Genomic DNA, 220,708 nt, shown 5'->3' with positions numbered 1-220,708 from the left:
GAAGGATTCGAACCTTCGAAGGCGGAGCCGTCAGATTTACAGTCTGATCCCTTTGGCCACTCGGGAACCCCTCCACAAGTGCGGTGCGGATAATAGCAAACAGGTGAAGACTGTAAACCCTTTTTCTGAATATTCATTGTTGCTTGCTGGATTTTTCGTCGTTTTGTCAGTTCCCTCCGCGGTTTGCGTTTTTTTGTGATGAAAACTTGCTTAGGTTTACATTTCTTTACCCCGATTAATATGCTGGTCAGATATGATTAGCCCATAACCAAAAACAGGGTGCGAAGGCATGAAAAAAGTAGTTTTGGCCGTTGTGGTAGCGGCATCACTGGCGGGCGGGGGCTATTTCTATTTTCAGCAGCAGTCTCATGCTGCCCAGGCCGCCAGTCAGCCTAAACCTGGTCGCAGCGTTCCGGTCGCGACAGGCGAAGTCATGTCACACGAAGTGATCAGTTCTGTCTCACTGGTGGGCAAACTGGCCGCCCAGCGTTCAGTGACCATTGCCACGGAAGTGGCCGCCAAGGTAGACAGCATAGTGGTAGATACCGATCGGAAAGTGACACAGGGGCAGTTACTGGTTCAGCTTGATAACGCCAAACCCAAGGCTGCTTACGACGAAGCGAAAGCCTATTATGATGATGAAAAACGTAAATATGCCGAATATCAGCGTCTGGTGAAGCGCGGGGCACTGACCCAGACCGAACTGATTGCGCAGCAGGCGAGCGTGAGTATCGCCAAAGCCCGTCTTGATGCAGCCAAAGCAGAGCTGGATGATCACCAGATCCGTGCACCGTTTACCGGTACTGTTGGTCTGATTGATTTCAGCACAGGCCATACCGTAACAGTGGGCAGCGAGCTGTTTACCCTGGATGATTTGTCACAAATGCGCCTGGATGTACAAGTGCCGGAAAAATACCTGTCGCAACTGGCACCTGGTATGGCGGTACTGGCGAAAAGTCAGGCCTGGCCGGACGACACCTTCCGCGGCACGATTCAGGCGATCGACTCCCGGGTGCAGGCCGAATCACTCAATATCCGGGTGCGTGTCTCGTTTGATAATACCAGCGGCAAGCTCAAACCCGGCATGCTGATGGCGGCAGCGTTGGATTTTACTCCGCAGCAGGCCGCTATCATCCCGGTTCAGGCGCTGGAGTATTCCGGTACCAAGCGTTTTGTTTACCTTGTTGATGCCAAAGGCATTGCGCACCGGACCGAAGTGACATTGGGGGCCAGAGTGAAAAACGAAGTGGTGATCGAATCGGGTATTCAGATCGGTGATCGCATTGTGGTTCAGGGGCTGGTCAATATGCGCGACGGTCTGGCCGTGCAGGACGTCAGTCTTGGCAACCCGTCTGAGACCAAAGCGGCCAGTGTGGTACAAGCGGGAGATAATGCCTGATGTGGTTATCTGACGTTTCAGTAAAGCGCCCGGTTGTCGCCATTGTGCTGAGCGTGCTGCTGGTAGTATTCGGTCTGGTGTCATTCAGCAAGCTGCCGGTCCGGGAAATGCCCGACGTGGAAAATCCGGTGATCAGTATCGGCACCTCGTACGAAGGGGCATCGGCAACCATTATGGAAAGCCGTGTCACTACTGTGCTGGAAGATGAGCTGTCCGGTATCAGCGGCATTGAAAGTATTACTTCGACCACCCGTAACGGCAGCTCGCGGATCAGCGTTGAGTTCGAAATGGGCTGGAACCTGACCGAAGGGGTCAGCGACGTACGTGACGCCGTTTCCCGTGCCCGCCGCAGTCTGCCTGATGGTGCGGATGAGCCGATTGTCTCCAAAGATGACGGATCAGGCGAAGCGGCTATCTATATCAATCTGACCTCGAGCGAAATGGATCGCTCGCAGCTGACGGACTATGCCGATCGGGTGCTAACCGACAGGTTCAGCCTGATCAATGGTGTCAGCTCGGTGCAACTGACCGGCGCGCTGTATAAAGTCATGTATGTCCGCCTGCTGCCTGAGCAGATGGCAGGACGCGGCGTCACCACCACGGACATTATCGACGCCCTGCGTGATGAGAACGTTGAGCTGCCGGGCGGCGAAGTACGTAACGATGCGACCACCATGTCGGTGCGCACCGCACGTCTGTACCGCACCGCAGAAGATTTCTCATACCTGATGGTACGGCAGACTGAAGACGGCACGCCGATTTACCTCAAAGATGTCGCCGATGTAGCCATAGGTGCGCAAAACGAAGATGCCACCTTCAAGAGCAATGGTGTGTCCAGCCTGAGCTTAGGCATAGTGCCGATGTCGGACGCCAACCCGCTGGAAGCTGCCGATGCGGTTCAAAAAGAAGTGGACCGATTACAGCGTTTTCTGCCGGACGGTACCCAGCTGGCGGTGGATTACGACTCGACCATCTTTATTGAGCGCTCGATCAACGAGGTTTACAACACCTTGCTGATCACCGGCGCACTGGTGGTGCTGGTGCTGTATGTCTTTATCGGTCAGGCACGGGCAACCCTGATCCCGGCCGTGACCGTGCCGGTGTCGCTGATTTCCGCCTTTATGGCCGCTTACTATCTCGGTTTTTCCATCAACCTGCTGACCCTGATGGCCCTGATTCTGGCTATCGGCCTGGTGGTGGATGATGCCATTGTGGTGGTCGAAAACATTTATCACCATATCGAAAGGGGCGGGCCGCCTTTGCTGGCTGCGTTTAAAGGCACCCGAGAGGTCGGGTTTGCCGTGATTGCCACCACACTGGTGCTGGTGATGGTGTTCCTGCCCATCGGTTTTATGGATGGTATGGTGGGACCGCTGTTCACCGAATTTTCCGTGCTGCTGGCGATGTCTGTGCTGTTCTCGTCTCTGGTGGCACTGACCTTAAGTCCGGTGCTGGGCAGTAAGCTGCTCAAAGCCAATGTCAAACCCGGGCCGTTTAACCGCTTTGTCGACCGTCAGTTTGCTGCGCTGGAGGCGGTGTACCGCAAAGCCGTCACTCAGGCCGTGCGCTGGCGCTGGGCGGCACCTCTGCTGATTGTCGCCGTGGTAGGCGCCAGTGTCTGGCTGTTTAAACTGGTACCGAGCCAGCTTGCACCGTCTGAAGACAGAGGGGTCATCTTTGCTTTTGTCCGCGGTGCGGAAGCGACCAGCTATAACCGCATGGTCGGCAATATTGAGCAGGTTGAGCAGCGCTTGTTGCCCATGGTGGGCAAAGGGCTGATCCGCTCTGTCAGTATTCAGACGCCGGCCTTCGGCGGGCGGGCTGGGGATCAGACCGGTTTTGTCATTATGCAGCTGGAAGACTGGGAAGATCGCGATGTCAGCGCGACCCAGGCACTCGGGGTGATCCGCAAAGCCCTGCAGGGCATTCCGGATATCCGTGTCTGGCCCTTCATGCCGGGATTTAGGGGCGGCTCGTCCGAGCCGATGCAGTTTATCCTCAATGGTGCCGATTACGACGAGCTGTTCGCCTGGGCCACCAAGCTGAAAGACGTCGCTCAGGGCAGCGGCATGATGGACGGCGTGGACATCGATTACGCCGAAACCACCCCGGAGCTGGTGGTGACGGTTGATCGCCCCCGGGCGGCCGAGCTGGGCATTCCGCAGTCGGATATCGCTGAAACGCTGGAAGTCATGCTGGGCGGGCGCAGTGAAACCACCTTTGTCGAGCGCGGCGAGGAATACGATGTGTATCTGCGCGGAGATGAAAACAGCTTTAACAATGCGATGGATCTGAGCCGGATTTACGTCCGTGCCAGGAACGGCGAGTTGGTTTCGCTCAACAGTGTGGCGAAAGTCGAAGAAGTGGCGGCGGCCCGCAAGCTGAGCCATAACGAGAAGCAGAAGTCGATCACCATTACCGCCAACCTGCTGCCCGGTCATACCCTGGGCGAAGCGCTGGATTTTATGGATGAGCAGGCTTTGTCTATGCTGCCGAGTGATATTGTGATCGACTATGGCGGCGAATCGAAGGATTTCCGCGAGAATCAGAGCAGCATGGCGATGATCTTCGGTCTGGCATTGCTGGTGGCTTATCTGGTGCTGGCAGCACAGTTCGAAAGCTTCATTAACCCTATGGTGGTGATGCTGACCGTGCCGCTGGGGATCTTCGGCGGCTTGCTGGGACTGATTCTGATGGGGCAGAGCCTGAATATCTACAGTCAGATCGGCATGATCATGCTGATAGGTATGGTAACCAAGAACGGCATCCTGATTGTGGAATTCGCCAACCAGCTCAGGGATAAAGGTATCGCCTTTGAGCAGGCCATTGTCGATGCCTCAGCACGGCGGTTACGCCCGATCCTGATGACGGCATTCACCACCTTGTTTGGTGCCTTGCCGCTGCTGCTGTCGACCGGTGCAGGGTATGAAAGCCGCATTTCGGTCGGTACCGTGGTGTTCTTCGGCATGGCGTTTGCGACTCTGGTGACTTTGTTCGTGATCCCGGCCATGTATCGTCTGGTGTGCGCGAAAACCCAGTCACCGGGCTATGTCGCAGCACAACTGCAAAAAGCCCTGGAACATGATTATGTCGGACGCCGATCTCACGGCGAACTGCCATTGGATCAGAACAGGTAAATAAACCAAAGGGGCGTAAAGCCCCTTTGTTTTACCGAATGTCTGTATATGGTTTGGATGTGATCAGAAGCGATATCCCACCGCTATTTGAGCTGTGGTTTTGTAATCTAAGGAAAGCAGAAAACATTCTGAGTATATTTTGAGCATGCTCTGTCTCAGTCCGCTATGAAAAATCATGATAATCAATCTGATACAGTATGGGGGCGGGATAGGGCAGTGTATATCGCAGTGCATTGTCTGTTAAAGCATGGAAATTCGACTATTTTTCAGTAAAATCCCTGCTTCCGAACGCGTTGTGAAACGCACAATGAAGAAGATCATCATGCCAGAAAATAAACCTCAGTCCCGTAATGACGTACCATCCTCAGACACCAGTCTGGTTCGCCTGAATAAATTTATCAGTGATACAGGTTACTGCTCGCGCCGGGAAGCCGACAAACTGATTGAGCAAGGCCGGGTGCTGATTAACGGCCAGCAGCCAGAAATGGGAGTAAAAGTCGGCCCGAACGATGAAGTGCTGGTGGATGACAAACCGCTGCGCCGCAAAGAGCAGCCTGTCTATATTGCGCTGAACAAACCCGCCGGGATCACTTGCACCACGGAAAGGCATGTTGAAGGCAATATTGTTGACTTCATTGGCCACCGCAAACGTATTTTCCCGATCGGCCGACTGGATAAGGCCTCTGATGGTCTGATCTTCATGACCAATGACGGTGATATCGTCAACAAGATCCTCCGCGCCGGTAACTCGCACGAAAAAGAATATGTCGTGCGGGTGGATAAACCGGTGACCGAGGCGTTTCTGGCTAAAATGGCCTCCGGTGTTGAGATTCTCGATACCGTGACTCTGCCTTGTAAAGTCACCAAGGAAACCACCTACTCTTTTCGTATTGTGCTGACGCAGGGCCTTAACCGCCAGATCCGTCGTATGTGTGAAGCACTGGGCTTTGAAGTCTATAAACTTCGCCGCGTCCGCATCATGAATATCACCATTGACGGGCTGCCAAACGGTAAATGGCGCTATCTGACCGAGGATGAAATGGCCGAGATTCACCGTTTACTGGCGCTGTCGAGCAAGACAGAAGAAGCGTCGCGGGTCGACAGCCAGGGCCAGGCCATCAGCAAAGCCACAGACGCTAAACTGTACGATGCCCGCCAGCAGAGTGAGCAGGAAGCGCCGGTCAGGTACAAAACCTATAAAGGAAAAGGCGAGGTCGAGCGTCGTCGTCCGGGCGGTAAACCGGGCAAATCGTCACAGCGGCCGCACGATAAAAAATCCGGCGGACATGCGGGCAAAGGGCCAAAAGGCGGCCGTCCGGATCGTTCAGGTCATGAATCGACATCGCCCGGCATTAAAAAATGGAAGTCTAAGAAAGACCAGTAACGGCTCAACGCCGATTCTGCTTGCATTCCCCTGCGCAACTTTGCACTATTCAATGATTACAAAAAGCCAGAAGCAAAGTTACAGGGGAAGTCATGGCAGGCAACACAATTGGACAAGTTTTTCGCGTCACCACCTTTGGCGAAAGCCATGGTCTGGCGCTGGGCTGCATCGTTGATGGTTGCCCTCCGGGGTTGGCACTGACAGAAGCCGACATGCAGCACGATCTCGACCGTCGTCGTCCGGGAACCTCTAAGTACACCACGCAACGCCGTGAGCCGGATGAAGTCAAAATCCTGGCCGGCGTGTTTGAAGGCCAGACAACCGGTACTTCTATCGGCCTGATGATCGAAAATACCGATCAACGCTCAAAAGACTACTCCCAGATCAAAGATCTGTTCCGTCCCGGCCATGCGGATTACACCTACGAGCAAAAATACGGTGTCCGCGATTACCGCGGCGGCGGCCGTTCTTCTGCCCGCGAAACCGCGATGCGGGTAGCGGCTGGCGCAATCGCTAAAAAATACCTCAAACAGGTTCACGGTATCGAAGTGCGTGCTTACTTATCGCAAATGGGCGACGTCAGTATTGATACGGTTGATTGGGATCAGGTCGAGCAGAATGCGTTTTTCTGCCCGGATGCCTCGAAAGTCGACGCGCTGGATGAGCTGATCCGCAAACTCAAGAAGGAAGGCGATTCCATCGGTGCCAAATTGACAGTCGTGGCTGAGAATGTCCCGGTTGGACTGGGTGAGCCGGTGTTTGATCGTCTGGATGCCGACATTGCCCATGCGTTGATGGGTATCAATGCAGTGAAAGGCGTGGAAATTGGCGATGGCTTTGACGTTGTGACACAGCGCGGCAGCGAACACCGTGATGCCATGTCACCGCAGGGTTTCAAATCAAACCACGCCGGCGGTATCTTAGGCGGGATTTCCTCCGGTCAGGACATCGTCGCTCACCTGGCGCTGAAGCCGACATCCAGCATTACCGTGCCGGGCGAGACAATCAACAAGCAGGGCGAAAGCGCTGAAGTGGTGACCCGTGGTCGGCATGACCCGTGTGTCGGCATCCGCGCCGTACCGATTGCCGAAGCCATGGTGGCTATCGTCCTGATGGATCACCTGCTGCGCCACCGCGCGCAAAACGCCGATGTGATCACCTCGACGCCTAAGCTGAAAGAAATAGAATAATCTGATTCAGAGCGGCCGGTTAAACAAAAAAAGAGGACGTTGGGGCGTCCTCTTTTTTTGTTGTTCGTTACTGTTTCAGACAATCGCCAGCGGCTCTTGAGCACATAAAGTGACTTAAAAGGGAACGAATACCGTCTAAATCTGTGTCATCACAATATTGGCTGAGTTGGTTTAAATAGGCTTCTGTTTCAGACCATGGGCTCGGTTCTTCTGTTAATACCATGATTTTTGGATGTACAGTTCTTTTGGCATTGTCTGTGATAAGCGGCTCTTCCTCGAGCTTTTCTCCAGCCCGAAGCCCAGTGAAAATGATTTGTATCTCGGGACTGGCCTGGTGAGTATTCACCGGGTGAAATTGCTGAATCAGTCGTTCAACCAATGTCAAAACTTTAATCGGTTTCCCCATATCAAGAACGAACAGTTGTCCGTTTTCGCTCATTCCATTTGCTTGAATTACCAATTGTGCAGCTTCTGGAATAGACATGAAATAGCGGGTTGCATCAGGATGCGTAACAGTAACAGGTCCGCCTTGCTGGATCTGCTGCCTGAATAACGGTACGGCTGAACCGGAAGAATCAAGCACGTTACCAAATCGTACTGCTGTAAAAAGTGTTGTGTTCTGATACTGAGCCAGAGATTGCACTATAAGCTCTGCCAGTCGTTTGCTAGCACCCATTATATTAATAGGTTGTACGGCTTTATCAGTAGAAATCAGGGTGAAGTGGCTGATTTGAGCCTGTATTGCGGCTTTTGCTAATGCCAAAGTACCAAAGACATTGTTATACAGTCCCTCAATGATGTTTTGCTCTTCTTCAAGCATAGGGACGTGTTTGTATGCTGCAGCATGATAAAGGTTATCTACCTGATGTTTTACCATCAGTGATTGAGTTCTCTGCTGATTTTGAACAGAACCTAAAGCTGCGATTAATGGAATCTCAAGGTCCAGATTGTTGAGTTGCAGGCTGATTTCCTGATGAATGCGGTATAAGTTAAATTCATTTAACTCAAATAAGACCAATTTTCTGGGTTTCAGCCGGATGATCTGCCTGCATAACTCTGAACCAATTGAACCTCCAGCACCCGTAATCATCACGGTTTTGCCGGTAATATTTTTTGACATAAGCGATGTCAGAGGCAGCACTTGTTCACGGTCTAACAATGTTTCGATGTTTATAGTGGTTTTTGGCATGAGTGATTCTGAGAGCATGGAAAATCGCGATGTCGATATTACGGGCAACAGTATGCTTGGATAATAATTTGCATTATCTTGCTACTAGGCGTTCAGGAAGGCTGCATCATACCATGGGCTTCATTACTAGCGTGAGTCTCCTCGTGATATAAGGCTTATGTGTTGTGGTTAGCACTATGATCCCAAACCCGCTATAATCGGCGGCATTCTTGCGGGAGGGGCTGGGACAATCAGCGCTGACCTCCCAGATGTTAAATGAAGCCACACAGTCCATGCCTCACGATTATAACGACCTGATAACACTCTTTAACCGCACTTTCTTAACCAGCCTCAACACCGAATTGGTGCTGGGCGGTGATGAGCCGGTTTATCTTCCTGCCGATACTGAGCACCCGCATCACCGAATTGTGTTTGCCCGTGGTTACTTTGCCTCTGCACTGCACGAGATAGCGCACTGGTGTATTGCAGGCCCCGAGCGTCGCTTGCTGGAAGATTATGGCTACTGGTATTTGCCAGACGGACGGAACGCTGATCAGCAGGCGGTGTTTGAGCAGGTTGAAGTGAAACCTCAGGCGGTAGAGTGGCTGCTGTCGGCCAGTTGCGGCTTTCGTTTTCAGGTCAGCTGCGACAACCTGAGTGGTGATCATGAGCCGGATCGGGTAGCATTTACCCGCAAAGTCCGCCAGCAGGTGCTGCATTACCTGAATGGCAATACACCAGAGCGAGCAGGCAGACTGTCAGAAGTGTTGCGTCAGCATTATGGTGTCCAACCGCTCAGCGCAGACGATTTTCCTGAGCCGCTTTGATTCGCATCACAGCAATGCGTATCAGTGGCGTGAGTAAACCTATTCTGATCCGTACAGGGCCAGATTCAGATAAAACGAAAGAGTGACGAGATGATCCAGCAATACGAAGAAAAGCTGCTCACCCTGATTGACCTGATGGTGGAAACCGCATCGGATGACGAACTATTTGCAGGCGGTTACCTGCGTGGCCACATTTCGCTGTCGGCAGCAGAGTGTGAGCGTGACGGCATTGCGTCTTTGGAGGCGATGAACCAGGCGGTGAATGACAGCCTGAAGAATGCGCAGTCCGAGCTGAACCCTGCCGATCAGCAGCTGGTGAAATCGCTGTGGCTTCAGTTGCAACAGTCGGCCGTTGAGTCACCATCCTGATTGGATAGCGGCAACTCAGTCACACTGCCCGTAACTGAAACAGAAGTACAAAAGAATCAAAAAGGCCAGTCCGTTTTATCCGGACTGGCCTTTTTGGTATATCTCATCGCTGATTGTGTGGCTGAGCAATCAGTCGTGATTTCTGAACGCAGAGCGGATAAGCACAAAAGCCACACCCAGCATACCGCCCAGCAGAGTGGCGATAACCACAATCAGGGCGCGTTTAGGTTTGTCTTTGGTGATTGGCTTTTCTACGTTTTCAAGGAAACGGTAGGTTTTGAAGCGGATATTTTTATCCAGCTCAGTGCCCTGCAGCAGCGACAGACGCGCTTCTACCTGCTGAATACGGGGCTCAACCACGCTCAGGTTCTTAACTGATTCCAGAGCATTTACCTTGGCCGCCAGTGCTTTCGCGCCCAGGTTAATGGCAAAGATTTCGTTATCACCCAGATTCTGAACCGGCTGACTGACATCCGCAGCGCTGGCGATATTCAGGGCGTATTGGGTACGCTCTTTTTCAACCTGTAGATAACTGCTGGCCTGGCTGCGCAGTACTTTGAGCTGCTGTTTCAGCTCATACTCTTTGGCTGACACCAGTGCCTGGATATTAGCCAGCGTGTCGTTATAGACCTTGGCAGACACAAAATCGATGTACTGTTTCAGCATATCAAAGCTACTGTTACTGGTAGTCGCCTGCAGGTTAATCACGAAGGTATCGGGTTCCTGCTTGCTGGCCGGTTGAGCGGTGATTTTATCGAACCAGTTTTCCAGCGCTCTGTCAGTATCTTCTTCAGTAGCAACATTGTTTTCTGTCAGAAACTGCTGAAAATCGCTACTGTCCATTAAGAATGCTTTCTTGTTTTCCAGCGAATTAAAGCCATTGATGAAATGTTTAAACAGCACTTCGGCGTCAGCCACATCCAGAAGCCGGGTGCTGACCAGTACGGTACCGTCGGCCTGGTAAACATCAAAAGCAGGCTGGAAGGCACTGATTTCACGTTGTAACTGGGCAAAATCGGTGATCTGAGGCTGTATCACTTTGGCTTTGGCCGTCCACCATTCTTGCGCGGTCAGTGCATAGGCGACACCAGCGATGGCGAAAGCCAGGGTAATCAGGGCTATCAGCAGCTTTTCCTGCCACAGTGTTCTTACCTGCTGGACGAGATCAATTTCATCAGTGCTGTCTGGTGTTGGCATAGTTTGATTAGATTGATGAACAAGTTGAGGGCCTGACGGGACGGCTTTTGTGTGTGTATCTGTCACTATGACACTTCCATTGATAACTGCAATTTGTGATGCGATAAAGAAGAAAAGTAAAAAATTATCTTTGTAATTTTATCTTAATGCGTTCAGTAGAGCATTAGAATTAAGTAAATATGTACTCACAGGGCAAATTATAGGTGGGTGCTCTTAGCGGAAGCAAGCAGCCATAGGCCTCTTGTGGAAAATTATTGAACAAGTTTCTACTATCCGTGATCCCTGACAAAAAAATCGGGATAGCCGAGGCTCATGAAATGTTAATTTTTATACAAAAAAGCAACTTTCACTGAAGTGAAGCCTTAAAATGCGGTATGCCGAGCCTCGTCTTTGCTGTCATTTACAATTAATGTCAGGGTCAATCGACTGAATAGGGGAAGCTGATATATTTACGCCGGTAGTTTGACGAACCGGCAAAAAGGGTCAGCAGGAACATGACGGCCAGCAAACCCAGGCTGAAGACGATATCTTCCTGCACCACCAGTTGGTAACAGCAGGTGGCAAAAAACGCGATCGCCAGCAACAGGTTGATTTTATGCAGTACGGGAAATGTTACCGAAAAAACAGCATATTTTCTGAACATATTTCTACCTCACAAACGTCGATTACGAGACCACTCCATTTAGTTCAGGAAGGCGACAGTATCTGTTGAAGATTAATTTTTCGTCGCTTTTTGGATCGCCGATACGAGATCCCGGTGCAACAATTCAGCAGAGCGACTCTGCAAAACAGCAGAGCACGATGGCAACCAATCTATTCAGCCAGCAGGGTTAATTATTTGATAAACCAAACATTAAGAACCATTAAGAAAGCAGAAAGAAATAAAAAAGATAAATAAGAAAAACAAAAAGAGCAGGAGAAATAAAACTAAAAGAGAGCTGAGGAGAGCTGAGGAGAGCTGAGAAGAGCAGAGAAGAGCAGGCAGAGCGGGTGCGGTATTAGCAAGCAAGATGGCCCGTGTTGAAGCGGGCCATCCAGTGTCACCTGACTATAAGGTCATGATTCTCATGCTTATTCCGCTTGCATCATCTTCCGGCTGTACCAGGGATAACGCGCATCGGTAATGTTATAGAGTTGGTACTTACGGTTGAGCATCTGCCCGCCGTCACGCGTCAGAGGAAGCCAGGAAATATTGGCACGGTTGCGGCTTGGCTTCACTGTCATCAGATCGTAAGGGATCGAGATGTAAAAGCCTTTATTGTAACTGCCCTCACCAAATTCTTCGGCCGACAGGTTGGTTTTGGTCACAAAGGCACCGGCAATCACCCCGCTGTCAAATTGCTTGGAGAAGTCGAAAGTCACACCCACATCTTCTGTCAGGTAGCGTCCGGCACTGATTTTCATCAGCGTATTGGGTAGCAAAGTCCACTGTGGCTGGTAATAGAAGGTGGCATGGCCGGTTAACGCGCCCGTTTGTACCTTGTAGTCGCGTCCGGTAATGGGATCGAAATGCACCTCGTCACGGAAAAGGCCAAACTGGGTATCCGGGTCTCGCTGAATCACGTAGTTCATATCAGCACCCAGCGCCCAGTTTTTTCCCATAGGGCGATACAGCACTTCACTGCCCGCACCGGCAAACATCATTTCCAGGTAACCTGTATATGCTTGTCCGTACCAGTTATCCGCCAGTTGATCCATCCAGGTCAGCTGAAGATTGTTGACCCGGATCGGATTGCCATCAATGTACTGGCGAACCAGAGTACGAACGCGCTTTAAATCTGTGCCATCGGGTGGCACATCGTAGAGGAACTTAGCGTAGTTATCGAGCAGGTTGAGATAAACGCTGCCGCCCAGCTCCCAATGGTCTGTGATGTGATAACTGGCACCGGCTGTTACCCCTAAGTTGTACAGATAAAACCCTTCCGAGCCGCCAAAAGACTGCTGAAGGGTCGGTGAAACACTCAGATCCCATTTGTCTGTGTCTGTAGCAATCTGCCGGCCTTGTGGTTGTGCCGGTACCTGATGAGTAATAGCATCGTCGACAGAGGCATTGACATAGCGGTGACTGGCGACCTGATCAAATGCCTTCACATTAATGCGGGTTTCCTTAACCGGCAGGTCATTGCTGGTTTCGATCAGGCGGTACTCGTTATAAAGCGGCAGGCCGGTGTCAGGATCTGTCGGTAACTGGTTGCTGAGCAGGGTCGCCGCACGCTGATAGCCCTGGTCACGATCCCGGTATTTGTTCTGCGGCGCTTCCACAGTCACGGTATGATCATCGGCGTACAGGGTCGGGTTTTCATACCCGGCGTTGGTATGTAACTGATTCGCGATGATCTGCCAGTCTGCGCTGGTGGTGGACCGTTTTTGTTTGTCGGGCGCATAAGCGGCGACCGGTGTATCGCGCCAGGAGGTTGTCAGCTGATTGAAATTGGTATTGAGGTTAAAACCGGCGGTCCAGGTATTGCCACGTTCATAGCTTATCCGCAGATCGCCCCAGTCGCCCAGGCGGTATAATACGCCCAGGTTTATCGGGCTGTCCTGAGACATATCCGAATTAGCACGGGTAACAGGAAAATCACTGGTATAGTCGTTGCCGTCATATTCCAGTTTCAGTCGTAAAGGCCGCCAGGGCGTCTGGTATTCCACCCCGCCAAATACTGCCATGCAGCCTGTAAACCAGCGCTCGAAATCGACACTGCCGCCTTTACCTTTATATTCGGTATTACGGCCGCAGTCGCTGCTCAGGCTTTTATCACCGGACAGATTAGCGCCGTTGCCAATATAGCCCCAGCCCAGCCCCAGGGTAAAATCCAGCGCTCCCCAGTGTTTGCTGGCCGCAATGTATTCACCGTCAAACAATCCGGTACCGCCAAAATCGCGAATACCGACAGAGGTTTCCGGTAACCAGAAGCTTTCTTCCAATAGCCTAAGCTTAAAGTCTATGCCCTTGTCTGTGTATTTGGTGTCGCCACTGAAGTCCTCGTCCTCACTGTAGAGAACATCCTGAACCAGCGTGTAACGTATGGTGGTTTCCAGCCAGGGGAACAGCTGCAATGACACATTGTAATGCAGGTAATCCTGATTATAGGTGGCACCAAAGGTGAATTCGCCTTCCGGTGCGACACGACCGGAAGGCATCTGGATCAGGCCAACGCCACCAAAATCAGACTGGGAAACGGAAAAGTCAGGATAACTGAATTCATCGGCATGGGCCGTAAGAGTGATAACGCCCAGAGATAACCCGGACAGAAAACGAAGACCCAGACGCTTGGTACAGGAAGACATAACAGGCTGATCCATCAGAAAGGCCTTTGTGAAAGCAAATGAATAATTTGAGAATTTAACGACTTCGCACTCGCTGGCAGATCGCTAAACGCAAGATAAAGAATAGCGCCCGGCGCGATATCTTTATGCTGCCGGTTCCAGTACGCGATGCTGTGTTGTTCGGCTTTGCCGTCGGGCTGAATAACCCAGACGTAATCCCGGTCGGCAACCGCTAACGCTTGTATCTGTTTCAGATAGCCTGCGGCATCCTGCCTTTCCTGCCACGGCAGGGAAATATCAGCCGTATTGCCGGCCGGCAGCCTGAGGGCCCCTGTCACCTTAACGGTATTGGGCCGGGTGGCTAATCGCAACACAAAAGGCCCGTTCAGCGCAGGGTTGTTGTCCGGCACAATACGCACGCGATCGCTGTCTAACGGCAGAAAAATACGCTCACCAGGCAAAGGTGAGGCTAAACTTTGTGCCAGCTGAATAAGAGTCTCACTGGCAGCCGGGCGTCGGTAACGCCAGTGATCGGCCAGCGCTCGGATCTGCTTGTCCACGCTTTGCTGCTGCAGCGCGATGGTCTGCTTAGCACGGTGATCGGCTTTCCATAAAAAGGAACCGCTCCAGTACAGAGCTTTATCGCTATTGTCTGATTTTGTTGATAACTGGTATACATTGGCCAGAGCGTCTTGTTGAACCCGATCCAGGCGGACGGTATCAGGGTAGCGCAGTTGCAGTTCTTTTTCGCCGTTGTCCAGCTGTACCCTGACGAAAGTGGGTGCCGTTTCAACAGGCATCGCCATGGCGGGCGATGCAATGGATGAAGCTGTTAGTATCAAAGCCGTTAGTTTAAAAACAGCCTGTATCAAAGCGTTCATCATAGATCCTGACGCGAAAAGCCATGTCTGGCGAGGCGAAAATATCCGCTGCAAGTGATTATCTGGATTCATAAACCGTTATCGTCCGTAAGCTTTAAGCAATTGTGTTTCGACTTCAGGTAAGCCGGGTGCGATAAGCTGGCGGCTTTTCAGTACCTGACCACTGGCGGGCTCAATCCAGAACGCGTTGTCAAATTGCAGATCCAGACTGGGTACATCAACCGTCTCAATAAAATAGCGTGCAGACTGAGTAATATTGTTGATCTTAATAGTGACCAGCCCTTTGTCTTCAAAGCGGGACGTAAGCTGATAACCAAAGTGGTAACCGGGCTGCCAGTCGATGCGGCGGGTCCAGGTTGTCGGTGTAGTCGGCAACTGCAACCCGAGAGCAACCGGGTCTGGCGTTTCTGCTGTCACCTGCACCAGATTGCCAAGGGGCAGGTTCAGGGTTTTCACCAGCCGCCCGTGCTCTGTCACCAGCATGCCTTTGTCGGCGGCCAGCCATTTCAGCTGCATAGCCGGCTCGGTCGCTTCTGGCTCAGTAGCAGTGTTTGACGTTGCCAGAACGGCGGCAGGTTCTGCCAGTGCCAGCACCATAAAGGCCTGGGGGCCGTCGCCGATGCGGGCATACATACTGGCGTAGGGGAGTTGTTCTATCCAGGCTGAGGATTTCACTGTGTCATCATCACCGCGAACAGCAAGACGAAAAGTATCCGACACATTCTGAAATTTTTGGCTGCATCCGGATAGAAGAAGCGATAACAGGGCGATGAGTACCAGAAAGCGTCTGTTTACAGAAAGACGGGCGTCGAACATTAGGTATCCGCTAGTCATAGGTCAATGGAAGTCACAGATCAATAGGAGTCACAGGTCGATGACTGAAATAAAAATAACCGCACAGATGTGCGGTTATCGAATCAGAGCAGCAAAGCGAGTTTGCTTAGCCCTGATTTACAGACGTTGTGGTCGCTGTGTCGTTGTCGTTGGCATCAACAACAGCGATTGCTGTTACTGCTACGGCAGCACCCACAGCAACGGTAGTGGCAGTGATGCCGCCTACAGCCGCAGCCGTTGCACCCGCAGTACCGGCTGCAGTACCTGCCGCAGCTGTTGAAGCTGTAGTTGCGGTGGTAGTAGAGGTAGTAGCTGCTGCAGTACCGGTACCGGTTGCTGCAAACGCTGAACTGGCCATTAGCAATGCAGCCAGAGAAACGATTACTTTGTTCATCCTGTTCCCTTATTGATTTGTGTTAAGTGATAAATACTAAAGATTGCGGCTTGTTGATAACGCAAAGCGCTTTTCAATGATATTTCGATATATAACGGATAGCAATGTATAGAATGTGAAGATTGCTGATTACTGCACTTTTAAAACGAAACACTCATTTAGAATATTTGTACTAACAATATAAGTGGCGTTGTCCTGATTTGTTCCGCACTTAGCAACTTAGAGCTGATGTAGTAACGGTACTCTAAGCGCTCTGAGTTTCCATTTTCAATACGATAACTCTCAATTATTACAATGCTTTTCATGATGGAACTGGTTGGGTTCAATGATAGAAATAATGCGGGTGATGGTGTCATAAGCAGGAACACCATTGATAATCAAATCGTTGTTTTTAAACCACTCGTGATGCCCAAGAATGTACTCTCGAATATCAAACCAGCCTTCAGCACCGGCAATGACCGCACACAGGGAGCCGTACAATACCTCGAAAAGTGTATGGGTGACCTTCGTACTCTGATGTTGATCTGTAATTGTTTGAAAATGCTCATGAAAGTAGTCAGTATGCATGCTTATTCCTGTAAAAGAAGGCTATAAGATCATATCCGTTACTAAACGTCAAAACCTGCGGAAACTATTCAAAAAACGTTCACGATCTTGCCCTGGTAAGTACAAGAGGCTCAGTGAACATTCTGTTGAATGCATTGAACATTGAATTTTCCTGTGAACAATAACCTGGCGGTGACTAATTACTCTAATTTGAGACCTGTTGCATTTAATGGTTTCTCAGTGAAGAGCGATTGTGTAGAATGCGGCAGCCAAAGTGACAGTCAATCAGGGCGTTTTTACAGGCTCTGCAGCGATTGCGATGGGGTAATACAGGCGTTTTTACAGGTTTTGGTTAAAACAAAGACAAATGTAAGCTAAATCACATTTTGCTAATAAAATGTCATGCGGCTGACACGAGTGTCATGTGAAAGCGGTAACCTGCACCTTGCAGAAAACATGGATGTATTGAAGGCGTTTGGGAGCTGTAACCTAAGGGCGGTAGCGTGCCTGAAAGGGAGAAGTATTGGTTTATTCCCGGTTAGCGGAATAACTGAAATACCGGGTTCAGCGCAGTTTCTTCGATAACTGGCTTTCAATTCTTATCCTTGTGTTATGTGCCGGGTCGGTCCATGACTCCATCAGGTTTACCTAATATAACAGTTGTTGTCATTATGGTGTGATTCAGCTGTTTGCATAATGTGCGACTGACTTATCAATTGGCAACTGCAATTTGCATATTGCGATGAGTTTTTCGATCAAAATTCCATTTTTTCTTATTTATCAACGTTGACTGGATATGGATTTCTCTAAGAAGCTCCTTTTTACTGCTGTGGCGTCATTGTTATTAGCAGGTTGTACGGTTGTTCCCGGTTCCCATCTGTCGTTACCTGACAATAAACAGCAAGCAGACAACGAAGCGTTCAATGTGTCTGAACAGGTGAACGTCTATCCGTTGACACCCTCTGTTATTTACCAGTCAAAACGGCCAGAAGTGACAGCCAGAACCAATCCAGCGTTAGATGCCGAACTCACGGGCTATGAGTACTATATTGGCCCCGGCGATATTCTGAATATTACCATCTGGGATCACCCTGAGCTGACCATTCCTGCCGGTTCCTACCGCAGTTCCAGTGAGTCTGGAAACTGGGTCCATGCCGATGGCAGCATCTTCTATCCCTATATCGGGATTGTTCAGGTCGGCGGTAAAACCGTGACGCAAATCCGCGATGAAATCTCTCGTCGGCTGGCGGCTTATATTGAAAGCCCGCAAGTGGATGTCAACGTAGCGGCCTTCCGCTCGCAAAAAGCGTATGTAACCGGGGAAGTGAACACGCCGGGCCAGCAAGCGATCACCAATGTGCCGATGACACTCTTAGATGCTATTAACAAAGCAGGGGGGCTGGCAAAAGAGGCCGACTGGCGAAACGTGACCCTGACTCGCAATGGTATCGAACAGGATATTTCGCTGTATGCCTTAATGCAGCGTGGTGATCTGACGCAAAACCGCCTGCTTCGCCCTGGCGACATAGTGCATGTGCCGCGCAACGATGCGCAGAAAGTGTTTGTCATGGGTGAAGTGAACGCCCCGCAGTTGCTGAAAATTGACCGGGCCGGCATGACGCTGACCGAGGCGCTGAGCAGTGTCGGGGGCATTAACGAGCTGGAAGCGGACGCGACCGGTGTGTTTGTGATCCGCAACGTGCGCAAAAATAACAAGGTGCGCGAAGCTAGCAGAGGGCGTGAAGATAACAGAGGCCTTGAAGATAGCAAGACGAATACTGCTTCAGCAGACAACACGCTACTGGCCGATATTTACCAGCTCAATATCAAAGATGCCGCGGCACTGGTACTGGGGACAGAGTTTGAACTGGAACCCTACGATGTGGTGTATGTCACCTCGGCACCGATTGCGCGCTGGAACCGTGTGGTGCGCCAGTTGCTGCCAACCATTACCGGGTTTAATCAGCTGACCGAAGGGGCAGTGCGAGTGAGGGATTGGTAAGGCCATGTTTAATAATATTCTTGTGGTGTGCGTCGGCAATATTTGCCGCTCTCCGTCGGGGGAAGCGCTGCTGAAACAATTGCTGCCGGCGAAAAATATTCAGTCGGCAGGGTTAGGCACAGAGAAAAGTAATCTGCAGGGAAAACCTGCAGATCGCACAGCCAGCGAGATTGCCGCTGAAAATGGGGTGTCCCTTGACGGGCATCAGGCTCAGCAGCTGACTTCAGCGATGTGCCGTGATGTTGATTTGATTCTGGTGATGGAAAAAAACCATCTGGATGCCGTGGCGTCTATCGTGCCTGAAGCCAGAGGCAAAACCATGCTGTTTGGGCAATGGATTGGTCAGCAGGACATTCCGGACCCCTACCGCCTGAGCCGGGAAGCGTACGAACATGCCTATCTGCTGATCGACAAAGCCGCCCGTGCCTGGGCGCAAAAGCTGTAACACCTGGCATCGTCTTTACTGACTGATGCTTACAGAGTGATGCTTAGTGAGTGATCAATAACTGTCGGTCCTACCCCTGAGCGGCAGTGTTTCAGACTGGGACGATCATCATGACATCCACCCTGACATCCACCATCATGAGTAGCCTGAGTAGATAGACACTATGACTGTTTCGCAACAAGTGTCGGTGAAACAAACCGACTCCGACGAGATTGATCTGGGCAAGTTGTTTGGCATTTTGCTGGACAGGCGCTGGACCATTATCGCCATTACGTTCGCCTTTGCGGTTGCCGGCATTGCTTATGCACTGTTAGCGACACCCATCTATAAAGCCGATGCCCTGCTTCAGGTTGAAGAAAAAAGCAATGGCCTGTCTGGCCTGGGGGAGATGGGCGATTTGTTTTCGGGTGAATCCTCTTCGAATACCGAAATTGAGATTATCCGCTCGCGTATGATCCTTGGCAAAACCGTGGACAAACTCAACCTGACCACACTGGCAGAACCTGCTGCTTTACCTTTGATTGGTAGGGGCTTAAATCGTTTGTCCGGTAATAAAGACAGTATTGCGATCAGCCGATTTGACATTCCTCAGGATACAGAAGAACCGGTGTATACCCTGGTGGTGGATGACCCGGACAGCGGAACTTATATCCTGTTCGACAGTGAAGAGCAGAAAGTGTTGTCAGGGAAAGTCGGCGAGCTGGCAACATCCGGTGAGTATCAGCTGTTTGTCTCGGCACTGATTAGCGAACAGGCAGGGACAGAGTTCAGTATCAGCAAACGTTCCCGTTTAGATACCATTCAGTGGCTACAGCAGAGCCTGTCAGTCTCGGAGCGCGGTAAGCAAACCGGTATTTTGCAGCTGTCGTTCACGGGGGCAGACAAAGCGCAGAATGCCGCGATTTTGAATGACATCAGCCAGAACTATTTTTTGCAGAACGTAGCCCGTAATTCGGCCGAAGCGGAAAAGAGCCTGGAGTTTTTGCGTGGTCACCTGCCGGATGTGAAAGAGCACCTGACCAAAGCAGAAGACGAGCTGAACCGGTTTCGCCAGGCCAACGATTCGATTGATCTGGGACTGGAAGCCAAAACTACCCTGGATGTGATGGTCACGCTGGAATCCCAGCTCAATGAGCTGACCTTTAAAGAAAGTGAAATTTCCCAGCGCTTCACCAAAGAGCACCCGGCTTATATTGCGCTGATGGATAAGCGTAAAACCTTGCTGGGTGAGCGTGAGAAACTCAACCGTCAGGTGCAAAAGCTGCCCAAGACCCAACGTGAAGTACTGCGCTTAACCCGGGATGTGGAAGTCAACCAGCAAATCTACGTTCAGCTGCTTAACAAAGTGCAGGAACTCAATATTCTCAAAGCCAGTACGGTCGGTAATGTCCGTATTCTGGATGTCGCCCAGTCCTATACAAACGCGATTAAGCCAAAGAAAGCCTTAATCGTGGTGTTAGCGACCTTGCTGGGCGGTATGCTGGCGGTGACACTGGTTTTGATCCGCGCTGCTTTCCACCGTGGGGTGGAAAACCCGGATGAAATTGAAGCCATTGGTTTGCCTGTTTATGCCAGCATCCCACTGTCGGACTGGCAGAGTGATATGGAAAAGAAACAAAAAACCAAGCGGCAGCTCACGGTGGAAGAGAGCTTACTGGCGGTGGCGAACCCGGCAGACCTGTCGATTGAAGCGCTGCGCAGCCTGCGCACCAGCCTGCACTTTGCCATGATGGAAGCCAAAAACAATATCCTGATGATCTCCGGCCCCAGCCCCGGTATTGGTAAATCGTTTGTGTCGTCCAACATGGCAGCAGTAATAGCCAAAACCGGCCAGCGCGTGTTGCTGATTGATGCCGATATGCGTAAAGGCCGGCTGGAAAAGAACATGGCAGTCACTCATACGCCGGGCCTGTCGAGCTATCTGGTTGATAAAGCGGCTATAGAAGAGATTATCAAACAGCCTGGCGTGGACAATCTGGATTTTATCGGCCGCGGCGAAGTGCCGCCTAACCCGTCTGAACTTTTGATGCACCCAAGGTTTAAAAGGTTGCTGGATTGGGCATCGGATAATTACGACATAGTGGTGGTGGATACTCCACCGATTTTGGCAGTGACCGATCCGGCTATCGTGGGTGCCCATGCCGGCACCACCTTGCTGGTGGGCCGCTTTGGCCAGAACGCGGTGAAAGAGATTGAAGTGACCAAGCAACGCTTTGAGCAAAATGGCATTGAAGTGAAAGGTTTTATTCTTAATGCGGTGCTGCGAACTGCAAGTTCACATTATAGCGGTGGCTACTACAACTACAGTTATGAGTCGAAATAATCGGGTTTATATAATTTTATGTCTAAGAAAAAAGTACTGACGGTTTTTGGCACACGTCCAGAAGCGATAAAAATGGCGCCATTGGTTCATGCATTGAATGATGATGATCGCTTTGAGGCCAAAGTCTGTGTGACTGCTCAGCACAGAGAGATGCTGGATCAGGTTCTGGAATTATTCGATATAACTCCAGACTATGATTTGAACTTAATGAAAGCCGGCCAGACGTTGAATGATGTTACCGCAAGAATACTTCTTGAATTAAAGGCTGTACTGCAAGAGTTCAAGCCTGATGTTGTTCTGGTTCATGGCGACACAGCAACCACATTTGCTGCAAGTCTAGCTGCTTATTATGAGCAAATCCCGGTTGGACATGTTGAAGCAGGTCTGAGAACCGGAAATATTTATTCACCCTGGCCTGAAGAAGCAAATCGTAAATTAACAGGCGCGTTGACAAAGTACCACTTTGCACCAACTGATACATCTAAAGAAAATCTACTGAAAGAGAACTTCTGCTCGTCTGACATTTATGTCACTGGAAACACTGTCATTGATGCCTTATTGATGGTGAAAAATAAAATTGATGCGGATGAAGATTTAAAAGCAACTCTGGCATCAAACTTTCCTGAATTAGATGAAAATAAAAAATTAATTCTTGTAACCGGTCATCGCAGAGAAAGTTTTGGTGGGGGGTTTGAGCGAATTTGTCAGGCGCTTGTAGAAATTGCTAAGCAGCATGATAATGTTCAAGTTCTATATCCAGTTCATTTAAATCCAAATGTACGTGAGCCTGTTAATCGTATTTTAGCAGGGGTAAATAACGTACATTTAATCGAGCCACAACAATATTTACCCTTTATCTATTTGATGAGCCGAGCGCACATTATTTTGACGGATTCTGGTGGTATACAAGAAGAAGCACCTTCTTTGGGTAAACCTGTTCTTGTTATGCGAGATACAACTGAGCGCCCAGAAGCCGTTTCTGCAGGCACGGTAAAGTTGGTTGGTACTGATGTAGATGTCATTGTTAATAGCTTAAATGAATTATTAACAGAGAAAGAGCAGTATCAAAAAATGAGCTTCGCCCACAACCCGTATGGCGATGGAAAAGCTTGTGAGCGAATTTTAAATATTTTGGTGTAAAGGTAATTAAATGTCATTTGAAACAGTATCGGTAATTGGTCTTGGTTATATTGGTTTACCCACAGCAGCAATGTTTGCCTCCCGAAAGAAAAACGTGATTGGTGTTGATGTCAATCAGTCAGCTGTAGATACGATTAACCAAGGTAAAATTCATATTGTGGAACCTGAACTGGACATGATTGTTCATGCAGCGGTTACTGAAGGCTATTTAAAAGCAACGACAACACCTGAACCAGCAGATGCTTTCCTCATTGCAGTGCCAACGCCATTTAAGAAAAATACCAATGGTGATATTCCTGAGCCAGATTTGGCTTATATCAAGGCAGCAAGTCAGGCAATAGCACCTGTGCTAAAAAAGGGTGACTTAGTTATATTGGAATCTACATCACCCGTTGGCGCAACTGAACAAATGGCAGAATGGTTAGCGATGGCTCGTCCAGATTTGAGCTTTCCGCAAACAGCAGGAGAAAATGCAGATGTTAATGTTGCTCACTGTCCGGAACGCGTATTACCTGGCCATGTTGTTCGTGAATTGGTTGAAAATGATCGTGTTATCGGTGGTATGAGTGCTCGTTGCTCTGAGCGCGCTGTTGAGCTTTATCATACCTTTGTCGAAGGTGAGTGTGTTGTTACAAACGCTCGAACAGCTGAAATGGCAAAATTAACTGAGAATAGCTCTCGTGATGTTCAAATTGCATTCGCAAATGAGCTGTCAATCATTTGTGATAAATTGGATATTGATGTTTGGGAGTTAATTACACTTGCCAATAGACATCCTCGTGTAAATATCCTTCAGCCAGGACCTGGTGTTGGAGGGCATTGTATTGCTGTCGACCCATGGTTCATTGTTTCGAAAACACCAAATGAAGCAAAAATCATTCATACAGCTAGATTAGTCAATGATAGTAAGCCTGATTGGGTTGTTGATAAAGTAAAATTGGCAATTTTAGATTTTTTACAGAAAAATCCAAATAAAACGGTAAAAGATATCACTATTGCATGTTATGGTTTAGCTTTTAAGCCAAATATTGATGACCTACGCGAAAGTCCTGCCCTAGAAATTACAAAAGATATTGCCAAAATGCACTCTGGATTAGTGATTGCAGTGGAACCCAATATTTATCAATTGCCAGAAAAAATCACTTCATTTGAGCTAAAAGAAATCAATGCTGCTTTAAATGAAGCAGATATAAATGTTTTATTGGTCGATCATAAAGAATTTTATAAAATTAAACCAACATCAAATATTATAGATACAAAAGGTATTTGGAAGTGAAAGTTTTAGTAACAGGTGGTGCTGGTTTCATTGGCTCTGCGGTTGTTCGATATATTATTAACAATACTGATGATAGTGTTATTAATATTGACAAACTGACTTATGCAGGTAATCTGGAATCACTAAGCGAGGTGTCTGATAATGAGCGTTATAGCTTCGAGCAAGTCGATATTTGTGATAAAGCGGCTCTGGAAAATGTGTTTGTAAAACACCAACCAGATTTGGTGATGCACTTGGCAGCAGAGAGCCATGTTGATCGCTCCATTGATGGCCCAGCCGCGTTTATTGAAACCAATATTATGGGCACCTATAACTTGTTGGAAGTGTCACGCGCTTATTGGAATCAGTTGGGCGAAGCACGTAAAACTGTTTTTCGTTTCCACCATATTTCGACCGATGAAGTGTATGGCGATCTGGAAGGTACAACCGATCTGTTCACTGAAACCACGTCTTACAAACCAAGCAGTCCGTATTCTGCATCTAAGGCATCAAGCGATCATCTGGTTCGAGCCTGGCGGCGGACCTATGGTTTCCCGACTATTGTTACCAATTGTTCTAATAATTATGGTCCGTACCACTTTCCTGAAAAACTGATCCCTCTGATAATTCTGAATGCATTAGACGGTAAGGCTTTGCCTGTTTACGGTGATGGCATGCAGATTCGTGACTGGCTATATGTAGAAGATCATGCCCGTGCACTATACACAGTGTTGACCCAAGGTGAGGTGGGCGAAACCTACAACATTGGCGGCCATAACGAGAAAGCCAACATCGAAGTAGTGAAGACCCTTTGTGCGCTTCTTGAAGAACTGGTTCCAGAGAAGCCAGTTGGGGTAGAGTCTTATGAGTCCCTGATCACCTATGTGGCTGATCGTCCCGGACACGATGTTCGCTATGCGATTGATGCCAGCAAGATAGAGCGTGAACTGGGTTGGACGCCAGAAGAAACCTTTGAAACGGGTTTGCGTAAAACTTTGGAGTGGTACCTGAATAACAAAACCTGGTGGCAACGTGTTTTGGATGGGTCGTACAGTATGGAACGTTTGGGAGTAACCGCATAATGAAAGGAATTATACTAGCTGGTGGTTCTGGAACTCGTCTTCACCCTATTACACATGGTGTTTCTAAACAGTTGCTGCCTGTATATGATAAACCGATGATATATTATCCATTGTCGGTGTTAATGTTAGCAGAAATAAATGAAATATTAATCATTACCACACCTGAGGACGAACATTGTTTTAAGCGTCTTCTTGGAGATGGAAGTCAGTTTGGTGTAGAACTACAATATGCAGTTCAAGAGTCACCTGATGGATTAGCACAAGCATTTATTATAGGTGAAAGTTTTATTGGTGACGACTCTGTCTGCCTAGTTCTCGGTGATAATATATTTTATGGGCAAAATTTTTCTCCAAAATTGGTTTCTGCAACGAAGCGGATAAGAGGAGCAACTGTTTTTGGGTATCAAGTAAAAGATCCTGAACGCTTTGGTGTTGTTGAATTTGATGAAAATAAGAAAGCAATATCTATAGAAGAAAAACCCTTAAATCCAAAATCTGATTTGGCAGTTACAGGTTTATATTTTTATGATAATTCAGTGATCGACATAGCAAAGAATGTTAAACCATCTTCAAGAGGCGAATTGGAAATAACAAGCATAAATCAAGAATATTTGAATCGTGGAGATTTAAATGTGGAAATCTTGGGTAGAGGGTTTGCTTGGTTAGATACAGGTACACATGATTCTCTTCTAGAGGCATCTCACTTTGTTCAAACGATTGAGCATAGACAAGGTTTTAAAATAGCATGCTTAGAGGAAATAGCTTTTAGAAATGGATGGATCAATGAAGACCAATTAGAAAAACAAGCTAATTATTTGATGAAAAATGGTTATGGAAAATATTTAAAAAGTTTAATAAAAAAATAATATGATAAAATTTAATAAAAAGGTGTGGGAGTCTGAATTTTTTGGGAAAAACATTTGGGAGATTAATGACCCATTCGAAAAAAATGTTTCGAATGAGTTTCCATCTGGATTGATCACGATAAAATTGAATAGTCAAAATTATATTGCTATTAATGATTTAATATCTCTGGGCTTTTCTTATAGTGAGGGTGAATTAACCTTCAACAAGGAAATAACTAAAATAAAAAAGAATAAAACCATTGAATTTGCAACAAGTAGAGATACTAAAGTTTTACAAGGCATAGTTGATGGTCTTTATACTTCTAGCCGGTTTAGACGTCCTTGGTTCTCGGATATTGATAGGGAAAGGTTTTATTCCGAGTGGTTAAAAAAAGCGATTGAAGGAACTTTTGATGATTGCTGCATATTGGTCAGAAATTTAAATATGATTTCAGGATTCATAACCGTGAAAGTTAGAGATGAAGTTGCGTATATTGGACTAATTGGAGTGAATCGAGCCTGTTATAAAAAAGGTATTGGCAGCACATTGATTGAAATATGTCAGCAATATGCTTTTGATAATGGGGCTCGATACTTAAAAGTTGCAACTCAAACTAGTAATTTAGCGGCAATTAATCTTTATATAAAAAGTGGTTTTAGATTAGAACAGTCAACAGTTTGGATGTATAAGGACAGCTTATAATGATTAATTTTAATATTCCTCCCTTGGTAGGCTCTGAGTTAAAGTATATAAAAGAGGCAATGGAAAATAAAAAACTGTGTGGAGATGGACCATTTACCAAAAAATGTCAAAAATTATTGCAGGATATTTCACGTACAAGAACAGCTCTTTTAACACCATCGTGTACCGCAGCATTAGAAATGGCTGCAATTCTTATTGATATACAAAAAGGGGATGAAGTGATCATGCCCTCATATACATTTGTATCAACAGCGAATGCTTTTGTATTGAGAGGTGCTAAAATTGTATTTGTCGATATTCGTAGTGATACCATGAATATCGATGAAAAGAAGATTGAAGAAGCGATCACATCCAGAACTAAAGCAATTGTACCTGTTCATTATGCAGGTGTTGCTTGTGAAATGGATGCAATAATGAATATTGCAACTAAACACTCATTATGGGTTATTGAAGATGCTGCTCAAGGCGTTATGTCAAAATACAAAGGGAAAGCATTAGGTTCTATTGGACATTTAGGCTGTTATTCTTTTCATGAAACTAAAAACTACACATCAGGTGGAGAAGGTGGTGCGCTTTTAGTAAATGATGCCGATCTGGTAAAGCGTGCTGAAATTATACGAGAAAAAGGCACTGATAGAAGTCTTTTTTTAAAAGGTGTTGTAGATAAGTATACATGGAGAGATATAGGTTCAAGTTTTTTACCTAGTGAGCTTCAGGCTGCATATTTATTTGCTCAACTTGAGTGTGCTGATGAAATTAATAACAAAAGGAAAGATGTTTGGGATAAGTATCTGTCTTTATTTTCTCAATTTTCTGATCAATTAAATACACCTATTGTGCCTAGTGACTGTGAACATAATGCGCATATGTTTTTTGTGAAGTTTAACTCTAAAATGATAAGAGATGATTTTATTGATAGAATGGGTCTTAACGGTGTTACATGTGTTTTTCATTATATACCGTTACATTCTAGTGAAGCAGGAATGAATTTTGGGGTTTTTGCTGGTGAGGATGTTTTCACTACTAGTGAAAGTAATAAGTTAGTTAGAATGCCTCTTTACTTTAATTTATCAGAAGAAGATTTAGAAAGTGTTTTAAATATAACTAAAAAAGTGCTTGAGGATATGTTTTGTGGTAGGTAGTGGCATACTATCTTCAGCAGTAATAACTTTTTCGAAGTTGATATCTGGAATTGTTGTTTCTAAGTTCATTGCTATAAATTATGGGGCTGGTGAGCTTGGTGTATATTCACAGCTATATTCAATCACTTGGCTTGTTGTTTTGTTCTCAGGTGGAGGGGTTAATAATTCAATAATAAGATTTGTAAGTTCTGTTGATGATCTAAAATCTAAGGATGAATATTACACTTCGGGTTTTTTTATTGTCTTATTTTTTTCAGTCCTCACAGGAGGGGGAGTATATCTTTTAACACCATATTTAAAAAGTCTATTTGTATCATTCGATATTGAACTTGGTGATGTGTTTCTGTTTTTATGTTTAATTCAAGTAGCTTATGCGCTAAGTAATTTTTTCCAATATTCAGTTATCACAACAGGAAGAAAACTATCGATTACATTAATTCACCTTTTTGGTACGTTTCTTGGCATTATTTCCTTTCTTTATTTAGGGGCATTTGAACGATTTGATTATGTACTTATAGGGTGTTTGCTCATACCTGCACTATACATATTTCCTGGTGCTTATTTTTACACAAAAAACATTGGTTTTAAAATAGGTTTTTGTTCATTTAATTATGATAAAACAAAAGAAATGTTAAAGTTTTCTTTTGTTTCCTTTACAAGCGTCTTTTCTATTCCTCTGTTGCTAATATATTTCAGGAGTGAAATTGTAGAAATATATGGATGGGAAATGATTGGTTATTGGCAAGTTGTAACTAGAATATCAGATCTATACTTTTTGTTTATAACTACTTTGATGACAACTATATTTTTCCCTAGATTCTCTAAAGCTGATAATCTAAATATGTTACATGAAGTCAAAGCTTGTGTGAAAATACTCGCCCCTGTTTTTATTTTTTACACGCTTTGTTTTCTGTTTCTGGGTGATTGGATAGTATTGATTTTATATGATAAAGAATTATTGCCTTCGCTAGAATTTGTTCCTTATCAAGTACTGGGTGATCTTCTAAAAACGCTATCGCTAATAATTGGCTATGTGTTACTTTCAAAATATAAAGCATCAATAAATGTAATGTTTCAAATGTTACTCTTTTTGACTTTTCTCCTTATTGGTTTATTCTCAGTCAAGTTTGGTGTTATGGGGATGCTTTATTCATATATCATCACATATTTTATATATTCTATTGGTTTAGGTTTTTATGTATTCAAGAAATGACTTAAGTTCGACTCTGTTTGTTGTGAATTCAATAGAGTTGGGTGGTGTTGAAACTTTTTTTCTGCGCCTTGTTAAGGCTAACTATATGAAATATAAAGCGAGAACTAATGTTTTAGTAATGAGTAGAAAGAGAGCTAATAAAGAGCTTGAAATTGAGTTTGAGAATTATGCTAATATTTTTTATTTAGATGAATTACTAAGTATTGATAGCAAGTATCTGAAACAGCAACCTGCACGCCTGCTTTCTATATTTCCTTTAAGTGAGAGGAAAGTTAGCAATAAACTCGGTTTTATCAATATGATTCACTCTATTGACGAAATTAGCCTTGTCTTGGCTGAAAGGATAAGGAGAACTTTAAAAAAGATTAATACTGAAGTTGTACTAACTGTTGGTGTTTATCATTCTAAACTCTTTGCATGGGGGGGGAAGAATGAGCTTTACGCATTTAATTTGCCAAAATATATTTTTTCCCAGAAAATCCCCAAAGAAAATATAATATTTTATAATGATAACTCTGTTGGTGTTAATGAAAGTTACTTTAATGTTAGTTTTAAAAAATCACCAATTATTCCAATTGGTGTGATTGATTTGAATTCAAATGTTTTCAATAATGTTAGCTTACCACCTCGCACAAAGAAAATTGTTAGTATTGGCCGTTTGGTTGATTTCAAAAAGTATAACTTTAATACAATACATGCTCTATCAGAATTGGAGGGGGAGTGTAAGTGTATTGAATATCATATTTATGGTCATGGTCCTGAAGTTGATAAGCTAATTAAAGAAGTTGAAAATCTTGGCTTGAGTAATAGAGTTTTTTTTCATGGTAACTTAGAATACTCTTCTTTTCACAGAGTAGTCCGAGATGCTTGGTGTTTTGTTGGGAGTGGAACAGCATTGATAGAGGCTGGAATGCATTCTATACCTTGTATAGTAGGTGTTGAGTCTCATGAAAAAACTAGCGGCTTTTTTAGACCTGAATTAGGTGTTAATTACAATGAGCATAATGAAAATATAGAATATTTTCATTATGCAGATGTTATTAAAGCTCTTTATCATTCTAATGATAAAGGCTGGATTGAAAAAGGTGATAGTTCAAGGGAGGCATCTAAGTTATTCGATATTAGTCGAACGCTTGATTTTTTTATTAAATCAGGTTTTTCTAAAAGTGAAATTTCTGAAATTAACTTTCCTAAATATGTAGTATCTTCATTGATAATGTTTTTTTTATCAAGGGTTAATGGGTTTAATAATTATAAAAATCGACTGGATAAATGATGAGTAGTTTACGAAAGGATGTGCTTTTTACTAATGTCTTAGTCGCAATATTATTTTTAACTTTCTTTCGAGATGTTTTACAGTTAAATAATATAAATGGGATCTCATTTTTATTAGCTGGCGTTGTTTTTTTTACATGCTGCCTTTGTTCAAAGGTTCAATGTGGCTATAAGCTTTCTGAGTTGCTTCCATTTTTTTTGCTGATGTTGATATCTCTATTGTCAATTTTATTTAATGGTGTTGATGGTAGTTACCATCGATATATTTTAGGTTATTATTATAGCTTTCTTTTCTTTATCGTTTATGTTTTTTGTCGTTTGCCTAGCTTGACTTTTCATACATTTATAGGTTTATGTAAATGGTATTTTTTTGTTTTATTCTTGATTGTTTTGATAGCATGTGTACAAGCTGTTTTTTATATTAGCCCGCCCAGTGATTACCCGTTAGCTTTTTTAAGAGATACACCATCAGTATTTCCTCACCCTGTGTATCTTTTTGCGACAATTACTCTGGCATTTTCATTATCATTAGCGCTTTATAGTTATTATAAAAATGGATTTTACTTTTTCACATCAACATTTCTGTTTCTTTGTCAGTTGTTCACATTTTCTCGTAAATCATTGTCTGCATTAATATTGTTAATTGCTTTTTTTTATTTGTGGGAGTTGAAAAGAAGCGGTAATTTATGGGGGAAGTTAATAGTACTATTTATAAGCATAGTAATAGCTGTTTTTTTTCTAGAGCCATTTCTTTATAGATTTACCTTCTTTCTGGAAGAAACAAGCGGTATTGACATGAGTGCAAGAAGTTTGATGTTCCTATCTTCAATAGATATTGCAACAGAAAACTTCCCACTTGGCAGTGGGCCTGGTACATTTGGTAGTGCTCCCGCTGCTATATATTACTCACCGTTATATTTTCAATATGGTTTAAATTCTGTTTTTGGACTAGAACCAACTTCATTAGTTGAAGGTAATGTTTCTTATCTAATGGATACATTTTGGCCTCATGTTATTGCAGAATATGGTTTTATAGGTACAGGTGTTTATTTCTTTATGCTACTGAACCCATTAAGAATAATGTGGAATTTAAAGAACAGTGAAAATAGAGAAGTGATGTTTTTTTCTCGGGTCGTTATATTTGTTAATATTGCGGTTGTTTTTGAGAGCTTAGGCGGTTCTTACCCTTCTCAGTTGTATTTTATTTTGATTTACTCTGTGCTTTCAGCTCTGAGTGTTACTTTGCTTGATAAATTTCAAAGGCATAGTTGATGAAAAAAAAAGTAATTATTTTAACAAATATGTTTCCTACCTCTAAAAGAAAATATTTTGGTGTTTTTGTCAAAGAGCAATATGAAGCTCTAAAAGAGAATACTGAGCATGAATTTGAGGTTTTAGTTTGGAGTAAAGGCGGAAGCAGGATAGCACAAATAAGAAATTTGCTAGCAACAATTTTTTCTGTAGTTTTAAAGGTGGTTAGTAAAAAAGTTGATATTATTCATGTTCATTATGGTTTAACTGGTATTATCCCATTTATTTTGCTTCCTATGTTAAAGCTTTATAAAGTGAAAACTGTAGTAACCTTTCACGGATCAGATATTTTAGGGGAAAGTAAAGTGGTAAAAAAAATATCTAAATTAGTGTCAGGGGTTTCAAATTTAAATATAGCTGTTAGTTTTGAGATTTTTAATAAACTTAGTGGTGATAATAAAAAAATATGGCTTCCTTGTGGTGTTGATGCATTGTTTTACTCAGATAATCAAATCAAATTAAATAGAAAGCCTGTTGTAATTTTTCCATCATCGCCAAGTCGACCTGAAAAAGACTTCGATAAGTTTTTATCAATCATGAAGAAGGTTGAGGATAAAATTGGATGTAAAGTACAAACTGTTGTGCTCGAAAATTTGTCTAAGGTACAGATTCTGGAGCTTTTTACATCTTCTTGCTGCTTATTGATGACTTCAAAATATGAAGGTTCTCCTCAAACGGTAAAAGAGGCTGTTTTAACTCGTCTACCTGTTGCATCAACAGATGTTGGAGATGTTGTATCTATCGTCTCTGGTACAGAGTTATCTTGTGTTACAAATGATGAAAATGTTTTATCCGATTTTGTAGCTGAGATGGTAATTAATAAATGTTCATCTCAGTATCCTAAAGAATTCACTAACCTTTATTTGTCTACTTCTGTTGCTAATAAGTTATCTAATATTTATCAAGAGATTTAATTATGCATATTGATTCGGTTGTTATTTCAGGTTTGAATATTAGTTGCTTCAAGAGCATGGATGAAGCAGTTGACATGATTTTTGATGATTATATCTATACTGAGAAAACAGGTCTTGCAGTAGCAATGAACCCAGAAAAAATAATGATGTATAGAATAGATGAAACTGTTAAAGAAACAGTTGATTTTTCTACGTTACGTTATATTGATGGAATTGGCGTAGCTAAATTAGCTAGCTCGAAACTAAATAAAGATATTCCGCGTATACCAGGTTGTGAATTGTGGGAGGAATTAATGGTTAGGGCAGGGCGTGAACATCTTCCTGTTTATTTGATCGGCGCATCATCAGAAGTTTTAACCAATACTGTGTTGAAATTAGCTGAAAAGTATAATGTTAATGTGGTTGGGTTTCGTGATGGATATTTCTCTGATGAGGATGAGGTTATTGAACATATTAGAATGGTTCAGCCAAGAATACTAACCGTTGCAATGGGATCACCAAGACAGGAACTTTTCATGAAGAAATGTAAAGATTCAGGTTTATGCTGTTTTATGATGGGCGTAGGTGGAACTTATGATGTTTTTACCGGTAAGGTTAAACGTGCGCCTAAATTATTTAGGAAGACAGGGTTGGAATGGGCTTATCGATTGTTAAGTCAACCTACAAGGTTCATGAGACAGATAAAGTTAATTAAATTTTCGATTTTAGTTTTAACAAATAAAATTTAAATGCATTGTTCTATTAATTGTCATTAGTTTTATAAACCAAAGAGTCCCAACATGACTTCTGCATTCATATTTGTTTTCCTGATGTCCTTTTGCAGCCTGTTTATTTGCCGCAAAGTGGCGAAACGGGTTGGACTGGTCGATGCGCCTAACGAACGAAAACACCATAAAGGTGTGATCCCGCTTGTGGGTGGTGTGTCGATATTTGTTACTCTGGCGATAGCTTTCAGTTTTTTTGAACTGTTTCCGCAGAACCCCTGGCTGTATTTAAGCTGTGCCACTGTTTTGGTGGTTATCGGCGTGATTGATGACAGATACGACATCAGTTTTAAATTACGCTTGCTGGTACAGGCCTGTGTATCGCTGGTGATGATTTTCATTGGTGATAAAAGCCTGCATTACCTGGGGTACATGTTGGGGGATTTTCCTCTCGCTTTGCCCGTAGTTGCCAGTACGCTGCTGACTGTTTTTGCGGTCATTGGTGCGATTAACGCATTTAACATGGTTGATGGTATTGATGGCCTGTTAGGCGGCCTGGCATCGGTCAGTTTTGCGGCACTCGGTTATGTCTTCTATGTGTCGGGTAACACGGAATTGTTTGTTATCTGCACCATGATAGTCACCGCTATGGTTCCTTATATTCTGTTGAACCTCGGTTTCCCTCTGGGGCGTCGGTTTAAAGTCTTTATGGGCGATGCCGGCAGTATCTTCATTGGGTTTACTGTTATCTGGTTATTACTGGAAGCGACCCAGAAGGGTGAGCTGAGTGCTATGCGCCCGGTCACTGCCTTGTGGTTAATTGCTTTACCGCTAATGGATATGGCCACCATCATGATTCGCCGAATCCGCAAAGGCCAGTCACCCTTTAAGCCGGACCGCGAACACCTGCACCATATTTGCCAGCGTATTGGTTTGTCACCTTTTATGACCTTAGTCGTGATCTGTGGTCTGGCGGCCAGTATGGCAGGAGTCGGCATTTGGTCTGACATGTCGCAGGTTAACGAAACCCTGATGTTGCTGAGCTTTATGATTATGTTCGGTGTGTATTTTGCCGTGATCAGCCATATCTGGCGTATTACCACCTGGATACACAAGCTGACCGGCCGCAGTCAGCCGAAAACGCCTGAGCAGGCGACCTCAGAGCGTTAAGTGGATTCACTGTTGGGTGGATGAGATGTGAGTGATTGAACAGAAGTCAAAGATGTTGAACATGACCCAGGCTTGTCCTGGGTTTTTTTATGCGTTTTTTCCGTGCATGACATAAAAACTGGTCTGCTTTACTGGCTAACTTTACGCCCCAGCCGGTCTTCTCTTCTTATCTGTTTTGCGGCTTTGTCGTAACGGTCTAACTGATTGAGCCAGCATAGCGAGGCCCATAACAGCACAAAGCCGGTGTTCACGGCCTTGGAATATACCGCTGTCAGGTACAGGCGTTCAGCTCTGTTAACTGTTGCTTGTAATATGCGCCTCAGCATAGCGTGTAATCTCTCTCTCATTGTTCTGGTATCTGTGTATGGCCTAATGCTTGCGGGATATATAAAAATGCGTCAGCTATTAAGGACATGCTTAATGGATTAGAGAGAAAATGAAATAACTGGAACTGTTGTCCAATATATTTGCAAGGTAGCTGTAACAGCCATATACAGAAGTAAATAAGTGGCAGCCGCACAGAAAATACGGCTGTTGGCTTGGTTAAGAAGCTTCTTGCGGAGGTGAGTACTTTTCTACTTTTGACAGTGTGAAGAAGTAGATGATGAAACACAGGATGAATAACCAGAACATGACATACTCTGGAATATTGGCAATTTCACCATAAATACCCGCAGCGCTCAGTAAGGTCGCAATTGCGCAGATAGCAATCAGTGTTTGCAGTGAATTGAGACCCAGACGCTGGAAGATATGATGCAGATGCTCGCGGTCTGGTTTAAAGGGGGAATCACCGCGTTTGATTCTGCGGATCATGATAGCTGTCATGTCCATTAAGGGGACGGCGATCATCCAGAGTGCCGTCACCGGCCGCAACGGTGGGCGGCTGCCGTTCTGACTGGCCAGCAGTAAAAACCAGATCACAGTGAAGCCAATCAGCATACTGCCTGCATCCCCCATGAAGACTTTACGCTGTCGGCCAAATGCCCCCAGGTTAAGCAGGATATAAGGGATCATCGCTACTATGATGATGCCGCACAGATACGCCAGCGATTGCTGACCATCGTGGAACAGCATGATACCCAGCCCGCCAAAAGTCACCATAGATAACCCGCCCAGCAGGCCATCAATACCGTCGACCATGTTGAAGGCATTGATAGCACCAATCACCGCCAGTACAGTCACCAGATAGCCAAACATCCCCAGGTCTATTTTGCCAAAGCCAATCATATTCCCCAGCGTATGCAGTTCCAGACCGGCAAAATACATCATGCAAACAGATAACAAGGCTTGGATCGCCAGACGAAGCTTGAAGCTCACGTCAAATTTATCATCCAGCGCACCGATGATAGTCAGAATGGTAATACAGAAAACGTAAAGCCCGGCGTCGTCCAGTATGGTTGGCGAATAATAGAGAAACTGGGCCAGCGTAATACAGATAGCCAGCCCCCCGACAAGCGGGACTGCCCCCTGATGCAGCTTTCTGGCATTGGGTTTATCCACCAGACCAACACGCTTGGCGACCTTTCGAAGTAGAAAAAGTGCGGCAAATGAAGAAAAAAAGACAAAGAAAAAATCGGCTATCATGCTGTGGTCCGAAGGCATACAAAACGCAAAAAGACTACCAATAATTTGTCTCACTAGGAAGAGAAGAAAAAATATTCAGCAAGTAAATTATTACTTTTGTTCCCTCCGTCCCAAGTGCGGCCCGGTGCAAACACCAGCAAACCTGATCGCACTGATTTGGGTTATGTCGCTGTAAGTGTTTGTTGCAACAGCATCAATATTCTACAATCACTCGCGTCGCAATAATCTTTGATAAATGGTTTGATATCATCCAGCAGGGAAATCCATGCAATATTTACAGTCTGAAGCTTCTGTTACTGAAGAGCTGTTAGCCCAGATTTTTATTACATCTGGCATCACCACTAAAAGTCTGTGCCGGCAGCTCAGCAATAGCCATAGTGGCCCAGAGATAGAGGCAGCACTGTCTGCGATGCAGGAAGCTGGATTGGTGGTGAAAAAAAGACAGAGCTGGAGCTTGTCGCTGAACGGATGTTTGTCTGCCTTACAGAGTTTATTGCGGTTTGGCCGGGAACGATCCCTTTATGCTGTTATGACCCACGCCGATAAGCTCTCCGTGGAACTGGAAATCTATTCTGTGCTGTCAAATACCCGCTGGATGTTTGCCTATTCGGCGATTTCTCCGCAGGCGGAAGGGCTGCTGATGCATTTATTTCTGCATCCTGATGCGTGGGAATTACTGGCATTGATTGAAGACGACAGGCTGAAATACAGCCTGCAGGGATGGGCCTGGTTGTTAAATCAGCTGTACACAACGGGGAATATTGCATGGGAGCCGTTAGCCAGCAAGACGATCACAGATTACGGCCGAAGGCAGGTTGTCTGGGCTCCCGCCGAGGATAATTGGCAGGCGCTCAGGGCCGGAAGTGTTTCCCACCCCTTGTGCGATCCTTTCGATGAGAAGTACTTCCAGCATCGCACGGCTTTCTCTGCCATGACGGCAAAACGCTATTCCTATACGGCTTTGGCTGATCTGGCTGTGGTGGCTTTACTGGACAAATCCGAAGCCGTCGCAAGCTATCAGCACAGCGTCGACAGTCACAGTGGTCAGCAAATCGCGTATGATCAGTTCTGGCAACAGCAGGCTTACGTCATTATTGCGCCTTACAGTGAACAAGAGGAATATTTTGCGGGGGTTGACCTTTGGTTTGATTCACTCCTGGTGATTGCAGATTACGTGAGCTGGGGGAAATTATTGCTGGATGTGCTGGTGCTTTGCCAATGGCAGCAAGCGCACCCGAAACAGTATCAGCAATGGGTTGCTCAGGTGAAAGCGCACCCGCTGACGGAAATGATTTTATCCCATCACTCTGAAAGTCTGTTAGCCGCCAGAGCCAAACACGCACTGCGTTACCTTACCGGACAAATCAGCGAATCTGATGCCCCTTTTTATGTCCCGGCTGCCCGCCAGGATATCTGGTTAAGAAAGCTGACGCAGACCATCCAGTCAGATAAGGAGCATCAGGCAGATCAGCGGCTGGTCTGGGAGCTGTGCCTGAAATCACTGAAAGTTCAGCCAAGGATTCAGTCGATGGGGAAACGTGGCTGGACGAAAGGCCGGATGATTCAGCTGTATTCCATTCAGTATTCAGCGGCTGAAGCTTTGATGTCAGATGCCGACTGGCATGTTTTTCAGCAACTGGAGCGTCAGAACAGGGTTCGCTGGGGCCATCCTGCTCCCGATGTGCTGCCTGTACTGAAAGCCTTGTCGGCGTGCGACAACATCATCAGTCAGGACGGTCAGTCCGTCAGTGTGCACGGTGTTAAGCCGCTGGCCGTGTTGCAATCCGGTGAACAGGTGACATTCGATGTCTTTCCCCGAATAGCAAATGCAACATTGCGCCAGGTGATGGATGATGCCTGGTGTTTTCTGGATACCTCAGCGATATCGCCTCAGTTCATTGATGTCATCGAATCAAGACCTGAGCAACTGGCTTGTGAGCATTTGCAGCCACTGACAGAGGCGCTGGAACAGCAGAAGGATTTACTCTGGTACAGCCCTTGTCAGCAGAAAGGGAATATACAGCCTGGTCACTGGGATACGAGGCCGCACTTATGGCTGGACTGGCATCAGGGCACTCTGGATGTGGCCATTGAGCACCAGAATGATGTGTCCGGAGAGCTGCCGGCAAATCGCATAAGCATGCCTTCGGGACAGGGAGAGACATGGATCAGCGACCCGGATCAGCAATGGTATCAGCGTGATCTCAGCCAGGAAAAAGCGGATTCACTGGCACTGAGCAAGCTTCTGGGATTGAAAGCGAACAAGCAACGGCGCTGGGCCTTGTCTGGTGAAGCTGCGTTATCGCTGATAAAAGCCGTGCAGAATTTACAGGACGTACCGGTTCACTGGCGCCAGCGCAGCAGCCAGGTAAAGGTGCTGACCCGCCAGGATCTGACTCTGGATATCGAGAAACGCAAAAACTGGTTTGCTGTCACAGGCAAGGCGTCCACGGATCAGCATCTGGAGCTGAACCTGCGGCTGTTGCTGGCAAATAGCCGCCAGGGATTTATTGAGCAGGGTAGCGACAATCTGGTTGTGCTGATGGAAGATGAGCTTCAGCAGCAGCTACGAATGCTGGACGGTTTGCTCAATGAGGAGATGGAAGTCGATGTACAGATGGCCTATCCCCTGCAACAGGTACTGGAAACCTTTACCCATCAGGGCGATGCGGGATGGCAGTCGCTGCAGGAAAAATGGTCAGAGAAGCCGGTGGTTGCCGAGCATATTCTGGCTCCGCTGAGGGATTATCAGAAAACCAGTGTCCAGTGGGCGGCGCACTTATCTCACCATGGCTTTGGCGCCTGTCTGGCAGACGATATGGGGCTGGGTAAAACCTTGCAGGCCATCAGTTTGATCCGCCATTATCAGTGTGAGGGCGCGGCACTGGTTGTGGCGCCCAAGTCGGTGATTCATAACTGGCAGGCAGAATGCCAGCGCTTTGCACCGGAACTGACAATAGTGGATCTGGAGCAGGTGGATAACCGGAACGAAGCCATCGCCGCGGCGGGTGACAAAACTCTGGTACTGGTCAGTTACGGATTACTGACCCGCTGTCAGGAAGCGATGCAGGAAAAAGACTGGCAGACCATAGTGCTGGACGAAGCGCAGCAGATTAAAAACCCGCAGACCAAACGGGCAAAACTGGTATTTGGATTAACGGCAGAGCGGCGCTTTACCCTTACCGGTACGCCGGTTGAAAATCATTTAACAGAGCTTTGGAGCCAGTTTGCTTTCCTGAATCCGGGCCTGCTGGGTTCGCTGAAGCAGTTCAGGCAGAAATATGGTCAGGCTGCACGTAATGCCGAGGATATGATGCGGCTGAAAGCCTTGATCAGCCCCTTCATTATGCGGCGAATGAAAGGTGAGGTGTTGTCTGAGCTGCCCGGTAAAACCGAGATCACCCACACCGTCTATTTATCGGCCAAAGAAAGTGCTGCTTATGAAGCCGTCCGTAAAGATGCCCTGAAAACAGCCAAAAACAGTAAGGGTGTGGTCGAGGTGCTTGCCGCACTGACCCGTTTAAGGCAGGTATGCTGTGACGCCAGTCTGGTGTTTGATTCCTTTGCGGAAGAGAGCAGTAAGCTCAGGGAGGCGCTGACGCTGGTGTCAGAAGCCATAGAAGGCGGTCATCAGATTCTGGTGTTCAGCCAGTTTGTGCAATTGCTGAAACGTTTTGCGGCGCAGCTGGAACAAGCCTCGCTGTCGTTCAGTTATCTGGACGGGCAGTCGAGCAGTAAGCAGAGGAAAGCGGCGATTGAGGCGTTTAAAGCAGGAAAGCATTCTGTCTTTCTCATCAGCCTGAAAGCGGGCGGGACGGGGCTGAACCTGACTGAAGCCGATACTGTTATTCATTTGGATCCGTGGTGGAATCCGGCAGTGGAAGATCAGGCCAGCGACAGGGCGCACCGTATGGGGCAGAGCAGGCCGGTGACCGTTTATCGTCTGGTCACAGAAAATACGGTGGAAGAAAAAATTGTCCAGCTTCACCGGGATAAACGCGATCTGGCAGAAAAAGTCCTTTCAGGGCAGGATGATACCCAGACTCTGAATCCACAGATGCTGCTGAGTATGATAGAAGATTAAATGTGCGCATGGCGTTCTGCTTCATTTGTAGAGCAGGCGCCTTGCTGGTGGTTTTAGCCGCCACTCCCCACACAGCCGCGACTGGCACTTTTTCATCCGCGCGCCTTCAATCCCCTTGTCTATACTTGCCTGAACAGGCGATAAAAAAGTACCGAGTATCTTGCACTTTTTTGCGAAGGGGAAAGGCGTATGCAGATTTTACCGGTTATTCTGGCTGGGGGGACAGGCAGTCGCTTGTGGCCCTTATCCCGCGAGCAGTATCCCAAACAATTTCTTGCCCTTCAGCCTGCTGACAACCCGTCGCTTGCCTTTTCATCATCCCCGCTCAGCATGCTGCAGCAAACCCTTCATCGTCTGGCTGAGCTGGACGCTTTGTCCCCGTTAGTGATTTGTCAGGAAGAGCATCGCTTTCTTGCCGCCGAGCAGTTGCGCTACTGCGCCAGCCAGCCGGGTCATCTTCTGCTTGAACCTCAGGGCCGTAATACCGCGCCTGCGATTGCGCTGGCGGCGCTACTGGCACAGGAGTCACCTGACTGTCTGTCTTTGGAAGACAGTGATCCCTTACTTCTGGTGCTGGCGGCTGATCATCTGATTCTGGATACCGCCGCTTTTACTCAGGCCGTCAGGACAGCGCTGCCCCTGGCGGATAGCGGCAAACTGGTGACTTTCGGTATTCCCCCTCAGTCGCCCGAGACAGGATACGGCTATATCAAACGCGGCGCGGCGCTCAGCGAGGGGTTTGGCACTGGTTTTGAGGTGGCACAATTTGTCGAAAAGCCGGATCTCAATACCGCCAGAGAGTATCTGGTCAGTGGTCACTATTACTGGAACAGCGGCATGTTCCTGTTTCGCGCTTCTGCCTATTTGCAGCAGCTGTCTCAGTTCCGGCCGGACATTCTGGCCGCCTGCCGTCAGTCTGTTGTTTCGCCTGAGCGGGACCGGGATTTCATTCGTATCGACAGCTCGGCTTTTGCCGGTTGTCCGGCCGAGTCGATTGATTATGCGGTGATGGAGAAAACCCGCCAGGCGGTGATGGTGCCGATGGAGGCCGGCTGGAGCGATGTCGGCGCCTGGTCATCGCTGTGGGAGCTCAGCCCCAAAGATAATGCAGGCAACGTGGTCATCGGAGATGTGCTGACCGCGCAGAGCCACCATTGTTACCTCAGGGCCGACAGCCGGCTGGTGGCGACCGTCGGTCTGGACAACGTGGTGGTGATTGAAACCAAAGATGCGGTACTGGTGGCCGCCAAAGATAAAGTTCAGGATGTCAAAGAGATAGTGGCGCAGCTGAAAGCGGCGCAGCGCCCGGAATGCGATCTGCACCGGGAAGTGTACCGCCCCTGGGGCAAGTATGATCAGGTTGATAGCGGTGGCCGTCATCAGGTGAAACACATCACGGTGAATCCGGGTGAAAAATTATCGCTGCAAATGCATCATCACCGCGCCGAACACTGGGTGGTGGTATCGGGAACGGCCAAAGTCACCCAGGGGGATAAAACCTGGCTGCTGACCGAAAATCAGTCCACTTATATTCCGGTCGGCGTGGTACATGCGCTGGAGAACCCGGGCAAAATTCCGCTGGAAATCATTGAAGTGCAGTCAGGCAGTTATCTCGGCGAAGACGACATCGTCCGTTTTGAGGACAGGTACGGCAGAAAGTAAGCGGGATGGCTGCATCGATAAGGAGGGCGGCATGGAAAGACTCACCTGTTTTAAAGCCTACGATATCCGCGGTGAACTGGGGCGGGAGCTGAACGAGGACATAGCTTACCGGATCGGACGGGCGTACGGTCAGCATTTCCGGCCGGAAACGGTGGCAATTGGCGGCGATGTGCGGCTTTCCTCGCCGTCACTGAAAATGGCACTGGCGCAAGGTTTGATGGACGCCGGAGTGGATGTGATCGATCTCGGTCTGACCGGCACAGAAGAGGTATATTTTGCCGCGCAAAGCCTGCTCGTTGACGGGATTGAAGTGACGGCCAGCCATAACCCGATCAATTACAATGGCATGAAGCTGGTCAGGGCCGGGGCGATCCCTGTCAGCGGCGACACGGGGTTGCACGATATTCGCCTGCTGGCTGAAAGAAATGACTTTGCGGCACCCGGTCAGATCGGCCAGCTGCGTCACCATTGTGTGCTGAATGACTATATTGACCACCTGCTGTCTTATATCACCCCGTCAGAGATTACACCGCTGCGGCTGGTAGTGAACGCGGGGAATGGTGTGGCGGGACATGTGATTGATGCGCTGGAGGCGCAATTTGGTCAGCGCCGGATCCCGATTGAATTTGTGAAAATCCACCATGATCCCGATGGCACTTTTCCTCACGGGATCCCCAATCCGTTATTGCCTGAGTGCCGGGCGGCGACTTCACAAGCGGTGAGGGCGCATCAGGCCGATATGGGCATTGCCTGGGACGGCGATTTCGACCGCTGCTTTCTGTTCGATGAACGCGGCCGGTTTATTGAAGGCTATTATATTGTCGGTTTGCTGGCACAAGCTTTTTTGCAGCAGCCCGCAAATCCGAATGACTTCCAGCCGAGGAAAATCATTCATGATCCCCGTCTTATCTGGAATACGGTCGATATTGTCACGGCCAGTGGCGGACAGGCGATTCAGTCGAAAACCGGTCATGCTTTTATTAAAGAAAGGATGCGGCAGGAAGACGCCCTATATGGCGGTGAAATGAGCGCCCACCATTATTTTCGCGATTTTGCCTATTGTGACAGCGGCATGATCCCCTGGCTGCTGGTGGCACAGCTGTTGTCTGTAAAAGGACAGCGTCTGTCAGAACTGGTATCAGACAGGATGCGGGCTTATCCGGCCTCCGGTGAAATCAATCTGACGGTCACTGACACGGACGGTGCCATCGCGACAGTCCGCGCGGTGTACGAACCGGACGCACTGACACTGGATCAGACTGACGGGATCAGTCTGAATTTTTCTGACTGGCGCTTTAATCTCAGGGCATCAAATACTGAACCTGTTTTGCGCTTGAATGTCGAGTCCCGTGGCAATCCCGCGCTGATGAAAGCGAAAACGGCTGAAGTGCTGGCGTTGCTTCAGCCGTTTTCTGCTCCCAGGTCATGACCAATAAAGGCACCGTCAGAAAGGCACCTGCCCCGACAGCATCACAGTCAGCTGACTGGCTTGCTGATAGTCCAGATTGTCACTGATCACCTGCATCGACCAGTATCTGTGGGTGAGAGCCAGCCCTATTGCCTGGCTCTGCAAAGTATACGAGAGCCGGGTGCTGACCGTACTCCAGCCATGGCTGACAGCGAGATCCGTTAATTGCGCACCATAGCCATAAAAATGGCTGGCCGACAGTGCGGTATTACCAAACAGATAGGCTAAGCGGCCTTTGTATTTGGGTGTCAGCCGCTGTTTGTATTCTTTGTAGCCTTCAATGCCACTCGCGATAGGGTTGATGTTGATGTAGCCATTCTCATCGGTTTCTGCTGTGGCTGTGTTGGCAACGGCCGTGGTGTAAGGTGCGCGATCCCACATGATTTCGCCATAGGCATCCTGCACAAAGGCCGACAGAAACCAGTGCCGGTTAATGTGCCAGTCAACGCCCAGATCGGTACTGAAGCCGTAGCGGCTGGTGGGTTTGTCTGCAATTCGATCCAGCAGCACATCTTCATCATAGACATAGTCCAGGTTCAACTGACCGCTGATGTCATCGCTGGCACTGCGCTGAACCTGGCCATGTAGCTGACCTTCCATTAAATCGGTGGCTTTCAGATAGCTGCCTGCGACATAAAAAGCCAGATTGTCAGCCGGCTCCATACGCCAGCCGAGGCGTATGCCTTGCTGAATGGTATGGTTAACATTCAAATCCACCTGATAGGTTTTGCCGGGCACCATGTCTGTCCGGTTCAGGGAATCCCCATAGAGCAACAGCGCATCCGGAGAGTGTTTCAGAAACCATTCATAGCGGTAGAGGTAGCTGAGCGTCATATTGTGATAGCGCAGGCCAAAGGCGGCTTCGTTGAAGGTGAAGGCGTGATTTGAGCCCTGATAATCACTTTCTTTGCCTTTTACCAAAGCATAAATACTGTTGTTCTCAGCGTAGCTTTGCGAGTTTATCTGAACAAATGGGGCGATCGAGTCAGTCGCTGTATCCGGCGCAAGAGGCAGCAGGCTCAGGCCGGTAAGGGTTGTTAAGGTCGTCAGCATCATAATTACAACAAGAGAGCCCTGACAGGTCAGGGCTCGTGACTAAAAGAATGAATGGGCAAACCGCTTACATCGATTCGAAGGAACCGTCGGTATAACGGATCAGCAACAGATTATTGTTGGTCGTACCGATAGTCCCGGTCGATTTACCGTTCACATAGATGGTGCCGCCAATATCGTCTTCCCCTTTTTCGGTCAGGGTTGCCACCAGACCTTTGCCATCGCGCAGCGAGACATAAGGCGTGTTGGTGTCACTGTAAGGCTTGTAGCTGGTACTCAGGTAAGTGTCTTTACCGTTATAAGTCACTCCGGCATCCACTTCGATCAGGTTGTAATCGTTGCGGGAGATGTCCAGCGACAGGCCAGTCGCAACTGGAGTATTGTTAGCGTTCAGAATGTTAGCGCCTAGTGCCATTTTGACGTTAGCTCTGATGAAGCTGTCTTTGGTTTCAAAACTTTCTTCGGTGATGATTTCTTCACTTCTTGTATAGCAACGGTTGTCCCAATCAGACCACCATGAGCAGTAACGGCCACTGACGGTGTGGGTGATGTCGCGTAAATGCACATAACCACCCATGTTATTCAGCCTGATATCCATCAAGGCTGAAACTGCCTGGCCGTTTGAAGCAATAACACCATCAATTTTAAATGTCAGGCTTTTTGCTTCGATGATGGAACTGTCTTTGCTCTCGTTGGACCAATCAGCGCCTGAACCGTTCCAATTTTCATTGTAGGTATAGCTATTGAAATCGGCAGAAGATATATCATCGGCGATCAGGGTGATGTTTCCTGAAAATGTATTCGGGTATGAAAAATTTTCCTGGTAGCTAAAATAAGTAAGTGTTGCTTCAGAGAGTTGAAGCTTTAAGGTGTTTACCTGAGAAACTTCAGAGGTACTGCTCTCATCCACATAGATATTTCCTTCGTTAGTCGGCGTACTGCTATAGTTTCCGGTTTCTTTTCTGGTGATATTGGCGCTCAACACAACATGACTTTGGGAAGTATTTAACCAAGCGTCATTATAGTTTGCACTCAATTCGTTTAGCGTAATATTGGTACGAATCTCTTCTGTTGTAGTCTTTGTGCAAAATTCCGAGTAATTACAATTCTGGTCGGTTTCAGTAACCGTTTTGGTGCTATGGTCGTAAGAGCCTGTGGCCACCAGCGATACGCCATTTTGCTGAACGGTATACTGGTCACCGTCTTTATAAACGTAGTAGTTGTTGTTGGTGAGCAACATATTGCCTTCGAAGTTGGCATCTGGCTTCATGGCTTCACTAATGGCAATGATGGCGCCATTGACATTTTCCAGCAACATTTCTGTATCTTCCTGCGCGATACTGCTTATGTCGCCCAGTTCGTCAGCAAAGTTTGTCAGCCCGGTATTCAGATCCCCGCCATCAGACGCGGCGGTATAGACAGTACGGATTTGCTTGATGAAGTCTTTGGCCTGTACAACGGCGTTAGCGACAGGTTTGTCGATATCAATACCAATCTCGATATTATCCGGGTTAATGGCAGAGACATCCTGATCGGCATTATCCAGTTTTGATCCTGCGTTGCCCTGATTTTTCGAATGGGCTTTTGCCTGGCTGACCACCTGAGTGGTATCAGCCTGGATCTGGCTGACGACATTTTTATTCACGGCCAGTTTGCCATTGGCGTCATAGTCAATTAAGTCATCAATATTGACACTGCCACTCTTGCGGCTTTGTTCAATCGATGCCGACAGAATGGCAGCCCGCAGATCTTCGTTGTCTGACCCCGCAATGGCATTGGCATCGGTAATGTCCACTGAGCCCATTTCCGTAATCGGCTTGGTCAGGCCGAGCGCCTTCCCGATAATAGCGTTACTGTTGTTGACTATGTCGGTCGTCAGATCCAGAGAGCCGGTCAGCTCAATGGCTTTCTTCGCCGCCAGATTGGTCAGGCTGTTAACATTGGCAGTTTTGATTTCGCCTGAAGAAGCAATCACGGCCAGCAGTTTGAAATTGTTCGGAACCGTCATCCACTCGCCGAATTCAATCGGATTACCGTTTGCATCCTGACAACCGACGTAGTCACATTTCATTTGGGTGCCGTTGCCTTTGGTCACAACAACCAGCAGGGCTTTATTGGCGGGCAGGCCAGTCAGGGAAAACTGGCCTTTTTCATTAGTGGTTGTCGTGAGTAACGGAGAAACACAGCGCTCCTGGCTGGTATTGGCGACTGTAGCTTCACATACAGCGACCTGGCCAGATTTGACGATCCCTTTATTGACGACACCTGCCGTGGTGACTTCTGTTGGTGAAGTATTGGAGTCTGTACTATCGTTATTACTCCCGCTGCCACCGCCACAGGCGGTTAATCCCAGCGAGGATATGATAAGTGTCGCCAAAACTGACTTTTTCATGATATTTCCTTTGAATAAATATGAGAGCCTGAGGCTACTTTCAATGTGCCTTTTATTATTGGCTGCTATCGAACTTGCTATCTGTGCTCTGGTCTGCCGGCCAGATCGCGCAGTAAATTACTTCGATAAGCTTTATAAATGAATTGGTGAATAAATAAAGCCTTGATCCCAGATACAATGTGCATTTCATTTTTTAATGATGAAAACTGTGAATTGCTTCATTAGTTTCTTCTGTTATTTGATACCTGCCATAGAGCCTTAACTCTGTGATTAGGGTATTTTTTGTCCTGGTGATAAATTGCGCAGTGGCACTGCTGGCATGGTAAAAACGTGATAAAAGCTGATGAATGAACCCGGTAAAAGTCAGGTAAAAAGTAGGGTTAAGAGTAGGGTTAAAAGCAAGGTAATGCCCCATCGATCTTGACTAAACCGACATGTCGTCGAATATTTGAAATTAACCTGTGTTGGCGTGAACGTTTTTTCGTGAATTAAGTCGCGCAATTTTGCTGTTAATGTTTCACCTGTCATTAACTTTGTCATGCTGGGTGAATTATTTAATCTCTTAATACCAGGGGAATCAGGTGAATATTTTACACCATGGAGCCAGGGACGGCGTGACCGGTTCCTGTCATGAGCTACAGCTGGGAAAATACAGTCTGTTAATTGATTGCGGCGCGTTTCAGGGCGAGGAAGCCAAAGCCAGCAATGATATTACTTTTCCTGTCGAGCCCGTTCGGGCACTTATTCTGACTCATTGCCATATCGATCATGTCGGCCGTATTCCCTGGTTATTAGCAGCTGGCTTTCGCGGGCCGATTTATGCTACTGAAGCGACAGCAGCCTTGTTGCCCTTGATGCTCGAAGACGGGCTGAAGCTGCAACTGGGACTGAGTGATGAAAAGTGCGAAGCCTTTATCCGGCTGGTGCGATCTCAGCTCAAGCCTGTGCCATTTGATTGCAGGGCGCAGATCATGCTGCCGGACGGGCAGGATATCAGTCTCTCATTTCGTCAGGCGGGCCACATTTTAGGCTCGGCCTATGTCGAGTTGTTGTTACCTGATCGCCGGAAAGTGGTGTTTTCCGGCGACCTTGGCCCCAGCAATACCCCGCTGCTGGTTGATCCTGAGCCGCCGCTGCACGCTGATGTGCTGGTGCTGGAAAGTACGTATGGTGATAAGCTTCATCCCGGCACCGAAACAAGAGAACAAGCATTAAAAAGCGTGGTCGAGCAGTCGTTAAAAGACGGTGGGGCTATCTTGATACCGGCGTTCAGTCTGGGACGCACTCAGGAACTGCTTTTTGATCTGGAAAACATTGTAAATAATGAAATTCAGCAACCCTCAGCAGAGAGTCCGTGGCTGAATTTGCCGATTGTTCTTGATTCACCTTTGGCGATGAAAATCACACAGGCCTATCAGGGTTTTAAGCGGCTATGGACAAAAGAAGCCAAGGCAAGGCTGGATAACGGGCGTCATCCGCTGGACTTTGATCAGTGTACTCAGATTGATGAGCACAGCGATCATATCGGCCTGGTTAACCGGCTGAAGGCCAGCGGAGAACCGGCTGTTATTGTGGCTGCCAGCGGGATGTGCAGTGGTGGACGGATCATGAATTATCTCGAAGCGCTGCTGCCTGATCCCAGAACCGATCTGCTGCTGATTGGCTATCAGGCCAGAGGCACACTGGGCCGTGAGCTGCAAAACGGTGCCAGAGAAGTGATCATTAACAATACCCGTATCGAAGTGAAGGCCAGAGTGCACACCATGACGGGGTATTCAGCCCATGCTGACCAGCGGGATCTGATCCGTTTTGTGCAGGGCATTGAAAAAGGACCGGCTGAGATTCGTCTGGTTCACGGTGACCGACCTGCCCAGGAAGCTCTGGCGCGGCGTTTGCAAAAGGTCAAACCGGATGCAAAGGTGATAGTTTGCGCAAACCTGAACCAGGATTAAGTCTTAGCTTGCATCAGGGCTGTCTTTCGATACTCTATTCTGCGCGATAACACAGTGATAGCTGAGCAGTATAGTCAATCCGTTTAATGGGCTTTGTCATCTGCATTCCATATCAAGCCATTAAGCTGGGGCTATCATTGTTGTTAAGTAGGCCGAGTTTGAGGACAGAGAATGAGAATAACAGTAGCGGGAACAGGTTATGTTGGCCTGTCGAATGCTGTATTGCTGGCGCAAAATAATCAGGTTATTGCGCTGGATATTGTAGAAGAGAAAGTAAATCAGCTTAATCAGAGGCTCTCTCCGATCGTTGATACAGAAATCAGCGAATACCTCAAACACCGTGAGCTGAACCTGACGGCCACGACAGATAAACATCTCGCTTATGAAAACGCCGATTTCGTCATTATAGCGACGCCAACCGACTATGATCCGGTTACCAATTATTTTAATACGGCATCTGTGGAGTCGGTGATACGCGATGTTATTACCATTAACCCTGATGCTGTGATGGTGATTAAATCCACGGTTCCTGTTGGTTATACCCAGCGGATCAAAGAAGAGTTTGGTACAGATAACATTTTGTTCTCACCTGAGTTTCTTCGTGAAGGCCGGGCGCTGTACGATAACCTGCATCCATCACGTATTATTGTTGGTGAGCAATCGCAGCGGGCAGAAACCTTCGCTAATCTGCTGATCGAAGGCGCGGTTAAAGACGATATTCCGGTGCTGTTTACCCATTCGACTGAAGCGGAAGCGGTGAAACTGTTTTCCAATACTTATCTGGCGATGCGGGTGGCTTATTTCAATGAGCTGGACAGTTATGCCGCTGCCCATGGCCTGGACAGCCGTGAGATTATTCAGGGGGTGGGGCTGGATCCGCGTATAGGCACCCACTATAACAATCCTTCGTTTGGTTACGGCGGTTATTGTTTACCCAAAGACACCAAGCAATTGCTGGCAAACTATCAGGAAGTGCCGAACAACCTGATCCGGGCCATCGTTGATGCCAATTCCACCCGCAAGGACTTTATTGCCGAATCCATTTTGCGCAAAAAGCCCAAGGTGGTGGGTGTGTACCGCCTGATCATGAAAAGCGGCTCAGACAATTTCCGGGCATCATCCATTCAGGGCATTATGAAGCGCATTAAAGCCAAAGGTGTGGATGTTGTGGTCTACGAACCCGTGCTGAAAGATGATGAATTCTTTCACTCCGCGGTGATTCGTGATTTAGCGGAGTTCAAGGCCATGTCTGATGTGATTGTGTCGAACCGAATGACGCCAGAGCTTGAAGATGTGCTTGAGAAAGTGTACACCCGCGATCTGTTTGGGGCTGATTAATCAGAGAGTTCCGACCAGATTGAGTGAATGTCTTACTTTTCTTGCGGTTTGATTCCGACATAGATCACAGAAAATTAGCATCCCTGTCTATACTTGAATTACCTCTTTGGTTTTTTGAGATGGTCAGGGACAGCTATGAGAACTCTTGCGAGAATCCTTACGGGGATCGATTCCAAAAAGTCTGTTATTGCGCTGATGGCAGCTGGAGTAATGGTTGCTGGAATGACGATGAGTGCGGGTGCGAGTGCGGCAGAAACGGTAACTGACGTACCCGCTGTACCCAGAGCAACGTCAACCCCGGTGACGACCCCTTCTTCGGCAACATCCTCTTCTGCGACGACCTCGACGGCGGCCTCCTCTAAAGGGTCTGCGGCGGGAATCACCACCGCGTCTGCGGCATCTGCCGGCGGCTTAACGGCCACTGTGGTTGCTGTCGGGGTGGCCGCTGTGGTGATAGGTGTTGCGTTATCGGACACCGGCGGCGGTGATGATAACCCTGCGCCACCGGTTACCAATCAGCAATAGCCTGAACCTCAGCTAAGCGGTATCACTGCCGGGTATTGAGTGCTCTCCCCACGTAAATGGGGAGAGTCATAGGTTGTGCGATACCGTATTTTGGGTAACGCCTGTTGCTGAAATCAGCTTTCTACCGCTTTACCTTTGAGTAATTTGCGTACCCACATCCGTCCAGGATGCAGGGCATCAAGGACACTCAGAGGCAGTGGCAGTGGGTCCCCGCATAACTGGGACGCCAGCACTTCTCCCAGCAGCGGCGCTGAGCTGAGACCGCGAGAGCCCAGCCCTATCATGGCATACAGACCGGAATAGACAGGCACATCCGCCGCTTCACTTTGCTGCTCGCGCAGATTGGCATACTGATTCAGCAGCGTCTCGAAGCGGCAGACATCTCCGACAAAAGGCAAATGATCCCGGCTGGCACAGCGAACACCGGTTCGGGCATCCTGTGCGGAGAAATCGATGGCTTTTGGCCAGTCAACGGCAGGCAGACACTCAGCCAGCCGCGTTTGATTGTCCTGGTGCTCTTCTGGCGAGAAACTCAGATCGGTACTGTTCCGGCGATAACTGGCGCCGATACAATGCGTCTGTGTGTCCGGGTTGACCGGTGTCAGATAACCGTCGTAACACAGAACCGATTTCAGTTGTGCCAGCTCACCCCGGCTGGGCACATGGCTGACCTGACCACGTACTGAGTAGGCTGGGATATCCCGGGTCTGCGCGAATTCTGTAAAGCGATGCCCATTGGCAACCACCACGGTTGCGTGAGTGAATTGCCGGTTATCACGGCTGATCAGCGTCCACTGAGCGCCGTCATTCTGACTCAGGCTGGTGATGTCAGTCTCAGTGTGCAGTGACAAGCGTCCTGTTGCCTGCGCCTGCCGGATCAGGGCGCGTGTCAGCGCTTGCGGACACAGCCAGCCGCCAAGCGGGTAGTGCACACTGCGGTGACCGGTTGTTACGCCTGTGATGGCCTGGGTCTGTTCGGTATCCAGAGCATGGACGACATCCTGCGGGAAGCCGCCGTTCAGCATCTTATCCAGTTTTTCTGCCGTTTTCTCATTCCAGGCCAGCTGAGTGACGCCGCACCAGTCATAGCTGAAATCACTGACCGCAGCAGCCTGTTCGACAAACTGCCGGGCATAGAGATAAGCCGGGGCGAAGAAACGGCTGAGCGCATCGTTGGAACCATTCAGCAGCGGGTAGACAGCGCCCTGGCGGTTGCCTGATGCCCCTTCTGCCGGCAGGGTGTCGGCACAGTACAGGCTGACCTGAACGCCGCGCCGCACCAGTGCCAGTGCGGTCGCGGCTGATCCTATTCCGCCGCCAATGATAGCCACGTCTGATACATCCTCGGCGCTCTGGCGGGCATACCAGGGGGCAAAATTGGCCCCCTGACGGCGTTCAGATAAGGCTCCGGCCAGCATATCCCGCTTGTAACCGAACCCTTTGACTTTTTTCATGTCAAAACCGGCATCGTTCAGTCCGCGGCGGACAAAACCGGCGGCGGTGAATGTGGCAGCCGTACAGGCTTCGCGAGCCAGTGCCGCCATGCCGTTGAAGAGATCCTGGTTCCACATTTCAGGATTTTTACTGGGGGCAAAACCATCGAGAAACCAGGCGTCGACTAACCCGCCTGCTGGGGTCCATACTTGAGGAAGAGAGGTTTTAATGTCACCAAACCACAGGTCCAGGGTGATCATGCCATCTTCCAGCACCAGGCGGTGGCAATCGGCTACGGCTGGCGGATAATGGGCATGAAGCTGACGGGCAAGATCGGCCAGCTCAGGCCAGGATTCGTGGGCTTTGATCAGATCCTCACGGGTGACAGGGAATTTTTCGAAACTGATAAAATGCAGCTCTTTAACACTGGCGTTTGGGTTAGCCTGACGGAAGGCTTTGAACCACTGCCAGACCGCAAGAAAATTCAGACCCGTGCCAAAGCCGGTTTCTGCCACAACAAATCGGCGTCGGTCAAAGGTGTCCCAGCGCGTCGGCAGCCCATTCTGCTGCAAAAATACATAACGTGTTTCTTCAAGTCCGTTGGCATTGGAGAAATACACGTCGTCGAAATCGTGCGAAACTGGCGTACCGGCTTCGTTCCAGTCCAGAACGGCATTTTCAATCTGTTTAGGCGACGAGTGGGACAAAAGGACAACCTCTTAGTAAAGATAACGTGATGATTTTTTAAGCAAGGTGTGTGAAATGCCGCTATGTCTTACAGGCAAACTTTGGTAAAAGATCATCAACTGACCACGATAAGAAGCGGATTGTAACCGATCACGGGGAAAGCTGACCACTTAAGCTTATTAAACCCGTTATCATCACCGCGTTAAATGACAGTAGGAATTCATCATGAAACGAGCCGTAATTACAGGCATGGGTATCGTATCCAGTATCGGTAACAATGTGAAAGAGGTACTGGATTCTCTGAAAACAGGTAAGTCAGGCATTAACTTTTCTCAGCAGTTTGCAGACGCAAAACTGCGCAGCAATGTCTGGGGTGACCTGAAAATGAACCCGGCTGATCATATCGATCGTAAAAAAATGCGTTTCATGGGCGATGCCGCAGCCTTCGCGTATTTGTCTATGGAACAGGCAATTGAAGATGCCGGCCTGACAGAAGAGCAGGTCTCTAATGAACGTACTGGCCTGGTGGCTGGCTCGGGTGGCGCATCCTCGCATAACCAGGTCGTTGCCGTCGACATTCTGCGTGAGAAAGGTGTGAAACGTGTCGGCCCTTACATGGTACCTCGTACTATGTCGTCCACCGTGTCGGCCTGTCTGGCAACCCCATTCAAAATTCGTGGTGTCAACTACACCATGAGTTCTGCCTGTGCGACATCAGCGCACTGTATCGGCCACGCGCTGGAGCTGATTCAACTGGGCAAACAAGACGTTGTATTCGCCGGTGGCGGTGAGGAGCTGGACTGGTCACTGACCATGATGTTCGATGCCATGGGCGCACTGTCGACCAAGTACAATGACGATCCATCAAAAGCATCACGTACCTATGATGCCGACCGTGACGGTTTTGTGATTTCCGGCGGTGGCGGTATGGTTGTCGTGGAAGAGCTGGAGCATGCTCTGGCACGCGGCGCGAAAATTTACGGTGAAATCGTCGGTTATGGCGCGACATCAGATGGCTATGACATGGTTGCCCCTTCAGGTGAAGGCGCAGTGCGTTGTATGAAGATGGCGATGCAGGATCTGGATGCACCTGTTGATTACATCAATACCCACGGCACCTCAACGCCTGTGGGGGATGTGAAAGAGCTGGGTGCCATTCAGGAGCTGTTTGGTCAGAACAGCCCGGCGATTTCAGCCACCAAAGCCATGACGGGTCACGCCCTGGGTGCTGCCGGTGTTCACGAAGCCATTTACTCCATGCTGATGCTGGACAATGACTTTATTGCCCCGAGCATTAACATTGATAATCTGGACCCGGCTGCAGAAGGTCTGGACATTGTGCGTGAAACCCGTGAAGCCAAGCTGAAGACAGTGATGTCGAACTCGTTTGGTTTCGGCGGCACCAACGCGACGCTGGTGATCAAAAAATACGAAGCCTGATAAACCGGCATACAGATGATGCTCCATGCAAAGTCTGTATCTTCTGATTTCCAGGCCGGCGCGGTACCCAGGGTTTCCTGGTCCGCGCCAGTATTCAGACGCGGCACTTATCAAGTGTTCTTACCCATCCTGGATGTTTAACCCGGTATTGATACCGGGTTTTTTTGTCGTTGCAGGATGGTCAGTAAGCCTGTGCTTTGCTTGACATCAGCCGAATTTTTCCCATGCTAGTCCGCAATTGATTCGCGCTACTTTTTCGGAGCCCCAATGAAAATCCTTGTAGATGAAAACATGCCCTATGCGGTTGAACTGTTCGGTCGTTTAGGTGAGGTTATCGCCAAACCAGGCCGTACACTGACAGCCGATGATCTGGTTGATATTGATGGCCTCATGATACGTTCAGTCACCAAAGTGAATGCCGCTTTACTGGCAAAAGCCGATAAGCTGCGTTTCGTTGGCACGGCAACCGCCGGTCAGGACCATATTGATCAGGCCGCGGTGGAAGCGAAGGGGATTGCCTACACAGCTGCGCCGGGCTGTAACAAGGTCGGGGTGGCCGAATATGTGCTAAGCAGCCTGATGGTGCTGGGCCAGCAGCAGGGTTTTTCGGTGTTCGACAAAACGGTAGGGATTATCGGGGCAGGCAATGTCGGTTCGTACCTGGCAGGCTGTCTGGATGCCTTAGGTATCCGCTATTTGCTCAATGATCCCATCAAAGAAGCGCAAGGTGATCCGCGTCAGTTTGCTTCACTGGATACGCTGATTAAGGAGTGCGATGTCATTACCCTGCACACACCGCTGACAAAGCAGGGCGATTACCCGACTCATCACCTGGTGGATCCGGCGTTTCTTTCCCGCCTGAAAGACGGAGCGATTCTGATCAATGCTGCCCGGGGCCCTATAGTCGACAGCCAGGCGCTGAAACAAGCCCTGCAACAGTCGCAATCCGGCCAGGGTAAGGCACTGACGGCGGTACTGGATGTGTTTGAGCATGAGCCTTTGGTTGATCGCGAGCTACTGCCTTTACTGGCATTTGCTACCCCCCATGTGGCAGGTTACGGCCTGGAAGGCAAAGCCCGCGGCACGACGATGATTTTCAATAGTTTCTGCGAATTTCTTGGCCGCGACGACAGGGTAGAAGCGGCAGAGTTGTTGCCGGTTGCGCCTGTGCCTTTGGTACGGCTGAGCAGGGAGTGGGATGAAGACACGCTCTTCACCTTGATTCAGTTGATCTATGATGTCAGAAAGGATGACGCCCTGTTTCGCCGTAAGATGCAGGCGGTCGATGACGGTGCTATGGCATCGGAATTCGATAAGATGCGAAAAAATTACTGGGATCGACGCGAATACAGTGCGGTCACAGTAGAAGGTCAGGGGCATTTTGGGTTAGAGTCGCTGGCTAAATTAGGTTTTACTGTTGAGGAAACACCATGAGTCAGGAATTTGATATTGCCATTCTCGGAGCCACCGGTGCCGTTGGGGAAGCCATGGTTGAGGTGCTGGAGGAGCGTAATTTTCCTGTCCGTAACCTGTATCTGCTCGCCTCCGAGCGTGGTGCGGGCAAGACGCTGCGATTCAAGGGCAAAAGTGCCCGCGTGACCAATGTTGAAGACTTCGACTGGACGCAGGTGCAGCTGGCATTGTTTTCTGCCGGCTCTGAGGCCTCTGAACACTGGGCGCCGATTGCCGCCGACGCGGGTGTGGTGGTGATTGATAATACCTCATGCTTCCGCTACGACCCTGAAATCCCACTGGTTGTGCCGGAAGTGAACCCGGAAGCGCTGGCTGATTTTCGTAATCGCAACATAGTGGCTAACCCGAACTGTTCGACGATTCAGATGCTGGTGGCCCTGAAGCCGATTCATGATGCTTATGGCATCGACCGGATTAACGTGGCGACCTACCAGTCTGTTTCTGGCTCGGGCAAGAGCGGCGTGAATGAGCTGGCGGGCCAGACCTCCAAGCTGCTGAACGGTTTGCCGGTGGAAAACAAAGTCTATTCTAAGCAGATTGCCTTTAACTGCCTGCCGCAAATCGATGAGTTCATGGATAACGGCTACACCAAAGAAGAAATGAAAATGGTGTGGGAAACCCAGAAAATTCTCGGCGATGCCAATATCCGCGTGAACCCGACTTGTGTCCGCGTGCCGGTCTTCTACGGTCATGCCGAAGCTGTGCATGTGGAAACCTGCCAGCCTGTGATTATTGAAGAAGTGATCAGCCTGCTGGAAAATGCCGAGGGCATTGAAGTATTCCATGGCAGCGAGTACCCGACTCAGGTGGTGGACGCCATCGGCAAAGACCATGTCATGGTCGGCCGTATCCGGGAAGACATCAGTCACCCTTGTGGTCTGAATATGTGGGTGGTGGCGGATAACGTCCGTAAAGGCGCGGCGACCAACAGCGTGCAGATTGCAGAGAAACTGATCCAGGAATACCTGTAAGACGTAAAACGGCCGGATACACCCGGCGATTCAAAGGCGTGCGAATGGGCATGCCTTTGATTTCCTGTAGCCAATTTCTTGATCTTCACAGTAAAAGCCGGGCATGGTGATTGACATCAAGCCATGGCAGGCAACAATCACTTTTAATGTTTACAAACGCCTGTCGTTTTGCATTTACGCTCAAGTATTCTGGCTACAGGCCGAAGAATTCCTAGTTTACTATCTCTGCCAGAGAGGACAGCAGGCAGTGTCTGACTCATCAAATAAAATGAAACGTGCCATCTTACCGGTCGTCATTGCATCGGCGGCTTTGCAGCTCCCTGTCGCCGCACAAGCGAACACTGTTCGAATCATGGGGCCGACTGACCAGGTTGCTGAACCTGCACAACCGCCGGCGCCAGCGGTGTCACCCGCGCCATCGCCCCGACCCGCTGTGACTCAGCCTCGCGCGGCCACGCCGCGTCCAGCCACGGTTCCCGGCAATCGTTCAGTCGGTATTTACGGCCCGACAGGCGAAAACGAAACCTTGTGGGCGATTGCGTCGCGGTATAAGCCTAATGACAGCGTTTCTATTTATCAGGTCCTCGGGGCAATTTTCCGTGCCAATCCCAATGCCTTCACCGACAGCAACATTCATGGTCTGATCCCGGGCAGCCGCCTGAGAATGCCGACCATGGCTCAGATTCAGGCAGAAAATACCGCTCAGATCCGCAATCGCGTAGAAACTGACCTTCAGCGTCGGGAGCAATCGCGCGCAGGCAATACGAGCGGAGGTAATAGCAGCCGTCCGGCCTCTGCTTCAGCAGGTACCGCGGGAGCAGGCTCAGCTTCTGCATCCAGAGCGGCACCAGCACCGAAACCGGCCGCGTCTGCACCACAGGCGCCTTCAGTGGCTGCGAGCACGCCAGAACGCCCGGCTGCACCTGCCGTGTCATCCACAGCACCTGCTGCAGGGGTTGCCGCCGCGGCCGCCAGTACGGCTGAGGGGACCCTTTCGCCTGCTATCCGGGAGCAGCTTGATACTTCAGATGAAGAGCTGACCAAATTACGCGAAAGCAATCAGCTGCTGCGTGTGCGTCTGTCTGAAATGCAGTATGAAATCGGTGCGCTGAAAGAACAGCTGGCGGGCGACGAAGAGTTGCGCGGCGAAATTCAGTCCTTCATTGCCCAGCAAAAGGCGCAGCAAGGCCAGCTTGACGCGCCGCTGGCCGGACAACCGCCAGTCCACTGGCTGGATAAACTGGTTGCAAACCCGTGGGCACTGGCCGGTGCCGCCTTGATTCCCGGCAGTCTGATTGCAGGCTTACTGGCATTTTTCCTTGGCCGCCGCCGTAAAGAGGAAGAAACCGCTTCCCCTGCTGCCGAGGTGAGCAAAGAAGCACCTCAGCCGGTGGTTGCTGATCTGGACGATGATGAGCCGCATCTGGGGCTGGACAGTGAAGACAGCAGTCTTGACGATCTGTTCGATGATAAGACGCCGCAGGATAACCCCATTTTCTCGGACAATCTGTTTGATGATAACGATGCAGAGCTTGATGAGCTGGATCTGACCGACGGGCTGGATGATGCCTTTGGTAATGAATTACCAAAGAGTGATATCTCGGTTAAGAACAAGGATCAGGCCATTGGTCTCCAGGATATGGAGCGCGCACTCGACCAGATTGACCAGACGCCGCCGCAGGAAAAAGAAGACAGTCTCAGTGGTATTTGGGACAAGCCTTTCAGTGCACAGGATAACGAAGAAACGGACTTTGATCTTGCCGTTGGTTTACTCGATGACGAGGACGCGTTGCCGGCAAAGCCCGTTGAGGACAAGCGCAATGACGATCTGTTCGATGCCTTTGCCGACAGTGAACTGACAGGCAATAAAGCCGACAGTATTGAGCTTGGCATGCTGGATCAGGACATCCTGAATGAACTGATGCAGGATTTTGAACGTGAAGATGACGTGCAGAATGAGCCAGCCAGCCCTGCGGTTAGCAATGCCCAGACTGACAGCAACCGTGATGACAGTGCGCAGGATGACAGTGCGGAAGAGGATTGGGGACTGGACGATCTCAATAGCGACTTCAATCTGGATGCCAGCAGCACCGAGTTGCTGGACGAGCTGATTGATGATCAGGACGGTGAGGCTGACAGCGACTTTGAACTGGATGAAAACAGTACCGCACTGCTGGACGAATTGCTGGATGAAGATACCCCCAACGAGCAGATCGATCCTGAGCTGGATGCTGAAGAAAACACTGATGAAGACAAAGATGTTTTCGATGAACTGCTGACACTGGATGAGGAAGAACCTCAGGAAGAAGACACTGTCAGTGCCGATGACATTGACGATCTGATTTTTTCTGAAAAAAAAACCGTCGATGAGCACTTAAGTGAGCTGGATGACACTGAGGCACAGAGCGAGCCGACAGAAGAATACCCTCAGGGCATGGCCGATGTCGGTGACCCGGCTTCAGATGGCACTGAGATCCAAGATTCTGATCTTGATGATGACGCTGGTATTTCTGACCTTGAGGATATTTCTGACGATGAGATAGCAGCCGCCGCAGCGTCACCAGCTGCAGCCCGGACAGCCGGGGATGAACCCGAAGCAGTCGCTGAATCAGAGCCGGTATCTGAGCCAGAAACGACAGCCAGCCCGGATGCGCTGTCCGCTGTAGCGGACACGCAGCAGGATGATATTGATAGCCTGCTGAGTGACGTCCAGAGTGATGACTCAGTCGTTATAGACTCTGACAGCGCGGATTCTGCCCCGGGCGACAATATCGAAGCCGAGGCCGAGGGTTCAGACGTTGCGGATGAAGCTGTGCCATACAGCGAAGCACCGGCAACTGAGATTGGCGGTACTGAATCAGAAGCACAAGCAGAACCACAACCAGAAGCTGATCCGGAGAAAAGCCTGTCTGCTGAGCAAGACGCAGATCCAGAAGCTCAAGCGATTGCCGGGGAGGCAGAGGAACAGGCTGCACCTGATGCTCAGGTTGCGGCGGCTGAGTCTGCTCAGGCGTTATCCGACACCGGGCCGGCTGAAGATCACGATACCGAAGCCGTGCAATGGCATCACGACAGTGATGAAGCTTGCCAGCTGATAGAGCAGAACCGGTATCAGAAACCTGAGCTGGCTGAAAATGCTGTTGATGAAGCGCCGGTTAAGACACAGGAGCAGGCTCAGACACAAGAGCAGACAGCGGAACCTCTGTCTGCGGCAAATGAACAGGCAGATGCACATACCCCGGCGCTGGATGCCGTGGCGGAACAGGCAGAGCCTACACTCGATCCTGCCTGGGATGAGGGCGTTGCCGGACGTCAGGAACCTGTGTTCAACCTGGAGGAATTTCCGGAGTTCGACGAAGAAGCCGCGCTGCTCGATCCTGAAGCCGTCTCGTGGGAAGAGGATGAGGATGGCAAAGATTGGTCTGATGACGATGCCCAGACTGCACTCAATAAGGTGTCAGAGCAGCTACAGCTGGCTGCGCAGGCTGCTGAACGTAATGGTGAGCTGACTGAGACTGAAGCGGAACCGGCGCAGGCAGTACCGGAACAAGATGCGCCTTCATTGCCAGATGTTTCTTCTTCGCAAGAGGATTCTTCCCAAGCCGTGCCTATGCATGGCAAACCTCAGTACGAATATGCGGTGATCGATCCGGCAACCTTGCCTGAGTTTGATGAAGATGATGCATTGAATGCTTCGTTTGAAGAGCAGATGGAACTGGAGCAGTACGAGCAGGAACTGAAGCACGGTGATGACACTCCGACTGTTAAGCCACAGCCACAGCCACAGCCACAGCCAGAACCCGGGCTGAATGAATCCTGGAGCGATGAACTGATCGACTCTGCAGGTTTGGATATGGCGGCACTGCTGGCGGAGCCTGAGCTTGAACTGCCAGCCATGCACGCATCTGAGGAGTTGCAGTCTGATGAGACACTGCCTTCAATGCATACCGAAGACAGTGCGGATGCTGAGCAGGCCACTCATTCTGAACGACCTGAGCTGGCGGGCGATAATCGCCAGACAGCTGACAACCACTCAGACCATGATCGAGACGATGGCAATATAACGGCAGACAGCAGCCAGCCAGCCGGTGAGCATGGGGCTGATCGGTCTGATGCCGACGTTCCGGCTGAGCCTGAATCTTTGCCAGAGCCTGAAGCTGAACCCAGAGCAGAACAAGATAATCCCGACGAGTTCGAGCATGAACAGTGGCTGTTACATGAAAGCGTGCCGCTGTCCGAGCTGGATGATCAGGAGCTGTCTCCGGAGGAAAGCGCGATCTGGGGAGCGGATATCCCTGAACCTGAACTGGAAAGTGAGGACTGGGGTGAGCAGCCGCCGCTCTCTGAACAGGCTGACGATCCTGTGGAGGTCGCAGATACTCAGGCAGACAGCCAGCTGATTGCCTCGGCAAGTGACAATGAGCCTTACATCAGCATTGATGAACTGATGAAAGAGCTGGAAGGGGAATCGGATCCTGAGCTGGATTCAGCACCGCTGAAACTGGATGTGGGGCTGGATGAGTTCCCGGATGTGTTAGCCGGCATTGGCGACATTGATGTCGACGGTGCGGGTGAGTACGCCAGCAAACTTGATCTGGCCAAAGCCTATCTGGAAATGAATGACACGGAAGGGGCATACTTTTTACTGGATGATGTGGCTGAAAACGGTGATGGTGATGTCAGCCGGGAAGCCGCGAATCTGTTATTAAAGATGGATCGCTGATCATTTCATCAGACTGAACAGGAAGTCCGCTTATGCGGACTTCTTTTCTTTTGGCGCTTTTTTTATAATCTCTGCTTTCGCTTTGCTGGCGGACACGCTGGCAGGGTTTTCAGATAAATAAGAGTGCAGACATGCGAATTGCCTTAGGAATTGAGTACGACGGGAGCCGCTATTTTGGTTGGCAGCGTCAGCGTGATGTGGACAGTGTGCAGGGCAGACTGGAAAAAGCGCTGAGCAAGATTGCCAACCAGAACATAGAGGTACAATGTGCCGGTCGTACCGATGCCGGTGTGCATGGTACCGGGCAAGTGGTGCACTTTGATTGTGATACACCGCGCAAGCTGGTGGCCTGGACGATGGGAACCAACGCCCATTTGCCCAAAGACATCGCAGTGCGCTGGGCAAAGGAAGTGCCGGATGAGTTCCATGCCCGTTTCAGCGCCACCGCCAGACGTTATCGCTATGTCATTTACAATCATGCGCTGCGGCCTGCTATTCTTGGTTCGGGTATCAGCCATTATCACGGTGAACTGGACGCTGAAAAAATGCATCAGGCCGGACAGTACCTGCTGGGCGAGAATGATTTTACCTCATTCAGGGCAGTGTTTTGCCAGTCCCGCAGCCCGTGGCGTAATGTGATGCACCTGAATGTCACCCGGCAGGGCCATTACGTCATCATTGATATCAAGGCCAATGCCTTTGTTCATCATATGGTGCGTAATATCACAGGCAGCCTGATTAAAGTGGGGCGGGGCGAAGAAAAACCTGAATGGATTCAGTGGCTACTGGCGAAGAAAGATCGTACCTTAGCTGGCGCGACCGCAAAAGCGGAAGGTTTGTATCTGGTTGAAGTTGATTATCCAGAAGCCTACGACTTGCCCTGTGTCCCTGCAGGCCCGCTCTTTTTGTGAGCCGGTGAGCTGTTTTGAGGCGCAATATCGCGCTGCCTGGTTGTCACGCAGGCAAGGGTTGCAGAAATTGAGTGAAATCTGAGCGGTAACGGTTCAGTCGGGCGTTAACTGGTCGGTCAAGTTTCTTGAGCTAAGATCCCGTTAACACTCTATTTCCTCAAGGTACAACCAGTTTTTTATCTACACTTAGACGAGTTTGTGTTTTAATTCCGGACTTGAAATTATCGAATTGATTATCCCTTGCCACAGGGCGGGGGAGATGTAAATGAAAGGTCATTCATGAGCTGGCTTGAAAAGATCCTCACAAAAAGCAACATTGTAACGTCTCGTAAAGCATCTATCCCTGAAGGGGTATGGACGAAATGTACCTCTTGTGAACAGGTACTGTATTACGCTGATCTTGAGCGCAATCTGGAAGTTTGCCCAAAGTGTGATCACCACATGCGAATGAAAGCCCGTCGCCGTCTGGAAACCTTCCTTGATGAAGAAGGCCAGGTGGAGATTGCTGCGGAGCTGGAACCTAAAGATCACCTCAAATTCCGTGACTCGAAAAAATACAAAGACCGTATCGCGGCAGCCCAGAAAGCCAGCGGTGAGAAAGATGCGCTGGTAGCCATGAAAGGAACACTGTTGCAGCAGCCTGTGGTTGCCTGTGCCTTTGAATTCTCCTTCATGGGCGGCTCTATGGGGTCGGTTGTCGGTGCCAAGTTTGTGCGCGCGGTTGATGAAGCCATTGCCAACAACTGCGGTCTGGTGTGTTTCTCTGCCAGCGGCGGTGCCCGTATGCAGGAAGCGCTGATGTCGCTGATGCAGATGGCGAAAACCAGTGCGGCGCTGGAGCGTTTGTCGGCGAAAGGCCTGCCTTTCTTCTCTGTGCTGACAGACCCGACGATGGGCGGTGTCTCTGCCAGTCTGGCCATGTTGGGGGATATCAACATCGGTGAACCGAAAGCGCTGATTGGCTTTGCCGGACAGCGGGTGATTGAGCAGACCGTGCGCGAGAAATTACCTGAAGGTTTCCAGCGCAGTGAATTCCTGCTGGAGCATGGCGCGATTGATATGATTGTTGACCGCCGTGAAATGCGTCAGCGTATTGGCGGCCTGCTGGCTAAGATGATGAATGCCGAGTCCCCGCTTGTGGTGCCTGTCGAAAGGGAGCCGCAGGTATCAGCGGACGCAGAAGCTGACAGCGATACCGAGTCTGCGCAAGACAAAGCTTAAGACGAAAAAACGCCTGGTTGAATGCCGGGCGTTTTTTTGGCGCAGACAAATGTCAGGCTGAAGTGAAAAGCGCTCTGCCAGTCAGGCAAATATCGTTATTGTTCCACATTTCCTTTCTTCGTTTGGCTCTCAACCGTTAAATTCTGCGTACTTCATGCTACATTAAGCGACATCATCTTAATTACATTAGTTAGTACTGTTACATGTCTGATTCCTCTGCAACGCCGCAATCTGTTCCTTCGGCTACTTCACCGCTAAATGACTGGCTGCTTTATCTGGAAAACCTTCACACCAGTGCCATCGATCTGGGGCTGGATCGTGTGCAGGCTGTGGGTGAGCGGGCCGGGTTACGTAAACCGGCACCGACTGTGATTACTGTTGCGGGCACCAATGGTAAAGGTTCGACCTGCGCTATTCTTGAAGCCATCCTGCTGCAGGCGGGATACAGTGTGGGTGTGTACAGCTCACCGCATCTGGTGCGCTACAACGAGCGGGTTCGCATTAATGGTCAGGAACTGGATGACAGCGAACACAGCCAGGCGTTTGCGGCGGTAGAATCCTACCGGCAGGACACCAGCCTGAGCCTGTTCGAATTCGGTACGCTGGCCGCGCTCAACCTCTTTAAAACCCATCAGGTGGATGTTGTGGTGTTAGAAGTGGGACTGGGTGGCCGGCTGGATGCGACCAATATTGTGGATCATGATGTCTCGGTGATCACCAGTCTGGCTATTGATCATGTGGACTGGCTGGGTAGCGACATCGAAGTGATTGGCTATGAGAAAGCCGGTATTTTCCGTGCCGGGAAGCCAGCTGTCTGTGGTCAGCCCAATCCCCCTGCTTCCGTAGCCGCGCATGCGGACAGTATTGGTGCTGAGCTGTATCAGGTTGGCTATCAGTATACCTACGAGCAGACAGGCGAGACCTGGAACTGGAAGTGCGGTGCATTCGACATGGAACAACTGCCTCTGCCAGCTTTACCTTTGCCTAATGCGGCCACTGCGCTGATGGCACTTGGTGTCGCTGAGCTGGAGATCAGTGATCAGCATATTGTGTCCGGTTTAGCCAAAGTGCGCCTTGCCGGCCGGATGGAAACGGTAGCGGATAATCCGCTGATTTTGCTTGATGTGGCACATAATCCGCATTCGGCAAATTATCTGGCCCGTCAGCTTAAGGCACTGAAGAATATCCGCCCGGTAGGCAGGATTCACGGCGTGGTGGGTATGCTGCGTGATAAAGATATCCCATCAACCCTTATTGAAATGAAGACAGTGGTGGATGCCTGGTATCCTGCCTCGCTCACGGGACCCCGCGCCGCATCTGCCCGGGAAATTGCTGAGCATCTGGCGTTTCAGGGCGAGCTGTATACTGCACCGGAGCTCGCGTATCAGGCGGCATTAATGATGGCGCAACCTGAAGATGTCGTGATTGTTTTTGGTTCGTTTTACACAGTTGGCGAAGTGTCCAGCTACATTAAGACACAGGAGTAAGTGTGGCGAGTAAATTTCAGAGTCGCCTGGTCGGCACTATCGTACTGGTCGCAATCGGTGTGATTTTTCTGCCTGATTTTTTTGATGGTAAAAAGCAGCACTTCCAGGAGCAGTTTGCCAGTATTCCTTTACAGCCCCAGACCGGGAATGAAGACAGCGTGACTGCCATTCCGGAACCCGTGGATGCGGAGACCGAATTACCCCCTATGGCAGTGACTGAGCAAATTGCCGGAGAACCGGTATTAACCGAGTCGGTATCAGAGCCGGTTAACGTCAAGCCGCCGCCTGTCGGCGAACCACAGCCTGGCAATACGGACAGTGGCTGGGTGATACAGCTGGGGGTGTTCCGAAATTTTGAGAATGCGCATCAGCTGGTTGAGAAACTGAGAAGCAAAGGTTACCAGGCGCACGTTCTGCCAAAACAGCTGAAACCAGGTGATTTGGCCCGTGTTGTCGTCGGACCCGAGATCGACAAAGATAAACTGTCAGAGAAAGCAGACGATTTGCGTAAACTTACCGGGCTTAACGGGCAATTGCTCAGATTTAACCCACTCAACCCTTAGGTAAACGTTTGCGTTCTGATTTTTTCTGTTAGAATACGCGCCAACAACAAGAATTAAGTAGAAGATGATCTGGATTGATTATGTCATTTTAGGGGTGATTGCCTTTTCTTCACTGGTCAGTTTGATCCGTGGTTTTGTGAAGGAAGCGCTGTCGCTGGTGATTTGGTTTGCGGCATTTTTTGTTGCCAGCAATTTTTACAAAGAACTGGCGGTGTATTTCACCAATATTCAGGATGAGCTCATACGAAATGGCAGTGCTATCGCGGTATTGTTTATTGCCACACTGATTGTGGGAGCGGTAGTGAATTACGTGATCGGACAACTGGTGCAAAAAACCGGTTTGTCCGGTACCGACAGGGTGCTGGGTATCGTATTTGGTGCCCTTCGCGGTGTGCTTATCATTGCCGCAGTGTTGTTTTTTCTGGATGCCTTTACCGGTTTTGCTGACGCAGAATGGTGGCAGGCGTCGCAGTTAATCCCGCAGTTTGGCGTGGTAATTGAGTGGTTTTTCTCTTACCTGAAAGAGAGTTCCAGTTTTCTTCCCGGCGCGTTATAGCGCCGGATTTATATTAATTGCATTGAGTAACCGTATGGGTACAACAAACTAACGTATTGTTACTCAATGCAATTATTGATGATCCATGACGAGGATTTAGGACATGTGTGGTATTGTCGGAATCGTGGGAAACACCCCGGTTAACCAGTCTATTTATGATGCACTGACCGTGCTGCAGCACCGTGGCCAGGATGCTGCCGGTATTGTTACCCTGGAAAGCAATCGTTTCCGTCTGCGTAAGGCCAATGGCCTGGTGCGTGACGTATTCGAAGCAAAACACATGCAGCGTCTGCAGGGGACAGTAGGGCTTGGGCATGTTCGTTACCCTACTGCGGGCAGCTCTAGTGCGTCAGAGGCTCAGCCTTTTTATGTGAATTCCCCTTACGGTATTTCACTGGCGCACAATGGTAACCTGACTAACGCAGCCGATATCAGAGATTCGCTCTTTGAACAGGCCCGCCGTCATGTTAACACCTCTTCCGATTCGGAAATTCTGTTGAATGTTCTGGCTCATCAGCTGGAAGGCGCGACTAACTACCCGTTGACTTCAGATGACATCTTTGCGGCGATTCGTGCTGTGCATAAAAAGGTGCGCGGAGCTTATGCCGTTGTGGCTATGGTCATCGGGCATGGCCTGATGGCATTTCGTGATCCGCACGGAATCCGCCCTCTGTGCCTGGGTAAGCGCGAAGTGGAAGGTAAAGTCGAGTACATGGTTGCCTCTGAATCGGTGGCACTGGACGCAGTGGGCTTTGATTTCATGCGTGATGTTGCACCGGGTGAAGCTGTCTATATCACTTTTGACGGTCAGCTGTTCACTGAGCAGTGTGCGGAGAATCCGGCTCTGAACCCATGTGTGTTCGAGTTCGTGTATTTTGCCCGCCCTGACTCTTTCATTGATAAGATTTCTGTGTACAGCGCTCGCCTGAATATGGGTAAGAAGCTGGGTGAGAAGATCAAGCGCGAGTGGGATGATCTGGATATTGATGTGGTTATCCCGATTCCGGAAACCTCTTGCGACAGTGCGCTGGAAATTGCCCGTACCCTTGATAAACCTTACCGTCAGGGCTTCGTGAAGAACCGCTATGTCGGCCGTACCTTTATCATGCCGGGTCAGCAGCTGCGCCGTAAGTCGGTGCGCCGTAAACTGAACGCGATCAGCTCTGAATTCAAAGGTAAAAGTGTCCTCCTGATTGATGATTCAATTGTACGCGGCACCACCTCTGAGCAAATCATTGAAATGGCGCGTGAAGCGGGTGCCAAAAAAGTCTATCTGGCTTCGGCGGCGCCGGAAATTCGTTTCCCTAACGTATACGGCATTGATATGCCAAGCGCGAATGAACTGATTGCTCATGGTCGTGAAGTGGATGAAATCTGCAAGATGATCGGTGCAGACGGTCTGATTTTCCAGGACTTGCAGGATCTGGTGGATGCGGTTGCAGAAGGCAACCCTGACATTAAACTGTTCGAAACTTCCGTCTTTAATGGTAACTATGTCACGGGCGATGTGAACCAGCAGTATTTAGAGTACCTGGAAACGCTGCGCAGCGAAGATGCCAAAACGCAGCGTGAAATTCAGCAGGAACTGGCAAACCTGGAACTGTATAACGAAGGCGTGTAACACCTTCATTGTCAGCACCAGTGTCTGAACACAAAAAGGCAAGCTCTCTGAGCTTGCCTTTTTTAATGCGTTGAATTTAATGCGTTGAACTCGGGACAGGTTAGTGACTGAACTGTGGCCCCAATCCCATGTTCCACAGAATGACAGAGCCGGCAATGATGGAAACCAGCAGTACCAGGCCACAGGTCACAATCGAGCTGGCATAGATAAAACCGCGCTCTTCCGGAATGTGCATCAGAATAGGGACACCTGTGTATAGCAGGTACACTGAGTAGGTGATGCCGACCAGTCCGGCCATCATCAGAAACCACAGCTGAGGGTACAAGGCGGCGATGCTGACCATAAACAGCGGCGTTGCTGTGTAAGCCGCCAATTCAAGCGCTTGGGTATAGGTCGGCGTTGAGCCAAAGGTATGGCTCATCCAGTATGTCAGGTAGGCAAGTGCAAATACCCCGCCAATCAGGGCAAAGTACATGGCAACAGACATGAACAGCGCACTGGACGGCGTCAGGTAAATCGGGTCAACAGCCCCGACACGCCAGCCAATAAACACACTGGAAATGTAGGCAAAAATCGGTGGAAGCAAGGCGATCAGCATAATGTGGCTCAGGCTGCTTTGCATCCCCTCATGCTGTTCATCAATGTTGTGCCACTCTTTTTTGGGATGAGTGTAAAGCCCGAATAAATGTCCCAGAATCATAACCTATCCTCGTTATCTAGGGTGCAAATCGCACAACGTATTACAGGTTGTTGTTCAGAACACTGTCAGTGCATATCCGGGCACTTTTTGTGTTCTTTGTCATATAACATTTAGACGGGCTTCTGCCGCTTGGCAAGGATAGCAGGCTCAGGATGTGCTGAAGAAGTGACTTGCGAACTCAATAAACAGCCTCAGCTTCTCTGGCTGGTGATCTTTGTGATTATAGAGAAGGTAGACATTGCGCGGGTTGGCCGACCAGTTATCCAGCACTCGCACCAGCTCACCGCTGTGAATGTATTTTTTCAGCATGGCATCTGGCATTAATGTAATTCCCAGCCCGGCCACACAGGCTTTTCTGACCACATTCAGCTGATTGGACTCGAAGCGTCCTTTCTCATTAACCGTGATGCTTTCTCCGTCTTTGTTGCTGAGCCGCCAGCGCAGCAGGGGAGAGCCTTTGAGCAGGGAGTGCTTGGACAGATCTTGTGCATGAGTGAGCGTTGGGTGACGTTGCAGATAATCTGGGCTGGCAACCAGTATATCTTCCACCGCGTTAATTTTACGGGCAATCAGTGCCGAATCACGCTGCGGACCGACACGGAAGATAACATCCCAGTCGGTTGGGTCTAGCTGCTCGGGTTCGTTGCTCAGAAACAGCTCAATGCTGATTGCCGGCTGTTCAAGCATGAAGGCGTTGAGCATAGGTTGCAGCATGACTTTGCTCAGATTGGTCGGGGCCGCTATTTTGAGCCGTCCACTCGCCCCTCTGGACTCTTCCCGAATGTTTTCTGCGGTATCCAGTAACTGTTGAAGCAAGGGGGTACACAGCTGGTAATACTGCTGGCCAGCTTCAGTCAGCGACAGCTTGCGAGCATGGCGGTTTAGCAGGCGAAGATTCAGGCTGTCTTCCAGAGCCTGTATCCGGCGGGTCAGTGTGGCAACAGGCACCTGATGCTTGCGAGAGGCGGCGGTATAGCTGCCTTCCTCAACCACAATGCGAAATAAATTTAAATCATCAAGCTTCATAGGCGTGTCGTGATCGGATATGAGAAAGTGGGAATTGTATAACAAAACACTCAATGTGAAGAGGTTAACATTGAGTGTTATTAAAATAGGAACTTCAGGGACGAAAACGAGTTTCGCAATGGGCAAGATTTTGAACTGGCTTACAGAATACTAAAACTAAAGTTCATGAACAGGCAGACGCCCTGACGTAGCGCGGTTTTACGCCTATCCTAAATGAGAACATTCATCGCGACTACCCAGCTTCGCACAGATTCGATTAGAAGGATGTGCCTGTTCAGCAGAATATTATTCTGTGCTCTTGGCCCCTTGTTTCATGGAGGGCACAATCGTTGCTAGAAGGTAAAGATATCCTCATTGTGGAGGACGATCCGGTGTTTCGCCGGATGATAACAGGCTTTTTGCTATCGCAAGGATGCGAGGTCAGGGAAGCTGAAGACGGTTTGCAGGGACTGCGGGCCCTGCGCGACGGTATCCCTGATGTGCTTTTGTGCGATCTGGCTATGCCTGTATTGACAGGCATGGAGTTTGTTGAAGAAGTTTCACTGCATTACCCTATGATTCCTGTCATTGTCATTTCCGGTACCGGTGAAATGGCCGATGTCGCAGCCGCGCTCAGGCATGGCGTCAAAGATTTTCTGGTCAAACCGCTGGATAACATCATGGTGCTGAAAGCCGCACTGATGTCGGTACTCAAAGCCCAGGAAAACACAACCGAATACACAGACTTTTCCAGCCAGCTTTTGCAGCATGACGCGACGGTAGATGACGAACTGCAATGGCATATCAATGAGCTGGAATCTAATCCGGAGATTGCGCGCGAGTTGCTGGTGGGGCTGATGCCGGACACTTTGTCCCGTCAGGGAGACTGGCAGATGAGCTATTGTGTTTTGCAGTCTGCGGATGTGCAGCCCGTGCTGCTCGACTACACTTGGCTGATGGACGGTCGTCTGGCTTTCTATCTGCTTGATGCCGAGTCAGGAGGCCGGCAGGGAGCGGCAACTGTGCTGCTGATACGGGCATTGTTCAATGACTATCTGCGCAAACGTATGGCCAGCGAAAATGACATTTCCAGTATGCTGCAAACCATTGAAAACGGGATGAAGCAGTCGGGTTATGCTGTGCCTATCAAGGGGTTGTTTGGTATTTTTGATGCGTGTGACAGAAGCCTGACGGTGGTGTCAACCGGATCGGAAGCTGTGCTGAGAACCAGTGATGGAGAAATGATCGTTCCGGCTGGCACCAGTCTGGGAGACGGGGCACGAAAAAACCTCACCTCCTCTTATGTTCTGCCGCATTCAGGTGCACGTTTGTCTCTGAGTAAAATTGGCGCCGCCAATTTCAGTATTACGATTCAGCGACTGGACGCCATGAAAGAACACGAAATCCATCCGGCAGTGAAAGCAAAAACGAAAGTTTAGCAAATAATCAATAACCCATCAGCTTTGGCGAAAAACTGAAAAACGTTGGAAAAGTAAGCGCTTAGCGTCAATGTACAGGGAAACTATTGAGGTTTACACCTTCCACCATATAATCAATTTCAGACAGACATTTTCCGGGCAGAGACGATATGAAAGATTGGTACCTACTTTATTGCAAGCGAAGCGAGCAGGAGCGGGCCGTGGTCAATCTGGATCGTCAGGGGGTGGAATGCTATTACCCTCAGGTACTTGTTGAGAAAGTGGTGCGCGGAAAACGCGTTACAGTGAATGAACCACTGTTCCCTAATTATATGTTTGTCTGTTTTGATCCTGAATATGTCAGCTATACCACAGTCCGTTCCACGCGCGGTGTGGCTGATTTTATCCGTCAGGGGGCATATCCGCAAAAAGTTCAGCCTGAATTGCTGTTTGAATTAATGACAAATGAAAACTGCGAAGAGCACAGAAGTCTGTTGTCTAACCTGCCCAAACCCGGTGAGTGCCTTGAGCTGAAACAAGGGCAGTTCAAAGGTCTTGAAGCCATCTATCAGGAGCCTGACGGCGAAAAGCGCTCATTCATGCTGATAAACCTGCTCGGTAAACCGGTGAAAATCAGTGTAGATAATGCAGATATCGTCCGGCGCGGATAACCTGACCACGGTCAACCCTTTTTTTGTTTTATCATTATTACACAGTCTGTCTTTTTGTCCCGGAGGGCACGAGTTCACGCTTATTGCTCAGATCTCTCGCTGCATAAAGGCAAGTTTGCTATATTGCGGCAGACAATGACAACGTACATGGAAAAAGCAATGCAAAAGTCTTCCCCAGTTCGTAAAGCGGTCATTCCGGTAGCCGGTTTAGGAACCAGGATGTTACCAGCCACCAAGGCCATTCCCAAAGAGATGCTGCCTATTGTGGATAAACCTCTGATTCAATATGTAGTGAATGAATGTGTTGCGGCCGGTATTAAAGAAATCGTGCTGGTTACCCATTCTTCTAAAAACTCAATTGAAAACCATTTTGATACTTCTTTTGAGCTGGAAGCGACGCTTGAGAAACGGGTTAAGCGTCAGTTGCTGGACGAAGTACAGAATATCTGCCCAAGTGATGTGACCATAATGCATGTGCGTCAGGGCCAGGCAAAAGGCCTGGGTCATGCGGTACTTTGCGCCCGTCCTCTGGTTGGCAACGAGCCGTTTGCCGTCGTTCTGCCAGATGTCATTCTGGATGATGCCGCCAGCGATCTGCGCAGCGAAAATATGGCTGCTATGGTCAGGCTGTTCAATGAAACAGGCGTTAGCCAGGTCATGGTAGAGCCGGTGCCAATGTCGGAAGTGTCTAACTATGGTGTGGCTGATGTGAATGGCGAGCAAATTGCACCAGGCGATTCCGCATCTATGGCTAAGGTTGTTGAAAAGCCAGCGGTGGATGAGGCACCGTCTAACCTGGCCATCGTGGGACGTTATATCCTTCCTGCCGAAATCTGGGAAATTCTTGCCAAAACGCCGATTGGAGCAGGGGATGAAATTCAGCTGACAGACGCCATTGATATGCTGATGGAAAAGCAGCAGGTGAATGCGTTCCACATGACAGGCAAAAGTCATGACTGCGGAAGTAAACTGGGCTATATGCAGGCATTCGTAGAATACGGCTTGCGCCACCCTGTGCTCGGGAAAGATTTCGCGGCGTATCTGAAAACGCTGCAAAATTAACGCGGTTTATCGCGGGTTATAAAAGCAGGCCGGTACTGGCGAATAACAAAAAAGCGAGGTGGACTACCTCGCTTTTTTTGTCTCTGGAATAACCGAATACCTGTCAGCTTTCGTGGAATTGTTCGCAGGCCAGCAGGGTGTTTTCGATCAGTGTGGCAACCGTCATCGGGCCAACACCGCCAGGGACAGGGGTAATGTGTCTGGCTTTCTGGCGCGCGACATCGTATTCCACATCACCTACCAGTGTGCCGTTGTCCAGGCGATTGATACCGACATCTATGATAGTTGCGCCTTCTTTAATCCAGCTACCCGGAATAAAGTTAGGCTTTCCTACCGCGACCACCAGGATATCAGCCTGACGAACATGGCTTTCCAGATCCTGGGTGAATCGGTGGCAGGTCGTGGTGGTGGCGCCGGCAAGCAGCAATTCAAGGGTCATCGGGCGGCCAACGATATTAGAGGCACCTACAATCACTGCATGTTTACCACGTGCCTGGATGTTATAACGCTCCAGCAGAGTGATAATCCCCTTTGGTGTGCATGAGCGCAGCTTAGGGATGCGCTGGCACAGACGGCCGACATTATAGGGGTGGAAGCCGTCGACATCTTTCTCGGGATTAATATGTTCAAGCACTTTGGTGGAATCAATACCTGCAGGCAGAGGCAGCTGTACCAGTATTCCGTCTATGGACTGATCCGCATTCAGTTCATCAATCAGCGCCAGCAGTTCGACTTCTGCGGTATCTGCAGGAAGATCGAATGAGCGGGAAATAAAGCCCACTTCTTCACAGGCTTTGCGCTTGCTGCCGACATAAATCTGTGAGGCAGGATCCTGACCTACCAGAATGACGGCTAACCCAGGTGCACGTAATCCCGCGTCAGTGCGAGCCTTAACACGTGCAGCAACTTCTTGTCTGACAGTTTGTGAGATAAGTTTTCCATCAATGATTTGAGCGGCCATGATTTTCCTTCGTACAGAAATGAACTGATCTGGCTTATTGTCGCAGAGATAAAGGGGGAAATCTATAGCGCAAACGTTTGCTTTTTGCGGTCTTCAGATAAAATATCTGCGTCAGTAAAGAGATAATCGCTGGTTAAAATACTGCAATCTAAAGGCTTTCAAACAATAAGCGCCTGGCAACCCAGAAAATGAATGCGTTTCGCTAAGGCTGCCAAGGTGGATGTTTGCCGTAAGTTTAACCGCTTGGTGCATTTGGCGAGGTATTTTAACGTTTTATCGTTGACCTTGATCTCAAGCGACGTATAATTCACCCCCGTCAGTTAACGCACCTGGTTGTTAACTCTCAGACAATGCGCCCTTAGCTCAGTTGGATAGAGCACGTGCCTTCTAAGCATGTGGTCGCAGGTTCGAATCCTGCAGGGCGCGCCACTTTTCTCCGTTACCCCCTTTCTTTTTCTAGCCGCTTATTCATTTTTCATCTTAGGTTTCAGTGCGCAAAGCAGCATGCAGTATTGATTAAATTTCCTGCACTGAATCGACATTTGAACAAAAAAGCGAGGCTAAACTGCAATTTTTTCGTGTTTTCTCTTGAAAATGCGAATTCAGCCCCTATCTTGTCCGAAGGTTTACACTTGGTATGACGCCAGATGCCTCGACGAAAGAGGGCTGGGTCGTTATAATACCGCGCTTTAATTTTTGTTTCAGTGGCACTGGCTAGTGATACAGAAATTGACCGAATTCAGGCGTTATGGTGTTCAAGCCGTAACACGAAAGGATGCCAGCGTCAGCAGAGATCTGACGGGCAAGATAACTCAGTCAACCTGAGTCAGTTTTGAGGTTTAAGAAAATGCAAGTTACCGTTGAAACCACTGAAGGCCTAGAACGCCAAATTACGATTACTGTACCTGCTGCAAACATCGAAGATGCAGTAACTGCTCAACTGCGGAAAATTGCCAAAACCCGTCGTTTTGACGGTTTCCGTCCTGGTAAAGCACCAATCAAGATGGTTGCGCGTATGTTCGGCGCATCTGTCCGTCAGGACGTACTGGGTGAAGTGATGCAGCGTCACTACATTGAAGCGATCGTTAAAGAGAAAATTAACCCGGCTGGCGCACCAACGTTCACACCCGTTGATATGGCTGAAGGTAAAGACCTGGTTTTCAAAGCCACCTTCGAAGTGTTCCCTGAGATTGAACTGACAGGTCTGGACAAGATTGCTATCGAGAAGCCAGCCGCTGAAGTGAAAGAAGAAGACGTTGCTCAGATGCTGGAAACGCTGCGCAAGCAGCAAGCTAACTGGGTTGAAGTTGATGCCGCTGCTGACGCAAACAGCCGTGTTACTATCGATTTCACGGGTTCTATTGACGGTGAAGAATTCGACGGCGGTAAAGCAGAAGCTTTCCCTCTGGCAATGGGCCAGGGCCGTATGATTCCGGGCTTCGAAGAAGGTATCGTTGGTAAGAAAGCGGGTGAAGAGTTCAACATTGAAGTGACTTTCCCTGAAGACTATCACGCCGAGAACCTGAAAGGTAAAGCGGCTGTGTTCGCTATCAAGCTGCACAAAGTAGAAGCTCAGGAACTGCCAGAGCTGAACGAAGAATTTGTGAAGAAGTTTGGCGTTGAAGACGGTTCTGTTGAAGGTCTGAAAGCTGAAGTGCGCAAGAACATGGAGCGTGAGCTGAAGCAAGCGGTTAAAGGCCGTATCAAAGATCAGGTTCTGAATGGTCTGATTGAGCAAAACGACATTGCTGTCCCTTCTGCTTTAATTGACCAGGAAGTTAACACTCTGCGTCAGCAGGCTGTTCAGCGTTTCGGCGGTAATGCGGATAATGCACCAGAGCTGCCACGTGAGCTGTTCGAAGAGCAAGCTAAGCGTCGTGTTGTGGTTGGTCTGCTGCTGGGTGAAGTGATCAAGGCTGAAGAACTGAAAGCGGATGACGAGCGAGTTAAGGCGCTGATCACTGAAATGGCATCTGCTTATGAAGATCCAACAGAAGTTGTTGCATACTATGAAAAGAATGAGCAACTGATGAACAACATGCGTAATGTTGCTCTGGAAGAGCAAGCGATTGATGCTCTGCTGGCTAAAGCACAGGTTTCAGAAAAAGAAGTAAGCTTCAATGAGCTGATGAATCAGCAACCAGCTGCTTAATTGACTGAAATGACTGTAAAGATTTGACTTCATTTCAAATCTTCTGCTAACAATGGTCCGTATGAGTCAATCATTCGGGCCATTAATTTTTTTGGGGAAATAAGGTTATGAGCTACCAAGATAATAACGCCATGTCGCCAATTATGAATGCGCTGGTTCCTATGGTGGTCGAGCAGACCTCTCGTGGCGAGCGTTCCTACGACATCTATTCCCGACTATTGAAGGAGCGTGTGATCTTCCTGACCGGCCAGGTTGAAGATCAGATGGCGAACCTGGTTGTGGCACAGCTGTTGTTCCTGGAGTCAGAGAACCCTGACAAAGATATTTTCCTGTATATTAACTCTCCTGGTGGCTCAGTCACTGCAGGTATGTCCATCTATGACACTATGCAACACATCAAACCGGATGTGAGTACCTTCTGTATGGGACAAGCATGTTCAATGGGGGCATTCCTGCTGGCAGGTGGAGCGAAAGGTAAACGTTTTTGTCTGCCTAATTCCCGTGTAATGATTCATCAACCATTAGGCGGTTTCCAGGGGCAGGCTTCTGATATCCAGATCCACGCTCAGGAAATTCTGACAATTAAGAAGCGATTGAACAATCTGCTGGCTGAGCATACTGGCCAACCATTAGAAATCGTTGAAAAAGATACAGACCGTGACAACTTCATGTCTGCTGAGCAGGCTGCGGAGTATGGACTGGTCGATGCCGTTTTGAATAAGCGTGACTAACCTGTCATTATGGTGCACAGTGCTTTGAAGGCGCAAGGTGACAGCAAAGTGACGAGAGATGTTATACACTCAAAACAAGGCAAGGATGGGTGAAACCCAATATGAGGTTAGCGAATGACAGATAAGCGAAAAGAGAGTGGTAGTGGAAAACTGCTGTACTGCTCTTTCTGCGGTAAAAGTCAGCATGAAGTTCGCAAGCTGATTGCTGGCCCTTCTGTGTATATTTGCGATGAGTGCGTCGATCTGTGTAACGACATCATTCGCGAAGAAATCAAAGAAGTTATGCCAAAGCGCGATGGTAATGAACTGCCAACGCCGAGGGAGATCCGCACGCACTTAGATGATTATGTCATCGGCCAGGATCACGCGAAGAAAGTACTGGCTGTAGCTGTCTACAACCATTACAAGCGTTTGCGTAATGGCGACACCACAAGTGATGGTGTCGAGTTGGGTAAAAGTAACATCCTGCTGATAGGTCCGACGGGTAGTGGTAAAACGCTGCTTGCAGAAACGCTGGCGCGTATGCTGGATGTACCTTTCACTATGGCGGATGCGACGACCCTGACCGAAGCCGGTTATGTCGGCGAAGATGTAGAAAACATCATCCAGAAGTTGCTGCAGAAGTGTGATTACGATGTCGCCAAAGCTGAGCGCGGAATTGTTTATATTGATGAGATTGACAAGATTTCCCGTAAATCTGACAACCCGTCAATTACCCGTGACGTGTCAGGCGAAGGTGTGCAGCAGGCGCTGCTGAAGTTGATCGAGGGTACGGTTGCCTCTGTGCCTCCACAGGGCGGCCGTAAACATCCTCAGCAGGAGTTCCTGCAGGTTGATACATCGAAAATACTCTTTATTTGTGGTGGTGCGTTTGCAGGCCTGGATAAAGTGGTAGAGCAGCGTGTGGCAACCAGTTCAGGTATTGGCTTTGGTGCGGAAGTCCGCTCTAAAGACCAGCGCAACACACTCAGTGATTTGTTCGAGAAAGTCGAACCGGAAGATCTGGTGAAATACGGTCTGATCCCTGAGTTTATCGGTCGTCTGCCAGTCACTGCGATTTTGAGTGAGCTGGATGAATCTGCTCTGGTGCAGATTCTGCGTGAACCGAAAAATGCGCTGACAAAACAGTATGCTGCATTACTGGAGCTGGAAAACGTTGAACTGGAATTTCGTGACGATGCGCTGCAGGCAATTGCCCGTAAAGCCATGGAACGTAAAACCGGTGCACGTGGCCTTCGCTCTATCGTAGAGGCGGTGCTGCTGGATACTATGTATGAGCTACCTTCTGCCGAAGGCGTGAGTAAAGTCGTGATTGATGAATCGGTTATTAAGGGAGAATCTGAACCTTTGCTGATTTATGAAAACACGGAAAATCAAGCTGCAGGCGGCGAGTAAGTGGTTGCAAAACGTACAGTTTGAGTAAATAAAGGAGGCTTTGGCCTCCTTTTTGATTTTCTGGCAAATCGACCGTTGAATCTTGTCAGTCTGCCCCCATATACTCACTAAAAGAGACTGAACGGAAAGAGAGAACAATATGAACCTGGAGCGTTCGGAACGCCTTGCCATTCCCGTTCTGCCACTGCGTGACGTGGTGGTCTACCCTCATATGGTTATTCCATTGTTTGTAGGCCGGGATAAATCCATTCGTTGCCTTGAAACCGCAATGGATAACGATAAACAAATTTTGTTGGTTGCCCAAAAAGAAGCGGCAACTGACGAACCAACCGTTGACGATCTCTATGATGTCGGCACAGTAGCGACCATACTGCAGCTCCTGAAATTGCCTGATGGCACAGTGAAGGTGTTGGTAGAAGGTCAGCAGCGTGCAAACGTTAAGAAGTTGACTGACGACGAATTTTTCAGTGCGGAAGCGGAATTTCTGGTCACGCCGGAAATGGACGAACGCGAGCAGGAAGTGCTGGTTCGCACTGCGATCAATCAGTTTGAAGGCTTTATCAAGCTGAACAAAAAGATCCCGCCTGAAGTGTTAACGTCACTGAATGGTATTGATGAGGCTGCTCGCCTTGCTGATACCATTGCTGCGCACATGCCACTGAAATTGGCAGATAAGCAGAAAGTGCTCGAAATCGTGGATATCACGGAACGTCTTGAGTTCCTGATGGCCATGATGGAGTCTGAAATTGATCTGCTGCAGGTCGAGAAGCGTATCCGTGGCCGCGTCAAGAAACAGATGGAAAAGAGCCAGCGCGAGTACTATCTGAATGAACAGATGAAAGCCATCCAGAAAGAACTGGGTGAGCTGGACGATGCGCCGGATGAATTCGAATCGTTGAAGAAAAAAATCGACGAGTCGAAGATGCCTGCGGAAGCGCGTGAAAAGACTGAGCAGGAATTGCAAAAGCTGAAAATGATGTCACCGATGTCAGCTGAAGCGACTGTGGTTCGTGGTTATATTGACTGGATGCTGAGTGTGCCCTGGCACAAGCGCACCAAGGTCAAGAAAGATCTGGCTAAAGCGGAAGAGATCCTCAACGCCGATCACTATGGTCTGGAGCGCGTCAAAGACCGCATTCTTGAGTACTTAGCTGTCCAGAGCCGTATCAATAAGCTGAAAGGCCCGATTCTGTGTCTGGTTGGCCCTCCTGGTGTCGGTAAAACCTCTCTGGGACAGTCGATTGCTGCTGCCACTGGCCGTAAATACGTGCGTATGGCACTGGGTGGGGTGCGTGATGAAGCGGAAATCCGTGGTCACCGCCGGACTTACATCGGCTCAATGCCAGGCAAGCTGATCCAGAAAATGGCCAAAGTTGGCGTGAAAAACCCACTGTTCCTGCTGGATGAGATCGACAAGATGTCTTCCGACATGCGTGGCGATCCCGCGTCAGCCCTGCTGGAAGTGCTGGATCCGGAACAGAACAATGCGTTTAACGACCATTATCTGGAAGTGGATTATGATTTGTCCGACGTGATGTTCGTGGCAACATCGAACTCGATGAATATTCCTGGCCCGTTGTTGGACCGTATGGAAGTGATTCGTCTGTCTGGTTATACCGAGGACGAAAAACTTAATATCGCCAAACGTCACTTGCTGGAAAAACAGATTCAGCGTAACGGCCTGAAAAAAGGCGAAGTGGAGATAGAAGATTCTGCCATCATTGGCATTATCCGCTACTATACCCGTGAAGCTGGTGTGCGTAATCTCGAGCGTGAAATTTCCAAACTGTGCCGTAAAGCGGTGAAAGAGATCCTGCTGAACCCGGAAGTGAAGAAGGTCACCATTAATCAGGCGAACCTGAAACGCTACCTGGGTGTGCAGCGCTTTGACTACGGAAAAGCAGAAGAAAGCAACCGTATTGGGCAAGTCACCGGGCTGGCGTGGACCGAGGTGGGCGGCGATTTACTGACCATTGAAACTGAGTCTATGCCGGGCAAAGGCAAGCTGTCTTACACCGGGTCTCTTGGTGATGTGATGCAGGAGTCTATCCAGGCAGCAATGACTGTGGTGCGTACTCGTGCCGAGAAACTGGGTATTAACAACGACTTCTATGAGAAGCGTGATATCCATGTTCATGTTCCTGAAGGGGCGACCCCTAAAGACGGCCCAAGTGCGGGTATAGCAATGTGTACGGCACTGGTGTCGAGCCTGACAGGTAACCCTGTGCGCAGTGATGTTGCGATGACAGGTGAGATTACCCTGCGTGGTGAGGTTCTGCCTATCGGTGGTTTGAAAGAAAAACTGCTGGCAGCACACCGTGGCGGCATTAAAACCGTGCTGATTCCGAAAGAAAATGAACGTGATCTGGAAGAGATCCCGGACAACGTTATTGCCGATTTGGAAGTTCGCCCGGTTCGCTGGATTGATGATGTATTACGCATCGCCCTGGAAAATAATCCGACAGGGATCGAGCTGGTAAACGCTCAAAACAGTGATATGCAGCAAAATTAACAGATGTAAGGGGCTGACTGCGGTGGAAATCGCTTGTCAGCCTTTTTCTGTCTGGCTATAAGTGGGGTCTAATTTGCTGTAAGCTCAATAATAACAAGGCTTACAGCCTGTTCAGTGTCTCAATGAGCTGATAAATTAGACCTGATACAAGTTTTTGATTGTCCTTTGCCGTCACAGCGTAGACATAGATTATGCTGTTGTCAGGAAGACAATGTTCATAGAGGGGAAGAAATCGTGAACAAAACTCAATTGGTTGATAAAATCGCCGAAGGTGCTGATATTTCTAAAGCATCTGCTGGCCGTGCGCTGGACGCTTTCATTGAGGCTGTCTCTGAGTCTCTGAAGGAAGGTGATCAGGTTGCACTGGTTGGTTTTGGTACATTCTCTGTTCGTGAGCGCGCTGCCCGTACTGGCCGTAACCCACAAACTGGTGAAGAAATCCAAATTGCAGCAGCACGTGTACCGGGTTTCAAACCAGGTAAAGCGCTGAAAGATTCTGTCAACTGATTCTGGCTTTGCCAGTAAGTTGGAATGAACAAAACCTTACGCTTCTTGTCATATAGTGGCATTATTGCGTAACACGAGAGCGCATCATATCTGATGCGCTTTTTTTACATTGTATCAGGGTGACAGATTGTGATTCGTCAGAATCGTAATCAACAATTATTGCCAGCTCGAACAACTAGGAGATACGGCACGTTATGATGGAGCGGATGCGCGAAGGCGTTAGCAGCATTTGGGTGAAGATTATTCTCTCCCTAATCATATTTTCTTTTGTCTTTGCCGGTGTAGGCAGTTATCTGGCAAATTCTAATCAGCCTGTAGCGGCAAAGATTGACGGCGAGGAAATCAGCCAGAATCAGTTCGAGCAGGCATACCAGAACGAGCGTAACCGTATGCAGTCGCAGCTGGGAGAGTATTTCTCTACGCTGATGGGTGATCCTGGTTATGTTCAGCAGTTTCGCCGTAGTGTGTTAGACCGTTTGGTGAACGATGCGCTGATTGAGCAACGGGCTAATGAGCTGGGCTTACGTATCAGCGATGATCAGGTGAAGCAAGCTATCCGTTCAATGCCTGAGTTCCAGCGTGACGGTAAGTTTGACAATGAAGTGTATGCTTCTTTGCTTCGCCGTTCGCGTTTCACGCCTGAGCAATTTGCTGAGTACATGCGTACCGACATGCTGCGCCAGCAACTGCTGAGCGCTATTCAGGGCAGTGATTTTGCGCTGAGTAATGAATTGACTCAGTTGCAGCAACTGGAGCAACAGCAGCGTGAAGTGCGCAGTCTGACCCTGAACCTTGATACGTTTAAAGAAAGCATCGAGATCTCAGAAAGCGACAGCAAAGATTACTACGAACAGCACCCGGAAACCTTTACTCGTCCGGAACAAGTGAAAGTGGCTTACATTGAGCTGTCTGGCGATACACTGAAAAACACCATGGATGTCAGTGATGATGAGCTCAATGCGTATTATCAGGACAATCTGGCTAAGTTTTCGACACCTGAACAGCGCCATGTTCGCCACATCCTGATTCAGGGTGATGATGCGGAGGCGCAGTCAAAGGCAGAGGCGATTCTTGCCGAGCTGAATCAGGGGGCGGATTTTTCCGAACTGGCCAAGTCCAAATCGGATGACACTTTTAGTGCGAAACAAGGTGGTGAGCTGGACTGGTTTGAGCGTGGTGTGATGGACCCTGCGTTTGAGGAAGCGGCTTTTGCTCTGGAAAACCAAGGTGATCTGTCTGGTGTCGTGAAATCCTCATTTGGTTATCACATCATTCAGCTGGAAGCGGTCAAAGCACCGACTGCCAAGCCTCTTACCGAGGTTCGCAGCGACCTGTTAGCGGATCTGCGCGAACAAAAAGCGGCTGAAGCCTTTTATCAGCTGCAGACCAAACTGGCGGAATCAGCTTTTGAGATGCCTGATTCGCTGGATGATGCGGCTAAAGCGGTCAATGCTGAAGTACAGAAGACTGACTTCTTCGCACTCAACAATGCCCAGGGTGTGTTGGCTTCACCAGCTGTTGTCCAGGCGCTGAGCAGTGCGGAAGTACGTGAAGATGGTTTGAATTCTGAAGTCATTGAACTGGGGGCGGAGCACATCATTGTTGTGCGTGTTGACGAGTCCCGTCCTGAGCAACTGCTGCCGTTTGAAGAGGTTGCTGATCAGGTGCATGAGATCATGGCAGCCCAGCGTGGTGAAGAAGCGGCTGAGAAGCAGGCTGATGAGATTCTTGCTGCATTGCGTAATGGTGACAGCACCATTTTGGAACAGCATGAACTGAGCTTCTCTGAGCCTCAGACTATCAGTCGTCGTGGCAGCGATCCTGTGATTGCACAGGAAGCGTTTGCGATGGCAAAACCTGAAGAAGGTAAGTCTGTCTACGGCGTGACCCATGATCAGCAGGGCAATGTTGTTGTGATTGCACTGGATAAAGTGATTGAGCCAGAGGTCGATTCGGCCAGCGTGAATGGGCAACTGGCCGAACAGGTTGCTCAGATGAATGCTCAGCAGGATGTGGCCGCTTTACTTGATGTCCTGCGTGCGGATGCAGAAGTGACCTATCCGGTATTGGATGCATCTGCAAACTAAATGTAATTGATATTTATAATAGACGGGTCGCTTTGTGCGGCCCGTCGTTTTTTTATCTTGTCATTTTCTGGTGAGCATTATTGTGTGATTAAAAATGATTATCCTTGTGCTGAATTAACACCAAGGAGAAAAAATGAAAAACACATTTGCATTAATTTTGCTGGCATCGAGCGTTGTCTTGCCTGGAGTGGTGGACGCGTCCGATAAGCATGAAGGGATTGAAATAACAATTAATATCAATAGTGCCAATGCTGAGGAACTGGATAAGCTGCTGTTAGGCGTTGGTCCGGATAAAGCACAGAGCATTATTGAATACCGGGAGCAGAATGGGAAATTTGCCACTATCGAGGATCTGAGTAAGGTCAAAGGCATTGGCGCCTCTACTGTAGACAAAAACCGCGATCGCATTCAGCTTTGATGAGCTGAAGACTGGAACGCCACTATCTTGTAAGGGGTGCAATGCGCCCCTTGCAACCTGCATTATTTAACAGGCGATGCTGATAACCGGAAAGCCGGTGGCAGCATGGCTAGCAGCAAGCCGCCGACAGCCCCTGCAAGATGCGCTTCTACTGCAATCTGTGCATTAATCATGGACGCGGTTTCAGCGGACCCTCCGCTATACAAATCCCAGCTGATTTTCAGGATACCGGCTATCAGCAATAACCGTCCTCCGGCCCGTTGTGCGCGGATATCCTGACAGGCGCCCCAAATGAGTATCCCATGCAACAGGCCGGACAATCCTGAGTAACCATCCAGCCTGGTAAACAACAGGGACAGACCTACAATCAGGCTTAATGAGGCTAATAACAGCCAGAAGCGCCCTGTTGTCAGGTCAAACCGGAACAGATAACTGATTATCAGCAGACCTGAAACATTCATGCCGAGATGGGCCCAATTGGTGTGGGTGAAATTTCCTGTTAGGATCCGCCACCATTGCCCGGCTTCAATGAGTGGTCGTTGCCATTCCAGCAGTGCATTCAGCGGTGCAAGCTGTGCTGCGACACAAAACAGACAGATTGTCAGCAGGGACAGGAGCAGAGATCGTGATAACAAGGGCACCTCAATGAGCCGATACTGTGTAGATTGCGGTAAAGCAGGCAATGCCTGCATTTGCCAATGGATTGAAAAAATTGATGCTAGAACTGAACTCTGGATATTGCAACACCCGTCTGAGGTCAGCCGGCCGCTTGGTACGGCCCGTATTCTGACCTTATCGCTGCCAAATGCTCGCTTATGGGTAGGCGAAGATTTCAGCCGGCATGAGGAAATCAATAATCTGCTGGCTGACCCTGAGCGCCATGCTGCGGTGCTGTATCCGGACGGGCAGGCAGTGCCGCTTTCCCGCCGGGCAGCGCAGAACACGCCGCCCACTCTGACGACATTAATACTGCTCGATGGCACATGGAAGAAGGCGTATAAAATATGGCGCTTGTCGGCTAATTTACAAGCCTTACCGTGTGTGTGCCTTGATGATGTACCTGCGGGTAATTACCGGATTCGAAAATCGCCCAAACAATCAGGGTTATCAACCGTTGAAGCCGCCTTTCACGCCCTGAGTCAGCTTGAAGGCGAAAGCCGGCGATTTCTGCCATTAGTGACGGCGTTTGAAAAGATGATTGATTTTCAGATCAGCCAGATGCCGCCCGGACTGTTCGAACGGCATTATGGCAAGCAGCCTTAAACGATAGGCCCTATTTTCCAGTCGCTGGCAGGCTGAAACAGGTTGCTGTAAAGGCGTTGGGCAAACCCGTCTGTCATGCCTGCAATATAGTCGGCAATGATCCGCTGTTCATTTTCGCTATGATGGATGGCTGTGCGCCAGCGGTCGCGGGTACTGGCCGGCAGCAATCGCTCGGGATCGGAGGTGAAAGCCTCGAACATTTCCATGATGATCTGCTGCCCTTTGTACTCAAGCAGTTGAATTTCCGGTTTACGGACCACGTACTCGCTGACAAATTGTTTCAGTACTGTCAGGGCATTTTCCATCGGGGCCGACAGGTAGGCGTTCCACTTTAGCAGTGGTTCGCTGAATGCCGGGGTATTTTCGGCGGTTGTCGGGCCGATCTCAATCGCTGTGATCAGGGCATTCACTAAAGCGCCAATCGCATCTTTGCGCTGATGGTGATCGGCAAACAGCTGCTGGCTCAGCCACTCCGTCCGAGAGGCCAGCCAGGGCTCCCCGCAGTGCAGTAACTGGCTGGCTGCAGCCTCTTCCCATTGCTTCTGTGTCACTATGCCCATAACGATGGCATCTTCCAAATCGTGCACACCGTAGGCAATGTCGTCGGCAAGCTCCATGATGGAGCAGTCCAGAGATTTAAAGCGTGTTTTGAGGTGTTGAGTGGGGGAGTGCCGCTCGCTGCGCATCATACCGAACAGTTCCCTGTCGTGCTCAGGCAGGGAAGACAGCACCCACTCAAAGGTCTCCTTGTCGTCGCGGTAAATGCCTTTGGCCGGCTGCCAGTCTTTGGCACGTAAATGCCGGAAGTCGCTGACTTCAGGGGGTTGCTCTGTGGCTCTCGTATCGCGGATAAAAGCCGGGTATTTCAGCAGCCCGAGTAAAGTGCGGCGTGATAAATTCATACCAAACTTTTCGGTATAGGGCTCAAGTAATGTGACAATTCTGAAAGTCTGCGCATTGCCTTCAAAGCCACCATGCTCACGCATCATATAATTGAGCGCCACTTCACCACCATGACCAAAAGGCGGATGCCCGATGTCATGAGCCAGGCACAGGCTTTCCATCAGGCTGTTTGAAGGTAAGAGCGAGCGAAATTCGGGCTGCTTGATTTTCAGCTGGGCCACTATGCCGGTGCCGATTTGGGACGCTTCCAGCGAGTGAGTCAGTCGGGTGCGGTAAAAGTCGTGGTGACCGGCGCCATGGACCTGGGTTTTGGCCTGTAAGCGGCGAAAGGCCGCAGAGTGAAGAATTCTGGCGCGATCACGTTGATAGGCCGTACGGTGATCATCGCGTCTTTCTTTGTGCTCCTGACTTTTTCTTGCTTGCCACAGAGCGGTGCTTGGGTCGCTGGTTAAGGGCATTAACTGATCTCATCCAAAGTTAGGTTGAAACTGGTGGCGAAGGTTTTCAGGAAATAACTCATTTCCTGTGTCTTTCGCTCTTCCAGCGTTTCTTCCAGACGTTTCTTGGCCTGTGTGAATTCGTGATTGCCGGCCCTGAGCTCTTCCAGGCATTTGAGGTAAGCACACAAGGTATCGGCCTGCTTGACTATGTGATAGTCCTGCTGGTCAATGGCATCGCTGACCAGCAAAGGGGCATAGTCGGCCTGAAACTCGTCGGGGAGCATAGAAAGCAGCCGTTGCTCGGCGGCCAGTTCAATCTTTTTGTATTCTTCTGCAATGGCTGGATTGAAATATTTGATCGGTGTTGGCATGTCGCCTGTCAGCACTTCGCTGGCATCATGAAACATGGCCAGCAGGGCAATACGCTCAGGGTTCAGCTGCCCGCCGAAGTGGCGGTTTTTGATCAATGCCAGAGCGTGGGCCACAAAGGCCACCTGAAGGCTGTGCTCTGAGACATTCTCCGTTGCTACGCAGCGCATAAGTGGCCAGCGCTGAATCAGTTTCATACGAGCGAGATGAGCAAAAAAATGGCTGGTTTTCATGATGTTTCCACATTGTTCAGACTGCTATTTAAACCTAACAGATTTTTTGCAGCCTAGGAAACAACAAAAGCCCCGGGAGCCGGGACTTTGCGGTACATGCTGAACGGTTTATTGCTGATAACCCGTTATTGGCGATAACTATGAAGAAATCGCTCCAGACGGCCGATGGCCATTTCCAGGTCATCAACCCTGGGTAATGTCACTATGCGGAAGTGATCCGGCTTTTTCCAGTTAAACCCTGTGCCGTGGACTATCAGTACTTTTTCTTGCTGCAGGAAGTCCAGTGCCATTTTCTGATCATCGACAATGTTGAACTTCTTCTGATCCAGTTTGGGGAATAAGTACAAGGCACCTTTAGGTTTGACGCATGACACGCCGGGAATTTGCGTAATCATGTCGTAGGCCTTGTTTCTTTGCTCTAACAAGCGACCGCCAGGCAGGATAAGTTCGTTAATGCTCTGGTAGCCTCCTAAGGCTGTCTGTACCGCATGCTGCATCGGCACGTTGGCACACAGGCGCATTGACGCCAGCATATCCAGGCCTTCGATATAGCGTTTGGCGACATGGCGTGGCCCTGAGAGCAACATCCAGCCAGCACGGAAGCCGCAGACACGGTAAGATTTAGACAAGCCATTGAAGGTGACACAGAACACGTCTTCTGCCAGTGGGGCAATAGAAGTGTGCTGGGCGCCGTCATACAGAATTTTGTCGTAAATTTCGTCGGCAAAGATAATCAGTTTGTGCTGACGGGCTATTTCAATCACTTCCAGCAAAAAGTCCCGGCTGTAGACAGCACCGGTCGGGTTGTTCGGGTTGATCAATACAATCCCGCGTGTCTTCGGAGTGATTTTGCTGCGAATGTCGTCAAGGTCTGGATACCAGTCCGATTCTTCATCACAGATATAGTGCACCGGATTGCCGCCAGACAAAGAGATGGCGGCTGTCCACAGCGGGTAATCCGGTGCAGGAACCAGAATTTCATCCGTGTTATCCAGCAGTGCCTGCATCGCCATCACGATCAGTTCAGATACGCCATTGCCGATATAAACGTCTTCAACATCCAAATCCAGCAGACCACGTCTCTGGTAATGTTGCACCACGGCTTTACGCGCCGAGTAAATGCCTTTTGAATCGCAGTAACCTTGTGAGGTTGGCAGATTACGGATCACGTCCACCAGGATCTCATCCGGTGCATCAAAACCGAATGGGGCGGGGTTGCCAATGTTGAGCTTAAGAATTTTGTGGCCTTCTTCTTCCATGCGCTTGGCATGTTTAAGAACGGGACCCCTTATGTCATAACAAACATTGTTGAGCTTGGTAGACATCCCGATGTTGTGCATGTGGTCATCCTGCGAAAAAGTGAACATTTCCCACAAATTACACCAAATGCCACCTTTAGATAAAGGGTCTGCAGGAAAAAATTATGCGAAGGGACGTAATTTTAATGTTTATCAGAATAATAAACTAAAAGAGTGAAAAGTGGTCTGCGAGGTGTGAGGCCGATGATATCTCGGCTTCACTGGATAATGGCTGGTTTTAATGATTAATATCGATTTATATTTTGGCGGATTGTTCTGGATAATTTTTTAAAGCAGGATAAAAATGGAAAGCGCAGAACCATGCACTTTCCGTTTTGTCAGTGTATCAGCGAGATTCGCCTCGCAGTGCAATAACGGTTTCACGTAAAGCCGCGCTATTGGCCGATTGCGCATTAACCGGGGTGCCGGCGACAATAGTCACGCGTGACCAGAAACGTTTAGGCCATTTCAGTAAGGCTTTACCGCCTTCACGGCTGAAGTAGCTGCCCCACAAACCTTGCAGTGCCATTGGAATGACAGGCGCAGGGGAGCGCTTCAGGATAAGATCCACCCCCCGCATGAAAGGCCCGACTTCCCCATCATGGGTGAGCTTTCCTTCCGGGAAGATACACACCAGTTCGCCTTGAGACAGATAGTATTCCACTTCCTCGAAAGCTTTTTGAATGGAGCGTCTGTCTTTTGCGGCAATGGGAATAACTTTGCAGGCGCTGCAGAAGGTTTTAATCAGCGGCAGTTTGAATATGTCCTCGTCCATGATAAAGCGTATCGGGCGAGGGCAGGCACCGGCCAGCAGCAAGGCATCCATATAGCTGACATGGTTACAGACAATTAATGCACCGCCCTGCTTGGGAATGTTCTCCAGCTGCTGGTGGCTTACCCGGTACAAGGTGTGACTGACAATCCAGATGAGAAATCGCCAGAAAAAATCGGGCGCCTGCAGGTAGATATACCCCAGCACCAGCAGATTGAGGACGGCCAGGAACAGGAAGAACTGCGGTATCGACAAAGACAGCACTGACAGGAAAACGATCGCTGTCACTGAGCTGACGACCATGAAAATGGCGTTCCAGATATTATTCGCCGCAATCACCTGCGCCCGCTCTGACGGTTCGGCGCGGTTTTGCATCATGGCATACAGTGGCACGATGTAGATGCCGCCAGACACACCCAGCATGGTCAGTGAGAAGAATACCCGTATCAGGTCCGGTTGGGTCAGAAAGGCCCACAGTGAGTCTGACAACGGCGCGATATCCGGGGTCGCGAACATCAGGTCGGCACCAAACAGCGTGATGCCGAGTGAGCCCAGCGGAACGATGCCTGGCTCAATACGATGACCAGACAGGCGGTCGCACAGCAGTGAGCCGATAGCGATACCGATGGAAAACAAGGTCAGCAGGACTGAAACTGAAGCGGCATTACCGCCAAGGTATAACCTGGCAAAGTTGGGAAACTGGGTCAGATAACTGGCACCCAGAAACCAGAACCAGCTGATCCCCAGCACGCATTGCAGCACCACTTTATCTTTCGCGGCAATTGACAGCGTTTTGCGGGTTTGTCTGATCGGTTGCCAGCGAAACCGCTGACCTGCACCGCAGGGTTTCGCTTCTGGGATATAACGCGAACTGGCATAGCCCAGAACGGCGAACGATACCACAGCCACCGCCGCTATGGTTCTTGCCTCTTGCTGATCGGCAATGATCCCCGCAAGCAGGGTTCCGATCAGTATGGCCAGGAAGGTCCCTGTTTCAACTAACGCGTTGCCGGAAACCAGCTCTTCCTTTTTCAGGTGCTGTGGCAGTAAGGCATATTTGGCCGGGCCAAAGAAAGCAGATTGCGAGCCCATCAGAAACAGCAGCAGCAGTAAGGCGGTATAATTCTCTGCCACGAAAGCTACGGCTGCCATGGCCATGATGATGATTTCAGCCATTTTCACTTTTCGCATGATGCTGGCTTTGTCGTAGGAGTCTGCCAGTACACCGGCAGAGGCAGAGAACAAAAAGAATGGCAGAATAAAGATACCGGCGGCCAGGTTGATAATGAAATCGGACTCAAAGGGCAAAGTGCCCGGCGCGGCAAAAGCGATCAGAATGAGCAGAACATTCTTATATATGTTGTCGTTGAACGCGCCCAGCGCCTGGGTAATAAAGTAAGGAAGAAAGCGGCGTTGGGTCAGTAAAGCGGATTGTGAATGACTCATCTGGCTGGGCTCCTTCATACCTGCCAATTATTCAGGTAAGTGTCCAGCAGGTTGTCGATCAATGCTTTTCCGTCAACGGGCGTTGAGGTGAACAGCTTATCGTCAACGGTCAGCAGGGTAATGCCATGCACGCCCGCCCACAGGACGCGGCTGGCTTCCATCACCGCGGTTTCGGATTGGTCGGGGATGAGCTGGCGGATAAGGCTTTCCAGCATGTTAATCATATTGTTGATGCGTTCATTCTGCCACTCAGGCAACTCCTCGCCATTCATGGTGTGCTGGAAAATCAGCTGCCAGCGGTAAGGATTATCCACCGCAAAATTGAGATAGCAGTAGGCAAGCTTGCGCAGAGCATCAGTTGTTGATTCTGACTGTTGCAACTGCTTTTCAGCTTCCGCAAACAGTTCATCCATGGTTTGGGCAACAGCATGGAGTAACAGCAGGTTATAGTTGCCAAACACATTGACTAAGGTGCTGGGCACATAGCCAATCATTGCGGCGACTTTACGTAAGCTGAGTTCGTGATGGGGGTGCTCGCTGAGAAACTTTTTGGCTTGCTCAAGTGTCATGCTGATGAGCTCTTCCCGCGTGTGATCGTTTCGTCTTGCCATGATCTTCCCTACATGGTGCGCTAAGCACAAATAAAAGGCCGGACAGTTTGCTGACTGCCTTAGCACAGGCTGGGTGTGCTATAAAAAGTATAGAATATAGAACAATGTTCAATATTCTATGAGCAACAAAACTTCCGGGTCAAGAATGTCTCTTGTTCTTGGTATTAACGTCGTTCGGCATTTTTGACTGAAACCTGTTCATTCAGGGTCCAGAAATCTATCAAAACACCAATCAGGAAAAAGCCAAACGTCAGTAAATACAAGAGTCCGCTTATCCATTTTCCCATGTACATACGGTGCACGCCGAAGACCCCCAGAAAAGTGAGCAGCAGCCAGGCAATGTTATAGTCCAGTTCACCACTTTGAAAACGAAGATCCGCTTCTTTGTCCATGCCGGGGATCAGGAACAGATCGATCAGCCAGCCAATGCCCAGCAGGCCCAGAGTGAAGAACCACAGTGTGCCGGTTACAGGTTTGCCGTAATAAAAGCGGTGGGCACCGGTAAAGCCAAAAATCCAAAGCAAATAACCTATCAGTTTACTGTGTGTGTTCTGATGCGTCGCTTCATGCATGGTGACTGCCTCACTGAATGTGCATTGAGATAAATGGGTCTTGCCTAATACTAGGTGGGATGTATATGAAGTAACAAGCCATTTCATTAGCTTAGCCGTAGAAGATCGCATTGTTGACAATGAAGTGATGTCAGTTGATTACTGATGACTATAACGGTTTGCCAGGGGCATAATTCGGCAAGCCTGCTAAATTTGGTAACAATTTGGCCGACAGAGCTGATTGACTTTACCATCCCCCCAGCTAGGATGCATAAGGATTGCATTTTACAGGCAAAGGTAAAGGATTGATGAAACGCTTTATAACCATGTTCGCGTTACTGGTGGCTGTGTCTTTCACAGCTCCGCACGCAGAAGCGAAAAAGTTTGGCGGCAGTAAATCATTGGGCAAGAGCTTTAAAACGGCTCCGGCGCAAAAACAGCAACCGCAGCAAACAGATACGATCAGTAAACAGAATCCAACAGCATCGGCCGGTAAAAAAGGCTTGATGGGTGGATTGCTGGGCGGATTACTTGCCGGTGGGCTGTTGGCAGCTTTCTTCGGCGGGGCTTTTGAAGGTATTCAGTTCATGGATATCCTGATTTTTGGTCTGATCGCTTTTCTGATTTTCAAGTTTCTCAAAGGCATGCGCAAAGCCAAACCAACGGCAATGGGGCATCAGCAGGCCTATGCCGGCGACTCACCCCAGGCACAGCACCGTCAGCAAGCGGATGCATTTACCGGCGCGGCGACGGCACAGCCTGAGTATCGCTCAACCGACAGTGATGTACCGTTCAATCTGCCTCCTGGCTTTGATATGAATGCCTTCTTGCAAGGTGCACGTGAGCATTACCGCACGCTGCAGGGCGCCTGGAATCACAATGAGCTGGAAACCATCCGAGAATATGTCAGCCCGGCACTGTTTGAGGACTTAAAAGCTGAGCGTAACAAGCTGGATGGCGAGCAGCACACCGAAGTGATGTACGTTGATGCAGAGCTGGTTCGTGCTGATTACAATGCCGATACCGCTCACCTGAGCGTGAAGTTTGCAGGACGCTACAAAGACAGCCATGAAGGGGTAGAAGAAGATATCTCTGATATCTGGCATCTGGAGCGTGATCTGAGCGCGCCGAATGCCCCTTGGTTGATTGTCGGTATTCAAGCCTGACAGACAGGGTATAGAACACCTTAGAAACTCAGCGTTTCATAAACCGCTTGTCCCGAATTGGGGTAAGCGGTTTTCTTTTTTTTCAGATAATTACTGTTGTTTTGATCTAAACCGCAGCGACTTTCGGTTTCTCTCACTATGCTTGGAGATAAGTTCTTAAGAGGAGAGGTCGCTATGCCCCTGACACCAGAGTTAGTACAAGAATTGAATCTGCTGGTTAAGTTCCCGATGCACAGTGATATGGAGGGGATCAAGGTTAACCATGAAGCGAGCTCTGAGATGATCTCTGCAGCACAGCGTTTGTATGATAAAGGGCTTGTCACTCAGCCCGATGGCGGCTATCTGACCAGTTCGGGCCATCAGGCATTAGAGCATGCCAAATCAGCCTTGCGAATATTATCCGGCAAAGTGAACGTCTGAGATCTGCTCCAGCTCTGTCAGGTTGAACAGCGCCTGCTGATTGGTGGTGCCGCAGAGATCCGGACAGGGTTTGAAGTGATGGCATACTGCCGGTCTTTCCGGCTTGCCAAAAAGCTTGCACAGATTATTGTCGTTTAGCTGAATACAGCGCACCCCGGCAGGTTTGCCATCAGGCATACCCGGAATAGGGGAAGAAATACTCGGGGCAATACAACAGGCTCCGCAGCCTAAACGACAATCCATTCCAACCTTCTATACTTATCTGGCAGTCTTATTCAACAGTGACGCTTCGTGTACACGTCTGTGAACACGTTCGTGATTCCGGCCAGTATCACTGGCCGCTCACGCTGGTGGCGCAAACTATCACCCATAGTATCGGGAATCAAGCTTTGCGGCTGTTGTATACCTGCCTGAGAGAGGGAAATCCGGACTGAGGCTTGCACTTTGCCGGGCAGACAGCTATAACACCGCCTTGTTTCCTCTTATCCCTACAATAAGAGGGCGAATAACGCATGATATTGGGGCACAGTGATGGCAGCATTTTGGCAAGAGAAAGACCTGACAGCAATGACAGATACAGAGTGGGAATCGCTGTGTGACGGCTGTGGTAAGTGCTGCCTGCATAAACTCATCGACGATGATACCGATGAGATTTATTACACCAATGTTGCCTGCAGTTTGCTCGATGACCAAACCTGTTCATGTAAAGACTATGCCAACCGGTTTGAGTCGGGCGAAGAGTGCCTCAAGCTTACCCGTGAGCGCATTGATGAATTCAGCTGGTTGCCGGACACCTGTGCCTATCGCCTGCTGGCCGAAGGTCAGCCCTTGCCTGAGTGGCACCCGCTAATTACCGGCTCCAAAGACGCCATGCATGCGGCCAATCAGTCGGTCCGCGATACAGTCGTGTACGAAATTGATGTGATTGACTGGGAGGACCACATTTTAAACCACCCGAACCGCTAGCCCTTATTGTCCGCCGTCTGGGCCGGTTCAGCTGACTGAAATACCGAGCCGGCGCACTATAAAGCGACTTGGCTCAGCCTTGTTTTTATCTCTTCTGCACTCATGCTGTCTATCGGTAGTGTGCTCAGTGTATCGACGTGGTGTTTCAGCAGTAGTGTCGTTTGCTCACAGGCCTTTTCCTGTTCATCCGGGTCTTGGCTGAGCGTCAAGGGGTTGGGTAAATCCCAGTTTACCCGTATGCCGTCTGCCAGCCAGTTCGGACAAGGCTCGCCATGTTGGGTATCGCCGACAGAAATCACAATATCAGGGTGGAACCGTGAAAATTCTTCCCAGGACTTGCTTCGGTAATCGGCCGGATTCAGGCCCATTGCACTGAGGTAAGTCTGCATTATCTCAGGCAGCTCACCCTTAGGGTCGGAACCTGCACTGGCGACGTGAAAATGAGCAGGTAAAAAACGTTTGGCGACAGCTTCCGCAAGGATACTTCGGCAAGTATTGTGACGGCTGATAAACAACACTTTCATTGTAAGGTCCCACTTATTCAAGGCTCTCCATGTTTCAAGCCTAAGTGTTGTTTATGACGTTTTTGTGTCAGTTGTGCTGCAGCTAGCTGGCTTGCTGTAACAATTGTTCTTTTGCAGATTGCAGCACTTCGACAATGGGGGCGGCTTTATTATGACGGCGAACATCGGCAAACAGGGCTTTGGCTTGCGGGTATTCGTGGCGAAGGTAAGCAAACCACTGTTTGACACGGTTCGGGTAATACAGGCCTTTATCCCCTTTGATTTCGTAACCGGAATATTTCAGCAGCAGATCCAGCACTGTTTCCCATCCCATGTGGGGGTGATTATATTTAACCACATTGCCCAGGTTAGGCAGGTTGAGCGCACCGCGACACACCATCAGAGCATCGGCCTGGGTGGTCTCCATACACTCTTGTCCGTCGGCATGGTTCCAGACTTCACCGTTCGCTACGATTGAAAGCTGTGCTGTCTGTTTTACCTGACGTATGTAATCCCATTTTATCGCCTCAGCTTTATAGCCATCGGTTTTGGTGCGGGCATGAATGGTGATTTCATCCGCTTTGGCCTGTGAGACCGCATCGGTGATCTCAAAGCAGTGGCCCGGATCATCCCAGCCTAAACGGACTTTGGCCGAAACTGGCACTCGCGGATCAACCGCATCGCGGACGGCCTTGACGATCTGATACATCAGCTCGGGTTCTTGCAGCAGTACCGCGCCTCCCCGGCTTTTATTGACTGACTTTGCCGGGCAGCCAAAATTGATATCAATACCGGGAGAACCCAGCGAAGCCGCGAGATGGGCGTTTTCGGCCATCCAGCCCGGATCCTGACCGAGTAACTGAACACGAACAGGCGTGCCAGACAGGGTTTTGCCACCTTGCAGTAATTCCGGGCACAGACGATAGAAGACACTTTTGGGCAGGCGCTGGTCGATCACGCGGACAAATTCAGTCACGCACAGATCGTAGTCATTGATTTCAGTGAGCATTTCCCGCATCAGGTGGTCAAGCACACCTTCCATCGGGCCAAGTATCAGTCTCATAGCCTCAGATTACTGCTGTTCAGTTAAAGAGGCGAGATTGTAGTGCGGTTAAGCTGGCTTGTCACCTTTTGCTCAATGTCTGGTCAGGCCTGAGTGTGTTGAGTATCAGCGGTGTGTCGCCTGAGGGCATTGCCGCTGTGAATTTCGGCGGGGGTGGGCGGCAGCTCTAAAGCCTTCATCGCCAGATTCAGCATGGTGAGGGCAACGTCCTCGGCAGGAATCGGCGCCAGGTGCGAAAGCGGGCCGACAAGCAAAGGCTGAGCAAGCTCCAGACCTTTTTGCAGCAGCACTTCATCTTGCCGTGATTCCGAGCGCTCACCGCTCAGCGGCCCCGGACGCACGAAAATGCAGTGGCTGAAGCCCATGTCACTCAGTGCCTGCTCCATTTTCGCTTTGCAACGCAGATAGAAGGAAGGGGAGTAGGGCGTGGCGCCCAGACTGGAGATGACGACAAGGTGCTGTACGCCAAGCTGTAACATACTGCGCGCTACCGATTTGACCAGCTCGACATCCACCGCCTCAAGTCCGGCTTTGCTGCCGGCAGACTTTTTGGTGGTGCCCAGGCAAATAAATCCAAGCTCAGGGACCGGATCGGTATCTTCCCATTCCGTGATACGTAATTCAGGATGGACTATCTGCACCAGGTTTTTACTGCGATAGGGCAAGGCGGTCCGGGTTAAGGCATATACCTTTTCCATGGCGCCGTTACCGAGCAGCAGGTGCAGAAGCTCGTTACCCACCAGTCCGGTAGATCCTGCAATGATAGCGCTGATTTCTCTTTGCATCTTTGTTACCCAAAGCTGTTGGCGTTGAGGCCATTTTTGCGCTGTTTTGAGTGAAATTTCAACAACAAATCATCACATTTGCGGCCTTTTTCGTTTGCGTTATACTCGCCGGTAACAACAAACAGGAAAACACCATGACCACATTGATCACGCTCTCTGATGACTGGGCAGGTATGCCGCCGGCCTTTATTGAAGGCGCTTTACTCGCTGCAAATGCTAACCCTGCTGCAATGGAGCCGGATAACTGGCTGCCCGCGCTGGTCGGCGGCCTGACAGAAGATGAGCCAGTGACCATCAGCCAGCAAGACAGGGCCAGCATACTGGCCCATTTTGAGCACCAATATCTGGCTGTTAAATCGGGCGAATACAGCCTTCCTGTGGATCTGCAGTGGCAGGAAGCGCAGGGGGTAACAGAAGCCATGGGGCATTTTGCCGAAGGCTTTCTGGCTGTTTGGCCGCATGTGGCAGTGCACTGGGAAAACAAAACCATTTCCGATGGCACCGGCAGAATGCTGTCAGCCTTGTTGACGACCTGTATGCTGATTCTTGATGAGGCCGGTACGCTGTCTCAAATGGCTGATGACGGCATCGGCAGTATGCCAGAGCCCAGTGCATTGTATGCCAATTTGCCTTTTATGATTTCAGAGGTGGTGATGGCTGCTGATGAGCTGCAGCAAGGTGGCAGCTCAGCGCAGTCGATCAACCCATATAAAGGGGTGGGCCGCAATGACCCTTGTCCGTGCGGCAGCGGGAAAAAGTTTAAGCAGTGTTGCGGCCGAAACCAGTGACACAAACACAGGAGGTATAGCGCCTCCTGTGTTGTCAGTATCGGCTTGAGGTGGATTTAACAAACTGAGATAGCACGATAACGGCCCAGACAATCAGGTTAGCCGCGAAAATGATGACCAGCCATTGCGGCATGGATTGTCCCAGAAATTGCCATACCACTTTACTGCAATCGCCGTACGCTTCAAACAACCACGGTGCCCATTGATTCAGTGGTGCCCAGGCCGGCAGTTTGACAAACAGATCGCAGGTGGCAAATGGGGAAGGGTTAAACTGATAGCCGACATGTTCTTGTGCCAGAGACAGACCACGCCAGGCGCTGTATCCCCATAACGCCAGACCGGACCAGCGAATAACACTGACGTCAGGGGCGATCAGGCCAACCAGAGCCGCAATACCAATCCCAAACATCGCAATGCGCTCATAGATACACATGACACAGGGCGCCAGATTCATCGCGTGCTGGAAAAACAGGGCGCAGCCTTCGAAGAAGACGGCGAAAAGTAACAACAGTAGCCACGACAGACGGCGTTGGCTGAAGGTTTTTAACATCTGCATGTAATTCTCTCGGTCAGATACAGCGAAGGGGTTGTAAACGCAAAAGTCGACAACCCCTTGTTACTCAGTGCTTTGCTTTAGCTATGACAACCTAGAGAACCAGAAATTCCCGTTAGTGTCCAGTTACCGGAGCCAATTGTGGAATGGCTTCGCTGGCGGCGGACAACCAACCGTTTTGATAGAACCACTCCGTCATAGGGATCAGCGTCAGCTCAATACCCGCGAGGCCAATCAGCGACAAGACCAGTGTATATGGCAGTGCCATATAGACCATGCGCCCGTAGGACAGTCGGATCAGCGGTGCCAATGCCGATGTCAGTGCAAACAGGAAAGCGGCCTGACCGTTTGGCGTCGCGACCGATGGCAGGTTGGTGCCTGTATTGATGGCCACGGCCAGCATGTCGAACCGTTCGCGGTCAATCATGCCGTCGATCAGCGCTGATTTCACTTCATTGATATAGACGGTACCGACAAAAACGTTATCCGACACCATGGATAACAGCCCGTTGGCAATGTAGAACATGCCCATTTGCGCACTGCCATCCATTTCCAGTACGGAGGTAATAATAGGGCTGAACAGTTTTTGTTCAATGATCACTGCCACGACTGAGAAGAAAACCGCCAGCAGAGCAGTAAATGGCAGAGCTTCTTCAAAGGCTTTACCCAGAGAGTGCTCTTCAATGATACCGGTAAACGCGGTAGCCAGGATGATCACGGTCAGACCAATCAGGCCGACAGCAGCCAAATGCAGGGCCAGACCGGCAATCAGCCAGACGGCTATGATGACTTGGACCCAGAGTTTAGCGATATCCAGATTGGTACGACGCTTACGCTCTTCGTTATCGTAGTCGATCAAAATGTTGCGTACGTTTTCAGGAAGCTTGGCGCCGTAGCCGCACAAACCAAACTTTTCGACCAGAGCACAAGTGATAAGGCCACAGAAGAAAACCGGTACGGTTACAGGTGCCATGCGCAGGAAGAATTCGCCAAACTGCCAGCCCGCCTGATTGGCAATGATCAGGTTTTGCGGTTCGCCGACCATGGTCATAACACCACCCAGAGCGGTACCCACACCCGCATGCATCAGCAGACTGCGCAGAAAGGCCCGGTAGTTTTCCAGATCGTCGCGGCTCAGTTCTTGAATAGCATGATCGGAAGTGTGGTCGTGAGACGCGTGTGGCTCCTGACCGGAGGCGACTTTATGGTAGATGCTGTAGAAACCTGTGGTCACACTGATCACAACGGCAATCACAGTCAGGGCGTCCAAAAATGCCGACAGGAAGGCTGCCATGATACAAAAAGACAGTGACAGCAGAATTTTTGAGCGGATGCCTATCAGTATCTTGGTGAAAATGAACAGCAGCAGCTGCTTCATGAAGTAAATGCCCGCGACCATAAAGATCAGCAGCAGCAAGACTTCAATATTGGCAACCAGCTCATGTTTGACCAGTTCAGGCGTCGTCATGCCGATGGCGACAGCCTCAATGGCCAGCAGACCACCAGGCTGGAGCGGATAGCATTTCAGTGCCATTGCCAGAGTGAAGATAAACTCAACAACCAGTAGCCAGCCAGCGACAAAAGGGTCGATGAAGAAAAAAATGATGGGGTTGATCACCAAGAAGGCAATGATCGTGAGTTTATACCAGTCGGGCGCTTTACCCAGAAAGTTCTTAATAAACGCGTTCCCTAGCGTGATAGCCATTTTTTTGATCTCTGTGTTATTTATGGGCGTCACCAAAACAACAGGCGTACCTCAGCCTTGACTCAGAATGTGTCGAGTCATTGAAAGTCCTGAGATTTTGATGACAAATTGCTTCCTTTCCGGGGAATTGTCATTGCTGACTCCCCTTTATTTACGGGTCGCAATTTTAACCGATTGTATGAATTGTTTGTTAAGGTGTTAATATTTCGTAACACAAAAATAGAGCGTAAACCCAAGACGTGGACTACGACTTAGGGATTGTAACAGAAATAGTTAAAAATATATCTGCCAGAACAATAAGTTGGGATGAGGGTTTGATTGCAGGATATTACACCTTTGTTAACTTACTTCAAAACTCCCGGAGGCAACGTTTCTACTCAGCCATAACTAGTGGTATGATGAGTTTATAAAAGATAAGCAAGAAGCAAGTTTGGAATACTAACTGATGGTTATAAAGGCTGATAGCCCAGCAACATTTGCTGAGAAATACATCATTGAGAGTATCTGGAATAATCATTTTCCGCAGGGCTCAATTTTACCTGCAGAGCGTGAATTATCAGAGCTGATTGGTGTGACACGTACAACTTTACGGGAAGTGCTGCAGCGTTTGGCACGTGATGGATGGCTGACCATTCAGCACGGTAAGCCGACCCGGGTAAATAATTATATGGATACTTCAGGACTGAGCATCCTGGATACCCTTATTACACTGGATGGCCAGGATGTGCAGCGCGTACTGGAAGATCTGCTGGCTGCCCGTACCGATATCAGCACCGTTTATATGCGTTATGCGGTGAAATCTAACAGCGAAAAAGTCAGCCAGTTGCTGGATTATGTTATCCATTCCTGTGAGTCTCTCCTGGCTGCGAGCAGCTTTGAGTCTTTCGTGGAAAGCTGTGAGGCAAAGCCTGAGCTGCTACTGGAAGTCAGAAAAATTGTGGATAAATACGGTAAGGAACAGCCGGAGCTGTGCGAGCAGATTTGCCGTGCCCGTGCCTTCAATTATTTTGATTACCGCATGTTTCAGGGGATGGCTACCCACTCAGGTAACATTCTGTATGTACTGACAATTAACGGTTTACGTAAGATTTACACCCGAGTGGGTGGATATTACTTCATGAACCGTGAAGCGTGTGAGCTGGCGTTGGCATATTATCGCGATCTGAAGTCGTACTGTGATAATCACCAGTCTGAGCTGGTAGCAGATCGTATTCGAAAATACGGTCGTGACAGTGGAGCTATCTGGTACAGTCATCGTATCGAAATTGCACGTTATCTGCATGAGGAAGAGCAGTAATCGGCTGTTTACCTCAATGTGAATGAAAAAGAGAGGCGTAACGCCTCTCTTTTTTTGCGCAAGATTTTAATTCAGAGCTCTGAAGAGTAACTGCTGCTTCTGTTAGGGCAGGTTGACAAAATATGGCTTCTGCCGTCACTGAGCTCTTCTTCGAGAATGACATCAAACCCCCACAAACGGTGAAGGTGTTTCAGCACTTCGTTATAGCTGTCTGACAAAGGTATCCGGTTATGCGGCACGTACCTCAGCGTGAGCGACCTGTCGCCGCGCAATGCCACGTTCCATACCTGCAAGTTCGGTTCGTTGTTGCTCAGATTGTACTGTGACGACAGTTTTTCCCGAATGGCTCGATATCCTTCTTCATTATGAATAGCATTGACTTCCACATAGTTGTTTCTGTCATCGTCATCTACGGCAAAGAATTTAAAATCACGGATCAGTTTGGGCGATAAAAACTGGCTGATGAAACTTTCGTCTTTAAAGTTCTCCATCGCAAAATGCACAGTATCCAGCCAGTCTTTGCCGGCAAAATCAGGAAACCAGTATTTATCTTCCTCGGTGGGATTTTCACAGATCCGGCGTATGTCCTGGAACATGGCAAACCCGAGGGCATAAGGGTTGATGCCGCTGTAGTACGGACTGTTGTAGGTTGGCTGTGCAACCACATTGGTGTGGCTGTGCAAAAACTCAAGCATAAAGCGATCAGTCACCAGCCCTTCATCGTACAGATGGTTCAGAATGGTATAGTGCCAGAACGTTGCCCAGCCTTCATTCATGACCTGGGTCTGTTTCTGCGGATAAAAATACTGACTGATCTTGCGCACAATCCGCACAATTTCTCTCTGCCAGGGCTCCAGGAGCGGGGCATGTTTTTCAATGAAGTACAGAATGTTCTCCTGAGGATCAGCAGGAAAACGGATTTCTTCGTCATGCAGGTCTTTTTCCGCTTGTGCCGGAATCGTGCGCCACAGAGCATTCACTTGCGTTTGCAGATAGTCTTCCCGTGCTTTCTGACGGGCAGTTTCTTCAACCAGCGAGATTTTTTGCGGGCGCTTGTAGCGATCGACGCCGTAGTTCATCAGCGCATGGCAGGAGTCGAGCAGTTTTTCGACTTCCACATCACCGTACTTTTCCTCACATTCAGAGATATATTTCTTAGCAAACAGCAGGTAATCAATAATTGAGCTGGCATCCGTCCAGGTTTTGAACAGGTAATTGCCTTTAAAAAATGAATTATGGCCATAGCTGGCATGGGCCATAACCAGGGCCTGCATGGTAATCGTGTTTTCTTCCATCAGGTAGGCGATACAGGGATCTGAGTTGATCACTATTTCATACGCCAGTCCCATTTGACCATGCTTGTAACCACGCTCTGTTTCAATAAAGCGCTTTCCGAATGACCAGTGATTGTAGTTAATCGGCATGCCGATGCTGGAATAGGCATCCATCATCTGTTCGGCAGTAATGATCTCAATTTGGTTAGGGTAGGCGTCTAACCGGTAATGGTTGGCCACCCGCTTGATTTCCATGTGGTATTGATCAAGCAGTTCAAATGTCCAGTCTGGACCATCACTGAGTGCCTTTTGTTTGATCTCTGTTTCCATAACCCACTCCCCTGATGCGCGTCGGCCAATAATCAGCGCTGTCCCTTAAGTGTAGATTGCAGATGGGCGAGTTTTTAAGTCGCCCTGCGCTTTAGGATTAATGGACTTGTTTTTTGAACAGTTCTCGGAATACCGGGAAGATGTCTTCAACGCTGCGAATGTTCTGCATAGCAAAATTATCATGGTTACCCAACAGGGACTCATATTCACGCCACAGCGTCTGGTGAGCCCGACGGGTGATTTCAATGTATGAGTAATAACGTGAGACCGGCAGAATATGCTTGTTGAGCAATTCTCGGCAGCCGGGGGAGTCATCCGCCCAGTTGTCGCCATCTGAAGCCTGTGCGGCATAGATGTTCCATTCTGAAGGGGCGTACCGCTTCTTAATGATTTCATCCATCAGCCGCAATGCGCTGGAGACTATGGTGCCCCCGGTTTCCTGGGAATAGAAAAACTCGTGTTCGTCCACTTCTTTGGCTTGTGTATGGTGGCGGATAAAGACCACCTCCACATTTTTGTAGGTGCGTGTCAGGAACAGGTAAAGCAGGATATAAAAGCGTTTCGCCATATCCTTGGTCGCCTGATCCATGGAACCTGATACGTCCATCAGGCAAAACATCACTGCCTGACTACTGGGCATTGGACGGCGTTCGTAGTTTTTGTATCTCAGGTCAAAGGTATCGATAAATGGCACTTTGCTGATGCGATCGCGCAGTGTCTGAATTTCTTCTTTCACTCGTTGTTCATCAAACGGTTGTGCCGGCTCTGTGTTTTGTAATCTGTCAAGTTCTAGCTCCAGCTCACGCAATTGGCGACGTTTTGCTGCCGTCATAGCGGTACGACGGGCGAGTGAATTCTGCAGGGACCTGACAATAGCGATGTTGGCCGGTACCCCGGTGGATTTAAAGCCTGAGCGGAAGGTTTTCCACTCAACCAGTTTGTTGAACTGATTTTTCTTCAGATTCGGGAGTTCAAGATCTTCAAACAACAGATCCAGATACTCGTCTTTGGAGATTTGAAAGACAAAGTCATCTTGCCCCTCACCATCAGGGCTGGCCTGGCCTTCACCGGCACCGCCGGAACCGGCTCCCCCCTGGGGCCGCTCAATGCGGTCACCAGGGCTGAACTGATCGTTACCAGGATGGACGATTTCTCGTTGCCCACCTCGTCCCTGATGGAACGAGGGCTCACGTATGTCGCGGGAAGGGATAGTAATACTTTCTCCGCTTTCCACGTCAGTGATGGAGCGTTTATTGACGGCATCAGCAATAGAATCTTTGATCTGTTGCTTGTGCCGGCGTAAAAAACGCTGCCGATTCACTGTGCTCTTATTTTTGCCGTTGAGCCTGCGGTCGATAAAGTGCGCCATAAGCTCTCCCCCTTGATCATCATCCATCAATTACGATGATTTACGTACGCGTAGATACCATTCGGACAACAGACGTACTTGCTTGCGGGTATAGCCTTTTTCCATCATACGGGCGACAAAATCGTCGTGCTTCTTCTGCTCCTCCGTAGAGGTTTTGGCATTGAACGAGATAACCGGCAGCAACTCTTCGGTATTGGAGAACATTTTCTTCTCAATAACCGTGCGCAGTTTCTCGTAGCTGGTCCAGTTCGGATTTTTCCCGGCATTGCTGGCACGTGCACGCAATACAAAGTTGACGATCTCGTTACGGAAGTCTTTCGGATTACTGATACCGGCAGGCTTCTCGATTTTCTCAAGCTCGTTGTTCAATGCAGCGCGGTCGAACAGTTGACCTGTCTCCGGATCGCGATATTCCTGATCCTGAATCCAGAAGTCCGCATAACTGACATATCGGTCGAAAATGTTCTGGCCGTACTCAGAATAGGATTCCAGATACGCAGTCTGAATTTCCTTGCCGATGAATTCGACATATTTGGGAATCAGATAGCCTTTCAGGTGTTCCAGGTATTTTTCGGCATTTTCCTGCGGGAACTGTTCACGTTCGATCTGTTGCTCCAGAACATAGAACAGGTGAACCGGGTTCGCGGCAACTTCAGAGTGGTCGAAGTTGAACACCCGGGACAGGATTTTGAACGCGAAGCGGGTCGACAGACCTGACATACCTTCATCCACACCGGCGTAATCGCGGTATTCCTGATAAGACTTGGCTTTTGGATCCGTGTCTTTGAGGGTTTCACCGTCATACACCCGCATTTTTGAGTACATGCTTGAGTTTTCCGGCTCTTTCAGGCGCGACAGCACCGAGAAGCGAGCCAGGATATCCAGCGTACTCGGAGAACATGGTGAATTAGCCAGCTCACTGTTCATCAGCAGTTTTTCGTAAATCTTGATTTCTTCCGACACACGCAGGCAGTAAGGCACTTTGACTATGTAAACACGGTCGAGAAACGCCTCGTTATTTTTGTTGTTTCGGAATGTCTGCCATTCTGATTCGTTGGAGTGAGCCAGAATAATGCCATCGAAAGGCAGGGCGGACAGACCTTCTGTACCGTTATAGTTGCCTTCCTGGGTTGCAGTCAGCAGTGGGTGCAGCACTTTCAGCGGTGCTTTGAACATCTCCACGAATTCCATCATCCCCTGATTGGCTTTACACAGCGCACCGGAGTAGCTGTAAGCATCCGGGTCGTCCTGGGCATAATGCTCAAGCTGACGGATATCCACTTTACCCACCAGGGAGGAAATATCCTGGTTGTTCTCATCACCAGGCTCTGTTTTTGCGATACCCACCTGATGCAGAATGGATGGACGCACTTTTACCACTTTGAATTTGGTGATATCACCACCGAACTCTTTCAAGCGTTTCGCTGCCCATGGCGACATGATGTTATTCAGATAGCGATGAGGGATGCCAAATTCTTTATTCAGAATTTCGCCGTCTTCAAGCGGGTCGAACAGGCAGAATGGGTGATCATTTACCGGACTGCGTTCACCGTTAGCAGTCAGCACATAAATGGGCACTTTTTGCATCAGACTTTTTAGTTTTTCAGCCAGTGAGGATTTACCGCCACCTACCGGACCCAGCAGATAGAGGATTTGTTTACGTTCTTCCAGACCCTGAGCGGCATGTTTCAGGTAAGAAACAATCTGTTCAATGGCCTCTTCCATACCATAGAAGTCTTCAAACGTTGGATAGCGCGAGATGACACGGTTGGAAAAGATCCGGCTCAGACGCGGGTCTTTTGCGGTATCTACCATTTCCGGTTCACCAATGGCCATCAGAAGACGTTCTGCGGCGTTTACGTAAGCACTGCGATCGTTACGGCAAATCTCAAGGAATTCTTGCAATGAAAGCTCTTCATCCTTGGCTTCCTCATAGCGATGACGATAGTGGTCAAAAATACTCATGGTATGCCCCCTGAATCGTTCTTCAATCATTTAGAAAGGACGAAATCAATAATCTTTCACATCCCTCATAACTAAGACTAGACCTAACTAATTAATTTGCTTTAGTGAGTGGTTGGTTTTGCTGAAAAATTTAGCTGACACATCAGACAGTGGTGGGCAAAAAACAACCTATCCATAGAGGTACTATCCTCCTATCAACAGGGATCTGCAAGCCATCTTGTTCAAAAAAGCGCCACTTTAACAGGGCCGGGATCCCGTCTGAAGCCGCATTATTTCAGGGGAGTGAGTTGAAGCGGGCAAACGGTAGGAACTGGTGTGAAATCTGGTGCCGGCTGTGCCGGTTGGCGTTAAATGATGCCGGTAGTGAGAAAGTCAGCTGAAGATGGTTTTTTAGGGGGAAGCACCGAATACAGCCAGCTATCTGTCATGTCTCAGCATTGGGAACCAGGCTCAGAGGCGAAGCATGTCATCAGGCGCGCTGCTTATTTTTTGAGCGAAATCAACAGCTCTGATTTAAGCTAGAAAAGTGTAGCTTGAGGGGGAGGAGATACATGCCGATTTCACGGGTTGATACTGTGTCGATTCCTGTATCGGATCAAAGCCAGGCACTTTTGTTTTACCGGGATGCACTGGGATTTGAGCTGATCAGGGATCATAAAGCAGATAGCCATAAACGCTGGATACAGCTGGCACCTAAGGGCGCAGAGACGACCATTAGTCTGGTAATGCCATTTGGGGGAATGCGGGCAGGTTCTGTTCAGGGGCTGGTGGTGCATACTGACGATATTACCTCGACATATGATGAGCTCACCAACCGGGGTGTCAGTCTGTCAGAGATTGTGACCTTAATGGGAGGGCGCTTCGCGACTTTCAATGATCCGGATGGTAACGGCTGGGTGCTGATTGAAGCGGACATTACCATGCAGGCCTGAGATCTGAGGTTGAAGTCAGCGGACAAATCAGGCTCAGGTCTTCCTGAGCCTGGCAGTTACTCGGCGCAGATTTCAGTACTGAGATGGTGCGATTGCCCGGGTTTCAGCACGATACCCTGACCCGCCAAAGCCGATTCCACACACAGCATAGTGGTGTAGCCATCCGGTGTCATATCAGCCATGCCTGCCGCACCTGACTGCCATGGGTTCCAGACCACGGCGCTGTCTTGGCCATGGTTATGCATGCGCAGACGGCGAAACAGTGCCGGATCTTCCAGATAAATCGTGTTTTCAGCCCGGCTGTAAATCCTGTCTACGGCGTCATCAAACTGTAAAGCACCATTGGTCGGAAGCCGTTGCTGGTCGGCCAGACCGTCGAGGTATTCATTACCCAGCCCGGACAACTTCGCTTGCATGATGTCTCCGACGGCCAGGTAGGTATGAAGCGCGCCGGACATACGCCAGGGGCGCTGGTCGGTGTTGGTGCTGGTCAGCTGGACTTTGAGGGTTTTATCGAACTCAAAGTGGAGCCGGTTGTGGAAGCGGTAGGGCCATATAGCCCGGGACTTGGGAGAGTCATGCAGGGTGAGCGTGACAGTGACATGGCTTTTCTGATCGTTGAAACTCTCCAGTTCCCACACACTGGAACGCGCAAAACCGTGCGATGGACTGGCCACCTTACCGAACCATGGCCAGCAGACTGGAATGCCGCCACGAATCGCCGACTGGCCTGAGAAGTCGGCGGCTTCACTCATCCAGATCAGATCTTTGTGTCCCCGAGGCTGGAAACTTAAGAGGTGACCGCCAAATAATGAGATGGCTGCCTGGCATTCAGGGTGAAGAATTCGGATGATATCCACACCATCAAGACGGCACAGGCTGATATGTTCTGAAAGCACTGTTGAAGTCGGAAGTTGACGTAAGTCCATAGTGATTCCTTTAAAAGCCAATGAGGGATCGGGCTGCACTTCTGCCCGCCAAGACTCTATCCGGGATAACAGATAGCAAAAAGGCGGCTATCAGCCGCCTTTTCAGTCATCGTCTAAGGATTACTTAGAGATGTGAGCAACCAGATCCAGTACTTTATTAGAGTAACCGATCTCGTTGTCGTACCAGGAAACAACCTTAACGAAAGTATCGGTCAGAGCGATACCTGCGTCAGCGTCGAATACAGAAGTACGTACTTCACCGATGAAGTCCTGAGAAACAACGGCGTCTTCAGTGTAACCCAGTACGCCAGACATCTCAGCTTCAGAAGCACGCTTCATTTCAGCTTTGATTTCTTCGTAAGTAGCAGGTTTTTCCAGGTTAACAGTCAGGTCAACAACAGAAACGTCTGCAGTTGGAACGCGGAATGCCATACCAGTCAGTTTGCCGTTCAGCTCAGGAATAACTTTACCTACAGCTTTAGCAGCACCAGTTGAAGATGGGATGATGTTCTGAGAAGCACCACGGCCACCGCGCCAGTCTTTTGCAGAAGGACCGTCAACCGTTTTCTGAGTAGCAGTTGTTGCGTGAACAGTCGTCATCAGACCGTCTTTGATGCCCCACTTGTCGTTCAGAACCTTAGCGATAGGTGCCAGACAGTTAGTAGTACAAGACGCGTTAGAAACGATTTCCTGACCCTGGTAAGTTTCGTGGTTCACACCCATTACGAACATAGGCGTGTCGTCTTTAGACGGACCAGTCAGAACCACTTTCTTTGCACCCGCTTCGATGTGCTTACGTGCAGTCTCGTCAGTCAGGAAGATACCCGTTGCTTCTGCAACAACATCAACACCGATTGCACCCCAGTTCAGACTTGCTGGATCGCGTTCAGCGGTAACACGTACAGTCTTGCCGTTAACGATCAGGTTACCGTCTTTAACTTCAACTGTGCCTTTGAAACGGCCGTGAGTTGAATCGTACTTCAGCATGTAAGCCATGTACTCGACGTCGATCAGGTCGTTGATACCGACAACTTCAATATCATCGCGTTCTACAGAAGCACGGAAAACGAAACGACCGATGCGGCCAAAACCGTTAATACCTACTTTGATAGTCATTATGTTGCTCCACAACTTAATTTCTAATGAAAGATAACTGGTAGTAAAATTACATAATCTAACGCTGGTCTGCAAGCAAAAACAGACCTCAAATTGTCTTTAATCAAAAAAGTTTCGGATTTTTATTACAATCCTGGCTGAAAGATGAATAGTTCACCTATAAATGCTGGCAAAGTAATCAATGATGTAGCTCAGTTTTAATTCAGTACCCGAAATACAGGGGAATATGCTTAAATGCACTGATTAGATGTAAAAACCTTTCGAGCAAAAGTATGTGCCATATATGCAAAAATTGGCAAATTTTAAGTAGTACGGGTTTGGAAAACTGTGTTTACAGGCAGGTAAATGGCTTTTAAAACAAATTCTTATTGGAAAGAACTGTTATCAGATGAACAATATTATGTCTGTCGGGAAGGTGGCACAGAAGCGCCTTTTTCAGGCACGTTATTGCATAATAAGAAAACAGGAATATATCACTGCACTTGCTGTCAAATTGCCTTATTTCATTCTGAGCAAAAATACGATTCGGGATGTGGCTGGCCGAGTTTTGCGGCGCCTGTTAATTCTGATTCAATTCGCTATTTAAGCGATACCAGTCACGGGATGAAGCGAACGGAAATTCGCTGTGCTGAATGTGACAGCCATTTAGGGCATGTGTTTGATGACGGGCCGGTTTCTACCGGGCAGCGATACTGCGTCAATTCGGTCTCACTGCAATTTAGTGAAGTGGAGTAATGCGACAGTGCTGCCCGTGATGGCGTTGTCAGGACGATGGCTGAGCGGGCTGCTGACTTGGCAGTGCGCTCAGATTTTTTTCTACATAGACACGGTTAAAGTGGCCGGCACTGATACTCTGGATGATGCTGTCTGCCAAAGAGTCCAGGTGAGTTTTATCCTGCGGCGGCATTGGATAGAGGCGCGATAAGGTCTCTGAATTGGTGACGGGCAGTCCCATCAGGCTACCCACTCTTGACCATAAATAGGCTTCGGTTTTGTTGTTGTCCTGGTGAGCCTGCGTCGCCAGGGTCAGAATAATGTCTGGTTTCACTTGGGCCTTGCCATGATAAAGCTCCAGAGCTCTTAACAGAAGCTGGCGAGTTTTGGCTTTATCAACACCAGTATAAAAAGAGGCCAGTGCCAGCTGTAATTCAGGTGTCTGAAGCTGGCCTGTTCCCTCTAATTTCAGAAAATCTTCCTTAGCCTGGTGCTCACCCTGGCTCCAGCGGTCATAAATGACTGCGGGTTCTTGGGAGTCAGCCAGCTCTTCAGTCAGCTGTTCTATGACCTCATAACTGTGAATAAGCGCAGTCGCCCGCACCGATTTACGTTCTTTATAGCGGGTCGGCTCAATTTCAGCGGCATACTCCAGGCAATACTGGTAGCTGCGTGTGAACTCAAGGGTATGCAGTTTTTCAATGTCGGTCGGCGTTTTCAGCTGTTTATAGCGCTGCCAGATGAGATCTGTGCGCTGGATACGGCACTGGCCGTCATTGTTATTCAGTCCTTCACATAGCTCGGGATGTGCCGAGCACAGACTGTCTGTTGTTTTAAACTCACCCTGGCAGGCTGGCAGCAATGCGACAGCAGATAAAAAAAACAAAATGTTGCGCGTTTTTTTGCCAGAAGAAGTCATGTGCGGTGCGTTACTCATGGATTGGTTCACTACAGTCAAGAATACCCTAATACCTATCGGCAGAAACTGACCTGAGAGAAAGAATAATGTGACATTGCTGCAGTGTGATCACGAAAACAAAAGAAAACTAAAACCAAGGTGCTACTTGACTGGCAAACTCAGGTCATTATCGTAGCCTACCATTGCAAGTGGCCTGAAAGAATCGGGCATGAAGAGGAGTAGATGGGATGGATGTACAACAGATTCTGGCTGCCATGACCCCAGAGGTGTATCAAAAGTTACTGGCGGCGGCAGAAACGGGTAAATGGGCTGATGGCACCCCATTAACTGACGCTCAGAAAGAGTCCACCATGCAGGCCGTTATGCTGTATCAGTCTCGTCATAATACTGAGGCTGAGCATATGACAGTGGCAGCCGGCGGTGAGATACGCTTTAAGTCGAAATCTGAGCTTAAGCGTGATTTTGCCATAGAAGACAGCGAAGCTCCTGTGGCAGATATTGCCCGCTTCTCTTTGCAGCAAAACTGATCCCTGTGACCCTGTCAATGCGGGTGTGCTCATCTGCGGATATCACCGCCTGGGCACAGTGAAAGACACAGGGTCACAGTAAAATCCACTCAGTTCATGATCTTCCTGCGTCACCAGACTCGCAACCCAGGGCTCTTGCTCAATACCTTCCAGATACATAGCCAGTTTGGGATAGTGAGGTTTCAACCTTAAGCCAGCCATCCAGCCGCTGCGAAAAATACTCCAGAGCGTGATTTCGGCCATCGAAAAACGGGTCGTAATATAACCTGCAGCCGGCACTTGTTCTTCCAGATAGCTCAGAACCGGCGGCAGGTGATGCTGAATGCAGTCGTCAATGGCCTCCTGATCAATGTCTTTTTCCAGAATCTGCCCCCTCAGAATTTTCTGATAGAAGAGCACGCCGGCGAGCAGTGCGCTGAGCCGGGTGTCGGCATATTCTTCCAGCCACCGGATTTTTGCTCTTTCACCGGCATCGCCCGGGTACAGCGGAGGGACCGGGTAGATGTCGTCCAGGTAATGGGCAATCACTGTTGAGTCGATAACGGTCAGACTGTCATGTTCCAGGACCGGCACTTTCCCCATCGGATGGCGTTTGTGCGCCAGCTCTTTTTCCAGGTACGGGTTGAGCGGTTGTAAGTCGTAACTCAGCCCTTTGTACGATAAGGCCAGCATGATTTTTCTGACAAAAGGAGAAATGGAGGCGCCGTGCAGAATCATAATCAACCTTGCTCATAGCCAACAGACGAAATTTGCTATAAGTGTAGCTGAGATATAAAAAGAGCCGCACGAGTGCAGCTCAATTAGGGGGTGTCCCGGTCAACTTGATTAGCGGGACAACTCGCCGCGGATGTCCTGTTGCATCAGCTCACGCACTTTTTCTGTTGGCAGCGACTGGCTGAGCAGAAAGTGCAGCTTAGCCAGTGCGGCTTCACGGGTCATGTCATAACCACTGAGTACGCCGGCATCTGCCAGCGCACAGCCAGTTGCGTAGCCATCCATGTTCACTTTTCCGGACAGGCACTGAGTCAGGTTAACCACTATGACGCCGCGGTCGGCCGCTTCTTTTAGCTGGGCCAGCAGCTCAGCGTTTTGCGGTGCATTACCCACGCCGAACGTCAGCAGGATCATGGCGTTGACCGGCTGGCGCAGGGTGTTGCGGATAACTTCCGGCGAAATGCCGGGGTACATGGTAATCACACCGATAGGTTGCGGGGTGATTTGGTGCACCCTGAACTCACCTGCAGGCTGTTTGTTCAGCTCTGTAGTGGGTTTTACCTGAATGTTGATCCCTGCTTCGATCAGCGCCGGCATATTGGGCGAAATAAACGCATTGAAACCGTCGGCATGGGCTTTTGTACTGCGGTTACCGCGCAGCAGCTGGTTATTAAAGAAAACCGTGACTTCATTGACCGGATAATTTGCCGCGAGATGCAGCGCATTAAGCAGGTTGCTCTGCCCGTCTGAGCGCATTTCGGCCAGTGGGATTTGCGAGCCGGTGACAATCACTGGTTTGCCCAGATTTTCCAGCATGAAGGATAACGCAGACGCGGTATAGGCCATGGTGTCCGTACCATGAAGAATGACAAATCCATCAAACTTGTCGTAGTTGGCCTTGATATCATCGGCAATACGCTGCCAGTCTTCAGGTGTCATATCTGAAGAGTCAATCAGTGGTGCATATTCATGGATAGTGAATGCAGGCATTTCCGAGCGGTGAAACTCAGGCATGTTCTGCAGTTGCTGTTCCATAAAGCCAGCGACAGGAATATATCCGTGGGCTGACTTCTGCATTCCTATTGTTCCGCCTGTGTAGGCGATATAGATATGTTTTTTTGTCATTAGAGTACGGGTACAGCATAGTTATTGATGGTGAAGGCATTATACGGTGAAAACCGGCGAAAAAAAGCCCGGATATACCGGGCTAAGTCAAGTTTCATCACTGTGAATCCGAAAAGAGCTAATTTCCTGTGCTGGAACAATTCAGACAGAAAGCATAATGTCCTTTGGGATCATTAAAATTATTCATATTGGTGATATCCGCTGTGATATGGCGCAAGGCCGGCGTGAACACATTGGGTAGCCGGGCGGAGATTGCCATGCCAATGCGTGCGCTGGTTTCCGACGTCATATCCTGCAGAAACTGCTCCATCGGGCTGAGCGGCAAGGCTATCCAGCGGATGTCGTAGCTGTCCAGTTTTGCCAGTTTGGCCGCAGAGACAATGGCATCATCGAAATCACCCAGACGATCAACCAGACCCAGTCTCAATGCATCCTGACCGGTCCAGACCCGGCCTTGGGCAATTTTATCTGTTTCTTCCAGTGACATATGGCGATTCTCACTCACCAGGCTGATAAAACGCTGATAGCCGTTTTCGATACCCAGCTGGAAAATTTCAGCCACATCATCAGGTAAGCCCCGGGTTATTCCGATTCCGGCAAAGGGAGTCGTACCGACGCCATCGCTGTGCACCCCGATGTTCTCCAGGCCTTTTTCAAAGGTAGCCAGCATGCCGAAGATACCGATAGAACCTGTAATCGTGGTTGGCTGAGCAATAATTTCACTGGCGCTGGACGAGATCCAATACCCGCCGGATGCCGCCAGGCTGGACATAGACACCACCACAGGCTTGCCGGCCAGTTTTAATGCATCCACTTCATTGCGGATAATCTCGGAAGCGAAGGCACTGCCACCCGGGCTGTCAACGCGCAGAATCACCGCTTTAATGTCATCATCAAGACGGGCTTCTCGCAGCAAAGCGGCCGTTGTGTCGCCTCCGACTCTGCCTTGTCCTTGCTGACCATCGACGATAGCACCGCTGGCAACGACTACGGCGATACCATTGTCACTTGGCTCGAATGGCGCGCCGACCGAAGGTTGATAATCGTAATAACTGATCTGATTAAAGCCATGGTCGCCATCGCTGCCAAATTCCTTGATGAAGGTCTGGCGCAGTTGGGTACGGCTGATCAGTGCGTCCACCAGGCCCATTTTCTGGCTCAGGCGGGCGAAATCGCCTTCGACACTTTTTAGCTCAGCAACCAGATCTTTGACTTCAGGGTTCAGGACACTGACATGGATGCGGCGGTTACGCGCGACATCCTGGGTGTAAGCATCCCACATCTGGTTGAGCCAGACTGTGTTTGCTTCGCGGGCAGCGTCTGACATGTCGTCGCGGGTGTAGGGCTCAACGAATGATTTGTAGGTCCCGACACGGAAGACATGGGTGGTGACATCCAGGTTATCCAGTAAGGTTTTATAGTACAGTGAGTAGCTGCCGTAACCTGTCAGCATCACGCCGCCGTCGGCAGACATGAACACTTTGTCGGCGAAGCTGGCCAGGTAGTACTGGCTCTGACGGTAGTGATCACCTGTGGCATAGACAGGTTTGCCGGCCTGCTTGAATTCTTCAATCGCCTTGGCAATGTAGCGCAGCTTCGTCAGGTTGGTCTCCGGCATGTTTTTCAGGTTCAGGATAAGGCCGGTGATCCTGTCGTCCTTGGCGGCAGCGCGGATGGTATCGACAATGTCAAACAGGATATTTTCCTGCACCGGCACCTGGCCCATGGCGCTGTCGACAAACTGATCGAAGGGATTGACGTAGGATCGCTGTTCAACAATCGGGCCGTCAATATCCAGTACCAAAGCGGCCTTTTCTGGCAGAGCCGGTGATTCAGCCCCTTGCTGGAAGGCGAAAATGATCACCCCAATCAGGGCAATAAAAAACAGGTTGAAAAACAGCTGACGGGTAAAGCTCAGCAGCTTCCAACATCCGCGCAGCACTTTGGCAATGCCTTTTAGTAGTACTTTCATGGCCTTTCCTGATAATAAATCCCAGTGCTTATCCTAACCGAGACGGAGCGTAAAATCCTAATGATAGCTATATTGCGACTAAAATAGCGTATTTGAAAAGTGCCGCAGCAGTGATGGATGTTGAGGTTATGTAAACAGGTGTTTGAGTGAAGGTTAACCCTATGCTATAACTGGTCTGACCTACAATAATTAAAGAGATATAGGGAAGCTATGGACACTCTTACCTACCCACACTTGCTGGCACCGCTGGATCTTGGCTTCACTCAGCTTAAGAACCGGGTGTTGATGGGGTCTATGCATACCGGCCTGGAAGAAGCACACGATGGATTTAAAAAGCTGTCTGCCTTTTACGCTGCCCGCGCCCGAGGTGGAGTAGGCTTGATTGTGACAGGCGGGTTTGCGCCCAATTTTCGCGGCCGCTTAACACCACTCAGTGCCGAATTCAGCAGCGGACGCGCGGCAAGGGCGCACCGGGTGATCACAGATGCGGTCCATAAAGAAGGCGGCAAGATTGCCATTCAGCTTCTGCATGCCGGGCGCTATGCGATGCATCCGTTTGCGGTCAGTGCTTCTGGTATCAAAGCGCCTATCTCTAAATTTACCCCCAAAGAAATGAGCCGTCGCCAGATCCTCAAGACCATCGATGCTTTTGCGCGCAGTGCTGAACTGGCAAGAGAAGCCGGTTATGACGGCGTTGAGCTGATGGGCTCTGAAGGTTATCTGATCAACCAGTTTATCTGTCAGCGTTCCAACCACAGAACCGATGAATGGGGCGGCAGCTATGAGAACCGGGTCCGTTTTCCTCTTGAACTGGTGAAAGCCGTTCGTGCCCGGGTCGGTACAGATTTTATTATTATTTTCCGGCTTTCAATGCTGGATCTGGTGGAGCAGGGCAGTACCTATGATGAAGTGGTGCAACTGGCTCAGGCGCTGGAAGCCGCGGGCGTGACCATTCTCAATACCGGCATCGGCTGGCATGAGGCGCGCGTGCCGACTATTGCGACCCAGGTTCCCCGGGCCGCGTTCAGCTGGGTAACGGAAAAGCTGAAAGGGAAAGTGTCTATCCCGCTGGTGACCTGTAACCGGATTAATACGCCAGAGGTGGCCGAGTCGATTCTTGCTGCCGATCAGGCCGATATGGTGTCTATGGCCCGTCCGTTCCTGGCTGACGCTGACTTTGTGCTGAAGGCCGAACAGAACCGTGCCGACGATATTAATACCTGTATTGGCTGTAATCAGGCCTGCCTGGACCATGTGTTTGCCGGCAAGCGGGCAAGTTGTCTGGTCAACCCTCAGGCCTGTTATGAGACCGAGCTGGTGCTGACTCCGGCCGCACAGCACCGTAAAGTGGCGGTTATCGGCGCGGGTCCTGCTGGCCTGGCTTTCGCAACCGCGGCGGCGGAACGCGGCTTTGAGGTCGATTTATACGAGAAGAACGACTATATCGGCGGGCAGTTTAATCTGGCGATGCAAATTCCGGGTAAAGAAGAATTCCGGGAAACAATTCGTTATTTCTCCCGCCGTTTGAGTCAGACGGGGGTGAACCTGAAATTGGGCAAGGCGGTGGATATCAACGAGCTCAAAGGCTATGACGATGTCGTGGTCTCGACCGGGGTAAAACCTCGTATTCCCGCCATTCCCGGACTGGAAGCCAGCGATAAGGTGATAGATTATCAGACACTGATCCGCGATAAAGTGCAACTGGGTCAGCGGGTAGCTGTTATCGGTGCTGGCGGTATCGGGGTGGATGTCTCAAGTATGCTGACAGAGCCTCAGGACAGTTCGCTGGACAGCTGGTTACAGGACTGGGGCATTGATAAAACCATTAGCCATGCTGGTGGTTTGTGTGCGCCTCAAAGCGAGCACAGCGAGCGCCAGGTGTGGCTGATGCAGCGCCGTCCCGGCAAGATGGGTAAAGGACCGGGTAAGACGACTGGCTGGATACATCAGCAGGTGTTGCTGAAACGCGGTGTCGAAATGTTGTCCGGCGTCAGCTACGAGAAGATTGATGAACAAGGCCTGCATATCAGCGTGGAAGGACAACAGCGCGTGCTGGAGGTTGATCATATTGTGCTGTGCGCCGGTCAGACTTCGGTGGAAGAGTTGTCAGCACCGCTCAAAGAGCTGGGTATCAAGGTGCATGTCATTGGTGGTGCGGAATTCGCCGGGGAAGTGGATGCCAAGCGAGTTATCCGTCAGGGAACAGAGCTGGCTGCCCGTCTTTAGATATCGGCAGATATCGGTGACTGAGACCAAGAGGCTCCTGAGGGAGCCTCTTTTCGTTGCCGTTACTCAGAAGAGCAGATGTGGTATGGTATTTAACAAGAATCGTTATCATCGAGGATACATAATCTATGGATGCACTGTCGCTGCTGCTTAATCGTCGCTCTTTACCTAAAATGACCGCTCCGGCCCCTCAGGGTGAGGTATTGGACAATATTCTTCGTGCCGGCCTTCGGGCACCGGATCACGGCGCATTGACCCCCTGGCGTTTTATTATCTCGGAAGGCGAAGGCTTGCAAAAGCTGGCCGATATACTGGTCTCTGCTGCTCAGGCTGACAAGGCAGAAGAGGCAGTGATCGAGAAAGCCTCTAAAGCACCTTTCCGTGCGCCTATGGTGATTACTGTTGTCGCTAAAGTGCAGCCCAGCGATAAAATTCCAGTGATTGAACAACATCTGTCGGCAGGCTGTGCGGCTCAGGCGATGCAGATGGCGGCAGTTGCTCAGGGCTTTGCGGGTTTTTGGCGTACAGGGAGCTGGGCGTATCACACTGTGGTGCGCGAAGCGCTGGGCGTACAGGGTGATGATATGATTGTCGGTTTTCTGTATCTGGGCACCCCGGATTGCCGCGATGTGAAAGCGCCAGAGCGGGATTTAACGCAATTTGTCGAGTATTTATAGTTTTCTGCAGGCTTCTTCAGGCAGCTTATTGCTGCCTGTCTCTCCCTGAACCTGCGACGGCTTTGTGAACGATTACTGGGTTTATATCCAGTAATGATTGTCACCTATTGCTGAATTCTTTATAGTGCGGAGAGTTATTTCCAGTAGTTACAGACTTCATGACCCGTCTTTATATCGCTGAAAAACCCAGCCTTGGGCGTGCTATTGCAGCCGTATTACCCCGTCCGCATAAGAATCATCAGGGCTACATTGAAGTGGCCAACGGCGACATTGTCACCTGGTGTATCGGCCATTTGCTCGAGCAGGTCGAGCCGGATGCCTATGATCCGCGCTATAAGAAATGGAACCTGGATGATTTGCCTATCATCCCAGAACAGTGGCAACTGGCACCGAGAAAATCGGCTAAGCAGCAACTGAGTGTGGTGCGCAAGTTAGCTAAACAGGCCGATGAAGTGATACATGCCGGCGATCCGGACAGGGAGGGCCAGCTGCTGGTCGATGAAGTGATTGATTACGTGAAACTGGCCGCCGCGAAAAAAGCGACCATGAAACGCTTACTTATCTCAGATCTTAACCCGGCAGCAGTCAAAAGAGCGCTCGGACAATTAAGGGACAACAGCGATTTTATTCCGCTGTCGGTATCAGCTCTGGCCCGCTCCCGGGCGGACTGGCTGTACGGCATGAATATGTCCCGTGCCTATACCTTACTTGGGCAGCGGGGCGGCTATAAAGGTGTACTGTCGGTCGGCAGGGTGCAAACACCTGTGCTTGGGCTGGTAACTCGCCGGGATGACGAGATCGCCAATTTCGTGCCGGTTCCTTTCTATGATGTCTATGCACTGATCCCCTATCAGGACAATGTTATCCGCGCCCGCTGGCAGCCGAGCCAGGCTTGTGAGCCCTGGCAAGACGAAGAAGGCCGGGTGCTCAATCGCAAGCTGTGTGAAAATGTCGTGGCACGCATTAAAGGCCAGCCGGCTACGGTCTCGGATGCAGAGCGAAAAGAAACCCGTCAATCGCCGCCTTTACCCTATTCTCTGTCGGCACTGCAGATCGATACTGCGCGTCGCTTTGGCATGAGTGCGGCGGATGTACTGGCGTGCTGTCAGTCGCTGTACGAGAAACACAAAGTCATTACCTATCCGCGCTCAGACTGCCGTTATCTGCCGGTCGATCACTATCGTCAGGCCAGTGAAGTGGTGAAAGCCGTGTCGTCCACGGCACCGCAGATGCTTGAGGCGGTCAGGGGCGCCGATTTATCGTTACGCTCAAAAGCCTGGAATGACAGTAAAGTGGATGCGCACCATGCCATTATTCCCACCCCCAAAGCGGTGCAGCCCGGCAGCCTGAATGATCAGGAAGCCAAGGTTTATCAGTTGATTGCCCGTCAGTATCTGATGCAGTTTTATCCGGCGGCGGTTTACGCAGAAGCCAAGCTGACGTTTGCTATCGCAGGCGGGGTGTTTATTGCCAGAGGCCGCCAGCTGATGCAGCCGGGCTGGAAAGTGTTGCAGGGCAAAGACGATGCCGACAAAGAGCAGGATCTGGCCGATAAAGTACCGCCTTTGGATAAAGGCACAGTGCTGACCTGCCAGGACGGAGAGATCAAAGACAGGGTGACGGAGCCGCCTAAGCATTTTACCGAAGCAACTTTGCTTCAGGCGATGACAGGGATCGCCAGGTTTGTGGCAGATAAATCGCTGAAGAAGATTCTGCGTGACACCGATGGTTTAGGAACGGAAGCAACCCGGGCCGGTATTATGGAGGTCTTGTTCAAGCGCCAGTTGCTCTACCGTCAAGGCAAGAATATTCATGCCTCAGACGCTGGCCGCGCTCTGGTGTACGCCTTACCCGATGAAGCGACCTACCCGGACATGACGGCACATTGGGAACACCAGCTGCAGGACATGGCTGAGCGGAAATATGCCTATCAGCCTTTCATGGCAGCGCTGCAACAGCAGATTGAGCAACTGATGGGGTCGATCAAATCAGGTGGTGTCCCGCCAAGCCTGCGAACACTTCAGGCGGTTGCGCCTCCGGCCGGTAAAGGAAAGGGCGGCTATAACCGGCGTGCACGGGGCAGGCAACATTCTGCTGCTACAGGTCAGAGCAGTAACGGCCAGAAAAGAGCCGCTAGTCGTCGAAAATAAAAAAGGTATTCCGTCCCAGCGACTTGGCTTTGTATAAGGCGCTGTCGGCCTGGTTAAACAGTTGATCCGCTGTCGATTGTTTGTCCGGCACCATACAGCTGATGCCAACACTCACAGTGACACTGCAGTATTCCTGGCCGTTAACAGGAATGTGTAGCGAACGAACCGCTTTTAAGGTGTTTTCGGCGGCGACAACCGCTGCCTGAGCGCTTTGGCCCGGCAGCAAGATAACGAATTCTTCTCCGCCATAACGGGCAAACAGCGCCCCGGCCCGACGCTCAACCGAGACCAGCGTCTGGGCGATCAGGGTCAGGCAACGATCGCCCATCGCGTGACCATAGGTGTCATTGAACGACTTAAAGTGATCCACATCGATAATCAGTAAGGACACGGGTAACTGATGCCGCTGGGCTCTGCGCCATTCTAAGGGCAGGGTTTGATCAAATACCCGACGGTTTGGTACCTGCGTTAAGGGATCATGGCGGGAAGTGTGTTCCAGTTGCCGGTTTAACTGCTGCAGTTCCCGTGTCCGTTCGGTGACGCGTTTTTCTAATTCGCCATTGAGCTGGCTGAGGTTTTCTTCAGCCTGTCTGCGGACCAGATGCTGAGAGACAATAAAGCTGAACTGCTTGAGAAGCTGCGGGTGATAGTCAGCCAGCGGACGTCCGTTGATCAGGTTATCGTAAGCTATCCAGCCGACGCGCTTGTCCCCGTCCCACAGTGAGGTGTAAGCACTCCAGCCAACCCCGACTTCCCGTAAATCATGATAAAGCGACGTGTTTTCTTCAATGGCCAGGTAACCATGTTGTGCCTGGGGATGGTCAATGAACCAGTGAGGCGGGATAGGGGATTCAAAATAGGCTTCTTTGACCGTATTTCCTTTGGTATCTGTGCCATAAGTGCCTTTCATCCGGTTATTTTCGGTCAGGAGAAAGATAGCGATACGATCAATCTCCAGCACTTTCTTTCCCTGTTCGACGGCATGAAAGAGCATATCGTCAATACTCTCAGCACGCCATAAAGCGAAAGAGATGTCATGCAGGCCCTGCAGCATATCCAGTAACACCGGGCCCGAACCCGCTGGCTGCTCTGCTGCGATGTGATTTTTCAGCTCGGCACTCAGGTGGAGGGTACAAGGTTGCAAATAGTCAGGATCTGCGGGGGCTGAACCTGCCGGATAACTCAGTGCCAGCAAGCCAAGAGGTGTACCCTGATGTCGCAGCGGGAGCCACAGTACGGTCTTCTCAGCACACTGGTGGTAAAAAGGCATCGGCTGACAAAGCCAGCCTTCGAGCTCTTCATCACGTGGTGCTGTCGGCGCGCGAGTGAGAGGGGAGCAGTGCGCGAAATGCGTCCACTCAGCGTGTTTTTTGACGAACAGCCGACAGGATGAGGCACCCAAATGGCGGCAAAACAGAGGGAGCAGCCTGCCAATAACCGCTGCTCTCTCTGTTGCTGTCTGCCAATGTGAAAAGTATGCCTGATAGAAGGAATCCATTCCGTTCTCGCTGCTCCTGACCTAGTGGGTTATGAAACGTTTTTCAACACACTACGATATAAAAATAATGAAAAGAGAACAGAGTGTTAACGTGTGAAATTGTAATAAACAGGTATAGCAATTAGTTAAAATTTGGCCGTAGTCAAATTTATGATGTTTGTGTGAGTTTTGTTGCACTGACATCCTGCAGGTATTTCTTTTGGGATGATGCTAAGAAGTGGCAGTGAGTATTTTTTGATGAGTTTTTCCAGTAATTTTAGCCAGTTAGCTGGATACGCTATCGGTCATCCAGTCGCCAGACGGCCCTAGTGTCAATCTTGAGACAGAGCTAACTGACAAGTTTCACTATTTTTACCTTACGGGGATATTTTGACTTTATTAACACCGTCAGGTGAGAACATGAAAAGACGACATGTGTTTTTATTGTGGGTATCACTTTCTCTGATTTTGTCGGCATGTGGTCAGACACGGCATGCTCAGCTTACGGAACTGGGGTTTACCCGCAATTATCTTGAAGGATATCAGGATGGTTGTGACAGCCGAAAAGTACAGGCGACGACTTTCTATGACGGGTTTCGTCAGGACCCCGAGAGAATGAAGAGAGAGAATAAATACGCCAATGGCTGGAACGATGGCTATGAGCAATGCTACGCCAGCAATGTTGACTACCATTAGTGAGTTAAGTCAGCCGGTCGGCAATGTTCATAATGAGCAGGGCAGCGATGCGTGCTGCCCTGTCAGGTTTTATTGTGCGGAGCCGGGCTGATAAAACCGCTTGAGCTCATGCATGACCTGCATCAAAGTGGAGAGCTTCGGCTTCCCGTTATCTTTCATTCTGTATTCAGCGTCATACACAGTGTAGTTACCGTATTTATCCACAATGGTGGTGCCTTCCGGCTGGACAACCACAATGTCCTGGTTGTCGCCTGCCAGTACCCAGCGACGCTTGTTGCTGGTATCGAACAAGCTGATGCCACTGCTGTAAAACTCAGGTGCTGTCGTGGTACTGAGCAGGGTTTCCATCAGAGTCGGGACAATATCCAGGTGACTGGTTGCCCGGCTGATCTGCGCGGTCTGGCTATCTGGCCAGTGAACGATCAGCGGTACTTTCAGCTGGTACTGGCTGTAGTTGGATCCTGAACCCCAGGAATTGGTGCCGGTTTCATTAAATTCTGTGCCGTGGTTCGCGGTGATAATGACGACTGTATCGTCCAGCATGTCGCGTTTAATCAGGCTGTCAAAGATACCAATCAGTTGCTCATCAACATGGTAAGCCGAATTGCGATAACTGTTTTTCAGCAGCTCAGCCGGATTTGTGTTTGCGTCTTCACCAGGCTGAGTATCTTTCAGCGAGGGTGAAAACGTTGCTGCAACGGCATCATCTGAATCTTCGTAATCCTGGACTGACACCAGTTCCAGATAGCCAAACCAGGGTTTGCCTGTGGTTTGTTTGCTCAGCCAGCTTTGCATATTGGCAATGGCTTGCTGATCACTATGACTTTCCGGATTCTGGGTCGCGGCTAAAGCGAGCTGGTCTTTGGTGAAGATAGCCTGCGGATAGATGACATCGGCAAAGCCTGAACCGCTGAACAGACCAAACCGATACCCGCGTTTGGTGAGGGTTTCGAGCAATACCGGCGGGCTGTGTTCTGCCCGGATACTGGTATTGTAGGCGCCGGGCAAACCATAAAACAGACCAAAGGTCCCCAGGGTACTATCATTGCCTGTGCTGTAATGGTCAGTAAAGTTCAGGTTTTGCTGCGCATAAGCGGCCAGATACGGCATGGTTTCAGCAGTGACCATATCGCTGCGTAAACCATCAATCATAATAACCAGCAGGTTCTGACCGGTGCCTTTATCACTGAATGACAGAGGCTTGAGCGGATAACGGATGCTTTCGCTGCTTTCAACGCCCTGCTTTTCCTGCAGACGGGCATATTCCTGGCGGTCTAACAGACCATGACGTTCCATAAAGGTTTTGGCTGTCATTGGATAGGACAACGGAAAATTGGACCGCTGCGCCGTGACCGGCCGGTAAAGATTGGCATCCGCCCAAATGTAGAGCAGATGGCTGGCGAGGAAACACAGTCCAAATACAGCAGCAATTGGCACGCCGACATGCTTGCGTGTGAGTTTACGCAGCTTGCGCCACAACCATTCCGACAGGAACAGCTGGAGCAGGAAGATGGCTGGCACGACTATGAATAAGTATTGCCAGCGGGCATTCAGTTCGGTCCGTTCCCCACTGAGTAACAGATCCCAGACCAGAGGGCTGAGATGGAGATCCAGGCTTTCATAAGCATGGGTGTCCAGAATCAGTATGGTTTGACCTATGGTTCCAACCAGCACCGCAAACAGTCGCATCAAGCGCTGAGAAGGGATGAGAAAGCTGGCAGGAAACAGAATGAGAATGTAAAAGCCAAAAACCAGAAAGCCGAAATGACCCACCCAGCTCAAGCCCATATAAAGCTGCCCCATCAGGGTTTCCGGCCAGTCCGAATGGATGATGTACCGGGTGCCTAACAGCATGGCGGCGATAATATTGAAAAAACTGAACCAGTGTCCCCAGCTAATCAGTTGAGACACGGTTTCTTTGTAGTTGTTTCCGCTGGAGACCATATACCTGTGTTCTTCTTCTCTCTGGTGCTGGGATTAATCTTTCTTGATTGAGGTCAGCAGAGCTTGGGCGAATTTATCAGCAATGGCTTGACGTTGTGATGCTGGAACATCGGCATTAATGATATTGGTAGCAACATTACCTACAATCATAAGCGCTAATTCAGCAGATGTATCGTGCTTTTCAAAGACATCGAACACATCATTAAGGATCTGTTCCACTTTTTCATTACTGTATTTTGATGTAATTGGCATATCAGGTCTTGTTTTATGGTGAAGAAAGCGACTTATAATACCCTACACTTTAGATTTACTGAAAAACTTTTCCATTATGAGTCTCACGCTTTCCAACGTCATCCTGCACCAATTCTCCAAAAACGAACAAGATGAGCTGTCTGTTCAGCTGAGAGAGCAGGAACTAGAACATACTGATACCGCCACTGAACTGGTTGCCGAACTGCACCGGGTGTACAGCAGCAAGGGTACCAAAGGCTTTGGCCGATTCTCCGACGAGAGTGAATTCGGCTACTGGCTGAAACAGTGTCGCCAGGGAGAACTGGATTTTCTGACTTTTTCAAATCAGGCCTCACAACGTCTGCAATCTGAACTGGTGAAGTATCCGTTTGCTGATGCCGGGACACTGGTCATGGCGCAATACCAGTCTCTGGCCACCGATTATCTCTTCATTGGTCTTCTGCCAACCTGCCACAGCATGAAGGTGACTGATCAACTTGATATTAGTGCCACAGACTATCTGGATGTCAGCAAAATGGAAATTGTTGCCCGGATAGACTTGTCATCCTGGGAGACTGATCCCGAATGTAATCGCTACCTGACCTTTATCAAGGGACGGGTTGGCCGCAAAGTGGCCGACTTTTTCCTGGATTTCCTGCAGGCGGAAGTCGGCCTGGATGTCAAAGTGCAGAATCAGGTGCTGATGCAGGCGGTTGAGGATTTCTGTGCTGATTCTCGTATGGATAAAGAGGAAAAGCAGCAGTACCGCAAGCAGGTCTACGATTACTGCAACGGTCAGCTGCAGTCCGGTGAAGAAGTTGCGGTGAAAGAGTTGTCGGGTGAATTGCCTGCCACAGAGGCCGGTGTCGACTTCTATCAGTTTACCTCCAATCAGGGCTATGAGCTGGAAGAGACCTTTCCGGCGGATCGGACTGCCATGCGTAAGCTGACCAAGTTTGTCGGCTCCGGTGGCGGGCTGACAATCAACTTCGACAGCATGCTGCTGGGTGAGCGAATTTTCTACGATCCGGACACCGATACACTGACGATTAAAGGCACACCGCCGAACCTCAAAGATCAGCTTCAGCGACGTCAGAACAGCGACACCTGATACGCAGTTGCTCAGGCGTGCTGCAACAGATGGAAGTCTGTGCCGCACGTCTGATCTAACCTTAGTGTTTCGGACACTTTATCCGTGATATCCCTTATCTATTATTCAGAGCCAGTTTGCCTGCGCTGTCCCAACGCTTCACTCCTGATTATCTGCAAGTTTCTGATCCTGTTCACAGCCTTGAAATCGATCGTTATCGATGCATTATTAAAGATTTTTGTCTGTTGAGGGAAAATCAGCCTTCTGACGGAGATAAAGTGATCTAAAGGTGAATGAATACATGCTTTAGTGAATTGAAGAGTGTGAAAAACAGTATTATAGCTTTTGCAGGAAAATCATGATTTATTCCCTGAAAATCTAGCATCATCGCTCTGTGTAATGACCTCAAATTAGCTGAATGCTCTAAAAAAGAAGGTGCGCTCATCATGCTGCGCTGTGTTACAGCTTTGACAGCAGTTAATTTTGGCATTTTGTTGCGTTGGTAGGGGCTTTGCTTTATGGTATTTAGCTATCTTCGGTTCATGACCGTTGCAATAATGCAGAGCGTTTCTGGTGCGCAACAGTCATGAATGTGGTTTTCAAAACGTGATTGAAATGGGTATGCGGCTGTCAGTGTATCACTGATGGCCTTTATTTGACCTGTTGCATACTAAGGTGGCTTTTCTCCAATCGATTTAGGAGGTGCCCAATCACGTCAACATGGAGTGTAGCAAGCTATGATGAAAGTTGGTTTGATCGGTTGGCGCGGCATGGTAGGTTCCGTGCTTATGCAACGTATGGTGGAAGAAAAAGACTTTGACCATATTGAACCTGTTTTCTTTTCAACCTCTCAGGTTGGAATTCCTGCGCCTGACTTCGGTAAAGATGCAGGTGTACTTCATGATGCATTTGATATTGATGCACTGAAGAAGCTTGATGCCATTATTACCTGCCAGGGTGGCAGCTATACCGAGAAAGTGTATCCGGCGCTGCGTCAGGCAGGCTGGAAAGGTTACTGGATTGATGCGGCATCTACGCTGCGTATGGATGATCAAACTATCATCACTCTGGATCCGGTTAACTTTGATCAGATTCAGCAGGGTATCCACTCTGGCGTGCGTTCATTCGCCGGTGGTAACTGTACTGTCAGCCTGATGCTGATGGCAGTCGGCGGACTGTTCCAGGCAGGTTTGGTTGAGTGGATGACCTCCCAGACTTATCAGGCGGCGTCAGGCGCGGGTGCCAAGAATATGCGTGAGCTGATCTCTCAGATGGGTGTCATTAATGACAACGTTACCAGCGAGCTGGCTAATCCGGCCACGTCTATTCTGGATATCGACCGCAAAGTGGCGCAAGCCATGCGTTCTGCCGACTTCCCGACATCTGAGTTCGGTGTGCCGTTGGCGGGCTCTCTGATCCCCTGGATCGATGTGAAGCGTGAAAACGGTCAGAGCAAAGAAGAGTGGAAAGGCGGCGTCGAGACCAACAAGATTCTGGCAACCGGCAACAGCCCGATTGCGATTGACGGTACCTGTGTGCGTATCGGTGCGATGCGTTGTCACAGCCAGGCGCTGACGCTGAAACTGAAGAAGAACGTTCCGCTGGATGAAATCGAAGGTATTATTGCGTCGCACAATGACTGGGTTAAAGTGATCCCTAATGAGCGCGATATTACCATGCAGGAGCTGACGCCAACTAAAGTGACAGGCACTCTGTCTGTACCTGTGGGCCGTCTGCGTAAGCTGGCAATGGGCGATGATTTCCTTAATGCTTTCACCGTGGGTGATCAGCTGCTGTGGGGTGCTGCTGAGCCGCTGCGCCGTACACTGCGTATCATTCTGGCAGAGAAAGCCTGATTGTTTGGATAATTCAGGTTGATGATTTTGCTCAGTAAGTAGTGGGGCTGCCTGCTGAAAAATCAATAACTGAACAATCAACAACAAAGAACCATAAGAAAAGGCCCGCACAGCAGTGCGGGCCTTTTGCGATCTTAACCGTCAGGTTCGAGAATTAAGCTGCCAGGTTGTTAGCAACGAATTCCCAGTTAACCAGTGCCCAGAAACCGTTCATGTAGTCCGGACGCAGGTTACGGTAGTCGATGTAGTAAGCGTGTTCCCACAGATCAACAGTCAGCAGAGGAGTAACACCTTCTTCAGTCAGTGGCGTACCAGCGTTAGACGTGTTAACGATGTCCAGTGAACCGTCTGCTTTTTTCACCAACCAAGTCCATGATGAACCAAAGTTGTTGATTGCTGAATCAGTGAATTTTGCTTTGAATGCGTCAAAAGAACCAAACGCCTTAACAATGGCATCCGCCACTGCGCCAGTTGGCTCACCGCCGCCATTTGGGCTCAGGCAGTGCCAGTAGAAAGTGTGGTTCCAGATCTGAGCTGCGTTGTTGAAAACACCGCCAGTCGAAGTTTTGATGATCTCTTCCAGAGATTTGTCTGCGTACTCAGTACCTTCGATCAGGCCGTTCAGTTTCACAACATAAGTGTTGTGGTGCTTACCGTGGTGGTATTCCAGCGTTTCTTGAGAGATGTGTGGCTCAAGTGCATTTTTCTCGTACGGTAGAGCAGGTAGTTCGAATGCCATTACTCGATTCTCCATATTGATGGTGTGGGCAGACCCACGACATTGCTTCCGTTAGCAGACAATAGCCTGCGTCACTTCAAACTGTGTTTGTTATTGTATACAAGCGATAGGCTTGCGTGTTTGAAAATCATTTTAGCAAGTTTTTTCTTTATTAAAAGTAGTCTGAATGAAAAAGGTCGCTGCAAGCAGAAGATGGTAAGCAAGCGTTCAGACAAGTATAAGTCTTAACCTTACTTTCATTAGGCGTTTTTTTCCTTGCCGTGACAAAGTAGAATGTGGGTATCACACTTACTATAAAGCTAACGTTGTTAGAGGAAGCTATGGAAACCATCGACAAAATCAAACAGCAGATCGAAGAAAACCCAATTCTGCTGTACATGAAAGGATCACCAAAACTGCCGAGCTGCGGTTTCTCTTCACAGGCTTCTCAGGCACTGATGGCTTGTGGTGAAAAGTTTGCTTACGTTGATATCCTGCAAAACCCGGATATCCGTGCTGAGCTGCCAATTTACGCGCAATGGCCAACTTTCCCACAGCTGTGGATTGAAGGCGAGCTGGTTGGCGGCTGTGACATTATTCTGGAAATGTTCCAGAAAGGTGAACTGCAACCTTTGATCAAAGAAGCCGCAGCGCGTCGCGACAGTGCTGAAGCCGCAGAATAATTGCTGAAAGCTGATACTGATAAAAAAGACCCCGCAGTGCGGGGTCTTTTTGTTTCTGCCAAACCATGAGCGGTTACAGCATCATAGAAGCCAGCCAGCCAAAGGCAATCAGTGGCAGGTTGTAGTGAATAAAGGTCGGCACAACCGTGTCCCACACGTGCTCGTGCTGGCCGTCAGCATTCAGGCCGGCTGTCGGGCCCAGAGTCGAATCAGAAGCCGGTGAGCCGGCATCACCCAGTGCAGCAGCAGTACCGACCAGCGCCACAGTCGCCAGCGGCGAGAAGCCAAAGCTCAGGCATAATGGCACGTAAATAGTCGCCAGAATCGGAATGGTCGAGAAGGATGACCCTATGCCCATAGTCACCAGCAGGCCAACCACCAGCATCAGCAGGGCAGCCAGCGCTTTGTTGTCGCCGATGGTATCAGACAGCGAGCTGACCAGGGTTTCTACCCCGCCAGTGGCTTTCATGACTGCTGCAAAACCGGCGGCTGCAATCATGATGAACCCTATCATTGCCATCATGTGGACACCTTTGGTGAACACGTCATGGGTATCTTTCCATTTGATAACACCGGCAAGGGTAAACACCATAAAACCGGCCAGACCACCGATGATCATCGACCCACTGTACAGCTGAACGCCCAGTGCAGCCGCGATAGCAATCATCGCAACATAAACATGCTGCATGTTGATCTCAGCGTGCTCCGGTTCGCTGGCCAGGATTTGCGCTTCAGAATATTCCCGTGGTTTGCGGTAGCTGACAAAGGTGGCGAGCAGCAGACCGAACAGCATGCCGGCCGCCGGCAGAATCATGGCATAAGGCACCTGGCTGGCTGCCACGACCAGACCGTTGTCATGCAGGTTTTTCAGCAGAATGTTATTGAGGAAAATGCCGCCAAAGCCAACAGGCAGCACCATGTAAGGTGTCACCAGACCAAAGGTCAGTACGCAGGCAATCAGGCGGCGATCCAGTTTCAGTTTGGCGAACACATGCAGCAAAGGTGGGATCACAATAGGGATGAAAGCAATGTGCACCGGAATCGCATTCTGCGATGAAATAGACAGCAGCAGCAGAATGGTCAGCACTGAGTACTTCACGCCGGTCGCCGCTGCCGCATTATGATGGCCGCTGATACGTTTGATGACTTTTTGTGCCAGTACATCAGTAATACCTGAACGGGAAATGGCAACGGCGAAGGTGCCCAGCATGGCATAGCTCAATGCTGTGGTAGCACCGCCGCCCAATCCGCCCTCGAAGGCAGAGATGGTATCTGTGAGGGAGAGCCCTCCGACAAGTCCGCCGAGGATGGCACTGAAGGTCAGTGCGACCACGACGTTGACTCGCATCAGCGCCAGCATCAGCATGACGCAGACGGAAATAACGACAGGATTCATAAAACGACTTTCCATTGATAGTTGTGTTGTTGCATAACTGAATAATCATGCTATTCAGGCTGCAATGTGCAGGCCGTCTAGTTTGCTGAAAATTTCTTACATGTCGAGAAAAAACTGTGCTCAGGGTGGGATTTTTAGCCGGATATAGTGGAAGGTAAATCAGAATACAAATGAACGGCTGTCTGATGCTGACTCGATCAGGTTGTTCAAAGCGATTGTTGAACAACTTTTTGTTATGCAGAGGCTATTCAGCAAAGATGAAAAAGGCCAGCAGAGCTGGCCTTTGGGGATTTGTGCAATCCGATTAAGGTGTCGGATTGATATTGGATGCATCGTTGATTGTCAGTACCGTACCATCCTCGTTCAGGAACGAGCTGACCTGACCTTGCATTTCTGCCGTCAGACCATCGCCACTCAACAGAGAGCTGTGTGTGCCGGTATTATTAAACAACACTGCATTACGAACTGTTTGTCCGTTAACAGACGTTGTGGTCGGAGCCAGGCTCATGGTTTGCAGCAACGGCAGGGTTCCACCAAACGGCGAGTAAGGCAGCAGGATACTGGTGCCAGTCACGACTGAGCCTGCGGTACCTGGCGGTGCCAGCATGTTTGGAATCGTGGTATCACCTTCAACCTGAGTCAGGTAAACCGGCAAATCCGCCGAGACTTGCAGTGAAGTGTTAATCGGGTCGACAGTATCCAGAACACCCTGGGCAACATACGCGAACTGGCTGAACTGGGCATAAGCATTGGCAAGATCACTGTTCGGATCGCCGCCGCCGACCAGCTCTGTTTCAAATGTTTCGAAACAGGTTTTTGGATCAGTCAGAGACTTACTAGCACAGTAATCTTGAAAATCAGTACTGGCTGCATAGAGCAACTGGCCTTTGATCGAGTCACCAAATGTGCCTGACTGGAGTAACAGGTAAGGAATACCAGCCCCAGGGTTTGCCAGCGCGACTTTGTCGATAGCAAAAGCAGCATCACCTTTTGTATCGTTTAGAGTTCTGTTGGCTGCATCGGCGACATTAATGCCTGTGATCGCACCTAATGAGTGACCGACGAAACCGACTTTACTTTGTGGGTTGAGGCGTGCCAGCTGGCCCATTTCACCAATAGTTGTTGTATCCCCCTGAAGAATCGCTGTCCCCAGTTTTTGGAATACCGCTGCAATTCCTGCACGGAGGTTGAGCACATCAATGGTGCTCTGACGGAGGTTGTCCCTTGCGACAGTCAGTGAAGCAAGGTTCAAATACATTTCAGGATTTCCTGTAGACGCACTCATACCAGCAATACCGCGGGTGCCATGTAATGGGTGATCGATTGCGAAGATCGCATGGCATTCAGTATCCATCACACTGTCGGCCAGGGCTGCGACAGTATCTTTTGTCGAAGTAATACCGTGTTGATAGATGGACACTTTGCTTGAGCCCGTTGCGCAGTTTGTCGTATCTGATGACAAGACAAGCGTATATTCAACGGTATCAACTGCTTTCAGTTTCGGCACTGGGCTATAGCGGGTAATCAGTCGTTCTTCATCCAGTTGCGAACCATCGGCCAGTGTTAACGTGGAGCCCGTAAGCGCCTGCAGCACTCTGACCTGAGTTTCGGGATCGGTTTTCACGGCAGTTAAATCTTCTGTCGTGATCTGCAGTGCCGCCAATTGCTGAACAATTGCGGCTTTGTCTGCATCAGAGCCGTTGTTCAGAAAATAGCTAATTTTTGCCAGACTCGGCATACCGCTTTGCCAAGGCGTCTTGCTGAATTTGGTGGGATCTTTTTCCAGGAAATACGGCAGTTTGATCGTTCCGGTGTAGATTGGATTGCCACCTGGTGTGGTGGTGCCAGTATCGGTTGGCACGCTCATCTTGAACAGGTCTTGCAGATCACTCTGGCTGATGCCATCAGCAATGGCGCTGCCTTGCCAGATATTTTCGGCACCATCAGTTAACGCGAGCGCAGAAGCGGATTTTGCAGCATAGAGCACTTCACCAACCGAGGCGGTGGTGAACCAACTGGAGAAAATAATTTTATTTTTCGGTGCACCTGCAACAGCCGCCAGTGTGCTTTCTACAGCTTGTGTGATGGCTTGAGGCTTCTCCAGTGCAGCATCTGGCACTTTACCGACACTCTTCAGGACAGCATAAGAGTTAGACATACCGACCGGGTTGCCTTCCGCATCTTTGAGGTCGCTAGTGACCGCAAACATATAGTTGCTGGCCGGATCTAAAGGCTTGGTCAGGATCACGGTTAGTCTGGTTCCGGAAGCCGTCACCATGAAGTCGCCATTATCTGCCGACAAAACTTCAGGTGTAGTTGTATCTGATGGGTTAGTCGGATCACCAGACTTAATCAGATAGAAGCTGTCTGCAGCAGTTTCTGCGGCCAGATCGTTGCCTGTGAAATTAATGTTGATGGGTTGAGTTGTGCTCCAGCCATCGGTTTTGCCCCAGGCATAAGCCGGGTCGCTGATATTGGCTACTTTAGCGCTACTTTCAGTTGCGATGGTGCCATCGTCAAGATCCATGGCAATAAAGCTTGGGGTAATGACCTTCTTTTCTTCCGAGAGCAAATCAAACGCGATTTTGGTTTCGGCATTGAGGCTGTTTTTGATATCCGGGTCGATAGTCGGCGTACCGCTCAGGCCTTTTTCATCCCCACAACCGTAAAGTGCAAAGCTGGAAGCAATCAGCAGGGCAAGTAATTTTTTGTTCATCATATTTCCCTAAAATTCTGTTCGACTGTGATAACTGGCTTAGAAGCGGTAGTTGGCCTGGGCTGCACTGATAATCGCGCCGCCACTGGACTCAAAGTTCTGCCCTTCTTCAGAGAACGAAATCTCTTTTGCGATGAGGTAAGCCAGACCGACGTCGAAGGATAAATCCGCGTTGTAGTTATAGGTTGCACCTGCGGTGAACCAGTTTCGGTCAGTATCCGGAATACTTAGTGTTGGTTTGCCGGCCTGCTCATCGAAGGCGTAGCCACCCCGGATGGTCCATTGCGGGTTGACGTTATAAGTGGCACCAATGGCATAGCGGAATGTGTCGTCATAGTCTTCTTCTTTCAGCAAGCAGAGTCCGGCACTGCCGTTATAGCCCGGGTTACACTGATTGCTGGTTGCGCGCAGTTCTTCAAACTTGCTGTATTGCGTCCACTGAACGCTGTAGTGTACAGCCCACTGGTTATCGAGCTGATGAAAGCCAGAGAATTCAGCAATCGCGGGTAAAACCACGGTCAAATCACCTGGGACCGTATTATTCGGCGCTCCGGTGATGCGGCCTGTGTAGTCCGTAAAGTCACCTTCAAAGTCGAGATCCGTCTGTGAGCGGTAACTCAGACCAAAGCGGTTGTCGTCATTCAGCTCAAAAAGGGCGCCCACGTTCCAGCCAAAGCCCCAGGTGTCACCTTCCAGCTTGATGGTTTTGTCACTCGGTTCTGCGCCAGGGACCGCCAGAGCAAGATCACCAAAATGGCGATTGAGTTCTGCTGTTGCAAAGATGGCACTGATACCTGCCCCCAAGCTGAGTTGCTCGGTCACTCGGTAAGCAACACTTGGGTTGAAGTTCACTGTGATGAGTGAAGTTTCGCCAGCCAGTGATCCTGCGTGAAAATTTTCGTCGTATTCAGTGGTGACGCCGTAGTTTGAGAAGACGCCCAATCCAAAGGCGAGTTTGTCATTGACGGGTTGGATGTAAAATCCTGCAGGTACAATGCCGATGGGTGCGACATCTTTGGCGTGTTGATCCCGGTCGACACTGTCTACGTCAATCGATGGATCGACAATGCTCAGTGCGCCGGAAACAGTGCGTTGCTTGAACATGATCGATGCGGCGGGGTTACGGGCGAGCACTGCGGCGTTATCGGCAATTGCGGCTTCACCGGCGAAAGCCCGGCCCAAACCGCTGGCGGAGTGTTCAGCTACCTGGAAACCAGCACTTTGCGCCTGGAGGGATGTCAGCGCGGCGGCCACGGCGAGTGCGGTTACATGAAATCTTTTGGACATTCTGCTGCCTCTCTTGTTGTTTATTATTGATATGCTTCGCGTTCTTCAATCCATGAAGGAATGGTGAATCAGCTTGTAGAGATGGAGTATAAGGATTCGCTACGCCAATGTTAACCATATGTAACAGGGTGTTTGGGGTATCGAAAGGCTATTTGTACGGCGTATTATTTATTAATGTTTTAAACTAGTGTTTGATTAATATCGGACGTTTGTTTCATTTTTGTTAAATCGCCCAGCGTGGCTGGGCTTTGGTAGGAGGTCTGATGAGTATTTGTGTTTCAGGTCTGACCTTAGGCTTCTTCTTCTGTTTGAAGTGCGGCGACTGGCCATCCACCTAATTTTTTCCATTTGTTAACGATCTCACAAAATAATTCTGCGGTTCGTTCGGTGTCATAGAGGGCTGAATGCGCTTCTTTGTTACAAAATGGAATATTCGCTGCTTCACAGGCTTTTGCCAGCACCGTCTGACCGAACGCCAGGCCACTCAGTGCCGCGGTATCAAATGTGGCAAAAGGATGAAAGGGAATGCGCTTCAGCTTGGCTCTTTCAGAGGCGGCCATGACGAAGCTGTGATCAAAGTTCGCATTATGCGCCACCATGATGGCGCGGGAGCAGCCTGCTTCTTTTTGTTCTTTCCGTATGACTTTATAGATTTCTTTCAGGGCTTCTTCTTCTGTCACCGCGCCACGTAACGGGCTGAACGGATCTTTGATACCGTTAAAATCCAATGCTTCCTGATGGATAACCGCACCCTCAAAAGGCGTAATGTGAAAATGCAGTGTGCTGGCAGGTTTGAGCCATCCTTCTTCGTCCATGGTCAGGGTGACAGCACAAATTTCAAGCAGGGCGTCAGTGTTGGCGTTGAAACCGGCCGTCTCTACATCGACAACGACAGGAAAGAAACCACGAAAGCGACTTTTCAGGGTATTTAATGTGTTTTCTTGGCTCATGATAATGTTGCTGATAAAAATGAGGCCAGCATTATGTCAGATCTGGTTCAGAAGCTAAACCCTTGCCGTTAAGGTGTGGCGGCAGGGCACTGATACTGAGAAGTTATCAGAAAGATAAACTGCGGCTAAAGATTTTGCGACAAAATCCGATACAATACCCAGTACTTGCAAGTAGGTAATACCGGGATGAGAAAAATGACGTTGCCATTGAAGCTGGGGGCCTGGGCTTTAGCACTGATAGGTGCCTGTTCGCCAGCTTGGGCGGGAAAATATTATGTTGCGACACCCGGGGAATCCACCTGGGAGATGGTGGTTGATACACCACTGGAATGCCAGTTGCTGCATGCCATCCCGAATTTTGGTCAGGCGCAGTTTACGTCCCGTGCCAGCAAAAAAATGAACCTCGATTTTGAGCTGAAAATGCGTCGTCCATTGGGACAGACCAGTAATGTCAGCCTGGTGTCTATGCCTCCGCGATGGCGTCCCGGCGATGCGGCAGAACCATTGACACGACTGAAATTCTTTAAGCAGTTTGACGGTTATGTGGGCGGGCAGATGGCATGGAATATGTTGTCGGAACTTGAAGAAGGGAAAATACCGACCTTCAGTTATCAGGACTGGCAGCACCGAAACGAAAGGATTGCAGTTGGCCTGTCTGCCGTGGCATTCAGTGCGGGTTACAAGACCTTCAGTACCTGTCTGGCCAATCTGCTGCCTTATAACTTTGAAGATATTTCCTTTACTGTGCTGCATTACGATAAAAACAGCGACGAGCTGAACAAGGCCTCACAGAAGCGTCTGGCGCAAATTGCGGATTTTATTAAATACAGTCAGGATATCGATTTAATCCTGGTTGCGACTTACAGTGATTCCTCTGGCGGAAAAAATACTAATCAGGCTTTATCTGAGCGCCGTGCAGAAAAGCTGGAGCAGTATTTTGTCTCTTTGGGTCTGCCTAAAGACCACATTGAAGTTCAGGGATTCGGTGAGCGCCGTCCGATTGCGGATAACAGTACGCCGCTGGGGCGCAATAAAAACAGGCGTGTTGTGATTTCTATGGGCCGGACTTCCAGCCTGATGTGATAAGTGATTCCCTCATCCGTCAGTAACGGCGAATGAGGGAATAGGGCGCTCATTGCAAGCGGAACCTGGCGATAAGCTCACACTGGTTGCTGGTGGTGATATGCGCCACCTGTTTTGCCACTTTGGGGTTAGGGTGGCGTTTGAGAAAATCGATCAGCGCCGACTTACAGCAGCCCAAAGAGCTGATAAAGGCTTCACAGTCACGGTTAGGGCATTGCGGAATCAGCGCCATGATCTGCTCGGATGCCAGTTGCAGATACTTCAGTTCGTAGTCGCCGTCTCCCTGCTTTCGCCAAAAACTGGCCATGTTATGACAGGCGGTCACTTTGATGGCGAGTAATTCTTCCAGCTCATCCAGACTCCCATCGACAGGTTCCAATTGCTGCGATTCCGACAGAGCAAGCTGATAATGGATCACTGACATCATGGGTTTATGGTTTTTCTCTGCTTCTGCTGCCAGCAAGGTGTGCATTTCCCACCGTGACACGTTCATGATTACATTTCCTTCTTATTGATGAAGTGCATCCAGGTAATGCTGTTCTACCTGATCCCAGTCAACTACCTGCCACCAGGCACTGATGTAGTCAGGACGCTTATTCTGGTACGTCAGGTAGTAAGCATGTTCCCATACATCGAGGGCCAGGATTGGGGTACCGCGGTTTTCCACCACATCCATCAGGGGATTGTCCTGATTAGCGGTTGAGGAAATCTCCAGTCGCCCGTCAGTGACCGACAACCAGATAAAACCTGAGCCAAAGTGAGCGGCAGCCGCGTCTGAAAAGGCGGTTTTAAAATCATCAAAGCTGCCGAAGTGGCATCGAATCGCTTCTGCCAGCAAACCGACAGGCTGTCCGCCGCCATTGGGTGACATGCACTGCCAGTAGAGGTTGTGGTTGTAGTAGCCCCCGCCGTGATTTCTGACCGCAGGACTGCATTCGGAGACTCGTGCAAAAATATCTTTGAGGGTGAGTTGTTCGAGATCGGTGTTTTCAATGGCGCTGATGAATTTGTCAAAGTAGGTTTTATGATGGCGGCTGTGATGCACTTCCATGGTTTTGGCATCAATATAGGGTTCAAGCGCATCATAGGGATAGGGTAATGCTGGGAAAGTAAATGACATAAGTGTTCCTCCTGTATTTTGAAAATAATAATGAGATCGCTTCTCATTATCAATAGTGATAAGTCAACTACTTATGCCAGTTCTCATTATTGAAGATGAGAGATAGCCAGAACACGCTAAATTGATAGAAGCAAGGATCGTTGATCCGACATAACAATAGAAAAAGCGTGGTGAAAAAATGAAACGGCAACTCTTTGGCTATGGTGATAATGCTCGTCGCTTCCTCTGTCTTTGCGGATGACAAAGATATAGTGCATAGCGGCTTAGAAACATTGAAAGAGGAGGTTGCGGTAGCTACCCAGAATCAGCTCATTATTAAAGCTCATTACTTAGGAACAGGCTGAGAAGATGGGGTTAACAGATCTGCAACTCATCGGTGTGGTCAAAGAGGGCAGGAATCATCCTGCCCTCTTTTCGTATATGTGCAGTATGCGTGGTATGAGGTGAATCAGCTGCGCTGGATCAGTTCAATCTGATAACCGTCAGGATCACGCACAAAGGCAATATGCGTTGTGCCGCCTTTGACCGGCCCAGGTTCGCGGGTAACATTTCCCCCAGAAGCTTTAATGGCCTCACAGGTGGTATAGATATCATCGACACCAATGGCGATGTGACCGTAAGCGTTGCCCATGTCGTATTCACTGGTGCCCCAGTTGTAAGTGAGTTCGATGACTGCACCTTCGGATTCATCCGAATAACCGACAAAAGCCAGAGTGTACTGATAGGCTTCGTTATCCGACTTTCTTAACAGCTTCATGCCCATGATGTCTGTGTAGAAAGCGATTGAACGGTCCAGATCACCCACGCGTAACATGGTGTGCAGAATGCGTCCGTTTGCCATTTTTTTCTCCTCAGAGTAGAGCTTATTCAGCGGGATAGACTTTGTCTTTGAATTCACAGAGATCTTCAATAATGCAGCTACCGCAGCGGGGCTTGCGGGCCACACAAGTGTAACGTCCATGCAGGATCAGCCAGTGATGGACATCAACTTTGAATTCTTTCGGTACCACTTTCAGCAGCTTTTGTTCGACTTCGTCGACATTCTTGCCCATGGCGAATTTGGTGCGGTTTGACACCCGGAAGATATGGGTATCGACAGCAATCGTCGGCCAGCCAAAAGCGGTATTGAGCACGACATTGGCGGTTTTACGGCCGACGCCCGGCAAGGCTTCCAGTGCTTCACGGTTTTCAGGGATCTCACCGCCGTGTTTTTCAACCAGAATCCGGCAGGTTTTGATGACATTTTCAGCTTTAGAATTAAACAGACCTATGGTCTTGATGTGCTCTTTCACACCCTCGACCCCCAGCGCCAGCATGTCTTCCGGTGTGTTGGCGACAGGATACAGCCTGGCGGTGGCTTTGTTGACGCTGACATCGGTTGCCTGCGCTGACAGCAATACGGCTATCAGCAATTCAAACGGATTGCTCCAGTGAAGCTCCGTTTCCGGGTGCGGGTTATTCGCCCGCAATCGCTCAAGGATTTGAACGCGTTTCTGATTATTCATGCTCGCTTCCTAAGTTCGGCAGGACAGGTGGCTGGCACAGAGTGAAAGTGCAGGGAATGCCAGTCACACATGATCAATGTTGCTGAGCTTCCACCATAATGAAAGGCTCGTGAAAATCAGTTCGCAGAGGTAATACGAACCCGCTCGATTTCGGGTTTCTTCTCTGCGGTCTTTGTTCTCTCTGCCTGTTTTTTGTCAATAATGTTCTTTAGGGCAATCAGGAAGCCGACACCAATAAAGGCGCCCGGTGGCAGCATTGCCAGCAGGAAATTGTTCTCAGTGCTGAAAATTTCTATCCGCAGTACCGATGCCCAGTCACCCAGCAGCCGGTCGGCCCCGTCAAACAAGGTGCCGTTGCCCAGAATCTCACGTCCTGCACCCAACACCACCAGTACAGATGTCATGCCCAGCCCCATCCAGAGCCCGTCAATCAAGGCTGGCATAGGTGCATTTTTTGAGGCAAAGGATTCGGCGCGGCCAATGATGATGCAGTTGGTCACTATCAGAGGAATAAAGATCCCCAGGGACAAAAACAGGCCGTAAGTGTAAGCGTTCATCAGCAACTGGACACAGGTGACCAGCGCCGCAATGATCATCACAAAGATCGGAATGCGGACTTCGTTTGGCACCCACTCCCGAATGAGAGACACAATCAGGTTAGAGCCCACTAACACCAGAGTGGTGGCAATACCCAGTCCAAGGGCGTTGGTAACCGTGGCTGAGACTGCCAGCAGCGGGCACAAGCCCAGTAGTTGCACGATAGCCGGGTTGTTGTGCCACAGCCCGTTAGCCATCAGTTCGTTATTTGGTGTTGAACTCATTTTGCTCAGGCTCCTTCGCAGTTAGCCGGTTGAGTAAAAAGCGTATCCTGATGCTGGTTAAAATACAGCGACACTCGCTTAACGGCATTCACCACGGCACGCGGGGTAATCGTGGCACCGGTAAACTGATCAAAATCACCGCCGTCTTTACGTACGGCCCATGCCGGGTCTTTTTCACCGTTAAGTTTGCGTCCGGTAAAGCTGTAAATCCAGTCCGTGATCCGGGTGTCAATTTTATCGCCCAGTCCCGGTGTTTCCTGATGCGCCAGTACGCGTACCCCGGTGACTGTGCCTATCATATCCAGCCCGACAATCACCTTAATCGCACCGCTGTAACCATCCGGCGCGATGGCTTCAATGGCAACGCCATTCGGTTGACCGTTTTTGGTCGCCAGATAGGCCGGCATCGGCTCGCTGGTGCCAAGAAATGCCGGATCGCTGATCAATATACAGTTTTTGTAGAGCTCGTTGTCATGATTCTCTTTAGGGATAACCTGGTTGAGCACCTGCAGCAGCTGCTTCTGTTCCTGCTCTTGGATACGCGACGCAGTGACCTGATGCGTCAGGGCGACCAGGGCAGTGGCAAGCAAAGCAGAAACAGCCAGAATGCCACCATTTTTTTGCATGTTTTTCAGTATCATGGGCGCTCCTAAGAATGACCGTAAGTCCGCGGACGGGTGTAGTAATCGATCAGCGGAACACACATGTTGGCCAAGAGTACGCTAAAGGCCACGCCATCCGGGAAACCACCAAAAGTGCGGATCAGATAGGTCAGAATACCAACCATGGCACCGAAAATAAGGCGTCCGCGCAGAGTGGTGGATGCGGACACGGGATCAGTGGCAATGAAAAAGGCCCCTAACATAGTGGCCCCTGAAAACAGGTGAATCAAGGGGGATGCAGCGCCATCCGGACTGATCATGTATCCGAGAAAACTGATCACGAAAAGTGACGACAGCATGGCGACCGGAATTTGCCACTGAATAATTCGCAGTTTCAGCAGTACCATACCGCCCAGCAAGAAACCCACATTGACCCAGGTCCAGCCGATACCTGCCAGCGTACCAAAGACCGGGCTTTCCATCGCTTCTGATGTGGTAAAACCGGCTGTCATGGCGGTTTTCAGGGTATCCAGCGGCGTGGCCATAGTTACGCCGTCAATGCCGTTTCGCAGCTGGTGGACACTGAAGCCATCAGCAGTAAAGCCGGTAAAGATCACATGCAGGCTTTCCATCAGAGTCACCGGATGATCACTGATTGAAGCCGGAGGCAGCCAGGATGTCATAGGAACCGGGAAGGAGATCAACAGCACCACATAAGCAACCATGGCCGGATTAAACAGGTTCTGCCCCAGTCCGCCGTACAGGTGTTTGGCAACGATGATGGCAAAGAAAATACCAATGACGGCTATCCACCATGGTGCCAGAGGCGGTATGGACAGACCCAGCAGAATGCCGGTCAATAATGCGCTGTTGTCCCGAACCTGACGAAGAGGGCGTTTACGTATTGTCAGGACAAGGCATTCCGCCAGTACCGCCAGCGAACCTGCCAATAAAACCTGAAAGACAACACCCCATCCGAAAAAATACCACTGGGCGGCAAATCCAAGGCCGCAGCAGAGAATGACATTTCGCATGATGTCATTGGTGCTGCGTCGGCTGTGTGCATGGGGAGAACTGGCAATATTAAAAGCCACTACTTGTTTTCCTCGTTGGGTTTGTTGTTGTTTTCCGCACTCTGCTCAGCGGCTGCTTTCTCTGCCGCCTGCGCCGCTTTACGGGCTTTGGCACGGGCAATGGCGGCCGCGACGGCGGCTTTTTTCGCATCGGCCGGAGCGTCAGCTTTTTCCTGCTCGTCTGCTACTGCTTCAGCCGGTTTATCGGTCTGCGACTGAGCTTGCGATTCAGCTGCTTGGGCCGCTTTACGGGCTTTGGCGCGGGCAATGGCGGCTGCAACAGCGGCTTTTTTCGCATCGGCCTGAGCGTCAGAGGTTGTCTGATCGTCTGGCGCAGCTTTAGCCGGTTTATCGGTCTGAGACTGAGCCTGCGATTCAGCCTGCAGTTCAGCTGCTTGCGCTGCTTTACGGGCTTTGGCACGGGCAATGGCGGCCGCGACGGCGGCTTTTTTCGCATCGGCCGGAGCGTCAGCTTTTTCCTGCTCGTCTGGCGCGGCTTCAGCCGGTTTATCAGCCTGCGGCTGAGCTTGCGATTCAGCTGCTTGGGCCGCTTTACGGGCTTTGGCGCGGGCAATGGCTGCTGCGACAGCGGCTTTTTTCGCATCGGCCGGAGCGTCAGCTTTTTCCTGCTCGTCTGGTGCGGCTTCAGCCGGTTTATCGGTCTGCGACTGAGCTTGCGGCTCAGCCGCTTGCGCCGCTTTACGGGCTTTGGCGCGGGCAATGGCGGCTGCAACGGCAGCTTTTTTCGGATCGGCTTCTGACGGCTTGGCTGTTTCAGGCTCGCTTACCGGCGCCTTGGCTTCAGCCGCGGCTTTGGCGGCTTTCTGTTCCCGGGCCTGGCGCTTACGCTCTTCGCGCAGTTTTGCCATTTCACTGTTGTCTGGCTGGGCGGTGTCACCCGGTGCCGCTGATTGTGCTTTTGCCAGCGCCTCAGCCTGTTTGGCTTTGGCTTTGGCAATTGCGGCAGCCACAGCAGGTTTCACCTCCGCACCGGCATCTGCTTCTTTTTTCGCTTTTACGCGAGCAATCGCGGCGGCCACAGCATCATCGCCTCCTTTGGCTGCCATGTCTTTGCGACGTTGTTCCGCCGCTTTCTGGAAGCGTTGCTCACGCTCTTCTTTTTCCCGTTCCATCCGGGCGTTTTTGGCCTCGAAGCGCTGCTTGGCACGCTCGGCACTTAACGCATCCTGTTTTCTGTGGCGGATTTCCGCTTTGGCCTGGCGGTAATAGTGAACAAGAGGAATTTCGCTGGGGCAAACATAGGCGCAAGCCCCGCATTCTATGCAGTCGAACAGATTATATTCTTCACATTTGTCATAGTCGCCGTCTTTGGCATACCACTGTAACTGCTGGGGTAACAGGGAAACCGGGCAGGCTTCAGCGCAGGCAGTACAACGGATACAGGACATTTCATCGCCCGGCGCACTGAGCTCTTTGCGACTTGGCGCGAGGATGCAGTTAGCCGTTTTGGTGATGGGGACCTGAGTGTGTGGCAAGGTAAAGCCCATCATAGGGCCGCCCATAATGACGCGAGGCTGTTTTTTATCGATCTTATAGCCGTAGCGATTGAGCAATGCCTGTACGGGGGTGCCAAGCAAAGCCCAGGTATTACAGGGCGTACTGACAGCCTGACCCGTTATCGTCACCACACGCTGAATCAGCGGTTCGCCGTCAATGACGGCTTTTTTTATCGCGTGCGCGGTGCCGATATTCTGCATCATAATGCCAATATCCGCCGGGATCCCCTGAGTCGGAACTTCTCTTCCGGTCAGAATCTTGATCAGCTGTTTTTCACCACCCGACGGGTATTTGGTCGGGATCACTCGGATCAGTATATTGTCTTGTTCTTTTACCGACTGAGTCAGCGCTGCAATGGCTTCCGGTTTATTATCTTCAATTCCGATGACGGTCATTTTGGGTTTGAGGATATAGCTGATGATGCGGATACCTTCCACAATTTCATCGGCATAGTCTTGCATAAGACGGTCATCGGCCGTGATATAAGGCTCACATTCGGCGGCGTTAATGATTAACAGATCCGTTTTACCTGACGCGCTTTGCAGTTTGCGTGCGGTAGGAAAGCCTGCACCGCCCATACCGGAAATACCACAGCTGCGGATATGCTCAATCAGATCAGACGGCTCGCTCTCAAGGTAGTTGGCTATGGTGTGCTTAGGGCCCCAGCTGTCTTTTCCATCGGGCTTGAGGATGATGCAGCGATCAGACAAGCCGGAAGGGTGGGCTATGGTTCTTGCCTCAATGGCAGCAATGACACCGGATGTTGGTGCATGTACCGGAACGCTCAGAGCGACATCGGTATGCGTCAGCGGCTGGCCTTTGAGTACCTTATCACCCACAGCAACAGACAGACTACCGACTGCGCCCAGATGTTGTTTGAGCGGAATAACCAGCTCATCCGGTAAAAAGGCTTCTGAAACCGGGCTTTGGTTTGATTGTGTTTTTTGTTCTGGCGGATGGATACCACCCGGAAAATCCCAAAGCTTTCCTAATTTGAGTTGTTCAATAATAGACAGCATGACGGTTATTCTACCTTATTACCGTGGTGCTCAGTGGCAGGAAGGTTGACCACGGGGATTTGATCCAGATTCCAGCGCCAGCTTTCAGGCGTCGATTCAACCGGGATCATTTCAATGCAATCTGTCGGGCAGGGAGCAACGCAGAGATCACAGCCGGTACACTCATCTTTGATAACGGTATGCAGGGCTTTGGTTGCCCCCGCGATAGCATCAACCGGACAGGCCTGAATGCACTTGGTACAGCCGATACACATGTCCTCATGAATAAAGGCCACTTTTTTAATGCTTTTTTCTGCGTCATGGGCTGAATCTTTGACTTCAACCCCCATTAAATCGGCCAGCTTTTCTATGGTCGCCTGTCCGCCCGGAGGACATTTGTTGATCTCATCACCATTGGCTATCGCCTCGGCATAAGGACGACAGCCAGGGTAGCCACATTGACCGCATTGGGTCTGCGGCAGGATGGCATCAATCTGTTCAACAACAGGATCCGATTCGACTTTGAAGCGAACAGCCGCAAAGCCCAGGATCAGACCAAAAATCGCCGCAAGGACAGCGATAGCTATAATGGCAATTAAGATTCCACTCATAATTACAGTTTAACCAGTCCGGTAAAGCCCATAAAGGCGAGCGACATCAGACCTGCCGTTATCATAGCAATGGATGCGCCTTTAAATGGTGAGGGGACGTCGGCAGCTGCGATACGTTCACGCATTGCCGCAAAGAGCACGAGCACCAGAGAAAAACCGACAGCAGCACCAAACCCGTACACTACCGATTCAATGAAATTATGACGCTCATTGATATTGAGCAGAGCGACACCCAGAACCGCACAGTTGGTGGTGATTAGGGGCAGAAAAATGCCCAGTAACCGATACAGTGTCGGACTGGTTTTGTGTACGACCATTTCAGTGAACTGAACAACAACCGCGATCACAAGAATAAAACTGAGTGTACGCAGGTATTGAATGCCTAAAGGCTGCAAAATGTAAGCTTCGACCAAATACGCGCACACAGAAGCGAGTGTGAGAACAAACGTCGTGGCGAGCCCCATACCAATGGCCGTTTCCAGTTTTTTAGACACTCCCATAAACGGGCAGAGTCCCAGAAATTTGACCAAAACGAAGTTGTTGACCAGTACGGTGCCGATCAGAAGTAACAGGTATTCCGTCATACCAACTTTTTTATGCTTGCCAGTGATCGGTACATTATCTGCCTTTGTGACGGCTATAACAACTCCTCAGCTAAAGGGTTTTTCAAGTTTGTTGCTCTTTTAGCCAAATTGAGGCGTAAATCGCTCCTAAAGCGTCTCGTGTCAGATCAGGAAAAAATGACTTGATCTTTGCTAAACCAGAAGAGACAAGGGGTTGGGCTAGTTATCCACGGAAACTGTGGATAACTGTGTTGATTGTGGTCGGGTAAACGGAAAACCGGGACACTTTCTTTATGAGTAATCTATTTGTAATCGATATCATCGGGAGCAGATAAGCTGCTGTTTCAGAGGAGTAAGAAAGAAAACGATAAAGCTGAAAAAATCAAATTAGAATTATAGCTCTACATCAGCTTTCATAATCAGGTGACTGTGAATGAAAAAATGCCGATTGAGGATAAGCTGTGGATGGTAATCTATTCGCAGTGCGTATAATTTAGCTGGAAATTTGACATGGTCTATCACTTTTTTGACAGTGATCAGTCAGCAGGCGGGCTACTGAGGCGCATGATGTTACGTCGACATTTTGTCTGGGTCAATAGCTGATTTCACCTTTCTTGGTTGACAAGTATATTGGCGGCCTCACAATGGACTCAGATCCAATTACCTGAACTTTTCGGATGATGTCATGAGTAAATCCTTCAATCTGGCTTCTGCATTTGCCCCGGCCGGGGATCAGCCGACAGCCATACAACAGTTATTGGAAGGTCTGGATTCCGGTCTGGCACACCAAACCCTGCTGGGTGTCACTGGCTCAGGGAAAACTTTTACTATGGCCAATGTCATTGCCAGCGCCGACAGGCCGACTCTGATACTTGCACCTAATAAGACCCTGGCGGCGCAGCTTTACGGGGAAATGAAAGAATTCTTTCCTGATAATGCGGTTGAGTACTTTGTCTCTTACTACGATTATTACCAGCCAGAGGCCTATGTGCCTTCAACGGATACCTTCATAGAAAAAGATTCTTCTGTGAATGCACATATCGAACAGATGCGTTTATCTGCTACGAAAGCATTAATGGAGCGCCGGGATGTGGTGATTATTGCCTCTGTATCGGCTATCTATGGTTTGGGCGATCCAGACTCTTATCTGAAAATGATGTTGCATGTGCGGCGTGGCGACATGCTGGATCAGCGAGATATTCTGCGGCGGTTGGCGGAACTGCAGTACACACGCAATGATCTCGCCTTTGAGCGCGGTAACTTTCGGGTACGAGGCGAGGTGATCGACATCTTTCCTGCTGAATCCGACCATGATGCGATTCGTATTGAGCTGTTTGATGATGAAGTAGATTGCATCAGCCGGTTTGACCCGCTGACCGGCGCGATCATTCAAAAAGATATGCCGCGGGCAACTATCTATCCTAAGACCCACTATGTCACACCACGCGAACGTATCCTTGAAGCGATTGAAAAAATTAAAGTCGATCTGGCTATTCGTCGTCAGCAACTCATTGACAATAATAAACTGGTGGAAGAGCAGCGAATTGCCCAGCGTACTCAGTTTGATCTGGAAATGATGCATGAGCTTGGTTTCTGCTCGGGTATCGAAAACTATTCTCGTTATCTCAGTGGCCGTGCCGAAGGCGAGCCGCCGCCAACGCTCTTTGATTACCTGCCGCCTGACGGTTTACTGATTATTGATGAGTCGCACGTGACTGTCTCTCAGATAGGCGCCATGTACAGAGGGGACCGTTCCCGCAAGGAAAATCTTGTTGAGTACGGTTTCCGGCTGCCTTCTGCCCTTGATAACCGGCCCCTGAAGTTTGAAGAATTCGAATCTCTGGCACCCCAGACGATTTATGTCTCGGCCACTCCCGGCGATTATGAAAAAGATAAATCCGGTAACGATATTGCGGAGCAGGTTGTCCGTCCGACAGGGTTGCTGGATCCGGTTATTGAAGTCCGGCCGGTGTCCACTCAGGTGGATGATTTGCTGTCGGAAATCCGACTCCGTGCCGCGATTAATGAGCGGGTGCTGGTGACGACTCTGACCAAGCGTATGGCCGAGGATCTGACCGAATACCTGGATGAGCATGGCGTCAGGGTCAGATACCTGCATTCGGACATTGATACCGTCGAAAGGGTCGAGATCATTCGTGATTTGCGCTTGGGTGAATTTGATGTGCTGGTTGGCATTAACCTGCTGCGAGAAGGTCTGGATATGCCGGAAGTGTCCTTGGTGGCCATTCTGGATGCTGATAAAGAAGGTTTTCTGCGCTCTGAGCGTTCGCTGATTCAGACCATTGGCCGGGCTGCGCGCAACCTGTCGGGCAAAGCCATTCTGTATGCCGACCGCATCACGGGTTCCATGCAGCGTGCAATGACTGAAACCGAGCGGCGCCGGGAGAAGCAGGATGCGTATAACAAGGAAAGAGGTATCGAACCTAAAGCTCTGAATAAGCAGGTTGCGGATATCATGGAACTGGGCAAAGGGCGTACACGCCGCGCCAGCAAAGCGGAACAGTTGCATAAAGTGGCGGAACGCCGGGGCAGCTATAACCTTATGTCGCCGCAGGAACTGGAAACTGAAATCCAGAAACTGGAGGCGCAAATGTATGATATGGCGCAGGAACTGGAATTTGAGAAAGCAGCACAGTTACGTGATCAAATTCATTCGCTTCGCGAGCAGTTCATCGCTAACAGCTGAAGATACTTTCCCCGTCTGAGGGTGGCTTTCTGCTGCCCTTCTGCTGAAACGCAGCCAAAAAAAAGCCAACCGTAAATCGTTCGGTTGGCATCATTGTTTAAGTGAAAATATTCCACAAACAACGTCAGTTGGCTAGGTTGACTCTATCGAGTCGGTTATATTAATGCAGCAAGCGTGCCAACTTTTAAATGTGTCCCGAAAAGTGATTATTTGGGATTTCTGGTCACCATGTCAGCACAAAAAAGTTATACTAGAGGTAGTTTTTTGCATTTTGCAAACCGATTTGCAATGCGAAATGGTAAATGGCCGATAATACAAAAGTCAGCAGGCAGCAATTTTTTCTATTGATTACAATTAGATCAGGGAAACTGCGTCGGAGGATAAATGGATAACAAGCTGAAAGTACGACAAGTACTGATGGTAGAAGATACTGCATCAGTTGCGGCCTTGTATAAATCCTACCTTAATCCGTTAGGGTTAGACGTCAAAATTGTCGGTACCGGAACAGAAGCCCTGGCAGCCATGAAGGACTCTGTGCCTGAGCTGGTACTGTTAGATTTACGATTGCCTGATATGACAGGCATGACCGTGCTTGAGCAGGTACGTAAAAAGCACCCTAAGTTACCTGTGGTGATCATGACGGCTCATGGCTCTATTGATGTGGCCGTGGAAGCCATGCGTTATGGCGCTAAAGATTTCCTGATCAAACCCTGTGAAGCGGATCGGCTGCGTATCACGGTGAACAATGCCCTGAAAAATGACAAGAATGACAATAAAGCCATTTCCGTTACTCAGGGGGCGCAATATCAAGGCTTTATCGGAACCAGTCTGCCCATGCAGGCGGTGTATCGTGTCATAGAATCCGCTGCATCCAGTAAAGCGACGGTATTTATTACCGGTGAGAGTGGGACAGGCAAAGAAGTGTGTGCCGAAGCCGTTCACGCCGCGAGCCCACGAGCGAATGGTTCTTTTGTTGCTCTGAACTGTGCGGCTATTCCCAAAGAGCTGATTGAAAGTGAATTGTTCGGCCATGTCAAAGGCGCGTTCACCGGTGCGCTGACGGAAAGACAAGGCGCTGTTGAGCTGGCAAACAAAGGCACTTTATTCTTGGACGAGCTTTGCGAAATGGATTTGGAATTGCAAAGCAAATTGCTACGGTTTATTCAGACCGGTACGTTTCAGAAGGTGGGCTCTTCCGTCACCAGCTCGGTTGATGTCCGCTTTGTTTGTGCCACCAACCGCAATCCCTGGGAAGAGGTTAAACAAGGGCGGTTTCGCGAAGATCTGTATTACCGCCTGCATGTTATTCCTATCAGTCTGCCACCGCTTCGTGATCGCAGTGACGATGTCATTGAAATTGCTCATGCTTTACTGGGGCATATCTCGGTGGAAGAAGGGAAGCGCTTCAGTCGCTTTTCACCAGAGGTGATTGAACGCTTCCGCCAGCACACCTGGCCCGGGAATGTGCGTGAGTTGCAAAACGTTATCCGCAACATTGTTGTGCTCAATGATGGCGAAGAAGTACTCGTTCAGATGCTCCCCCCCTCCCTCAAGCACGTTTCTGGCGTTGAAATTGCATCAGTGACTCCTGTGTCCACATCGTCTTTACCGGAATCAGGAACGGTCATCCAGTCTTTGGATAGGTTGTCCGTTGTGAGCCCCGGCCAGATCGAACCATTGTGGAAGGTAGAAAAGCGGACAATACAGTCAGCGATAGCAGCCTGTGACGGGAATATCCCCAGAGCTGCAGGTTTACTGGAAGTCAGCCCGTCTACTATCTATAGAAAATTACAGGCTTGGCAAGAGGCCGAGAGTAGTCAAAGGGAGAAAGAATAAATGACTGCCATTATTAATGAAGCAACATTAAAACGCCTGGCTGTTGAAGTTGGCCATGAGACTGTTGCACTCTTGCTTGAAGTTTTCAGCGGTGAGTTAGAGCAATATTTACAGCAATTAACTGAGCAGCCCAGCGTGATGCAAATCCGGGAGATTAGCCATGCGATAAAAAGCAGCGCCGCCAGTTTTGGGGCTGATGAATTAGCCCAAATGGCTCAGGAGTGTGAATCCAGAGTCAAACAGGGACAGGAGTCCTGGGTCAATGATCACTTACCAGAGCTGCAACAGTTGGTGGGCGACATGGCGCAACAGTACCGGCATTTAGCGTCGGATCAGGAGGCCTTCAACCGCATTTTTTAGTTTCTGCCGGTCATGGCGCCATTCATGGTTGCGGGAGGCAAACTCCCCAACCACCTGATCATAGGTTTCGTTCAGCTCTGGCCTGTGCTTGTCCGATAACACACCGTCAATTTTTCTTCCCCCCATCGCCCTTTCACACCAGTACAACATGGTCTCAAGCGACATGCCGCCTGCCGGGCCTTTTTCCTTATCAAGATTGGCTATGAAATAGACGGGCGCACGACAGATTTTCAGTTCATGGGCGAGGTCACTTAACAGCAGTGGCGGCATGATACTGGTCAGAAAACTGCCCGGTCCCAGCAGGACAAGATCTGCTTCTTTTATCGCCATTAACGCTTCTTTTGTCGCGGGTACGGAAGGTTCGATGAACAGGCGCTTCGGAATCTGTTGCAGCTCATCAATACTGGTTTCACCGCTAATGATATTACCGTCGGGTAACCAGGCTGCCAGATCTGTCGGGTGTTCTGACATCGGGAGGATCTGAGTCTCAACATGGAGGATTTCCCGGATCAGGTTAATGGCTTCAAGCGGACGAATACATAAGTTGTCTAATGCGGTCAGAATGAGATTGCCAAGATTATGCCCGTTCAGATCACCATTACCTCTGAACCTGTATTCAAATAACATCGAGCCAATAGACGGTTCGGTGATTAGCTGATTGATACAGTTTCTGGTATCCCCCCAGGCAATGCCGCCCATGGATGCTCTGATACGCCCGGTCGATCCGCCATTGTCAGTGGTCGCCACTATGCCTGTGACATTAGAACCAAAGCAGGAAAGGGAAGACAGAATTCGCCCCAGGCCGTGACCACCGCCGATAGCGACAATTCTGGCAGAGGTTGGAGATACATGGCTGTTCATAGGTGAAGGAATGCTCGTTATGGAATAGTGTGCTGAATGGAAAGTGTACCCAAGGGCGGGCGAGTGGGAAAGCGGCATTCCGCTGCCGTGGAATAAAATGTGCAGCCAGCACATATTTCAGTGCTGGCCGGCGATTAATGATCAGTGGTTTTGCTGCATGATACTCTGAAGATAATCGTACGTATTCAGGCAGTTAGGCGCTGTCAGCAAGGCCTGCTTCTGAAATGCCGGCAGTGGCAGTAATTCCAGCCAGCGCTGGCATAACCAGCTGAGATTATTCAGGTATTTTGTCTGATGCAGTTTGTCCAGTTCTGGATGATTGTTAAACATCACCTGAAGTTTTTCAGCCAATGGTTGCTGATCGTCGCGCAGTGTCATATCAGGCCACTGGGGAATGTCTTCAGGGTCAGCATAAAATACGCCATTGTCAGCTTGATTCAGCGATTTTATCCGGAAGTTGCTGTGCCCGTATAAAGTTGCTATCAAGGCACCGTCCTGACTTGAAATGTCAAAATCTTCGACAGTGACTCGCGTACCTATGTAACAAAAATGCTGACCATGTTCGTCCTCATCGAACATACAGATACCGAAGCCATTGTCAGATGCCAGGGCAACTTTGAATGTCTCCATCTGGCTGCCTGGCGGGATACGTACTGGGATCCGACCGCCTGGCAGGATGTGACGCTGTTGAAATATCAGTGGGATCATGTCACTCATTGTCGGCTCCAATTTTTTCATTTTAGTTGGTCTTTGGTCTCATCGACGTTGCTTAACATACCCACTGCAAATTGGATGCCGGATTTTCAAATGCAGTATAGCGCTGTCATAAATTTGCCATTGTTTTGAAATGCAAATCGCTTTGCAAATTGCAAATATCCCTCTGCAAATTGCATGAACTGGCAGCATAACAGTTTGCGGCAGTCCTACTTATGATTGGCGATGATTTTCATCGCAGCATCACTGGGTAACAGTTCTAAATGGTTTTGCTCGTCAAAATACCAGCCCTTGATTAACCCTTTGCTTCTCATATCGGTAAAGCTGTCTATGACCTGCTTGGCCTGACTGCGGGCAAGATGGGCATCAATCCCTTCTTCCCGTTGCAGATACAAAGCAATGTCTTCAACGGTTGCAGATTCGACAATGTCCGACATAACCCCTCCCTGCTCCATTCGTTCAGTTTAAAGAGACTACTCCTTAGTAGTATTGTCGCTTCTGTGGGCTAGGGGTAGACTTAAAAAGGTAATTCTCAATTATTTGTCAATCAGAGGTAAACTCTGGTAATGTGAAATTACAACGCTGTTGTGTGTTTTCTGTGAAGAGTGTGAAAATTCTTTGTAAAATATTCTGACGCATAACTGCCATCAAAACTCCGAGCGACTCTCTTCTAAGTCATGAAGACATAACGGAATCGTCCATGATAAGAGGGTGTCGCCAGTGACCAGCCGGTGCTGGTTTCACTCAGGGTGAGTTCAGAAATGAGCTGGCCTCCCGTATTTGGAAAGGTGTTCCGTGGCGAAACAATTTGAAGATAACTTCCAGCGCAAATTCTATTATTTGCGCCTGTCAATCACTGATGTCTGTAACTTCAGGTGTACCTACTGTCTGCCTGATGGTTACCATCCTGAGCATGGTAAAAAGCCCTCTTTCCTGACTTTGGACGAGATCCGCCGTGTCACGTCGGCCTTTGCTGACTGCGGCACGACCAAAGTAAGGATTACCGGCGGTGAGCCGAGCTTGCGGCGGGATTTTACCGACATCATCCATACTGTTGCTTCACAGCCTGGTATCGAAAAAGTGGCAACCACCACCAATGGATACCGTATGGAGAAGCAAGTTCATCAATGGCGTCAGGCCGGACTGACAAATATTAATGTCAGTGTCGATAGCCTGGATCCCCGCCAGTTCCATCTCATTACGGGTGAAAATCTGTTTCACCAGGTAATGCGTGGTGTCGATGCAGCCTTTGAAGTCGGCTACGAGCAGATCAAAGTCAATACTGTGCTGCTCAAAGGCATGAATGCCGAGCAGTTACCGCAGTTTCTGGCATGGATAAAAGATCGCCGGATCCAGCTTCGCTTTATTGAACTGATGCAGACAGGTGAGATGGATGAGCTGTTCAAACAGCGCCATGTGTCCGGTGTCAGTATTCGTAATACGCTGATAGCCAATGGCTGGTTACTGAAACCCCGCGGGTTGAACGATGGTCCGGCGCAGGTTTTCTATCATCCTGATTATCTGGGCGAGATTGGCCTGATCATGCCTTATGAAAAAGGTTTTTGTACCACCTGCAACCGTTTGAGAGTATCGGCGCGGGGTAAGCTGCATCTTTGTCTTTTTGGTGATCATGGTGTTGAGCTGCGTGATTTACTGGCCAGCGATAATCAGCACGATGCTCTGATCGTCAGAATCCGGGGGGGACTGACAGAAAAATCAGTCAGTCATTACCTGCAGGATGGCATTACGGGTATGACGCCACACCTGGCTTCTATCGGCGGCTGACGCGGTTTTCCCAGATTCAATATAAAAGAGAAACTAATGACAGAACTGACTCATATTAATGCGTCCGGCGAAGCGAATATGGTGGACGTATCGGAAAAAACGGAAACCGTTCGTGAAGCGAAAGCTGAAGCTTTCGTCACCATGTCGGATAAAACACTGCAATTGATTGTCTCCGGCCAGCATCACAAAGGTGATGTGTTTGCTACCGCCAGAATTGCAGGTATTCAGGCGGCAAAGAAAACCTGGGATCTGATCCCCCTTTGCCATCCACTGCTGTTATCGAAAGTCGAAGTTCAGTTAGAGGCCCAGCCTGAACACAGCCGGGTACGTATTGTGTCTGCCTGTAAGCTGGCAGGGAAAACCGGCGTTGAGATGGAAGCCCTGACGGCGGCATCGGTGGCGGCATTGACCATCTATGATATGTGTAAAGCGGTACAGAAAGACATGGTTATCGGCCCTGTCAGGTTACTGGAAAAACGCGGCGGAAAATCCGGCGATTTTCAGGTATCAACGGATACCCAGGGAGAGGGACTATGATTACTGTGCTGTTTTTTGCCCAAGTGCGCGAATTGATCGGTGAAGATAAATTGCAAATCCCCTTTGAGTATCCAACAGCTGAAGACTTACGTGCATTTTTGTCATCGCGCGGTGAGAAATGGGCGTTAGCGCTGGATAACGACAAATTGTTAGTGGCCGTCAATCAGACAATCTGCGCGTTGGATACTCAGCTGAACGACGGCGATGAAGTGGCCTTTTTTCCACCGGTTACCGGGGGGTGAAAGATGACAGATAAGATTTGCGTGCAGGCTGAGGACTTCAGTTTAGCGCTGGAATATCAAGCCTTAGCCGAAGGAAACCAGGCTGGCGCAGTGGTGACTTTCGTCGGAAAAGTCAGGGATATGAACCTGGGCGAATCCGTATCGACTCTGACGCTCGAACATTATCCTGGCATGACGGAAAAGTCGTTGCTATTTATTGTTGAGCAAGCGAAGTCGCGCTGGCCGGTTTTGGCTGCAACTGTCATCCATCGGGTCGGTCAGTTAACAGCAGGCGACCAGATTGTGTTTGTCGGGGTATCCAGCGCGCACCGGGGAGCGGCTTTTCAAGCCTGCGAATTCATTATGGATTACCTGAAAACCGAGGCACCTTTCTGGAAGAAAGAAGTCAGGGAAGGTGAAACCAGCTGGGTCGATGCCAGAGAAACAGACCAGCAAGCCAGGCAGCGCTGGCACAAATAAAAAAAATAAATGTTAAAACCTGATTAATAGGTGTGTCTTCTATTGTCTCCCTGAGAGTAGAGTAAAACACCTATTAATCTATCCGCACCAGTGAAACCATCCTAAGAACCCGCAGTGATCTGTGATCTCTACCTGACATCTTATTTGTTGGCGTTATTTTACGTTCATATCAAATGCATACCTTTGCTTAAAAAATGCATACCCGATGTATAAAACCAGTCTCTCATTGTGGTGGCGAATTTTTGCTCCATCCATGTTTGTAAACACAGTATTAACAACGTAAAGGGTGAAAAATGACACTTTTTTATTGTGCTAAAAAGACCACTAATCCAGAAAGTTCAAAAAAATATTTATATCTTTTTAATTCTAATTTCATAAACATTATAACCAAAAATCATTAAGCTTAGGTTCAGCTTTGTGAATGAAATGGTAGCTGGCATTCAATGCAATCCTTCTTACTTGGTTTTTTATTTTATTTTTATGGTTATTTATTCATAGTGGATCGTGATCACATTCGATAAATCGGTGGTTTTTTATACTAACTTGTTGCGTTGATGTTGAAATGTTATGTTGCGCCGCTGTTCAGTGCCTGTTAAGTTTTTGTCGTCCTTGGATGGGGCTAAATAACATAAAATCGTTACAGGAATGTAAAATGAAAAAGACACTTTTAGCAGTAGCAATCCCTACCTTATTGATTGCCAGCACAGCGAATGCTTATGAACTGATCAACGAAGAAGGAAAGTTCGTTGATTTTTATGGCCAGCTGCGTACTCAGATTGAAAAGATGGACGGAACAGACGTTAGCATTAACGCGGGTGCTTCTCGTGCCGGTGTAAATGCCAAATACGCCGTTAACAATGATCTGGATGTAGTAGGTACCGTAGAGTTCGGTATTGGCTACAGTGAAGGCTCATATGATATGGCAAACCGTTTGCACTATGCAGGTTTTGCCACTCAGGCCGGTACATTCACTTTTGGTCGTCAGTGGATCTCGACTGAGGATGTTTGGGGCGCTGACTATTCCTATTACTTTGGCGGCTCTGGTATTGGCGGTGTTTCTGAGTTTGTTTCAGGTGGTCGTCATGATTCTTCCATTAAGTATGTATATGAAGGTGAGTCTTTTTGGGTAAATGGTACCTTTGGCCTAAGTGAAGACGATACCAATAATGAGCTGGCTGAACTGTATGCGGGTACTTCCTTTGGTGGTCTGAGCCTGCACGTGGGTGGTGGTACTAGCCGTGATAAAGATTTTGCAACCGTTGCCGATGTAGAGAATACATTTTTCGAAGGTACGGCAGAGTATTCGTTTGGCGCAGCAACGATCGGCCTGACTTACATCAATGGTTCAGCTGAGCAAAAAGATGGCTCTCTGTCTCTGGATTCTGACAACATCATGCTGGCGGGTATGTATAGCTTGAACTCGCAGGCAAGCATTTATGGTGGCTATGAACTGACAAATTACGATGTAAATACTGGCCGTTCTGAAGATTACACTGTTGCTTACTTAGGTACTGTTTATCATCTAAACAGCTGGTCACGTGCATTTGTAGAGGTTGGTTATTCTGATGGTACAACTGTCGGTTATACAAATGAGGGTTCGGATCTAGTCGTTGATCCAGGTGAGCATGATGGTGAAACTTCATTCATCGTCGGTTACCGCGTTTACTGGTAATCCCTACGCCTAACAGCAGTTCGTAACTTGCAAATACTACTGCCTTTGAACCCGGTGCCATGGTGCCGGGTTTATGTCTATAAGCAGGTTATAACAAAAAAGTACAAATAAAAAATAGCCCCAAACCTGGGGCTATTTCATTACATAAAGAGCAGACAATAACTCTTAAATGCTTACTTAATACCTTCTTCTTCTTTCACTTTACGCGCTGGTGGCATGTAGCCATGACGGACTCGTGAAGGGCTGGGGCGTGATGCGCCGCCGGCTGGTCTCATAGTTGCACTCTCGATCACTAACGGAAATATTCAGGAACAGGTTGATTGGCATTTGCCTTCACTGCGGCCAGTAGAATAGCCCTGCCAATATCGGTGATATTAGCGCTAAAAATCTGGCTGAGATACTTGAAAATTGCGTTGAAATGGGGATGTGAAAACAAAATCTAACAGCGTTTTTTTTATGCGCTTTTGTTCTTAAAACCCGCCTTCGGCAGAGCATGAAATTTTGTGCCATAGTTAATATCTGCGTGAAACGGCCGCGGTGGTGATTGCGCCGATCGTAAAGGCATAATTGTTTTTACCAGCCTGGAATTTTAATGCAGTAAATAACACATTGATTTTCTGTTTTAGCAAAGGAGGGGGTATGAAGCACAGACGCGTATCGAACAGACGAGTTAAACAGATTCTGGAAGATGCGGGCATTAGAACCCCATTTTCTGATCAGATGCATGACGATCATGACATGCAGCGAGAAGGCAAAAGTGAGACGTTTGATGATAGCCACTCACAATTAAGAACTGAATCAGATCGAAAATAACGATTATTTTGTCTTACAAAGCGCCAGTAATGGCGCTTTTTTTATTGCGCTTGATCAAGATTCTAAAAGTTACAGGTTGCATATTTGTTAAGGCTGGAAATAAAGCAAGATAAAATGGTGAATTTTTGATTTATTATGCCATTAAATTGCACGTTTATTCATGTTATCAGTATGTTTAGCTGTATTGACTATTAACGATGAATAAAGTGGATAAATTATCTGTCTGTGTATTTTCAATCGAAATTTTTGTCTTTATTCGTCATTTTTATGAGGTGTGTTCGCTGTTTTGTGATGATTTTATGGCAAATATTGTTAGTTACTGTTAAAGTTTTCAACCAATTCTTCGGCTGTTTCATCATTGTTAATTGGAATAACAATGCATGATAACGGTTATCATTAGCCTGGTCGAAGAAAGTCATGGACGCAATGAAATAATGTATTGGAGATAATGCATGTTTAAGAACAAAATTACTCAGGCACTTCTGCTTGGCGCGGGTGTTTCTGTTGCAGCGGCTTCATTTTCTGCAATGGCCGCAAATGTACCGGCTGGTGTGAAACTGGCTGAGAAGCAAGAACTGGTACGTGGTAATGGTACTGAGGTTGCTTCTATCGACCCGCACAAAACGGAAGGTGTGCCGGAGTCCCATGTAATTCGCGATTTGCTGGAAGGTCTGGTTAACCAGGATGGTGACGGAAATACAGTTCCAGGTGTTGCTGAAAGCTGGGAAACCAAAGATAACCGCACGTTTATTTTCCACCTGCGTAAAGATGCTAAATGGTCAAACGGTGATCCTGTTACAGCCGGTGACTTCGTATACAGCTTCAAGCGTGCGGTAGATCCTGCTACTGCTTCCCCTTATTCATGGTATCTGGAAATGACTACCATGAAGAATGCCGCCGACATCATTGCCGGAAAGAAAGATAAAGACACGCTGGGTGTTTTTGCTGAAGATGACAACACACTGCGTATTGAGCTTGAGCAGGCCGTTCCTTACTTCGTTAAGATGATGGGCCACACCACAGTGAAACCCGTCAACCAGAAAGTGGTTGAAAAATTTGGTGATGACTGGACCAAGCCAGAAAACTTCGTAGGTAATGGCGCTTACGTTATGGACAACTGGGTGGTGAACGAACGCATCGAAATGAAGCGTAACCCTTACTACTGGGATAACGAGCACACTGTCATCGACAAAGTGACTTACCTGCCAATCGAAAACCAGGTTGCAGAAATGAACCGTTTCCTGGCGGGTGAAATTGATATCACTAACGAATTGCCCAATGAGCATTTCCGTCGTCTGGAAAAAGAACATCCTGAAGATGTGGCTATCTCAGGTAACCTGTGTTCTTACTACTACGGCTTTAATAACGCGAAGGCACCATTTGATGATGTACGTGTGCGTAAAGCCCTGTCTTTTGCAATTGACCGTGACATCATCACTAAAGCACTGCTGGGCCAGGGCCAGAAACCGGCTTACTTCCTGACACCGGAAATCACAGCTGGCTTTGATCCGGTTGCGCCAGAATATGCAGGTATGACGCAAAAAGAGCGTGTGGCGAAAGCCAAAGAATTGCTGAAAGAAGCAGGCTTTGACAGCAGCAACCCACTGAACTTTACACTGCTCTATAACACTTCAGAAAACCACAAGAAAATTGCCGTTGCGATTGCATCAATGTGGAAAAAGAGCCTGGGTGTGACCGCTGAGCTGGAAAACCAGGAGTGGAAGACCTATCTGGACAACCGTCGTCAGGGTAATTTCTCTGTCACACGTGCCGGTTGGTGTGGTGACTATAATGAAGCATCGAGCTTCCTGTCTCTGATGCAAAGCAACAACTCTTCAAACGATCCTCGCTATCACAGCAAAGCGTACGACGACATCATGGCAAAAGCTCTTGACTCAACGTCTGATGCTGAGCGTGAAGCACTGTACGTCGAGGCTGAAAAACTGCTGGCGAAAGATATGCCAATCGCGCCTATCTATCAGTACGTGAAAGCACGTCTTGTGAACCCGAAAGTGGGTGGTTACCCACGTAACAATGCGGAAGACAAGATGTTCACCAAAGACATGTACATCATTGCTGAATAATAAACAGCAAGAATCAAAAATATAAGACTAGCCCGCATCTCCTCCTCAGTAGGGTGAGGAGATGCGGCAATTCTGTCACAGCTATTAGTCGGTAACAATTATGATTAAATTTGTTGCAAAACGGATTTTTGAGGCGATCCCAACGCTGTTGGTTCTGATCACAATCTCATTTTTCCTGATGCGCTTCGCGCCGGGTAATCCGTTCTCAAGTGAGCGCCCACTTCCGCCGGAAGTGATGGCAAATATCGAAGCCAAGTATGGTCTGGATAAGCCTGTTTTCGAACAGTACACCACCTACCTGGGTAACATTCTGCAGGGCGACTTTGGCCCGTCTTTTAAATATAAAGATTTCAGCGTGAATGAGCTGGTTCAGGATGCCTTGCCGGTTTCTGCAAAAATTGGTTTCTTTGCCTTTGTATTTGCGCTGGTGATGGGGGTGACTGTCGGTACCCTTGCCGCACTCAAGCAAAATACCTGGCTTGATTACCTGATAATGTCTACAGCCATGGCCGGGGTGGTGATGCCATCCTTTATTCTGGCACCTGTCCTTATTTATATCTTTTCCATTAACATGCAATGGTTGCCTGCCGGCGGCTGGCAGGATGGATCAGTGAAATTCATGCTGCTGCCTATGTTAGGTATGGCGCTGCTGTATGTGGCGACATTTGCCCGTATTACCCGTGGCAGCATGATCGAAACACTGAACAGTAACTTTATCCGTACTGCCCGTGCTAAAGGCCTGAGTTACCCGTATATCATAGTCAAGCACGCACTGAAGCCCGCCTTGTTGCCTGTTGTTTCATACATGGGCCCGGCTTTCGTCGGTATTATCACCGGCTCTGTGGTGATTGAAACCATCTTCGGTCTGCCAGGAATTGGGAAGCTGTTCGTGAATGCCGCTTTCAACCGTGATTATTCACTGGTGCTTGGTATTACTATTCTGATCGGTACGCTGACCATTTTGTTCAACGCAATTGTTGATATTGTTCTGGCGTATATCGATCCGAAAATCCGCTACTAAGGAAGCTGACCGATGATGTTAACTAAAAAAGAAAACGTAAACGCGGTAGAGAAGTTTTCAGAGCAGCTGGAAATTGAAGGCCGCAGTCTGTGGCAGGATGCCCGTACCCGGTTTACACGTAACAAAGCCGCCATGATCAGTCTGGCCATTCTGTCTTTGATCTGCCTGGCTGTTATTTTCGGGCCTATGTTCAGTCAGTACGCCTTTGATGATACCGATTGGTATGCATTGCATGCCGCGCCAAGTCTTGGTCCGGAAGGTCACCTGTTCGGCACGGACAGTCTGGGGCGTGATTTGTATACGCGTACTCTGATCGGCGGCCGTATCTCATTGATGGTCGGTATTCTCGGTGCCCTGGTTGCTGTTGTTATCGGCACCTTGTACGGCGCAACGTCCGGCTTTCTTGGCGGCCGCACCGACCGTGTCATGATGCGTATTCTGGAAATTCTGTACTCGATTCCGTTTATGTTCTTCGTGATCGTTCTGGTGACCTTCTTTGGTCGTAATATCATGCTGATCTTCGTGGCGATTGGCGCGATTTCCTGGCTGGATATGGCCCGTATCGTACGTGGTCAGACGTTGTCACTGCGCAGCAAGGAGTTTATCGAAGCTGCCCATGTGTCTGGTGTCAGCCGCTGGAATATTATTACCCGTCATATCGTGCCTAACGTACTGGGTATTGTTGCTGTGTATTCAACACTGCTGGTACCGCAGATGATTTTGACCGAATCTTTCCTGAGTTTCCTTGGTCTGGGTGTACAGGAGCCAATGACCAGCTGGGGTGCCTTGCTGCAAGAAGGGGCACAAACAATGGAGATTGCCATCTGGCAGCTGTTGTTCCCTGCGATATTTATGGTCCTGACTTTATTCTGCTTTAACTATGTTGGCGATGGCCTGCGCGACGCGCTGGATCCGAAAGACAGATAAACCAAGGAATATTCATTGCCGCTGTTCAGGTTACCTTGCTGGAACACTGACTGCACGGCGGCAAGATAAGGAAGTGAAATATGAGCTTATTAGATGTCAAAGATCTGCGCGTAGAGTTCACCACGCAAGATGGTATTGTCACCGCAGTGAATGATTTGAATTTTTCTCTTAGCCAGGGTGAGACCCTGGGGATAGTGGGTGAGTCGGGTTCAGGCAAAAGCCAGACCGTGTTCTCGATTATGGGGCTTCTTGCCAAGAACGGTAAGATCAGTGGCAGCGCGAAATTTGAAGGCCGTGAAATCCTGAATTTGCCGGAGCGTGAACTCAATAAGATCCGCGCCGAGCAGATTGCGATGATTTTCCAGGACCCGATGACATCGCTGAACCCTTACATGAAAGTCAGCGATCAGCTGATGGAAGTGCTGATGCTGCATAAAGGGTTGGGACGTGCTGAAGCGTTCGAAGAAAGTGTGCGCATGCTTGATGCGGTGAAAATTCCGGAAGCACGCAAGCGTATTACCATGTATCCGCACGAGTTTTCCGGCGGCATGCGCCAGCGTGTGATGATCGCCATGGCGCTGCTGTGCCGTCCGAAACTGCTGATTGCCGATGAACCAACCACAGCCCTGGACGTTACTGTACAGGCCCAAATCATGGATTTGCTCAACGAGCTGAAAAGTGATTTCAACACCGCCATTATCATGATCACCCATGATCTGGGCGTAGTAGCCGGTAGCTGTGACAAAGTGCTGGTCATGTATGCTGGCCGTACCATGGAATATGGCAAAATCGATGAGATTTTCTATAAACCTGCTCACCCTTACACCGAAGGTCTGCTGAGAGCGATTCCCCGCCTGGATACCGAAGGCGAAGAATTGCCGACGATTCCGGGTAATCCGCCCAACTTATTGCGCCTGCCTGTCGGCTGCCCGTATCAGGAGCGTTGCCACCGTGTCAGCAGCCGCTGTTCACAGGAAGCCCCTTCACTGGAGCCTTTTGCTGAGGGACGTTTACGTGCGTGTTTTTCTGATGTGGGGACGTGGTAATGCAAGCAGAAAAGAAAGTTTTACTCGATATTAAAGATCTCAAGGTTCACTTCAACATTGCACCCAAGTCAGCCTGGCCCTGGACCAAACCGCTCAAGCTGAAAGCCGTCGACGGGGTAGGGATTCGCTTGTACGAAGGCGAGACACTGGGTGTTGTGGGAGAGTCGGGCTGTGGTAAGTCGACCTTTGCCCGTGCTGTGATTGGTCTGGTGCAAGCCACGGAAGGCCATGTTGTCTGGCTGGGGCAGGATCTGACCAAGCTGGAACACAATGCGATGCGTGAAAAACGCAAAGAGATTCAGATGATTTTCCAGGATCCGCTGGCCTCTCTGAATCCGCGTATGACGGTGGGAGATATCATTGCCGAGCCGCTGAAAACTTTTTATCCGGAGCTGACGACAGATGAAGTCAAAGCCCGGGTGAAAGCTATGATGAATAAGGTGGGCCTGTTACCTAACGTGATCAACCGCTACCCGCATGAATTCTCCGGCGGTCAGTGTCAGCGTATCGGTATTGCGCGCGCGCTGATCCTGAAACCTAAGCTGATTATCTGTGATGAGCCGGTGTCGGCACTTGACGTGTCTATCCAGGCGCAGGTGGTCAACCTGTTGAAATCGCTGCAGAAAGAGATGGGCCTGAGCCTGATCTTTATTGCCCACGACCTGTCGGTGGTGAAGCATATCTCTGATCGCGTGATGGTGATGTATCTGGGTAATGCCGTTGAAATCGGTGAGGGTGATGCGCTGTTTGACGGGCCTAAGCACCCTTATACCAAGGCACTGATGTCGGCTGTTCCTATTCCGGACCCGGAGAAGGAACGCAATAAGACCATTCAGTTACTGGAAGGTGATTTACCTTCACCCATGAATCCACCCTCGGGCTGCGTGTTTAGAACGCGCTGTCCGCAGGCAACCGACAGCTGTGCGCAGAAAAAGCCTCAATTAGAAGGCGGAGACGTACATGCAGTGGCTTGCCTGAATGTGCACTGATTTAAGCCTGTGACAGGCTTTAAGCGCGGTGTAAAACCCGCGCTTTTTTTGTTACACCCCAGAAAGATTGAATAAAAATCAAACTTTTGAGTGTTTTGTTAACATCTAATTGATGTTGTTGTCACCAAAAGTTACATTTTGACTGATTTGACTTACAAGGACGGTTATATGCGGTCACTTTCGGTTCAGTGGAAAATTACCCTGATGGCGGGTTTTGCCTTGCTGGCAACCGCTGCGGTACTCACCAGCCTCTCGTTTTACTTCTCGGGACAAAGCCAGCAGCTGGTCAGTCAGCAGTCATTCAGTTCGCTGCGAAATCAGTCGCAAGAGCTGGTTAAAGCACAGGCAGAAAGACAGGCGATTTCTGTCCAGCAATTTTTTGATGAAGCGTCACACCGGGCAGAGATGCTGGCTCAGAGTGTGCTGTTTCTGAAATATAACGCGGAAGAAAATTATACCAACAGTGCAGAACTGCGCGGCTCGATTACCGAGTTACTGCGCCGCTCTGTTAATGAATTTGCCAACATTCATGGCGCGTTTGTGGTGTTTGAGCCGGACGCTCTGGATGGTGAAGATGGCAATTACGCCGATGCCGCCTATGTCGGAGCCAATGCGACCGGGCGGTTTTCTCCTTACTGGTTCCGTGGCGAAAGCGGCGAAGCCGAACAGCGTATTATCAGTGAAGCGAAAATTGGCGATAAGGCCACTAATGCCTGGTATACCTGCAGTCTCAATGGCAGGGAATCCTGTGTCCAGGATCCGGTATTCTCTACTGACAATGGCCAGAAAGTGTTGCTGAGCTCCATTACTATTCCGCTGATTGTAAAGGGAGAAGCCGTTGGTGTGATGGGCATTGATGTCAAACTGGACCCCTTACAGAGTGTGATCAATACCGTTGACGATAATCTGTTTAACGCCAGCGGCAAGGTTTCTCTGGTCAGCCAGAATGGCACCGTTGTTGCCTGGGATCAGGCCAGTGACAGAGTCGGCAGCACCGTCATGCCGGGTGATGGTCTGCCCGGAACACTGACTGACTGGCTCAGACAGGGCTCGCAAGTGGTGGGCTGGAGTCAGGATCAAAGCTGGCTGACGGCTTACAATCCGGTTGAGCTGGGCCAGACAACCTGGGGAGTGGTGATTCAGTTACCGGCGGAAAAAGTGCTGGCGGAAGCAACGGCCTTGGATCATGCGATTCAGAAACAGCGGGATGAATCTTCTGCCATTCAGTTGATGGCCAGCCTGGTGATTGCAGCGGCTGGCCTGCTGATGCTGTGGTTTGCTGCCGCCCGTCTGGTTGCCCCTATTCGTCAGATTGCCGAACGGTTGAAAGATATTGCCTCCGGGGAAGGGGATTTAACCCAGCGGCTGCATGTTGGCCAGCAAGATGAGCTGGGTGAGCTGGCAACCTGGTTTAACCGCTTCCTGGATAAATTGCAGCACACCATCTCACAGGTGATCATTGCGGTGGATGAAGTCGGCACGACGGCCAATGAAGCCGCGCAGGTGGCAAGCCACACCCGTGACGGCAGCCAGGCACAGTTTAAAGAAGTGGATATGGTCGCGACAGCATCGGAAGAAATGGCACAGACGGCCGAGCAGGTTGTCAGTCATACCGAAACAGCGGTTGGTGCTGCCCGCGATGCGGACTCTGCCGCCGTAGAAGGCCAGGGGGTGATTCATGCCTCAGCAGAATCTATGAACCATCTGGTTTCCCGCATGGAAACGGCTGTCCCTGTCGCCCGTGACCTGGAACGCAACAGCGAAGATATCAATCAGATCCTGCAGGTGATTGCCGGCATTTCAGAACAGACAAATCTGCTGGCCCTGAATGCGGCCATTGAAGCGGCGCGGGCCGGCGAGCAAGGCCGGGGATTTGCAGTGGTGGCGGACGAGGTGCGTCAGCTTGCCAGCCGGACTCAGGACTCTGTCGGCCAGATCCGCAACGTGATTGAGGTGCTGCAGCAGGGTACCCGTGATGTGGTGAATGCGATTGAAGAAGGCAACCAGCTGGCAGGTGATACCGCACATCAGGTCAGTGAGGCTGTCGCGAGCCTGGAGCGTATTACCGAAGCGGTTCGCGCGATTCAGTCTATGAATGAGCAAATAATGCATGCCGCGGGTGAGCAACGTGCGGTCGCCGGAGAAGTGAACCGTAACGTATCGAATATCCGCGAGCTGAGTGAGACGATTTTAGGGCAGGCTGAACACTCGGCCACCATAGGCCAGCGCTTAACCTCTTTGTCCCACAAACAGCAAGAGTTAGCGGGTCAGTTCAAAGTGTGACAGCGCCCGCCGCAGTCAGCGTAACCCCAAAAAGCCCGCAGCGCGGGCTTTTTTAACTTAAGGGGAAACTGATTTAGTCGGCCTGATGCCAGTAACCCATGTTCACCCACTGGGTCAGCAATAAAATTAATGCTGAGTTATTGATGAGCTCACCCACCTCTGCGATAGAGAAACTGTCCTGATTGCAAAGCCAGTCGGCGGCCTGTTCGCAACCGGCGGGTAACTGGTAGCGCTCGCCGTCAATATAAACAATCTGCGGGTGCCCCTGATGGTAAAACGCACGCAGGCCGCCAATCTTAAACAGGATTTCACCCTGCATCAGCGCGCCTACGATTTCATCACCCGACCAGGCCGGGTCGGCTGCGATCACATCCATGTTATGGCGACTCAGGCTTAGGTATTCTCCCAGCCACTGGTGCATGGTTTCCGGTTTTTCCATCAGGCTGCGCATCATGGCGATCAGATCCTGGCATTCGCTGGCTGGCAGTTCGCCGACCTTGTCACGAGCCGGAAGATCCGGGTTGTGATAATGCTCATCGCCCAGCTCATTTTCGATGATGAAATCAGCAAAGCTGCTCAGCAGCTCCTGTTGCTTTGGTGAACGGAACCCCATTGAGTAGCTCATTGCGGTTTCCAGTGCATAACCGTCATGGGGGAATCCGGCGGGAATATACAGAATATCGCCCGGTTCCAGCACTTCATCTATGATAGGGTCAAACCCGGTGATCTGGCGCAGGTTCGGATGACGGAAGCACTCTTGGTAGTTGTCTTTGCGCGGGCCGACACGCCAGCGGCGTTGCCCGGAACCCTGAATAATGAAGACATCATACTGGTCGAAATGGGGGCCGACGCCGCCTCCCGGGGTAGAGTAGCTGATCATCAGATCATCAAACAGCCAGCCGGGCATGACCTGAAACGGTTTGACCAGCCTGGCCGCGCCGCTGTGCCAGTGGTTGGCTGCCTGCACCATGAAAGACCAGTGATCATCCGGCAGGTTGTCAAAGCTCAGCGGCCCTTGTTCGACCTGCCAGTCTTCACCCTGACGTGCGATATAACGGGAATCGACTTCTTCTTCCATCGCCAGTCCGGCCAGTTCATCTGGTGAGATAGGGTCAACGAAATCGGCAAAACCGCCTTTAATCACTGTGGGTTGCTTTTGCCAGTAAGTCGATAAGAACTCACTGAACGAGAAGGTAAATTGATACATAGTCTTCATCGGTTAGAAATTTAACGGGGATTATATCAGTGTTTGAGGCGCAGACCGGCAGAAACTAAAAAGGCCAGCATCTTATGCTGGCCTTGAGATACAGACAACAAGCCGATCAGAGTTGATCAGTCAGTTTAATTGCATCACCAATATAGTTAGCCGGTGTCATGGCTTTCAGGCGTGTTTTCTCGTGTTCCGGCAAATCCAGACCATCGATAAACTGACGCATACCTTCGCCGTCGACACGTTTGCCGCGGGTCAGCTCTTTCAGCTTCTCATACGGCTTTTCGATACCGTAACGACGCATCACTGTTTGTACCGGTTCGGCCAGCACTTCCCAGTTTTTGTCCAGCTCGGCTTCCAGTGCAGCCTGATTAACTTCCAGCTTGCTGATCCCTTTCAGGGTAGAAGTGTAAGCAATGATGGCATAACCGCAGCCAACACCCAGGTTACGCAATACCGTGGAGTCGGTCAGGTCACGCTGCCAGCGGGAAATCGGCAGTTTTTGTGCCAGGTGACCAAAGATAGCATTCGCCAGACCCAGGTTGCCTTCTGAGTTTTCAAAGTCAATCGGGTTGACTTTGTGCGGCATGGTGGAAGAACCGATTTCACCGGCAATGGTCTTCTGCTTGAAGTGGCCCAGTGCGATATAGCCCCAGACATCACGGTCAAAGTCGATCAGAATAGTGTTGAAACGCGCAAAGGCGTCAAACAGTTCTGCGATGTAATCGTGCGGCTCAATCTGCGTGGTGTACGGGTTCCAGTCCAGGCCCAGAGAGGTGACGAACTCTTCGCTGTACTGGTGCCAGTCGATGTCAGGATAAGCAGAAAGGTGGGCATTGTAGTTACCGACAGCGCCGTTGATTTTACCCAGCAGCTCTACCTGTTCAATCTGACGGTACTGGCGTTCCATACGGTACGCCACGTTAGCCATTTCTTTACCCATGGTACTAGGTGAAGCAGGCTGGCCGTGTGTACGGGACAACAGAGGTACTTCACGGTATTCCGCTGCCAGTGCTTTAATGGCGTCAATCACGTTACGGACTTCAGGCAGCATGACTTGCTCACGCGCTTCTTTCAGCATCAAAGCGTGCGACAGGTTGTTGATGTCTTCAGAGGTACAGGCAAAGTGAATGAATTCGTTAACCGCGTGCAGCTCAGGATTATCAGCCACTTTTTCCTTCAGGAAGTACTCTACGGCTTTCACATCGTGGTTGGTCGTGCGTTCAATGGTTTTGATACGCAGTGCATCTTCTTCGCTGAATTCAGCGGCAATACGATCCAGGAAGGCATTGGCTTCAGCGCTGAAGGCCGGAACTTCCGCGATAGCGTCAGTCGCTGCCAGTTTTTGCAGCCAGCGAATTTCAACGATGGTACGGTATTTCAGCAGACCAAATTCACTGAAGATACTGCGCAGAGCGCTGGTTTTGCTACCGTAGCGGCCGTCTACCGGGGAAACAGCAGTCAATGCTGACAGTTCCATGATGTCTCTCTCCTGATTAAAGGGTTATAGCTGAGTTACAGAACGCCCAGCAGGCGTTCTCTGAGAATAGTGTTTAGCTTCGGGCCTGAATGATTTTTGCCTGTTCAAGCATCTGTTTGCGGCCAAAAATCAGATGACGGCGCTTACCGCCGACCTGACGCCACAATACGGCACTGCGAACAGCAGCCAGCAGCAGGGCACGCACCTTGTGCTGAACCTGTTGTTGCTGCAGCTGAGCCGGTGTTCCTGTGACCTGAATGCGCGGCCCGAGCGGGCTGATGATATCCAGATATACACTGGCCAGATTGCTGATCATCTGGTCATCAAGCAGGTCGAAATGATCCAGCTGGCGTTTCACCATATCAATCCGGTCGCCCAGTTGCGCCATACTGTCGCGACGGCTGGCCAGTTTACGCTCCAGCGCCATCACGCTGACCAGATAGCGGGTAATTTCACTGCCTGCGGGCGTATTGTCGATTTCATTGATCATGGTGCTGAGGCCTAACCGGAGGTCAGCTTCTTCACCAAAAATTTCAATCACGTTGTTTGGGTTAGTCGAGGTCAGGCTGCGTAAACAGGTGACGAAAGCATCGTTATCACAAGTCCCTGTACGCGCAACAGTCTGTACTAATTTCACTGCCTGACAAATGCCCGCAAACGCAATGGTTCTGTCATAAATTGTATAAGCCATGGACTGTCCCTTTAAATCCGCTCTTCAATGATACCGCCGCCAAGACACACATCACCCTGGTAAAAGACCGCTGACTGGCCTGGCGTCACTGCGATTTGCGGCTCATCAAAAATGACTTTGATGCTGTTGTCATCAACAGGAATAAGGGTACAAGGCGTATCCTGCTGGCGATAGCGGGTCTTCACCGTGCACTGCACAGGCTCACGCACCGGTTCGCGATCCACCCAGTGTAACTGAGCGGCGATCAGACCGTTAGATTGCAGGCGCGGATGATCTTTTCCTTGTCCGACAATCAGCAGATTCTTCTCAATATCTTTATCAACGACATACCAGGGTTCATCTGAGCTATCTTTCAAACCACCAATCAGCAGACCTTTTCGCTGGCCAAGGGTGTGGTACATCAGTCCCTGATGCTGGCCGATAACCTTACCGTCTTCTGCCGTGACAATATCGCCTGGTTGTGCCGGCAGGTATTTACCCAGAAATTCGGTGAACTTGCGCTCGCCGATAAAACAGATACCGGTAGAGTCTTTTTTCTTGGCGGTGATCAACCCTTGTTCTTCAGCGATGCGGCGTACTTCCGGCTTTTCCAGTTCGCCGACAGGGAACAGACTACGTGCTATCTGATCATGGCTCAGGGTGTAAAGGAAATAGCTCTGGTCTTTGTTGTTATCCAGTCCGCGTAACATCTGTGCTTTTTGACCTGGCTGGGTAGGGAAAGTGCGACGGGTATAGTGGCCCATGGCAATGTAATCAGCATCCAGCACTTCATCGGCAAATTCCAGAAATGCCTTAAATTTGATTTCTTTGTTACACAGAATGTCAGGGTTTGGGGTACGGCCCGCTTTATATTCTGCCAGAAAGTATTCGAACACATTGTCCCAGTACTCAGCAGCAAAGTTGATCGTATGAAGATGAATGCCCAGTTTGTCGCACACAGCCTGTGCGTCCGCGAGATCTTCTGCCGCTGAGCAGTACTCGTCATTGTCATCTTCTTCCCAGTTCTTCATGAACAGGCCTTCTACCTGATAGCCCTGTTGAAGTAGCAGGTAAGCAGAAACCGAGGAATCGACGCCGCCGGACATGCCGACAATAACTTTTTTCTGGCTGTTATCTGACATTTTTCTCTTCAATCTTGAATAAGTGATAAGGGCGTAATTCTAACAGAAAGCTGCGAACTGAAACAGATCGAGAACCGCTTCACACTTTATTCATCTTTCATCGGCAAATTTGGCTGTCAGCCTGCGCGATTACTCGTTAATTACCACTAACGCAATCGTTTGCTATTGGTCGGCAATGATAGTGTAACTCTCCGCTAATGTGTAGTGTTTTAGCAAAATTAACGCGCCGCTGGAGCCTCCCGGCCAGCCAGCCATCCATCGTCAGAGCGAGACTTCCCGCCATTCACCGGGAGCCAGACCATCGACTGTCCAGTCTGCCATCTGGTAACGGATCAATCTGAGAGTGGGGTGACCGATGTGGGCCGTCATGCGGCGCACTTGCCGGTTTCGCCCTTCTCTTAAGGTAATGCTGAGCCAGGTGGTCGGGATATTTTTACGCTCCCGAATTGGCGGATGTCTGTCCCAAACCGCAGGCGCATCAATGACGGTGACATCAGCCGGCAATGTCATGCCGTCTTTTAATGTAACGCCTGTGCGTAATGCTTTGAGCTGCTCGTCATCCGGAATGCCCTCGACCTGCACCCAGTAGGTTTTGGGCTGCTTGGAGCTGGGCTGTGTCAGACGCGCTTGCAGGATACCGTCATTGGTCAGCACCAGCAGGCCCTCGCTGTCTTTGTCCAAACGCCCTGCGGCATAGACATCTTTGACCGGGATGTAGTCTGCGAGCGTTTTGTCTCCCGGCTCTCCGCTAAATTGCGTCAACACATTGAATGGCTTGTTAAAAAGAATAATTTTCTGCGGACCGCGATGACGGCCTGGCTGAGCGGCAGTGCGTGATTTTCGCGGCCTGGTGCCAGGCTGACGGGACGGGTTACGATCGTCGTTCCGGGTGGTGCGTCGGGTACGTTGAGTTTTCATGGCGATACAAAGTAAAGGGGATAAGTATTTTGTGAGCGCACCATTATAACGTAAAAAACCACCCATGGCGTGCTGGTGAATTTTCAAGTATGATTCCCCCGCATCTTACAAAAAGATAACAAACGGACGCTAGGAGAATTTAATGGATAGTAAAGTAGTTGTACCAGCAGAAGGTCAGAAAATTGCCCTTGATGCCAATGGTAAGCTGGTCGTTCCTAACAACCCGATCATTCCTTTTATTGAAGGTGATGGTATTGGCGTTGATGTAAGCCCTGCAATGATCAAAGTGGTTGATGCGGCAGTTCAGAAAGCCTACGGCGGCGATCGTAAAATTTCCTGGATGGAGATCTACACCGGTGAAAAATCGACTCAGATTTACGGTGAAGATGCTTGGCTTCCTCAAGAAACGCTTGATTTTATTCGTGAATACAAAGTTGCAATTAAAGGTCCACTGACTACACCTGTTGGCGGCGGCATTCGTTCTCTGAACGTTGCACTGCGTCAAGAGCTGGATCTGTATATCTGTGCTCGCCCGGTTCGTTATTTTGAAGGCGTACCAAGCCCGCTGAAACAACCTGAACTGACTGACATGGTTATCTACCGTGAAAACTCTGAAGATATCTATGCGGGTATCGAGTTCAAAGCAGGTACAGCTGAAGCAGATAAAGTTATCAAGTTCCTGCAAGACGAGATGGGCGCGACTAAGATCCGCTTCTCTAAAAACTGCGGCATCGGCATCAAGCCAGTATCTGAAGAAGGTACTAAGCGCCTGGTACGTGCAGCAGTGCAGTACACCATCGACAATGACCGTGATTCACTGACGCTGGTTCATAAAGGCAACATCATGAAGTTTACTGAAGGTGCCTTTAAAGACTGGGGTTACGAAGTAGCGAAAGAATTCGGTGCTGAGCTGCTGGATGGCGGCCCATGGATGACACTGAAAAACCCTAACACAGGTAAAGAAATCATCATCAAAGACAGCATTGCCGACGCGTTCCTGCAACAGATCCTGCTGCGTCCGGCTGAGTATGATGTGATTGCAACTATGAACCTGAACGGTGACTACATTTCTGATGCCCTGGCTGCTCAGGTAGGTGGTATCGGTATCGCACCTGGTGCCAACATCGGTGACGGTGTTGCGCTGTTTGAAGCCACTCACGGTACTGCACCTAAGTATGCAGGCCAGGATAAAGTGAACCCGGGTTCGCTGATTCTGTCTGCTGAAATGATGCTGCGTCACCTGGGCTGGACGGAAGCTGCTGACCTGATCATCAAGTCTATGGAAGCGGCAATCCGCAACAAGACTGTGACTTACGACTTTGAACGTCTGATGGACGGCGCAACACTGCGTAAGTGTTCAGAGTTCGCTGGCGATATGATTGAACAAATGTAAGTCAGTTTAATCGCTTTGAGAAAAGGCTCGGCTTCGGCTGGGCCTTTTTGTTTTTACTCGGTTATTTATCTTATGGCCTGAGAAAAGCAGGCCCCTGGCATTGTGTTGCTTCTATTAGATCGGTCATAATTAGCTTACAAGCGCTTGGTCGAAACGATAAGAAAACGCGGCGTGAATGGCCAGTTGTTAACTAATTTGTTAATTACTTGTTTTATTTTGATTTATTCACTATTTATTCATTTAATTGTCAATTACGTGGTGATGAAAAGCCAAAATCGGAGATGAAATGCTTGAAGAGCAGGTTGTCAGTGAGGGAGAGGCGAAACTAAAGGTGAGCAATCGCCCACCTGGATAAAGTGATGTAAATGTGTCAGCTACATTTATTTACTGGCGCTTTCAACATCGATGGGGACGATTTCACTGGCGTGATAGCCTTTCGGGCCAGTTTGAACGGTGTAGTTAACTTGTTGACCTGCTTTCAGCGTTCGATATCCTTCCATCTGGATAGTTGAATAGTGTGCAAAGATATCGCCTTCACCGTTTTCAGGACAAATGAAACCGAAGCCTTTTGCGTTGTTGAACCATTTAACTGTACCTGTTGCCATGCTTTTACATCCCTCTTTGCATTCAATTTCCATGTAGCATTTATTTATCAGTACTGTTTTAACATGACTTGAATATAAATGCTATTTTGATGCAGATAGTATCTACTACAAGGTACACTTTAGTAAAAAGACTTAGACAGTCAAGCAAGACTTGTAACATTTGGATGAAATCTTTTTTGTCCGTCGCAATCTAGCAACCGATTGAACAAATGACTAAGATGAGATTATGAGTAAGTTAAGCGAAAGGATTAGCCCTGAGTCAGACATACTTGATAAGGAGGACACTCAGGTTAAGCCGCCATCGATGTATAAAGTGATTTTAAATAATGATGATTACACACCGATGGATTTTGTGATAGAAGTGTTACAGAAGTTCTTCTCCATGGATTTGGAGAGAGCAACACAGTTGATGCTGGCTGTGCATTATGAGGGGAAGGCAGTGTGCGGCATTTTTACTGCCGAAGTCGCTGAAACCAAAGTGGCTCAAGTCATGATGTATGCAAGAGAGCATGAACATCCGCTACTGTGTACCATGGAAAAAGCCTGACTTTTTCCGGCACGCCAAATCAAGTGGTATTTAGGGGAGGTGCCTTATGCTAAATAAAGAACTTGAAACCAGTCTCAATGGTGCCTTCGCGCGGGCAAGGGAAAAACGCCATGAGTTTATGACGGTTGAGCATCTGCTGTTGGCGCTACTGGAGAATCCTGCTGCTCAGGAAGCCCTATTAGCGTGCCGTGCTAATCTGGACACCCTTCGGAAAGAACTGGATGCCTTCATTGAACAAACCACGCCATTAATCCCAGCCGATGACGAAAGCAGGGAAACCCAGCCAACGCTGAGCTTTCAGCGCGTATTACAGCGCGCGGTTTTCCATGTGCAGTCATCGGGTCGCAGTGAAGTGACCGGTGCCAATGTGCTGGTGGCTATTTTCAGTGAACAGGAATCGCACGCGGCCTATCTGCTTAAGAAAAGTGATATCAGCCGTCTTGATGTGGTGAATTTCATTTCTCATGGCACAGTAAAAGACAGTGACAGTGATGATTTGAACCAGTCAGAGGTCAGCCCAGATGATCCTCGTGCAGAAGGCGGTGAAGATCGTCTGGAAAACTTTGCCACCAACCTGAATCAACTGGCCCGGGCCGGTGCTATCGATCCTTTGATCGGCCGTGAATACGAGCTTGAACGTACTGTTCAGGTGCTGTGCCGTCGTCGTAAAAATAATCCTTTGCTGGTCGGTGAGGCCGGGGTGGGTAAGACGGCTATCGCGGAAGGCCTTGCCTGGCGTATCGTTGAAGGTCAGGTCCCCGACATTATTAAAGATTGTGTTATCTACTCGCTGGATATCGGCTCACTGTTGGCCGGCACTAAATATCGTGGCGACTTTGAGAAACGCTTTAAAGCGATTTTGAAGCAGCTCGAGAAAGAAGAAAAAGCCGTCCTGTTCATTGATGAAATTCATACCATCATAGGTGCGGGAGCGGCTTCCGGTGGCCAGGTTGATGCGGCTAATCTGATCAAGCCTTTGCTGAGCAGCGGTAAAATCCGCTGTATGGGGTCAACCACCTATCAGGAATACAGCAATATTTTTGAGAAAGAGAGAGCGCTGGCTCGCCGATTCCAAAAAATTGATATTGTTGAACCTTCTCTGGACGATACCACGAAAATCCTCATGGGGCTGAAAACGAAATACGAAGCTCACCATGAAGTCAGGTACACCAATAAAGCCATTCGGGCGGCAGTTGAGCTTTCTGCTAAATATATCAATGAGCGTCATTTACCTGATAAGGCGATTGATGTCATTGATGAAGCCGGTGCGCGTTGCCGTCTGGCACCTGTCAGTAAGCGTAAGAAAACCATCAATGTCAGCGACATTGAAGCCATGATTGCGCGTATTGCCCGGATCCCTGAAAAATCGGTTTCTTCAAGCGACAAAGAAGTCCTGCTGAATCTGGACAATAAGCTCAAGATGCTGGTCTTTGGTCAGGATAAAGCGATAGAAGCGCTGACCGAAGTCATCAAACTCAGCCGTGCCGGGTTAGGGGCTGATAATAAACCCGTGGGTTCATTTCTGTTTGCCGGTCCGACAGGGGTAGGTAAAACCGAGGTGACGGTACAATTGGCCAAAATGCTGGGCATCGAACTGCTGAGGTTTGATATGTCCGAGTATATGGAACGCCATACTGTCAGCCGTTTGATCGGTGCGCCTCCGGGTTATGTTGGCTTTGATCAGGGTGGTTTGCTGACCGATGCCGTCATTAAGCATCCGCATTCTGTCGTGCTGCTGGATGAAATAGAGAAAGCGCACCCGGATGTCTTTAATCTGCTGCTGCAGGTAATGGATAACGGGACCCTGACCGATAATAACGGACGTAAAGCGGATTTCCGCAACGTGATTTTGGTGATGACAACCAATGCCGGTGTTCAGGAGACGGTACGTAAATCCATCGGGCTTGTTCAGCAGGATCACAGCCATGATGCGATGTCGGAAATCAAGCGGGTCTTTGCGCCTGAATTCCGTAACCGTCTGGATAACATTATTTGGTTCAATCACCTGGAAAAAGAAGTTATCAATCAGGTTGTTGATAAATTCATTGTTGAGCTGCAGGCCCAGCTGGATGCCCGTGGCGTCTCAATGGAAGTTTCAAATGAAGCACGTGAGTGGCTGGCCAATAAAGGCTATGACAAGTCTATGGGTGCCCGGCCAATGGCCCGGGTCATTCAGGAAAACCTGAAAAAACCTATGGCGAATGAGTTGCTGTTCGGCTCGCTGGTCAACGGTGGTTCGGTGCGTGTAACCTTAAAAGATGACGGTACACTGGATTTCCGCTTCAGCAGTGAAATGGAACCCGCACATTAAAGCGTCGGTATCTGCCAGTGATAACTAATAAAAACGGGACCTGAAAGTCCCGTTTTTTTTGCCTTAGCTTATGAAGGCGATAGTATGGTGTGCTTCGCAGCTGGGCCCGTCTGATGTTCACCAGCCCGGCGCAAATTAGCGCGAACGGAAGACGATGCGGCCTTTAGACAGATCGTAAGGAGTCAGCTCAACTGTCACCTTGTCGCCGGTCAGGATACGGATGTAGTTTTTGCGCATTTTGCCAGAGATGTGTGCAGTCACTACGTGACCGTTTTCCAGCTCAACGCGGAACATAGTATTAGGTAGTGTATCCAGTACAGTACCTTGCATTTCGATTACGTCTTCTTTTGCCATTGAATCCTCTTAGGCTACCGTGCCTTGCATCTGATTGGGCCGGATAATGCCTTGAAACTGTTTAAGTGTAAAGTTCAGGCCCGCAATTTTACCCTTGCTGCTGCCCTTTGTCAGCTTTTGTTGCAAACTTCGTTCCTTTTAATGAGGCAGAGGCGGGGGGGATAAATAATAATCTTATTGCCATTGGCCCTGAATCAGCTTTTGGTAAGGCCTGAAGCGGGTTTTATAGTTCATCGCAGGGCAGTCATCAATCTGATAACCGGGGTAGAGCCAGCGTCGCCCGGTATCCCGGCAGTACTGGATTTGCTTCAGTACGCAGAGGGTTCCCAGCGATAACGGGTAGTTTGGCTCGAAGAAGGTATAGACGGCGCTCAGTGCCTGGTCAAAAAAATCGGTGACGGCAACAGCCAGCAATTGCTGATCCTGATAGAGGTGCAGAAAACGGGTTTCCATCCAGTTTGCCTGGCAAAACTCAAAAAACTGCTGTCTGCTGGCCGGATACATGGCCCCGTGCGCATGTCTTTCCCGGATATATTGCTCATAGAGAGGGAACCAGCCATCATCAAGCTGGCTTTTGAATTCCGCCCGAAAGCCATTGAGCTGTTTTAACTGCCTTTTCTGGCTTTTGCTGGGAGTGAAGTTGGTACAGTCAACGCGAAGGGGAGTACAGGCCTGGCACTGGTCGCACATAGGTTTATAAATGGCCTGACCGCTGCGACGATATCCGCAGCCAAGCAGAGCGCCGTAGCCAGAAGTCGTTAGCCAGCGATGATCAACAACCACGCCAAGTTGCTCTTTTTGCTCAGGCAAATAACTGCAACTGATTTCCGGAGTAAAGCCTAAACGTATAGTGGGAAGACTCATGATAACCTGCTACGCAATGACCTGGGGCGAATAACAATCTGATTTAAGTATGGCGCATCTCTGTTGTCCTAAGGTTTGCAAAAATGCGTCACGAGGGACATCTTGCGCGCCCAGAGAGGCGAGGTGCGAGTTCATAATCTGACAGTCAATAAGGCTGCCGTTATGTGCGCTGAAATGCCGGCAGAAATGCCAGAAGGCAATCTTGGAGGCATTGTCGGCGAGCGAAAACATGGATTCACCGCAAAAGACGGTACCCACGCTAATGCCATATAAGCCGCCAACAAGCTGGCCGTCATGCCAGACTTCAACGGAATGGCAGTGACCCTGGTTATGTAAGTGCTGATACGCTTTAATCATGGCGGAAGTGATCCAGGTGGCATCAACCCCGCGGCTGTAAGCGCATTTCTCTATGACCTGATGACAGGCATGGTTTAGAGTGACCTGATAGCCTGATTTGCGGTAAAACTTTCTCAGACTCTTACTTGGCTGAAAAATCTCTGGCAGGATAATCGCTCTGGGAGACGGGCTCCACCATAACAGGGGCTCACCTTCCGCGTACCAGGGGAAGATGCCTTGCCGGTAAGCATGAATAAGTCGCTGGGCACTGAGATCACCACCAAATGCCAACAGGCCATTGGGATCATCAAGCGCCGTGCTCGGATGGGGAAACTGTAAGTCGACTGAGTCGAGCTCAGGCAAATATATAGCCATATAAATACAATGTAGGTGGAGAATATCAGTATGAGAAAGTGGTTATGGTTCGTTTTGCTGTTTACATGCGTGTCGCAAGCCGCGCCTTATAATCGCAATCAGGCGCGCCCGGTCAATCAGGTTGTTTTCGGTCAACTGGAAACGGTACGTTATATTACTCAGCAGCAAGTGGTCAACTCCGAACATAACGGCTGGCAGACTTTATTGGGGGCAGTGGTGGGTGGCTTGATCGGTAATCAGTTCGGAGGAGGACATGGCCGTGAGGTGGCGACCACGGTTGGCGCCTTGGCGGGCGCCGGCGTTGCCTATCAAAATCAGCATATTGGCCAGTCAATCCGGCAGTACAAACTGGTGGAATTACTGATAAAAACCGATGACGGTAAGCTGGTGGATGTGATTCAGGATATTGATCCGAATATGCTGTTTCAGTCAGGTGATAACGTCCGGATTCTCTATTTTGACGAAGGGGTCAGAGTTGACCGCACTTATCCATAGCCAGAACAAGTAAGCCAGAACGAGTGAGCCAGAACGAGAAAAAGGCGCTGGAATCACTCCAGCGCCTTTCTGTTGCATGAGTTAAACCCGACGCCAGAGTTCAGTGTAGCGCCCGTTCAGGGCCATCAGGGAAGCGTGATTGCCACGTTCTATGATGTCGCCCTGATCCATTAGACAAATCTGATCCATTTGCTCCAGCCCGACCAGACGGTGGGTGATGAAGACCACTGTTTTATCCGGCATGTGCTCGAACAGCAAAGACAGGATCTGTTGTTCAGTCCGGCGGTCCAGCCCTTCGGTCGGTTCATCAAGCAGTAAAATGGGGGCATCATGCAAAAGCGCACGGGCGATTCCCATACGCCGGCGTTCGCCCCCGGAAATTTGCCGGCCCCCGTCACCCAGCCAGGTATTCAGGCCATTACCGTCCAGCAGTTTCTCCAGTCCGACTTTGGTCAGTACGGCTGTCAGCTCGCTGTCGGTGGCACCCGGTTTGGCTAATTGCAGGTTATCGCGCACTGTGCCGTTAAAGATATCGACACGCTGGCTGACTACACTGACAGCATCACGCAGTGCCGCTTCCTGCCATTGACAAAGCGGCGTGCCATCCAGTGTGATCTCGCCCTGCTGCGGATCCCAGTTACGGGTCAGCAATTGCAGCAGGGTTGATTTACCACAGCCCGTGCGCCCAAGCAGGGCCAGTTTTTCACCGGCTTTGAGCTCAAGAGTGACGTGGTTGAGCACGGATTGTTCACTGCCAAAGTAGCTAAAGCTGACGTCTTGGATCTTTATCTCGCCCCTGACGCTGGCTTGATGACCCTGAGGATCAAACTGTGTGTCGGGCGTGGCATGAATAATTTCATTCAGGCGTCTGGCCGAGGAGAGCGTTTGCCCCAGATACTGGAAAGCCCCGGCAACCGGCATCATCAGCTCAAAGCTGGCCATAGTGGCAAAAGCCGCCAGCGCAATCATAGGATCAGGCGTACTGCCCCCCACACCGTCAGCCGCTAACCACAGCATGAGTACCAGAGACCATCCGGTGGCCAGCAGTAACATCGCATTTGCCATTCCTGTCAGGCTGGCCATACGGCGCTGTGCCAGCAGCAGCTGATTCTGCTCACTGAGTGTCCGCTCCCTGTACGCGGGCTCTGCGTTAAACAGTAAGAGCTCAGCCTGGCCTTGTAACCAGTCGAGCAGACGTATTCTGAATCCGGCTTTTGCCATCGTCAGTGTTTCACCGTGTTTCTTGCCCAGTTTATAAAAAATAACCGGCAGAGAAAGCATCAGGGTAAACAGCAGGCAACCAAGTACCAGGCCAAGCGCGGGGTCAAACCAGGCCAGAAAGCCACTGATCGCCAGGATACCAATCACCCCAATCACTAAGGGGCTGATCAGCCGCAGGTATACGTGATCCATGGCATCCACATCAGCAACCAGGCGGTTTAGCAAATCGGCGTCGCGCAGATTGGTCTGACGGCCGGGAATCAGCGGAATGAGCTTACGGAAGAAGAAAATGCGCAGATCGGCCAGCAGCTTAAAAGTCGCATTGTGGCTGACAACACGTTCACCCCAGCGGCCAGCGGTGCGGGCGATGGAAAAACCACGCACACCCGATGCAGGTAACATGTAGTTGAAGGTTTCGCGGGCAATCGTCATACCCGCAACGGCGGAGGCGGCAAGGAACCAGCCAGACAGTGTCAGCAGGCTCATGGCAGCAAGCAGGGTCGCCAGTCCCAGCAACATACCCAGAGTCAGGCCAAACCAATGACGACGGTAGAGTTTAATGTAAGGGATTAAATCACGCATCGAGATCCCTCTTATCTGTGTGTGACAACATGTCTGCTAATAAGCCTTCGCGGCTTATCTGGCTGAAATGGCCTTGTTGAACAATCTGGCCGTTTTCCAGCACCAGCACCTTATCCATACTGGTCAGCTGGTCGAGACGGTGGCTGATCATCAGGGTGGTCTGGCCTTGGGTGGCCTGGTTAAGGCTCTGTTGCACCAGGTGTTCGCTGTTAGCGTCCAGGCTGGCGGTGGGTTCATCTAAAAGCCAGAAACTGCCGTTCTGAAGTAGGGCGCGGGCGACGGCCAGTCGCTGTGCCTGACCCACGGACAGACCGGCTGAGCGATCACCGACCGGGTGATCCAAGCCCCGTTCCAGATGCCGGATAAACTCACTGGCAAAGGCATTGTCCGCCACTTGCCGGACATGCTCGTCAGTGGCGTTTGGATTACCCAGCATAATGTTATCGCGAATGCTGCCATGGATTAGCAGCGGGTTCTGGCCCACCCAGCTGATAGCCTGGCGCCACTGGGCCGGGTCGATATCGCGCAGCTCTGTACCATTCACTTTGATGCTGCCTTCATAGGGCAGGAAACCCAGCAGGGCATTTAACAGGCTGGTTTTACCGGCACCGCTGGGGCCAACCAGAGCCACTTGTTGTTTCGCATCAATATCAAAACTCAGCGGGCCTGCCAGAACCTGTCCTTGCGGGCTGAGCACTTTGACGTCGCTCAGACTGATGCGGATGGTCTCGGGAGAGGGCAGCGGCTGCTCACCCTGACTCATGTCGTCAGCCTGGGTATTGAGGAAAGTCACTATGGATTCTGCGGCGCCAATGGCTTGCGCTTTGGCGTGGTAATAGGTGCCCAGATCTCGCAGCGGCTGATAGAACTCAGGCGCCAGCAGCAGAATAAAGAAACCGGTGAACAAAGTGATCGGCAGGCCATAATGGCCGAAATCCAGCTCGCCAATGAAGGAAAAACCAAAATAGACCGCAACCAGCGCGATGGAAATGGCCGTGAAAAATTCCAGCACCGCGGATGACAGAAAGGCCATGCGCAGCACTTCCATGGTGCCTTTGCGCAGTGTGTCGGCGGCCTCATGCAGGTTTTCGGCTTCGGCGTCTGCTCGGTTGAACAGTCGCAGGGTTGCCAGACCCTGCAGGCGGTCATAAAAGTGGCCGGACAGGCGCTGCATGGCTGTGAAGTTGCGTCGGCTTGCATCGGCAGCCCCCATACCGACCAGCGCCATGAACAAGGGCACTAACGGCGCAGTGATCAGGAAAATCAGACCGGCCGCCCAGTTAAACGGAAATACCGCCACCAGAATGACTACCGGGATAAGGACAGACAGCGCCATCTGAGGGATATAGCGGGCAAAGAAATCCTGCATTTCTTCAACCTGTTCCAGAATCAGGCTGGCCCAGGAACCGGCAGGACGACCTTTGATAAACGCCGGGCCAAGCTGATGCAGCCGTTGAATGATCAGCTGACGGATATGCAGGCGGATATGCTCACCGCACCGGTATCCTGCCACTTCCCGGCCCCAGCTGCAGGCGGCACGCAATGCAACCACAGCAATCAGACCAACAAAATGCGGGATCAGCTGGTACTTGTCAGTGTGTTCAATGATCAGTTGCTGCAAAATGTAGGCGAGCAGTCCGGCCTGGGCAACCAGGAGAAGACCCGACAGGAATCCCATGCCGACACTCAGCATGAGCCAGGGTTTGGCAAGCTTGCTTTGCGATTTTAACCATTTGGTCAATTCGCGCTGTAATTGTTTATCCATTTTTTAAAGTAGCGCTGTATGGTTGGTCAAATTCTGGTTTCCCAAAGGGGGAAGGCAAAAAAGGCCGCGGTCGATTGCCGTGGCCGTCGTTTCAGTTTTTACTTGCTGTTTAACGCGTCAAGGTAGCGTTCCGCATCCAGCGCGGCCATGCAACCTGTGCCGGCAGAAGTGATAGCCTGGCGGTAGACGTGATCCATGACATCGCCGGCGGCAAATACACCAGCAACGCTGGTTTGTGTTGCATTGCCTTCCAGGCCGGACTGAACTTTGATATAGCCATTTTCCATTGCCAGCTGACCGGTAAAGATGCCGGTGTTCGGCTGGTGGCCGATAGCAATGAACACGCCCATCACGTCCAGATCTTCGGTTGTATCAGACTGGGTTGCTTTCAGGCGTACACCTGTCACGCCCATGTCATCACCCAGTACTTCTTCCAGGGTGCGATCTGTGTGCAGGACGATATTGCCGTTATGGACTTTGTCCATCAGGCGATCGATAAGAATTTTCTCGGCGCGGAAGGTGTCACGTCTGTGGATCAGGTGCACCTCAGACGCAATGTTGGCCAGGTACAGGGCTTCTTCTACAGCGGTATTGCCGCCGCCGACCACAGCAACTTTCTGGTTACGATAGAAAAATCCGTCACAGGTGGCACAGGCCGAGACACCGCGGCCCTGGAAAGTTTGTTCAGATTCCAGACCGATATATTTTGCGGACGCGCCGGTTGCGATGATCAATGCGTCGCAGGTGTATTCACCGTTATCGCCTTTCAGATGGAAAGGACGCTGGCTGAAATCGGTTTCGTTGATGTGATCGAAAATGATCTCAGTATTGAATTTTTCAGCATGCTCTTTCATGCGGTCCATCAGTGCCGGACCTGTCAGTCCTTCCGCGTCGCCAGGCCAGTTTTCAACTTCTGTCGTCGTGGTAAGCTGGCCGCCTTGCTGCATGCCAGTAATCATGACTGGATTGAGATTGGCACGGGCCGCGTAAACTGCTGCCGTATAACCGGCGGGGCCAGAACCTAGGATGAGTAGTTTACTGTGTTTTGCGTTACTCATTGTTTCTCCAGACTTAGTCAGCGTCACTTATCAATAAGGCATCGATTGTAGGGAAAATGCAGGCGTAAGGAAAGAGCAGACCATAGCTGTGCCGCAAACTCAAAGAAAAAGCGCCGGAAACCAGGTTTTCAGCGCTAGGGGGCAGCGAAACACAACCGGTGCCCTTTAGTGCATACTCAGGGCAACCGTCGGGTCGGTATAGTGAAGGTTAAAGGCTTCAGCGACTTCGCGGCAGGTCACTTTGCCGTGTATGACATTCAAGCCGGCCAGAAATCCGGGATCCCCCAGTAACGCCTGCTTATAGCCGTTCCCGGCCAGATTAATGATATACGGCAGCGTGGCATTGTTGAGCGCAAAAGCCGAAGTGCGCGCCACCGCGCCGGGCATATTAGCGACACAGTAGTGCACGACATTGTCCACAATGTAGGTTGGATTGGTATGCGTGGTCGGATGTGAGGTTTCAAAACAGCCGCCCTGATCAATCGCCACATCAACAAGGCATGAACCGTGCTTCATAGCTTTAACGTGATCGGCCGTGATGAGTTTAGGGGCGGCCGCACCAGGGATCAGCACCGCGCCGATAATCACATCGGTATCCGGCACCAGACGGTCAATCAGGTCATCCGTAGAGTAAAGCAGCTTCACTTTGCCCTGAAACTCGCAGTCCAGCGCCCGTAACGTATCCAGGTTACGATCCAGCACAGTAACATCAGCCCGCATCCCCACGGCCAGACGGGCGGCATTGGAACCCACAACGCCCCCGCCTAAAATAAGGACTTTAGCCGGTTCTACGCCGGGTACGCCGCTGAGCAGTAAACCTCTGCCGCCGCGGGAATTTTCCAGTGTTTGCGCAGCGGCCTGAACGGACATCCTGCCTGCCACTTCCGACATGGGAGCCAGTAAAGGAAGCCTGCCTTTGTTGTCTTTTACCGTTTCATAAGCAATACAAATAGATTTGCTCTGAATCAGCTCCTTTGTTTGCTCATAATCAGGGGCCAGATGCAGATAAGTGAATAGAATTTGCCCTTCGCGAAGCATGGCTCTTTCGACGGTCTGGGGTTCTTTTACTTTAATAATTAGCTCTGATCTGGTAAAAACTTCTGAAGCAGTCGAAAGAATCGTTGCTCCGGCAGATTGATAATCTGCATCGGACAACCCTATACCTGCTCCGGCCTGGGTTTCAATCAGTACCTGATGACCCAGCGAAACCAGCTCTCTGACGCTGCTGGTTACAAGGCCCACCCGGTATTCGTGGTCTTTGATTTCTTTAGGCACACCGATGATCATGCTGTGCTCCTTGATCTATGTAGCAGGGTTAGCTATGGACAAGGTTGAAATGACAGAGCTAATGGCAGTATAGTTTGACTAAAAGAGTATTTGATACTAAATAACTAGTAGATGTAGTATATTTTTTTGCAAGGAAGTAAATAGGTGGAATAAAAAATGGTAGATACCAAAAAGAAACCCTCCAAGGAGTTGGATCGCATCGACCGCAACATTCTGAACGAACTTCAGAAGGACGGACGAATTTCAAACGTTGAGTTGTCAAAACGCGTTGGATTGTCTCCAACTCCTTGTCTGGAGCGTGTACGTCGCCTGGAGCGCCAGGGGTACATCAGCGGCTATACTGCGCTGCTGAACCCGCAATATCTGGATGCCTCTCTGCTCGTTTTCGTTGAAATTACCCTTAATCGTGGTGCACCCGATGTCTTTGAGCAATTTAACCGTTCGGTTCAGGAGCTGGAAGATATTCAGGAGTGCCATCTGGTGTCGGGCGATTTCGACTATCTGTTAAAAACACGTGTATCGGATATGTCTGCATACCGTAAGCTGCTGGGTGAAACCCTGCTGCGCTTACCGGGTGTAAACGACACTCGTACATATGTTGTAATGGAAGAAGTGAAACAGACCAATAACCTGGTTATCAAAACGCGTTAATTGGCCCGAAGCCAGTCTGATTTCAAACAATACCAAGCGGCCTTGCGCCGCTTGTTTCGTTTTTGTGGCAGTCATACCGTTTTTTGTCTCAATTGCTGAAAAAGTCAGCATCCCATCATCTATTTGACATTGGGATGAATTATTTGTGTTATCAACCCACTACAATTACAGCTTGTTTGGTGAGGCCAAGCGTGCAGCGGGAGCGCGCAAAGTGAGTGAAAGTATCAACGGACGTGTATTCTGTGCTGTTCACATCATTTTCCTACTTTGCTCCCACATTTTCTCAGGCAGGTAACATTGCCTGTTAAGTGGTATAAAATAAGCCACAATGCCCAAGGCTCTTAAAGCAGCCTGGGTGATATATTAAACGCAAATTCAGCTGGGTCACCCACAGGACGTTGATTACCCCCGGCTTACAGCCAGTATTAGCAAGACCGGAGAGAGTTTTTGAGGAAAGTTAGAGGCAAAACTCAGCCTATACGCCTGTCAGGCGGACAGCGCCTGCTGGAAAGTTTTTTGATCATCGGTATTCTTGCCGCTGTGTATCTCATGGTTGCCCTGGTCAGTTTTAACCCGGCCGATCCGTCCTGGTCGCAAACGGCCTGGCAGGGTACGGTGCAGAATAAAGCCGGCGCATTCGGTGCCATGGTGGCCGACACCGCCTTTTTCACCTTTGGCTCGCTGGCGTACCCTTTACCGATTGTTATGTTAGGGGTGACCTGGGTGATGTTCCGTCGCCGCGGCGAACGGGAAGCGGCGGACTACATGATATACGGCACCCGTCTGTTAGGCTTGCTGTTACTGTTTCTGACCAGTTGTGGTCTTGCCGATCTGAACTTTGATGATATCTGGTACTTTTCCTCCGGCGGTGTTATCGGCGATGTGGTCGTCAATCTGACTCTGCCGCTGTTTAGCCTGCTTGGCACGACGCTGGTTCTGATGTTTTTATGGGCGGTGGGGTTTACCCTGCTGACCGGTATTTCCTGGCTGCGCGTGGTGGACGGCATCGGTGAGACCACCTTAGGGATGCTGGGCTGGCTGCTCAACAGAATCCGCGGCGAACAACCGCAGACACTGACGCCTTTTGCTGCTGATATTCCCGACGAAAGCCAGACGGCTTACGCCGCCCGGCTGGCGCACAATCCGAACGAGACAGACATTGACGAGGATGACGTATTACTGCGTCGTTCAGAACGTATTGCCTATACCCCAACACCGCTGGCCGGCACACAGGTTTCGGATTCGGCTGCTGATACATACGACATGATCAACCAGGCTCGCCCTGAGGTTAAGCCGCCTCCGGTACACGCGGCTGTACAGTCAGAACCTGCCATTGTGATGCCAGAGCGCAGCAAGCCCGCTGCTGCCTCAGCCAGTCAGCCGCTGGGATCCAATCCCGATATCGCCGGTGTGACGATTGCGGACTTGCAGTCCCAGCTGGCTGAAAATGATGATTACAGCGTCTATGCCGCCGAGTCGGATGACGCCCAGGCCGACACGATTACTGCCAGTCAAGACCTGCCGAGTTATGATCAGCCTAGTCAGGACCAGCCCGCTCAAAACAGGGTGGATGAACCCGTTATCGGCGATCTGTCCCTGGTCGCGGAAGAGCCGCTGATGTCTGAGTACCAATCTGCGCCAGAGCAGGAGTACGCGGTTGCTGAACCTGATGACGATATGCCCTGGCAAGATGAATCCATGCCGGAGGCGGATATTGAGATTGGTGTCCACGATGGCCTGTCCGAGCTGGAACGTGCTGGCATAACCTCAGAAGCTGAGGGTGAGGCCGATGAGGTTGATGACGAAGAATCTGATCAAGACGCTTTCCAGCGCAAGATTCGCGAAGCGCAGCAGGCACAACAGCAACAGGCTTATGCAGCAGGACTGGATAATCCGTTCCTGGTGAAAAAAGACGTCGATTTGCCTAAACCGACCTCGCCGATGCCGACTTTGGATCTCCTGCAGCCGCCGACGCAAAATGTACAGCCAACCAGTGAAGAAGAATTAAAGAATACCGCCCGTTTGGTGGAATCCAAGCTGGCGGATTACAAAATTAAAGCCAAGGTAGTCGGGATTTATCCTGGCCCGGTGATCACCCGCTATGAGCTGGATCTGGCACCCGGTGTCAAAGTGAGTCGTATCTCAGGGCTGGCGAAAGATCTGGCCCGTGCCTTGTCTGCCTATGCGGTGCGCGTGGTGGAAGTGATCCCCGGCAAGCCTTATATCGGTCTGGAATTGCCGAACGAGAACCGCGAAACGGTTTATATGTCTGAAGTGCTGGGCAGCGAGCGCTTTATGAACATGCGCGGCCCGCTTCCTATCGTGCTGGGCTATGACATTGCCGGTGAGGCGGTTGCCGCTGATTTGAGTAAAATGCCTCACTTACTGGTGGCCGGTACCACAGGCTCTGGTAAATCTGTGGGGGTCAACGTGATGATCCTCAGCTTGCTGTACAAATGTAAGCCAGAGGATTGCCGCTTCATCATGATCGACCCGAAAATGCTGGAGTTGTCTATTTACGAGGGCATTCCGCATCTGCTGACCGAAGTCGTGACTGATATGAAAGATGCCGGGAACGCGCTTCGCTGGTGTGTGGGGGAAATGGAACGCCGCTACAAGCTGATGGCCGCGGTAGGGGTGCGAAACCTGGCCGGTTACAATGCCAAGCTGAAAGAAGCCGCTGCCGCCGGGCATCCTATTCACGATCCGCTGTGGAAACCCGGCGATAGTATGGACGAACATCCACCGCTGCTGGAGAAAATGCCAAGTATTGTGGTCATAGTGGATGAGTTTGCCGATCTCATGATGGTGGTCGGCAAGAAAGTGGAAGAGCTGATCGCTCGTCTGGCGCAGAAAGCGCGAGCCTCAGGTATTCACCTGGTGCTGGCGACTCAGCGTCCGTCGGTGGATGTGATTACCGGTCTGATCAAGGCCAATATTCCAAGCCGTATGGCGTTTACCGTTTCAACCAAGACAGATTCACGGACTATTCTGGATCAGGGCGGGGCAGAATCGCTGCTGGGTATGGGCGACATGCTGTACCTGCCGGCAGGCCAGAGCCACACCATACGTGTTCACGGTGCCTTTGCATCCGATGATGATGTCCATAATGTGGTGAACGACTGGAAAGCCAGGGGTAAACCTCAGTATATCGACGGAATTCTGAACTCTGATCAGGGTTCGGAAGCCATGTTGCCGGGGGAAACCTCATCCGGTGGTGAGGATGATCTTGATCAGCTCTTTGACCAGGTCGCTGCCTTCGTGGCAGAGAGTCGTCGCGGATCGGTTTCTGGCGTACAGCGCCGATTCAAAATTGGCTATAACCGCGCCGCCCGTATTGTAGAACAGCTGGAAGCACACGGTATTGTCAGCCCTCCGGGCCATAATGGTAACCGCGAAGTGCTGGCACCGGCTCCGGCAGGAGATTGATGTATGATGAAAAATCAGCAAATAACCAAAACCATTCAGGGCCTTGTTCTGGCCGCTGCACTTTTGCCTGCACTGGCCTTTGCCAGTGCCCAGCAGGAGCTGAGCCAGCGCCTGAATAAAGTCGATGCCTTCAGCGCCACATTCACTCAGAAGGTCACCAGCCCTGAAGGGGATTTGCTGGTTGAGGGGCAGGGTAATGTCTCGGTTCAGCGCCCGAATCTGTTCAGATGGCATGCCGACACGCCGGATGAAAATCTGCTGGTGTCTGACGGTCGCACCCTCTGGTACTACACGCCTATGGTGGAGCAGGTGACGGCGATGAAACTGGACGATGCCACCGCGCAGACGCCTTTTGTTTTATTGATTCGCAACCAGAATCAGGATTGGGCGAAATACAATGTAGCCCAGACGGCGGATACGTTTACCCTGACGCCGAAAGACAGCGCTGCAGTGACCGGGAAGTTTGTGGTCACAGTCGGCCGGGATGGCCAGGTTCGCGGGTTTTCCGTGGAAGAGCAGGACGGCCAGCTCAGCCAGTTTCGCTTTGCCCAGTTTGCTCGTGGCAAGCAAGACAGTAAGCAATACCGTTTCACGCCACCTTCGGGCGTAGAGCTGGACGATAAGCGCTGATTGCGTTAAAAACGAGAAAGTCTTATTCAGGCGGTAGAGATACCGCCTTTTTCAGTAATGGATGGTCAGCGTGGATAACCTCAGCCTAAATTTTTCCTCGGATTTTCGCCCTCTGGCTGCGCGCATGCGTCCGCGTACGGTAGAAGAGTACATTGGCCAGCAGCATATACTCGGTCAGGGCAAGCCGTTACGAAGAGCGCTGGAAGCCGGGCATCTTCACTCCATGATTCTCTGGGGGCCGCCCGGCACCGGTAAAACGACCCTGGCGGAAGTTGCGGCCCACTATGCCAATGCTGAAGTGGAGCGTGTGTCGGCGGTGACCTCGGGCGTGAAAGAGATTCGTGCCGCCATAGAGAAAGCGCGTCAGAACCAGCATGCCGGCCGGCGTACCATTTTGTTTGTCGATGAGGTGCACCGTTTCAATAAAAGCCAGCAGGATGCGTTCTTGCCGCATATTGAAGATGGCACAGTGACATTCATCGGTGCGACCACTGAAAATCCGTCTTTCGAGCTCAATAATGCTCTGTTATCCCGCGCCCGGGTTTATAAGCTCAAATCCCTGACGACAGACGACATTCTGACAGTCATCAATCAGGCGATGGATGACGCAGAACGCGGCATCAGGGACGACAGCCTGACCTTTGCCCCGGATGTGAAAGAAAGCCTGGCGGCACTGGTTAATGGCGATGCGCGTATGGCGCTGAACTACCTGGAGCTGCTGGCGGATATGGCAGAGGCACATCAGGGCAGTAAAGTCATCACCTTAGCGCTGCTGGCTGAAGTCGCCGGTGAGAAGATCACCCGGTTTGATAACAAAGGCGATCTCTGGTACGACATGATTTCCGCAGTCCACAAGTCAATCCGCGGCTCCAGTCCGGATGGCGCCTTATACTGGTATGCCCGCATGCTGCAGGCTGGTTGCGATCCTCTCTATGTCGCCCGCCGGTTACTGGCCATAGCGTCTGAAGATGTCGGCAATGCCGACCCGCGCGGCATGCAGGTTGCGATTGCGGCCTGGGATTGTTTCACCCGGGTGGGCGCCTATGAAGGCGAAAGGGCGATCGCGCAAGCCATTGTCTATCTCGCTTCTGCACCCAAAAGTAATGCGGTCTACACTGCATTTAATCAGGCAAAAGCGGATGCGGCCAATCTGCCCGACTACGAAGTCCCTCCGCACCTGAGAAATGCGCCAACCACACTGATGAAAGATCTGGGTTACGGTGCGGAGTACAGGTATGCCCATGATGAACCTGGCGCTTATGCGGCAGGGGAGTGCTATCTGCCCCCTGAGCTGCAGAGCAGGAAGTACTATCAGCCTTCTGAGCGTGGTTTAGAGAGTAAAATTGCTGAGAAGCTGGAATATCTGGCTTCCTTGGATGCAAAAAGCCCGCAGAAACGCTATCAATAATCAGGCTTTTTGGGTATCGTTTATCAACTTGCGTTAGTGATGCTAACGTATTCAGATTTCAACTTATTTAACCCGCGAACGGGTTAAATTTTGTGCAACATTCTATGACGAGCACAGGATTAGCATGCTAGATTCAAAACTTCTTCGAACTGAGCTGGACGCGACAGCAGAAAAATTAGCGCACCGTGGGTTTACCCTTGATGTAGAAACCCTTCGTTCCCTGGAAGAGCAACGTAAGTCCATTCAGGTGAAAACGGAAGAACTGCAGTCCTTGCGTAATTCCCGCTCGAAGTTAATTGGTCAGCTGAAAGGCAAGGGCGAGCACGAAGAAGCCGATAAAGTCATGGCAGAAGTTGCCGGCCTGGGCTCTGAGCTGGATGAGGCGAAAAAAGCGCTGGCTGAAATTCAGTCTCAGCTCAGCGATATTGAACTGTCTATTCCCAACATTGCGGACGAATCGGCGCCAATCGGAAAAGACGAAGACGAGAACGTCGAAATTTCACGCTGGGGCGAGCCCAAGACTTACGATTTTGAAGTGAAAGATCACGTTGATCTGGGCGAGATGGCTGATGGTCTGGACTTTGCCAGCGCAGTAAAACTCTCAGGCTCCCGTTTCATCGTGATGAAAGGCCAGTTTGCCCGCCTGCACCGTGCATTGGCGCAGTTCATGCTCGATCTCCACACCCAGGAGCATGGCTACACCGAAATGTATGTCCCTTACCTGGTCAATCAAGACAGCCTGTACGGTACGGGCCAGCTGCCGAAATTCGGCGAAGATCTGTTCAATACCAAGCCTGCGACCGAAGAAGGTGTGGGTATGTCGCTGATCCCGACCGCGGAAGTGCCGCTGACCAATATGGTTCGCGATACCATAGTTGACGAAGCTGAACTGCCAATCAAGATGACGGCGCATACGCCTTGCTTCCGCTCTGAAGCAGGTTCTTATGGTCGTGATACCCGCGGCCTGATCCGTATGCACCAGTTCGATAAAGTGGAACTGGTTCAGATCACCCGTCCGGAAGATTCCATGGCGGCGCTGGAAGAGCTGACCGGTCAGGCAGAGAAAGTGCTGCAACTGCTGGAACTGCCTTATCGTAAAGTGATTCTGTGTACTGGTGATATGGGCTTTGGCGCGATGAAGACGTACGATCTGGAAGTCTGGCTGCCGGCGCAGAATACTTACCGTGAGATCTCATCTTGTTCCAACGTGGGCGATTTCCAGGCACGCCGGATGCAGGCACGTTTCCGCCGTAAAGGCGAGAAGAAGCCTGAGCTGGTGCACACTCTGAACGGTTCGGGTCTGGCCGTTGGCCGCACCATGGTCGCGGTGCTGGAAAACTACCAGCAGGCTGATGGTCGCATTGAGATCCCTGAAGTGCTGCGTCAGTACATGGGCGGTCTGACCCATATCGGCTAATATTTGCGATGACAGTAAAATGAAAAAACCCAGCCTGCGCTGGGTTTTTTTTATGTCCTGTTATCTACCTTGACCGCGACCTGCTTTGGCCGCGGGATAAAACCGCCGTCAGACGCGAGTGCATCGTTATCAGGTCTGAAGCTTGAGTTCGGTTTGACCGGCAGTTTCAGATTCAGCCTGTTCCAGCAGGGGCAGCAGACTGGTGCTGATATCCAGCGGGAAATCTTCTATCGCCAGCGCATGGGCAATCTCGGTTAACTTGGCATCAAACAGATAGAAAATGTTATCCGACAAGCTGAGTGAGAACTTATACAGTGCCAGTCGGCATGCTTTGCTTGCACTGGCCGACTGCAACAAAGTGGTCAGGTCATTCTCAAGCTGATCGGCCATTAATGACGGCCCGGGTATTTTGAGCATCAGGTTCATTTGTCCCAACCGGCGTTGCAGCAAATGCAGATGTCTGCGCAGTAAAATTTCCTGCTTGTTGTTACCCGGACGAAACACCGCCACCGTTGAGCGGAACTGGGCCAGGGTATCCAACGCATTGAGTGTGACCGGCCAGAACTGCTGATACTGCTCGAACAGAGTGCTTTTGTCTGCAATGAGCAGGCTGGTGGTTAAGTGGTCATCAATCAGATACATAACATGGCGAATGTTTTTGCCATGATTGGCCTGATTACGTGACATAGAATACTGCGGCCACTCAGTGCTTAACTGCTGCAAATGCTGAGTCAGAATCCGGTACATGGGTTTTTGTTCAAGCCCGGCCTGACTGAGCAGAGTGTGACTCAGACTCAGGATGGCATTCTGCTCGGGGAAAACCGGCAGGGTTTCGCCACGACTTTTCATAAGATGGCTATGGGACAGGCGCCTGTGCTGGCGCAGCAGCTGGATAAGCTGCCGAAGGCCAAGGATCTGATCGAAGTGTGCTTCCGTCTGTGCCTGTTGCTGTTTGTTGTAGAAATACCAAGCCGTGAGTGCCAGCACAGTCAGTGTTAAACCGAGAATAATCCACATATCGACCCCCTGAATGCCAGTGAATGGCATGAATAAACTTTGTTGATCCTCTTTGACGTTTTGATTCTGTTTCTGAGTCAGCTTGCTTAAGCCTGGGTTGCAGTTTCTTAACGACCTAGCCATAACGCAAAAAGCGAGCCAGATTTGTTCTGGATTGATGTGTGAATCTATAACTGTATCTTTATGATAAATAAGGTTTATTTTTTCATGTTCAATCGGTTCAGTGCACCAGTTTGGTGCGTAATGATGATTTTGGTGCAAGCGAGGGTGCAAATGAAGCGGCAAGCAAAGGTGCGAGAGCAGTCAAGCTAATCCGGGCCGGATGAAGGATGTCAGCACAGTTGCGTCGCATGCTGGGTTTCGCTCCGGAGCGATGTAAAGCGCAGACAAGAGTTGAAAAGAGTAAAAAGGCCAGCACACTGAGTGGCTGGCCTTTTATTGATATCTCACGCCACCGCCATAGGCGGTAAACAGAGTCAGATGGTTAGACTGTTAATTTCTCGGTACCCGGGCATCAAGGGCCTCAAGTTTTTTCAAGGCATCCTGCGTCATCAGGGTCTGATAACTGATGTTGCTCGCACTGAGGCTTGAACCTTGCTGGAATGGGTATTCCGGAATTGTTTTCAGGAATTCCATGACTTTTTGCTGTACCGGTACAAACAGCCACATGGTGTTTTCTGCATACCACTTCAGGTACATACCGGACTCCAGTGCCCCTTTCTGGTATGGGTCAGCCCGCAGGTTGATCACCAGAGGCCAGGCCGGTGTTTCGCGAACGGCGGTATTAATACCACCGGAAAGCGTGGCGAAGTGGATTTTCCAGTCTTGCCAGCGAACCGCATTCAGCTCACCGGTTGCACCAAAGTAGTAGATACTGTCACGCGGACCTTGCTCTGCTTTGCCTTCGAAGTAAGGCATAAAGTTATAGCCGTCCGCATGAATTTTGAACTCTTTACCATTGGCGTTGTACCCTTTTTTCAACTTCTCGACCACGTCGGGTTCACCGGCAGCTGCCAGAAAGGTCGGCATCCAGTCTTCATGAGAGAAGATATCGTTATAAATCGTACCCGGCTTAATGACATTCGGCCATCTCACCACCAGTGGTACTCGCATACCGCCTTCCCAGGTGGTTCCTTTTTCACCATGGAAGGGGGTGGTACCGCCATCTGGCCAGGAAATGGTCTCGGCGCCATTATCGGTTGAGTACACAACGATAGTGTTGTCAGCAATCTTCAGCTCATCAAGCTTGTCCAGCAGCGTACCGATGGACTTGTCATGTTCAACCATGCCATCAGGGTACAGACCAATCCCCGTCGTGCCGACAGACTCAGGTTTTAAGTGTGTCCATACGTGCATACGCGTGGTGTTAAACCACATGAAGAAGGGCTTATCGCTCTTCACGGCGCGTTCCATGAAATCCAGACCAGCAGACATAAACTCTTCATCTGCAGTTTCCATCCGCTTACGGGTCAGCGGACCGGTATCTTCGACTTTACCGTCAGCGGTGGATTTTAAGACGCCGCGCGGGCCGTATTTTTTGCGAAACTCAGGATCTTTCGGATAGTAATAACCTTCAGGTTCTTCTTCCGCATTCAGGTGGTACAGGTTACCAAAAAATTCATCAAAACCGTGATTAGTGGGCAGGTGTTTGTCCTGATCACCCAGGTGGTTTTTACCAAACTGGCCGCTGACATACCCCTGTTCATGTAATAAATCAGCAATGGTTGGCGACCAGTCCGGAATACCGTGATCTGAACCCGGCATACCTATAGTTAATAAGCCGGTACGGAACGGGTGCTGCCCCAGAATAAATGACGCCCGACCGGCTGTACAAGACTGCTGGCCATAGGCATCGGTAAACATCGCGCCTTCTTTCGCGATGCGGTCAATATTCGGGGTTTTGTATCCCATAATACCGTGGTTATAGGCACTGATATTATGAACGCCAATATCATCCCCCCAAATCACGAGTATGTTGGGTTTTTCTGCTGCACTAATACTGGTTGCACAAAAGGCAACCCCGAAAATAACCATAAGCTTTGTTATTTTTGACTTAAGAGAAATCAAAATAACCTCCTTTGTACGGCAAATGCCACGGGTTCAGAAACTTGGTTTATGTTTATATCGCAGTAAGTGTTGTTCTTTTGATGAAGGCTGATGTCCTAACGGTAACTTGTTGTGAATAATAAGTTTAATTGCTATACAGATATTAACCAGTCGAAAGTAAGTATTTTTTAATGAAGCAATGTTTTGTCACAAGCGCACTTTTTTTTCTGAGCATACTGATGCTCTCTTTTGATGCTGTATCTCAGAATAATCTAGACACTCAGTGTGTAAATTGTCACAAAAAAGAAGTGCAACAATGGAAAGAGTCGCATCACTTTCATGCTATGGCTCAAGCAAATGCTGCTGATGTTTTGGCTGAATTTGACGGTATAACTTTTCAAAAAGATGAAACCGTTTTTCAATTGCGGCAAAGGGAAAAAGAATATCTGATTGATATTATTGAACCTTCAGGGCAGCGGGCCGAATATAAAGTGGCATACACTTTTGGCTATTATCCACTTCAACAATATGCGTTTTCAGTTGGGGATGGGAAATTGCAGTTTTTACCTTTTGCCTGGGATAGCAGAGAGAAAGAACAAGGCGGGCAGCGTTGGTTTGACCTGCACCCGGACCAGCAAGCCAATGACCCGTTTCACTGGATGCAAATGGGGCAGAACTGGAACCAAATGTGTGCGGACTGCCATACGACGAATTTCGAAAAGCGCTTTGATGAACAAACAAAAACCTATCAGTCGACCTACAGTGTCGTGAATGTCAGTTGTCAGGCTTGCCATGGCGAGCCTCAGCAACACCTTGCCTGGGCGGCAGGAAACACCGACATCAGCCATAAAGGCTTTGAGCAGTCTATAGGGAAAAAAACACCGCTATTTTATCAGCAGGCGGACGGCAGCATGCAGCCAGCTGCGCCTTTGCAAGCCAGCCAGCAAATTGAGGTATGTGCTTCCTGTCATGCAAGACGTACTCAATTTGCAGACAGAACCGGGCCAATGGATTTTTCACAGCACTTCCAGGGGGCGCTGCTGACGCCAGAGCTTTATCATGCCGATGGACAGGTGTGGGACGAAAACTATGTCTGGGGATCTTTCTTGCAGAGCAAGATGTATCAGGCTGGGGTCACCTGTACTAACTGCCATAATCCCCATTCCGGTGAGCTGGTGTTACCGGCTAATCAAACCTGTACCCAATGTCATAACCCACAGAGTTACGATAAAACCGAACATCATAAACACGCGGCGAATGGTGCAGGCAGTCAGTGTGTGGATTGTCATATGCCTGCCACCACGTATATGCAGATTGACCCAAGGCGCGATCACAGCTTTCGGATCCCCCGGCCTGATCTGTCGCTGAAGACAGCCGCGCCGAATGCCTGTAATGCTTGCCATCAGGATCAGAGCGCAACCTGGGCGAAGAAGCAGGTGGAAAGTTGGTATCCGACATCCTCGCACCGAAACCCGGATCATTTCTCGCTGGCTTTCCGGGCCGCTGATCAGGGGGTGCCTTCAGCATCGGAACAGCTTACCCGCATCGCGCAGGACAATACATTACCGGATATCGTCCGGGCATCGGCCATTGAAAGAATGGCCAATTATCCGGACAGAAACTCGCTGGTGTCCATTGTTCGCGCCTTACGTGATGACGAGCCGCTGAAACGGCAGGCGACGATTGCAGCAACCGCACAGTATCCTCTGGCGGATCGTTACCGCATGCTGTCTCCGTTACTGGCCGACAAGCATGCGCCAATCAGAGCCAATGCGGCGCGTGCTCTTGCACCTATGCTGACCTTACCTCATGCGGCTCAGCTCAGTGCCGGACAAAAGACGCAGCTTGAGCAGGCGCTGGGCAGCTACCGGCAAATGCAGCGTTACAATGCCGATCGCGGCTTTGCCCATACCAACCTGGGAAATCTGGCATTGGCAATGGGGGATACCCAGGCCGCCGAACAGCATTTTAAAACCGCGATGGATGTTGAACCCATTTACACACCGGCCTATGTCAATTTGGCTGAAGTTTACCGTCGTGCCGGAAATGAACCCCAGGTGCGCGCCGTGCTTGAACAGGCCCTGGCGGTACAGCCGGAGGAAGCCAGCGTGCATTATGCGCTGGCAATGAGCTGGGTACGGAGCGGCAACAAGGGTAAGGCACTGCATTCGCTGAAACAAACCGTTGATAATGCGGGAGAAGAAATAAACTACCTCTATACTTACGGTTTACTGTTACAGGATCAGGGGCAGTATCAGGTGGCTTCAACTTACCTGCATCGGGCGCTGACACAATCACCGGCCAACCCGGATGTGCACTATACCCTGGTGCAGAATTATCTGATGCTCAAAGATTATGATAATGCGCTGTATTTTGCGCAGAAGCTGGTACAACTGCTGCCGGGCAACCCGCAGATTCAGCAACTGGTGCAGCAGATCGTAATGATGAAACGCGCGCAGCCCTGACCGGATGCGGGCAGCGGTAACCCGTGGTTGAGCCAGCCGGATGCGATAAGCAATAACAAGTGACAGGAGTGACTCACGTGAATGCTGCACAACAGGCAATGAATTTACTGCTGGAAAAAATTGACCAATCCGTGATCGGACAGAGCCATGTTGCCCGTTCAATTGTCATCGGTTTGATCACCAATGGCCATATCTTGCTGGAAGGCTTACCGGGAACGGCAAAAACCCGTTCGGTGAAAGCGCTTGCCGGGATGATGGATGCCAGATTTGGCCGGGTGCAGTTCACGCCGGATCTCTTACCCTCGGATGTGACAGGTACCGACATGTACCAGGAAGATGCCGACGGTAAACCACAGCTGACTTTTCAGCCCGGCCCCATTTTTAACAACATCCTGCTGGCTGATGAAATTAATCGGGCGCCCGCCAAGGTGCAGGCTGCTTTGCTGGAAGCCATGGCAGAAGGCACAGTCACGGTCGGAGACAGCAGTCGGACGCTCCCTGAGCCTTTTATTGTGCTGGCAACCCAAAACCCGATCGAGCAGGAGGGCACCTATCCGCTGCCGGAAGCGCAGGTGGACCGTTTCATGCTGAAAGTCACTGTCGACTACCCGGAAGATGACGCCGAGTTAGATATAGTCCGTTTGGTACGTACAGAAGAAAAGACGCAGGGCAAAATGAAAGCGGAGCAGACTTCTGCTGAGGAACGGATCGACCCGCAACTAGTGCTGGATGCCCGGGATCAGTTGGCTGACATTCATGTGTCCGAAGTTGTTGAGCGCTATATAGTTAATCTGGTGATGGCGACACGCCACCCGGAGCGCTATCCAGATACCAGGCTGAGTGAGTGGATCGAAGTCGGTTCCAGCCCGCGAGCCTCAATTGCGCTGGACAAGTGTGCCCGTGCCTGTGCCTGGCTGGCCGGACGGGATCATGTTGAGCCGGACGATGTGCGGTTGATGGCGAAGCCGGTACTGGGACACAGGCTGAATCTGGGTTACAGCGCCGCGGCTGACGGAGTGACAAAGAACGATGTCATCCAGGTGTTACTCGATCATGTGCTGATCGGGTAGGAGTGAGGTTATGGCTGAGCTCTTGCTGGATTCACGCTTGTATTGTCAGCCTGCCAGGCTGGCGGCTTTGCAGGTGCAGGCTGCACAGTTGTCGTCGCCTTCGTTGTTGAAAATCCACAGCATTTTGTCCGGGCGCCACAGCTCAAACTTTCGCGGCCGGGGCCTGAACTTTGAAGAGTTGCGCCACTATCGAAAAGGCGACGACATCCGTCAGCTGGACTGGCGGGTGACTTTGCGCACCGGTGAGCCCTATGTGCGGGTGTATACCGAAGAGAAAGATCATCATGTCACTTTGTGTGTTGATCAGCGCGCCACCATGTTTTTTTCTTCTGTCGATACCATGAAATCCGTTGTTGCGGCAGAAATCGCAGCTTTGATTGGCTGGTCTGTGGTCAAAAAGAACGATCGTGTCGGGCTGGCCATCTTCGGGGAAGATCAGCTAACAGACCCGCGGCCCACCCGCACGCAATCAGAGTTTCTGGCTCAGCTCCACCGGCTTTGTGAAGTCAACCAGTCGCTGAGTGTGGCTTCGTCTTCGTCAGAGCAAAACCAGCTTGATGCCATGCTCACGCGGCTGATGGAGCGAAAAGAGCGTAATGCGCTGGTGGTTATCCTCAGTGATTTCTACCAGTGCAATGCGGCCTGTATTCAAAAATTGCAGCATCTACAGCGGCGCGGGCATGTCCTGTGTATTGCGATTAGCGACCCGCTTGAGCAGTCATTTTCTTCTGGGCAAGCCTGGGTGGTGTCAGACGGAGATCTGCAGATGAACATTGAACCCGGCGAAAAAAGTCAGGCCGTCGACAGGCATCTTACTGCCTTGTATCAGGCAAGGAAGGAGACGCTGAGCAAAATCATGGCCATGAAGCACCTGCCATTTATTGAGCTGGATACCTCTGGCGGCCATATCCGCCAATTCCAGCAGGCACTGGAGAATGCATGATGACGCAGCCGGCGCCCCCTTCCTCTTATATTCTGAAAGATTTGACTGAAATCGCTCTGCCGGACGCAGTGAGCTGGTGGCCTCAGACGCTCGGCTGGCAGATATTGGGTGTTGTGCTAGTGGTATGCTTGCTGTTGTGGGCTGTCTACCGGTATCGCCTGTATCGCTTTAACCGTTACCGTCGCGAAGCCATGAGGGCGATTGCGGTGATAGAGCAGGGCACTGAGCAGGCTAGATCTCCGTCTGCCATGAGTGATTTATTCCTGGTGCTGAAAGTGACCGCGGCCCATGTTCAGCCCTCACTGGCTTCACACCTTGACCGGCAGTTTTTGCGCTATCTGGACACCAGTGCTTCGCTGACTGAAGGTTTTGATTCTCCGGCCGGGCAGTGTTGGCTGGACAGCCTGGTGCAGCCTGATGCCACTCTCAGTGATGACCAGGCGCAACAGCTATTGACCCTGGCCAACCGCTGGGTGAAGCACCACAGTAACCCCAATCAGCCCAGGCTGCTCTGGAGGCGAGATGAACATTGAGCTGACATATCCTTGGGCCTTGTTATTGCTGCCGCTGCCCCTGCTGGTGTACTGGCTGACGCCTGGCTACAAAACACGCCGGACGGCGATCAAGGTGCCATTTTTTGATGCCCTGGTTGAGGCGCTGGATGAAAAACCGGAGCGCGGCGCCAGCATTCTGCGGCCCGCTTTCTGGCAGCGGGCCTTGCTGACGGCCTCCTGGGTGCTGGTGGTCATCGCGTTGTCCAAGCCTATGTTGCTGGGCAAACCGCAACAACGTCAGGAATTTGGCCGTGATGTGATGGTGGCGGTAGACCTGTCCGATTCTATGAATACCGACGATTTCACCTCGGCCTCCGGCGACAAGCTGTCGCGCCTGGAAGCGGCTAAGCAAGTGCTTGCCAGCTTTGCCGAAAAACGTCAGGGAGACCGGCTGGGGCTGATTCTCTTTGGTGATGCCGCTTTCGTGCAGGCCCCCTTTACCGCCGATCATCAGGCCTGGCTGTCATTGCTCAATGAGGCGCAAACGCCCATGGCCGGTTTGAGTACCCATATGGGGGATGCTATCGGGCTGGCGATTAAGGTTTTGCTTGAAGACAACCCGCAGCAAGGGGAGTCAACAAAAGAGAAGCTGGCAATTGTTCTGACGGATGGCAATGATACTGACAGCTATGTTGCCCCCGAGGATGCGGCCAAGCTGGCGAAAGCCCGCAGTGTGAAAATCCACATGATTGCGATGGGCGACCCGCAGACGGTCGGCGAAACTGCCATCGATATGGATACAATTAATAGCGTTGCGGCGACAACAGGCGGGAAGGCGTTTCAGGCACTGAACAGCCAGGAGCTGAACCAGGCTTACGACACCATCAATGAACTGGAACCTCAGTTATATCAAAGCACCTATTATCAGCCCAAGTCCTCGCTGCACCCTTATTTGCTGATGGTCGTCAGCCTGCTGTATCTGTTGGCCTTTAGTTTTGCTACCTGGCGGCGTAGCCGGACAGTGAGGGAGGCCGCATGATGGATATGTCAGACTTTGCACTTGTTCTGGCTCAGTTTCGTTTTATACGGCCGGCGTGGCTGTTGCTGTTTGTGCCGTTTGTCTGGCTCTTCTACGTCCAGTGGAAAAGCCAGGAAGCAGGCAGTCAGTGGCAGAGGACTCTGCCTGAACACTTACGAAAAGCCTTAACTGTCGGTGGGTCCGGCTGGCGCAGGCAATTACCGTTACTGATCCTGATGCTGACCACGGCACTGGTGATTCTGGTGTGTGCCGGGCCGACCTGGAAAAAGCAGCCGTCTCCTTTTCATGAAGACAAAACTCCGCTGATTGTTCTGATGGATACCAGCCAGGCCATGCTGGAGAAGGATGTCGCCCCGGACCGGCTCACCCGCGCCAAACAGAAAGTGGAAGATTTGCTGGCGATGCGGGCCGGGGGTGAAAATGCCTTGATTGCCTACGCTGCGACAGCTCATGTTGCGATGCCGCTGACGCGCGATATCGCTGTGTTCAAACCTATGCTGGAAGCCCTGTCACCGGAAATCATGCCCAGGGAAGGGAAAAATGCGACATCGGCCATTTCACTGATTGAACAGCAATTGCAGCGCCGTGATATTCCGGGCACTGTGTTACTGATCACCAATGATGTGTCGGCGCAGAGTATCAGCCAGCTCCATGACTATTTTTCCCAGCATACGCATCAGTTGCTGGTATTAGCGGCAGGGGATGACACCCGCCCCAGCGATCTGCCGCTCAGCATGAATCACCTCAATGCGCTGGTTGATATCGGCAATGCAGATTTACATCCCCTGACGGTGGATAACACAGATGTGGAATGGATCAAGCGCAAGGTTGAAAATCATGCGGCACTGAATGCCAGCACCCATCAGCCCTGGCAGGATATGGGTTATTACCTTTTGATTCCTGTGCTCTTGCTTATATTGCTGTGGTTTCGCCGGGGCTGGCTGGTTCAGTGGAGCGTGGCTGCACTGGCCGTTGTTACTCTGTTGGCTGTACCTGAGCTGGCTTATGCTGAGAGTGTGCATCAGGTTAATCCGGCCAGCCAGAAGTCCGCTCCCCCGGCGCCTGATGCCGGAGAGCGGCTGAAGCAGTTCTGGCTGGATCTCTGGCTGACCCCGGATCAGCAGGGGCAGTGGTATTTTCGACGGGGTGACTATCTCAAGGCGGCTGAGCATTTTGCAGATCCGCTCTGGAAAGGGGTCGCGTATTATTATGCGTCTCAGTTTAATGCCGCGCATACTGTTTTCATGCAAAGCAGTGAAGAGGTGATGCAATTCAATGCCGCCAACGCGCTGGCCCATCAGCGCGAGTATGTAGCGGCGCGCAAGCTATTGCAGGAACTGGTGAAGACTTACCCGGATAATACCGCTATGCAGCATAACCTGCAGGTGATTGAGGGGATTATCGAAGAGATTAACCAGTTCAGTGACAGCCAGTCCGGCGGTGAAAATGCTAACGAGGGTTCCGTTGAGCTGGGGGACGAACCTCAGACGTCGGATGGCGTGGATGAGCAGGTTAATGCTCAGGCGATTATTCAGGACAAACTGACCGCTGAGCAGCTGCTGGGTGATGAAGATATCGCCAACAAATGGCTGGAGCGGGTAGAGGCGGATCCGAAAATGTTTCTGCGCTCTAAATTTTCCATTCAGTATCAACAAAGTCAGGAGCGTTAAACGATGCGCCGCGCTTTAATGTTCGTCCTGCTGCACCTGCTACTCACAGTGACTGCGCCGTGGGGACTGGCGGCAGAAGAAAGCAGTGACAGCTACCGTGTACTGATCAAAACCTGGTTAACGACCGCCAGTCAGAAAGACGCTCGTCAGGTGGCGGTGAATGAAATGGTTACCCTGCACCTCGATCTGGCGACTTCGACCTGGTTTACTGCCGGTACCCGGATTGGCAAGATCACCGATCCCGGACTCATGACCTCGCAACGCAGCCTGAAAGCGGTGAACTATACTGAGCAGCAGCAAGGGACAACCTGGTCTCATCAAAGCTGGGAGATCCCGGTTTTTGTGACCCAGTCGGGTCAGTATGTCATACAGCCGATTCCAGTGACGGTCGAGGTTTCGCTGTCTCCAGGGCAAAATAAAGCGGCGACCTTAATGACGCCGGAACTTCGTTTCTCGGCATCATTACCCTCACCGGCGCTGACCGGCCAGCGGCCCTGGTTTGCGGCATCCGGGGCTTCGCTTGAGCAGACCTGGCAGCAGAGTGCCGATACCCTGCGCGCCGGTGACAGTATCACGCGGCGGATCACTGTCAAGGGAGAAAGTACGCTGGCCGCCATGCTGCCGAACCCGTCTCAGCCTTTGTTTGATGATGCCTACCAGACTTATGTCTCGCCCAGTGATCTGCAAGATAGCTATAACCGCGGTATGTATTCGGCCAGCAGAACTGAGCAGGAAACCTACGTGCTGCAGGCCGGCGGCGAGATAGGTTTCCCGCCGATTGAGGTGCAGTGGTGGGACAGCCAGAATCAGCAGCTCAATACCCTGACCCTTGAGGGCAAAACCTTTGCGGTGAAACATACGCTGCAGTCGTGGCTGAAGTATTACGCGCCCTGGCTGATTGCTGTGCTGGTGCTGTTTGCTCTGGCTTTGCTCGCCTTTCAGCTCGCCAAACGCTATTTTGCCAGCCGCCCGTTGCCATCGCGTTATCTGCTCTGGCGGGCTGCCCGACGTAATGACTGGCCGCAATGCCGCCAGCTTATCTATCAAAGGCTCTATGAAAAGACGCATCTGACCGCGCTTGCTGATTTTGCTCAGGATGAGAAGTGGGCCGCAGACAGCCAAAGGCTGATGTCAGAGCAGATTGACAGCCGGCTCGTACGGTCGGTGTGGCGGCAAATCACGCACAGAGCAAAAGCGCAGAGCCAGTATCAGGTTCTGCAGCCGCTACGCCAGCTGGCACGCAGGTATCCGCCTCTGTAATGGACTGACTGAATTGCCGGCGCATGATCTAAGCTTACAGCGTCATATTAATGAGAATCTTTATATCACGTAAAACTCGCACTCTGACTGTTAAGGGGATTTGTATGATTCGAGCGACAAGGTTTTTGCTTCTGCTATTGTTGAATGCCGTTATTACTACTGCCGCCTCAGCGGCCACAGATCCGCTTCCGTCCTGGAATGACACGGCAACCAAACAGCAGATGATGCAGTTTGTTGAACAGACCACAGACAGCAGCTCTGCGCAGTTTGTACCTGCCTCTGAGCGGATTGCTACGTTTGATAACGATGGCACTTTATGGGCAGAGCAACCGGCGTATTTTCAGCTGTTTTACGCGATTGACAGGGTAAAAGCCCTAGCAGACAAACACCCTGAGTGGAAAACGGAAGAACCTTTCGCCTCCATTCTCAAAGGCGATATGGAAGGGGTGAAAAAGTCAGGCATGGAAGGCTTGATGAAGCTGGTGATGGTGACTCATGCCAACATGACAACAGAGCAGTTTTCCCAGTCGGTTGAGCAATGGATGCAAACCGCGAAGCACCCGGTGACGAACAAGCCTTTCACCGACATGGTTTACCAGCCCATGCTGGAGTTGCTGAACTACCTGCACAGCAACGGATACAAAACGTACATAGTTTCAGGCGGTGGTGTCGAATTTATGCGAACCTGGGCACCTCAGGTTTATGGTATCCCGCCTGAGCAGATTATCGGTTCGAGCATTAAAACTGAATATAAACTCATTGATGGTAAGCCTGCGATAACACGCCTTCCTGAAATTGACTTTATTGATGATAAAGAAGGAAAACCGGTCAATATTCAGAAAATTATCGGCAGGCGGCCTGTGATTGCTTTTGGCAACTCAGACGGCGACTTAGCTATGCTGCAATGGACCAAAGCGGGCAGTGGACCCCGGATGTCGCTCTTGTTACATCATACCGATGCTGAGCGGGAATGGGCTTACGATAAAGAGTCATCCATCGGCCACTTAGACAAAGCCTTGTCAGTGGCTGAAAAAGAGCAGTGGATCGTCGTAGATATGAAGCAGGACTGGAAGCAGGTTTTTCCGCAATAAGCCATTTTTCAGTGCCGCAGCAGAAATGAAATACGCCAGTCGTGGACTGGCGTATTGGCTGGACTGAGTGACTGTAAGAGCAGCGCATCAGGCTTTGTGCAGGTGCACTTCTTCGTCTTCTTCGCCTGCTTTTGGATCGTTAAAGCGGCTGATATCCATCTCGTTTTCAGATTTACCGACAATGCAGGTGACAACACTGTCGCCTGTGATGTTGACGGCAGTACGGATCATGTCCAGCAGGCGGTCAACACCCATGATGATAGCAATACCTTCTACCGGCAACCCTACCTGATTCAATACCATCGCCAGCATGATCAACCCGACGCCAGGGACACCGGCGGTACCGATTGAGGCCAGCGTCGCTGTCATGATCACAGCCATGTAATCGCCCATGGTCAGGTCGATATTAAATGCCTGAGCAATAAAGGCAGTGGCCACACCTTGCATGATGGCGGTGCCGTCCATGTTGATGGTCGCGCCCAATGGGACAGTGAATGAGGCCACTTTATTGCTGACACCCAGACGTTTGGTCGCCGTTTCCATAGTCACCGGGATGGTGGCATTTGAAGAAGCGGTGGAGAAGGCGAACATGATCGCATCTTCCATCTTCTTGAAGAAAACGAACGGGCTCAGACCCGAGAACATTTTCAGCATCAGGCCGTATGTGAACACCGCATGCAGAATCAGGGTGCAACTCAGCACCAGGAAGTAGCCCATCAGGTTATAGATAGCATCCAGACCCAGGCCGGTGAACAGCTTGGCCATCAGGAAGAATACCCCGTAAGGAGCGATGTGCATCAGCAATGCCACCAGCTTCATGATCACTTCGTTCAGATCGGCAAAGACGCCGGCAATGCGTTCGCCCGCTTTACCTGCTGCACTGATGGCAATACCGAACAGAATGGCAAAGACGATGATCTGCAGCGTATTGCCCTGCGCCATGGAATTGATAGGGTTGGTCGGGAACATGCCAATGATCACTTCACCCAGTGAAGGGGCTTCCTTGGCTGCAAATGAGGTCGCGGCCGCCAGATCTGCGCCTTCGCCAGGCTTAAACAGCGTGCCCATGGTCAGGGCAAGGGTAATGGCCACAGCCGTAGTGGTGAGATAGAAGGCCAGCGTTTTACCGCCAAGACGGCCAAGGGTGCTGATATCGCTCAGGGTGCTGGTACCGCACACCAGTGAGACGAAAACGAGGGGCACCACCAGCATTTTCAGGCTGGCAATAAAAATGGAACCGCCTACTTCGAACAGGCCGTTAACTATGTAGTCTTGAACAAATGCCGTGTCAGCGAAAAGCGAGCGGATGATAAATCCAGTCAAAATACCCAGCACCATACCGAGAATGACTCGGGCGGTCAGGGACAGTTTTTTGTTTTGGGTTTTCATGAAAGAACACTCCTTATTATATGTGGCTCTGTTACTGATCCTCAGAGCGCGGAGCAGATTACCAGTTCCGGTTACAAACCCGCGATGTAAAATCAATGTCATGATTTAAAGCTTGTATGAGATCACACTTTATTGAGCGATTTGTTAGTGAAAGCCTAAATTCATTAACAATTAAGAAACCGTTTGATTGCTTTATATACTGATATAGCAAGCATTTTTTAGTTAGATCGTCTGCTCTTTGCGATTTTGGAGAGATCAACGTCTTTGTGCGTGGGCCGTATGTACCGCTGAGAAGCGTATGATTGTGAGAGAGTTGCCGGTGGGGGGAGTCAGCGAAGCAAGGGAAAAGGATAAAAAAAGGAGCGACTGCTCCTTTTTAAGATGTTTTGCTGTGAATTGGTTTTACATCACACGCATGCCAGGCTGGGCACCGTCATGAGGCTCCAGCAGCCACAGATCTTTGCCACCAGGGCCGGCAGCCAGAATCATGCCTTCTGACATACCAAATTTCATTTTACGCGGTTTGAGGTTTGCCACGACAACCGTCAGCTTGCCGACCAGATCTTCCGGGTTATAGGCAGACTTAATGCCAGAGAAAACCTGACGGGTTTCGCCGCCGATATCGAGCTGGAACTTCAGCAGTTTGTCCGCTTTTGGCACAGACTCACAACTGATGATTTTCGCGATACGCAGATCCACTTTGGCAAAGTCATCGAACTCGATTTCATCCGCAATAGGCTCTTCAACCAAAGGTCCGGCAGCAGGTTTGGCAACCGCGGCTTTTTCAGCGGCGGCATCTTCTTTAGATGCCTCAACCATCGCTTCAATGTGTTTGCTGTCGATTCGGCTGAACAGGGCTTTGAACTTGGCAATATCATGGCCTGTCAGTGGCTGTGCGATACCCTCCCAGGTCAGGGTTTCATTGAGGAAGCCTTCAACGCGCTCTGCCAGTTTTGGCATCACAGGTTTGAGGTAAGTCATCAGCACGCGGAACAGGTTAATACCGACAGAGCAGATTGACTGCAGCTCGGCATCTTTGCCTTCTTCTTTGGCCACAACCCAAGGTGCTTTCTCATCGACGTACTGGTTGGCTTTGTCAGCCAGGGCAGTGATCTCGCGGATGGCACGACCAAATTCACGGTTCTCGTACAACTCGGCAATACGGTCAGACGCCGCCACAAATTCCTGGTACAGCGCCGGTTCTGCGAAGGTGTCGGCCAGTTTGCCGTCGAAGCGTTTGGTAATGAAACCTGCGTTACGGGAAGCCAGGTTGACAATCTTGTTCACGACATCGCTGTTGACGCGTTGTGAGAAGTCTTCCAGGTTCAGGTCCAGATCATCAATACGGTTGTTCAGTTTGGCGGCGTAGTAGTAGCGCAGGCACTCAGGATCCAGATGTTCCAGATAAGTGCTGGCTTTGACGAATGTCCCCTTAGACTTGGACATTTTGGCACCGTTGACGGTGACATAGCCGTGAACAAAGACATTGCTCGGTTTGCGCAGACCGGCACCGTCCAGCATGGCTGGCCAGAACAGGCTGTGGAAATACACTATGTCTTTCCCGATGAAATGGTAAAGCTCTGTAGTGCTGTCTTTGTGCCAGAATTCATCAAAGTTCAGATCGCCACGTTTGTCACACAGGTTTTTAAATGACCCCATGTAACCGATAGGCGCGTCCAGCCAGACGTAGAAATATTTGCCGGTTTCGCCCGGGATCTCAAAGCCGAAGTATGGCGCATCACGGGAAATATCCCATTGCTGCAGCCCGCCATCGAACCACTCCTGCATTTTATTGGATGTTTCTTCCTGCAGTGCGCCGGACTTGGTCCACGCTTTTAACATGCTTTCAAACTGAGGCAGGTCGAAGAAGAAGTGCACTGAGTCTTTCATTACCGGGGTGGCGCCAGAGACTGCCGATTTCGGATTGATCAGATCCGTCGGGCTGTAGGTCTCACCACAGTTGTCACAGTTATCACCGTACTGATCGTCCGCTTTACATTTCGGGCAGGTGCCTTTGACGAAACGGTCCGGCAGAAACATTTCTTTCTCTGGATCGAACAGCTGAGAAATGGTGCGGCTGGTAATAAAGCCGTTTTTCTTGAGTTCGTTATAGATGAAAGAAGACAGCTCGCGGTTCTCTTCAGAATGCGTGCTGTGGTAGTTATCAAAGCTGATATCGAAGCCAGCAAAATCCGCCTGGTGCTCTTTGCTCACTTCGGCAATCATTTGCTCAGGCTCCATCCCCATCTGTTGGGCCTTAAGCATAATTGGCGTACCGTGCGCGTCGTCTGCACAGATGAAATGAACTTCGTTGCCGCGAAGGCGCTGATAGCGCACCCAGATATCCGCCTGGATATGCTCAAGCATGTGGCCAAGGTGGATAGAACCGTTAGCGTACGGCAGGGCGCAGGTCACCAGAATTTTTCTTGGGTTTGCAGCCATATTTCTCTATTCGCTCATGATGGGTAAAAAAGATAATAAGCCTTGAATAGTACCCCAAGGCAGGCCTGATTCATAGCCGTAATCACTGACAATTAGAGCGGTTTCAGGCGCAAAGTGATAGGATAAAAACAGCGTATTACAACGAACCAAGCAGGTCTTTCTCATGGTGAATAATCCCGACAGTCCTTTTGCCGATAAAGCGGCATTGTGTGACTGGTTAAATCAGTTTACACATCCCTGGCTGGTGCATGCGTGGGCGGACACTTCCGGTCTCGTCCACTGGCAAGGTGATCAGGAAGTGCACATCACGCTGCCTTTTGCCGCTTCGTCTGTGGCCGATGCGTTGACAGACTGGATTGCTGATCAGCAGGCTCAGCAGATTGCCACTGATCTGAACGTCAGTGTCAAAGTGCGGGTCGCGCCGCTGGCCGCCAATGACAAGCCGCTATTGAAAGGCGTTAAGAATCTGCTGGTAGTCAGTTCGGCCAAAGGCGGCGTAGGCAAGTCGACAACAGCCGTGAATCTGGCGCTGGGATTACAGGCGCTGGGCGCCCGGGTCGGGCTGCTGGATGCCGATATCTATGGGCCATCTGTGCCTATGATGCTGGGCGCGGCAGATGAAAAACCGTCCTCACCGGACGGAAAAATGATGTCCCCGGTGCTGGCGCATGGTCTGTATACCAATTCTGTCGGCTATCTGGTGCCGGCCGATAATGCCACTGTGTGGCGCGGCCCGATGGCATCGAAAGCCCTGGCGCAGATTATGAATGAAACTCTGTGGCCGGAGCTGGATTATCTGGTGGTCGATATGCCGCCCGGCACGGGAGATATCCAGCTGACCATGGCGCAGCAGATGCCGGTCACCGGGGCTGTGGTGATCACCACCCCGCAGGATCTGGCCCTGGCTGATGCCATCAAGGGGGTCAACATGTTCAGTAAAGTGCATGTGCCTGTACTTGGCGTGGTGGAAAACATGAGCTACCACATATGCAGCGCCTGCGGTCATCATGAGGCGATTTTTGGTACCGGAGGGGCGGAGAAAATGGCGCGGGACTACGCAATTCCTTTGCTGGCCCAGGTGCCACTGCATATTCAGATCCGTCAGGATATTGACGAAGGCACACCGACAGTGGCGTCTTCACCTGACAGTGAGCAGGCCCAGGCTTATATAGAGTTAGCCGGCCGTGTCGCCAGCCGACTCTATTGGCATGGGCAACCTGTGGCAGAGCAGATCAGTATTAAAACCCTGTAATTGCAGTCAATGTAACTGTTTCAACCTTGTTTACCGTTGCATTTGCATAATGTTTTGAGCGCAAGATCGCATTTGCTCTGGTATCCAAGGCGCCAACTCCTTATAATCGTGCGGTTTAATTTTTACCTGCAGTATAGTGCTGTGCCGCAGAGCCGGGACGGTTACTGAATTTGGGTAATAACCCGCTAGATATTCTTACAGGTGCTTTCTGATATGTCTGAACATTCACACCAATGCGTAATTATCGGGATTGCAGGCGCGTCTGCTTCCGGTAAAAGTTTGATTGCCAGAACGGTTTACAACGAACTTAGAGAAAAAGTTGGCGATCAACAGATCGGTGTTATTACGGAAGATTGTTACTATAACGATCAAAGTCACCTGAGTATGGATGAACGGGTAAAGACCAATTATGACCATCCCAATGCCCTTGATCATGATTTGCTTTGCGATCATCTCGAAACCCTGATGCGTGGTGAAGCGGTGGAAGTGCCGCAGTACAGTTACAGCGAGCACACCCGCATGACAGAAACCACCTCGCTGACACCCAAAAAGGTGATCATTCTGGAAGGTATCCTGCTGCTGACGGATCCCCGTTTACGTGATCTGATGCACGCGACTGTGTTTATGGATACCCCGCTGGATATCTGCCTGTTGCGCCGTTTGCAGCGTGATGTGGCAGAACGCGGCCGGACAATGTCATCGGTACTGCAGCAATACCAGAAAACCGTTCGCCCTATGTTTATGCAGTTCATTGAACCGTCCAAACAGTATGCCGATATTATTGTGCCGCGAGGTGGCAAGAACCGCATTGCGATCGATGTATTAAAAGCGCATATTGCCCGCTTACTCAAAGCGTAAAGGTATGGCAAAGGCTGGCTCAGGTCAGCCTTTTTTGTCTCCTGAACCCTGCGTTGTAATAAAAAGACGTGACGACATGTCACGCAAGCGGCTGCAAAGATAGACCTGCTGCGAGCAGGTCGTTATAGTGGCGGCAAACATTTCTGATAGTCTTTTTTGATTTTTTGCCCTGGAGATAACCCGCACCATGAGACTTTGTGACAAGGACATCAAGGCCTATCTTGATGAAGGTAAGATCAGTATTGAGCCGCGCCCGTCAAATGATGTGATCAGCGGTCTGACAATCGATGTCACCTTAGGTAATAATTTCCGTATTTTTACCGACCACGGTGCCCCGTTTATCGATCTCTCCGGCAAAAAAGAAGATGTTGCGGCACAGCTCGAAAAAGTCATGAGTGATGAGATTGAGGTCACTGATGGTGATGCCTTTTTCCTCCATCCGGGACAACTGGCGCTGGCGGTGACTCACGAATCTGTCACCTTACCGGATAACATTGTCGGCTGGCTGGATGGACGCTCTTCGCTGGCCCGCCTGGGTTTGATGGTGCACGTCACAGCGCACCGTATCGATCCGGGCTGGTCGGGCAGAATCGTATTGGAATTCTATAACAGTGGCCGGCTGCCGCTGGCACTGCGCCCGCATATGCCGATTGGTGCCCTGAGCTTTGAGGTGCTGTCAGGCTCTGCGGAGAAGCCTTATAACAAGCGCGCCAATGCGAAATATCACAATCAGCAGGGTGCGGTTGCCAGCCGAATCAATGAAGATGAGAAGAAACAGCACTGATTATTGTCAGAAGCGCATTAAATTGTAGTCAGAATGATAAGGTCACCTTAACGGTGGCCTTATTTTTTGCTTTAATAAATCAGGTATTTTGACATTTTTTGTTGGCATTTTTAGTGTGTCACAGGTCAATAAATGTTGTTCAATATGGCACACACTCCGAGGACAGAATGAAAAAAATTCTCTATGTACTGCTGGCGATCGTGCTGGTTGTGGTGGTGGCGATTGGCGTTCTGGTGACGCTGGTCGACCCGAACCAATTTAAGCCTTTGATTGCGGAACAGGTGAAGAAGGCCACCGGCCGTGATTTGGTTATTGAAGGCGATATCGGCTGGCGTTTTTTCCCGAGCGTGGGCTTCGCGATTGGCCGGACCGAATTTCGTAATCCGGCAGGTTTTGATGAAACCAACCTGGTTCAGTTCAATGAAGCGGGTGTGTCTGTGTCTGTACTGCCGCTGCTGTCTAACCGGCTGGAAATTGGCCAGGTCACGCTCAAAGATGCCCGTGTGTTTATTCAGACGCGCAAAGATGGCGTCAGTAACCTCGATGGCTTAGGTGGCGATAAACCGGCCGCAGACAGGGCGTCTGATTCTCGGGAAACTGAGGTACAGCCGACAGCATCAGGTGAGGGTGAAGTGGTGGCTGAAGGCGAAACGGCAACCGGTGAGAAGTGGGTGATCAGTCTGGCAGGTATAGCACTTGAAAATGCCAGTGTCAGCCTGCGGGACGATCAGGCAGGCACCGTCACTGCGCTGGACTCGCTGAACATGAATCTGAGCCAGTTTGCACCGGGTGAATGGGCGGATCTGAATTTTGATCTGGCGGGTCAAAACGGTGCGATGCGCTTCTCTGCCCAGGGCACCACCAGCCTGCAATTGGCGGAAACTCTGGATAACGCGGCGCTGAAAAACACCGAGCTCTCCGCCAGCATGACAGAAGCCGGCACTCAGCTGGATAATGTTACGGTGAAACTGGATGCCTTTAATCTGGGCGAGTGGAGCGACGTGACGCTGTCAGCCAAAGGGCAGATCCCCGATCTTGCCTTCAATGCTGAGGGTAAAACCCGGATTAGGGTCAGCCAGGATAAGGCGAACATTTCGCTGCAGGCGCTGGATCTGAAATCAGATCTCGAAGGTGCCGCTCTGCCCCGGCCGACGATGAAAGTGGCCGTGTCTGGCGATGCTGAATACGATCTCAAAGCCGCGCTGGCGACCCTGAGCGGGTTGACAGTGAAGGCGGATGAACTGGCGTTGAACGGCGACGCCTCTTTCAAACAGGCCGATATTCCGGTGCTCCGTTTTGCGCTCAGCAGTGAGGAGATCAATGTCGACAACTGGACCGGTGGCGACGCAGAGGCTGCAGCCAGTGAGGAGGCCAAGCCGTCAGAGACCGCAAACACGGCATCTGCACCGGCTGGCAGTACGTCGGTCAGCGAACAGGAGCCTGATCTGTCGGTCTTGAAACAGTTCGATGTCGACGGCACTGTGACGGTGAAGCGCTTTGTGGCGGCCAACGCCAGGCTGAGCAATGTTGATCTGGCGATAGCGGTTAAAAATGGGGTGTTTTCTCTCAACAAATTCGCGGCAGATTTGTATGACGGGACAATATCCGCCACAGCCAGACTGGATGCCAACGGTGCTTTGCCGGTGTACCAGATCAGCAATACCATCAAAGGGGTACAGGTACAGCCTTTGCTGGTCGATGTCGCCGACAATGATATTCTGGCGGGCACGGGTAACATTGATGTTGAAGTGGCAGGCAAAGGTCTGGCAGAGTCGCGGCTCAAGAAGAACCTGGACGGGACAATCGCCATCAATTTTGCTGATGGTGCGGTCAACGGGATCAATATTGCCAAGATGATCCGTGAAGCCAAGGCCAAGCTGAAAGGTCAGTCTGATACGGTACAGAACGAGCCGAAAAAGACAGATTTCTCTGCGCTGACGGCGACCTTTATGCTGAAAGACGGCAAAGCGGCGACCAATAATATGCATCTGGCTTCGCCTCTGCTGCGTGTTGATGGCAAAGGGAATACGGATCTGACCGAGCAGTCACTGGCGTTTCAGATTGATACCTCTGTGGTGGCCACCAGTAAAGGACAGGGCGGTAAATCGGTAGACGAAGTCGCGGATATCACAGTGCCGCTTGATATTACCGGCACCTGGCAGGCGCCAGATTATGCCATCAACTTTAAAGAGCTGGTGAAGCGGAACAGCGAGCTGGATAAGCGGGCGAAAGAGCTGGAAGCAAAAGCCAAAAAAGAAGCCGACAGGCTGGAAGAAAAGGCCAACAAGGAAGTGCAACGCGGGCTGGATAAATTGCTGGGCGATAAAGCCGGTGACGATAAAGTCAAAGAAGCCACGGATAAGTTGCTGAAAGGACTGTTTAACTAACGCGCAGTTTGCGATTAAACCAATGAGATCAGGGCCAGCCGGGTAAACCGCTGGCCCTTTTTATGCCAGCCGCTATTTTGTTACTGATAATGTAGTTGGGCTATCTCTGACTGAGCGGTTTGGTACAATCAGCAAAAAATTATGGAGAGTGACCTTGGATTCAGTGACACAGGCGGCGTTGGGCGCTGCTGTTGCCGGCATGATAGCCGGCCGAAAAGCCTCACCCAAAGTGCTGGTGGCCGGTGCCATGCTGGGGACCTTGCCGGATCTTGATGTGTTAATCGATTATGGCGATCCCGTATCGGATATGGTGAAGCATCGCGGCTTCAGCCACTCTCTTTTTGTGCTGTTTCCGCTTTCGTTGTTGCTGGCGTGGTGCTGGCACCGATGGCGGCCAGCCAGCTCATTCAGTTTCCTGCGGTTGTGGGGCCTGGTGGCGGCCTGCCTGATCACCCATCCCATTCTGGATGCCTTTACCGCTTACGGTACTCAGCTTTTGTGGCCTTTGCCTGTCAGTGTGGCGGTGTCCAGTATCTTCATCATTGACCCGCTTTATACTCTGCCGCTGTTAGTGACGCTACTGGCCGCGCTACTGTGGCGAGATCGTATTGCCAGCCTGTGCAAAGCCGGTGTTATCCTGTCCAGTCTGTACCTGATCTGGTCGGTAGTGGCGATGCACATGATTGAGCAGAGAGTGGAAAACCAGGTGGCAGGAACGCCACTGGAAGGCAAGCCGGTTTTTGTCTCGCCAACGCCTTTTAATACCGTGCTATGGCGAATTGTGGTGTTAGGCGAGGACAGCTACTGGGAAGGGTTGTCATCACTGCTGGATGAGTCAGACACTGTGGACTTTCTTGAGAAAGACCGCGGCCGATGGCCACTGAACGACAAGCCTTCAACCTTGCAGGCGCTTGAACGTTTTACCCGTCAATTCATTCGCTATGAAGATAACGGCAGCCAGATCATCGCCACAGATCTGCGTCTGGGCATGGTGGATTATCTGCCGTTCCGGTTTGTGTTTGCCAGCCGGGAGAAGCATGCAGACTGGCAATTCCCGCTGCCGGTCCAGTTGAACAGCCCAGCGGTGCGGATCAAACATTTACCTTCTTTGTGGCTGCGCCTGTTAGGCAATCAGGATATTGATGCAGACCTCTGCCACGCGTCTGAGGCCTGTCATCATTCGGCGCTGCCGTCGTCCTGATTACCAGTCTACGCCTTTGCGGGCTTTGATACCGCTCTCAAAGGCGTGTTTGATGTTGCGAACTTCTGAAACGGTATCGGCCATGTCAGTCAGGCGACGGTGAGCCGCACGGCCTGTTACCACCACGGATTGCTCCGGTGGGCGCTGTGCGATAGTGTCCAGCACTTCATCGATATCCAGATAGCCGTAAGTCAGCATGTAAGTCAGCTCGTCGAGCAATACCACGTCATAGCTGGCGTCTGTCAGCATCTTTTTACATTCGGTCCAGGTGGTCTGCGCCGCGAGTGTATCGGCTTCTTTGTCTTGCGTGTCCCAGGTAAATCCTGTGCCCATGACAGCGAAAGTGACGCCGTGCTGTTCGAGCAGGTTCCGCTCGCCATTGTCCCAGGTGCCTTTGATAAACTGACCGACACCGCATTTCTGACCATGGCCGACCGCGCGGGCAATAGTGCCGAAACCAGAGGTGGATTTACCTTTACCGTTACCGGTAATGACCAGCAAAATGCCTTTTTCTGTCTGAGCGGCAGCCACTCGGGCATCGACTTCATCTTTGACTTTTTGCTGCCGGGTTTTGTAACGATCCTGCTTATTGTGTTCGTCTGCCATAACTGCCTCTTTATGTTGGCGTTCCTGCGGAAAAGAAAAGAGGTGATTGTGTTCGAGCAGAGCACAAGACGCAAGTGGGATTGGCGGTTTAATGACGTCCTGACTCTCTCATTCCTTAGTCAATGGAAGAAAATAGGGATTGCTATACTTCTAGCGTGAACCCTTAGCAGGTAAAGAAGGTGAAGTTGTGAAATACGTCCTTTTCGTCTTTTTCATTGCGGTGCTGGCAGTGAGTGGCTGTGCAAGAAATCCTTACGGTGATAGCTATGGCCGATCTCAGGCCCAGCAGATCCAGCAAGTGAAATACGGCACTATTGTTCAGATTGATCCTGTGACCTTAGAAGGTGAGCAGAATGTGATTGGCACCATAGCCGGTGCAGCCGTGGGCGGGATACTGGGCTCGAAAATCGGTGGCGGCAGCGGTTCAGACATTGCTGCCATCGGGGGCGGTTTACTGGGTGGTTATGCCGGGAGCAAAGCCTCACAGAATCTGTCGGAAAGTAACGGGGTGAACCTGACGATTAAACTCGATTCAGGCGAAACCATTGCTATCGTCCAGGCTGTTGATCCTAATATGCTTTTTCGGGTGGGACAGAAAGTCCGGATTAATGTCACCGGCAGAACCGCACGGGTAGTGCCTCAGTAATCCATTCTTTAACGCTGTGGTTTCAATAGTAAACAAGGCGTGTTTCGCTTGCTCAGATCCGGATTGGACAGCCAGACCGCTAGGTTGCGGCCTGGCTGATGTATAGGATGACAGGAGTTGGCCGGTGCTTATGCCTTAGCGACCAGCTCAGTCATTCTTTGCAATTCCGTCAGCAAACCTATGAGACCTTTCTTCATTGCGTCATTGGCTTCCAGCACGCCTTGGTCATTAATGTATTGATTATAAAAGGCAATAGGTACAGAAGCCGACAGGGTTAGCGTGCCGACGCCAGAGAGCAGCAGCCGTAAGGCCTGAGTTGAACGCAGCCCGCCGGACACCCCGCCATAACTGACAATACCGGCTGGCTTTCCAGCCCATTCTTTGGCCAGAAATTGAATCGCGTTGACTAATGCGGCAGGCGGAAAGTAGTCGTATTCCGGGGTCACAAAGAGAATGGCATCCGCTGCGGTAACGGTTTGGCTCCACTGCTTAGTATGTGCTTGGGTGTATTTTTGCTGAGCAGGGTGATCAGGCTCGTCCAGTAAGGGCAGGTTCACTGCTTTCAGATCAGCAAATGCCACTTCAAACTGTTCTGCACTTTCTGCTTCCTGTACTACCCACTCAGCAACCGGTAAACCACCACGGTTAGGCCGGGTACTGCCGAAGATGATTAATAGTTTTTTCATACTTTTTCCTTGAATACTGACACAGGCTAGTGACGTCAATGTTCAAGTGTAGTGGTGATTCGCCGTCAATGATGAAGGGCAAAGTATTTTCTATGTCGTTGCAGGAAAACTTGAGGTAAGACGGGCAGTAAGGACTGACAGTGACGCATCAGCCTTACCGGATAAAAATATCTATATCTAAATATCTATGAATGCCTTGGGGCAAACATGATGATGCACATACCCGTAATGGCGACAGACGCACCGAGCAAATCCCAAAACGTAGGGCGGATGCCATCTACCAACCATAGCCAGAAGATGGCAGCGAAGATATAAACCCCGCCGTAGGCAGCGTATACCCGGCCGGACGCTGTGGGGTGCAAAGACAAAAGCCAGGCGAACAGCGCCAGGCAAATAGCGGCAGGAAACAGCAGCCAAACCGATTTGCCTTCCCTCAGCCATAAATAGGGAAGGTAGCAGCCGAGAATTTCTGCCAGTGCGGTGCATAAAAACAGCATCAGGGTTTTCAGTTCTGTCATGGGGCGTATTGTCATTGCTAGTGGGATTTCAGGCGCTATTTAACCATAACAGCATCTGCAACGGTGTATTTACTGAGATCGCTGCTGGTTTTTTCAATATTTGGCTGAGCTTGCGCCTGATCCCGAACATATTGGATAAAAAGGTATTTCTATTGACTAGGTTGAAAGGAGTGAATAGGATCACACTTTTACACGCCGTGGAGAGACAGATGTCAATTACGCCGCCTTAGCCGACAAGCCACCTCCTAATCTTTCTAACCTCTTGTTTACACAATTTTTTGAGAAATTTTATGATAGAAACGATAAAGCGTGATTGGTTATCCAATGTGCGTGGTGATGTATTGTCCGGGCTTGTAGTTGCACTGGCTCTTATTCCAGAGGCGATTGCTTTTTCCATTATTGCCGGGGTTGATCCAAAAATCGGCCTGTATGCCTCATTCAGTATCGCGGTCATTATTGCGTTTACCGGCGGTCGCCCTGGCATGATTTCAGCGGCAACCGGTGCCATGGCGCTGCTGATGGTGACTCTGGTCAAAGAGCATGGTTTGCAGTATTTGCTGGCAGCCACAGTACTCACCGGTATCTTGCAAATCGCGGCCGGGTATCTGAAATTGGGTGATTTGATGCGCTTCGTTTCCCGTTCGGTCGTCACGGGATTTGTTAACGCATTAGCCATTTTGATCTTTATGGCCCAGTTACCTGAACTGACCAATGTGGCCTGGCACGTTTATGCTCTGACGGCGGCCGGTTTGGGTATTATCTACCTGTTCCCTTACGTCCCTTTCGTCGGAAAAATGCTGCCATCGCCACTGGTGTGTATTCTTGTCATTACTGCCGTCACATTGACCTTTGGTATTGATATCCGCACGGTTGGCGACATGGGGCAATTGCCTGATACCTTACCTGTTTTTCTGTGGCCGGATGTGCCGCTGAATCTGGAAACCTTATGGATTATCCTGCCTTATTCAGTCGGTCTGGCCATAGTAGGTTTGCTGGAATCCATGATGACAGCCACAATCGTGGATGATCTCACCGACACCAACAGCGACAAAAACCGGGAGTGTAAAGGTCAGGGGATTGCAAATATCGCCACCGGCTTTCTGGGTGGGATGGCTGGTTGTGCCATGATTGGTCAGTCGGTTATCAACATCAAATCCGGTGGCCGGGGCAGGCTATCAACCTTTATCGCAGGTTTGTTCCTGCTGATCATGGTGGTTTTTCTCAGTGACTGGATCAAGCAGATCCCAATGGCGGCACTGGTTGCTGTCATGATTATGGTGTCTATTGGCACTTTCTCCTGGTCTTCGATTAAAGATCTGAAGTCACACCCGCTGTCGACCAATATTGTGATGGTCACCACCGTTGCTGTGGTCGTGGCCACACACAACCTTGCTATTGGTGTGTTTGTCGGTGTTCTGCTGGCGGCCCTGTTCTTTGCCAACAAGATCGGCCACTTTATGGTGGTGAAGAGTGATCTGGAACAAAACGGCGAAGCAAGAACCTATCGTGTTGTGGGACAAGTCTTTTTTGCCTCTTCAGATCAATTTCTCGCCGCCTTTGACTACAAGGAAGTGCTGGAGCGTGTCACTATTGACCTGTCATCAGCCCACTTCTGGGATATCACAGCCGTCTCATCGCTGGACAAAGCCGTTCTTAAGTTCCGCCGTGAAGGTACCCAAGTCAATATTATCGGCATGAATGAAGCAACTGCGACCATAGTTGATAAATTTGGTGTTCATGACAAGCCGGAAGAAGTTGAAAAACTGATGGGCGGCCATTAAGGAGATATCATGACGCAATATATTACCGCATGTATAGACGGCCAGCATTACTCGAAAGCCGTGGTGGAACTGGCAGCCTGGACAGCCAGGCGTTTGGATACACCGCTAAAACTGCTGCACGTGCTGGATAAAGACAGGTATCAGGCTGATTCTCAGCTGTCCGGGACAATTGGTCTGGGCAGCCGTGAAGCGTTACTGAAAGAGCTCAGCGAGCTGGATGAGAAACGCTCCAAACTGGAAATACAGCACAGCAAAGCTTTGCTCAATGATCTGGAATCTCTGGTCACTGACACTGGTGTCCCTGCTGTGGTCAAGCAGCAATTGCATGGGCATCTTGTCGAGACGTTACTGGAGCTGGAACCGGAAATTCGGGTACTGGTGCTGGGTAAATCTGGTGAGTTACATCAGCAGGATGCCAAGGCGATTGGCTCGCAGCTGGAAAGTGTGGTGCGGGCATTTTCGACCCACACTCTGATTGCTAACGGCGATTTCAGTGAACCGGCTGAGTATCTGCTGGCGTTTGATGGCAGCGAAACCAGCCAGAAGCTGGTGCAGAAGGCCATTGATACACCATTACTGAAAGGGATGACGTGCCACTTAGTGATGGTGGAAGATGCTGACAACAAACGCGACGCCTTTGAGTCTGCGGCCGAGACCCTGAGCAATGCAGGTATTACCGTCACTAAAGTGTGCCTGACGGGAGCAGTCGGCAGTGCAATTTTGCAATATCAGCAGGAAAAATCGATTGGCATGATAGTGATGGGGGCGTACGGCCACTCTAAGCTGCGCCAGTTCTTTGTCGGCAGTAATACTACCCGGCTTCTGGTGGATGCCACTGTTCCTATGCTGTTAATCCGATAACGCAAAGCGCATCAGAGACTCAGACCAAGGGAGCGATTTCGCTCCCTTTTTTGATCGTTGTGTTCCTCTTCCCCTATCATGAGGTTGTGTACACTGTTTTAGTTTTGGCTCACCGAAATACGCTGATCAATTATTAAGTCATTAACATTCCAGTTGTAAGCATCCATCAGGTTCACCATTTCGTTGTATACAGGTTGTTCTTTATCGATATCTCGTATTGTAAGGAGAATGGTGAATGGAACTTGCACACATTCGGCTTCATAGCCGTCTCGGTCGAGGATCTTTACTCGCAGTCTCCAGTTTTCAATATCTACACCTTTTGGGAAACGTTTTTGGTACACTTTGATTGGTGACCATTTGTCCCCGTTTTTTACTAATTCTTCTTCGTAAAGGTGAGCTCCTTTTTTGGGAGGTATTTTGGAATTAAATCCATCCTCACTGATTTCTCCAAAGCCAACTTGTACATCAACTTGGCAATACTCAAAAGCTTGGTTAGCATTTAGTTCAGGTTGATATACAAGTGTTATGAAAAACTCACCTTTAACTTTTCCATCTTTTGTTCTAAGGCAATCGGGGATTGGGAAAGGTAGTTTTTGAACCTCAAAACTCTTTTGTGCATGTCCTTCAAATGCCAGTGTTGTTTCATAATCATTAACTCCTACTATCTCTTGAAGGTCTCCTGGAAGACCCCAGCCATAGTAGGGGCGGTGCACTTCGTCAACGGAGGAACCAATACCCATATTTGCATTGTGAATGATTAGAGCCTTCACAAGATTGGGTGTAGCTCTTGGCCCTAGTTGATGGAACAAGTTTGCTGCAATGTTGGACACAATAGGTGTGGCATAACTTGTGCCAATATCATTTCTTTTCATGCCATTAGGGCATATAGAATTAACACCCAAAGGTATGTGGGTTCCACCTACATCTACAGTGTTGCCTCCAAAGTGAACGATATCAGGTTTTTGAACGTAATTTGATACAGGTCCTTTGCGGGAAAAAGGAGAGGGTTCTTCGTTTTTAACGTAGCCATCGACATGAGCCAGCGAACCAACAGTCAAACCTCGAATAGAGTCCCCAGGGCTCGATATCCCATCATCTAGTTTCGTGGTAGGGGGCCAAGATCGCATTCCTTTGACAAAGTTCCCAGCAGCTATAACACATAGGCACTGATACTTATCCTGAAACTCGTCTATCATCAGCGCCATAGCTGATATTTCAAACATTGACACAGCTTCTGATGAGCCAAGAGATAAGTTCCATACCTTAATGTCGGGATACATTTCGGCAGTTTCGTACATTGCGTTAACAATGTCGTAAATATCACCAATGTTATTTCCCAGTACTTCTACGCTTACTACTTTTGATTGACACTTGGGAAAACGCGGATCTTGGTTGTACAGATGAGGGTTTGAAATCATACCACTAACAAATGTGCCATGATTGAGGTCGCGAAAGGGTTCTGGAACTTTTTGGTTAAAGCCAATAACCCATTTATTGAGTGGTTGACAAACTACACTGACACCGCTATCGACTACCCCCACTACTGGATAATCTAACAATGGATCGGGTGGTAAGATGTCTGCAGGTTCTGCATTTATTCCTTTATTGTTCATTGGTTGAAGTGCAATGTTGTTTGAATTAACAGCACTTTGAATTGTAGTCAAGGTTGGAATCATCGATAGCAGCGCATCGGTGTTTGAACTTATTTTGTACAACCGGACAGATTGTGAGCGAGAGGGTGTTCATAGTTCTGTGTCAGCATAAGTCACAGATCCACATATTGATCGACCCTGTTCGGGAAGTGGAGGCTCAATTGGGATAACGTCAG

General features: G+C 50.0%; 182 protein-coding genes, 1 tRNA gene, 1 pseudogene and 1 riboswitch. Of the genes and pseudogenes, 105 read left to right on the top strand and 79 right to left on the bottom strand.

Annotated elements, in window-relative coordinates:
* Positions 1-289 precede the first annotated feature (289 nt).
* The 4 genes from H511_RS0114220 (at position 290) to aroC (ending at position 7,110) form a co-directional block, all read left to right on the top strand.
* Complete coding sequence (locus H511_RS0114220) at positions 290-1,399, top strand: efflux RND transporter periplasmic adaptor subunit (protein WP_027252904.1); 1,110 nt, start codon at positions 290-292, stop codon at positions 1,397-1,399.
* Complete coding sequence (locus H511_RS0114215) at positions 1,399-4,536, top strand: multidrug efflux RND transporter permease subunit (protein ID WP_027252903.1); 3,138 nt, start codon at positions 1,399-1,401, stop codon at positions 4,534-4,536. The genes H511_RS0114220 and H511_RS0114215 overlap by 1 nt, the downstream gene beginning before the upstream one ends.
* A 322-nt stretch (positions 4,537-4,858) precedes the next feature.
* Complete coding sequence (gene rluF, locus H511_RS0114210) at positions 4,859-5,920, top strand: 23S rRNA pseudouridine(2604) synthase RluF (protein ID WP_027252902.1); 1,062 nt, start codon at positions 4,859-4,861, stop codon at positions 5,918-5,920.
* 92 nt (positions 5,921-6,012) lie between these two features.
* Positions 6,013-7,110, top strand: a complete 1,098-nt coding sequence (gene aroC, locus H511_RS0114205; protein ID WP_027252901.1) for a chorismate synthase — start codon at positions 6,013-6,015, stop codon at positions 7,108-7,110.
* A 67-nt stretch (positions 7,111-7,177) separates the two neighbouring features.
* Here aroC and H511_RS23475 read toward each other — a convergent pair whose 3' ends face one another.
* Positions 7,178-8,299 (bottom strand): UDP-N-acetylglucosamine 4,6-dehydratase family protein, encoded by a 1,122-nt coding sequence (locus H511_RS23475; protein ID WP_051288200.1) that lies wholly within the window; start codon positions 8,297-8,299, stop codon positions 7,178-7,180.
* Between the two features lie 272 nt (positions 8,300-8,571).
* On the opposite strand from H511_RS23475, the gene H511_RS0114195 reads away from it, so the two are divergent.
* Together H511_RS0114195 and H511_RS0114190 are read left to right on the top strand one after the other, a co-directional pair.
* A complete protein-coding gene (locus H511_RS0114195; protein WP_027252900.1) occupies positions 8,572-9,105 on the top strand; it encodes an elongation factor P hydroxylase in 534 nt (177 codons plus the stop codon).
* 90 nt (positions 9,106-9,195) lie between these two features.
* Entirely contained in the window at positions 9,196-9,474 is a 279-nt protein-coding gene (locus H511_RS0114190; protein ID WP_027252899.1) for a YfcL family protein, read from the top strand.
* Positions 9,475-9,603: 129 nt separating this feature from the next.
* Here the strand turns inward: H511_RS0114190 and H511_RS0114185 are convergent, their stop codons facing one another.
* From H511_RS0114185 to H511_RS23465, 7 genes and pseudogenes are all read right to left on the bottom strand, one after another.
* Entirely contained in the window at positions 9,604-10,737 is a 1,134-nt protein-coding gene (locus tag H511_RS0114185; protein ID WP_248616604.1) for an LPS O-antigen chain length determinant protein WzzB, read from the bottom strand.
* 352 nt (positions 10,738-11,089) lie between these two features.
* Positions 11,090-11,314: a hypothetical protein gene (locus H511_RS0114180; RefSeq protein WP_027252897.1), complete on the bottom strand. Its 225-nt coding sequence runs from the start codon at positions 11,312-11,314 to the stop codon at positions 11,090-11,092.
* A 428-nt stretch (positions 11,315-11,742) separates the two neighbouring features.
* On the bottom strand, positions 11,743-13,959 hold the full coding sequence (locus tag H511_RS0114175; RefSeq protein WP_051288262.1) for a YjbH domain-containing protein: 2,217 nt from the start codon (positions 13,957-13,959) through the stop codon (positions 11,743-11,745).
* 14 nt (positions 13,960-13,973) lie between these two features.
* Positions 13,974-14,819, bottom strand: coding sequence for a capsule biosynthesis GfcC family protein (locus H511_RS24145; protein ID WP_162144617.1), 846 nt, complete (start codon positions 14,817-14,819; stop codon positions 13,974-13,976).
* Between the two features lie 78 nt (positions 14,820-14,897).
* Positions 14,898-15,635: a YjbF family lipoprotein gene (locus H511_RS0114160; RefSeq protein ID WP_036759700.1), complete on the bottom strand. Its 738-nt coding sequence runs from the start codon at positions 15,633-15,635 to the stop codon at positions 14,898-14,900.
* A gap of 124 nt (positions 15,636-15,759) precedes the next feature.
* The gene (locus tag H511_RS0114155; protein ID WP_027252894.1) at positions 15,760-16,047 is read right to left on the bottom strand and encodes a hypothetical protein; all 288 of its coding nucleotides are present in this window, start codon (positions 16,045-16,047) and stop codon (positions 15,760-15,762) included.
* Positions 16,048-16,353: 306 nt separating this feature from the next.
* A pseudogene (locus H511_RS23465) lies at positions 16,354-16,614 on the bottom strand (transposase family protein); the annotation flags it as partial.
* Positions 16,615-17,389: 775 nt separating this feature from the next.
* Between H511_RS23465 and H511_RS0114145 the strand changes: the two are divergent.
* From H511_RS0114145 to wecA (H511_RS0114075), 15 genes are all read left to right on the top strand, one after another.
* A complete protein-coding gene (locus tag H511_RS0114145) occupies positions 17,390-18,595 on the top strand; it encodes a polysaccharide export protein (RefSeq protein WP_027252893.1) in 1,206 nt (401 codons plus the stop codon).
* 4 nt (positions 18,596-18,599) lie between these two features.
* Positions 18,600-19,040, top strand: a complete 441-nt coding sequence (locus H511_RS0114140; RefSeq protein WP_027252892.1) for an arsenate reductase/protein-tyrosine-phosphatase family protein — start codon at positions 18,600-18,602, stop codon at positions 19,038-19,040.
* A gap of 163 nt (positions 19,041-19,203) precedes the next feature.
* Positions 19,204-21,363, top strand: a complete 2,160-nt coding sequence (locus H511_RS0114135) for a polysaccharide biosynthesis tyrosine autokinase (RefSeq protein ID WP_027252891.1) — start codon at positions 19,204-19,206, stop codon at positions 21,361-21,363.
* 18 nt (positions 21,364-21,381) lie between these two features.
* Positions 21,382-22,503, top strand: a complete 1,122-nt coding sequence (wecB, locus tag H511_RS0114130) for a non-hydrolyzing UDP-N-acetylglucosamine 2-epimerase (RefSeq protein WP_027252890.1) — start codon at positions 21,382-21,384, stop codon at positions 22,501-22,503.
* Between the two features lie 10 nt (positions 22,504-22,513).
* Entirely contained in the window at positions 22,514-23,779 is a 1,266-nt protein-coding gene (wecC, locus tag H511_RS0114125) for a UDP-N-acetyl-D-mannosamine dehydrogenase (protein ID WP_027252889.1), read from the top strand.
* The gene (rfbB, locus tag H511_RS0114120; RefSeq protein ID WP_027252888.1) at positions 23,776-24,840 is read left to right on the top strand and encodes a dTDP-glucose 4,6-dehydratase; all 1,065 of its coding nucleotides are present in this window, start codon (positions 23,776-23,778) and stop codon (positions 24,838-24,840) included. The genes wecC and rfbB overlap by 4 nt, the downstream gene beginning before the upstream one ends.
* Positions 24,840-25,706, top strand: a complete 867-nt coding sequence (gene rfbA, locus H511_RS0114115) for a glucose-1-phosphate thymidylyltransferase RfbA (protein ID WP_027252887.1) — start codon at positions 24,840-24,842, stop codon at positions 25,704-25,706. The genes rfbB and rfbA overlap by 1 nt, the downstream gene beginning before the upstream one ends.
* 1 nt (position 25,707) lies before the next feature.
* Entirely contained in the window at positions 25,708-26,388 is a 681-nt protein-coding gene (locus H511_RS0114110; RefSeq protein ID WP_051288196.1) for a GNAT family N-acetyltransferase, read from the top strand.
* Complete coding sequence (rffA, locus tag H511_RS23460) at positions 26,388-27,530, top strand: dTDP-4-amino-4,6-dideoxygalactose transaminase (RefSeq protein ID WP_051288195.1); 1,143 nt, start codon at positions 26,388-26,390, stop codon at positions 27,528-27,530. Before H511_RS0114110 ends, rffA begins: the two co-directional genes overlap by 1 nt.
* The gene (locus H511_RS0114100) at positions 27,520-28,743 is read left to right on the top strand and encodes an MATE family efflux transporter (RefSeq protein ID WP_027252885.1); all 1,224 of its coding nucleotides are present in this window, start codon (positions 27,520-27,522) and stop codon (positions 28,741-28,743) included. Before rffA ends, H511_RS0114100 begins: the two co-directional genes overlap by 11 nt.
* Before the next feature lie 85 nt (positions 28,744-28,828).
* The gene (locus H511_RS24140; protein ID WP_027252884.1) at positions 28,829-30,019 is read left to right on the top strand and encodes a glycosyltransferase; all 1,191 of its coding nucleotides are present in this window, start codon (positions 28,829-28,831) and stop codon (positions 30,017-30,019) included.
* On the top strand, positions 30,019-31,290 hold the full coding sequence (locus H511_RS24670) for a hypothetical protein (RefSeq protein WP_155804890.1): 1,272 nt from the start codon (positions 30,019-30,021) through the stop codon (positions 31,288-31,290). Before H511_RS24140 ends, H511_RS24670 begins: the two co-directional genes overlap by 1 nt.
* Positions 31,290-32,243: a glycosyltransferase gene (locus H511_RS0114085; protein ID WP_027252882.1), complete on the top strand. Its 954-nt coding sequence runs from the start codon at positions 31,290-31,292 to the stop codon at positions 32,241-32,243. Before H511_RS24670 ends, H511_RS0114085 begins: the two co-directional genes overlap by 1 nt.
* A gap of 2 nt (positions 32,244-32,245) precedes the next feature.
* The gene (locus H511_RS0114080) at positions 32,246-32,971 is read left to right on the top strand and encodes a WecB/TagA/CpsF family glycosyltransferase (RefSeq protein ID WP_036759697.1); all 726 of its coding nucleotides are present in this window, start codon (positions 32,246-32,248) and stop codon (positions 32,969-32,971) included.
* A gap of 51 nt (positions 32,972-33,022) precedes the next feature.
* Positions 33,023-34,117: a UDP-N-acetylglucosamine--undecaprenyl-phosphate N-acetylglucosaminephosphotransferase gene (wecA, locus tag H511_RS0114075; protein WP_027252880.1), complete on the top strand. Its 1,095-nt coding sequence runs from the start codon at positions 33,023-33,025 to the stop codon at positions 34,115-34,117.
* A gap of 543 nt (positions 34,118-34,660) precedes the next feature.
* Here the strand turns inward: wecA (H511_RS0114075) and wecA (H511_RS0114065) are convergent.
* On the bottom strand, positions 34,661-35,701 hold the full coding sequence (gene wecA / locus H511_RS0114065; RefSeq protein ID WP_027252878.1) for a UDP-N-acetylglucosamine--undecaprenyl-phosphate N-acetylglucosaminephosphotransferase: 1,041 nt from the start codon (positions 35,699-35,701) through the stop codon (positions 34,661-34,663).
* A 265-nt stretch (positions 35,702-35,966) separates the two neighbouring features.
* On the opposite strand from wecA (H511_RS0114065), the gene H511_RS23450 reads away from it, so the two are divergent.
* The 3 genes from H511_RS23450 to H511_RS0114050 all read left to right on the top strand — a co-directional run bounded on the left by H511_RS23450 (position 35,967) and on the right by H511_RS0114050 (position 42,876).
* Positions 35,967-39,785: a DEAD/DEAH box helicase gene (locus H511_RS23450; protein WP_051288193.1), complete on the top strand. Its 3,819-nt coding sequence runs from the start codon at positions 35,967-35,969 to the stop codon at positions 39,783-39,785.
* A 189-nt stretch (positions 39,786-39,974) separates the two neighbouring features.
* A complete protein-coding gene (locus H511_RS0114055; protein WP_036759695.1) occupies positions 39,975-41,447 on the top strand; it encodes a mannose-1-phosphate guanylyltransferase/mannose-6-phosphate isomerase in 1,473 nt (490 codons plus the stop codon).
* A 31-nt stretch (positions 41,448-41,478) separates the two neighbouring features.
* Positions 41,479-42,876: a phosphohexomutase domain-containing protein gene (locus tag H511_RS0114050; RefSeq protein WP_027252876.1), complete on the top strand. Its 1,398-nt coding sequence runs from the start codon at positions 41,479-41,481 to the stop codon at positions 42,874-42,876.
* 15 nt (positions 42,877-42,891) lie between these two features.
* On the opposite strand, the gene H511_RS0114045 is transcribed toward H511_RS0114050, so the two are convergent.
* Positions 42,892-43,971, bottom strand: a complete 1,080-nt coding sequence (locus H511_RS0114045) for a hypothetical protein (RefSeq protein ID WP_027252875.1) — start codon at positions 43,969-43,971, stop codon at positions 42,892-42,894.
* A 64-nt stretch (positions 43,972-44,035) separates the two neighbouring features.
* Positions 44,036-46,360, bottom strand: coding sequence for a hypothetical protein (locus tag H511_RS0114040; protein WP_027252874.1), 2,325 nt, complete (start codon positions 46,358-46,360; stop codon positions 44,036-44,038).
* 581 nt (positions 46,361-46,941) lie between these two features.
* On the opposite strand from H511_RS0114040, the gene H511_RS0114035 reads away from it, so the two are divergent.
* The 3 genes from H511_RS0114035 to H511_RS24450 all read left to right on the top strand — a co-directional run bounded on the left by H511_RS0114035 (position 46,942) and on the right by H511_RS24450 (position 50,175).
* Entirely contained in the window at positions 46,942-48,312 is a 1,371-nt protein-coding gene (locus H511_RS0114035) for an MBL fold metallo-hydrolase RNA specificity domain-containing protein (RefSeq protein WP_027252873.1), read from the top strand.
* Positions 48,313-48,483: 171 nt separating this feature from the next.
* Positions 48,484-49,650 carry a nucleotide sugar dehydrogenase gene (locus H511_RS0114030; protein WP_027252872.1) on the top strand — a complete coding sequence of 389 codons (1,167 nt, stop codon included), beginning with the start codon at positions 48,484-48,486 and terminating at the stop codon, positions 49,648-49,650.
* Positions 49,651-49,878: 228 nt separating this feature from the next.
* Positions 49,879-50,175, top strand: a complete 297-nt coding sequence (locus tag H511_RS24450) for a hypothetical protein (protein WP_248616603.1) — start codon at positions 49,879-49,881, stop codon at positions 50,173-50,175.
* A gap of 113 nt (positions 50,176-50,288) precedes the next feature.
* Here H511_RS24450 and mnmC read toward each other — a convergent pair whose 3' ends face one another.
* Positions 50,289-52,316 carry a bifunctional tRNA (5-methylaminomethyl-2-thiouridine)(34)-methyltransferase MnmC2/FAD-dependent 5-carboxymethylaminomethyl-2-thiouridine(34) oxidoreductase MnmC1 gene (mnmC, locus tag H511_RS0114015; RefSeq protein WP_027252870.1) on the bottom strand — a complete coding sequence of 676 codons (2,028 nt, stop codon included), beginning with the start codon at positions 52,314-52,316 and terminating at the stop codon, positions 50,289-50,291.
* 205 nt (positions 52,317-52,521) lie between these two features.
* Here mnmC and fabB point away from each other — a divergent pair, with 205 nt between their 5' ends.
* The 10 genes from fabB (at position 52,522) to purF (ending at position 67,262) form a co-directional block, all read left to right on the top strand.
* Positions 52,522-53,736, top strand: coding sequence for a beta-ketoacyl-ACP synthase I (fabB, locus tag H511_RS0114010; protein ID WP_027252869.1), 1,215 nt, complete (start codon positions 52,522-52,524; stop codon positions 53,734-53,736).
* 267 nt (positions 53,737-54,003) lie between these two features.
* Positions 54,004-55,170 carry a 4-phosphoerythronate dehydrogenase gene (locus H511_RS0114005; protein ID WP_027252868.1) on the top strand — a complete coding sequence of 389 codons (1,167 nt, stop codon included), beginning with the start codon at positions 54,004-54,006 and terminating at the stop codon, positions 55,168-55,170.
* Positions 55,167-56,180, top strand: a complete 1,014-nt coding sequence (locus H511_RS0114000; protein WP_027252867.1) for an aspartate-semialdehyde dehydrogenase — start codon at positions 55,167-55,169, stop codon at positions 56,178-56,180. The genes H511_RS0114005 and H511_RS0114000 overlap by 4 nt, the downstream gene beginning before the upstream one ends.
* Positions 56,181-56,427: 247 nt before the next feature.
* Complete coding sequence (locus tag H511_RS0113995) at positions 56,428-60,903, top strand: FimV/HubP family polar landmark protein (protein ID WP_162144616.1); 4,476 nt, start codon at positions 56,428-56,430, stop codon at positions 60,901-60,903.
* A gap of 131 nt (positions 60,904-61,034) precedes the next feature.
* Positions 61,035-61,814: a tRNA pseudouridine(38-40) synthase TruA gene (gene truA / locus H511_RS0113990; RefSeq protein WP_027252865.1), complete on the top strand. Its 780-nt coding sequence runs from the start codon at positions 61,035-61,037 to the stop codon at positions 61,812-61,814.
* A gap of 279 nt (positions 61,815-62,093) precedes the next feature.
* Positions 62,094-63,035, top strand: a complete 942-nt coding sequence (gene accD, locus H511_RS0113985) for an acetyl-CoA carboxylase, carboxyltransferase subunit beta (RefSeq protein WP_027252864.1) — start codon at positions 62,094-62,096, stop codon at positions 63,033-63,035.
* Between the two features lie 203 nt (positions 63,036-63,238).
* Positions 63,239-64,522: a bifunctional tetrahydrofolate synthase/dihydrofolate synthase gene (folC, locus tag H511_RS0113980; protein WP_027252863.1), complete on the top strand. Its 1,284-nt coding sequence runs from the start codon at positions 63,239-63,241 to the stop codon at positions 64,520-64,522.
* Between the two features lie 2 nt (positions 64,523-64,524).
* A complete protein-coding gene (locus tag H511_RS0113975) occupies positions 64,525-65,085 on the top strand; it encodes an SPOR domain-containing protein (RefSeq protein ID WP_027252862.1) in 561 nt (186 codons plus the stop codon).
* 64 nt (positions 65,086-65,149) lie between these two features.
* The gene (gene cvpA, locus H511_RS0113970) at positions 65,150-65,641 is read left to right on the top strand and encodes a colicin V production protein (protein WP_027252861.1); all 492 of its coding nucleotides are present in this window, start codon (positions 65,150-65,152) and stop codon (positions 65,639-65,641) included.
* 103 nt (positions 65,642-65,744) lie between these two features.
* Complete coding sequence (purF, locus tag H511_RS0113965) at positions 65,745-67,262, top strand: amidophosphoribosyltransferase (RefSeq protein WP_027252860.1); 1,518 nt, start codon at positions 65,745-65,747, stop codon at positions 67,260-67,262.
* A 100-nt stretch (positions 67,263-67,362) separates the two neighbouring features.
* Here purF and H511_RS0113960 read toward each other — a convergent pair whose 3' ends face one another.
* Entirely contained in the window at positions 67,363-67,962 is a 600-nt protein-coding gene (locus H511_RS0113960; RefSeq protein WP_027252859.1) for a Yip1 family protein, read from the bottom strand.
* Between the two features lie 147 nt (positions 67,963-68,109).
* Positions 68,110-68,988: a LysR family transcriptional regulator gene (locus tag H511_RS0113955; protein ID WP_027252858.1), complete on the bottom strand. Its 879-nt coding sequence runs from the start codon at positions 68,986-68,988 to the stop codon at positions 68,110-68,112.
* A 329-nt stretch (positions 68,989-69,317) separates the two neighbouring features.
* On the opposite strand from H511_RS0113955, the gene H511_RS23440 reads away from it, so the two are divergent.
* The 3 genes from H511_RS23440 to galU all read left to right on the top strand — a co-directional run bounded on the left by H511_RS23440 (position 69,318) and on the right by galU (position 72,118).
* Entirely contained in the window at positions 69,318-70,406 is a 1,089-nt protein-coding gene (locus H511_RS23440; RefSeq protein WP_051288188.1) for a response regulator, read from the top strand.
* Between the two features lie 149 nt (positions 70,407-70,555).
* The gene (gene rfaH / locus H511_RS0113945) at positions 70,556-71,056 is read left to right on the top strand and encodes a transcription/translation regulatory transformer protein RfaH (protein ID WP_027252857.1); all 501 of its coding nucleotides are present in this window, start codon (positions 70,556-70,558) and stop codon (positions 71,054-71,056) included.
* Between the two features lie 159 nt (positions 71,057-71,215).
* The gene (gene galU / locus H511_RS0113940; protein ID WP_027252856.1) at positions 71,216-72,118 is read left to right on the top strand and encodes a UTP--glucose-1-phosphate uridylyltransferase GalU; all 903 of its coding nucleotides are present in this window, start codon (positions 71,216-71,218) and stop codon (positions 72,116-72,118) included.
* Positions 72,119-72,221: 103 nt separating this feature from the next.
* Here the strand turns inward: galU and folD are convergent, their stop codons facing one another.
* Positions 72,222-73,079 carry a bifunctional methylenetetrahydrofolate dehydrogenase/methenyltetrahydrofolate cyclohydrolase FolD gene (folD, locus tag H511_RS0113935; protein ID WP_027252855.1) on the bottom strand — a complete coding sequence of 286 codons (858 nt, stop codon included), beginning with the start codon at positions 73,077-73,079 and terminating at the stop codon, positions 72,222-72,224.
* 352 nt (positions 73,080-73,431) lie between these two features.
* Here folD and H511_RS0113930 point away from each other — a divergent pair.
* The 8 genes from H511_RS0113930 (at position 73,432) to H511_RS0113895 (ending at position 82,881) form a co-directional block, all read left to right on the top strand.
* Positions 73,432-73,508: transfer RNA gene (locus H511_RS0113930), tRNA-Arg, on the top strand.
* A gap of 418 nt (positions 73,509-73,926) precedes the next feature.
* A complete protein-coding gene (gene tig / locus H511_RS0113925; RefSeq protein ID WP_027252854.1) occupies positions 73,927-75,231 on the top strand; it encodes a trigger factor in 1,305 nt (434 codons plus the stop codon).
* Between the two features lie 107 nt (positions 75,232-75,338).
* Positions 75,339-75,962, top strand: a complete 624-nt coding sequence (gene clpP / locus H511_RS0113920) for an ATP-dependent Clp endopeptidase proteolytic subunit ClpP (RefSeq protein WP_027252853.1) — start codon at positions 75,339-75,341, stop codon at positions 75,960-75,962.
* A gap of 114 nt (positions 75,963-76,076) precedes the next feature.
* On the top strand, positions 76,077-77,357 hold the full coding sequence (gene clpX / locus H511_RS0113915) for an ATP-dependent protease ATP-binding subunit ClpX (RefSeq protein WP_027252852.1): 1,281 nt from the start codon (positions 76,077-76,079) through the stop codon (positions 77,355-77,357).
* Positions 77,358-77,496: 139 nt separating this feature from the next.
* On the top strand, positions 77,497-79,869 hold the full coding sequence (lon, locus tag H511_RS0113910; protein WP_027252851.1) for an endopeptidase La: 2,373 nt from the start codon (positions 77,497-77,499) through the stop codon (positions 79,867-79,869).
* Positions 79,870-80,103: 234 nt separating this feature from the next.
* Positions 80,104-80,376, top strand: a complete 273-nt coding sequence (gene hupB, locus H511_RS0113905) for a nucleoid-associated protein HU-beta (RefSeq protein ID WP_027252850.1) — start codon at positions 80,104-80,106, stop codon at positions 80,374-80,376.
* A gap of 194 nt (positions 80,377-80,570) precedes the next feature.
* Entirely contained in the window at positions 80,571-82,463 is a 1,893-nt protein-coding gene (gene ppiD / locus H511_RS0113900; RefSeq protein WP_027252849.1) for a peptidylprolyl isomerase, read from the top strand.
* Positions 82,464-82,596: 133 nt separating this feature from the next.
* On the top strand, positions 82,597-82,881 hold the full coding sequence (locus H511_RS0113895; protein WP_027252848.1) for a ComEA family DNA-binding protein: 285 nt from the start codon (positions 82,597-82,599) through the stop codon (positions 82,879-82,881).
* 62 nt (positions 82,882-82,943) lie between these two features.
* Here the strand turns inward: H511_RS0113895 and rrtA are convergent, their stop codons facing one another.
* Positions 82,944-83,516, bottom strand: a complete 573-nt coding sequence (gene rrtA, locus H511_RS23435) for a rhombosortase (protein ID WP_237582936.1) — start codon at positions 83,514-83,516, stop codon at positions 82,944-82,946.
* A 10-nt stretch (positions 83,517-83,526) separates the two neighbouring features.
* Between rrtA and H511_RS0113885 the strand changes: the two genes are divergently transcribed.
* Complete coding sequence (locus H511_RS0113885; protein ID WP_027252847.1) at positions 83,527-84,144, top strand: tRNA-uridine aminocarboxypropyltransferase; 618 nt, start codon at positions 83,527-83,529, stop codon at positions 84,142-84,144.
* Here the strand turns inward: H511_RS0113885 and H511_RS0113880 are convergent.
* The 6 genes from H511_RS0113880 to H511_RS0113855 form a co-directional block, all read right to left on the bottom strand.
* Complete coding sequence (locus H511_RS0113880; RefSeq protein ID WP_027252846.1) at positions 84,141-85,505, bottom strand: anti-phage deoxyguanosine triphosphatase; 1,365 nt, start codon at positions 85,503-85,505, stop codon at positions 84,141-84,143. The genes H511_RS0113885 and H511_RS0113880 overlap by 4 nt on opposite strands.
* Entirely contained in the window at positions 85,505-86,089 is a 585-nt protein-coding gene (gene yfbR / locus H511_RS0113875) for a 5'-deoxynucleotidase (protein ID WP_027252845.1), read from the bottom strand. Before yfbR ends, H511_RS0113880 begins: the two co-directional genes overlap by 1 nt.
* A 125-nt stretch (positions 86,090-86,214) precedes the next feature.
* Entirely contained in the window at positions 86,215-87,429 is a 1,215-nt protein-coding gene (locus H511_RS0113870; RefSeq protein ID WP_027252844.1) for a pyridoxal phosphate-dependent aminotransferase, read from the bottom strand.
* Positions 87,430-87,733: 304 nt separating this feature from the next.
* A complete protein-coding gene (locus H511_RS0113865; protein ID WP_027252843.1) occupies positions 87,734-89,605 on the bottom strand; it encodes an MFS transporter in 1,872 nt (623 codons plus the stop codon).
* A gap of 14 nt (positions 89,606-89,619) precedes the next feature.
* Positions 89,620-90,216 (bottom strand): TetR/AcrR family transcriptional regulator, encoded by a 597-nt coding sequence (locus H511_RS0113860; protein WP_027252842.1) that lies wholly within the window; start codon positions 90,214-90,216, stop codon positions 89,620-89,622.
* Positions 90,217-90,380: 164 nt separating this feature from the next.
* On the bottom strand, positions 90,381-90,788 hold the full coding sequence (locus H511_RS0113855) for an NINE protein (RefSeq protein ID WP_027252841.1): 408 nt from the start codon (positions 90,786-90,788) through the stop codon (positions 90,381-90,383).
* 287 nt (positions 90,789-91,075) lie between these two features.
* On the opposite strand from H511_RS0113855, the gene H511_RS0113850 reads away from it, so the two are divergent.
* Both H511_RS0113850 and H511_RS0113845 read left to right on the top strand, forming a co-directional pair.
* Positions 91,076-91,933, top strand: coding sequence for a Tim44 domain-containing protein (locus H511_RS0113850; RefSeq protein ID WP_027252840.1), 858 nt, complete (start codon positions 91,076-91,078; stop codon positions 91,931-91,933).
* A 174-nt stretch (positions 91,934-92,107) separates the two neighbouring features.
* Positions 92,108-92,353, top strand: coding sequence for a TIGR02647 family protein (locus tag H511_RS0113845; RefSeq protein ID WP_027252839.1), 246 nt, complete (start codon positions 92,108-92,110; stop codon positions 92,351-92,353).
* On the opposite strand, the gene H511_RS0113840 is transcribed toward H511_RS0113845, so the two are convergent.
* Positions 92,330-92,596: a YkgJ family cysteine cluster protein gene (locus H511_RS0113840; RefSeq protein WP_027252838.1), complete on the bottom strand. Its 267-nt coding sequence runs from the start codon at positions 92,594-92,596 to the stop codon at positions 92,330-92,332. The two genes, H511_RS0113845 and H511_RS0113840, sit on opposite strands and share 24 nt — an antisense overlap.
* 288 nt (positions 92,597-92,884) lie before the next feature.
* On the opposite strand from H511_RS0113840, the gene H511_RS0113835 reads away from it, so the two are divergent.
* Complete coding sequence (locus H511_RS0113835; protein ID WP_036759691.1) at positions 92,885-93,319, top strand: YcgN family cysteine cluster protein; 435 nt, start codon at positions 92,885-92,887, stop codon at positions 93,317-93,319.
* A 56-nt stretch (positions 93,320-93,375) separates the two neighbouring features.
* Here the strand turns inward: H511_RS0113835 and H511_RS0113830 are convergent, their stop codons facing one another.
* The 3 genes from H511_RS0113830 to H511_RS23430 form a co-directional block, all read right to left on the bottom strand.
* Positions 93,376-93,843: an arsenate reductase/protein-tyrosine-phosphatase family protein gene (locus tag H511_RS0113830; RefSeq protein ID WP_027252836.1), complete on the bottom strand. Its 468-nt coding sequence runs from the start codon at positions 93,841-93,843 to the stop codon at positions 93,376-93,378.
* Positions 93,844-93,925: 82 nt separating this feature from the next.
* Positions 93,926-94,885 carry a tRNA dihydrouridine(16) synthase DusC gene (gene dusC, locus H511_RS0113825; RefSeq protein WP_027252835.1) on the bottom strand — a complete coding sequence of 320 codons (960 nt, stop codon included), beginning with the start codon at positions 94,883-94,885 and terminating at the stop codon, positions 93,926-93,928.
* Between the two features lie 83 nt (positions 94,886-94,968).
* Positions 94,969-95,670 (bottom strand): NAD-dependent epimerase/dehydratase family protein, encoded by a 702-nt coding sequence (locus tag H511_RS23430; protein ID WP_051288186.1) that lies wholly within the window; start codon positions 95,668-95,670, stop codon positions 94,969-94,971.
* 134 nt (positions 95,671-95,804) lie between these two features.
* On the opposite strand from H511_RS23430, the gene H511_RS0113815 reads away from it, so the two are divergent.
* The gene (locus tag H511_RS0113815; RefSeq protein ID WP_027252834.1) at positions 95,805-96,458 is read left to right on the top strand and encodes a YecA family protein; all 654 of its coding nucleotides are present in this window, start codon (positions 95,805-95,807) and stop codon (positions 96,456-96,458) included.
* A gap of 34 nt (positions 96,459-96,492) precedes the next feature.
* On the opposite strand, the gene dsbB is transcribed toward H511_RS0113815, so the two are convergent.
* Both dsbB and nhaB read right to left on the bottom strand, forming a co-directional pair.
* Complete coding sequence (gene dsbB, locus H511_RS0113810; RefSeq protein ID WP_027252833.1) at positions 96,493-97,014, bottom strand: disulfide bond formation protein DsbB; 522 nt, start codon at positions 97,012-97,014, stop codon at positions 96,493-96,495.
* A gap of 112 nt (positions 97,015-97,126) precedes the next feature.
* The gene (gene nhaB / locus H511_RS0113805; protein WP_027252832.1) at positions 97,127-98,716 is read right to left on the bottom strand and encodes a Na(+)/H(+) antiporter NhaB; all 1,590 of its coding nucleotides are present in this window, start codon (positions 98,714-98,716) and stop codon (positions 97,127-97,129) included.
* A gap of 445 nt (positions 98,717-99,161) precedes the next feature.
* On the opposite strand from nhaB, the gene fadR reads away from it, so the two are divergent.
* Positions 99,162-100,013: a fatty acid metabolism transcriptional regulator FadR gene (gene fadR / locus H511_RS0113800; RefSeq protein ID WP_027252831.1), complete on the top strand. Its 852-nt coding sequence runs from the start codon at positions 99,162-99,164 to the stop codon at positions 100,011-100,013.
* A gap of 71 nt (positions 100,014-100,084) precedes the next feature.
* Here the strand turns inward: fadR and H511_RS0113795 are convergent, their stop codons facing one another.
* From H511_RS0113795 to H511_RS0113785, 3 genes are all read right to left on the bottom strand, one after another.
* Positions 100,085-101,617: a SpoVR family protein gene (locus H511_RS0113795; RefSeq protein WP_027252830.1), complete on the bottom strand. Its 1,533-nt coding sequence runs from the start codon at positions 101,615-101,617 to the stop codon at positions 100,085-100,087.
* Positions 101,618-101,714: 97 nt separating this feature from the next.
* A complete protein-coding gene (locus H511_RS0113790) occupies positions 101,715-102,986 on the bottom strand; it encodes a YeaH/YhbH family protein (RefSeq protein ID WP_027252829.1) in 1,272 nt (423 codons plus the stop codon).
* Between the two features lie 30 nt (positions 102,987-103,016).
* On the bottom strand, positions 103,017-104,951 hold the full coding sequence (locus H511_RS0113785; protein WP_027252828.1) for a PrkA family serine protein kinase: 1,935 nt from the start codon (positions 104,949-104,951) through the stop codon (positions 103,017-103,019).
* A gap of 551 nt (positions 104,952-105,502) precedes the next feature.
* Here H511_RS0113785 and H511_RS0113780 point away from each other — a divergent pair.
* Complete coding sequence (locus H511_RS0113780; protein WP_027252827.1) at positions 105,503-105,883, top strand: VOC family protein; 381 nt, start codon at positions 105,503-105,505, stop codon at positions 105,881-105,883.
* A gap of 56 nt (positions 105,884-105,939) precedes the next feature.
* Here the strand turns inward: H511_RS0113780 and H511_RS0113775 are convergent, their stop codons facing one another.
* Positions 105,940-106,812: a D-hexose-6-phosphate mutarotase gene (locus H511_RS0113775; protein WP_027252826.1), complete on the bottom strand. Its 873-nt coding sequence runs from the start codon at positions 106,810-106,812 to the stop codon at positions 105,940-105,942.
* 120 nt (positions 106,813-106,932) lie between these two features.
* A complete protein-coding gene (gene gap, locus H511_RS0113770) occupies positions 106,933-107,928 on the bottom strand; it encodes a type I glyceraldehyde-3-phosphate dehydrogenase (protein ID WP_027252825.1) in 996 nt (331 codons plus the stop codon).
* 345 nt (positions 107,929-108,273) lie between these two features.
* Between gap and msrB the strand changes: the two genes are divergently transcribed.
* Positions 108,274-108,663 carry a peptide-methionine (R)-S-oxide reductase MsrB gene (msrB, locus tag H511_RS0113765; RefSeq protein WP_027252824.1) on the top strand — a complete coding sequence of 130 codons (390 nt, stop codon included), beginning with the start codon at positions 108,274-108,276 and terminating at the stop codon, positions 108,661-108,663.
* 28 nt (positions 108,664-108,691) lie between these two features.
* On the opposite strand, the gene H511_RS23425 is transcribed toward msrB, so the two are convergent.
* On the bottom strand, positions 108,692-109,579 hold the full coding sequence (locus H511_RS23425) for a DUF2989 domain-containing protein (RefSeq protein WP_237582927.1): 888 nt from the start codon (positions 109,577-109,579) through the stop codon (positions 108,692-108,694).
* Positions 109,580-109,788: 209 nt separating this feature from the next.
* On the opposite strand from H511_RS23425, the gene H511_RS0113755 reads away from it, so the two are divergent.
* On the top strand, positions 109,789-110,088 hold the full coding sequence (locus H511_RS0113755; RefSeq protein WP_027252823.1) for a YeaC family protein: 300 nt from the start codon (positions 109,789-109,791) through the stop codon (positions 110,086-110,088).
* A gap of 42 nt (positions 110,089-110,130) precedes the next feature.
* On the opposite strand, the gene H511_RS0113750 is transcribed toward H511_RS0113755, so the two are convergent.
* From H511_RS0113750 to sppA, 3 genes are all read right to left on the bottom strand, one after another.
* Positions 110,131-110,805 carry a glutathione S-transferase family protein gene (locus H511_RS0113750; protein WP_036759688.1) on the bottom strand — a complete coding sequence of 225 codons (675 nt, stop codon included), beginning with the start codon at positions 110,803-110,805 and terminating at the stop codon, positions 110,131-110,133.
* Positions 110,806-110,913: 108 nt separating this feature from the next.
* Entirely contained in the window at positions 110,914-111,927 is a 1,014-nt protein-coding gene (gene ansA / locus H511_RS0113745) for an asparaginase (protein WP_027252821.1), read from the bottom strand.
* 118 nt (positions 111,928-112,045) lie between these two features.
* The gene (gene sppA, locus H511_RS0113740; protein WP_027252820.1) at positions 112,046-113,899 is read right to left on the bottom strand and encodes a signal peptide peptidase SppA; all 1,854 of its coding nucleotides are present in this window, start codon (positions 113,897-113,899) and stop codon (positions 112,046-112,048) included.
* A 210-nt stretch (positions 113,900-114,109) separates the two neighbouring features.
* Between sppA and H511_RS0113735 the strand changes: the two genes are divergently transcribed.
* The 3 genes from H511_RS0113735 to H511_RS0113725 all read left to right on the top strand — a co-directional run bounded on the left by H511_RS0113735 (position 114,110) and on the right by H511_RS0113725 (position 118,952).
* Positions 114,110-116,125, top strand: coding sequence for an NADPH-dependent 2,4-dienoyl-CoA reductase (locus H511_RS0113735; protein WP_027252819.1), 2,016 nt, complete (start codon positions 114,110-114,112; stop codon positions 116,123-116,125).
* A gap of 128 nt (positions 116,126-116,253) precedes the next feature.
* Positions 116,254-116,802, top strand: coding sequence for an NAD(P)H nitroreductase (locus H511_RS0113730; RefSeq protein WP_027252818.1), 549 nt, complete (start codon positions 116,254-116,256; stop codon positions 116,800-116,802).
* A gap of 158 nt (positions 116,803-116,960) precedes the next feature.
* Positions 116,961-118,952, top strand: coding sequence for a DNA topoisomerase III (locus H511_RS0113725; protein WP_027252817.1), 1,992 nt, complete (start codon positions 116,961-116,963; stop codon positions 118,950-118,952).
* Here the strand turns inward: H511_RS0113725 and H511_RS23420 are convergent.
* Positions 118,936-120,450 (bottom strand): GGDEF domain-containing protein, encoded by a 1,515-nt coding sequence (locus H511_RS23420; protein WP_051288184.1) that lies wholly within the window; start codon positions 120,448-120,450, stop codon positions 118,936-118,938. The genes H511_RS0113725 and H511_RS23420 overlap by 17 nt on opposite strands.
* Before the next feature lie 399 nt (positions 120,451-120,849).
* On the opposite strand from H511_RS23420, the gene H511_RS0113715 reads away from it, so the two are divergent.
* Entirely contained in the window at positions 120,850-121,125 is a 276-nt protein-coding gene (locus tag H511_RS0113715; protein ID WP_027252816.1) for a hypothetical protein, read from the top strand.
* A gap of 69 nt (positions 121,126-121,194) precedes the next feature.
* On the opposite strand, the gene H511_RS0113710 is transcribed toward H511_RS0113715, so the two are convergent.
* Positions 121,195-123,069, bottom strand: coding sequence for a DUF3413 domain-containing protein (locus H511_RS0113710; RefSeq protein WP_027252815.1), 1,875 nt, complete (start codon positions 123,067-123,069; stop codon positions 121,195-121,197).
* 33 nt (positions 123,070-123,102) lie between these two features.
* Complete coding sequence (locus tag H511_RS0113705) at positions 123,103-123,321, bottom strand: YejL family protein (protein ID WP_027252814.1); 219 nt, start codon at positions 123,319-123,321, stop codon at positions 123,103-123,105.
* Positions 123,322-123,397: 76 nt separating this feature from the next.
* Between H511_RS0113705 and yejK the strand changes: the two genes are divergently transcribed.
* Together yejK and asd are read left to right on the top strand one after the other, a co-directional pair.
* Complete coding sequence (gene yejK, locus H511_RS0113700) at positions 123,398-124,411, top strand: nucleoid-associated protein YejK (RefSeq protein WP_027252813.1); 1,014 nt, start codon at positions 123,398-123,400, stop codon at positions 124,409-124,411.
* A gap of 719 nt (positions 124,412-125,130) precedes the next feature.
* Positions 125,131-126,246 (top strand): aspartate-semialdehyde dehydrogenase, encoded by a 1,116-nt coding sequence (gene asd, locus H511_RS0113695; RefSeq protein ID WP_027252812.1) that lies wholly within the window; start codon positions 125,131-125,133, stop codon positions 126,244-126,246.
* Between the two features lie 154 nt (positions 126,247-126,400).
* Here asd and sodB read toward each other — a convergent pair whose 3' ends face one another.
* On the bottom strand, positions 126,401-126,985 hold the full coding sequence (sodB, locus tag H511_RS0113690) for a superoxide dismutase [Fe] (protein ID WP_027252811.1): 585 nt from the start codon (positions 126,983-126,985) through the stop codon (positions 126,401-126,403).
* Between the two features lie 320 nt (positions 126,986-127,305).
* Here sodB and H511_RS0113685 point away from each other — a divergent pair, with 320 nt between their 5' ends.
* Positions 127,306-127,647 (top strand): Grx4 family monothiol glutaredoxin, encoded by a 342-nt coding sequence (locus H511_RS0113685; RefSeq protein WP_027252810.1) that lies wholly within the window; start codon positions 127,306-127,308, stop codon positions 127,645-127,647.
* 73 nt (positions 127,648-127,720) lie between these two features.
* Here the strand turns inward: H511_RS0113685 and H511_RS0113680 are convergent, their stop codons facing one another.
* The 4 genes from H511_RS0113680 to rnt form a co-directional block, all read right to left on the bottom strand.
* Positions 127,721-129,043 carry a Na+/H+ antiporter family protein gene (locus H511_RS0113680; RefSeq protein ID WP_027252809.1) on the bottom strand — a complete coding sequence of 441 codons (1,323 nt, stop codon included), beginning with the start codon at positions 129,041-129,043 and terminating at the stop codon, positions 127,721-127,723.
* A gap of 304 nt (positions 129,044-129,347) precedes the next feature.
* Positions 129,348-131,759 (bottom strand): VolA/Pla-1 family phospholipase, encoded by a 2,412-nt coding sequence (locus tag H511_RS0113675; protein ID WP_027252808.1) that lies wholly within the window; start codon positions 131,757-131,759, stop codon positions 129,348-129,350.
* Between the two features lie 39 nt (positions 131,760-131,798).
* Positions 131,799-133,046 (bottom strand): outer membrane protein transport protein, encoded by a 1,248-nt coding sequence (locus tag H511_RS0113670; protein WP_027252807.1) that lies wholly within the window; start codon positions 133,044-133,046, stop codon positions 131,799-131,801.
* Between the two features lie 290 nt (positions 133,047-133,336).
* Positions 133,337-133,996 (bottom strand): ribonuclease T, encoded by a 660-nt coding sequence (rnt, locus tag H511_RS0113665; RefSeq protein WP_027252806.1) that lies wholly within the window; start codon positions 133,994-133,996, stop codon positions 133,337-133,339.
* 195 nt (positions 133,997-134,191) lie between these two features.
* Here rnt and motY point away from each other — a divergent pair, with 195 nt between their 5' ends.
* A complete protein-coding gene (gene motY, locus H511_RS0113660; protein ID WP_027252805.1) occupies positions 134,192-135,079 on the top strand; it encodes a flagellar protein MotY in 888 nt (295 codons plus the stop codon).
* Positions 135,080-135,128: 49 nt separating this feature from the next.
* On the opposite strand, the gene H511_RS0113655 is transcribed toward motY, so the two are convergent.
* From H511_RS0113655 to rsxA, 10 genes are all read right to left on the bottom strand, one after another.
* On the bottom strand, positions 135,129-135,572 hold the full coding sequence (locus H511_RS0113655; RefSeq protein WP_027252804.1) for a DUF2753 family protein: 444 nt from the start codon (positions 135,570-135,572) through the stop codon (positions 135,129-135,131).
* 15 nt (positions 135,573-135,587) lie between these two features.
* Positions 135,588-136,199, bottom strand: a complete 612-nt coding sequence (locus tag H511_RS0113650) for a superoxide dismutase (RefSeq protein WP_027252803.1) — start codon at positions 136,197-136,199, stop codon at positions 135,588-135,590.
* Positions 136,200-136,647: 448 nt separating this feature from the next.
* Positions 136,648-137,040 (bottom strand): lactoylglutathione lyase, encoded by a 393-nt coding sequence (gene gloA / locus H511_RS0113640; RefSeq protein WP_027252802.1) that lies wholly within the window; start codon positions 137,038-137,040, stop codon positions 136,648-136,650.
* A 22-nt stretch (positions 137,041-137,062) separates the two neighbouring features.
* Entirely contained in the window at positions 137,063-137,704 is a 642-nt protein-coding gene (gene nth, locus H511_RS0113635) for an endonuclease III (protein ID WP_027252801.1), read from the bottom strand.
* A gap of 116 nt (positions 137,705-137,820) precedes the next feature.
* On the bottom strand, positions 137,821-138,525 hold the full coding sequence (locus H511_RS0113630) for an electron transport complex subunit E (protein ID WP_036759683.1): 705 nt from the start codon (positions 138,523-138,525) through the stop codon (positions 137,821-137,823).
* 5 nt (positions 138,526-138,530) lie between these two features.
* Complete coding sequence (gene rsxG, locus H511_RS0113625) at positions 138,531-139,163, bottom strand: electron transport complex subunit RsxG (RefSeq protein ID WP_027252799.1); 633 nt, start codon at positions 139,161-139,163, stop codon at positions 138,531-138,533.
* An 11-nt stretch (positions 139,164-139,174) separates the two neighbouring features.
* A complete protein-coding gene (gene rsxD, locus H511_RS0113620) occupies positions 139,175-140,221 on the bottom strand; it encodes an electron transport complex subunit RsxD (protein WP_027252798.1) in 1,047 nt (348 codons plus the stop codon).
* On the bottom strand, positions 140,221-142,737 hold the full coding sequence (gene rsxC, locus H511_RS23415) for an electron transport complex subunit RsxC (RefSeq protein WP_036759682.1): 2,517 nt from the start codon (positions 142,735-142,737) through the stop codon (positions 140,221-140,223). Before rsxC ends, rsxD begins: the two co-directional genes overlap by 1 nt.
* 5 nt (positions 142,738-142,742) lie before the next feature.
* Positions 142,743-143,327, bottom strand: coding sequence for an electron transport complex subunit RsxB (gene rsxB / locus H511_RS0113610; protein ID WP_027252797.1), 585 nt, complete (start codon positions 143,325-143,327; stop codon positions 142,743-142,745).
* Between the two features lie 2 nt (positions 143,328-143,329).
* Positions 143,330-143,911 carry an electron transport complex subunit RsxA gene (rsxA, locus tag H511_RS0113605; protein ID WP_027252796.1) on the bottom strand — a complete coding sequence of 194 codons (582 nt, stop codon included), beginning with the start codon at positions 143,909-143,911 and terminating at the stop codon, positions 143,330-143,332.
* 664 nt (positions 143,912-144,575) lie between these two features.
* On the opposite strand from rsxA, the gene uvrB reads away from it, so the two are divergent.
* From uvrB to H511_RS0113590, 3 genes are all read left to right on the top strand, one after another.
* Positions 144,576-146,597, top strand: coding sequence for an excinuclease ABC subunit UvrB (gene uvrB, locus H511_RS0113600; protein ID WP_027252795.1), 2,022 nt, complete (start codon positions 144,576-144,578; stop codon positions 146,595-146,597).
* Positions 146,598-146,981: 384 nt separating this feature from the next.
* Positions 146,982-148,433, top strand: a complete 1,452-nt coding sequence (gene luxO / locus H511_RS0113595; protein ID WP_027252794.1) for a quorum-sensing sigma-54 dependent transcriptional regulator LuxO — start codon at positions 146,982-146,984, stop codon at positions 148,431-148,433.
* Positions 148,434-148,793: an Hpt domain-containing protein gene (locus tag H511_RS0113590; RefSeq protein WP_027252793.1), complete on the top strand. Its 360-nt coding sequence runs from the start codon at positions 148,434-148,436 to the stop codon at positions 148,791-148,793.
* On the opposite strand, the gene yvcK is transcribed toward H511_RS0113590, so the two are convergent.
* The 3 genes from yvcK to H511_RS0113575 all read right to left on the bottom strand — a co-directional run bounded on the left by yvcK (position 148,755) and on the right by H511_RS0113575 (position 150,805).
* Positions 148,755-149,654, bottom strand: coding sequence for a uridine diphosphate-N-acetylglucosamine-binding protein YvcK (gene yvcK, locus H511_RS0113585; protein ID WP_027252792.1), 900 nt, complete (start codon positions 149,652-149,654; stop codon positions 148,755-148,757). The genes H511_RS0113590 and yvcK overlap by 39 nt on opposite strands.
* 141 nt (positions 149,655-149,795) lie before the next feature.
* Positions 149,796-150,371, bottom strand: a complete 576-nt coding sequence (locus H511_RS0113580) for an LON peptidase substrate-binding domain-containing protein (protein ID WP_027252791.1) — start codon at positions 150,369-150,371, stop codon at positions 149,796-149,798.
* 206 nt (positions 150,372-150,577) lie between these two features.
* A complete protein-coding gene (locus tag H511_RS0113575) occupies positions 150,578-150,805 on the bottom strand; it encodes a hypothetical protein (protein ID WP_027252790.1) in 228 nt (75 codons plus the stop codon).
* A gap of 203 nt (positions 150,806-151,008) precedes the next feature.
* Positions 151,009-151,175: riboswitch (molybdenum cofactor riboswitch) on the top strand.
* Between H511_RS0113575 and moaA the strand changes: the two genes are divergently transcribed.
* The 12 genes from moaA (at position 151,164) to H511_RS0113515 (ending at position 164,226) form a co-directional block, all read left to right on the top strand.
* The gene (moaA, locus tag H511_RS0113570) at positions 151,164-152,153 is read left to right on the top strand and encodes a GTP 3',8-cyclase MoaA (protein ID WP_027252789.1); all 990 of its coding nucleotides are present in this window, start codon (positions 151,164-151,166) and stop codon (positions 152,151-152,153) included. (Overlaps the previous riboswitch by 12 nt.)
* A gap of 36 nt (positions 152,154-152,189) precedes the next feature.
* On the top strand, positions 152,190-152,690 hold the full coding sequence (moaC, locus tag H511_RS0113565) for a cyclic pyranopterin monophosphate synthase MoaC (protein WP_027252788.1): 501 nt from the start codon (positions 152,190-152,192) through the stop codon (positions 152,688-152,690).
* Positions 152,687-152,932 (top strand): molybdopterin synthase sulfur carrier subunit, encoded by a 246-nt coding sequence (gene moaD, locus H511_RS0113560; protein WP_027252787.1) that lies wholly within the window; start codon positions 152,687-152,689, stop codon positions 152,930-152,932. The genes moaC and moaD overlap by 4 nt, the downstream gene beginning before the upstream one ends.
* A 3-nt stretch (positions 152,933-152,935) precedes the next feature.
* Positions 152,936-153,391, top strand: coding sequence for a molybdopterin synthase catalytic subunit MoaE (gene moaE / locus H511_RS0113555; RefSeq protein ID WP_027252786.1), 456 nt, complete (start codon positions 152,936-152,938; stop codon positions 153,389-153,391).
* Positions 153,392-154,043: 652 nt separating this feature from the next.
* Complete coding sequence (locus tag H511_RS0113550) at positions 154,044-155,063, top strand: porin (protein ID WP_027252785.1); 1,020 nt, start codon at positions 154,044-154,046, stop codon at positions 155,061-155,063.
* Between the two features lie 639 nt (positions 155,064-155,702).
* Entirely contained in the window at positions 155,703-155,876 is a 174-nt protein-coding gene (locus H511_RS24665) for a hypothetical protein (protein WP_155804884.1), read from the top strand.
* 452 nt (positions 155,877-156,328) lie between these two features.
* The gene (locus H511_RS0113540) at positions 156,329-157,960 is read left to right on the top strand and encodes an ABC transporter substrate-binding protein (protein WP_027252784.1); all 1,632 of its coding nucleotides are present in this window, start codon (positions 156,329-156,331) and stop codon (positions 157,958-157,960) included.
* A 100-nt stretch (positions 157,961-158,060) separates the two neighbouring features.
* On the top strand, positions 158,061-158,981 hold the full coding sequence (oppB, locus tag H511_RS0113535) for an oligopeptide ABC transporter permease OppB (RefSeq protein ID WP_027252783.1): 921 nt from the start codon (positions 158,061-158,063) through the stop codon (positions 158,979-158,981).
* Between the two features lie 15 nt (positions 158,982-158,996).
* The gene (gene oppC, locus H511_RS0113530) at positions 158,997-159,908 is read left to right on the top strand and encodes an oligopeptide ABC transporter permease OppC (protein WP_027252782.1); all 912 of its coding nucleotides are present in this window, start codon (positions 158,997-158,999) and stop codon (positions 159,906-159,908) included.
* A gap of 80 nt (positions 159,909-159,988) precedes the next feature.
* Positions 159,989-160,954 (top strand): ABC transporter ATP-binding protein, encoded by a 966-nt coding sequence (gene oppD, locus H511_RS0113525; RefSeq protein ID WP_027252781.1) that lies wholly within the window; start codon positions 159,989-159,991, stop codon positions 160,952-160,954.
* Positions 160,954-161,943 carry a murein tripeptide/oligopeptide ABC transporter ATP binding protein OppF gene (gene oppF, locus H511_RS0113520; RefSeq protein ID WP_027252780.1) on the top strand — a complete coding sequence of 330 codons (990 nt, stop codon included), beginning with the start codon at positions 160,954-160,956 and terminating at the stop codon, positions 161,941-161,943. Before oppD ends, oppF begins: the two co-directional genes overlap by 1 nt.
* A 168-nt stretch (positions 161,944-162,111) precedes the next feature.
* Entirely contained in the window at positions 162,112-164,226 is a 2,115-nt protein-coding gene (locus tag H511_RS0113515; protein ID WP_027252779.1) for a methyl-accepting chemotaxis protein, read from the top strand.
* Positions 164,227-164,299: 73 nt separating this feature from the next.
* Here the strand turns inward: H511_RS0113515 and H511_RS0113510 are convergent, their stop codons facing one another.
* The 5 genes from H511_RS0113510 to H511_RS0113490 all read right to left on the bottom strand — a co-directional run bounded on the left by H511_RS0113510 (position 164,300) and on the right by H511_RS0113490 (position 169,646).
* On the bottom strand, positions 164,300-165,433 hold the full coding sequence (locus tag H511_RS0113510) for a ribosomal protein uL16 3-hydroxylase (RefSeq protein WP_027252778.1): 1,134 nt from the start codon (positions 165,431-165,433) through the stop codon (positions 164,300-164,302).
* Between the two features lie 115 nt (positions 165,434-165,548).
* Positions 165,549-166,916 (bottom strand): adenylosuccinate lyase, encoded by a 1,368-nt coding sequence (purB, locus tag H511_RS0113505; protein ID WP_027252777.1) that lies wholly within the window; start codon positions 166,914-166,916, stop codon positions 165,549-165,551.
* A 73-nt stretch (positions 166,917-166,989) separates the two neighbouring features.
* On the bottom strand, positions 166,990-167,607 hold the full coding sequence (hflD, locus tag H511_RS0113500) for a high frequency lysogenization protein HflD (protein ID WP_027252776.1): 618 nt from the start codon (positions 167,605-167,607) through the stop codon (positions 166,990-166,992).
* Positions 167,608-167,618: 11 nt separating this feature from the next.
* Entirely contained in the window at positions 167,619-168,728 is a 1,110-nt protein-coding gene (gene mnmA / locus H511_RS0113495; RefSeq protein ID WP_027252775.1) for a tRNA 2-thiouridine(34) synthase MnmA, read from the bottom strand.
* A 261-nt stretch (positions 168,729-168,989) separates the two neighbouring features.
* Complete coding sequence (locus H511_RS0113490; protein WP_036759744.1) at positions 168,990-169,646, bottom strand: pseudouridine synthase; 657 nt, start codon at positions 169,644-169,646, stop codon at positions 168,990-168,992.
* Positions 169,647-169,788: 142 nt separating this feature from the next.
* Here H511_RS0113490 and icd point away from each other — a divergent pair, with 142 nt between their 5' ends.
* Positions 169,789-171,039: an NADP-dependent isocitrate dehydrogenase gene (icd, locus tag H511_RS0113485; RefSeq protein WP_027252773.1), complete on the top strand. Its 1,251-nt coding sequence runs from the start codon at positions 169,789-169,791 to the stop codon at positions 171,037-171,039.
* Positions 171,040-171,419: 380 nt separating this feature from the next.
* On the opposite strand, the gene cspD is transcribed toward icd, so the two are convergent.
* Entirely contained in the window at positions 171,420-171,644 is a 225-nt protein-coding gene (cspD, locus tag H511_RS0113480) for a cold shock domain-containing protein CspD (protein ID WP_027252772.1), read from the bottom strand.
* Positions 171,645-171,870: 226 nt separating this feature from the next.
* Between cspD and clpS the strand changes: the two genes are divergently transcribed.
* Both clpS and clpA read left to right on the top strand, forming a co-directional pair.
* Positions 171,871-172,191, top strand: coding sequence for an ATP-dependent Clp protease adapter ClpS (gene clpS / locus H511_RS0113475; RefSeq protein WP_027252771.1), 321 nt, complete (start codon positions 171,871-171,873; stop codon positions 172,189-172,191).
* A 46-nt stretch (positions 172,192-172,237) separates the two neighbouring features.
* The gene (gene clpA, locus H511_RS0113470) at positions 172,238-174,502 is read left to right on the top strand and encodes an ATP-dependent Clp protease ATP-binding subunit ClpA (protein ID WP_027252770.1); all 2,265 of its coding nucleotides are present in this window, start codon (positions 172,238-172,240) and stop codon (positions 174,500-174,502) included.
* 135 nt (positions 174,503-174,637) lie between these two features.
* On the opposite strand, the gene infA is transcribed toward clpA, so the two are convergent.
* The 3 genes from infA to aat form a co-directional block, all read right to left on the bottom strand.
* On the bottom strand, positions 174,638-174,856 hold the full coding sequence (infA, locus tag H511_RS0113465) for a translation initiation factor IF-1 (protein WP_027252769.1): 219 nt from the start codon (positions 174,854-174,856) through the stop codon (positions 174,638-174,640).
* 174 nt (positions 174,857-175,030) lie between these two features.
* Positions 175,031-175,720, bottom strand: coding sequence for an arginyltransferase (locus H511_RS0113455; protein WP_027252768.1), 690 nt, complete (start codon positions 175,718-175,720; stop codon positions 175,031-175,033).
* A 9-nt stretch (positions 175,721-175,729) separates the two neighbouring features.
* Positions 175,730-176,431 (bottom strand): leucyl/phenylalanyl-tRNA--protein transferase, encoded by a 702-nt coding sequence (gene aat / locus H511_RS0113450; protein WP_027252767.1) that lies wholly within the window; start codon positions 176,429-176,431, stop codon positions 175,730-175,732.
* A gap of 30 nt (positions 176,432-176,461) precedes the next feature.
* Here aat and H511_RS0113445 point away from each other — a divergent pair, with 30 nt between their 5' ends.
* Complete coding sequence (locus tag H511_RS0113445; protein ID WP_027252766.1) at positions 176,462-176,926, top strand: outer membrane lipoprotein; 465 nt, start codon at positions 176,462-176,464, stop codon at positions 176,924-176,926.
* 81 nt (positions 176,927-177,007) lie between these two features.
* Here the strand turns inward: H511_RS0113445 and cydC are convergent, their stop codons facing one another.
* The 4 genes from cydC to ald form a co-directional block, all read right to left on the bottom strand.
* Positions 177,008-178,729 carry a heme ABC transporter ATP-binding protein/permease CydC gene (cydC, locus tag H511_RS0113440; protein ID WP_027252765.1) on the bottom strand — a complete coding sequence of 574 codons (1,722 nt, stop codon included), beginning with the start codon at positions 178,727-178,729 and terminating at the stop codon, positions 177,008-177,010.
* Positions 178,722-180,494: a heme ABC transporter permease/ATP-binding protein CydD gene (cydD, locus tag H511_RS0113435; protein ID WP_027252764.1), complete on the bottom strand. Its 1,773-nt coding sequence runs from the start codon at positions 180,492-180,494 to the stop codon at positions 178,722-178,724. Before cydD ends, cydC begins: the two co-directional genes overlap by 8 nt.
* A 98-nt stretch (positions 180,495-180,592) precedes the next feature.
* Positions 180,593-181,552, bottom strand: coding sequence for a thioredoxin-disulfide reductase (gene trxB / locus H511_RS0113430; RefSeq protein WP_027252763.1), 960 nt, complete (start codon positions 181,550-181,552; stop codon positions 180,593-180,595).
* Between the two features lie 165 nt (positions 181,553-181,717).
* Positions 181,718-182,839, bottom strand: coding sequence for an alanine dehydrogenase (gene ald, locus H511_RS0113425; protein WP_027252762.1), 1,122 nt, complete (start codon positions 182,837-182,839; stop codon positions 181,718-181,720).
* A gap of 156 nt (positions 182,840-182,995) precedes the next feature.
* On the opposite strand from ald, the gene lrp reads away from it, so the two are divergent.
* The 5 genes from lrp (at position 182,996) to serS (ending at position 190,374) form a co-directional block, all read left to right on the top strand.
* A complete protein-coding gene (gene lrp, locus H511_RS0113420; RefSeq protein ID WP_027252761.1) occupies positions 182,996-183,490 on the top strand; it encodes a leucine-responsive transcriptional regulator Lrp in 495 nt (164 codons plus the stop codon).
* Between the two features lie 447 nt (positions 183,491-183,937).
* Positions 183,938-186,919 (top strand): DNA translocase FtsK, encoded by a 2,982-nt coding sequence (locus H511_RS0113415; RefSeq protein ID WP_027252760.1) that lies wholly within the window; start codon positions 183,938-183,940, stop codon positions 186,917-186,919.
* A gap of 33 nt (positions 186,920-186,952) precedes the next feature.
* Positions 186,953-187,549, top strand: a complete 597-nt coding sequence (lolA, locus tag H511_RS0113410; protein WP_027252759.1) for an outer membrane lipoprotein periplasmic chaperone LolA — start codon at positions 186,953-186,955, stop codon at positions 187,547-187,549.
* Positions 187,550-187,619: 70 nt separating this feature from the next.
* A complete protein-coding gene (locus tag H511_RS0113405; protein WP_027252758.1) occupies positions 187,620-188,957 on the top strand; it encodes a replication-associated recombination protein A in 1,338 nt (445 codons plus the stop codon).
* A gap of 124 nt (positions 188,958-189,081) precedes the next feature.
* A complete protein-coding gene (gene serS, locus H511_RS0113400; RefSeq protein ID WP_027252757.1) occupies positions 189,082-190,374 on the top strand; it encodes a serine--tRNA ligase in 1,293 nt (430 codons plus the stop codon).
* A gap of 129 nt (positions 190,375-190,503) precedes the next feature.
* On the opposite strand, the gene H511_RS23410 is transcribed toward serS, so the two are convergent.
* Positions 190,504-191,421 carry a hypothetical protein gene (locus H511_RS23410; RefSeq protein WP_155804882.1) on the bottom strand — a complete coding sequence of 306 codons (918 nt, stop codon included), beginning with the start codon at positions 191,419-191,421 and terminating at the stop codon, positions 190,504-190,506.
* A gap of 462 nt (positions 191,422-191,883) precedes the next feature.
* On the bottom strand, positions 191,884-193,425 hold the full coding sequence (locus tag H511_RS0113390) for an arylsulfatase (protein ID WP_027252756.1): 1,542 nt from the start codon (positions 193,423-193,425) through the stop codon (positions 191,884-191,886).
* A gap of 203 nt (positions 193,426-193,628) precedes the next feature.
* On the opposite strand from H511_RS0113390, the gene H511_RS23405 reads away from it, so the two are divergent.
* The 8 genes from H511_RS23405 (at position 193,629) to H511_RS0113350 (ending at position 203,469) form a co-directional block, all read left to right on the top strand.
* Positions 193,629-195,902 carry a tetratricopeptide repeat protein gene (locus H511_RS23405; protein ID WP_036759679.1) on the top strand — a complete coding sequence of 758 codons (2,274 nt, stop codon included), beginning with the start codon at positions 193,629-193,631 and terminating at the stop codon, positions 195,900-195,902.
* A 77-nt stretch (positions 195,903-195,979) separates the two neighbouring features.
* Positions 195,980-196,972, top strand: coding sequence for an AAA family ATPase (locus H511_RS0113380; protein WP_027252755.1), 993 nt, complete (start codon positions 195,980-195,982; stop codon positions 196,970-196,972).
* A 10-nt stretch (positions 196,973-196,982) separates the two neighbouring features.
* Positions 196,983-197,915: a DUF58 domain-containing protein gene (locus H511_RS0113375; protein ID WP_027252754.1), complete on the top strand. Its 933-nt coding sequence runs from the start codon at positions 196,983-196,985 to the stop codon at positions 197,913-197,915.
* The gene (locus H511_RS0113370) at positions 197,912-198,448 is read left to right on the top strand and encodes a DUF4381 domain-containing protein (protein WP_027252753.1); all 537 of its coding nucleotides are present in this window, start codon (positions 197,912-197,914) and stop codon (positions 198,446-198,448) included. Before H511_RS0113375 ends, H511_RS0113370 begins: the two co-directional genes overlap by 4 nt.
* Positions 198,438-199,448, top strand: a complete 1,011-nt coding sequence (locus H511_RS0113365; protein WP_027252752.1) for a vWA domain-containing protein — start codon at positions 198,438-198,440, stop codon at positions 199,446-199,448. The genes H511_RS0113370 and H511_RS0113365 overlap by 11 nt, the downstream gene beginning before the upstream one ends.
* Complete coding sequence (locus H511_RS0113360) at positions 199,445-201,118, top strand: vWA domain-containing protein (RefSeq protein WP_036759677.1); 1,674 nt, start codon at positions 199,445-199,447, stop codon at positions 201,116-201,118. The genes H511_RS0113365 and H511_RS0113360 overlap by 4 nt, the downstream gene beginning before the upstream one ends.
* Positions 201,119-201,121: 3 nt before the next feature.
* Positions 201,122-202,378, top strand: coding sequence for a BatD family protein (locus H511_RS23400; protein ID WP_027252750.1), 1,257 nt, complete (start codon positions 201,122-201,124; stop codon positions 202,376-202,378).
* Positions 202,379-202,482: 104 nt separating this feature from the next.
* A complete protein-coding gene (locus H511_RS0113350; RefSeq protein WP_027252749.1) occupies positions 202,483-203,469 on the top strand; it encodes an HAD family hydrolase in 987 nt (328 codons plus the stop codon).
* Positions 203,470-203,556: 87 nt separating this feature from the next.
* Here H511_RS0113350 and H511_RS0113345 read toward each other — a convergent pair whose 3' ends face one another.
* Both H511_RS0113345 and metG read right to left on the bottom strand, forming a co-directional pair.
* Positions 203,557-204,858, bottom strand: coding sequence for a dicarboxylate/amino acid:cation symporter (locus H511_RS0113345; RefSeq protein WP_027252748.1), 1,302 nt, complete (start codon positions 204,856-204,858; stop codon positions 203,557-203,559).
* Between the two features lie 402 nt (positions 204,859-205,260).
* Positions 205,261-207,300 carry a methionine--tRNA ligase gene (gene metG / locus H511_RS0113340; RefSeq protein WP_027252747.1) on the bottom strand — a complete coding sequence of 680 codons (2,040 nt, stop codon included), beginning with the start codon at positions 207,298-207,300 and terminating at the stop codon, positions 205,261-205,263.
* A 163-nt stretch (positions 207,301-207,463) separates the two neighbouring features.
* Between metG and apbC the strand changes: the two genes are divergently transcribed.
* The 5 genes from apbC to H511_RS0113310 all read left to right on the top strand — a co-directional run bounded on the left by apbC (position 207,464) and on the right by H511_RS0113310 (position 213,782).
* Positions 207,464-208,552 (top strand): iron-sulfur cluster carrier protein ApbC, encoded by a 1,089-nt coding sequence (gene apbC / locus H511_RS0113330; protein ID WP_027252746.1) that lies wholly within the window; start codon positions 207,464-207,466, stop codon positions 208,550-208,552.
* 213 nt (positions 208,553-208,765) lie between these two features.
* Positions 208,766-209,410, top strand: a complete 645-nt coding sequence (gene udk, locus H511_RS0113325) for a uridine kinase (protein WP_027252745.1) — start codon at positions 208,766-208,768, stop codon at positions 209,408-209,410.
* A 187-nt stretch (positions 209,411-209,597) separates the two neighbouring features.
* The gene (dcd, locus tag H511_RS0113320; RefSeq protein WP_027252744.1) at positions 209,598-210,194 is read left to right on the top strand and encodes a dCTP deaminase; all 597 of its coding nucleotides are present in this window, start codon (positions 209,598-209,600) and stop codon (positions 210,192-210,194) included.
* A 167-nt stretch (positions 210,195-210,361) separates the two neighbouring features.
* On the top strand, positions 210,362-212,581 hold the full coding sequence (locus H511_RS0113315; protein WP_027252743.1) for an AsmA family protein: 2,220 nt from the start codon (positions 210,362-210,364) through the stop codon (positions 212,579-212,581).
* Between the two features lie 154 nt (positions 212,582-212,735).
* Entirely contained in the window at positions 212,736-213,782 is a 1,047-nt protein-coding gene (locus tag H511_RS0113310) for a metal-dependent hydrolase (protein WP_027252742.1), read from the top strand.
* Here H511_RS0113310 and cobO read toward each other — a convergent pair whose 3' ends face one another.
* Positions 213,783-214,388: a cob(I)yrinic acid a,c-diamide adenosyltransferase gene (gene cobO / locus H511_RS0113305; RefSeq protein ID WP_027252741.1), complete on the bottom strand. Its 606-nt coding sequence runs from the start codon at positions 214,386-214,388 to the stop codon at positions 213,783-213,785.
* A 187-nt stretch (positions 214,389-214,575) separates the two neighbouring features.
* Between cobO and H511_RS0113300 the strand changes: the two genes are divergently transcribed.
* Entirely contained in the window at positions 214,576-215,034 is a 459-nt protein-coding gene (locus H511_RS0113300) for an outer membrane lipoprotein (RefSeq protein ID WP_027252740.1), read from the top strand.
* Positions 215,035-215,162: 128 nt separating this feature from the next.
* Here H511_RS0113300 and H511_RS0113295 read toward each other — a convergent pair whose 3' ends face one another.
* Complete coding sequence (locus H511_RS0113295) at positions 215,163-215,720, bottom strand: NADPH-dependent FMN reductase (RefSeq protein WP_027252739.1); 558 nt, start codon at positions 215,718-215,720, stop codon at positions 215,163-215,165.
* Positions 215,721-215,905: 185 nt separating this feature from the next.
* Positions 215,906-216,238: a YnfA family protein gene (locus H511_RS0113290; protein WP_027252738.1), complete on the bottom strand. Its 333-nt coding sequence runs from the start codon at positions 216,236-216,238 to the stop codon at positions 215,906-215,908.
* A 290-nt stretch (positions 216,239-216,528) separates the two neighbouring features.
* On the opposite strand from H511_RS0113290, the gene H511_RS0113285 reads away from it, so the two are divergent.
* Together H511_RS0113285 and H511_RS0113280 are read left to right on the top strand one after the other, a co-directional pair.
* Complete coding sequence (locus H511_RS0113285; protein ID WP_027252737.1) at positions 216,529-218,019, top strand: SulP family inorganic anion transporter; 1,491 nt, start codon at positions 216,529-216,531, stop codon at positions 218,017-218,019.
* 9 nt (positions 218,020-218,028) lie between these two features.
* A complete protein-coding gene (locus tag H511_RS0113280; protein ID WP_027252736.1) occupies positions 218,029-218,880 on the top strand; it encodes a universal stress protein in 852 nt (283 codons plus the stop codon).
* 98 nt (positions 218,881-218,978) lie between these two features.
* On the opposite strand, the gene H511_RS23395 is transcribed toward H511_RS0113280, so the two are convergent.
* The gene (locus H511_RS23395) at positions 218,979-220,544 is read right to left on the bottom strand and encodes a S8 family peptidase (RefSeq protein ID WP_162144614.1); all 1,566 of its coding nucleotides are present in this window, start codon (positions 220,542-220,544) and stop codon (positions 218,979-218,981) included.
* Between the last annotated feature and the right edge of the window lie 164 nt (positions 220,545-220,708).

Origin of the sequence: Photobacterium halotolerans DSM 18316 (assembly GCF_000425165.1) — a bacterium.
In the GTDB taxonomy this organism is placed as follows: Bacteria; Pseudomonadota; Gammaproteobacteria; order Enterobacterales; family Vibrionaceae; genus Photobacterium; species Photobacterium halotolerans.
The sequence above is the reverse complement of the archived record's forward strand: the minus strand, read 5'-3'. Positions and strand labels throughout refer to the sequence as shown.

What these genes read in the sequence shown, in the direction of transcription:
- dsbB (WP_027252833.1), bottom strand. Translation starts at nt 97,014, where the DNA reads ATGCAGATGTTAAAAACCTTCAGCCAACGCCGTCTGTCGTGGCTACTG.
- clpA (WP_027252770.1), top strand. Translation starts at nt 172,238, where the DNA reads ATGCTAAATAAAGAACTTGAAACCAGTCTCAATGGTGCCTTCGCGCGG.
- fabB (WP_027252869.1), top strand. Translation starts at nt 52,522, where the DNA reads ATGAAACGAGCCGTAATTACAGGCATGGGTATCGTATCCAGTATCGGT.
- H511_RS0113685 (WP_027252810.1), top strand. Translation starts at nt 127,306, where the DNA reads ATGGAAACCATCGACAAAATCAAACAGCAGATCGAAGAAAACCCAATT.
- H511_RS0113510 (WP_027252778.1), bottom strand. Translation starts at nt 165,433, where the DNA reads ATGTATCAATTTACCTTCTCGTTCAGTGAGTTCTTATCGACTTACTGG.
- H511_RS0114050 (WP_027252876.1), top strand. Translation starts at nt 41,479, where the DNA reads ATGGAAAGACTCACCTGTTTTAAAGCCTACGATATCCGCGGTGAACTG.
- rsxC (WP_036759682.1), bottom strand. Translation starts at nt 142,737, where the DNA reads ATGCTGTCTATTATTGAACAACTCAAATTAGGAAAGCTTTGGGATTTT.
- yejK (WP_027252813.1), top strand. Translation starts at nt 123,398, where the DNA reads ATGAGTCTCACGCTTTCCAACGTCATCCTGCACCAATTCTCCAAAAAC.
- H511_RS0114045 (WP_027252875.1), bottom strand. Translation starts at nt 43,971, where the DNA reads ATGATGCTGACGACCTTAACAACCCTTACCGGCCTGAGCCTGCTGCCT.
- dusC (WP_027252835.1), bottom strand. Translation starts at nt 94,885, where the DNA reads ATGAGACTGATACTTGGCCCGATGGAAGGTGTGCTTGACCACCTGATG.
- galU (WP_027252856.1), top strand. Translation starts at nt 71,216, where the DNA reads ATGCAAAAGTCTTCCCCAGTTCGTAAAGCGGTCATTCCGGTAGCCGGT.
- H511_RS23405 (WP_036759679.1), top strand. Translation starts at nt 193,629, where the DNA reads ATGAAGCAATGTTTTGTCACAAGCGCACTTTTTTTTCTGAGCATACTG.
- H511_RS0113290 (WP_027252738.1), bottom strand. Translation starts at nt 216,238, where the DNA reads ATGACAGAACTGAAAACCCTGATGCTGTTTTTATGCACCGCACTGGCA.
- mnmA (WP_027252775.1), bottom strand. Translation starts at nt 168,728, where the DNA reads ATGTCAGATAACAGCCAGAAAAAAGTTATTGTCGGCATGTCCGGCGGC.
- H511_RS0113540 (WP_027252784.1), top strand. Translation starts at nt 156,329, where the DNA reads ATGTTTAAGAACAAAATTACTCAGGCACTTCTGCTTGGCGCGGGTGTT.
- H511_RS0114160 (WP_036759700.1), bottom strand. Translation starts at nt 15,635, where the DNA reads ATGTTCGACGCCCGTCTTTCTGTAAACAGACGCTTTCTGGTACTCATC.
- clpS (WP_027252771.1), top strand. Translation starts at nt 171,871, where the DNA reads ATGAGTAAGTTAAGCGAAAGGATTAGCCCTGAGTCAGACATACTTGAT.
- purF (WP_027252860.1), top strand. Translation starts at nt 65,745, where the DNA reads ATGTGTGGTATTGTCGGAATCGTGGGAAACACCCCGGTTAACCAGTCT.
- H511_RS0113445 (WP_027252766.1), top strand. Translation starts at nt 176,462, where the DNA reads ATGAGAAAGTGGTTATGGTTCGTTTTGCTGTTTACATGCGTGTCGCAA.
- H511_RS0113730 (WP_027252818.1), top strand. Translation starts at nt 116,254, where the DNA reads ATGGATGCACTGTCGCTGCTGCTTAATCGTCGCTCTTTACCTAAAATG.
- infA (WP_027252769.1), bottom strand. Translation starts at nt 174,856, where the DNA reads ATGGCAAAAGAAGACGTAATCGAAATGCAAGGTACTGTACTGGATACA.
- yvcK (WP_027252792.1), bottom strand. Translation starts at nt 149,654, where the DNA reads ATGAACAGCCATGTATCTCCAACCTCTGCCAGAATTGTCGCTATCGGC.
- metG (WP_027252747.1), bottom strand. Translation starts at nt 207,300, where the DNA reads ATGGCTGCAAACCCAAGAAAAATTCTGGTGACCTGCGCCCTGCCGTAC.
- H511_RS0113630 (WP_036759683.1), bottom strand. Translation starts at nt 138,525, where the DNA reads ATGAGTTCAACACCAAATAACGAACTGATGGCTAACGGGCTGTGGCAC.
- H511_RS0114030 (WP_027252872.1), top strand. Translation starts at nt 48,484, where the DNA reads ATGAGAATAACAGTAGCGGGAACAGGTTATGTTGGCCTGTCGAATGCT.
- H511_RS24450 (WP_248616603.1), top strand. Translation starts at nt 49,879, where the DNA reads ATGAGTGCGGGTGCGAGTGCGGCAGAAACGGTAACTGACGTACCCGCT.
- rnt (WP_027252806.1), bottom strand. Translation starts at nt 133,996, where the DNA reads ATGAGCCAAGAAAACACATTAAATACCCTGAAAAGTCGCTTTCGTGGT.
- H511_RS0113315 (WP_027252743.1), top strand. Translation starts at nt 210,362, where the DNA reads ATGAAAAAAATTCTCTATGTACTGCTGGCGATCGTGCTGGTTGTGGTG.
- H511_RS0114135 (WP_027252891.1), top strand. Translation starts at nt 19,204, where the DNA reads ATGACTGTTTCGCAACAAGTGTCGGTGAAACAAACCGACTCCGACGAG.
- H511_RS0114040 (WP_027252874.1), bottom strand. Translation starts at nt 46,360, where the DNA reads ATGAAAAAGTCAGTTTTGGCGACACTTATCATATCCTCGCTGGGATTA.
- H511_RS0113860 (WP_027252842.1), bottom strand. Translation starts at nt 90,216, where the DNA reads ATGGCAAGACGAAACGATCACACGCGGGAAGAGCTCATCAGCATGACA.
- H511_RS0113345 (WP_027252748.1), bottom strand. Translation starts at nt 204,858, where the DNA reads ATGAAAACCCAAAACAAAAAACTGTCCCTGACCGCCCGAGTCATTCTC.
- H511_RS0113960 (WP_027252859.1), bottom strand. Translation starts at nt 67,962, where the DNA reads ATGATTCTGGGACATTTATTCGGGCTTTACACTCATCCCAAAAAAGAG.
- lon (WP_027252851.1), top strand. Translation starts at nt 77,497, where the DNA reads ATGAACCTGGAGCGTTCGGAACGCCTTGCCATTCCCGTTCTGCCACTG.
- moaE (WP_027252786.1), top strand. Translation starts at nt 152,936, where the DNA reads ATGACAGATAAGATTTGCGTGCAGGCTGAGGACTTCAGTTTAGCGCTG.
- cydC (WP_027252765.1), bottom strand. Translation starts at nt 178,729, where the DNA reads ATGCGTGATTTAATCCCTTACATTAAACTCTACCGTCGTCATTGGTTT.
- H511_RS0113680 (WP_027252809.1), bottom strand. Translation starts at nt 129,043, where the DNA reads ATGAATCCTGTCGTTATTTCCGTCTGCGTCATGCTGATGCTGGCGCTG.
- folC (WP_027252863.1), top strand. Translation starts at nt 63,239, where the DNA reads ATGTCTGATTCCTCTGCAACGCCGCAATCTGTTCCTTCGGCTACTTCA.
- H511_RS0113880 (WP_027252846.1), bottom strand. Translation starts at nt 85,505, where the DNA reads ATGCCCTTAACCAGCGACCCAAGCACCGCTCTGTGGCAAGCAAGAAAA.
- H511_RS0113955 (WP_027252858.1), bottom strand. Translation starts at nt 68,988, where the DNA reads ATGAAGCTTGATGATTTAAATTTATTTCGCATTGTGGTTGAGGAAGGC.
- oppB (WP_027252783.1), top strand. Translation starts at nt 158,061, where the DNA reads ATGATTAAATTTGTTGCAAAACGGATTTTTGAGGCGATCCCAACGCTG.
- H511_RS0114005 (WP_027252868.1), top strand. Translation starts at nt 54,004, where the DNA reads ATGAAAATCCTTGTAGATGAAAACATGCCCTATGCGGTTGAACTGTTC.
- H511_RS0114220 (WP_027252904.1), top strand. Translation starts at nt 290, where the DNA reads ATGAAAAAAGTAGTTTTGGCCGTTGTGGTAGCGGCATCACTGGCGGGC.
- rsxB (WP_027252797.1), bottom strand. Translation starts at nt 143,327, where the DNA reads ATGAGTGGAATCTTAATTGCCATTATAGCTATCGCTGTCCTTGCGGCG.
- H511_RS23425 (WP_237582927.1), bottom strand. Translation starts at nt 109,579, where the DNA reads ATGAGTAACGCACCGCACATGACTTCTTCTGGCAAAAAAACGCGCAAC.
- H511_RS24665 (WP_155804884.1), top strand. Translation starts at nt 155,703, where the DNA reads ATGAAGCACAGACGCGTATCGAACAGACGAGTTAAACAGATTCTGGAA.
- purB (WP_027252777.1), bottom strand. Translation starts at nt 166,916, where the DNA reads ATGGAACTGTCAGCATTGACTGCTGTTTCCCCGGTAGACGGCCGCTAC.
- cydD (WP_027252764.1), bottom strand. Translation starts at nt 180,494, where the DNA reads ATGGATAAACAATTACAGCGCGAATTGACCAAATGGTTAAAATCGCAA.
- udk (WP_027252745.1), top strand. Translation starts at nt 208,766, where the DNA reads ATGTCTGAACATTCACACCAATGCGTAATTATCGGGATTGCAGGCGCG.
- H511_RS0113790 (WP_027252829.1), bottom strand. Translation starts at nt 102,986, where the DNA reads ATGGCGCACTTTATCGACCGCAGGCTCAACGGCAAAAATAAGAGCACA.
- H511_RS0113360 (WP_036759677.1), top strand. Translation starts at nt 199,445, where the DNA reads ATGATGGATATGTCAGACTTTGCACTTGTTCTGGCTCAGTTTCGTTTT.
- aat (WP_027252767.1), bottom strand. Translation starts at nt 176,431, where the DNA reads ATGGCTATATATTTGCCTGAGCTCGACTCAGTCGACTTACAGTTTCCC.
- truA (WP_027252865.1), top strand. Translation starts at nt 61,035, where the DNA reads ATGCGAATTGCCTTAGGAATTGAGTACGACGGGAGCCGCTATTTTGGT.
- clpP (WP_027252853.1), top strand. Translation starts at nt 75,339, where the DNA reads ATGAGCTACCAAGATAATAACGCCATGTCGCCAATTATGAATGCGCTG.
- sodB (WP_027252811.1), bottom strand. Translation starts at nt 126,985, where the DNA reads ATGGCATTCGAACTACCTGCTCTACCGTACGAGAAAAATGCACTTGAG.
- clpX (WP_027252852.1), top strand. Translation starts at nt 76,077, where the DNA reads ATGACAGATAAGCGAAAAGAGAGTGGTAGTGGAAAACTGCTGTACTGC.
- fadR (WP_027252831.1), top strand. Translation starts at nt 99,162, where the DNA reads ATGGTTATAAAGGCTGATAGCCCAGCAACATTTGCTGAGAAATACATC.
- H511_RS0113815 (WP_027252834.1), top strand. Translation starts at nt 95,805, where the DNA reads ATGACCACATTGATCACGCTCTCTGATGACTGGGCAGGTATGCCGCCG.
- H511_RS0113855 (WP_027252841.1), bottom strand. Translation starts at nt 90,788, where the DNA reads ATGCATGAAGCGACGCATCAGAACACACACAGTAAACTGATAGGTTAT.
- ald (WP_027252762.1), bottom strand. Translation starts at nt 182,839, where the DNA reads ATGATCATCGGTGTGCCTAAAGAAATCAAAGACCACGAATACCGGGTG.
- gap (WP_027252825.1), bottom strand. Translation starts at nt 107,928, where the DNA reads ATGACTATCAAAGTAGGTATTAACGGTTTTGGCCGCATCGGTCGTTTC.
- H511_RS0114140 (WP_027252892.1), top strand. Translation starts at nt 18,600, where the DNA reads ATGTTTAATAATATTCTTGTGGTGTGCGTCGGCAATATTTGCCGCTCT.
- luxO (WP_027252794.1), top strand. Translation starts at nt 146,982, where the DNA reads ATGGATAACAAGCTGAAAGTACGACAAGTACTGATGGTAGAAGATACT.
- H511_RS0113285 (WP_027252737.1), top strand. Translation starts at nt 216,529, where the DNA reads ATGATAGAAACGATAAAGCGTGATTGGTTATCCAATGTGCGTGGTGAT.
- H511_RS0114085 (WP_027252882.1), top strand. Translation starts at nt 31,290, where the DNA reads ATGAAAAAAAAAGTAATTATTTTAACAAATATGTTTCCTACCTCTAAA.
- hflD (WP_027252776.1), bottom strand. Translation starts at nt 167,607, where the DNA reads ATGGCTTATACAATTTATGACAGAACCATTGCGTTTGCGGGCATTTGT.
- H511_RS23400 (WP_027252750.1), top strand. Translation starts at nt 201,122, where the DNA reads ATGCGCCGCGCTTTAATGTTCGTCCTGCTGCACCTGCTACTCACAGTG.
- trxB (WP_027252763.1), bottom strand. Translation starts at nt 181,552, where the DNA reads ATGAGTAACGCAAAACACAGTAAACTACTCATCCTAGGTTCTGGCCCC.
- H511_RS23430 (WP_051288186.1), bottom strand. Translation starts at nt 95,670, where the DNA reads ATGCAAAGAGAAATCAGCGCTATCATTGCAGGATCTACCGGACTGGTG.
- H511_RS0113750 (WP_036759688.1), bottom strand. Translation starts at nt 110,805, where the DNA reads ATGATTCTGCACGGCGCCTCCATTTCTCCTTTTGTCAGAAAAATCATG.
- H511_RS0113865 (WP_027252843.1), bottom strand. Translation starts at nt 89,605, where the DNA reads ATGAGTCATTCACAATCCGCTTTACTGACCCAACGCCGCTTTCTTCCT.
- H511_RS0113350 (WP_027252749.1), top strand. Translation starts at nt 202,483, where the DNA reads ATGATTCGAGCGACAAGGTTTTTGCTTCTGCTATTGTTGAATGCCGTT.
- wecC (WP_027252889.1), top strand. Translation starts at nt 22,514, where the DNA reads ATGTCATTTGAAACAGTATCGGTAATTGGTCTTGGTTATATTGGTTTA.
- wecA (WP_027252880.1), top strand. Translation starts at nt 33,023, where the DNA reads ATGACTTCTGCATTCATATTTGTTTTCCTGATGTCCTTTTGCAGCCTG.
- H511_RS0113850 (WP_027252840.1), top strand. Translation starts at nt 91,076, where the DNA reads ATGAAACGCTTTATAACCATGTTCGCGTTACTGGTGGCTGTGTCTTTC.
- H511_RS0114145 (WP_027252893.1), top strand. Translation starts at nt 17,390, where the DNA reads ATGGATTTCTCTAAGAAGCTCCTTTTTACTGCTGTGGCGTCATTGTTA.
- H511_RS0113835 (WP_036759691.1), top strand. Translation starts at nt 92,885, where the DNA reads ATGGCAGCATTTTGGCAAGAGAAAGACCTGACAGCAATGACAGATACA.
- H511_RS0113655 (WP_027252804.1), bottom strand. Translation starts at nt 135,572, where the DNA reads ATGAACGTGTCACGGTGGGAAATGCACACCTTGCTGGCAGCAGAAGCA.
- cvpA (WP_027252861.1), top strand. Translation starts at nt 65,150, where the DNA reads ATGATCTGGATTGATTATGTCATTTTAGGGGTGATTGCCTTTTCTTCA.
- H511_RS0114180 (WP_027252897.1), bottom strand. Translation starts at nt 11,314, where the DNA reads ATGTTCAGAAAATATGCTGTTTTTTCGGTAACATTTCCCGTACTGCAT.
- H511_RS0114215 (WP_027252903.1), top strand. Translation starts at nt 1,399, where the DNA reads ATGTGGTTATCTGACGTTTCAGTAAAGCGCCCGGTTGTCGCCATTGTG.
- serS (WP_027252757.1), top strand. Translation starts at nt 189,082, where the DNA reads ATGCTAGATTCAAAACTTCTTCGAACTGAGCTGGACGCGACAGCAGAA.
- oppC (WP_027252782.1), top strand. Translation starts at nt 158,997, where the DNA reads ATGTTAACTAAAAAAGAAAACGTAAACGCGGTAGAGAAGTTTTCAGAG.
- H511_RS0114000 (WP_027252867.1), top strand. Translation starts at nt 55,167, where the DNA reads ATGAGTCAGGAATTTGATATTGCCATTCTCGGAGCCACCGGTGCCGTT.
- H511_RS0113550 (WP_027252785.1), top strand. Translation starts at nt 154,044, where the DNA reads ATGAAAAAGACACTTTTAGCAGTAGCAATCCCTACCTTATTGATTGCC.
- rfaH (WP_027252857.1), top strand. Translation starts at nt 70,556, where the DNA reads ATGAAAGATTGGTACCTACTTTATTGCAAGCGAAGCGAGCAGGAGCGG.
- H511_RS0114055 (WP_036759695.1), top strand. Translation starts at nt 39,975, where the DNA reads ATGCAGATTTTACCGGTTATTCTGGCTGGGGGGACAGGCAGTCGCTTG.
- oppD (WP_027252781.1), top strand. Translation starts at nt 159,989, where the DNA reads ATGAGCTTATTAGATGTCAAAGATCTGCGCGTAGAGTTCACCACGCAA.
- ppiD (WP_027252849.1), top strand. Translation starts at nt 80,571, where the DNA reads ATGATGGAGCGGATGCGCGAAGGCGTTAGCAGCATTTGGGTGAAGATT.
- H511_RS23450 (WP_051288193.1), top strand. Translation starts at nt 35,967, where the DNA reads ATGCAATATTTACAGTCTGAAGCTTCTGTTACTGAAGAGCTGTTAGCC.
- H511_RS0113710 (WP_027252815.1), bottom strand. Translation starts at nt 123,069, where the DNA reads ATGGTCTCCAGCGGAAACAACTACAAAGAAACCGTGTCTCAACTGATT.
- nhaB (WP_027252832.1), bottom strand. Translation starts at nt 98,716, where the DNA reads ATGGCTATCACGCTAGGGAACGCGTTTATTAAGAACTTTCTGGGTAAA.
- cobO (WP_027252741.1), bottom strand. Translation starts at nt 214,388, where the DNA reads ATGGCAGACGAACACAATAAGCAGGATCGTTACAAAACCCGGCAGCAA.
- H511_RS0113580 (WP_027252791.1), bottom strand. Translation starts at nt 150,371, where the DNA reads ATGAGTGACATGATCCCACTGATATTTCAACAGCGTCACATCCTGCCA.
- H511_RS0114190 (WP_027252899.1), top strand. Translation starts at nt 9,196, where the DNA reads ATGATCCAGCAATACGAAGAAAAGCTGCTCACCCTGATTGACCTGATG.
- rfbA (WP_027252887.1), top strand. Translation starts at nt 24,840, where the DNA reads ATGAAAGGAATTATACTAGCTGGTGGTTCTGGAACTCGTCTTCACCCT.
- dcd (WP_027252744.1), top strand. Translation starts at nt 209,598, where the DNA reads ATGAGACTTTGTGACAAGGACATCAAGGCCTATCTTGATGAAGGTAAG.
- H511_RS0114155 (WP_027252894.1), bottom strand. Translation starts at nt 16,047, where the DNA reads ATGAACAAAGTAATCGTTTCTCTGGCTGCATTGCTAATGGCCAGTTCA.
- H511_RS0113715 (WP_027252816.1), top strand. Translation starts at nt 120,850, where the DNA reads ATGAAAAGACGACATGTGTTTTTATTGTGGGTATCACTTTCTCTGATT.
- H511_RS0114175 (WP_051288262.1), bottom strand. Translation starts at nt 13,959, where the DNA reads ATGTCTTCCTGTACCAAGCGTCTGGGTCTTCGTTTTCTGTCCGGGTTA.
- wecA (WP_027252878.1), bottom strand. Translation starts at nt 35,701, where the DNA reads ATGATAGCCGATTTTTTCTTTGTCTTTTTTTCTTCATTTGCCGCACTT.
- apbC (WP_027252746.1), top strand. Translation starts at nt 207,464, where the DNA reads ATGGTGAATAATCCCGACAGTCCTTTTGCCGATAAAGCGGCATTGTGT.
- H511_RS0113755 (WP_027252823.1), top strand. Translation starts at nt 109,789, where the DNA reads ATGGATGTACAACAGATTCTGGCTGCCATGACCCCAGAGGTGTATCAA.
- H511_RS0113870 (WP_027252844.1), bottom strand. Translation starts at nt 87,429, where the DNA reads ATGCACAACATCGGGATGTCTACCAAGCTCAACAATGTTTGTTATGAC.
- H511_RS0113650 (WP_027252803.1), bottom strand. Translation starts at nt 136,199, where the DNA reads ATGTCATTTACTTTCCCAGCATTACCCTATCCCTATGATGCGCTTGAA.
- H511_RS0113885 (WP_027252847.1), top strand. Translation starts at nt 83,527, where the DNA reads ATGAGCCGATACTGTGTAGATTGCGGTAAAGCAGGCAATGCCTGCATT.
- gloA (WP_027252802.1), bottom strand. Translation starts at nt 137,040, where the DNA reads ATGGCAAACGGACGCATTCTGCACACCATGTTACGCGTGGGTGATCTG.
- H511_RS0113780 (WP_027252827.1), top strand. Translation starts at nt 105,503, where the DNA reads ATGCCGATTTCACGGGTTGATACTGTGTCGATTCCTGTATCGGATCAA.
- icd (WP_027252773.1), top strand. Translation starts at nt 169,789, where the DNA reads ATGGATAGTAAAGTAGTTGTACCAGCAGAAGGTCAGAAAATTGCCCTT.
- H511_RS0113725 (WP_027252817.1), top strand. Translation starts at nt 116,961, where the DNA reads ATGACCCGTCTTTATATCGCTGAAAAACCCAGCCTTGGGCGTGCTATT.
- lrp (WP_027252761.1), top strand. Translation starts at nt 182,996, where the DNA reads ATGGTAGATACCAAAAAGAAACCCTCCAAGGAGTTGGATCGCATCGAC.
- H511_RS0113590 (WP_027252793.1), top strand. Translation starts at nt 148,434, where the DNA reads ATGACTGCCATTATTAATGAAGCAACATTAAAACGCCTGGCTGTTGAA.
- H511_RS0113830 (WP_027252836.1), bottom strand. Translation starts at nt 93,843, where the DNA reads ATGAAAGTGTTGTTTATCAGCCGTCACAATACTTGCCGAAGTATCCTT.
- aroC (WP_027252901.1), top strand. Translation starts at nt 6,013, where the DNA reads ATGGCAGGCAACACAATTGGACAAGTTTTTCGCGTCACCACCTTTGGC.
- motY (WP_027252805.1), top strand. Translation starts at nt 134,192, where the DNA reads ATGACGTTGCCATTGAAGCTGGGGGCCTGGGCTTTAGCACTGATAGGT.
- oppF (WP_027252780.1), top strand. Translation starts at nt 160,954, where the DNA reads ATGCAAGCAGAAAAGAAAGTTTTACTCGATATTAAAGATCTCAAGGTT.
- folD (WP_027252855.1), bottom strand. Translation starts at nt 73,079, where the DNA reads ATGGCCGCTCAAATCATTGATGGAAAACTTATCTCACAAACTGTCAGA.
- accD (WP_027252864.1), top strand. Translation starts at nt 62,094, where the DNA reads ATGAGCTGGCTTGAAAAGATCCTCACAAAAAGCAACATTGTAACGTCT.
- H511_RS24145 (WP_162144617.1), bottom strand. Translation starts at nt 14,819, where the DNA reads ATGAACGCTTTGATACAGGCTGTTTTTAAACTAACGGCTTTGATACTA.
- msrB (WP_027252824.1), top strand. Translation starts at nt 108,274, where the DNA reads ATGGCTTTTAAAACAAATTCTTATTGGAAAGAACTGTTATCAGATGAA.
- rluF (WP_027252902.1), top strand. Translation starts at nt 4,859, where the DNA reads ATGCCAGAAAATAAACCTCAGTCCCGTAATGACGTACCATCCTCAGAC.
- H511_RS0113295 (WP_027252739.1), bottom strand. Translation starts at nt 215,720, where the DNA reads ATGAAAAAACTATTAATCATCTTCGGCAGTACCCGGCCTAACCGTGGT.
- H511_RS0113775 (WP_027252826.1), bottom strand. Translation starts at nt 106,812, where the DNA reads ATGGACTTACGTCAACTTCCGACTTCAACAGTGCTTTCAGAACATATC.
- H511_RS0113795 (WP_027252830.1), bottom strand. Translation starts at nt 101,617, where the DNA reads ATGGAAACAGAGATCAAACAAAAGGCACTCAGTGATGGTCCAGACTGG.
- H511_RS0113840 (WP_027252838.1), bottom strand. Translation starts at nt 92,596, where the DNA reads ATGGATTGTCGTTTAGGCTGCGGAGCCTGTTGTATTGCCCCGAGTATT.
- H511_RS23475 (WP_051288200.1), bottom strand. Translation starts at nt 8,299, where the DNA reads ATGCCAAAAACCACTATAAACATCGAAACATTGTTAGACCGTGAACAA.
- tig (WP_027252854.1), top strand. Translation starts at nt 73,927, where the DNA reads ATGCAAGTTACCGTTGAAACCACTGAAGGCCTAGAACGCCAAATTACG.
- moaC (WP_027252788.1), top strand. Translation starts at nt 152,190, where the DNA reads ATGACAGAACTGACTCATATTAATGCGTCCGGCGAAGCGAATATGGTG.
- H511_RS23410 (WP_155804882.1), bottom strand. Translation starts at nt 191,421, where the DNA reads ATGCCATTCACTGGCATTCAGGGGGTCGATATGTGGATTATTCTCGGT.
- H511_RS0113365 (WP_027252752.1), top strand. Translation starts at nt 198,438, where the DNA reads ATGAACATTGAGCTGACATATCCTTGGGCCTTGTTATTGCTGCCGCTG.
- H511_RS0113705 (WP_027252814.1), bottom strand. Translation starts at nt 123,321, where the DNA reads ATGCCAATTACATCAAAATACAGTAATGAAAAAGTGGAACAGATCCTT.
- sppA (WP_027252820.1), bottom strand. Translation starts at nt 113,899, where the DNA reads ATGAAAGTACTACTAAAAGGCATTGCCAAAGTGCTGCGCGGATGTTGG.
- H511_RS0113390 (WP_027252756.1), bottom strand. Translation starts at nt 193,425, where the DNA reads ATGGTTATTTTCGGGGTTGCCTTTTGTGCAACCAGTATTAGTGCAGCA.
- cspD (WP_027252772.1), bottom strand. Translation starts at nt 171,644, where the DNA reads ATGGCAACAGGTACAGTTAAATGGTTCAACAACGCAAAAGGCTTCGGT.
- H511_RS23420 (WP_051288184.1), bottom strand. Translation starts at nt 120,450, where the DNA reads ATGGATTCCTTCTATCAGGCATACTTTTCACATTGGCAGACAGCAACA.
- moaD (WP_027252787.1), top strand. Translation starts at nt 152,687, where the DNA reads ATGATTACTGTGCTGTTTTTTGCCCAAGTGCGCGAATTGATCGGTGAA.
- H511_RS0113785 (WP_027252828.1), bottom strand. Translation starts at nt 104,951, where the DNA reads ATGAGTATTTTTGACCACTATCGTCATCGCTATGAGGAAGCCAAGGAT.
- H511_RS0113280 (WP_027252736.1), top strand. Translation starts at nt 218,029, where the DNA reads ATGACGCAATATATTACCGCATGTATAGACGGCCAGCATTACTCGAAA.
- H511_RS0113375 (WP_027252754.1), top strand. Translation starts at nt 196,983, where the DNA reads ATGGCTGAGCTCTTGCTGGATTCACGCTTGTATTGTCAGCCTGCCAGG.
- H511_RS0113895 (WP_027252848.1), top strand. Translation starts at nt 82,597, where the DNA reads ATGAAAAACACATTTGCATTAATTTTGCTGGCATCGAGCGTTGTCTTG.
- yfbR (WP_027252845.1), bottom strand. Translation starts at nt 86,089, where the DNA reads ATGAAAACCAGCCATTTTTTTGCTCATCTCGCTCGTATGAAACTGATT.
- H511_RS0113370 (WP_027252753.1), top strand. Translation starts at nt 197,912, where the DNA reads ATGATGACGCAGCCGGCGCCCCCTTCCTCTTATATTCTGAAAGATTTG.
- rffA (WP_051288195.1), top strand. Translation starts at nt 26,388, where the DNA reads ATGATTAATTTTAATATTCCTCCCTTGGTAGGCTCTGAGTTAAAGTAT.
- uvrB (WP_027252795.1), top strand. Translation starts at nt 144,576, where the DNA reads ATGAGTAAATCCTTCAATCTGGCTTCTGCATTTGCCCCGGCCGGGGAT.
- rsxA (WP_027252796.1), bottom strand. Translation starts at nt 143,911, where the DNA reads ATGACGGAATACCTGTTACTTCTGATCGGCACCGTACTGGTCAACAAC.
- H511_RS0114110 (WP_051288196.1), top strand. Translation starts at nt 25,708, where the DNA reads ATGATAAAATTTAATAAAAAGGTGTGGGAGTCTGAATTTTTTGGGAAA.
- H511_RS0114195 (WP_027252900.1), top strand. Translation starts at nt 8,572, where the DNA reads ATGCCTCACGATTATAACGACCTGATAACACTCTTTAACCGCACTTTC.
- H511_RS0113675 (WP_027252808.1), bottom strand. Translation starts at nt 131,759, where the DNA reads ATGAACAAAAAATTACTTGCCCTGCTGATTGCTTCCAGCTTTGCACTT.
- H511_RS0113845 (WP_027252839.1), top strand. Translation starts at nt 92,108, where the DNA reads ATGCCCCTGACACCAGAGTTAGTACAAGAATTGAATCTGCTGGTTAAG.
- wecB (WP_027252890.1), top strand. Translation starts at nt 21,382, where the DNA reads ATGTCTAAGAAAAAAGTACTGACGGTTTTTGGCACACGTCCAGAAGCG.
- H511_RS0113515 (WP_027252779.1), top strand. Translation starts at nt 162,112, where the DNA reads ATGCGGTCACTTTCGGTTCAGTGGAAAATTACCCTGATGGCGGGTTTT.
- H511_RS0113670 (WP_027252807.1), bottom strand. Translation starts at nt 133,046, where the DNA reads ATGTCCAAAAGATTTCATGTAACCGCACTCGCCGTGGCCGCCGCGCTG.
- ansA (WP_027252821.1), bottom strand. Translation starts at nt 111,927, where the DNA reads ATGACAAAAAAACATATCTATATCGCCTACACAGGCGGAACAATAGGA.
- nth (WP_027252801.1), bottom strand. Translation starts at nt 137,704, where the DNA reads ATGAATAATCAGAAACGCGTTCAAATCCTTGAGCGATTGCGGGCGAAT.
- H511_RS24670 (WP_155804890.1), top strand. Translation starts at nt 30,019, where the DNA reads ATGAGTAGTTTACGAAAGGATGTGCTTTTTACTAATGTCTTAGTCGCA.
- H511_RS0113575 (WP_027252790.1), bottom strand. Translation starts at nt 150,805, where the DNA reads ATGTCGGACATTGTCGAATCTGCAACCGTTGAAGACATTGCTTTGTAT.
- H511_RS24140 (WP_027252884.1), top strand. Translation starts at nt 28,829, where the DNA reads ATGAAATATAAAGCGAGAACTAATGTTTTAGTAATGAGTAGAAAGAGA.
- H511_RS0114080 (WP_036759697.1), top strand. Translation starts at nt 32,246, where the DNA reads ATGCATATTGATTCGGTTGTTATTTCAGGTTTGAATATTAGTTGCTTC.
- H511_RS0113735 (WP_027252819.1), top strand. Translation starts at nt 114,110, where the DNA reads ATGGACACTCTTACCTACCCACACTTGCTGGCACCGCTGGATCTTGGC.
- H511_RS0113490 (WP_036759744.1), bottom strand. Translation starts at nt 169,646, where the DNA reads ATGAAAACTCAACGTACCCGACGCACCACCCGGAACGACGATCGTAAC.
- H511_RS0113455 (WP_027252768.1), bottom strand. Translation starts at nt 175,720, where the DNA reads ATGAGTCTTCCCACTATACGTTTAGGCTTTACTCCGGAAATCAGTTGC.
- asd (WP_027252812.1), top strand. Translation starts at nt 125,131, where the DNA reads ATGAAAGTTGGTTTGATCGGTTGGCGCGGCATGGTAGGTTCCGTGCTT.